Genomic DNA, 230,686 nt, shown 5'->3' on the forward strand with positions numbered 1-230,686 from the left:
GTCGCGGACTTTGCGGCGGGCGAACCGCGCAACTGCATCGCGGAGATCGCGGGCCCGGAACGCGTGCGGCTCGCCGGCATGGTGCAGCGTTTCCTCCTGGCAACGCACGATTCGCGCAAGGTCACCGAAGACCCACAGGCCCGTTATTTCGGCGCAAGGTTGCAGGACGACACGCTCGTCCCGGGCGCCAATCCGCGTCTCGGTACGATGAGCTTCGAGGCGTGGTTCGCCCAGACGCAAGCCGCGAAATAAGCCACGAGACGACGAGGCGCGCCATGACCAGGTTGCGTCCACCGCCGCTGACGCTGCTCGACAAGTATCACGGGCGCGACCTCCAAACGCTGTATTCGACCACCGTCACCGTAACCGGCGGGGACGCGGGGCACGGGCGCGCGTCGGGCATCGCCCGTTCTGACGACGGCAATCTCGTAGTCCATTTGCGATTGCCGAGGGCGCTGGGCGGGCCCGGCGGCGGCACCAATCCCGAGCAGCTGTTCGCGGCGGGTTACGCGGCCTGCTTTCATGGCGCGCTGAGTCTGCTTGCGGCACAGGCGAGCATTCCGATTCCCGATGCCTCGGTGCAAGTCACCGTCGATTTTGGCCGTGACCCGATGGACGGTCTGTTCATTCTGAGCGCGCAGACCCGTGTTCGATTGCCAGGTGTCGAGCGTGTTGTCGCCGAAGAACTGGTTCGCAACACCGAACGCTTTTGCCCTTATACCAAGATGGCGCGGCAGGGAATCGAGAATGTCGTCGCGCTGGTGCGGCAGGACGATGCCAACGAATCGTAACGCCGCATGACTGGAGCCTTGCGGGATCTTGAACATGAACAAGATCGACCGCTCCGGTCACAAGGCTGCGGCCTCTTTATCGCACTACGCAGTCAGCAAGCAGCACTCGAGCACATGACGAGATTGCTGGCTGCTTTAGAGCAGTGTGATGAGAGATTGCAGTCCGTTCTTCAACTAAGTATTCACATAAGGAGCAGCATCATGTCGACAAGGGACAAGTTCGCGAGCAGACCGGCGCGTCGCAACGTATTGATTGGCGGCGCCGCTGTCGCTGGAGGATTGGGAGTTTCGCTGCTCTCCGGCACGGCCGAGGCAGCGCGCTCAGGCGCCTCGAATCCTCGCGGCCAGCAGCAGCCGGGGAACTACATCACAGCGAAGGACGGCACGCAGCTTTACTACAAAGATTGGGGCACTGGCCGACCTGTGGTGTTCTGTCATGGCTGGCCACTGAGTTCCGATAGCTGGGAATCGCAGATGATGCTCGTGGCCTCGCACGGCTTTCGTGCCGTCGCTCACGACCGCCGGGGACACGGGCGCTCCGGCCAACCATGGGGCGGCAACGAAATGGATACCTATGCCGACGATCTGGCGACGGTGTTCGATACCCTCAACTTGACCGACGCCATCCTCGTGGGCTTTTCCACCGGCGGAGGGGAAGTGGCCCGCTACGTCGGCCGTCATGGCACGCGTCGCGTGTCGAAGGTCGTTTTCGTATCGGCAGTGCCGCCGCTGATGCTGAAAACCGCCGCGAACCCGGGAGGGCTGCCGATCGACGTATTCGACGGACTCCGTGCGGCTCAACTGGCCAACCGTTCGCAGTTTTACAGAGATGTTGCGTCAGGTCCGTTCTATGGCTTCAACCGGCCGGGCGCCAAACCCTCGCAGGGGTTGATCGATTCGTGGTGGATGCAAGGAATGGAAGGCGGTCAGAAGAACACTTATGACTCGATCAAGGCGTTCTCCGAAACCGATTTCACCGAGGACCTGAAGAAAATCGACGTCCCCACGCTGATCATTCACGGTGACGACGATCAGATCGTGCCCATCGACGCTGCAGGTCGCGCATCGGCAAAGCTAATCAGGAATTCAAAGCTGGTCGTTTATCCCGGCGCCCCTCACGGCTTGACGGACACACACAAGGACAAGTTCAACGCGGACCTGCTGGCGTTCATTCAGAGCTGAAGTCGAGCGCGGCTGCACGAGGCATCTTCCGGACACGCCATGCCTTCCATCGTTTGGCCCATCGGTTAAGCAGTTCATCATGAAATGATGAAACGTGGAATGGATGGCGACTGGCGCAAGCGCAAGAATACAAACTTAGTACGCGAGCCTTTCAAGTTGATGTTCCATTTTCCTGAAGAGCGTCTATGTTTCTATGGTGCGCTGTCCTTTGCGCGCACCACGGGCTTACCGGCCCATTGACGATTCCTGAGGTGCTTCTAGCATCTCGAACGCTACCCGCGGTTCTTGCCGCGGTCCGTAAAAATCCACAATCGGCTTCGACTGTGCCTGGCGCCAACGACTGGAGCAGGGCGATATGCAGCCGGCACCGCGATGGCGCTTCTTTCGGATCTCTTTAGCTTTCTCCAACAATCGACGAATGAGGGTGAATCATGCGAATAGTTATCATCGGCGGCACCGGCCTCATCGGCTCGAAGACCGCCCCAATTCTGCGTCAGGCTGGCCACGACGTTATCGCTGCCTCGCCGAAGAACGGTGTCAACACGCTCACTGGCGAGGGACTCAAGGAAGTCCTCGCCGACGCGCAGGTAGTGGTCGACCTCGCCAATTCGCCGTCGTTCGAAGACAACGCAGTGCTGAAATTCTTCGAAGCATCCGGCCGGAATCTCCACCCAGCCGAGACTGAGGCGGGTGTCCAGCATCATGTCGCGCTGTCGATTGTCGGAAGCGACCGGACGCCCGAGAACGGTTATTTCCGCGCGAAGGTTGCGCAAGAAAAGCTGATCGAGGCTTCCGGCATTCCCTTCACGATCATCCGTTCGACGCAGTTCTACGAATTCCTCGGCGGTATCGCTGATTCCGGCACGGAAGGCAACACTGTGAGGCTTTCACCGGGCCCGTTCCAGCCCATTGCGTCTGACGACGTCGCCGCCTTTGTCGCCGATGTGGCGCTCGGCGCCCCGCGCAACGGCATCGTTGAAATCGCTGGTCCGGAACGCGCGCCGTTTGACGAAATCGTTGCCCGCTATCTGAAAGCGATGGGCGACAAGCGAGAAGTCGTGCGTGACGTGCAGGCTCGTTATTTTGGTGGCCTCGTCGGAGAGCATTCACTCGTGCCACTCGGCGAAGCGCGCCTCGGCCGCATCGGATTCGACGAGTGGTTTCGGCGCTCGCAGGGTAAGCCGTAGTTCCCACGGAAACGTTTGAAAGCAGGTGTACATGAAACACTTTATCTGTGCGTTACTCGTTACCGTCTTACCGTTTGGCAGCTTTGCAGAGACGTCGAACAAAAAAACGCGACGGTGAAGCTCGTCTACCAGCACGACCTACCGAACGTTCCTGGAAAGGGCATCAAGGGTGTGATCGTCGAGTACGGTCCGGGCGGCTACTCGCCCGGCCACACACATCCAAAGTCAGCGTTCATCTATGTGACCGTGCTCGAAGGGGTCATCCGCAGCCAGGTCAATGACGGTGCTGTGACCGTCTACAAAGCCGGGCAAAGCTTCTCGGAACTACCTGGAGATCGGTATGCAATCAGCACAAATGCCAGCGAAACAAAGCCAGCGAAACGCCTCGCGGTGTTCGTGGTGGACACGACTGAGACGGAACTTACGACGCCATTCAGGGATTAGGCACGGCTGGGCGGGTGCTACACCGCCGATTGACGATGCATGCGACTTGTGCCGCTGATTCAACGAGCGCTGCTCGACTGTTCACGCGTGGTCGTCCCTCCAGGGAAGCCGGTAGCTCGACGCGGTTGCCGAAGAAAGTCGATGGTTGAGGCCTTCGGACGCTGGTGATGTGCAGGCATTCGTGCTCGACCCGATCCGCAAGCTCCAGGGGCGTGCCACGTTCTGCCGGACAAGCTGGAGAGGCGCACACGCGAAGGCGATGGGTCGCAACGGTTCGAGCTTGAACCGGAAGTCCGGCTTGGGATCATAGATCCTGATCGCTCTGTCGATCCCCTTGACGAGGTTGACGTACCGTTCGTGAAGCTAATGTTTGCGGTTACGTCGGACGATGGCAATCGCGTGTTTACCGGCGGTTGGGACTCTGACCGCCGGCCAATATGGGCAGATACCCATAGTCGTTGGGGGGCCGTCGAGGACGAGTTTGAGTGAGATATGATCCCTGATTGCCGCCGGGGCGCTCGGCAAATTGAATCTCATCACCAAGGCCGCGATGGTTTCCGGGGAATCCGCTCTAGCGTAACCGTTGACGCGCTGGACGTGTTCCGGGCCGCAAGCGGCAGCACTCAACAGGCACAGCGATCGCACCAGATCAACATCCGAGCGCGAAAGCAGCGGCAAGGCATAAAGAGAAGGTAACCACGCTTATATACAGAAACGGAGAATCGAACGGTGCACCATCTAAGCATTGCCATCATTGTGTTTGCATGCGTGTTTGGTAGCGCCCTGCTCGGATTGTATCTGCACTCTCTGTTGCCAGAGCGCCATCTCAGCGATGAATCGGTCGGCGTCATCAAACTGACGATCGGATTGATAGCCACGATGGCCGCGATAGTGCTTGGGCTGCTGATTTCGTCGGCGAAAAGTTCGTTCGATACCGCGAACGCCGCGGTCGTACGCGACGCCACTGATATCATTCTGCTCGATCGCACACTGGCTCAATATGGGCCGCAGACGCAGGAGATCCGTACCTCGCTGAAGCAGTTCGTCGCCAAGGGAATCCAGAAGGCCACTTCTCGCGACCCCGATCAGTTGGCAAGCCTGCGAAGTCCCGAGGAGCTTAAGCGGGGGGAAAACATTCAACGCACGTTGGCGGAACTTTCGCCGCACAGCGAAGCGCAACGTCGGCTACAGGCGCGCGCCATCCAGATCGCCGGCGAAGGGCTGGCGATGCGTGAGCTTGCGCTGCTGCAAGCAGCAGGCTCAACCCCCATGCCGCTACTGATAACGCTTGTGTTGTGGCTGTGCATCATCTTCGGCTCGTTTGGCCTGTTCACGTCTCCTAACACGACTGTCACCACGACGTTTTTTCTGGGCGCGATATCCACTTCCATTGCAATATTTCTGATCCTGGAAATGAACACGCCACTCGGCGGGATTATCGCTGTATCGCTTGCGCCGTTGCGCGAGGCCCTCACCATGCTTGGCCAGTAGCGAAGCAACGACAAAGACATATGCACAGGTCGTCATAAATACAACGTGGAGGACAGCCACATGCGCGAAGGCTTGGTTGGCTGAGTCGAGTATTGCCTTGGTTTGCTCCGTCGAACCTGGCAGAGAGGTGGAAGTCGGCGTCATTGCTCTCGCGGCAGTAGGCCTTCTACAGGCTCAGAGCCTGACTTAGGAGGTCGGTTCAGCCTGTAGCCATACACTCTTAACCGACGCAACTACGAAGAATCTACGTTTCACAGTACTGCTGGGCTACGGTTATGTCCGCAGCCGGCCACGCGGATCACACCGCTCGGCTCCGCCAGCCGCTGGCGCATGGCCTCTTCTGCAAGCTCGGAACTGCGCAGCATCGCCATGGCTTACTGGTATAACTCCTGGCCCACCTCCGTCATCGCAAATTGCCGCGAGGGCCGGCTGATGAGCCGCACGCGCAGTGAGGCTTCCAGTTCCTTCACACGGTGACTCAGCGTTGACTTCGGCCGCCGGAGCGCCTCGCCAGCCGCAGTGAATCCGCCGCACCCGGGCAAACCTTGGTGCCCTGTCGCGTCTGCGTCCCGACAGCGTCGGGAATTGCATCCCGCGCCACCTCGAGCACCGCGCCTCACAGGGCGGCATTGTCCAGGTTTGCCGAACCCTGCGTACAACCCGTGACGGCTGCCCAAGCGGTATCTACCGTCATAAGCTGTTGCACAGGAGCGGCTATGCGCTGTTTCTACATGCCTATTTCAAACTGGAGAGGACAATGTTAATGCTCAAGGGATTTCATCATCTGACGCTCGGCGTGAGGCACGCACAGGAGGACGTGGACTTCTACGTCAAGCTGCTCGGGCAGAGCCTCGTGAAGAAGACCGTGCTTCTCGACGGCGAGGATCCCATCTACCACCTTTACTATGGCAACGCGAATGGCGATCCAGGGACACTGGTGACGTCGTTTCCGTTCCGTCAGCGGGGCGTCATGGCGCGTCCGGGATCGGGCCAGGTGCGGGTCATCAACTACTCGGTTCCCAAGGGCTCGCTCGAATTCTGGCGTATCCGCTTCGATGCCATGGACGTGCCGTATGACAGCGAGATCGTCGAGCGCTTCGGAGAGCGCCGCCAACGGTTCCAACATCCGTGCGGCATCGAGTTCGATCTCGTCGAGACGGATCTCGATTCGCGTCCGGCTTGCGTGGCCAGCGATATCCCCGAAGCCCATGCCATCCGCGGCGTCCACAGCATCACGCTGTCGCTGCGGGAAGTCGCCGAATCGATCCGCTTCATGAGCGAAGCGATCGGTTTCCGGAACGCAGGCCAGGCGGGATCCTACTACCGCTTCGAGACGTACAACGGCGGCCCGGGAATGATCGTCGAGTTCCTGCATGAGCCGGACCGGCATCAGGGTTCGTCGATCTACGGCGAAGGCACGGTCCACCATGTGGCCTTCGCGGTGGACAACGTGGAACAGCAGGCGATCCTGAAGGAGAGAATGTTTGCCCTGGGCTACATCGATACGTCCGAATCGGTGCACCGCAACTACTTCCGCTCGATGTACTTCAAGATGCCCGGCGGCGTGATGTTCGAGGCGACCACCACCGACATCGGCTTCGCGATCGATGAAAAGCCTGGCCATTTTGGCGAGGAGTTCCAGCTCCCGCCGTGGCTGGCGGATCGCAAGGACGAGCTGCTGGGTCGGCTCGAGCCCATCTCTGTATGACGTTGCCGGGGATCACCATGCAAAAGCCGAAAGTACTGGTTGTTTTCTACTCACGAAACAGCTCCACCGAGATGTTGGCCAAGGCTGTCGCCGAGGGGGCCCTCGAGGCTGGGGCAGAAGTCCGCATGCGGCGTGTGCGGGAGGTTGTCGGCCCCGACGTCATGCGACAGGCGCCGGGCTGGCTCGAGAACGCCACGGAGATGAACGCGAAATACGAGGCGCCGACCGAAGCCGATGCCGAGTGGGCTGACGCCATCGTGTTCGGCACGCCGACGCGGTTCGGGTCGATGTCGGCCGAACTCAAGGCGTATATCGACGGGCTCGGCGGTCTCTGGTTCGCGGGAAAACTGAATGGCAAGGTGGGCTCGGTCTTCGGCTCGACGTCCTCGCGCCACGGCGGCAATGAAGCCACGCTGCTGGCGACTTACGCGCCCATGGCGCACCTGGGCCTGATCATCGTGCCGCTGGGCTATGCCGACGCGGCGATGTTCAAGGCCGGCACCCCGTACGGCGCGACTCACGTCTCGCAGCGTGACGCGGTGAAGCCCGACGACGATCATCTGGCGGTTGCCCGGTTCCAGGGCCGCAGGGTAACGACCGTCGCCCGCGCTTTGCACGTTCAGCCGCAGTCCGTGGCAGCCTGAAAGTAAAAACCTAATCGTAGAAAAGGGCGGAGACTCGCAGTCTCCGCCCGACTCCTGCATCGCCACAGGCCGATGACACGATGGCAACCGCTCAGGCTGGCGCAGTCTCCACGCAGCTCGCCATGGCATCGATCCGGCGCGATGGCGGTAGCAGGTCGTCCCACATCGACGTGAGCCCCAGATACGCCAGCCGCACCAGGTTGACACCCCAAAGCACATCGCCAAGGGCGAACGCGCATCCCGCGAGATACGGGGCTGGTGCGGAACACGGCGTGCGGCCCAGCGCCTCCAACACGCCTTCGACATGATGGCGTGCGGTGCGCTGGCACGCGGCATCGCGGCGGACCGCGATGCCGCCTCGTTCCTTCGCGATCCTGGTGCGACAGGCGGCAACAAGTCCTGCATGTCCGGCATGATTGACGATCATGGACTCGAACGCCGCGATCTTGTGATCGTAGACCGTTTCCATGACCGTCTTGAGCACGTCACTCCGCGGCCCTGGCATTTCCCTGCCCGCGGGCGTGCGGACATACCGCGGGCGGATCGCCGATGAAGCCGCGCGCAGACCAGAGTTCCGGGAACGGGATCTCGTTCATGGTCGGCAGGAGCCAGGCAATGCCTTCGGTGCCGAAGTAGGCTGGCCGGGCACCGAACGTCCGGCGCGTTGCCATGAGGTGCAGGTGCTTCCATTCGGAGAATCCCTCCGCGATGTCGGCCAGCGTCTCGCCGAACTGCTGCAGTTCCCGGTGTTCGTCCGGGTCGGCGTAGACCTCGCGCCAGACGTTCTCGACCACCTTGTCCGGCGTGTAGGGCACACTGAAATCGCGGTCGAGTACCAACGCCGGCACGGCGAAGCCCTTGCGGCTCAGGTGGGCGAGCACGTCGTCATACAGGCTCGGCTCTGCCAGCGCCTTGCTGAGTTGTTCCCAGCGCCGGGGTTGCGGCAGGAAGTGCTGCAGGTGCTCCTCCTGCTTGATGCCGAGCAGGTAGACCATCTGCCGGTACGTCCAGCCCTGGAGGGCGGTGTCCTTGCCGTACTTCGGGCCAACGCAGGACAGGATGGCGAGCAGGTCGACAGGCGTCATCCACGCGATGGAGCGCCATGTGGCATTGAGCGGCTCGTGGTGGGCGACGACGCGCCGCAGCGTCCGGCAGGCCCCGGTCAGGTCATCGGCACGCAATTGCGCCTGCGCGGCCTGTAATTCCTTGATGATCAGCATCCAGTAGAGCTCGGACACCTGCGCCGATACGATCCAGGCGTGCTCGCCGGGATGATCGCTGACCGGGCGTTGCAGCGAGTGGAGCACGTCAGTCTGTAACCAGTCGCTGTATGGCGTATGCCCGGCTGAGGTTCCGGCTGGTGCCGGGGATGCTGGCTTGACGGTATCGTTCACTTAGGTCTCCTCGTGGTGGTGGGGTCAGGCAAGTTCTGTGGAACGGCGACGGTTCGCAGCATCGACTCCATCTGCGTCAGGCGTGTCGCGGTGTTCAGGGCATCGAGCGCGCGGCGCCGGCCGAGGGGATGCGGGAAGCTGTCGGATGGCCGGCCGGTCATTACCACAGGCTCTCCAACAGCGCATCCAGCTTCGTGCCGGCATCCTTGCCAAGGTCGCCGACCTCGGAGGGATAGTTCTGCTTGAGCAGGGCCGCCATCTCAGGAAGCTTCGCCCGATCGAAATCGAGGTCGCCTAGCCGGCTCGGCAATTCCAGTGTGTCCACGGCTGCCTCAATGCGGTCAGCGAGGAATGCGGCGGGCGTGCGGCTGCCACGGTCCGTGGAGAAAATCTCGAGCTTTCGGCCATATGCGTCGGCGCAGGCGCGGATGACGGGGGCCAGCGCAATGCACGATGTCACGCTGTGCGGTACCCCGAACGTCCCGCCGAGGACGTGCCCGATGCGATGGCTCAGGCCGTAGATGACTGAAGCAGGATAGAAGTAACACTGCCACGCGGCGAGCTGAAGCTGCAACAGGTCGTCGGTCGACACGTGGCCGCCCGCGATGGCCTCGGGTGTTTCGAGCTTGCGCGGCCACTTCTCCAGCACGGCAAGGAAGCGCTCGACGCCCCTGGCGGCGAGGATAGCGTGAGGGTGGTCCACGTCGACCCGGCGCATGCCTTCCACCGCATGGTCGATTCCCTTGATGGCCGAACTCAGCAGCAGCGTACGTGGCGTGTCGACAATCATCCTGGGGTCGATCACCACCAGCCTGGGCGTCGTTTCGCGCACGGCATAACTGCGCTTGAACTTCTGGGGACCGTCCGTTTCCGTCACACCGAAGTAGTGAGAGAACTCCGAACCCGACAGGGTCGTCGGAATCGCCGCAATGGGCAGGTAGCGGCCTGTCTGCTGGAGATGCCGGTAGGAGACTGCCTTCGCGGCATCGAGTACAGAGCCGCCGCCGAGGGCGATGATCGATTCCGCATTGGCCTCGATGCATGCACGCAGTCCGTCGCGTACGGCGAAGTCGGGCACATGCGGCGGCAGGCCGGTGAAGGTGCCCACGCCGTCGCCGATGGCAGGCTGCAGGTGCTTGCGGTTCAAGGCCTCAAGGAATTCCACGGTGAACGTCATCGGACGGCGGATGCCGTAGTTCTCCATGGAGGGGGCGACGGTTTTCAGCACGTCGTGTCCCCAGACAATCTCTTCCTGCGGCAAGCATTTCAACTGGTTCATTCCACTTCTCCACCATGTTTTCGTATGCGATCGGGGGCTCCGATCCCGAGTAGGAAGATAGGCGAATCGGGTTCGCGCGTGCGCGCTGGATTTGAGAACAGAGCGTCCAGGATTTTGAACGCCGCACATGTGCGAATGGGGGCCTGTCGTTCGTTGTTTCCGGACGAAGCTTTCAAGTTTTGCCGTCTTCACAAGGCAGGGGACGTGTCTATGATCCTTTCCACCGTAGCTACCCCCACCACGAGAACGGAGACATGAAGATGGAGGCAATCCAGATTACAGAAGAGCTGATTCGCGGACGCCACAGCAAGCGCGGCTTCCTTGACCAGCCTGTGCCGATCGAGACTGTCAGGGACATCCTGTCGGTCGCGAAATACGCGCCGAGTTCGAGCAACACGCAGCCCTGGCGCTGCTATGTACTGACCGGAAAGGCTCGCGAGAAGATTGCGGGAGCCGCGGTCGAGGCGTATCGCGCCGATCCTGAGGGACTGGCTCCCGACTACCCGTTCTTTCCAAAGGAATTGCCGGCGCCATTCTCGTCGCGCTTCAATACGTTTCGCGGGATGCTTGGCGATGCGCAGGGCGTGCACAGGAGCGATATCGTCGGGCGCCGGCGCGACGTCGAACGGCAGTTCCGGTTCTTCGATGCGCCAGTGGGACTGATCTTCACCATGGACCGGCGCCTGGAATGGGCCAGCTTCATCTGCTACGGCTGCTTTCTCCAGAACATCATGCTGGCCGCGCGTGCCCGGGGGCTGGACACGTGCCCGCAGCAGATATGGTCGCTGCAATCGGCGGTCCTTCGTGAAGACCTGGCCATTCCCGACGGGGAGATGATCGTGGCCGGAATGTCACTCGGCTATGCGGACAACAGTATTCCGGAAAACAACATGGAGCTTGGCAAGCTGGAACTGGACGAGTTCGTTTCGTTCGTCGACCACTGACACGCGGAACCGTTCAGGTCGCTCCTTGACCTGGAAAAGCGCGAACAAGCGATAGCCGTCGTTAGCGGTTTCGGCAAGTTGTGAGGATGTCGAATACTGGGCGTAGGCGCGCTCAACCGGCTGATGCGAATGCCCAGAGCCCTCAGCCGAAAAAGACAATAAAGAGACGGAGGAGACGTGATTAAAGTGCCCGCAAGATTTTTGGCGGTGATTGCGCTCGCATGCTCGCCGGCCTCGAACGTCGAGGCAACCGAGAATGGACAGACCAGTTACCCTATGGGCGTCAATACCGTATTGAATGGAATATTGCCGCCGCCTGGTGAAACCCAATTTTACAATTACACGCTCTACTACGATGCCAGAAAGTTCGCCGGCCCGAATGGAAAAAGCCTTCTGCCCGGGTTCCAGTTGAACGCGTTCGTTGACGCACCGCGTGTCATTCACACATGGGGCACCACCCTCGGGCCCTTTACTGTGTCCAGTGGTGTAATCGTCCCGATCGTTCATCTCCGAGTGGACACCCCAGGCGGCAGCGGCGAGCGCAATGGAATTGGAGACATCATCCTGGAGCCGTGGCTGATTGGTTATTCAAGTCCATCGCGAACATTCTTCGCCTTCCTCGCCACAGATATTGCAGTGCCGAGCGGGTCCTACTCCGCCAACCGGGTGGCGAACACTGGCCGGAATACATATGCCCTGATGCCGCACCTCAGTACGACCTGGTTCCCCACACCCGCAGTTGAAGTCTCGACCACCACGCTCGTAGAGATCAGTTCACCGAATTCAGCGACTCGATATCATTCTGGCGCGGTTGCAGCACTTGAGTATCTTGTTGGCTATTCGCTTAACAGTAAGTTCCAGCTCGGGCTTCAGGGATATCTGCTGAAGCAGTTCACCGATGACAAAGTCAACGGCACGCCCATACCAGGGGATGGGTTTCGCGGAAGAGCTGTCGCGGTCGGGCCGCAACTACGATACATGTGGTCGCCGGCGGCTGGCATTGTGTTCAAGTATCAGCGCGAGTTCGCCGTGCAGAATCGGCCGCAAGGCGACAAGTTCTGGGTTGAACTTTGCTTCCCTCTTTGATCAGAATGAGGCGACGTTCGAAGCGAATATGCGGCTTGCCGAACCCGGCAAGCCGCGCATGCGTGCGCTCGTGGTCTAAGGCGACGTGGTGTCGTTTGGTGCCAGGTTTGCCGCGATCGGTGGGGTTCGGGCGCATTGACGGTCGTGGCGCGAGCGGGCTCCGGCCACGGGAACGGCCGTCATTGGGGGCGTCTGACCGTGGCACTGCGCGCACCCCTTGCAGTACCATGCGATGGAAGCAGACACCATTGGCCCCAAACCCAACCGCTACCAAGGCAGCCAGATGCTGGACCTGAAAGACGTTTTTCACTTCGTGCAAGTGGTCGACCGCGGTGGCTTTACGTCTGCCGGCAACAGCCTGGGGCTGCCCAAGTCCACGTTAAGTCACAGGGTCAAGGAGCTGGAGGCTTCGCTGGGCGTTCGCCTGATCAACCGGACCTCGCGCCAGTTCGCCTTGACCGACGTAGGCTCTGAGTTCTACCAGTACGCTGTCGCCTTACTGCAGAGCGCCGACGTCGCGGAACAGGCGATGCGCCAGAGGCTCGCGGAACCCAGCGGGATCATCCGCGTGACGGTAGCGGTCGAGCTTGCGCAGTTTGCACTGCGACAGGTCCTGCCGACGTTCCTGAGCAGCAATCCCAAGGTCAGCATCGTGGAAATCGCCACGGACAGGCTCGTCGACGTTGTCGGCGAGGGCTTCGACCTGGCGCTGCGCGGACATACCTCGGCACTGCAGGATTCCAACCTGGTCCAACGGCCCATTGTCAGGGCTCCATGGTATCTGTTTGCGGGTGCGGACTACCTCGAACGGATGCCACTCCTGGAGGCACCGGAGCAACTTGTATCCCATGCCATCGTCTCGATGGTGCGCAGAGGGCCGCTGCAGTGGCAACTGCGAGGCCCCGACGACAGACTCGTCACTATCCCGATCGAGCCACGATTCCAGAGCAACAGCATGATGTCCCTGAAGGAGGCAGCCTGTGCCAACGTTGGCGTGGCAGCCCTGCCCGGGTATATCTGCCGGTCCGAGCTGCAGGCCGGCGTGCTGCGGCAAGTCCTGCCGGGCTGGATCGCCGCGGATGCGCGCATCTCCGCGCTCATGCCCTATCGGACCGGACTGCTTCCCGCGGTGCGGTCGCTGGTCGATTTCCTCGCCGTGGAGCTGCCCAAGGTCACCGCGTTCGACGGCCGCTGACCCGGCCCTACCTCCTCTACCTCCAATGCCACGCGGGCCGAGCCCCGTGTGTCCCGCCGGGCGTTCCATATTCATGGACGCTGCGTTCGGCGCCAGCCAGCTTTCAAGATCGAGCCGATCAACTATCGTTTCCAACCAGGGATAAGCCAACCACAACGTCACCCTGGAGTGGAATACATGAATCAGTTGAACTGCCAGCCACAAGACGCGATCTTCTCCGGCCACGACATACTTCCGACGGCTGTCGCGTCGCTCGACCAGCAAGGCATCCGACGCCCATCCCGAACGACGGCCCCGCATTCCATGGGCTTACGCAACGCGCTGGATGCCCTAGCCACGCGGCAAATCACCGCCACGGCATTGACGGAGCAAGCACTCGAACGCGCGGAAGCCAGCAAGCGGCTACTCAATGCGTTCTCGGCGATCGATTGGGACCGTGCCCTGAAGGCGGCCGCGGAAAGCGATCGCCGCTATGGCGAACGCCGGCCGCGGCCACTGGAAGGACTGCCCATTGCGGTCAAGGATCTGATCGACACCAAGGGCATGGAGACCCGCTACGGTTCTGCCGCCTATCTCGGTCATGTGCCAGCCGCCGATGCGGACATCGTGAAAACTCTGGTGGAGCGCGGCGCGATCATCATCGGCAAGACCACGACGCACGAATTCGCGTGGGGCGTGACAACCGCCAGCGCCAGGTTTGGCGATACCCTGAATCCGCTGGACCATACACGCATACCCGGGGGTTCCAGTGGTGGCGCCGCGGCGGCGATTGCGCACGGTGCCATCATGGCGGGCGTGGGCACGGATACCGGCGGCTCGGTCCGGATTCCCGCCGCGCTGTGCGGCGTCGTTGGATACAAGCCCACGCTCGGCACGTTATCCACGCGCGGCGTGTTCCCCCTGGCGCCCACTTGCGACCACGTAGGCCTGCTCGGCGAGCAGGTCGACGACGTGCTGTTGCTCGCCGATGCCATTGACATCAAGGTTCCCGAGAGCGATGCGTGGCTGTCCGCAAGGCTGGGCGTCATTCGTGACATTGCACCGGTTCCACTCAGTTCGGAAATTGCGGTGGCATTTGATGGCGCGATGAAGCGGCTGGCGCAAGTCTTTTCCTGTGTGAACGTCAACACGTCCGGCCTGTTCGATGCGGTATTCGGTGCCTTCGCGAGCATCGTCCTGATCGAGGGCGGCATCGAGCATTTCCGCCGCAACAACTGGGACCGTATCTGGACGCACTACGACCCGGAAACCGTCGACCGGCTGAAACGCGCCGAAACCATGGACCTGCGCGCCTATGCGATGGCCCAGCAGGCCAGGCGAGATTTCACGGCAAGGCTGCACGAGGTGATGTCGACGGTTGACTATCTCGTGCTGCCGACATGCCCGTGCACCGCACCGCATCTCGATGCCGGCACCGTCAGCATTGGCGCCTGGACCGGCACTGTCCGCGAGGCGCTTATGACCTATACGGCACCGTTCAATGTCGCGGGATTTCCTGCCATTTCGATTCCCCTGGCGACCAGCGAACACAGCCTTCCCGCTGCCTTGCAGATCGTCGCGAAGCCCGGCGACGACGGTGCGCTGCTGCAGATCGCTCAGCAGATGGAGCTGATGCTGCGAACGGGCACCGCCCACAACAGTTGCTAGACGTCAACCCCACAAGGAGGAGACAACGATGAACGATAGTGCCAAACCTGAGTGCCAGGAACCAGCAATGAGCCATGACAACTTGATGGATATGGCGGCCGGTGCCCGTGCCGCCATCGCGGACCCCGCGCGAATCTCTCTCGTGGGTAGTGACGCCAACCCGCGCTTCGAACTGTTCCACGCGGCCAGTTCGCTCTGCTCGCAGAAAGTGCGCACGGTATTGTTCGAGAAGCACTTGCCGTACCGTTCGAACAACATGATGATCCTCGGTTCTATGGGTCCGGATGGCGTTGTTCCAGCCGAGCACTACCATCCGCCCTACGTCCGACTGCGGTTGCTTGCAGGCCGGGAAGTGGGGCGGGAACTTGTCAGCGGCTATAGCGGGCGCACTTCGGTGGAGACCGAAGGCTTTGATCCCTGCGCGGTCCCGTTGCTTGTGGACTACAAGGCTGGCCGTGTCATTGCCGATTCCAGACGGATCTGCTGCTATCTTGACGCGGTGTCGCGCGATCCCATTCACCTCGTGCCGGAAGATGCCGATGCGCGTGCCCAAGTGATGCATCAGGTGAGCATCGTCGATCGGATCCCGAACGGCACCTTGCTCTACGGCTTTCATCCCGATGCCGACCTGCGGCCTGAAGCGCTCAAGACGGCCATGGAAACGGTCTACGACTACAAGATCAAGGCGCTCGAAGCCATGATTGACGCCAATGCCGACGATGCGGAACTCGTTGCGGCCTATCGCGCGAAGATCGCGAAGGAGCGGGGCGGCAAGTCGGTCTGCCACGATGCGGCATTTCAACGCGCTGCACGTCGGCACGTCGCGGGCCTCTTGACGGACCTCGACCATGCGCTTGGTTCGTCGTCACCGTACCTCAAGGGGGAATCATTCTCGCTCGCCGATGTGCTGTGGGGTGTCAACCTGGTCCGGATGGCTTATCTGGGGCTTGCGTCAATGTGGGAAAACCTGCCCAACGTCGAGCGATATGTTGATGCGCTGGCCAAGCGTCCGTCCCTGTGCACGGAAGCGGTCCGGGCCACGGTCGATTCCATGCCGCCTTCGCGCTATATGTATGTCCTTGCCGGCTGCGGGGAGGGGGTGCCGGTGTAGTCCTCCAGCCCGACGGCACCGGTCAATGCCGGTGCCTTCAGTGCGCATTAAAATCGTCAACTCACGTTCCTCCTAGACCATGAAATCCTGAGGCAGGTGGTACACAGGGTCGACGTTTTGCGAAGCTTCGAGCCGCTCACGCTGCCGCGTCCTCGCGGCGCGCACCGCTATGACGTCTTCAGTCCGAAACTGGGGCGACGTCTGACGCTATACAGGCTCAACGCTTTCGAATCATGGCTGATGCTCGAAGCGGATCCCGCTGAAAAGACATTCTGTGAACGGCCTGGTTTTATGGCAGTCGACGGGCAACGCTGCGTCGTCGATTCCACGGCAAGGTTTAATGACCATAAATGCCCGGTAGTACTATCGGAGGCAACACCGGCGACGGATCGCCCGCGGAGTCGTTCACCCTGGGGCCGTACATGCCCTGGATTCTTCGATCGTCAGCTTCGTTACATATTCTCCAGGCAACCCAGCACGCCTCAACAATTGCACGTTCCATTGCAACACCATGGAGGTCACGGGAGTCGCCGGCGCGGCTGCAATCTTGTACGGTTGCGCGACTGCCACCGCGCCAACCATCATTGGGGAGTTTGTTTGCGGGCTCGGTGCGGTGGGTGCAATTTTGTGGAATTTCAGCTGCATTGACGACTGCGAAAATTCATATGGACCACAACCTGATCCGCCTCTCGTGGGAATGGCTGATGGAGACGACGGCGAGGGTGAGGGCGACGACGAGGGCGGAGGTGGCGAGGACGGATGCCGGAACGCTGGCGAGTCTCCTCTTCCGGTCATGCAAACCTAGGACGACCCGTGGGATCTTGCCTGATTGACCCTCGTAATGGCGAGTCGCGGCGCAAAAACCAGTTCGATAGATCTCGACGGTGCGCGGAATACCCTGTGCGAAGTGAGCAGGTCCGGGTGGATGTCTAAAGGGCGTCACTTGCATTGACCACAATTGCATCGCAACTCGGATCCCACGACGGCACAGCACGCCAGCGAGCAGCGATTTCTCAATGCACAGCTTGACGCCGTACGCGCGGGGAGCCGGCGCATGAGCGATACGGCTGCACTGTTTCAGGCGATGGGCGAATTCCGGCCGATCCGCTACACGTGGCCTCGGGAGAATGACTTGATTTCTGTGAGGTCGGGGAGAGCGTCACGCCTGAACCACGCGCTCTCCATTGGGCGACACTTCCGGTGCCAGGTCAGTCCGACCAGTTCGTTATGCAGGAAAGAGGGTGCGCCGTCGACTGAAGCAATTGAGCCGGCGCTACCGCCTGCGCCGCATGGCGCCGAAATTTTCTCGCTGCGGAGCGGGTCTGAAAGGAATGCTTCGCGTCGGCGGTTGAATGGAGTCCAGACCCGGATACAGATTGGTAGGCAAGGCCAGCCGGAAAGCACCGTTGCTCATTGTGCCGGGGCGATGACTCCAGTCCCGTCACCTACGTTATCGTCGCCCGCCTCACTCCCCATCGACTTCCGGCTCAATGAGCGGCAACGCTCGCATTGCAATCTTTTCCGCTTCCGCGCGCTTGAGCCCGAGTGTCTGCAGAAGCGTTGCGGCAGTGCGCTCGGCGAAGTGCTCTCCGCTGAAACCAAGTTCTTCGAGCAGTTGCGCCGCCGGCGCGCCCGGTGAGACGAAATTCAACTCGGCTGCAACTGCCGCGAGCACCGTGCCGCCTACCGAAAGAAAGCCGATGAAGGGGTCGGCAACCATGAAGCGCTTGGCGGCGATGCCATTTCCGATATCCCGCAGCAGCCGCTGACCCAGCCCGCGGCTCAGCATGCCTACTGAAAACCCTTCCCGTATCAGGAAGCGCCCCCATACCGGATCGCGCCGCGCACGCATCAGGGTATGACGCACCGAGACGGCGATCACTTCTGCGGGGTCGGACAGGCCCGCCGCGAGGCGATCGAGCATGTCGGCGAATTCCTCGAACACGTTGTCCACAAGCGTCGTGTAGATGGCTTCCTTCGACTCGAAGTGGTTGTAGAACGAGCCGAAGCCGACGTCGGCGGCCTCGGTAATTTCGTTGATAGCTACGCCTTCCATACCCTTTTCGGCCATCAGCGTCAAAGCAGCGTCGAGCAGGCGGGCGCGCGTCTCGCGCTTGCGACGGGCACCGCGCGGCTCGCGTTCTTCGGGAACGGCAACCGGGGAGACTGACGCCGCACGGGTAGGGCGCTTTGCTGTCGGGCGATTTGAAGTGTTCGGCATGATCGGTCCAGTTTTGGCCATACCGAAGTATAGATGCTATTGTCTACGTTGACAAAGCAATCAATTATGACTTTAATGTCATTAACGGCCGACTAGCGCCGGTCTAGCAAACAACAGACGGAGTGACTGTGGAGACAGCAGCAAACGATGGTTTCGCGCCGGACAGCCGGGATGGCGAGGGTCGTGCGCCAATTGAGGCATTTCCGTCGGCCGTAGATGTTTTATTGGTGGGATGCGGACCGGTGGGTGCCACCATTGCGAATCTGTTGGCACGACACGGCGTGAACGTGATGGTTGTCGACAGGTCGACTGAAGTATTCATGGCGCCCCGTGCGATCGCGCTCGATAACGAAGCGCTGCGCATCCTTCAGCTTGCCGGCGTTGCGGAGAGCGATTTCGAGACGATTGCCATACCGTACGTCCGCATGAGGTCGCCCATGCTGGGCCTGTTCGGCAGGGTGAATTCGCTGGGCAGTCTGGATGGCCATCCCAAGCTCGTCACCTTCTACCAGCCAGACCTGGAGCGGTGCCTGCGCGCCCGGCTCGCGACATACGACTGTGCGCACGTCGCGTTGGGGGTCGAGCTCAGGAGCTTCACAGAGGAGCGGGATCACGTGCTCGCATCGTTAGATCTTGGCCAGGGGCGCACTCATGTGGTCCGGGCCCGCTATCTGGTTGGCGCGGACGGGGCGAGTTCATTGGTACGCCAGCTCATTGGGCAGGAATTCAAGGGCAAGACGTTCGCCGAGGACTGGCTGATCGTCGATGCCCGCAATGTACCGCGTCCGATCGATCACATCGAGTTCATCTGCGATCACCGTCGGCCGATCCCGCATATGGTCGCGCCTGGCGGTCGCGAACGCTGGGAATTCATGCTCCGGCCTGGCGAGCGTCGCGAGGACATGGAATCCGAGGCGCGTGTCCGGGCGTTGCTTTCCCCCTGGGGCAATGTCGATGACATGATCATCGAACGCAAGGCCGTGTATCGCTTCCATGCGCGCGCTGTCGATGCATTCAGCAAGGGCCGGGTGTTCCTCGCGGGCGACGCGGCCCACATCACGCCCCCGTTCGTCGGGCAGGGGTTGGTCGCAGGTCTTCGGGACGCCGCCAACCTGTGCTGGAAGCTCGCATGGGTGGTGCAAGGACGTGCCGATGCAGGGATTCTCGATACCTATGACGAGGAGCGGCGCCCCCACGCAAAGGCGATGATCGACCTCGCGAAGTTTATGGGCAAGCTCGTCATGCCCCGGAGTGGGATCGTCGCCTTATTCACTCACGGGTTGATGCGTCTGTCGCGACTGGTACCGCGCCTGCGCGCCCAATTCGAGGAGCTGCAGATCAAGCCGAAGAATGCATTCCGCCGGGGGCTATTCGTCAAGGGTGGCTCGTCGACCAAGCTTGTTCGTGGCGCTGTTATCGCGCAGGGCTGGGTGCGAGGCTCGGACGGCGCCACGCGTCTGAGCGACGATGTGTTCGGCCAGGGGTTCACGCTGATCGGGTTTGGAGTAGATGCGGCGGCTGCGCTCGAGCACGCAACGGCCGCAGCGTTTGGGCGTGCCGGAGGGCGCGTTGTCCAGATTGCCCACCGGGGGCAACGGCTGCATCTTGCCCCGCGCGACAGCTGGGAAGACCTCGAAGGCGTATTTCTTCCCGGGCTGGTGCCCCTCGGGTGGGCTGCGGTAGTCCGGCCCGACAGGACGATCGTCCACGACGGCCCGGCCACCGATGCAAACCGTATTGTGCGCGAGAGCCTTGCCTTGCTCGGTAATCCCTTGAGCATGCCGACACCGGAAGTCGAAACCTCCATTCGAACCGCCTGATTTCTTATCCGTTATGAAACTGACCACTGCACAGCCGGCCCGTCATCCCAACCCCACGTCGAAAGCATCGGCACTGACCTATCTGATATTCGATCGGCCAGACCTCGAGAAAGCCGAAGCTTTTCTCAATGATTTCGGGCTTCGAACCGTGTCGCGCACTGAAGAACTTGTTCTATTGCGAGGAACGGGTGCTTCGCATTTCTGCTATGTGGTCCAAAAGGCACCGAAATCCCGGTTCGTTGGTTTTGGGCTAAAGGTCGATAACAGGGCCGATCTCGATGCACTTGCCAAGCTGCCTGGTGCCTCCGAGGCCGAACGGTCGTCCTTGCCCGGCGGCGGCTATATCGTACGACTGACTGATCCTTCCGGCTTTCGCGTCGATGCAATATGGGGCCAGGCGCCAGCTTCGACGCTGTCCCACCGGCCGCCATTGTCGTTCAACTCCGTGGATGCGGCCGTCCGGATTAACGGAACACAGCGACCGCCTGAGTGCTCGCCAGAAGTTATCCGGCTCGGGCATGTCGTGCTCGAACTCGCTGACTTTCAGGAAACCTGCGCATGGTATGCGCAGCATTTCGGCTTTATCCCAAGCGATGTGCAGGTGCTTCCCGATGGCTCGCCCGTCGTCGCGTTCATGCGACTCGATCTTGGTGACAAGCCGGCCGATCACCATACGCTCGCGCTTGCACAAGGCTTCCTGCCCACCTACAGCCATAGTGCCTACGAAGTCGTTGACGCCGACGCGGTCGGCATGGGCCAGCGCGTCCTGCGCGAGAAGGGCTGGACGCACGCGTGGGGGATCGGCCGGCATATTCTGGGCAGCCAGATCTTCGACTACTGGCAGGACTCTTGGGGCGACAAGCACGAGCACTATTGCGACGGCGATCTCTTTACTGCCGATGCGCCGACCGGTGTCCATGCCGTGAGCCGTGAGGCGATGGCGCAATGGGGCCCGACAATGCCGCGCAGTTTCACAAAACCAAAATTCACGCCTGCGAGCGTCGTGGCGCTCTTCAGGAACCTGCGCCGCAGCCCTGATCTGACGCTGAGCAAGCTGCGTTCGCTGGCAAAGCTTTTCGCCTGAACCAATCCCTTCCATAGAATCCGGAGATCTAAAAATGGCACTTCACGTTCTGCATTATTTGCATCAAGGCCGCGCCCAGTGGGGCGTGGTAGCTAATGGTGCTATCACGCCGATTCCCGGCGAATTCAGGTCGACCGCCGAGTTTATCGAGGCTAACCCGGTCGAGCGGCTGTTCCTGCTGAGTGGCCCGACGATTCCCGAATCGCAAGTGCAATGGTTGTCGCCCGTAACCGCCACCCAGCAGTTCATCTGCCAGGGCGCGAATTATCGCCAGCATATGATCGAGTCCGGCATGGACCCGGATGTGAAGAAGTTCAACATGATCTTCACGAAGGCGACGAGCTGCATCGTTCCGGCCGACGCGGCCGTCGTGAAGCCAAATGAAGTCCGGTTCCTCGACTATGAGATCGAACTCGGTCTCGTCCTCAAACGCGACGTGACCTCCCGCGAGACCGTCACCGACGACAACCTGCATGACTACATCGCCGGCGCCGTGATCGTGAACGACTACTCCGCGCGCGACATCCAGATTCCGCAGATGCAGTTCTACAAGGGCAAGAGCTATCGCACGTTTGGCCCTGTCGGCCCTTACCTTTGCCTGCTGGAGAAACAGGATATTCCGAAGCTGAAGGAGCTCGTGCTGACGCTGACGGTAAACGGAACGGTCCGCCAGAATGACTCCACTGCGGGTCTCGTCTACGGCCCGGCAGAGACCTTGACGGAGCTTTCCGGCATACATGACCTGCGCGCTGGCGACCTGCTCGCGACCGGGACGCCGTCCGGCTGTGCGCTGAGCGTTCCGTCACCCGAGAAGCAGCGCGCCGCGGCGCAACTGCCTGAAGCGGAAAAATGGCGTCTCTTCCTGAAGATGCAGGAGGAGAGGCCACAGTACCTGCGGGTTGGTGACGTCGTGGAGGCGTATATCGCCAGCTCTGACCGCTCGATCAATCTGGGCGTACAGCGTAACGTCGTCGTGGAAGAGGCAGCATGACAGGCGTCGCAAACGTACACGATGTCCTTGCCATTGAAACGAAGGGGCAGCCAGCGGATCTCCCGTCGGGCACCTACGAGATGATCTGTCGGGGCGCGGCCCTCAATCCGTCTGCGCCCGCACTTTCGTTCTTTGCAACGGCCGACGACTACAGGAATGCCGAGTGCTGGACGTATAGTGAACTGGTGCACGATGTCACGCGAACCGCCAACATGCTTGCACGCCTGGGAGTACAGCGCGACTCAGTTGTCGCATACGTCCTGCCCAACCTTCCTGAAACGCATTTTGTGATCTGGGGCGGGGAAGCTGCCGGAATCGTCTGCGCGATCAATCCGCTGCTTGAGAGCGAAGCCATCGGTGAATTGCTCAACGCTTCATGCGCAAGCGTGCTCATAACCCTGGCGCCGTTCCCCGGAACTGACCTTTGGCAGAAGGTGCAAGCGGTACTGCACAAAGCCCCTTGCCTGCAGGAACTGGTGCTCGTGAATCTGGCCGACCGCATGCCGGGCGAAAAGCGATTCGCGGCCCGGATGCTGCAACATGGCGAGTGTTCAAGACTGCATGGTCCTGGCGGCGTTCACAGTGCCGTGCCTTCGCATGTTGGGATACACGATTTCAGCACCGCAATCGCGAGGGAGGACGGGGAGACGCTCAGCAGCACGCGTCGAGTGAGCATCGACGATGTATCGTCCTTCTTCTGCACAGGCGGCACCACGGGGCTGCCGAAGATTGCGATTCGCCGGCACGGCAACGAGGTGGCCAATGCGTGGAACGCGGGTCAGTTCTTCGGCGAAAGCATCGGTCCGGGAAAAACGATTTTCTGCGGATTGCCGCTTTTCCACGTCAATGCCGTGATGGTGACGGGTCTGCTGGCGTTCTCGCGTGGTGCCCACGTCGTGCTCGGCACACCGCAAGGTTATCGGGGCGAAGGCGTCGTCAAGCGCTTCTGGGAAATTGTCGAGCATTACCGCATCAACTTCTTCAGCGGTGTCCCGACACTGTACGGATCACTGCTGGACGTTCCGGTTGGCGAACGGGATATCAGCTCGCTCGAGTATGGACTGTGCGGCGCCGCCCCCATGCCGGTCGAATTGCTTCGCACTTTCCAGGATCGCACAGGAATCAGAATCCTTGAGGGCTACGGCCTCACGGAAGGCACCTGCGTTAGCAGCGTGAACCCACCGCTTGGCGAGCGCAGGGTCGGTTCGATCGGTCTTCGTCTGCCCGGTCAGGCCATGAAAGCCGTGGTGGTCGACGAAACCGGCCGGTATGTACGGGATTGCGTTGCGGATGAGGTCGGCCAGCTGGTTATTTCTGGTCCAAACGTGTTCGCTGGCTATACCCGGCCGGAGCAGAACAGTGGCATCTGGATGGAGGGTGGTGACGGCGGCCGCTGGCTCATTACCGGCGATCTGGGACGCTGCGACCCCGACGGCTACTTCTGGCTCACCGGCCGGAAGAAGGAGCTGATTATCCGGGGCGGACACAACATCGACCCCGCGGCAATCGAAGAACCATTGCATCGCCATCCCGCAGTCCAGATCGCCGCAGCCGTAGGCCGTCCCGACATGCACGCGGGCGAGTTGCCGGTTGCCTATGTCCAGCTGAAGCCGGGCACAACGACAACCGAAGCGGAATTGGCCGAGTTTCTGCGTCACGAGATCAACGAACGCGCCGCGTTGCCAAAGGGGATACGAATCGTGGATGCGATGCCGCTGACGGGCGTCGGCAAGATCTTCAAGCCGGCGCTGAAACGGCGCGAAACGGCAGACGCCCTGGAGTCAGCCCTCGTAGAGGCTGGCGTTGAGGATGCAACCGTTAGCCTCATTGACGACACCTCGCGCGGAATTTCACTTCACGTCGAACTTGGCGACCCCGCGTTCGAAGCATTGGCGACTTCCGCGCTCGGACGCTTTCCGTTCGCATTTTCGATCTCGGCCGCCGGGAGACCGCCGAAGGCGGAGCAGGCGACGGGGACGGACCCGGCAGCGACAGATGCGCAGGGCAGCCCAACGTGAGACGAGCCACGACATCAAAGGGACGCGTTTGGTCATGCGCCCGGATTAAAGGTTAATCGGGCGTACGCGCCGCGATGACACGATTCAAATGCTTGCCGGTGCCTATAAATCAGGAACCCTAATTGTGTGGAAGGAAAGTATGGGCGTTACATCAAAAAGGTCTTTGCGTTCGCAGGTTGAAAAATGGCTCGGGCTGACTTCTTCGACACCGGTTCGGGTTACCCGATTCAGCCGTGCACGTTCGAATCAGAGACCGTGCGTGCGCATCGAGCTACTGCTGCCGGCAGGCCCGCTTGGATTCTTCTTCAGGCACCGCGACGGCACGTGGTGCGTGTTCCCGCCTGAGACGGAACGCGTGGCCATGCACGCTTACCAGGGTGCAGGGCAATCGGAGTGTGTGGCATGTCTAGCTGTACCAAAGGAATAAAGCAATCAACTAAGCAGAGTCAGCCGCAACACCAATGATTCATAAAAACTTCCAGACATAGCGACAGGAGAGAGACATGAGGAATTACAAACGCGCAATCAGTTCGATCGGTATGGCGGCTTGCATCTGCTCGGCCGCGGTTATCGACAATGCCCATGCGCAGTCTGCCGGAAGCATAACGCTGTCGACAGGATGGCTTCACATTGCGCCACAGGGCGACGCAACGCCACTGACCGTGGAAAGCATTGGCGGCGTAGCGGTGAATCAGCAGCTATCTGGTAGCGGAGCGCATGCCAGCTCGACGGACACGGTGGGAATTACCACCGAGTACTACGTCACGGACAACATTGGTGTCGCCATGCTTTTCGGATTACCGACGAAAGTGAATCTGGTTGGCGACGGGACGCTACAGAAGTATGGCAACCTCGGCACGACAAAGCCGATGCCGCCCGCCATCGAAGTTCGATACCACCTGTTTTCAGCCGAATCGAAATTCCGTCCGTTCATAGGGCTCGGCGTGAACTACACGTGGTTCACCCAGGTTCGCACAACCAATAGCCAGTTTGTCACTGATAGCCTTGGCCCAGGCGGCTCGACACATGCGACACTCAGTTCATCGTGGAACCCTGTATTCGAGGTCGGGGCAAATTACGCGATTACAAAACACTGGTCGGTCGGAACCTCTCTCGGCTACGTTCCGGTGAAAACCCACCTTACGTTATACGGGCAGACCGCGACGGGAACGCAGATCGTTTCCAGATCGACGCTCCGGCTCAATCCACTTAACGTCTTCCTGAACGTCGCCTATACGTTCTAGCGTGCACAGGTCGTCGATGCGCCAATCGCTGGTTTGAACATCATTGAAGGGTCGGGTGCTGCCATTTGAGGTACGGGAGCATCGGCCGAACGGTGATTGAGAGCACTCGGACAATAGGTGCCGTTCGCGCAACACAGAAGGCCGTCATTCCAACGACCGCGTAGCCATTGATTGGGCGCTTGGCTCTGCCGTGGCTTTCTGCTATACAACTAGACGTCGTCACGCAGGAGGTGCCAATGCCGCTCATTGTCCGATCTGCAAACGCTGTCTCACCGAGGCCGCAAGATCTCGAGGTCAATATTTTGTGAGCGCGAGAATGGGCGCCTCCACGCGAAGCCATTCCTGGCGACGTGGCCACCCCTTTACAGGTCGACGGTACAGCGCAAATGGGCCACTTTCCAAGGAACGAGGCTCGTCCTGAGTTCAGGGAATACGGCTTGCTCGCATCAAATCATCCAATGATACCGGAGACCGACATGGACACGGCTCATATGGATATGCCTGGCATGACTCCCGATGACAGCACGATGCCTAAGAAAAACCGAGCAACAAATGCCTTAAAGTTTGCCAGCGCCAGGCCGCCGAAGCTCTGCGCGCTCGGCGACATCCTTGCCCGCACTCGCCACGTCAAGTACAGAGGGCCGCTGTCCGTGGTTTGCTATGCACTGTCCGCGTCACAATCCTGGGCCATCTTTGTCGTCGGCCCCGGCCACACATGTCTGGTTGCGTCCTCGCCGCTTTGCCGTATATAGCGCTCTATCCGCGGTTGCAACCAGGTTAAGGCTGTCTCCGCCACTGTCCACTTGTTGCGCCGCCACTCCGCAACTGACAGTGACAATACCGGCGGCGGAAGCGACATGTGGAATCTGGAGACTTTCAACGGCCTGCCGGATGCGCTCGGAAACTACGCGCGCTCCGTCCGGGTCGGTTTCCTTCAGAATCAATGCAAACTCATCCCCACCGTAGCGCGCGACGGTGTCTCCAGGACGTTTCGCCGAGGATGCAATAGCTTGCGCTATTGCGCGCACACATTCATCGCCAGCCTGATGACCGTATCGGTCGTTGTAGCTCTTGTATCCGTCGATATCGACCATGACAATCGCGACAAAACTGCGGCCTTCTTTCCAGAACTCCGGCTGCGATTGAAGTGCCAGTTCGCGGTCGAAGTACCGACGGTTAAAAACGCCGGTCAGTCCGTCCCGGAAGGCAAACGCATGCAATTGACTTCGCTCATCTGCGAGGCGTTGCTCTGCCGCCCGGCGCTCCGTAATGTCGTGCGCTGTCGCCGTGAGCTCCTGAGGGCTTGCCGCGAAACCCTTCGATGACATGGCGAAGGTGCATTCCATCCACAGGACCTGGCCATCTATGCGCTGGAAGCGAATCACCTGGGAAGCCCCGGCCGCACCCATCGCCATGCTCCTAATTGTCGCAGCGAGGGCATCGCGGTCGTCGGACAGAACCAGGTCCGGGAGGTGCAAACCAACAAGGTTTTCAGGGGCGATTCCTATCACCGCCGTAGCGCGTGGTGAAACGTACGTGAGCCTGCCATCGGGTGCCATGCTCATGACGATATCGGTCGCGTTCTCTGCCAGTATCCGATATCGCTGCTCGAGGTCACGGAACATTGCAAGGAGGCGGCTACGCCCCGTCTGCGTGGCGCTGATAGGTAAAGCAATGCCCATTGCCGCGACGAGAAAAAGTTGGACCGCAAAGACGCGGCTGTGCATGTCCCCATAGGGAAACGTCCACAGCGGTCCCGACCCGCTAACGGTGAACGACATCGCAATCGCGAGGCACAGGAGCAACCCGACCATCAAGCCTGCCATGTCTGCCTGAAACGCCAGTAACACGATGGGCAGGAGCGCCCAGTACAAATGCGGAAAGTGATTTTGCCCGAATACGCCGGTCGTGATGACGCAAACCAGGAGCAGGAGGCACCCCGTCCTTCGCCGACGCTCGACACGCAGCAGTTGGGTCACCTCCCCGGTCCAGAAGACGATGGCGGCGGGCGTCAATATGGCGAGGCTCAAGGCATCCGAGATGAACCAGTTGCAAAAGTTTTGCAGCAGATGGCCGACCAGCTGTTCGTGCAGCATGGACGTCACAAGCAGCCCGGACACAGCCGGCGCGAGCAACACCGCACCGGCCATGAATTTCACGAGAGGCTTTGGACGAAACAGTTCGGCGACCGTTGAGATTGGCGGGGCGAATGCCAACGCCACCAGCACCTCGAGGAGGTTGGCGCACAAATATGAGACGGACACGAATAGACGTTCACCAACCAGAAGGCCGGCGCTTAAATAGCCCAGTAAGGCCCCGGCAAATGCCCAGCATCGCTGTCTGTGCGGTGCCACTAAAATTTGCGCAAGGAGGGCGGCATTGGTCAACCAGATTGGACCGATTTCTCCGGCTGTTGCCTTGAGCGCCCTGCTGACAAGGCTCGTCGCCGTCGTCACCGCCAATGCGAGCACCATGGCCCGGACAGCGTTGTCCCAGCCTGGTGACAGCATTGTTTCGACGAGTGTGCTCGATCGGGTAGGCGGCTTCTCGGATGGCTGTCCCAATTGTCTTCTCTCAGGTTCTTGTTATTGCGAACTCGGGCGGACGCCTCCTTGAATCGCGCCGGTCTTTCAGGCTATTGTGAACGAAGCACCGCCATGCAACTACAAGCCGACCTCAAGTTGTCCGCGGCCACCACTAATTCGAAGTTTCCATCAATTCAGTGCTTTCCATTGATTCCGTATCGGCGCAAACCTGTTCGGGAAACTTCCACGTTTACCCGCAGTCACTGCTTTCGGTTCAACACAGGAATTGCGCGTCGACAGCGTATGCTCACGCGTAACCTCACACCCAACGGCTTACCCGGATACTGAGCGGAGTACCCCAAGCATGCTCACCAGCGTAGGCAGTTGCTGCAGATGTGCAAGACATTCGCCAGGCTGACTCGGACAGAACCTTCACAACCTGCGAATCGGCGTTTCCAGCGCCTTGCCGCGACGACCCTTGTGGCGATTACCGGTCATGCCGATGATGCAGGCAGGCAGCCCTCGAAAAGTGCTTCGATGTCCATGTGCCCAAGCCCGCCAATGCAAGCAAGCTTGAGCGGTTTCGGATTCGGCTTGGAGCGAATGACCAGGGTCTGCAGACATCCGCACGACCTGCCACGAAAAAATAAGTGTTCTTCGGCGCTGGAAACTGCGCGACTCTCATGCCTTCGGCGCCGTGGTCGTATCGATGCGATGGAGGCATGCGCAGCTTGCCCGCTTCCCTCCAGACTGAAGCAGGGTCCAGGGCAGGCAGCGTCGACATCCCGCCGCCGTGGACCGGCGACCATCCCCGTCCTCGAACGATGCGCAATGCGCTCGCTGGCCGTCACCGTGAGAGCGGCTAGTATCATTCATAGGGGCGCAATGAATGGAGATTCTGCAATGGATGACCGACTTGATAGACGAGAACTGCTGCTTCACCTCGGGGACATGCTCGAAGCTTTGAGCTGTTTGACCAGGGCAGGTCGGCCGGATGCGCTGGTGGCTCAACTTGCGAAGGAGCAAGATTCGTTGCAGGACTTCGGGTTCCTCCGGGCGCTTGCCCCGAAGATGACGGTAGCCGAGTTCAGCGCACGCGTTGCCAGCGCATTCTTCCTGTGGCCAAAAGAGCTGCTTGACTCTGAGCTCAACAGGAATCTGCTGGCTTCAACCGTTCAGCACGACCTCTTTGACGGCAACCGCGACGGCTGGAAGGCGTATGTCGCCCACATGCAGAAGAAGGTGAAGTGGTATGGAGCTGGGCTTCCCGAAATAAAAGCGGACGCCCCGTCCGGACTGACGCTCGATGCCGCTGAGGATGCGAGTCCGGTCGAAGCGTCTGTCGGGGCAGCGCCAGCAACTGAGTGGGATGCGCCCGACGAGAAGAAGGGTTGGCCTTGGCCCCAGCCAGGCTCGACGTCCTGATGCACTGCTGCTCGAACCAGGAAAGAACCAGAGACAAACGGAAGCTTTAGTCCGGGGCACTCAGGTTTGTGTTTCCTTTGTTCGCTGCTCAATTCACCGTCCCCGTGAAGGTACAGACGAAGGGCGGCAGCGAGCGCCTACCGGTGCAGAGAACGGCAAGGACTCGATTGGCAGAAAGAGGCGAACGACAGTTCAGGTGGGAACGAGACCACCCTCCGGGTAAGCTCCGCCAGCGGGCTTTTCGTAACGGGCAAGTGGCGCCTGGAACACTGCTTCCTCCTCAGGCATCGTGGCTGGGGTCAGTCCGGCATCCGCCCGTACCCGCTCCATTTCCTCTGTTCCAGCGCTGAAGTATGCTCATAAGTGCGCGCCGCATCACATCGTGGCGTCGCGACGAGACAGGAGCATGTCATGAAGCCCTTCCCGGCAACGGCGCGCGGCGGTAGCGCCCTTGCACTGCTTGCGCTGTCCGGCTGCTACTACGTCGGCCCCGGCTATTATCCATACGGATACTATCCCGCCGTTCCTGGTGTCGCTACCCAGCACGAAGTCCCTGCTCAAAGCTACGGCTTGTCGAACGGCGCGGACGCCCAGAACATCCCGCCCGCATCGCCGCGTGAACCCGCGTATGTCTTCCCGGCGCCCATGTACGTCGTGCCCGCCTACTACCCTGCGTACTATCCTCCTTACCCGTGGTATGGCTGGCCCGGCTGGTGGGGGCCGTCGGTGTCGTTCAACTTCGGCTACTGGGGTGGTGGACGTGGCCACTGGGGCGGGCATGGCCATTGAACCGCCCAGGTTCCGCAATCGCGCTGCGTAACCGCGAGAGCTGCAGTCAAGCAGGCAGAAGAAAAGTGTGAGCCGAAGCGCGTTGTTTTTCGCCGCATTTGGTGACCGTTTATAGGCTTCGCCACGATACACACCGCAAACCAGACGGAGCGAGCGCCATCGGTATTGCTCGCCCTTTGGGCTACGAAAGTTCTGTGAGCAACTACACGGCGGAGCCGGTGCGCGCACTCTCACCCGCCGGGCACTTCAGGCGGCGTTCAGTCCAGCGCTTCCTTCCCGACGGCTGAACCATTTCGTTGACGAAGCGTCCCGCGCGCGCCAGCCAAACGCGGCCGGATGGATCCGCGCCTGGCGCAAGCGCAGTCAGCCAGACGTTGGGGCCGGCCGACGGGCTGGTCGTTTCCGGTATCGCGATGGCGGGCGTGGGCGCTTCTGCGCTCTCCGCCGGGGCCGGCTCGTCCGGGGGGGGCAAACCTGAAGCGCAGGCGGGGAATTCCGCTTCAGATTACGCGCCTGACGCCATAAAACCGTTTTCCGGCCGGGAATGGCACCGGTCGCCGCGATAACTGCGCTTATCGCCGCAAACCCCGGTCGACGCTCACCAGCTGGCGAAGGCCATTGGCGCACTGTGCGCCGGAGACCGCCTCGGGTATCGGACCTGCCGCTGGTGCCAGTCGGGGCCGTTTCACTTCAGCGGGCGTCAACCGGTCCGTATCGGCGGCAACCCGCCGCATGAGCGGGTGCACGGCGAGCACGCCGGTCATCTTCTCAGTCTTGCCAGGCGCAGGGGACTTCAGTCGACGACTCGCGCTCGACGCTACGAGCTTGAGTGGGGCATCCCTTTTTGGGGCGAATCGGCAAAGCACCACGTGGCACCGATGATTCGACTCATGGAAGGAACCTGCAGATCGGCGTCCACCATTCGGCGTGGTGAGCCTTGAGCCGAAGAGGATGTGCGAAGTACTGTCCAGGATCCATGGCGACGGCGAGCGTGTGAAAAGCGATTCGCCATACTGCGGGGCCTGAGCCGGACGCCGAGCGACCTGCGGCGGATCGATTATCCATTCAGCATCGGACCGGATTCGACCACTAGCTGCCGTTGACGCAATATGCGAAGGCGTCATTCCAACGGCCGGTTCGCTCCGAAGCCCGCCAGATGATCGAACGTGAGCAAGTCGGCCATTGCGGTCTTTGGGTCGATATCCGGGCGCGGTGGGCCGCGACCGCGTCGGCGGCTGGGTCAGTTGACGTGTGCGAAAGATCGCCCATCTGGGCTCACGAAATGGTCGACGCCACCGGGCGACCGCTGAACTTCGTCAAAATGACCCCCCATCCCCGTGCAGCGCCGCCGCCTCCGTTCACGGCAGCCCAGTCCTTATCCACCAAGGGTTTCAGCCCGGTCGCCCGGTGCGTCGGACTCACTGGTAAACCACTATCGCGCGTGGATTGGTATGCCAGTACTGTCAGACGGGAACGCGTATACGCATGCCCTTCTTTTCGCTTCGAGGAGGCGCCATTGAAAAGCTCCTTCTGCAAGTCCGATCCAGTCCCGCTATAGCAACTCCGCAAGGTTCCGTGCTTCACGCACACCGTGCCGGCAGTCCACGACCAGCCATGTGCGCAGGCAATCGGTACGTCCAATCGAACAAAAAGGAGGCAACATGCTTTCAGGAATCCACGTGCTTCGAGCGGCGGCGAGCGCCGCATTGGCGCTCTGCGCAAGCGGGGCTTTCGCGCAGGCTTCGATCGTTTCAGGGCCGCCCAGCGATCCCACCTGCATGGTCCCCTGGAAGAGCGACACGAAGTTCATCAAGTATCCGAAGAAGAACGGGCCGTACCGGATCGCACTCGTGAACGGCTATATCGCGAACACCTGGCGTATCCAGATGATCAGGACGGCCAAGGCCTACACCGCGCAACCGGCCGTTGCCGCCAAGCTCAAGGAATTCAAGGTCGTCTCGACCGGCGAGGACGTTCCGGCGCAGATCTCGGCCGTCAACAACTTCATCGATGCCGGCTATGACGCCGTCATCGTGAACGCGCAGAATCCCTCCTCATTCGGCCCCGCGATCCGCCGCGCGAAGAACGCCGGTGTGGTGCTGGTCGCTTTCGACAACACGCTCGACAGCGCAGACGCGATCAACGTCAACGTCGACCAGTATGGGCTCGGCGCGCTGTGGGCCAAATGGCTCGCGGGCCATCTGCCGAACGGAGGCAAGGTGCTCGAAGTTCGCGGGGTGGCGGGCACGTCGGTTGACACGGACCGGCACAATGGTTTCACGAAAACGCTGGACGACACCGGCAAGAAGTGGAACGTCGTCCAGGTCTACGGCAAGTGGGACGACGGGGTCGCGCAAAAGGTCGCCGCCGACGCGATTGCCGTGCAGGGTCATTTCGACGGCATATCGGCGCAAGGCGGCGACACGGGCGTCGTGCGCGCGATGATCGATGCGAAACACCCGTTCGTGCCTTTCGGCGGCGAGACGGAGAACGGCTTTCGCAAGTTCTGCGCGCAGTATGGGAGCCAGGGCCTGAAGTGCACTTCGGCGGGCACCGGGCCCGCGCAGGTCGCCGTGGCGATCAAGACGGCACTCGCTGCACTGGATGGCCAGACGATTCCCGTGGCGATCAAGCTGCCGCTCGACGTCACCGACGATTCGATGCTGAAGTCGGGCGTCAACTATTTTCCGAACGACTCCGACAACTTTTTCGTCGGCAACTCGTTTCCGACATGCGGCATCAATTTCTCTGCGCAGGAAATCATGAAGCAGAACCAGGGCAACCAGTGACCGGATGATGGCCCGCGCTGTGACCGGAGACGAAGCATGCTGCAGGATGCAGAGCAGCCGTTCTTTCAGATGTCTGGCGTGTCGAAAAGCTACGGCGGCGCCGTCGCGCTGGATCACGCCGAACTCACGGTGCGCAGAGGCCGCATTCACGCGATCCTCGGCGAGAACGGCGCGGGCAAGTCCACGTTGCTGAAGGTGATGTCCGGCGTCGTGCAGCCGGACGAGGGCACGATGCATTTCGATGGCCGGGAGGTCTCGTTCGCGTCGCCTGCCGAGGCGAACGCGGCCGGTATCGTCTGCGTGTATCAGGAACTGTCGCTGATCCCCGACTTGAGCGTGGCGGATAACATCTACGCTGCGAACCCGCCGCGACGTTTCGGGATGATCGACCGGCGGGCCCAACGCCGCCAGGCCGAGGAGGCGCTCGCGCGAGCGGGCGCCGCCGACATCAATCCGCTTGCGAAAGTCCGGGATCTGCCGCTGTCGCGCCAGCAGATGGTCGAGCTCGCGAAGGGGCTGGCACACGCGCCGCGCATTCTGATCCTCGACGAAGCCACCTCGGCGCTGACCGCGGCCGACGTCGCGCGCGTGATCGAGGTGCTCAAGCGCCTGCGCGAAGAGGGGCTCGCGCTGCTGTTCATCTCGCACCGCATGCACGAGGTGAAGGCGCTCGCGGACGAATGCACGGTATACCGGAACGGTCGCCATGTGATGAGCTTCGAAGCTGGCACGCGCTCCGACAATGAGGTTGTCGAAATGATGATCGGCCGGAAGTACCAGCATGCTTTTCCAGCCAAACCCGCTGCCAAACCCGCTGCCAAATCGGCGGACCAGCCCACGGACGCCCGCAGCACCGCGCCGGTTCTCGCCTGTCGTGATCTCGCATGGAGCGACACGCTGCGGGGCATCAGCTTTTCGTTGCAGCCCGGTGAAATTCTCGGACTGGGCGGCCTCGACGGACAAGGCCAGCGCGAACTGCTGCTCGCGCTGTTTGGCGTGTTGCGCGGCTGCGCTGGCAAGATCGAGATCAACGGCAAAGCCGTGTCGATCGGGAGCCCGACGGCCGCGCGCGCCAACGAAATCGGTATGGCGCTGATACCCGAGGACCGCAAGACCGAAGGCTTGATGCTGCCGATGTCGGTACGCGAGAACCTGTCGTTTGCCGCACTCGATCGCATGTCCACCGCGGGCATAATCGATCGCGACCGCCAGCAGTCGCTCGTCGAGCAGATGATGGAGCTGCTTGCAATCAAGTCGTTCAGCCTCGACGCGCCCGTGGGCTCGCTGTCGGGCGGCAACCAGCAGAAGGTCGTCATCGCGAAGTGGCTGATGCGGCAGCCGAGAATCCTGCTGCTCAGCGACCCGACGCGCGGTATCGACGTCGGCACCAAGCAGGAGCTCTACCAGCTGCTCAGGCGTCTTGCTGACGAAGGCGCCGCGATCGTCTTCTATTCGACCGACTATGACGAGCTGATCGGCTGCTGCGACCGCGTGCTCGTACTGTACGAAGGCAGGATCAAGAAGGAACTCGTCGGCTCGGCGATCACCGAGCAGAACCTGATTGCCAGTGCTCTCGACCTGCCCGTCGGACAGATTGTGCCTTCCACGGGAGTGGCGCTATGAGCGGGCTGCGTTACTGGTATGCGGAGAATCGCGGAGCGGTGTTCGCGTTCGGCCTGTTCGTGCTGATGTTCGCGATCTATCTCGTCAACTATCCGTCGGTGTTGTCGGCCAACGTATTTCAGACGGCAGCGAACAAAGCGGTACTACTCGCGCTCGTCTCGATGGGGCAGGCGCTCGTCGTGCTGACCGCCGGCATCGACCTGTCGATCGGCATGACGCTGGTGCTGACGAATTGCATCGGGTCGTGGATCGTCACGGGCGACTCGCTGCACAGCGCGCTCGGCATCGCCGGCGTGCTCGGGGCGGGTGCGCTGTGCGGCGCGCTGAACGGCGTGATCATCATTTTCGGCCGGCTGCAGCCGATCGTGACGACGATTGCGACGGGCGCCGTCTACTACGGATTGGCGCTGCTGCTGCGCCCTGTGCCCGGCGGATCGATCAACGAGGACCTCGCCGACGCACTGACGGGCAAGGTCGCCGGCGGTTTGCCAGCGAGCTTGGTGATTCTGTTCGCCGCGATCGTGATCGTCTGGATTCCTTTCAAACGCTCGGCGATCGGGCGAGCGGCATACGCGACCGGGTCGTCCGAACCCGCGGCTTTCCTGTCCGGCATGCCGATCCGCCGCGCGAAGTTCGCGAGCTATACGCTGGCCGGCCTGCTCGCGGCAGTCGGCGGCCTGTTTCTGACGTTCTTCACGGACACCGGCGACGCGAGCCTCGGCAGCGCGAACTCATATACGCTGTTTTCGATCGCCGCGATAGTGATCGGCGGCGTGTCGCTGCTCGGCGGCAAGGGCAGCGCGATCGGCGCGATCTTCGGCGCATTCGCGTTCCGTTGCATCGGCGATCTGCTGTTCGTGTTCAACGTCGATGCGCTGTGGCAGCCGCTATTTCAGGGCATGATTCTTCTGCTTGCTGTCGCGATCGGCGCGTGCGGATTGTTCAGGGTGCGCAACCGTCTGGAGTGGTTTCAATGAGCCACGCTTCCGCGACCGGCCGGACCACGTTCGTGTCGAGGCTCACCCGCAGAATCGACAAACCGATCGTGATCGCATTCGCGTGCATCGTCGCGCTGCTGCTCGTCGGCGGAATGTTTTCGCGCAACTTCACGTCGCCGGAATACATCCTGCTGCAACTGAAGGTCGGCGCATTCCTCGGCATCATTGCGACCGGCCTGATGATGGTGATCCTGCTCGGCCACATCGACCTGTCGCTGCCGTGGACGATCACCGTCGGCGCGATGATGGCGTGCGCGGTCGCGGGGCACGGCGATCTCGGGCGCGTCCTCGCGATTCCGGTCGGGATCGGTTGCGGCGTGCTGATCGGCATCGTCAACGGCATCCTCGTCGCACTGCTGCGCATTCCGTCGATGATCGCGACGCTTGCGACCAATGCGGTCGCGCAGGGCATCATGATTGTCTATACGGGCGGATCGTCGCCGCAGGATTCCGCGCCGGAGGTGATGCGCTGGCTCGCGGCGGGCTGGCTCGTACCGGGCGTGCCGAATGCCGTCGCGCTGTGGGTGGTGATCGGCGGCGCCACGATGTTCCTGCTGTCGCGCACGACCTTCGGCCGCACGCTATACGCGATCGGCAACACCGAGCGCGCGGCGTATCTTTCGGGCATCGATACGCGGCTCGTCACGGTGACCGCCTTCGCCGTGTGCAGCGCGTTCGCCGCGTTCGGCGGCGTGCTGCTCGCGGGCTATGCGTCGAAGGCCGCACAGTCGATGGGCGATGCTTACCTGTTGCCGGCGATCGCGGCGGTCGTGCTCGGCGGCACGTCGATTCTGGGTGGACGGGGTTCATACCTGGGCACGGTGGCCGGCGCGATCCTCATCACACTGCTGCAATCGATCCTCTCGGTCGCGCAGATGCCGGAGGCGGGGCGTCAGATCATCTACGGCGTGGTTATCGCGGCGATGCTCCTGCTCTATGGGCGAAGCAAGCGAGAGGCGTAGGTCGAGCCGCTGGCCCGCCAGTCGCGCTCAATCAACGAGTGCAACCGGGGCAGGAGCGGTCAGTTACCGGCGTTATTCGAATGACCGCAGCTGGGTCGGCAATGGACATTTATTCCGCAACATCCGGACCGGGAGCTAATGTCTTATACCAAATCAAGAACGATAACGAAGCGAGTCGATGACGACACGTACAGCGACCGGAAGTTGGCGTCGGTCGGGATAATAGAGGAAGCTTCCCGCTAGCGTGACAGACCATCCCTCTAACACTTGCGTCAATGTGCCGGACTTCAGGTGGGGTTGCACCTGTTCTTTGAGAACATAGGCGAGGCCGTTTCCCGCCAGGGCCGCATGGATAAGGATATCGCTGTCATTGGAGATAAAGACCGGGTCGACTGGCACCTGGACGGATCGGCCCTCTCGCTCAAAGTCCCAGAAATGGAGGGCCTTCGAACTTGGCCGTTGATATCCCAGACATGCATGGCCGGCCACATCGTCCGGAGTGAGCGGCGCGGCATTGTTCTTCAGGTACGAGGGCGATGCAACCACCGCGGTTCGGTAGTCAGCACCGATGCGAACCGCCACCATGTCCTTAGCCAATAGTTCGACATTTCGGATGCCCATGTCGAAGCCAGCCGCGACGATGTTTGCCAAGGAATCATCTACCGACAATTCAACTACGACCTCAGGATAGTCGCGCCGAAGTTGTGTGAGCTTCGGCACGACGAACATAAGCGCTGCCGTGCGATGAACACTGATACGGACACGGCCTGCTGGCCGGCTTCGATTGTCCGCAAGCGTTGTCAAGCCTGCCCCGATCTCGCTGAAAGCGGGCCGCAACCGGCTCAACAGCTTTTCTCCCGCCGCGGTCGGTGCGACGTTTCTTGTGGTTCTATTGAGCAGCTTGACGCCGAGGCGCGCCTCCAGCAAGCGAATGGAATGACTGAGAGCAGAAGCGGAAACACCGAGCCGCGCGGCTGCACGCGTGAAGCTGGATTCCTCGGCGATGGTTGCAAAAGTTAGCAGATCGGCCAGATCCTCGCGGTTCATTGTTGAGTCTCACTCATGATTTCATACAAAATTATGTCACTAATCAACAAAGCCGACAGGCACTAGACTGCTGGAACTGATGACAGTCCGACGCAATAAGGCGTCGTGCGGTGCGCAGGAGGATCGATGACAGCAAACATGATCGCAGTGGTGACGGGTGCGAGCAGAGGCGCCGGAAAGGGCATCGCGATCGCGCTTGGAGAAGCCGGGGCCACGGTCTACGTCACCGGGCGCAGTGCCACTGGGGGCGAAACGCCCTTCGGCGGTTCAGTAGATGAAACAGCCGAACTCGTGTCTCGCGCAGGCGGGACAGGAATAGGAGTTGTGCTCGATCACGCAGACGATCTGGCAGTGGCAGATTTCTTCGCCGACATCCGTCGTCAACACGGCCGTCTCGATATCCTCGTGAACAATGCTGCAAAGGTTGGTGCACCCGCTCAAGGCGGCTTCTGGCAGAAGCCGTTGGATACGGCCGATGTGATTACTGTCGGCCTGCGCTCGCACTACGTGGCTAGCTACTATGCTGCGCCGCTTCTGATTGCCAATGGCCGTGGGTTGATTGTCAACACCGGACACTACGGTGCCGTCAGCTACCATCAGAACCCGGCCTACGGCGCCCAAAAGGCAGGCGCGGACAAAATGGCGGCCGATATGGCGAAGGAGCTACGGCCATACAATGTCGCCGTGGTTTCCATCTGGATGGGCGGTTTAGATACCGAACGTGCTCGCGCCTATCTCGCTACGCTCCTCGAAGACAAGCGCCCCAAGCAAAAGCGCGAGTCTCCACAATTTACAGGCCGCACTATCGCCGCGCTCTATGAATTTGAGTCCATGATGGCACTTTCAGGCAGGGCGCTGATCGGCGCGGAGATCGGCGCAACACTCGGCGTGACCGACATCGACGGTAGCCGGCCACTCTCTGATCGCTACGCGATGGGTGGCCCGCCTGAGTTACATCGTTCCCTTACCATTTAAGCCGTCCTGCCATATACAAAAATCTGAACACTAGCGAAGCGTGTCGGATCAAACCGTGCGAGGTTGGCTTTTGTCCGGGCAACGGCCATTCGTGATCGCGTGATCGTGGCCTACAGGGCGGCTGTGGGTCGATCTGGGTCGGTCGTCATCCGACTCAGTGCGGCCACTTTCTCCGGGGCGGCCAGGAGGCCTTTCAGATGATTATCAATTCGGAACCAGAAGGCGGGCCTTCGCGCTCTGTCTATGCCCGTGGTGTCGTCGGGGAGTACGGAATGCGGGATGACCGATTCAAGTCAATACTTAATCCGGTTCCCGATAGCGCCTTCCGCAGCAGTGAACGATGTTAAGCGTGCACGTACGACCGAATGGGATGATTCGATTCGCTGGCTGGATCCGGACGTCGTCAGCGCGGCAACCTGCCAGCGGTCGCATTGACGCCAAGCACTGTCTGACCATCACTGGCAAGGTCGCATTGGTAAATTATCGGCGTATAGGTGCCGACGTCGTTCTGGAACTCGGCCTTATCGCCAACGTATGTGATCGCGCCGCCCGGCTGATCGGTCCAGAGAAAGTAACTGAATTTCATCTCGTTGGGTGCCTCAGTCCATCTCACAGCGTGCGTCGCAAGTCGCTCGATCGGATCCTTGCAATAGGTGTCGGCCGCAACGATCGCTTTCTCTGCGAGACATTGGAGGTCGTCCTTGCAGCACGACTGGGCTTGATTCATCGGGTCGTGGCCATCTTTGGCGCCATAGGTCGAAACGCAACACCCGCTGATCAACGATCCGACTATAAGAATCCCGAATCCACCCCTTATCTTTCTCGCGCCGGTCTGCTGCTTTACCCCGGGCGCGCCATACTTGACGCACTTCGTCGGCTTGCTGCGCGCCTCGCTCCCGAATTCCTTGCATTTGACCAACGCCATGAATTCCTCCGATCCACATCTCATCGGGCAGTTGCTCCAACAACGGATGAGATTTTATCCCGAGCACTCTGAAATGCTCACCCCTTATTTCGTCACAACTGTCTTTGCGAATGGTTTGGCGGCCATGAGCAAATAACACACCTTTCCAGAGTAGAGGTAACGCGCCAGGCCGCAAGAAAATTATTGTTCCAGCGGACAATGGACCTTGGGCGGTGCCCGACAAGTGATCGACTAAGAAAGTTGACTCCAAGCGCTCAATATGTTCGTTTTCCTCGCAATGGAATGATCGCGCCGTAGGGTACAGAGGTGGAAAAGGGGACCACCGATGCATTCAACGCAGACGACCATGGCAGCTCCGGCCAAGAGTGGTCAATAGTTGCCGTGAGCCAAGATTCTCACCTTGTCGACTGTGTGTAGTCTTATTTAGGTGATGATGCCGCAGTTTTAATGGCGTAGATCGTGCCCGAAGCCCCGCTACCTTTGCTACTAGCGGTCACAGAAGCGTCAGCTCTTGCGCAGATTTTCGTGGGATCTCTGTATGTAATCCAAACGTTTCCATCGTTGCTTACGTTCTTATTTCGTATCTCTCCAGTGTTGACTAAAAAAACTCGCTTCCAGCGTCCATTGCTGATCAGCCTTCATCAAAACCTCATATTGCTCGACAAGGTCTCGATGAGATGGATGAGCCGGTCTTGCAGGGGCAACTCCAGATTGCCGCTCCCCGCGACATTGAACCAAGGTCCAATATCTGCCGGCGTACGCCAGTCCTATTCTTTCCCTGACGTACTTTTGTTCGGAGATTGCCATGACAACGTCAACAGGCCTGTTGACGGCAATGTCAAGTCGGCTGGTTTGCCGCTCCGTTCGAGCTTGAGTCGGGTCGTACGAACTCGCAGAGCCGCAAAGCTTCCCGCCGCGATGACGTACAGATTGACGCGCCTGCGCGCCCGGAAGCGGGAAATCCAACTGGAGGGTGAAGAAATGAAACCGTTACCGCTTCTCGTCGTGACCATCGCTGTTTCAGCCTGTGCAAGCCAACCGATGCCGCCGAGCGCACAATCGCTTGGAGAAAGCCAGCAGCCCGTCCCCGCAGTCTCGCAATGCATCGCCCAGAAATGGGCAGACCAGTCTCAACAGACGGTCATATCGCAGGTGATTGTGGCGAACAACCAGGCGATGGACGTCTACGCCCCGGGGCAGCAGCCTCCGAATGGCGCAGCCGCTCTCGTGCGGCCGTCGTGGACGGGTAACAGCAAAACGTCGGTCGGTTTCCGCGCAGGCAGCGGGACAGGCGGCAACACCGGCGGTGATGTTAGCGGCTGCCTCTAGGCAGCGGGTCAGTCTGCGTTCGGCATTGCGCACGTGCGCCGTTTCACTTTCCGGATGTCGCCAGATCTTCCTCCACGAAGCGCAGAATCGCCTCCGTCAGCGCCTCGCGGGGGTAAGCGTTCTGCGTGACGAACAGGGAGCCGATCATGGCGTGTGTTCGAGCAACAGGCACGGCCAATGCCCAGTGATCGGCATTAACATAGCCCAGGAGAGCGCTTCCGGGCACGACCTGATCATAGAAGATCACCTGGCTGTCGTTGCGGGCATCGACCCGCGAGAGTTTGTCGTAGCTCGATTTTAGTATCGACGATATGCGTTCCGGCTGAGGGAACGTCACGAGCGAGTAGTAGCGTAGCTCGTTCGGAAGTGGGTTCTGTGCCATCCACGCCTTGCGTGTTGCGGGGCGCAGGCTTTGCACGGCGCCGCCGTCTCCCGAGGTGCAGGTCGCGCCCGGAAAATGCCGCAGCATGTCAGCCTGATATTGCTCGGCATCGTTGGCGAGCGGCGAGCCTCCAACCGCTCCCGCTGCGCTGACGACAGCCGCCACGCGGCTACGGATCTCCGGATACGCGACGACAGCCTCCAAGATGTCCGCGGCACCCTTCGAGTAACCGACCAACACGAGCTGCGCTGCTCCAGCGGACAGTTGCATTGCCATGATGGCGTCGCGGATCTGATGTGCATTGTGGGTGGAACTCGACAGCCCGTCGACGTCGAGCATGACCCCGTCGTAGCCAAATTGTTGTAGCTGCTTGGTGACGGTTCCCGGCGAATTCAGCCACGGCTTGAAGCAGTCGTACCCGATGCCAGGGACCACTGCCGCGATGAGGTGGCGCCTCGATTGACCGAGATCGACGCTCGCGCCGGAGCCGGCAGGTTCAGTGCCGACGCGCGTCAGTGCGTCTTCGCAAGCACGGTAGTCAGGAAGTGCCGGGCCGTGCGCTTCAAGCACCGCACAGTAGATTTCGCGAAACCGCGCCCGCTTGTCCTGCACGCCCGCTGCGGATGCGGGAACGAGCGCGAGCGGCGGCGTGTCCGTCGTGTAGGGAACGAGCGGCTTCGTTGCGCACGCTACGAGTGCAAGGCAGGTCGTAAGGAGCGCGAAACTGACACCACCATTCTTCCACGCGCGCCGACCTGGAATCGGTCGCATCGAAACGCCATTTGGCGCTCCCGTGATGGGGTTACTTGCCGGCATTGCCGTTCTCCTTGCGTGCGGCGGACTCACGCTGCTCGAGGTAAGGCACCCAGTCAAGAATTTGCACGTTCGTAAAACTGAGCGGGCGTGTCGCGAAGAACATCACGGCACGCAGTCCGTCAGTGTAATAAGGCGCTCCATTCAGCGTTGTCCGCGGGTGTACCTGCGATGATGGACCCACGCCGTACACGAAGCCGAGTTTATCCAAACCGCCTGAATACATCAGGTCCTGGATCAGAAAGTTCCTCGCCTCGTCGACGTCCCCATGCAGCACGTCGCCTGCCGTATGACGGTGCACGAAGCGACCGCCGACCGGGCGACCGACCTGCCCCAGATACACTGCGTCACCGTTGAAGCGAATGGGCGCGAGCCATGCGCGCAATGAAGTGGAGGGCGCGCCCGCTTGCGCTTCCTTGCGCAGGACGACATCGGGTCTGCGTCCAAATACCCACTGCGAGAGGTCGTTTTCACGCATGTCGCGACGATAGCTACGCCGCACCATTGCGGCACCAATGTCCCCAAGCGTACCGACGACAATCACGTTCAACGGATCGGCTTCCGTTGTCCCGTGCTCATCAGTGGCACAACACGGCATCCGTTCGAGCGCTGCGCGCAACGACGCAAGGTCGTGGTAGTCCGTGAATACAATCTCGGGATACTGGAACGGGGTCAGCGCGAAACGCGGGTCCGCGGCATCGCCCGGTACCGGCAGAAACAGGGAGAAGGGGATCAGCGTTTTGCTTCCGAACAGATCGACGTTGACGAGTTTGATCTGCCGGTCGGGATTGGTGAACAGAAACCCCGCGCGCGTTTCCCCGGGGGGAATGGGATTCCTGAATCCGAGCTTGTCCAGGTGGCTGTCGATGCTTGCATTCGTCGCGCCTCCGAGAAGCGTGTGCATGGACCACGCGACTTCGAGTGGCGAGAAGTAGTCCGGATCGGTGCCGGAATGCAGCAGCCATAACGCCTGCGAAGTCCGATTCTCGACTTCGATCCACAGCGGCTGGATGTTGGTCTTGTTGATGTCGGCGCCGAACATGCGCTTGCTGTCGTCCGGCCCCAGCACGGCCACGCTTACCCGTGCGTCCTGCTTTGTCGCGCTCACCGCACGCTCACGAAGCGGCGCGTCATCGATGCTGGTTGGGGCTGTCCACGTCGCACAGCCCGCGAAAATGAGCGAGAGGACGACGCCGCCAGCCGTATTCTTCAATGCACGTTGCAGCGACGACGATTCGCTCATTGCTTTGCTCCTGAGGGCAGGGCGTTGAGCTTTGCCATCGCCTCCCAAGGGAGAAATTCGATCCCTGAGAGCGAGGTGGGTTGCCGGTCGAATACGAGTACCTGCCGATAGCCGTCGGTGTAGTAGGGGTCAGTGGTGAGATTCTCGCTCGGTGCGACTGACGGGGCGGCGCCGACTCCCTTTACGAATCCGATCTTCTGGAGGTTCTGGGAATAGGCCATGTCCTCGGTAAGTGATGTCCGCGCCTCATCTACGTCCGGGTCGATCTTGTGCGTCGTCAACGTCGGTGAGTGAAACGTAAGACGGACGCCGATATCCCGGCTGATCTGGCCCACCCACACGGGCTTGCCCCGATAGCGCATCGGGCTGAGCCAGAGGCGTAAGTGATTGCGCTGGTGAATCGTGTCGCGCGCTTTCTGCAGAGCGAGGTCCTGCGCCCGGCCAAACAGATAAAGATCGCTGACAGGTGCGTTGACGTAACGCTCGCCGGAAAGCGCGGAGGTAATCATCTTCATGATTGCACCGGACCATTTTTGTTCGGTTGGACTCCAGCCTCGTCGGACCAGTGCGGGAAACGCGTCGTCGAGGCCTCCCACTATGACGAGATTGAGCGGATCGCCGTTCTTCGAACCGTCCTCATTGGTCGCGCAACAGGGAAGCGCTTCGAGTGCGACGCGGAAAGCCTCATCGTCCGTGTAGTCGACAATCGTTTCAGGCGGATAGACCTCACGCCGAAAGACTGCGCTGACATGGTAATCGGCGTAGAAGCCGGGCACCACTATGAGGAACGAGAATGTCTTTGCCTGCGCGCTCGCAACGAGGTCCAATTGGACGAGCTTCGCGCCCTCGCTGAGGTTGGTCAGCACATACCCCGATACGGTCTGCCCTGGCAGCACAGGGTTGCGGAAGGCGAGCCCACGGAAGCGCCTGTCGATTTCGTCATTCCCGCCGGGCGGATTGTTGCCGTCAAACGCCTCGGCCGCTTCGGAAGCCGGAAAGAAATTTGGGTCGAGGCCGGGCGACATCAGGAAATAGCTGACCGTTTCGTCGTTCTGAACCTCGATCCATACCGGCTGAATCCCCTTTTTCGCGAGCGGCACGCCGTAAACCGCCGCGCTTTCTTCAGCAGAAAGCACTGAAGCGGAAACCCGGAGCCCTCCTTCGGTGCGAGTCACGGCGCGGCTCTTATAGGTCAGTCCGCCGGAATCCGGTAGCGTAATGACGCAATTGCACAACACGACGGCGATGACAACCGCAGCCAGCAATCGATTCACAATGCGGTCCATTGCGTCATCCCTTTGCCGGGAGCCCGGGCCGCGCTCCTGTTAGTAGGCTAGTCTGAGCTGATCGTTACAGCAATTTCAGGCTGCTTTCCATGTAACTGTCTCCGATATGCGTGTGGAATTATAGTGTGCAGGTTACAGTGCGCCATCGTTAAAAATCGACAAGCGCGGCGCTTCGCGCATGAACGACGTCCTGCCCGGCGTGACTTACCGTGAAGTTCTTCCTGCCGATGTACCCGTACCGCGTGAGCCATGAGATCGAAGGTCTGTGCGTTATCAGGCTTGTATCCGAATCATCGAAGGATGTAGCGGACACTCGTCGGTCTAAGGCAACGCTGAACAAGGCACTGAATTCGCGACGTTCCGACGATTGGTAGTTCGCAAATCGTGCTTGTGCCACTATTTTTTGGCTCTTGCGGGCCTCACGCGCGGGCGCATAGCCCGCTTTCGCCCGTTATGGGCATACCTCGACCATTAATCGCTTGCGCGACAGGTAAACGTTCGCGAGCGCGAACGCCGCAAGGGCACGGTTCGCATTCTTGACCGCGCCGATTTTGAGCGTCATGCCCCGCTCGCTGGACGTGTGTGTAAGCGCCTTGACGGCGTTCCGCTCGCCATTGAGCTGGCGGCCGCCCGCGCGGCGATTCTTGGAATAGAAGTCCTCGCCGAAAAAGTCGACGAGTCTATTCGGATATTGGGAGGCGGGCATAGGACGGCCCTGCCACATCATCAAACACTCGAGGCTTCATTTGACTGGAGCTATAACCTTCTTTCGGAAACCGAACGAAAGGTGCTCAGCCGGCTTGGTGTCCTTCGAGGTGCCTTTACCCTCAAGGATGCTCAAGCTGTCGCTGCATCGGAGGACCTCTCAGTTCACGACGTAACGGAGGCCATCTGCGCGTTGATCGCGAAGTCTTTCGTCACCGCACATCTCGAACAAGGGCATGTCGATTACCGTCTGTTGGAGACCGTGCAAAGGCGGAGAAGCCGCAGGCCACCAACCATGACCGAACTGCCGTTGGACTTCGAGAGCGGTCGTTGCCATGCCGGCGATTCGAATGACGGCAACGGGTCGAGATGGAAGGACACAGCCCGTCTTTTTCACAAACCGCGTCAGTAGTTTTTCAGTTAACTGGCACAGTTCGCATTTGTCTGCGCACCCGACAGGCCCATGAGCCAGCCACAACTGCACCAGAACATCAGCATGGTCGATTCCCACATGAAATCATCGGTGAGGTTCTTCGTGATCATGCCGATGATGAGAGCCAGACCTGCACGATAGAGGAGTGGGTGTGTCTTGCGCGCCACGTAAAAACGGTAAGCGAGTGACGCAAAAACAATGATTTCGAGCGCTAGGCCGACAACCCCAACCTGCAGCAGCGTATTCAGAAACAGGTTGTGCGCGTGAGTCCGCACGTTCTCGTCCAGTTCGACGAGGGTGGAGGGGATCAGGCTCCCGTAGGCAATTGACGGCAGCGGTTTGCCGAAGCCGATACCTATCCAGGGGTGTTTCAGCACCTGACTGCTATAGAAGCTCCAGATTTGCGGCCGGGTGTCGGCGGTGATGACACGGTCCGCTGCGCGTAGCGCCGGAAACCTGGACATTAGTCCAACGTGATGGGGCGGATCGGCGTCGGCCAGGCGCGCCGCGGGGTCTTCAGTATGTAGGGATGCCAGCGTCATACCGATATAGGGCTTGGCCATCGTCGCGGACGTAGTCACCGTCTCCGATCGCGTCGCGTTGCTTGCAACCGTGGCGAGACGTAGCTTGTTACTAAAGCCCGCAGCGATCAAGATGGAAACAAAAAGTGCACTGAGTATGCACGCCGCACGCTTGCGGTCATTTGGCGTATGCGGCCATTGCAATATCACCACGACCGCGGCAAGCGCGACCCAGAAGAAGCGGTTCAGTGTGGCACCACCGATGATGACGCAGAAAAGGATGCCGGTAAGTCCGCGGATCCGTGTATCGGCATTTGCGGCCATGACGCCGAGTGTGGGTATCGCCATCAGCGCCAGGGTGCTGGTGTGTCCAACGCGGGGATAAAAGTGCAGCAGACCAGATTTCGGCAGGGCCGGATCGAGCAAGTGGAAATACGCGACGCTGATGCCCGCAAGAATCAGGCACGCAGCCCATAGGGCAATCTGCAGGCGCCGCACGTGGCGTGGTTGCTGTGCGGTCAGCCAGAACACGTAGAAACCTGTGAGCGGATAGCCGACTTCGTCGAACCACGCGTGTGCACTAATGGCGGGGTCAGCTGACCAGCTTGCTGACATTAGTGTCCAGATTGCCCAGAGGCCGAGCGGCAGCAGGAGTGGGCGCGTATGCGAGTCCTTGAGCAACGATCTGCCGGCACACCACGCGCCAAGCACGACCAGCATCCCGAGATCTACATATTTGATGGCCATCACGTGGTCGAACATCGCCACGAAAATCAGTATGGCGCAACCCACGGACAGCGTTTCCCCGATCCGAGACTGAAATCTCAGGTCATTCATCTCATTTTCTATTCAAGATTGGTAAGAAATTAGAGTCGGGCGGATTGTACGCCAAACGTCCTCGGCCGGTCTGCGATCGGTGCACGAGATTGCACGCTAGTCAAGGGCCAGATGCGAAAGGGCATCGAAGGGAATTAAGCCCGTGTACTCACGGATGACCGTTGGTCCTCAGAAGCTACTGTTCCCGTGTGAAGCATTCGATGGCAGAAGTGGGTCGCCTACGGAAGTTCGTCGTGGGACCCGGTCCAGTCACGTTCCGCCACCGGGAAGAACTGGCTTAGCGAATGTTGGCGCGCAGACTACGTTGAGACCGTCGATATGCGCGCCTATCGGCTTTCCGAAAATGCCAGCAACGATCCTTCGGAGGGGCGTCAGTCAGCCCCATTGATAGCAATCGGACTCTCTGGAACACCTTCAATGCCTCGCGCTGGTTCCGACGGGACGCTAACTCGTGGATATAGGCGGTGGCGGTCGCAGTCTTCGCTCAGAAGCGGAAAGGTGGCTCGCCTGGTGAAAGAAATACACCTACGCATGCCCTCTTTCATGCCAATCATCTATCTCGGTTCGGGCCCGATGCTCAAGCGCACTGAGTGCCATCAGTGGGTCGATTTTGGCTCTTGGAATGACCATTTCGATTGCCGGGGGCGTGCCTTTGGCCTTATCCCCGTCGGTACGTTCAATCACGGCATGGCATACCCACTGAACGCCAAGCTCATCCGCCGCAGCATCGGCGGTCACGCGAAAACCACGATGTTCAAAAGCCACAAACCCTCCAGACACAGAACGAAACGCAAGTTCCTCGACACCTACACGGCGAGGACTGCGGGAAGGCTAGCATGGGGGAACAACCCTCTGCATTGAAGTGCCGAATTCCATTACACACGGCTGACTCTTGTGCAAAAGTGCGCACCTCGCTGAAAGGGAGCGCAGCAGGCGCAAAGCAGAACCACAACTGATCGAAACCATGAAAAATTAAATGAAGATCCGACTCGACAAATGGCTGAAAGGCGAGTTTGACCCGCCGCCAGCAATTTGCACGACGCAGGGGCGTGGCACGATCCCTTGCTGGGTTCGGCGGTAGCGTCCGCCCCAGTAACCGGCCAACCGCTTGTCGAGAACGAACGCTCCTTCCTACGGCGATAGCTGACGTCAGAGCGGGCTCGGTTCTGCGTCAGCTATGTGGCGGATTGCCGCTAACGGCGGTGTCGAGCAGCCGGACGGCAGTTTCCTCGATCAGTGCCCCCACACTCTCGACCCCATTCAGCATCTGTTTCATCGATCGTATCGGTCGTTTCAGATATCGAGTCCGCTTATCGCGACACAGCCGGCGAGGTTAACTACCCTGATAGATATCGCACGACAGGCCCACCACGCACGGTTGGCCGTCTCGGGTTTTGCCTTAGCCATTTCGTCCGCCCGGTTGGGCTCCGTAGTTCCACGTACCGTCGCCCACCACCGGTTGAATCCGCCGCTACTTCTCTGCCGTTCGGAGAATGATCAGGCGACTGTACGCCATCGGCCTGGTGTGGACCAATCGGCGTTTTCCGATCGGTCCCGGACCTCCGCGAAAGAACATGTACCGCGCGAGACGCCCGTGTACTCGGCGCACACGCTCAATGCGGTTGCCGCGCACACGCAAGCCGCCGGATGAGCACTGCGCGGTAGGCCGCGTGAGAAGTCAGCGGCATCAATCCGCCGCGCGGATCGAACGATCGTGTTTAGCGATGCGCCGCACGGCCCTTCTTTTTTAAGGACAATCCCTACTATCCAGACGTGGAAGCGGGGCGCCGCAGGGGCCGAAAATGTGGCCCCGTTTTCGCGCGCTGTATGCGATATTCCCGTCGCATAAAAAATGGTAAGGTCCTCTCACCGTCTGTCCGGCAACTAACCCGCGAATGGCCATCAAGCTTGCTCGCGCGGTGCCGACAGGCCAATCATCGCTTTGTGCGCCCAAACCCTGTATCCAATCTGACGCGAACAACGATGATCCAGCTCAATCGGATTGCTATTGGCCTTGTTGAAACCGACGAGCACGCTCAATTCTCTGATTATGTCGCGAGGCCGGCAGCCCGTTCTGTTTCATTAGGTAAGCGTAACGCGTGGGCAGGCTTGAATCGCTTACGTGGCATCGTCACGGCAATCTGCGCCTGCGCGCTGGTGTCCGGATTAGGCGCATGCAGCTCGCAAGCGCAGACATCGCGCGTTCCACCTTCTGCCCAGCCACCTGCAAGCGTCGGACTCTGGTGCGCCGAACCGCCCGGCTATTACCCGTCCGTACAGACCTGTTCGAGCGGCTGGCAGCGACGCGCGCCCGATCTGCCCGCCTCCGCGGTTTCTCCACCCGTGCTGGTAATTCCGGTCCAGCCTCCCGCAGAAGGACGATCGAAATGAAAACTATCCGACCGGTTCTGTGCACGCTCGCGCATGCCACCCTTGTGACCGCAGCGCTCGCACCGCTACTGCTGGCGGGATGCGGCGGCGGCAGTGACGACTCGACAGCGTCGAGCGGCACGAGCTCCGTGAAGCTCGCCGACACCTCGTCAGCCACGAGTTCGGTGTCGTTGTCGCCGCTGACGAGCACGGTGGCGAGCACGCTGGTAAGGCCTGCGTTCTACACGGCCCCGGTGGTGTTGAACGCGCCTTCCGACATCGACAGCGCGGCGCCTTTCGCGTCGGCCAATCAGCCTCCTGCCGCGCAAGCGTCGACGTCGACAATGGCGGTCGTGTCGCTTGCGCAGCTGACGCCGCAAACGATTGCTCGGTACGCCACGAAAACTGCGCGGGCGGCGTCGAATTCAACGCAGGTGACGACGTATACGCCGGCGCAAATTCGCGCGGCCTATCAGCTACCGCCGCTGCCGTCGTCGTGGAGCAATCTGAGCGCGAGCGAGGCCGCGCAAATGGGCGCCGGCCAGACGATTTACGTGATCGATGCGATGAGCGATCCGAACATCGTCAAGGAACTCGCGGCGTTCGACCAGAAATTCGGCTTGCCGGGCTGCACGACGACCACCATCGCGCCGAACGCGTCGCTGCCGCTCGCGGCCCCTGACAGCAACGCGTGCCAGTTCTCGGTCGTGCACTCGACGACCAGCGGCGCGATGACGTCGAACGCGCCGTCGTACGACTCGGGCTGGGCCACCGAAATCGCGCTCGACGTGCAGTGGGTCCACGCCACCGCGCCGCTCGCGCGCATCGTGCTGATCCAGGCGCCGGATGCGTCGACCAGCAGCATGGCCGCGGCGGTCAATCTCGCGAACGCGATGGGGCCCGGCGTCGTGTCGATGAGCTTCGGCGCCCCCGAAGGCTCGTGGACCGGCTCCGTCGACTCGGCGTTCAAGCACGCGAACATGACGTACGTGGCCGCTACCGGCGATAACGGCACCGGCGTCGAATGGCCGTCCGTGTCGCCGAACGTGCTGGCCGTCGGCGGCACCCGTCTGAGTTACGACGGTACCACCAAGAATGAAACGGTGTGGTCAGGTACCGGCGGCGGCATCAGTCAGTACACCTCGGTACCGGCATATCAGAACACGTCGGTGCCTAGCCTCGGCACGCTGACGAAGCGATCGGTTGGCGACGTGTCGTTCAACGCGGATCCGTTCAGCGGTCAGTACGTCGCGGTCATCACGCCCGTCGCGGCCGCGCCGAGCTGGTACAGCGTCGGCGGCACCAGTCTGTCGACTCCGCAATGGGCCGGCATCGTCGCCGTCGCCAACGCACAGCGGGCGCGCAACAGTCTCGGCGCACTCGGCCTCGCGCAGACGCAGCTGTACGGTACCGTCTCGACCGACGCGGGTCTGTACGCGACTGCGTTTTACGACGTCACTTCGGGCAACGACGGTTACTGCTCGAGCTGCTCGGCCCATACCGGCTACGATCAGCCGTCGGGTCTCGGTACACCGGTGGTCGGCAGCCTGCTGTCGACGCTCGGCGTGTCCAAGGCGCCGCCGCCGGTCGTGTCGGCCGCGACGGTCAAGGGTACGGCGGGCAGCGCACTGTCGTTCACGGTGGCGGCCAGCTCGTCGGACCCGCTCAGCTGGTCGCTCGCGAATGCACCGCAGGGCATGAGCATAGATAGCTCCGGTCAGGTGACATGGGCGCAGCCGGTCGCCGGCACTTACAAGGTGACCGTGACCGCGAAGGATACAGTCACCGGCTCGACGGGCAGCGCGAGTGCGAACGTGACCGTCGTCGCGGCATCGAAGCCGGTCGTGCAGGCAGCGACGATCGTGGGCCAGGCGAAACAGCCGCTCAGCTATCAGGTCGACGTCAGTGCGGCCGATCCGGTCAGGTTCTCGCTCAGCGGCGCGCCTTCGGGCATGTCGATCAGCAGCGCCGGCGTGATCAGCTGGAGAACGCCTGCGAAGGGCACGTATAGCGTCAGCGTCAAGGCGACCGACACCAGCAACGGCAAGTCCGGTTCGGCGACGATGAGCGTGCGGATCTCGTCCGTGGCAACGGGCCCCGCGATCTCGGCTGCGCCGATCAGCGGTGTTGAGGGCCGCGCGGTCAGCGGCGTGATCGGTATCGAGGACCCAGGCGCGGACAACGTGAAGGTCGACATCAAGGGCGCGCCGTCCGGCATGGTGTTCATCGAGAGCGGGCCGGGCTTCGTTGCCAAATGGCTGCACCCGGTCGCCGGAACCTACACGCTAACGCTGACCGCGGTCGATTCGGCGGGGCTTAGCTCGCAGGCAAATCTGGTGGTGACGATCGGCACGCGCTGAGCCGACTCGTCGCGCTGCCGCAACATCGCTGCCGGCGACGTTGCGGCGCGCAGTTGGTGAAAGCGCGGCTTGGGAGTGAGAAGGCAGCGAGTCTGTGGGGCAGCATCGCGGCCGCGCCGATCGGTCCACACCAGGCTGATGACGTACAGTCGCCTGATCATTCTCAGAACGGCAGAGAAGTAGCCCGGAGCCACCTCACCACCGCCGACAGCCGAACGTCCGCAATGGCCGACCACCTGTCAGCGACGATTTTCCTGCAGAGTGACCGCTGTACTTCGGAACCCGACTCTCGGGCTGCGATTGGCTGACCCGCCGAAATGGGTTGGCTACGGAAGTTCGGCCCTGGTCGGCGGCCGCGCATTGCAGCGCTGACATCGTACTTCCGAATTCGGGCACTTAGTGACCTTCGCAAGCGATGCCTCGATGTCCGAAAATGAGCGCTCATCGGCCATTCCGGGAGCGTATCGCAGGCTTCCCATTACACGCCGGCTACGCCTTCAATGGATAGATGTCCTCCGGACTTTGGGCGCGCCCTCCCCGAAATGACCTCGTTTTCCGGCCCCGCATCCAATCAAATTTGCTTTAAGAGCAACTGAGGGAAACGTGGGAGGCCGCTAGAAAACGACGCAAGCAGTTCTCAACAATTTGTGAGACATCGTTGTCGTAACCGGCGCAGTAAAGACTTCCGAGAAACGAGATCGAACCGACGGCGAACAGTCCGCCGTCGCTCGGGCCAAAGCCGCAGATCATGTGGGCTCGAATGCCGCTATGCTCTCTTGGTTTGCCGACCATTCGATTGAAGAGAAGCTCCTCGGGAACAGTCACGAAACTCGCATCGTGATCGTCCGAGTATGCGACGACTGTCACGTAGGCGGGCGTGCCGAGGTCGGTCGCAGTTTGATCAATTTCGAAGCCTGCGGCGCCACCGCCAGACAGGCCAAAATTTCCAAGCGGCTCTCCAACTCCTGCCTTTACACCCGCGAATAGCCAGGCATGTTCCACGGCAGACGAGGCTGGCGTGCGGCGATAGAAAGTGCCCCGAAAGTCTCCCTCCGCTGTAAACCCGACTCCTGCAACTTTTTGCGGCGGCAGTCCGTTTCGCCGCCACATCCCCCCATACTCGCCGTCCAACTGGTTGTAGTATTCGCCGGGCTGACTTTCCCATACCCGCATGCCGGCCTCTGCTCGACGAATCTCGAGCAGATGTGGTGCAGATGCCGCGCGCCCGATCTTCCAGTAGAAACCGTTTCCACCAAGATACATGAGGCTTCCGCCAGCAGACCGGTAAGCCAGGAGCGCTTCCAGCATTCGGCGTGTATGGTATTCCGGGTGCGATCCGGTCAGCACAACATCGTAGTGCTTCAACGCGTCGACGCCGCGATCATCGAGATCCTCATCGGTAACGACATCAAATTCGAATCCTTTTTCCTTCAACCAGTTGGTCAGATGGGAGTCCGCGGAAAAGTGGCGCAGACCTGACCCATGCTCATCAAGGAACGTCAGATAGCCTGGGCGCATAGTGAGAACCGGGCGCAAGCGGGAGGAGAGGCTTATACCCGAAGCATCACTGTGATAGTTGTACGTTGATGCGCCAAATGCGGTTACGACGTCCGGGTTGTGGGGATACGCCCCCCATGTTTTTACCCGAGCAGCAAGCGGCCCCGAAAAATTTCCACGGGCGTTGTTGGCGTAGGCCAGGTAAGTCAGCGTGGGTGCGAGGAACGCAATGCGCGCATGCTTTCCCTCTGACGCAACCGTGACGTAAAACGGGATCGTGTCGACAGCTTCCCCATTGTCCACGCGTAGTCCATAGACGCCCGATGCCATGTCGGCCGGAATTTCCAGACGTATCGATGTCTGCCAGCCACAGTCCGACAGGTCGTCAGAGTGGAACCGGATCGCGGCGTATTCCTCCGGCGCATGCTTCCAATCAGGCTCCCGGCCGGTCCACCCAGACGACCGAACTGCCCTCATTGGTGCGTTCACGAGCGTCAACGGGGCGTCACTATCGAGCCGGTTCGGTACGCTCGTGTGAGCAAGCGTTGGCGTGAAGTCCCAATGCGCCAATAGCGTGTCCTCGCGCCGATCGCCACGTGAATCGTTGCCGGCCGCGCGCAATTCCGGACTTTCGATGAAGCCGTTGTAGACATGCTCCGGGTGTCCCTTCCAGATCGCCGCAAAGCACACGGAAGTGGCGTCGAACGCGTCGGCAGAGAACGGCGCTTCAAGGTCCGCCACGTTCCTGAACGCCTCCTCGCGGGCGTTTACGCCTGAGCTGATTGCTCGAATGTGCCCATCACGGTCGATGGATATCCGCAAATCTGTCCACAAGTCGGCGGCGACAGCTACGCCTGTGGGGAGCTGTTCCCCTGTTGCGAGGCTCTGGAAAATGAGTTCGCCGCGAGTGAGAGTGATCGCCACGCCATGTGTCCCATCGTGGTTCTGTAGAGCGACCAATGTCTGAGGGGAGACGTCCTCGAGCGTGGGCTGAACCGTCAGGTCGAGGTGGATGTGCTGAGCGTCCTTTAGCGCCGGCATTGGGCCATAAGCGCAGGAGCCGGGAAATACCGGCTGCTCCTGTCCAGGGTAGATGTTTTCCAGTTGGATATAGATCGGGACCAGCTTCATCCCAGGCCCGTCAGGGTTTGGGTCACAACAATCTATGCGCTGAACAGTCGCCGTGAAAGCGCGACCGCCGCGCGAACTGATTTTGAACGCCAGTTCCTGACCAGCGTGTGCGCTCCACGGGGTTACGTAGCCGACGATTGCGGGAATTCTGGGGTCTGAAGTATTCATGATCAGATGATCGTTCGTTCTTGCTCGTGGTTGCAGAGCATCACTCTGCAACCGTCTGTGGCCAGGGAAACCCCCTGTGGGTTTTTATTTTTCAATGGTTGCAAATAGGACCAAAAGTGGTCAATATCGAGTCCAGTGTACTTTAACCAGTCGGGGCATGCGATGAAAAAGTTGATCTCTTCGGTAATGACGGTTGCTGCACTCCTTGCCTCCGGCGGCGCGAGCGCCCAAGAGGTTGTTCTTGTTGGCGTTTCTGGGCCATTGACCGGTCCGCAGGCGTCGGAAGGGAAAGACAACGAGAACGGCGCGCGTATGGCGGTTGACGAGCTGAATAGCGCCGGAACGACGGTCGCCGGTAAAAAGGTGACATTCAAATTGGTATCGCAAGATGACCAGGCGGATCCCCGGATAGGGGTGCAGGTCGCGCAAAAACTGGTCGACGCCAAGGTGTCCGCGGTTCTCGGTCCGTACAACTCCGGAGTCGCAATCCCAGCGTCGCGGCTGTACCAAAGCGCCGGCATCCCGATGCTTTCCGTTGCGTCAAACCCGGCGCTGACCCTGCAAGGCTTTAACGAGGTATTTCGCATCGGAGCCAGTGACGGACAACTCGGCGCAGCGATGGCCAATTTCGCCATCGATACGCTTAAGGCGAAGACAGCCGCGGTCATGGATGACCGTTCCGCATACGGCCAGGGCGTGGCTGAAGAGTTCATGAGCGTGGCGAAGGCTCGCGGGCTGAAGATTGTCGACCAGCAGTACACGAATGGTCAGGCCGTTGATTTCAAGGGCGTGCTGTCTCAGATCAAAGCGGCGAACCCCGACGTGATCTTTTATGGTGGCTACGCGTCGCAAAGCGGCCCGCTGGTCAAACAGATGCGCCAGCTCGGCTTGCGGGCCAAGCTGCTGGGCGGCGACGGAATCTGCACGTCTGATATGGCCAAAATCGCAGGTCCCGCTGCTACAAATGCATATTGCTCCCAAGGTGGGGTCTCGCTGGACAAGACGCCAGCGGGTAGCGCGTTCCTGAAAAAGTACAAGACAACCTTCAACGTTGATACGCAGGTGTATGGCGTCAGCTACTACGACGGCATGAAGCTGCTGGCCGACGCTATGGTGAAGGCAGGCACGACAACGGATCACGCGAGGATTGGTGCGCAACTCGCCAAGTCAACCTATGCGGGCGTGGCTGGCGACTACTCATTCGACGCACATCATGATCTGAAAAGCTCGGCGACGACCGTGTACACATTCAAGGATGGCGCTGTCGTAACTTACGGCAACTAAGCAGCCATCGAAACAGTAAGCATGACGGAGTATCTATGCGAATCACCAGAACACTTAACACGATCGAGATGCACACCGGTGGCGAACCGTTTCGCATCATCACCAATGGTTTCCCGCGTCTGGTAGGGAAAACCATCGTGGAGCGGCGGGAGTGGATCCAGAAGCATGCGGATGAGTTACGGAGCGCCATGATGCTGGAGCCTCGAGGCCATGCCGATATGTACGGGGGCTTCCTCACTGAGCCGGTAAGTGAAGGCGCGGACTTCGGGATCATTTTTACGCAGAACAAGGACTACAGCCCCCATTGCGGCCACGGGACGATTGCACTGGCCACCGCGGCGGTTGAACTGGGGTGGGTTGAGCGCACGTCGCCGGAGACACGCGTGGGCATCGACGCGCCCTGCGGATTCCTCGAAGCTTTCGTCCAATGGGACGGCCAAAATGCGGGAAATGTGCGTTTTGTGAACGTGCCGTCATTCGTCTGGAAAAAAGACGTCACCGTTGATACGCCAACGTTCGGGCCCGTGTCCGGAGACATCGCTTACGGAGGCGCGTTCTATTTCTACGTCGATGGTGCGCAGTACGATATGCCGGTGGGCGAAAACAACGTTGACCGACTGAAGCAGTTCGGTGACGAGATCAAGCAGGCTACTAATGCGGCGTTTGACATCGTTCATCCGGAGATTCCGGAAATCAGAGGGCTCTACGGCACGATTATTTCGAACTCGCCCCGTCATCCGGGGTCGACGCAGGCGAACTGCTGCATTTTCGCCGATCGCGAGGTCGACCGATCACCAACGGGCTCCGGCACAGCAGGGCGCGTCGCCCAACTCTACGAGCGTGGCATGCTACCCTCGGATGGAATGCTCGTGAACGAGTCGATCATCGGAACGATCTTCAGGGGCCGCGTGCTGGGCGAGACTAAATGCGGTGAATTCGAGGCAGTGATTCCCGAGATCGAAGGGAATGCGTTCATCTGCGGATACGGTACCTGGTTGATCGACGAACGCGATCCTTTGACCTACGGATTCCTGGTGCGGTAGAGGGTGCAGATTCCAGGCGCGGCTTCCAGCAACTGCCGCGCTGACGTGACATCTTTTGGCCCATCTCCTTGGAGCCTTCGCGGCGCATTCTGTATTGGGATGGAGCCGCGCTTTTTGCCGTGTGCGAGCCACTGGAGACACTTCGAGGGTGGTCGAATCGGGAGGTGGCATCATGTCGCTGCGACGTATGATAATTATCCGTCAATGACAGGTGAACTCCGGCGCATCGGGCGTCAGGAAATAAAAGGAAGTGAGATGGGTACGACACGGCAGGATCTCGAATCGAATTTCAGACCACTACAGATTTATGAGCAGGTCGAGGAGAAGATCAAGGAGGAAATCCGCACAGGACGGTTCGCGGCCGAGTCCCGGCTGCCATCGGAACGCGAACTTGCGGCGCTCTATGGTGTCGGCCGACCTGCGGTTCGAGAGGCAATAGGGGCTCTTCAGAATGAAGGCCTCGTTGTGACGAAACGGAATTCTGGTACATACGTCTCGTCTGCGGCCTCTGAGCGCTTGCTTAACGGCGACGGCGATCATGGAGCTCAGAATGCGGAGCCTGATTTCAGCCCAACGGGAACGCTCGAAACACGATTCATCCTCGAGCCGGCAATCGCACGGCGAGCCGCGGCCCGGGGTAAGCGGGATCGTCTGGCTGAGCAATACCTTGCGGAGATGGAGACGATTCAGGATATTGACAATCCTGAGCAGCGCGCACTCTGGAACAACAGCGACAGAATGTTCCACCGCCAACTGGCGGTAATGACCGGTGACGCTTTGCTCGTCAAGATCGCCGACGAAGTGGCGAAAACAATGGATCAACCGTTGTGGAAAAGGCTGAAAGACGACGGAATCTTCGATCCCTTGCGGATACGCCTGTATGCATCCGAGCATCGACTTATCTACGAATCGATAGTGAGTGGTGATGCAGACGCGGCAGGGTTCTACGTGGAGCAGCACATCAAGCGGGTGAGACGGGACATCGCGCCCAGGTAGAACCGGCGTGGTCCATTACAGAGATCGAACGCGCATGGCCGCGCGGCTTCTGATAAAAGACGGACTTCAGCAGATATGGCAGAAATAGTTCTTTCACTTGATCATTTGCACAAATTGGCCTTTGACGTGCTGGCATCCAATGGCCTCAGTGCGCGTCAATCGGACGCGATGGCAAAGGTACTCGTTGCGGGCCAGCGGGACGATTGCCACTCGCACGGTGTGTGGCGCCTTATTGGATGCGTAAAGACGCTGAAGGTGGGCAAAATCAATGCTGATGCCGAACCGCAGATAAACGATGTATCGCCTTCGCTTGTCAAGGTCGACGCCCGTTTCGGATTCTCTCCTCTCGCTTTTGAGTTGGGGAGTCGAGTCCTCGTCGAAAAGGCAAAGAAATCAGGTGTCGCGGCTCTGGCAATCAACAACTGCTTTCACTTCAGCGCTTTGTGGCCGGAGGTCGAGGCCATTGCCGCTGAAGGCATAGCCGGCACTAGCCATGACGCCTACCCACAGTTGCGTGGCGCCCGCTGGTGGAAACAGGCCGCTATTTGGAACCAACCCGATCGCGTTCGCGTGGCCACGTCCGGGCCCGTTTCCGTTTGTGTTCGACATGGCCACAAGCAGGATCGCCCGTGGCGATATCGAACTGCGCAAGCGGTCTGGCTCGAAGATCCCGACCGACTGGGCGATCGACGAAAACGGCCAGGCCACCGATGATCCCGATAAAGCGTTGCGAGGCGCCATGCTCACCTTCGGAGGCTATAAAGGGTCCGCGCTCTCGGCAATGGTTGAATTGCTAGCTGGCCCGTTGATCAGCGATATGCTCAGTCCGGAGTCGCTGGCATTTGACGAACGCGTAGGAGCGGCACCATGTCACGGTGAAATCATCATCGCTTTCGATCCTGCGATGTTCGCCGGCGCGGACCCTATGGACAACTTGCGACGCGCCGAGACTCTGTTTGAAGGAATCGTGGGGCAGGGCGCGCGGCTGCCTTCTCAAAGACGATTTGATGCGCGGCAGCGCAGCCTTCAACATGGTGTGTCGCTCTCAAAGGAGCTTCACGACGAACTCACTCGTTTGATTTCGTGAGATCTGTCGGGGGCCAGGGCGCATCCAGGCATTACGCTTCAATTGCCACAACTGGTGCGAACAACGAAAGTGTCGGTACGCCAGATTGCGAATGTCCTGTCAGAGATGGCGGATTCAACCGGTGGATGCAATAGTTCGCTGGAATCGTTCGGCGGGCGTCTCGTAGTCCAGCGTCTTTATGTTTGCATCGGTGCTGCGCTGACGCTGATGGAAGCCGAAGTGATCCTCGGCGAGCTCATGCGTCGCTGGCCCACACTCGCCCTCTCGCAAGCTCGCCTCGATGGAATCGCAATCCGGTCTATCGCGGGCTGGAGACTCTCCAGTTAGACGTCCCTATGCCCGCCCCGGTGGGTGGTGCCACGTGCCGCTAGCCGTGTTCACTGGAATGCTAGCGGCTAAAGACGTCGAATGCCCCGCCGCGTAAGGGGAAGGCGCGATCGGCGCGATTCGGTGCCTGTTGCGATGGTGCAACAACGGAGATGAATCGTGTTCAGTAACTCTGCGAGCGTGGTCCTTGGCGGTCTTGGATATCGAATCTCGCGGCGGACGTGATTCGAAATATACGCCACCGATCGCGGGCATGCGAAATCATGGCATCCATCAAGAGCGAGTGGCTTGTGCAAGCCGCGCTCCCGCCTCCGGACATCCTGGTCTTTGCGCCTGGTACGGTTGTTGCGCCGGTCGATTAACCGCTCCGGACGCTTCCAATGCCAACCATTCTCCTGGTCGATAACGAACCCGACGTCCTGGCCTCTATGCGCATGGCTTTGGAATGGCGCGGATACCGGGTACTTCTGTCGGAAGACGGCAGGACGGCGCTAGAAAAGGCTGGAAGGAATTTGCCGGACCTCGTTGTTACGGACTGCAGTATGCCCGAGATGGACGGTGTCGAGTTGTGCCGAAATTTCAAGTCATACCCAGCCCTTATGGCAATACCGGTAATTATGGTCTCGGCGGCGCCGCAGCCTCACCAGAAGCCGGCCCTGTGGAACGCGTTCTTCCTCAAACCCCTAGACCTTGATGCATTTGAGTCTACTGTGGGATTGCTCATGTTATCGCGACCATTGCGTGAAACGCTTCGGCCGGTGTGTTCCGATCGTGCAATGTCGCGGTGGCAACCAGTATCTTCGGCATTGATATCCTGACGTAGCTCTCACCTGGAGTAATTCGCCATGACCAAGGCTGCGGTCTTCGACATCGACGGAACGCTGGTCGATTCAGTCGATCTGCATGCGAGCGCCTGGCAAGAGGCGTTCGCCCGGTTCGGGCATGAAGTCACGTTCGAGCAGGCGCGGAGCCAGATCGGCAAAGGTGGTGACCAGCTTCTGCCGGTCTTTCTTTCTTCCGCCCAGCGCGAGGACTATGGCGACGCGTTGGAAGCATGGCGCGGCGAGCGATTCAAAATTAAGTACCTGCCGATGGTTCGCCCGTTTTCGGCGGTGCCGGATTTGCTGCGTCGTGTCCACGACGGCGGCCTCAAGGTAGCGGTTGCGTCGTCGGCTAAAAAGGAAGAACTCGAGATCTACCTGGATATCGCAGGAATTTCGCAGCTGGTCGACGAATCCACGTCGTCGACCGACGCGGAGAAGTCGAAGCCCGCACCGGACATCTTCGAAGTGGCGCTCAAAAAACTGGAGATCGCCGCGACCGATGCTGTGGCGATAGGCGATACCCCATACGACGCGCAAGCGGCCGGGAAAGCCGGGATGCGAACCATTGGCTTGCTGTGTGGTGGCTTTACGGAAGTCAATCTTCGAGCTGGCGGCTGCGTGGCCGTTTACCCTGGCCCCGGGGCGTTGCTGGCCTGCTTCGATGCGTCGCCGCTCGGAGCTGGGGCGCGGTCATAACAATCCCGCCATGAATCCTGCCCGCGCCATCGGAAAATATGCGGTCGATGCTCACCTGTAGATCTGGTTTGGAGGCAGCACGTTGCCGATTTTGCGTGGAGCCTGGCAGCAGATTGAAAATCTGACGCGTATCCGTTGCATGCCGCGCGCAGCGGTCACGGTCGACAGCAGGCCAGCGATCGGTCGCTACGGACGCTACCGCAACGAAAGCGCAGTCGCGGCATGAACGTTGCGCGCTTGAAGAAAGTTGGTAATCCTATATTGGCCAGCGCGATTCAGCGCGAACCATTCAATCGAGTACCTACGCGTTGCGGCAGGACGGCCGATCTTCTCCATGAGCAGATTGTCGTTCGGCCCAGCCATTGAAGGAAAAGTCATGGGTCGCGCGTTCAATAAAGTCGCTGGTTCCCCGAAAACTGTCGGAGCGCTCGCAGCAGCGGCGACTGCCGCAGCCGCCGGTGCGCTGTGGGTTCAGTATCGTGCACGCAAAGCCGAGCGTGATAATCCGCCGATCGGAAGCGTCATCGAGGTCGACGGAATACCGCTCCATTATGTCGACAAGGGGGAAGGCCCCGCCGTCGTGCTTTTGCATGGCAACGCGGTGCTACTTCAGGACTTCGCCGGCAGCGGCCTGATCGACCGGTTAGCCGAGCGGCACCGGGTGATCGCGTTCGACCGGCCGGGCTTCGGTTACAGCGGGCGACCACGCGACCGTCTCTGGACCGCGCAAGCGCAGGCCACGCTCATTCAACAGACGCTCACGCTGCTGGGCGTGGAGCAACCCGTCGTGCTCGGACATTCATGGGGCACGCTGGTCGCACTTGGCATGGCGGTCGGCGGCGCCGCTGGCGTGCGGGGGCTCGTGCTGATCTCCGGTTACTACTATCCGACCGTGCGCGCTGACGTCGCGCTCGCCGCACCGGCAGCGCTTCCCGTGCTCGGGGATGTCTTGCGTTACACCATTTCGCCGCTGACCGCTCGCCTGCTGCTGAAGCGCAGCGTGGAAGTGATGTTCGCTCCGGCACCCATGCCAGCCGACTTCTTCGACGTCATTCCTCGTGAAATGTTGCTGCGGCCGGTGCAGATCAGGGCCGAGGCCGAGGACGCCGCGTTCATGATTCCGGCCGCGGCGCAGTTGAGTGCTCACTATTCCGACCTGAAGATGCCGGTCAGTATTTTTGCCGGTGCGAAGGACAAGGTTGTCGACCCCGAATCGAATTCGGCCCGGCTGCACCAAGCGGTGTCCCATAGCACACTCGTCATTGCGCCCGAGGCAGGGCATATGGTGCATTACGCGCTAGCCGATGAAATCGTGGAGGCAATCGATCTGATGACCGCCCGCCAGAATACGGAGTCGAATGCTGGCGATGCCACCATCAGCGACACGCCATCGGAAACTGAAATGATAGACGACGCGCCAGCGACGACGTGACCCGCAGTCGACGCTCGCTGTCTGCTGCGAGCGTTGGCGGCAGAGGGTTGCGATACTCATTGTGGTCGAAATGGAAGCTTTCCGATGGATGGTTCGATCGATTGTGTAATCGTAGGCGGTGGGCCGGCCGGCTTGACCGCGGCACTCTATCTCGCGCGCTATCGCCGAACGACGAGGGTCTTTGACGCCGGCGAAAGTCGCGCGCGGCTCATCCCTGTTGCGCGCAACGTGCCGGGCTTCCCATCGGGCATCAACGGTGAAGCGTGGCTGGCAAACCTGCGCGAGCAGCTCACGCCGTACGACGTGACGCCCGAACCTGCCCGGGTGGAGGCCATCGAAGCTGTCAGCGACGGTTTCCGGATCGACTATCGTCCAATCGGAGGCGGCGACGCACAAATCGCACGCTCGGTGCACGCCGGGCGTGTTTTGCTCGCCGCGGGCATACGTGACGGGCTACCGTCGGTGCCCAATGCCGATGAGCTGACACGCTCCGGCCTGTTTCGTCTCTGCCCGATATGCGACGGTTACGAGACTGAAGGCAAACGTATTGCGATGTTAGGACCGGCGAAGTGTGCGCTATCGCATGCCATCTTCATGCGGACTTTTTCACGCGACGTGTCCGTGGTCGCGTCCGACCTCGACGCGCTATCAGACGCAGAAGTGGATTCGGCTGCCGCCAGTGGCGTCGGTTTGATCGCGCTATCGAGACTCGACGCACCTCGGGGCGCTGACCAGGCGGTGCTGATCATCGGCGCGAGCGGAGCTATTCACCGTTTCGACTCGGTATATCCCGTCATGGGTTGCGATCCGCGGACTGACGTATTGGGGCTCGACGTGGAGCGTGACGAGGACGGAATGGTGAGAACTGACAAGCATCAGCGTACTAGCATTGAACGGCTCTATGCGGCCGGCGACATCGTCAATACCCTCAATCAGATCAGCGTCGCCTCTGGCGAAGCGGCCATTGCCGCGACGGCGATTCATAAGAGCCTTCCGCACAACGCACGTTAGAGTGCTGACGGAGTGCGCTGACCAGGGCGAATCAGCGCTGCGGCTCTGTGTTCGTTATTTCCGGCGCGATGGTGAAGAATCACCGTCAGGCGGCACGCAGCTTGCGCCACCTCATGCATAGGAAGGCAGCCCGCCTGCCTGAAATACTGTCTTTGGGGTAGGTCATGAAACATGGAAACAGGTCGTTCGTTACTTTGGCGCTCGTCATCGCGTTGTCGTCTGCAGCAAGCGCGCAAGCTGCCGATGGCGCTGCGCGGAGCCCAACATCCGGCGCGGGCGGCGGTTCCACGCAGGCCCTGGGCCAGGAGGACTACGGTTCGCCGGGGGACGCGCGTACCGACGCGGGCGCGGGGACCGGTGCTGGTTCCGGCTCCAACAGTTCTGCGGCAACCCGTTCCAGCAGCGGGAAGACCAACGGGTTAAATATGGGTACAAATAGCGGCGCGAACAGCGACGTCAAAAGTGGACTTAGCCGTTCAAAACAAAACAGTCGCCAGTAAAGATCGTCGCCGCCAGCGCCGGGAGTAGTGGAGCTAAAGCCTCTGCTTTTGTTGGAGCGCTTAACAGGACTGATATCCACGAGAATCCCTTGAAATGAAATGAGAGGTCCGTTGCGGAGCGACCAAACTCCAGGGAAGAGGAGCGGAGGGGCCTGTCATAAAGACGACAGGCAAAGCGGCTCTTGATCGCCGGAATGACAAATTCAGCCAGTGCCTTGACACTGCCCGCTTCGCAAAGGTCGATCCGCCGAGACGCGCATACTGGGGAGCGGGGGGCGAGCCCGCTATAGGCGGCCAGAACGGCAGGGGGAGGGCATTAAATACTTCACCAGTTCTGCGGGCTTCGTCGCGCGCGGCCAGACCGCGTGCAACGAACTCCCGCTGGAGTCGGCGCTTCGCAATACTTTCGCGGAGCGAAGCCTCCATAAACGAAGAAAGACTCTCGTTCTCGTTCAACACTTCTTCTGCAGTCTGTCGCAACTCCAGCTCTACACGCAACGCTGGGATCGTTGCAGTCTTCATGGCAAACCTCCTGTAGTGCTCGCTCGACCACGTGTAGCCGTCGACCGAATGGACCGCAGGGCTACCTGACGAATCGGGTCGACAGTCAGACGAAAGATCAATAATAATCGTTCTCATTGTTTCTGCGATTTACCAGATGTAGTATGTCAACTTTCTCGTTTGTGCGGTGTTGACTGCGGGTCGCCGGTCCGAAAGTGCCGAAATTGTTTTTTTCATCCGCGTCGGTAGTCATTGTTACCAACGCGCCCTCGAATTGGAGTTGCATCCGATGCGGCTTGATCGGACAGTTCTGCCGGAACTGGCGACCGCTTCTGGCGTGTCGCGGTTGAATATTGATCGCCTCAAGGCTTGTAAGGCGTCAGCACAGAAATTAGCTAGATGGTTGGTACTTCGTTAATCAGTGATCCGTGGTTCTACCTTGTGAGCATACCGGCGCTCCTGCTGACAAGCATCTCAAAGGGCAGCCTCGGGCTTGGCCTAGGCGTAGTGGCGGTTCCGCTTATGGCGCTGCACCTGCCGGTGCCCGTTGTGGTGACCCTTCTTCTGCCCATCCTCTGTCTGACTGATCTTGTGACACTGTGGCAGTATCGTGGCGAATGGAGTTGGCCATTGCTGCGTATCGTAGTTCCCGCTGCACTCTTAGGCATTGGACTCGGTGCGCTGGCGATACACCATCTTTCGGAGACGTGGCTAAGACTCGGCGTCGGTATTATCTCGATCGACTTTGCCCGGCGTCGCTGGTTGGAATCGCGTCACTCTGCACGGGAAGTGGACCATCGTTTGCGCCCGGCTTCAAGCGTCTTCTGGGGGGCCGCTTCTGGCTTCACAAGTTTTATGGCCAACGCAGGCGAACCGGCGCTGGCCATCTATCTGTTGCCGTATAAACTCACCAAGCGCTGCTTTGCCGGCACGACGACTGCATTCTTCGCGATCGTCAATTTGGCGAAACTAGTCAGCTTTTCCATGCTTGGGCTGTTCACCCGCACGACATTGCTCGCCAGCCTCGTTCTCACGCCTCTTGCGGTATTTGGCATCTGCGCAGGTTTTTGGCTGAACCGCCGATTAAACGTAACGCTTTTCTATAAATTCGCGAACATCATCCTGTTTGTAATCGGTACGCGACTCCTCTACACCAGCCTCAAGGTCATTCTCTAGCTTTGGTTCGTTGATGATTTCGTGACCATGCTCCTTCGTCTGCGACCGATAAGGAGGAGACCACCGGACGACGAATCCGCCCGACAGCACCGACACGCTCACCCTCGTGGTCCTGTTGGCGCGGATGGCCAGAACGGCCGATGTCGCAACATTCACCGTCACAGATGGAATGACGGCTTACTAAGCGGAGTCGCCGTTTGAGTATCCGGGCAATAGAGTAAGCGAATGACCGCCCATGGCCAACTGTACGCGTTCAGCCTCCCGCACCGTAAGCCGTCGGTCGGAACGACTTATCCGCGCCAGTGGCAGCTTCATGGCGTCTTAACTTAGCGGGTGCAACCGGCCACGTTCGCGAGCGGTTTGCAGAGCGATCTGAAAGGTCGATGTTTCTCGCCAGCGAATTGAAAACGCCGAGCAGCGACTTTTTCAAGAACATCGGCGAAAAGCGGCCGATCGCGAAGGGCCGCTTTCGGGTGTGCTTTTGGCTTGAGTTTGAAAAGAGCGCAAGGCCCGCGTTTGCCTAAGCAGACCGTGTATTCGATCAATTCGATCTGACGCTTCAGCTTGCCGTGGCGCGACGCCCACTCTGCGAAGCTTGTTCGATCGCAGCGATGATGCGATGCGCACACCAGAAGCGCCGCTAGGTTTCCCTACTTTGCCGCAGTCTGCTCGGTCCCCAATGCTTAAGGGCGACGCAACCAAGACTCACCGCGCGAACAGTGCACACGCGTGCGTCACTTTCAGTTTGTCGATTTCGTGTTGGTCCGTCTCCGGCAACTTGGGAACCGCGTTCCGCATCCGGCGACAATCGGGCCAATTTGAGACGTTCGACATCGGCGCAGAGATAGTCGACAATTTGAAGCATCTTCTATCCGCCAACGTTGCCGACGATTTTGACCTTTCCAAATCTCCCTACGTCCGTTGAAACTGGCCGCCTGATTATTCGGTGCCCACTACCCGAAGATGCCCCTCAGCTCTTCGATGCGATGTCGAAGTTCGCCCGGACAGGGTTGATGACGGAGGCGGTAAGGGCGGCTGTCGTCTATGCTTTTACCGAACTTGGATTGCATCGGGTGGAGGCAAATATTCAACCTGGGAATATCGCGTCGATCGCACTTGTGCGTCGGTTGGGATTTAAACACGAAGGCTTTTCGCCTCGCTATCTCCGCATAAATGGCGAATGGCGCGACCATGAGCGATGGGCGTTCTTGGCCGACATGCCCGACTAGACATGGCAGCCATTCGAAAAACAATGTGCTCACGCAGAAACTGTTTTTGTGCCAATATTGACAGCATGGAACTTCGTAACGTCCCGAGCAAGGCTCGACACCACCATCACGGTCGCTATCCGTTGCGCCGTGGTTCGTTACGTCCATAGCAAGGAATTCGACCTCACGGTCCATTCCATGTGCAAACGACCAGGGCGCCTAAGGCGCCTTTTTTATTTCTCCACCATCAAGCGCTGAACATGACCGACTCGATAAGCTATCGACCCGCAACCATCGACGACATTCTGAAAATTTGCGAGTTGGGTCAAATCTTGAACGCGATCCACCACTTGGCGCGCCCCGATATCTATGCGGACGCCACAACTGAGTTCGGCCGGGACAAACCGCACTGGCTCTCTAGCCTTCAGGAAGGAGATCGAGCTACGTTTCTTGCCGAGCTTGGCAGCAAGGCGGTCGGCTTTATCACCGTTCAAGTGGTGCAGCCGATAAGCCCGTTATTGCAACCGATGGTCGTTGGCCGCATCGGCTCGGTCGCTGTTTCCGAACAACTGCGGGGACGCGGGATCGGCAGCACACTGATGAAACTCGCAGAAGAGTGGGCGCGGAAACACGGTGCCACCGACGTTAGGTTGGCCGTTTGGGCGTTTAACGAACAGGCGGTCGATTTGTACCAAGAGCTTGGCTTCGAAATTCGTGCGTTCGAGATGGGAAAGCGAATTCAGGTTGCTGGGGATGTGATCGCCGGTGGACGTGGTGAGGCAACCAGTGCATGAACACTGGTTACCCCTAGATAGGGCTTCTGCGCGCCTTGGTTTTGTGGAGGAAGGCGACATTCGACAGGGGGTACTGGAAAGGTGGCTTTCATGACGTTCGTTTTTTTAGCTTGATCAAGGCTGAACGCCTCATCTATCCAACATCGTAGGTTCGGACGAGTGATCAATGAGCCAGGCCGTTGTCCGCGACCGTCCGCTACCGAGAAAGCTGACGGTCCCTTCAGGGTCCGAACTGCGCCGCTCAAAGTCACTTTTTGCGGGGTCTTCCTGGCGGCGATAGTTCGACAATCGGCCCAAATTGCGCCAGTCGACGGCGTAGTTGCGCGGACGCTCGAACGGCTGCTCCGCACTCGATCACGGACCGTCAAGCTTTATGGTTTGCTCTTCGCGACGGATCGCCGCTCACCCGTTCTAAGTTCGTGCCACGTCGGAGCGTACATCCCGGTCGGTTGTCAGTCGGAACCAACTGGCAACCAACAGGATTTCGTCGCTGCCCCGCTCACACATAGGCGTGAAGAATGGCAGCGGGCGGTGTGCATGATCTGGCTAGAGCATTCGACCGAGGAAGACGTGCATCTGCTTGGCGATCTCCTCGCTCTTGTCGGCCAACGCGCAATGACCGCTGTCTGTTAAATGGATCTCGGCGTTAGGCACAACTTCTCGATACCGCAGCTGACTCTCGGCCGGAAACAAGATGTCGTTTTTCCCGCTAACGACCAGCGTAGGCGGTTTTTGCGCACGCAGGTAGTCCTGAGCACTCTTGAGTGCGGGGCCATTGGTGCGGATGTCGTAGAGCAGATCGAGTGAAATATCCGCAGCACCGGGGCGCTGCAACGAGGAATAGTCGATTTGCCACTGCTCCGGATCGATCAGGGATGTATCTTGAACGCCCGTGAGGTACAGATCGCGGACCACGTCGAGGGTTAGATAGTGTTGTCTGACCTTCTCGCGGCTCCCGTCCGTTCCGTCTTTCCAATACGACACAAGCGGCCCGAACCATGGGCTTGCACCCAGGAACAACGGATTGTTTTGCGCTACCAGCGCTTTCATCCGCTGAGGGGTTTTCAGCATCACGCGATATCCGACGAGGCCGCCGAAATCCGTCGCGTACAACACGTATTGATCGATGCCGACCTTGTCAACGAACTTGCCGATCGTCTCACCGAGCACGTCAAAGGTATAGGGGGCGTGCGAGCGATCGGGGATATCGCTGTTGCCGAAACCTGGATAATCCGGAGCGAAAACATGGTAGTTCGCGGACAGCTCGTGGATGAGATCACGAAACATCGCGGATGACGACGGCCAGCCGGGCAGGAGTAGGACGACTGGCGCACCGGGTGCGCCCGCTTCGCGGTAAAAGATCGAAGCTCCGTCGACATCCACCGTGCGGTAGCGGGTCGGAAAAGCCGGATTTCCAGCGAGCGACGATTTTCCAATAGGGTTGGTAAGCTGAGGTTTGGCCGACGTTGCGCGGGTTACAACCATGGCTGCACCAGCGAGAAAACTCGTTGTAAAGGAACGGCGTGTAATCATCAAGGTTTGTCCTGCGAGGGTTAAAACATAACCATCCGTTGTCGCGGCAAAATCGTCGTGACGACGTCTGGGGCGAATCGACATCTGCCGATCAATCCGGTATTTAGGTGCCGAGGTGCAGCGAGACGTGTTCCAGCTTCCGGTTGTCGCTCGACCACAGTTGCTCGACTTGCTGCGCCAACGGATCGGGGAAGATGTAGGCGTGCCCTTCGGCGATGCCTTTCACTATATTGACGGCGGCATATGCCGGCGTCGCCTTATCCGGATAAGGTACTTCCTTCGCCAAGGCCGTCTCGATCGGTCCGGGATAGATGCCGACAACCGTCACGTTGTCTTTTTCCAAGGTCCCTCGCAGAGACTGGGTAAGAGAATGCAGCGCTGCCTTGGAAGCCGAGTAACCGGCCATCAAGGGAACAGCCGACAGGCCGACAACGCTACACATATTCGCGATGGTGCCGGACTTGCGGGTCACAAACTGCGGGGTGAATGCCCTTAGAACGCGAAGGGTACCGAAGTAATTTGTCCGCATGTCGTCTTCGAAGGTTTCCCAGTTACTGCCGAGAAAATCGCCGAAGGCCAGCGTGCCGGCGTTGTTCACAAGCACGTCCACATCCTGCGCTGCTGCAGCTGCCCCGTTGACGGATGGGTCGCTCGTGATGTCCATCTCCAACGGAACGACCCGCGGGTCTTCGAACAGCGGCAGCGCCTTCGGATCGCGCGCTGTGGCGTAGATTTTCGCCACGCCAACCTTCAGCAATTCCTTCACGATGGCCGCACCGATGCCGCGATTGGCGCCGCTCACCAGCACGACTTTGTTCGAAAGAGTCATGATCTTCTCCTGAGTGTTTAACTACCCGATGTCGGGATACGGAAAGCCATTCGGCGGGAGTTTTGCCAAACGCTTGCACCGCATAAGTAAACGACATCGTTTACTTATGCGTATATGTAAACGATGTCGTTTACTATGTCAACGGGATTTGTTATAAATGCGAGGTGGACTTCAAGAGGGTGACGAGATGGAGCAGGGCACGGAAATCGAAGGCAAGAAGCTGGATATTGTGAAATATGCATTCGATCGCTTCTACGATGCAGGCTTCCATGCGACGGGAATGGAAGCGGCCTTGGCCGGCAGCGGCATATCGAAGCGCACGCTTTACAAGTATTTCCCGTCGAAAGAGGATCTGATTGAGGCCGTGTTGTGGCTCTATAGTGAAGGTGTCGTGCATGAACTCTTCGATCCGGTCGCGCACATCAGCGACCCGCGCGAACAGATCATCGAGTTCTTCGACGTGCGGAAGATTACCGGCCGAATGCTCACGCGCGGCTGTCTGGGAGTGAAGGCGGCACAGGAATATGCCGGGAAGCACGAGGGCATCGTTGAACTTGGCATAGCGGCAAGTTCACGCGGTGAAATGAAGTTCCTCGAACTGTGCAAGCGGGCGGGATTTGCCAAACCTCAGCGTCTCGCCAAGCAACTGAACCTGCTTCTTCATGGGGCGTTGGCGCTTTCGCACGCGTCGGGTGAAACCTCGGCGTTCATGCTCGCAAAGGACGCAGCGTCGGCGGTCCTGGAGAACGCGCGTTTGTTGCAGCCTACGCGTGCAGGATCGTAGCTTCAGAACTGCAAAACCTGGCGGCCGTTATACGTTGGAAGCGGTCATACCAGAGCAAGTCTTTTGGCCGGCCGCTCAGGGTCGGGAGTGTGAATTCGCTGATGCAGGAAGCTGCCGTCTGGCCGCTCGATGCCGCCGCCGTCAGCAATCCGCCGCATTGCTGACGTAGAACCCAGCGCATCTCAATGTCGGCAATGGCCGAAGTCCGTTCCAACACCGGGACGGCATGCAGGTACGTTCTCGTGAGTACCCTTATCGCGGCGGCGTCGGGCGCCCGCCATGCATGCCTCAGTCAGCGTGCCACCACGCGTATCAGCCCAGCCGCCGGACCCGGCTTCGCCAGCTCATCTGCCTGATCATCGGCGACGCGCCACTTCGGAAACGTCCCTGAGCCGTCGACTTTCCATGGCTTTCCCATTTCGTCGACATACATCGCGTTCGAGTTTCGGCCGGCCGCCGACGCGCGCCGCAGTGCGCCCGGCGCAGCGCGTTCGAATGACCGGCTCCCCTGTTCATTGAACACTGTCGCAAGCGGCCGCCGCGCCTGGCCCGACCGGCTGAGCGGCGTGGCAAGCGGTCCCGCGGGCGCGCGCAGCACCGCGTCGGCGGGCTCTCGGCCAGCGAGGATCGCGCCGAGCAGCGCGGACGGACCGCTCGAAGCCGATGCTTCATTGGTCGTATCGCCGGTGCGCCTGGCGGTCGGCGCGCTCGGTGAATCGAGTGCGAGCGGTTCGCTCGCGACGTCGATCTGCACGACAAGGATGACATGCCAGTCGTCCGGCGTGTTGTTGTAGCGTGGCGCGAGCGAGACGAGACGCAGCCGCGCGATGTCGAAACCCGCGTCGCGCAGCAGGAGGTATTTGGCGACGGCGAAATCCTTGCACACGCCGCTTTCGGTGAAGAACCGCGCCGGCGCGTAGTAGCTGCCGTCGGTTCCGTCGCGGTAGCGAACCTGGTTGACGAGCGCGTCGGCGAGCAGCACGGCTGACGTATCGCCGGCCTTGACACGCTTTGCCCGCACTTGCGCAACGAGGCGGGTCCAGCCGGCGGGTTCGCGCGTCAGGTGGATGCGCAGCGCTTCGCGCAGGCGCTGCACGCGGCCGATCGCGTCAGACGATGGTTCGAGCTTCGTGTCGGCAAGCGGCAGGAGGAACATCAGGTCGCCGACTTGCGCGAGCTCCGGGCGGATCTTGCGGTTGGCTTCCCACCACGTCCCGGTGCGCAGGCGCTCGATACCAGCTTTCAGTGTGTGAGGCGTGGCCGAATCGCCGGGGCCCGCGTCGTGCGTGCCGGATGCATAGCGTTGCGATGGGGCCGGCAGGTTCGCGGCGCCCACGACGGCGGGCAAAAGCATCGCGGCCGCGAACGAGCACTGGAGAAAGCAGAGGAGCAGTCGAGCGAGCGGCATATGCAAACTCCCGGAAGCCACACCGGGCGCCGATGCGCCTGGTGGTTCGAAGCCTCCCGATGCCGTTTTACGCTATGCGCGCAAGGCAACGCTGGCTTGAAACCAACATTGCATGCGACGTGCCAATCCGTCGTGTCGCTCTACGCCATTGATTAAACAGGAAATTTTCTTTGCGGGTAGCGTGCTGAAAACGCCTCGTGACGCCCGCCGCCCAACAGACACGCGATACCTGTTAGCGTCATCCGCACACTTTGCCCTGAGCGAAGTTGGGTTCCACGCGCGGCCGAAGCAACAGCATCTGCGTTGGGATCGAAACCCCAGTGTTCAGCGGCTTCGCCTCGGCGAATGTGTGGCAGATCTTCGGCGCGGCGGCTTCTTACAAGATCGGCCAGGGGAGCATTGGGCTCGTATATACGAACGCGCGGTTTCAGGACATCCGGCATACAGCGTCCACGCCGAACACGGGCAACGCGAGTTTCAACAGCTATGAGATCAATGGTCGCTATAACATTACGCCCGCATTGCTGATCGGCGCGTCGTTCGACTACACGAAAGAGTCCCGCGCCAAATACGAGCAGATCGATTTCGGTCCGAACTACTCGCTCTCCAAGCGTACCGACATCAATCTGGTCGGCGTGTGGCAGCACGCGTCGGGTGTCGATTCGACAGGACATGCCGCAGTCGCGGCAATCAGCACGCTAGGCCAGTCGTCGACGCCGACCCAGGTCGCTGTCAAGTTTTCATTACGGCATCGCTTTTGAACACCGCCTCCCCCGACTTTGCTAGCCCACGATAAAAAATAACGCACTGGCATGCCGTAAAAAAGCCGGTATGCCAGTCACGTGGCGCGTGTGGATACCTCGCGATGCCTTCGATTCAGGTCGCGAATGGTCACGTCGCCGGAATGCGATAGCCTGACATGACCGGCTGGCAATCTTACTTTTCTGAGAAAAGCAGAGACGCACGTCATCAATACCGACTTAGAGATTTTTGCTGTGAAGGGCGCCTCAGGCGCACCGCTGCGCTCGACCACTGTCGAGGTCGGCTATGGCTCCGCCGTGCAACCCGGTCGTCAGCCTAAGGAGAAAACTGTCGATGGGAGTTCGCATTCCCTCCCGACAGTCGACTGGCCGGTAGTGACCGACTGCACATGCCCAGTCCCGTCGCCGTAAGCCTCCGCTCGAAAACATCCGCCCTGCGTCGGCGGCAGCTCGTCGGCGTCATATCCCAGCGGGAGCAACCGGCCATTAGCGGTCCCTTGCGATCCGTTCGGGAATGTATGCCCAAGGGCGCCGCCTTTTGATGACAGGGTGACGGCGACTCGTCGACTGAGTCGCCCTGTACAAAGCCTATTCCGTTAAACGCGAGCAAGCGTTAGCTTTTTGAGGAATCGAACGGTCACTCGTGACCTAAACTAGCCCATCATAAGCCGCAAATTCAGAAGTTCGCGGACTTACTCGACAGCGGGAAGGCGGTCGCGTTTGGTCGTCCGATTGATTACAAAGCCAACGCGCGATGGATGATGGACTTGCATCGGGGATGGCATCATCTCCATAGGCAGCGGGTTGCAAGGGTGTCCAGATGTTTGAGGTGGCGGCAAAGGCGGTTAGAATGCGATGAGCCCACGGTATGCGCACAAGCGATGCCTTTGGCTCCGACGCGAACAGAAGGCACAAAAAAATGGAACGACAGACTGACTCTCGTCCTCCCCGCCCGACAGATGCCGACGCCCGACAGCCTGCACCGCCCCACCTAGCCGACATGCTTGATAGCCTGAGCGACGGATTCATGTCGATAGACAGATCGTGGCGCTTCAGCTACCTGAACCATACCGCTGAACGATACTTGCAGCGGGACCGGCAAAATCTGCTCGGACGTGACATATGGCAGTGTTACCCGGACCTGGTAGATTCTGGCTACTATCGCGCCTATCAGCAGACGGCGGCAACGGGACTGCCGGGCCGGCACACTGACTATTACGCACCTCTCGGCGCGTGGTTTGAGGCTCGTTCATTTGCCCACGACGATGGCATCACGGTGCTTTTCCGCGACGTCACGCGCGAACACGAGCACGCGGCGCAGCTGGAATTTGAAGCCAGTTACGACTATCTGACTGGTCTGGCCAACCGGCGCAAGTGCATGGAAGTGCTATCGCGCGCGGTCGCTGAGGCTGCTTCAACGGGCTTTACGCATGGTACTTCCCTGGCGGTGCTGTTTGTTGACCTGGACCATTTCAAGGAAGTCAACGACGCGTTCGGTCATGCTGTCGGCGATGATCTGTTGCGCGGCTTTGCGAAAAGGCTTCTGGCAATTCTTGACCCTGATTTTTTCGCCGCGCGCGTCGGGGGTGACGAGTTCGTTCTCTTGTTACGCAATACTACTGAAAGCGCGGCAGAAGCGTTCGCGCACGCGGTGCTCAGCGAGCTCGCAATGCCATTTGAAGCATGTGGAAGGGCTGTCTCCCTGTCGGCCAGCATTGGCATCGCGCTACTGAGAGATGCACCGGAATCAGCCGAGGCGTTGCTGAGTCATGCCGATACCGCCATGTACGCAGCGAAGTCATCTGGCCGGTTTCAGGTATGCGCGTACGATGGAACCCTCGACCAGGGCATGCGTGACCGCCTTGCTTTGCGCATCGATCTTCGTGAGGCATTTGCGGCGAACGAGTTCGAGCTTCATTTCCAGCCTCAGATAGCACTCGCGGACGCTTCCCCAATCGGCGTCGAGGCGCTCCTTCGCTGGCGTCATCCTGAACGAGGCCTGCTCACGCCGTACGCATTCCTGGATGTGTTACTTGAGTCCCCATATGAAGGCGCCCTCGTCGAATGGCTGCTCAATGCAGTTTGCCAGCATATCGGTGCATGGCGACGGCTGGGTGTATCCGTACCGCGGATCAGTCTCAATCTGTCGGCTCGGCAACTTCTCGGTGCGGGACTTACAGATAGGATTCTCCATATCGCGAGGGCACACGACGTCTCCCCCGCAATGCTCGATATTGAAGTCACGGAGGACTCTCTAGTGAGCGATATCGAAAAGGCAACGTCCGTTCTTGCCGCGCTGAAGCAAGCCGGCATATCCACATCGCTGGACGACTTCGGATCTGGATACTCCAGCCTCGGCTATCTGCTCCGGCTGCCTATCGACACGCTGAAGATCGACAAGTCGTTTGTTCGAGCGCTGGTCGATTCAGAGAAGGCGTCTGCGGTCATCCGAGGTATTGTCGGTCTCGCTCGTTCACTGGGAATGAAAACTGTCGCGGAAGGCGTGGAGTACCCACATCAGGTCGCAGAGTTGAAGGACGCCGGATGCGATTCCATTCAGGGTTATCTGGTTAGCCGCCCGCTTGACTCGAAGGCCCTGGTGGAATTCATGCTGCGTTTGGGATAGCGCCAAACGGAAATGATGCTCGCGCGCTGCTGGCGCGGTGAGCGTCAACCAAGTGAATTGGCCGACGGCCTCGTCAACCACGTCAATATCGCTGTCCTACTGGACACGTACTACGCAGTGATCGGCGCAAATTCAGCAATCCCCGCACGCGCGTCACGAAGGCTGACGCGATCATCTATCGGGCAAGCCAGCTGGACGTAAGAACTGTTCGATCGCTGCTGTCCGAATACGCCGTTCCGCAAGATCGCCCATCGCATCCATGAAGCTGCGCGCGACGAAATCAGGCCGTGTTGCGAAGACGCCCGAATACAGCGATCCTGGCGTGAGCGAAGAAGGTGGAAATGCTCTTTGCCCATCAAACGCATGCTGCATTGTTAGCGATATCGATTCGCCCGCGTCGCGCAACGTGTTTTATGTCGAGGAGCGCGCCATCGACTTATGTAGCACTGCAGCCGTTGGCTGAGCGAGAGGAAGACGGGGAACTGAACGGGTCGCGCGTGCTGTTTCTGACAGCAGACAGGCGGCAAGCTTGCAGCTCCATGTATTCCATAATCGTATAGATAATGCATTAATCTTCATTATAAAGGCATGTCGATCGCCGCTAGTATGCAGAGTCCGGGCTATGCCCCTGCGTGAAACCGACAGGCGCACGGCGTCGATCCGACGCCTCGCCGCGCTGGACCAACGCGGAAAGGCCGAACCAACCATTCACTGATACGCAGCGTCGTTGAAGGCGCAGCGAGCGTGTGAGGAGGAGACTCGAACGTGAAAATGACCTTTCGCTGGTATGGCGACACGGACCCCGTGCCGCTCGCTTATATCCGCCAGATCCCCGGCATGGTCGGGGTCGTCTCGGCGATCTATGACGTGCCTGTGGGCGAGGTGTGGCCGATCGACAGGATCCTGTCGCTGAAGGAGAAGATAGAGGCGCACAGCCTGACGCTGGAAGTGATAGAAAGCGTGCCGGTGCACGAGGACATCAAGCTCGGCAAACCGACGCGCGACACGCTCATTTCCAACTACGGCCAGACGCTGCGTAACCTCGGCGCCTGCGGTGTGAAGGTGGTCTGCTACAACTTCATGCCGGCTTTCGACTGGACCCGCACTTCGCTGGAAATGCGCCTGCCCGACGGATCGACGACGCTCGCGTTCGACACGCAAGCGATCCGCGAGCTCGACGTCAGCCAAGGTATCCAGTTGCCCGGCTGGGACGCGAGCTATCGGCCCGAGCAATTGAAAGCCCTGCTGTGCGAGTACGAAGCGCTTGACGAAGCCGGTCTCTGGGCCAATCTCGACTACTTTCTGCGCGCGATCATCCCGGTGGCCAAAGAAGCGGGCATCAAGATGGCGATCCACCCCGACGATCCGCCGCGGCCGATTTTCGGACTGCCGCGCATCGTGAAGAATCGCGCGGACCTGCAGCGCGTGCTGGCTATCGTCGACGATCCCGCCAATGGCCTGACGCTGTGCTCGGGGTCGCTGGGCGCGGACCTGCAGAACGATATTCCGGCACTGGTGCGCGAGTTCGGCGCACGTGGCCGGATTCATTTTGCCCACCTGCGTAACGTGCAAACCAATGCCGCGGGCGATTTTCATGAGACTTCGCATCGCTCGGCCGATGGCTCACTCGACATGGCGGAGATCGTCAAAGCCTATTTCGAAACCGGCTTTGAAGGCTATGCAAGGCCGGACCATGGGCGAATGATCTGGGGCGAAACGGGCCGCGCCGGCTACGGGCTATTCGACAGAGCGCTGGGTGCGGTCTACCTGAACGGCATCTGGGAAGGTCTCGCCAAACATCCGGCCGATCATGCGGCTGAGTAATGCCGCGCTGGCTTCGCTCGCGGCGCGCGCTGCTGGCGAAGTCGTTGTTCCCGCCTACGATCGCGCGAGCCTTGCACCGGGCATTGTCCACCTGGGCCTCGGGGCGTTTCATCGCGCGCACCAGGCCGTGTACACCGAGCACACGTTGCGCGCTGGCGATCACCGCTGGGGCATCGTCGGCGTGTCGTTGCGGCGTGCAGACACGTCGGAGGCGCTCGCTCCGCAAGATCATCTGTATGCGGTGGATGTGCGCGACGGCACCGCGGATTCGTTCCAGGTCATCGGTGCGCTGATTGCTTCGCTGGTCGCGCCGCAGTCTCCCGTCGCCGTGCTCGACGCGATGACCGATCCGCGCTGCCATATCGTCAGCCTGACGATCACCGAGAAGGGCTATTGCCGCAATCCGGCCAGCGGTGCATTGCAGTTCGATCATCCCGACATTGCCCATGATCTGCGCGAGGCCGCCGCGCCCCGCAGCGCGATCGGCTTCGTCGTGCGTGCGCTGGCGCTGCGCCGCGCGGCCGGTCTGGGCCCGTTCACCGTGCTGTCGTGCGACAACCTGCCGTCCAACGGCGATACGATGCGCGCGTTGACGCTGGCGTTCGCGCGCGAAACGGATGCTGTGCTGGCCGACTGGATCGAGCAAGAGGGCGCATTTCCCAACACGATGGTGGATCGGATCGTGCCGCTCACCACCAACGCCGACCGTATGCGCGTAGCGAAGCAACTCGGTGCCGACGATGCGTGGCCGGTGATGACCGAGCCGTTTTCGCAGTGGGTGATCGAGGACCACTTCGTGGGACCGCGGCCGGCGTGGGAACGCGCAGGCGCGACACTCGTGAATGACGCGCGCCCCTACGAGCAGGCCAAATTGCGGATGTTGAACGGCGCGCATTCGGCGCTCGCGTACCTCGGGTCGCTGGTTGGCTATGACACCGTCGATCAGACGATCGGCGCACCGGCGGTGCTCAACTTTGTCGAAAGCATGTTGCGCGACGAGGTAGAGCCGACGCTGTCGCGACCCGCTTTGGCCACCTATCGCGCTGAACTGTTCGCGCGTTTTCGCAACACCGCGCTAGATCACCGCTTGCAACAGATCGCGACCGACGGCTCGCAGAAACTGCCGCAGCGCTGGCTGGAAAGCGTGAGCGCCAACTTGAAAAGCGGCGCGCCGACCGAACGTCTTGCCTTTGCGCTGGCCGGCTGGATCGCGTACCTCAACGGTCAGGACGAGACAGGGCGCACTTACGCGATCGCGGATCCCCTCGCCGGCACACTGACCGAAGCGGTCCGCGCGACCTTGCACGCGGATGCCGTCGATACGGTACGACCACTGTTCGAAATCGAGTCGATTTTCGGAGGCGATCTGCGCGCGCACCCGCGCTTCGTCGCGCAAGTCGCACGCCATCTGGCGGTGATTCGTGCACAAGGCGTCGTCAAAGCGATGGGCGCTTTTACCGCTTGAGGCCATGCACGTGGCCGCAGCAACCGCCGCGTTCTACCGGCTAGTAGCCCTAAATAATTGGAGGAAGACATGAGCAACCTGCTCGTCAAACCATCAAAGCATGCCGAAGACGGCCAGATCATCCATATCACGCCGGCGAGCGCCGGCTGGCAATACGTCGGCTTCGATGTTTTCGACCTGACGCCCGGCGCGACAGTGACTCGGGAGACGGGCGATCGCGAAGTCGTGGTCGTGCTCGTCAAGGGGCACGCAATAGTCGGTTGCGAAGGACTCGTGAGCCGCGAGATCGGCGCACGGATGTCACCGTTCGATGGCGCGCCGTGGTCCGTGTATGTGCCGCCGTATACGCGCTACGCGATCCTGGCGACGGACGACGTCGAACTCGGAATCTGCTCCGCGCCCGCGAAGGGCGGTCTGCCGCCGCGCTTCATTGCACCTGACGAGGTCAAGCAGGAAACCCGCGGCGCTGGCGCCAACCTGCGTCACGTGCGGCACATCCTTCCGGAAACCGAGCCGGCGGAGAGCTTGCTGGTGGTGGAATCGGTGACGCCCGCGGGCAACTGGTCGAGCTACCCGCCGCATCGCCACGATACCGACGACGGCGAGCAGCAGACCTATCTCGAGGAAACCTATTACCACCGCGTCTCGCCGCCGCAGGGCTTCGCGATTCAGCGCGTCTATACCGACGACCGCAGTCTCGACGAAACGCTCGCGGCGTACGACAAGCATGTCGTGCTGGTGCCGCGCGGCTATCACCCGGTTGCCGCCGCGCACGGCTACGACCTCTACTACCTGAATGTGATGGCCGGTCCGCGTCGCACCTGGCACGTGCACAACGAGCCGGCGCATGAATGGTTACTACAGTCCGCCGCAGTCGTCGCGGCGGACGGTCTGCGCTGAGTCCCGTCGCGGTAAGTCAGTCGCTGTCGGCGTCGGGGCCTTGGGTATCGAATCCGGCGGCCTCGCGCAGCGCTTGCAGCATCGCCCGCGCACCCGGTGAGAGCCTGTCGCCGCGCCGCGTGACGATGCCCGCCGGTCCGAGCTTCAGATCGAGTTCGAACGGTAGCGGTTCGAGCGCGCCGGCAATGCAATACGGCCGCACCGGCTCGCGCGCAAGCGGCGCGATCATATCGCTCATCTGCAGCAGGCTCGTGATGACAGGTAGCGACGAACTCTCGACCACATCCGTCGGCAACGCGAGCTGCCGTTCGAGAAAAAGTTGCGTGAACTGATTGCGCATCACGTTGCCTTTCGGCGGCAAGATCCACGTTTGCGGCGCCAGTTCGTCCCAGTTCAGAGCCTTGCGCTTGACGAGCGGATGGCCAGCGCGTGCGAACAGCGCGTGCTGTGCTTCTGCGAGCGGGGCGTAGTGCAGTTCCGCCAGATCGTCCGGATTGCGGATTCGCGCCACGATCATATCCAGCTTGCCTTCCTGCAGACGCTGCACCAGCACCTCGCTGAACTCCATCTCGATGTTGATGCGAATCTGCGGAAAGCGTTTCTTGAGTAGCGCCACGGCTTGCGGCACGAGATTGGTGGCCGCCGTGACCTCGGTGCCGATCATCGCCTGCCCGGTCAGGCCGGCTTTGAGCGCGGACACTTCGTCGTACGCATGCCGCAACTCCGCCAGCACGCTGCGCGCATGGCGGATCAGCACCTCGCCGTACCAGGTGGGCTCGACACCGCGCGGATGCCGTTCGAACAATGGCACACCCATCGTCTCTTCCAGTTCCCGCAGCAACTTGGTCGCCCCGGGCTGCGTCATGTGCGCGGCGTCCGCCGCGCGCAATACCGAGCGATGGATGTCGAGCTGAACGATCAGGGCCAATTGGCGCGTCTTCAGACGCGTGGGGTCGAAGCGGCCCGTCGCGATCGTCCCCGCGCCGCCGTCCGGACGAATTGCCGAGGTCACGATGTCGTCTCCATGTATTCCGTATTGATATAGATTTTGCGTTATTTTTCATTATAAAAGCATATCGATCGATTCTACTATGCATCAGACGCCCTGCATTCCAAGGCGGGCGGTTTCCCATCATGGGCATCGAGAACGGCTGCATCCAGCATCCGCGCATGCAGCCGCACAGGAGACGAAGAAGCAATGAACATCCGTACCGCAGATATCCCGCCGGAAGGCATCACTACCGACGAGTTCCTCGGCCGCGTCGCCAAGGTCCGCAGCGCACTCGACAAGGCGGGCCTGGTCGGCCTGCTCGCTTTCGGCGATTGCTGGCGTGGCGCGAACATCGGCTACTTCACCGAGTTCCGTCCGCTCGACGGCGTATCGGACATTGCCAACGCGATCCTGCTGCTGCCAGTAGACGGCGACCCCGTGCTGTTCGTGTCGGATCAATGCTTCGACTACGCGACGAGCGTGACCGCCTTCGAGGTGCGCAGCCTGCGAGAAGTCACGCAACAGGTGCAGGCGTTTTCGGCGCGGCTCCGCAGCGGCACGGTCGGCCTTGCCGGCGCCGCCTATATCCCCGCGGACCTGCTGCAGCGCCTGAACGCCGGTCTCGGCGAACTGAAGCTCGAACCGACGATGGTGCTGGCCGAAATCAAGGCGATCAAGAGCGACGCCGAAGTGGCGCTGATGCGCAAAGCTGCCGCCTTGACCGATTCGGCGATGGTCGCGATTCGCGACGCGCTCGCCGACGGCCGTCCCTACACCGAGCGTGAACTCGCTCTAATCGCTGACCGTGCGATGCTCGCGGGAGGAGCAGACCGGACCGCGTTCGATTCGATGGTGCAATCCGGTCCGCGCTCGGCATATAACCTGGCGCGTCCCACCGACCGCATCCTGCAACCGGGCGACCTGATCATGACCGACATCGGTGCGCGTTATCGTGGGTACGTCGCCGATGGCGGACGCGGTTTCACCTACGGTCCGGCGAATCCCGAGAAGATGGCGATCGTCGCGGCAGCGGCGCGCGCGGTCGAAGCGGGGCTGGCCGCCGCGCGTCCCGGCATGGCGGCCATGGAACTGAACGCGGTGATCCAGCAGGCGCTGGTGAAATCGAACTACGAGCAATACTCGAGCGAAGCGCGCGGCCATGGCACCGGTCATGGCACCGGTATGGACCCGGAAGAAGAAGCGCCATGGATCGGGCCGGGCAACAAGACCGTGCTGCAGGAAAACATGGTCTTCACCTTGAAGGCGACGATCACGGTGCCGAACGTCGGCGGTTTGCGCACGGAACGTATCGTGCGGTTGACCTCGGGCGGCGTCGAAACGCTCGACCAGTTCCCGATGGAACTGCACTGGTGAGTGCAGCGAATTTAACGTAACGTGCCGGCGAATCCGCGCCGCCGGCACGCAGCGGTTCAAGACATAGATTCCCAGAGAAGGGAGGAGACATGAATACATCGCCTGTTTCATCCGGCAACGCGCCGGTTATCAGCCGGTCGGCCGTCAACCGTGTGCTGGTCGCTTCGGTGGTCGGGACCGCCATCGAGTGGTACGACTTTTTTCTCTATGCCACCGCTTCGGCGTTGGTCTTCGCCAAGCTGTTCTTCCCCTCGTTCGATCCGGTGGTCGGCACCATCGCGGCGTTCGGCAGTTTTGCGGTCGGCTATCTCGCACGGCCTTTCGGCGCCGTGTTTTTCGGGCACTTTGGCGATCGCATCGGACGTAAGGCGACGCTCGTCGCGACGCTGACGATCATGGGCGTGAGCACCTTCGTGATCGGCCTGCTGCCGACTTATGCGTCGATCGGCGTCTGGGCGCCGATCCTGCTGGTGGCGATGCGCTTCATGCAAGGCCTCGGCGTCGGCGGCGAATGGGGCGGCGCGGTGCTGATGGTGGTCGAAACGGCGCCGGCCAGGAAGCGAGGCTTTTTCGGCGCGTTCCCGCAGTTGGGCGTGCCGCTCGGGCTGATGCTCTCGACCGCGGTGTTCAAAGCCGTGTCGAGTATGCCGTCGGACGCGTTCTATTCATGGGGATGGCGCCTGCCGTTCCTGCTGAGCGTCGCGCTGATCGCAATCGGCCTGTTCATCCGCCTGCGCGTCATGGAGTCGCCGGTATTCGAACAGATCAAGGCGAGCAAGCAGGTCGTGAAGGCGCCGCTGGTCGAATTGCTGCGCCGGCATCCGAAAGACCTCGTGCTGACGATCGGCACGCGCTTCGCGGTCGACATTACCTTCAACGTGATCAACGTGTTCGTGCTGGTCTACGGAACGACGCGGCTCGGCTTGTCGCGTGGGCTACTGCTGAACGCCATCATTGTGGGCTGCGCGTTTGCGCTGATCACGCTGCCGCTGTTCGGCAAACTGTCGGACGTGATCGGACGCCGGACCGTGTTCATGCTCGGCGCGGTGTTCGTCGCGATCTATGGATTCGCGTTCTTTCCGTTGCTCGAGACACGCAATCCGACCTTGATTTTCGTGGCGTACGTCTGCGGTATCGCGTTGAGCCAGGCGTCGGTGTACGGCGTGCAATCGACGTGGTTTGCGGAACTGTTCGGCACGCGGGTGCGCTATACGGGGGCGTCGCTGCCGTATCAGATCGCCGGCATCATCACGTCAGGACCGACGCCATTGATCGCCACCTATCTGTTCGCTACGTATGGCCAGACGCTGCCCATTTCGATCTATATCGCGGCGACGGGGTTGCTGAGCCTGGTGTGCGCGTTTTTCCTCGCCGAGACTTTCAGGCGGGATCTGTCGGCAGAGCCGGAGGATGAGGCGGCCGCTGCGCTGGGCGCGCGTGCGTCCGCGCGCTCGCCGCATCCTTTGACGCGCTGAGCGCAAATGGATCCGGTTGCCATGCCGTGTATGACCTGGCCGATTGCGGCGCCGGAGCGGCGGCCGTCGAGTCGCTAACGCGGGTTTGAATGGACGCCTCGTCGGCCAGGTCAGTCGCAGTGGTGCCCGCCTCGGTGGCGGCCTCGCGCCGTTGGGCGGCGACGGCAAGACTCTCGGCGGTCACAAAGGCTACGGTCCCGGTTTGTTCGCGCAGATTCTCGGGAGCACGCTGGGCGGCGGTTCGTTCTCGCCCGTGCGCAACCGCACGCAAAAAAAGCGATGAGCCGGACAACATCGGCCATTTCTTCCTTGCCGTGATGGCATAACGGGTATGGCGCGCAGCAACGACGCCAACCGCGAGACCTACACGAACCGGCTCGCGAGCACGCGTCTGATCGGCGATGCGGAACTTGCGATCAGCCGCGAGCGCACGACCGTCGACCGGATCGCTTTCGACCCGGCCGCCCCGACGGTCGAGAAAGACATTGCCACTTATCGCATGCTCAAAGGGCAGGGTATGGATGCGTGGACGAAGTATCTCGCCTTGCCTGCCACGTCGGATGAAAACCGTCTTGCCGCCGCGGTCAGTGCCAAGCGAAGCCAGGTACAAAACCAGCTGGATGCTTTTGCGGATTCGGTCAAGGGCATGGACGACGCGGCAGTCAAAGTCGCGTTGAAGAAAATCGCGCTGGCCAATACGGACTATGTCACGGTGAGCGCAGATCTCAAGCAGTTTCAACGCGATCAGGCAAAGGCACAATACGTTGACTCGGAAGCGAGTTTCCAACGCTTTCGTGCAATGACAACTGCCTCCATCGTATTTGGGCTGCTCGCCGGTGTCTTCACCTTCGTGTCGCTGCGCCGCGCGATCGGCCGTCCGCTCGCTGAGGCGCTGGAACACTTCCACCGGATCGCGACGGGCGATCTGTCGCAGCGGATCGAAACGCGTTCGCACAATGAAATGGGCATTCTGCTGCACGGTCTTTCGCAAATGCGCGACGGCCTCGTTAGCACCGTCACAACAGTGCGTCACGCAAGCGAGGCCATCGCCACGGCGGCCCAGCAGATCACCTCAGGCAATCTCCATCTGTCCGCCCGTACGGAACAACAGGCTGCGTCGTTACAGGAAACTGCTGCCAGCATGGAAGAGCTGACCGGCACGGTGAGGCATAACGCCGAGAATGCACGTCAGGCGCAGGCTCTCGCTGCCAATGCGGCCAACATGGCCGATCACGGCAACTCCGTGGTGGGCGAGGTGGTGACGACGATGAAAGAAATCGATCAGAGCTCGGGCCGTATCGGCGACATCATCGCGATTATCGATGCCATCGCGTTTCAGACCAATATTCTGGCGCTCAATGCAGCGGTCGAAGCTGCGCGCGCCGGAGAACAAGGACGCGGTTTCGCGGTAGTGGCGGCCGAGGTGCGCATGCTGGCGCAGCACTCGTCGGCTGCCGCGAAGGAGATCAAAGAACTGATCGAGACGTCGAGCGGAAAAGTACAGGCGGGGGGCACGCTGGTCACCGAGGCGGGCGGCCGCATGCAGGCGATCCTCAGCGGCGTGCGGCGCGTGGCGGACATTATGGACGAGATATCGGTGGCTTCGTCAGAGCAAAGCACGGGTATCGAACAGGTTACTCGCGCCGTCGCGGAAATGGACTCGGTCACGCAGCACAACGCCGCGTTGGTCGAAGAGGCGGCAGCAGCGGCCCAATCGCTAGAGGAACAGGCGCGAATGTTGAAAGAGACGGTGGCGGTGTTCAGGATTTAGGCTAGAGCTGGAATCACTTCCTGACGCGCAGCGTGCTTCCGTCGTATTGCGACTCGCGGCATGACCAAAACGTGTCGCGACAGGCCTGACAGCGGAGTGCGGATTGCGTTATTTGATCTCGATGCGCCGCCTGGCTGCCGGTTCTCCGGTCGCCTTCGGCACGCGCAGCGTCAGCACGCCGTTTTCAAATCTGGCCTCTGCCCGATCGAGATCGATGCCCGCAGGCAGCGGGACCGCGCGCTGAAAGTGTCCAAACGACCGCTCGACCCGATAGCATCCCTGTTCTTCGCTCGTCGATTCGAAGCGCTTGTCGCCGCTGATGATCAGCATGTCTTCAATCACTTCGAGTTCGACGTCGTCGCGGGTCATGCCCGGCAATTCGGCGACGATACGCAGAGCGTCGCCATCGTCGGTGACGTCGATCCGCGGTTGAAACTCGCTTGCGCTGAAGTCGCCGAACCAGCTTCCGAGCGGTCCACGGCCGCCGAACGGATCGCGGATCAATTCGGCGAACAGATGAATCGGATCAGGCAGCGGCCAGCTGGCAGGCGCGAGTGCCGGCGCAGCAGCCGCTGCCATCGGAACCGCGTTACCCGTTTGCGTGCCGCCCGTCTGTTGCCCGTTTTGCCGGGCGCTTTGCGGACTGGTGCGCGGCGCATCGGCGCGGTCCGATGCGCTTTTTTGCGCGGAGTGTGACCGTAAAAACCGGAACGGATTCCATTTGTCGAGATCCAGAGGCATGTGATTCTCCTTACGTGAGATAGGCCAGTGCCAGACCCGACGCTGGACCACTGGAGATGACGGGCGGTCCATTCGCCCTCCGAATGCGAGGGGCCGGCCGGCACGGCATCGTCCGCGAGAGCGCAACGAGTCCGGTACGGGGTTGGCCGCGGGTTTGACCTTGTGACCCGCGAGTGCCCTTGAGCGGTGCGCTTACGGATGCAATGGCGCGTGTGGCTCGCCAGTCACGCCATCATGCTGCCAGGCACGCGCAGTGATGCCGAGTACGAACAGCAGCGAGCCCGTGAACAACGCATACACGCCGATCAGCCAGACGAGCGCTAGTGCGCCAGCGCCCGGAAAGAACAGCACGAAGATGCCGAACAGCAAGGACAGCACGCCGGTCAGCACCAGCATCCACGCATTGCGCAGTCGCCTGTGCAGCCGCCTTGCTGCGATCAGATCGAATACGCCGCTGATAATCGCGTTTGCGCCGATGATGGCGACCAGCACAAGCGTGGTAATGCCCGGCACTAACGCGGCTATCAAACCGGCGCCGATGCTACAGATGCCGAGCAGGAAGGGCGCCCACCAGCCGGCGTGCGTCGCGCGGTAGCGGATGGCCCCGACAATCGCGACAATGCCGCCGGCGATTGCGTAGGCGCTAAAGAGGGTGATCAGCAGTAGTAGAGTGAGGCCGGGCCAAAATAGCGCCAGAGTGCCGAACAGTAGCGCTACCGTGCCACGCAGAATGAGCATCCACCAGGCGCGTCCAAGCAGTTCATCCATGTGGAACTCCAGGCTCTACCATCATGCGATGAACTGCAGTCTAGGCTCCTCGCTGCTGCGATTCTTTCGCGTTTCTGCCATGCGTTTCGCAATTCTGCATTCGCTCACGAGGCGTGCGGAATGGCATCCGCATGTACGAAAATAGCCCGATCCATCACCGTTTTTTTATAGCGGCTTGCCGTGCGACCTTCTAACATGAACTTACGCCGCGCACGGTCTGGCGTCTACCTTTTCATTGCTGGCCCGGTGTCGCACCGTCAACCCCAGAACGAAGGGAATCTCATGAAAACGAATCTGCTCGTATTGCTGCTCGCGTCGTCGTTCGGACTCGCTCCAGACGCGAACGCCCAGGTGGCCGGCGCCCAGCCGCTTGGTGTCAGCGTGGAAGAGTCGGCCGCGATCGTGGCAGGCTGGAGCGTGAGAAAGTCGATCATGGACAAGCCGGTCTTCAACGAGAAGGGTGAGCGTGTCGGCGTCATTCATGACATTATCGTGGCACCGGACAAGTCGGTATCGTTTGCAATCGTCGCCGCAAACCAGTTTCTGGGAGTGTCGCATCACGACGTGGCCATTCCGATTGAGCAGCTCGATTTTGTCAATGGCAAACTGGTGCTTGCCGGTGCGACGAAAGATGCGATCAAGGCGCTGCCCGCGTTTCAATACGCAAAGGTACGCGCGACACCTAAGGCGAGGTCCGACTACAGCGAGCATCACTGACATATGTCTCGCATCGTCCGCGACCGATGCATCTGACGCGCGGCACATTCATTCCATGGGCACTGCGCCAATTAGTGCCGCCGCGTGATTATTCGTCGTGCCGCATGACCGCCGCCTGCTCTTCGGGCGACTTTCTTAACCAGCGCCGGTGCAACGCACGTTCAATGCTGCCGCCCACCGAGAGCAGCAGCAGGAGCAGGGCGGTGGCAATACCCGCAATCTGCCAGGCGCCGATGCCGCATACAACTCCGAGCGCGGCGGTGACCCAGATCGAAGCCGCCGTCGTCAAGCCGCTGATCCTGCCGGTGGCGCGGTCTTGCAGGATCACCCCGGCGCCGAGAAAACCGATGCCCGTAATGACGCCCTGAATCGCGCGGCCGGCGTCACTGCTGTCGCTGAAACCGTGCAGTTCGAAGGACATGCCGGCCATTGTGACGAGACAGGAGCCGAGCGCAACGAGGCCTAGCGTCTTCACACCGGTTGGTTTGCCGTGCAGGTTTCGATCGAGCCCGACGATGCAGCCCACCAGCACTGCCGCGACCATGCGCAAGATGGCCTGAAGCAACTGCAGGTGTGAAATCATTGGCATCCCGCTAAGGTTTCCAGGTAACGTCGCGTTCGGCGAGCACCTGGCTGCTCACTACAGTCTAGCGTCGAAGGGAGCAAACTGCTTGAGCGTCAAACGCCGTACACGCGAAAGGGTTGAAGCTTTCGTCAGGAGCATTACAAAAGCTTGTGATGCAGATCCAGCCCCACATGCCCCAGCACACAGCCGCTCCGGATTGCCGCGATGGTTAGCCACGATTATTCGGCCAGCCGCATCTGCCCATATAACAAATCCGCCTTAGGAAGCCTTGAATTCGACGTAAGCTTAGGTATGCGACGAGGCAACGAGGAGACTTCTGCTTGTGATGAAACAAACGACAGGATTGACCCCGGATCACAGGTTACGCTGCCAACCGATGACCGTCGCTTTCACCAATGGCGGGTTGAATACAGTGCAGGGACTTCGGCTCGTTATGCCGACAGGTACCACTGTTGTGCAGGCTACGGGCTGTGACGACCTTGGAGTGAATCACTCCATGTTGGTAAGTGCGCCATTTGTCGCAGTCATTCCGGCGGGTGCGCAGTTGGCCACGATCGCTGACAACGATCCAAAGGGATGGGTCATCGCACTCGAAAGGAGCGTACTTGGACAAGCCTCGCAAGAAGCGTTTGCGGCGGTCCCAAAATGGTCTAAGTCTTGGGATCCGTTCCTGCGTGAGGTGGCGGGCACGTTGAGTGCTTTGCATCGTGCGGAGCTCATCGACGCTGCTTGCGCCGACGCATTCGCCGATGTCATCTCGGTGCACATCGCTCTTTACTACGGGCACTGTGCTGGTGCGGCAGCGCCAGATACGCCTCTTACGCTTCAAATGCTAAGTCGCGTTGAAGCCTTCGTTCATGAGCATATAGCCGAAACCATTTTGGTCGGGCAACTCGCGATGCTGGTGCACATGGGCACATCAAACTTTGCACGCGCTTTCAAAAGGGTGACAGGCAGGCCGCCCCATCAGTACGTGACACTCGAACGAGTGAAATTTGCCAGGACGATGTTGAGCCAACAAACCCCTTCTCTGGTTGACGTTGGCGCGCTCGCGGGGTTTCAGACTCAACAGCATTTCACCGAAGTGTTTCATCGATACACCGGCGTAACGCCACGCGCATACCGGCTTGCCCGCCGTAACGTCAGTAGCTGATTCATTGGCGAAGTTGCGGGCATCACGACGAAGGTCGAACTGGAAGCGGGATCCGGGTCTCCCCTAGTAGTCGACGACGTGCGCTAAACCGGCGCTTCTGTTCTCGTCGTGCGGCAGCCCGAGTCACTCGACCCGCCGCGCACCTTCGCCGGATCGTGTTTCCTGCTGCCGCTGTGCATACAGGGTCCGGTCGACTTCGGCGTCCGGTGCCGAGGTCGCGTCGACAGGGTCGTCGCGTTGCCGCATCAGCCAGTAGACGATCCCCAGCGCCACCAGCGCAAACGCAAGCGCCGCGATCTGCGAGGGTGCGCTGGCCGGATCGAGAATAATGAATTTGCGGGCGATGGCAAGCAGCGCAACGAGAACCACTGTCTTGACCTGAACGATATGATCGCGCCGCGCCATCACGCGCGTAATCGAATGTTTGAATTCCATTGCGATCAACAACGTCATGACCATGCCGAAGACCGTTTGGAACACTGCGTGATCGAGCGGGTTTAGTGCGTCCGAAACTAGCAATGCAGTCACCGCGCGAATCAATTGCCAAAGCGACACGAGAATGATGACGGAGATCACCAGGCTCAGCACATGCGCGACAAGCTGTTCGAAGCGTTCATAAAATGTGAGTACGTCCCACTGCAGACGCAGTGCATCGAAATCCCGGCGCAGCCTGCTTTTCTTTCTGTCCATGATCTGGCTTCCGGGCGGCCGTGGATACGCCGTGCGCGCACAGCGGGGGGCGGATTGCACGTGCGTCGTGCGAAGGTCAGCTGACGATGTGGCAGTTCATGCGCCACGGTCTTTCGGGTTCGTGCTGTTTTTTTACAGATAGCTGCTTGAACGCAACCGGCGGACGTCATTGTCAACGGCTGACAGGACAGCCGTAGAAGGAAGCAGCCTTGACGTAACCGGCAAATGTAACCACGTCACCGTTAGTGCACCGTGCATCGCCTTCGTTCGACGAAGCGCCTGACGCTCGCCAAATGGATGTGTTCGAGCCGAGTGCCGCGCGAAGCGAATTGCGGGCATCGGGAGACGCGCGCCAGGATCGCAGAATCCCGACAAGTCTTCGCAGGAATGAGAAAGAAGTCGCTTCTGTCGGCGCGTAGTGTCGAATCTGCCGTCACCCGGTCGCGTGGCCGCTTGCGCCGCGCCCGGTTGCTGTACGCAACCGGCACTATTTCGCTGGTATTCGGCGTGCTCGTGATCGCGTGGCCCGGCGCTGGCGTGCTTGCACTTGTTTGGCTGATCAGTGCGCACGCTATTTTCAGCGGTGCTTTGCTACAGATGCTCACCGGTCTGATCCGGACCCGTTCGGCGGCCTGGGCCGCTGGAACTGTGGTTCGGCGATTTGAATCGCATCTGGTTTCAGCCGCGCATTCGACGCAGTCGACGACGGCGAAGCGCGCCCAAGGCGGGCGAGACAAAGCAGATCGAGATCAGGTGACCCGCGAATCCCGCAAGGCCTCGCCACGAGGGATGTAGAGCAGTGCGTCGGCGAGGCAGAAATATCCAGGATATGGACAGCCCAGCCGTCCACGTCGCAACGCACAGCGCGTGGGCAGAACCTGAAGAGGAACATCATGGCCAAGTGCAGTGTTTGCGGTAAACCGGCGACTACACAGATCACGATCACCGAGAACGGCCAGCGCCGCCAGTTGATGCTTTGCGACGAACATCACATGCAGTTCATGGCACGCCATCAGCGCAGCCTGTCGCCGCTCGAGTCGCTTTTCCACGGCGGGCTGTTTGAGCGCCTGTTCGACGAGGGATGGTCGCCATTCGAAAACGGCGGCACGGACTGGGAGCGGGCAGGGCGTCCCGCGCCTGACCGCGCGTCGGGTTCGGCCGGGTCATCCGGTCCGTCTCAAGCAGCGGGCGGACCGGACAGCAGCGGTGCCCGCCCTCGCCGCCGCAGGCGTGCACGTGAGGGCGTCGACCTGCAAAGCTTTCTAAGCGAAAGCGGGCTCGAGCGGCTGCAGGCGGCCGCGCAGAAAGCTGTCGAGTTCGGCAAGAAAGAGGTCGACACGGAACATCTGCTGCTCGCGCTCGCCGATAACAACGTGGTCAACGAAATCCTGCGCGAGTTCAAGCTCGATGCCGACGATATCAAGCGCACCATCGAACAGGACGCGCCGCGCGGTACGGCCAAAGCCGATGGCGAGGAGGCACGCATCGGCGTTTCGCCGCGCGCAAAGAGCGCGCTTGAAAATGCACTCGTAGCGTCGCGCGAGCTCGACCATAGCTATGTCGGCCCGGAACACATACTGATCGGTCTCGTCGAGGAAGGAGACGGCTTCGCCGGCGAGCTGCTGCGCAAACTCGGGTTGACCTCGCAATCGCTGCGTCAGAAAGCAGTGAAGGTGGTAGGCCAGGGCGCGGAAGACGGCAGCGTCGAAGGCCGCTCCTCCACCCCGACGCTCGATAAATACGCGCGCGATCTAAGCGAGCTGGCAAAGCTCGGCAAGCTGGATCCGGTGATCGGCCGTGACAAGGAGATCGAAACCACCATCGAAGTGCTCGCGCGGCGCCGCAAGAACAACCCGGTTCTGATCGGCGAGCCGGGCGTCGGCAAGACGGCGATCGTCGAAGGTCTGGCGCAACGCATCGCGCAGGACCAGATCCCTGAAGTGCTACGCGGCAAGCGCGTGGTCGAGCTGAATATCAATAGCGTGGTGGCGGGCGCGAAGTATCGGGGCGAATTCGAAGAGCGCGTCAAGCAGGTGCTCGACGAAATCGTCGCGAACCAGGACCGGCTGATCATTTTCATCGACGAGCTTCATACGATCGTCGGCGCGGGCCAGGGCGGCGGCGAAGGCGGGCTCGATATCGGTAACGTATTCAAGCCGGCGCTGGCGCGCGGCGAGCTGCATCTGATCGGCGCAACCACGCTCAATGAATACCAGAAGTACATCGAAAAGGATTCGGCACTCGAACGGCGTTTCCAGCCAGTGATGGTGCCCGAGCCGAGCGTCGAGGACACGATTGATATCCTGCGCGGCCTGCGCGACCGGCTTGAGGCACATCACAAGGTGAAGATCACCGAAGAGGCGATCACGGCCGCGGCGAAGCTGTCGGATCGCTATATCGCCGCCCGCTTCCTGCCCGACAAGGCCATCGACCTGCTCGACCAGGCCGCGGCTCGCGTGCGCATTTCGTCGAACTCGCGACCGCAGGCGCTGCAGGGAATCGAGGCCACTGTCCGTCGTCTGCGTCAGGAGCAGGACTCGGCGAGCGCGGCCAAACAGTTCGACAAGGCGAAGGAACTGCAGGAGAAAATCAAGGGCGAGCAGGCACGTCTGAATGAGTCGACCGAGGCCTGGAAGAAGGAACGCGGCACCAGTTCGCAGGAAGTCGGGGCGGAAGACATCGCGCAGATCGTATCCTCGCTGACCGGCGTGCCGGTGTCCGAACTCACGGCCGAGGATCGCGAAAAGCTGCTGCGTCTGGAAGACCGTTTGAGGGAACGCGTTGTCGGCCAGGACGAAGCCGTCACGGCCGTATCAAAGGCCGTGCGACTTTCACGCGCGGGGTTGACGGAAGCTGGCAAGCCGATCGCCAGCTTCCTCTTTCTCGGACCGACCGGCGTTGGCAAGACCGAACTCGCGAAGGCGCTCGCCGCCGCGGTGTTCGGCGACGAGAACGCGCTCGTGCGCATCGACATGAGCGAATACTCGGAACGCCACACGGTGGCCCGTCTCGTCGGCGCGCCTCCCGGCTATGTCGGCTACGAAGAAGGCGGCCAGCTGACCGAGCGCGTGCGGCGCCACCCATACAGTGTCGTGCTGCTCGACGAGATCGAAAAGGCGCATTCCGAAGTGCACAACATCCTGCTGCAACTGTTCGACGAAGGACGTCTGACGGACGGCAAGGGACGGCTCGTGGATTTCACCAACACCGTGATCATCGCCACCAGCAACATCGGCTCGCAGATGATTCAGGACAACATGAAGGCCGATTCGAAACAGCTGGACTATCCCGCGCTGCGCGACCGGCTGATGGAAGTCCTGCGGCATCACTTCAAGCCGGAGTTCCTGAACCGTGTCGATGAAGTGGTTGTGTTCCATGCGCTCGGCAGGGAGCAGATCCGCCGGATCGTCGATCTGCAGCTTCAGCGCGTGCAGCGCACGGCTGCCGCGCAGAATATCGAGCTGTCGTTCGACGATGCACTGCGTGATCATCTGGCCAGGGTTGGATACGATCCCGAGTTCGGCGCGCGGATGTTGAAGCGCAAGATCCGTATGGAAGTGGAATCGGAACTCGCCGACTCGCTGTTACGAGGCGATGTGCGCAGCGGCGATGCTGTCGAAATCGACTGGGACGCCAGCGAAAAGGCCATACGTGTGAAAAAGCTGGCGGCGCAGGAATCGGCCGGCGAAGAAGCCAGGAAAGCCGCCGAAGCCCCGGCCTGAGACTCGGAAACGACGGGTACGGCCGGCGGAGTCAACGCCGCCAGCTGTACCCGCTTACAGTGCCACTTCTCCCGCGATCATCTCGTCGCGATAGCACCAGATCCACGATTCGCCCGGTTCAATGGAACGCACCAGCGGGTGGCCGGTCGCGTGATAATGCGCGCTCGCATGGCGATCGGGCGACGAGTCGCAACAAGCGACATGACCGCACGACATGCAGAGCCGCAGATGCACCCAGGAGTGGCCGAGTTTCACGCAGTCTTCGCAATAGTGCTTCGTGGTCTGCAATACGCGGATTCCATCCAGATGCGTGCAGGTGGGAGTCATGGTCAGCTCCTGGTGATCAGATTGCGACAGGGAAAGCGGACGGTGCTCACCCATGTGACGCACGTGAAGCACATCATGCGCCGCTCAGATAGCGGTGCACGAGCGCTACCGCCGTGGCTCCTTCGCCGACGGCGGCCGCTACGCGTTTGATCGAGCCGTGGCGGACATCGCCAGCGGCGAACACGCCGGGCATGCTGGTTTCCAGATACAGCGGCTCGCGATCCAGCGGCCACTGCAGCTTCTGGTCCGTGTCGTGGAGGTCAGTGCCCGTCACGAGATAGCCGGCTTCATCGCGCGCCACGCCGACTTCTTTGGCCCAATCGGTCTGCGGCAGGCCGCCAATGCAAACGAAGAGCCAGTTTGTCTTCACGCGTCGCGCTTCGCCGCCGCGGCGATCGGTCAGCGTGATTGCGCGCAGCACGTCGTCGCCGTGCAATGCGGTAACGGTCGTGCAGGTCAGCACCTCGATGTTTGACGCGGATGAAATACGGTCGATCAGGTACTGCGACAGCGTGCTTTTCAGCGACGTGTCGCGCACCACCATCGTGACCTGATTGCAGTACTGGGAAAAATGCATCGCGGCCTGCCCCGCCGAATTGCCGCCGCCCACGATGTACACGTCTTCGCCGCGGATCAGCGACGCCTCGCTCGCACCCGCACCGTAGTACACACCCGCGCCGCTGAAGCGCGCTTCGTCTGGCAATTCGAGCCGCCGGTACGCGACACCTGTCGCGCACACCGACGTGCGTGCCGTGATTCGCGTACCGTCTTCGAGATAGACGATACCGTTGCCCGTCGAGAAATCCGCGCGCACGCCGGCACGGGCCAGCAGGATCTCCGCGCCGAAACGGACTGCCTGATCGCGAGCCCGCTCGGCGAGCTCCGTTCCGCTGACACCGTCCGGAAACCCCAGGTAGTTCTCGATCTTCGACGTGCTGCCAGCCTGCCCACCGACGGCCCAGCGCTCCACCAGCACCGTGCGCAATCCCTCGGATGCACCGTAGACCGCGGCGCTCAGACCGGCCGGCCCGGCGCCATAGATCGCGAGATCGTATTCCGAACGTGACGGGCTGCGAAACCAGCCGAGCTTTTCGGTGATCTGCCGGACAGTCGGACATTCGAGTCGCGTGCCGTCGTGAAACTCGCATACCGGCAGGCGCGAGTCGCGAAGGTGCTGCACCCGTGCCAGCTTCACCGCCTCTTCATCGTTATTGAGTTCGATCCACTCGAAAGGAATGTCGCAACGATGCAGGAAATCGCGGATCGCATAGCCTTCCGCCGACCGCATGCGTCCATAGATCTTGACCATGTGTGCCTCGCCCATGTCTGTGTTCGGGTCATGTGTGTGGTCAATCGTCACGTACGTTCGTCTCAATCCGGCAGAACGAACTCCGTACGCATGTCCTCGATGACACGCCTGACCTGTCGAAGATAGTCGGCGCCGCTCTCATTGAGCGCGAGCATGTCCCAGTTCCGGCCGGAGGCGTCGGGCGGATGCCGCTCCGGCAGCGGCACGCGGACTCGCAGATGGTGGGGGACGTCGGCGGCAAGCTGCTCGACGCGCCGTTGTGTTTCGGCGCGAATCTGTTCGGCCGTTTGAATGGCCTTCGACATGGGCTTGCCCTCCATGAGTGGCGCACGTCGACATGGAGTCACGTCGCGCGAAAGTCTCGTGTGGAGATCACGCTACAGATGATTGAAGTCTAGTACCTGTCCGGCTAAGGAAAGGAGCAATACGATGAGCATCCGTTGGTCGGTACTGTCCGCAAGGGCCGCTTGGTGCAGAAAAATCGCGTGGTGCGGGCATTCCGTTGGGCTATTGACCGGGGGCATATTCATCATCAAGATTAGGCTTCCGCTGACTACGCTTCTTCCATGTTCCTGCCAGGACATGTCGGATTTCTGCGATCGCGTCCAAACTTGCAACAGCCTTGCGAGATAACCGGGCCAGCCAGGCCTGCCTCAACGAATTGCCGCGCCGACTTACCCCGCGTGCGACAGTGGATCTGATACGCATGTTTTGACACGCAAATGCTACTCGTTTTCGAAACGCAGTCAGGTCATAGTACGCAGCACAGATAACGGTGCGAATGCAACTTCATGCGATTTTTCCAACGCTGCACAGCACGAATGCGCCGGTTGCGACCATGTATTCGATGGGCATCTTGAAGTGACGGTGACTGTTGCCGTTGCGTTGAGTGTGGCTGGATTGCTCGCGGCCAGCGTGATCGCATCTCGAGACGCGCATTAGCGGAGGCGTTGCGGCACCATCCGGTGCGGGCTTGCTGGTTTATGACGACCTTGCACCAGCCTACCGGCGCGACGCTCTCCGATGAACGGAAGGAGCCGCTCGTGAGGCTGCTGGCAAAACATGGCGTGCCGCTAATCGAGGACGACGTATTCCGCGAACTGCATTTTGCTTAATGCCCGCGTATCCGGCGAAGCGCTTCGATTCTCACGGCATCGTGCTGCATTGCGGTTCGTTTTCGACGAGCCTGGCGCCCGGATTGCGCCTTGGTTGGGTAGCGGCGGGGCGGTACGCCGCGAGAATTGAGCACGCGCGTATTGGTCGAGGCCCTCGCCTGTGGCACACCCGTAATCGCCTTTCGGAACGGATCGGTTCCCGAAATCATCGACGACGGAGTCACCGGCTTCATCGTGGACACCATCGAAGAGGCCGTCGTCGCCGTTGGCCACACTGGGCAGTTGAACCGCCGGCGCTGCCGCCAGGTCTTTGAAGAGCGTTTCACCGCCGCCCGAATGGCGCACGCATATCTGGAGACTCATGAGAAAGTGCTGGCAGACCACCGTAGATGAACAAAAACAACGTCGGGTCCGGGCGAGAATCGGTACTCATTTTTTGGCTTTGGCCAGGAGCGGTGATGACAAACGGCCAACGCCAGGTAACTTAGGGCGGCTCTGCTTGGTTGGCGAGGCCTCGACCTGCTCGATGTCTGCCGACGCATGCGGCCTACGTATCCGGGGCGAATGGTTCAAGCGCTGGCAGCACACGGGAAGGGGCGGGTGATCGTCGGGGATCAACGCGCCTGAAAGCGTTATTCTTCGTTACCCACGCTTTTCAACACTTCCGCCGGACTCGCATATTCGCCATCGGGGGGGGCGCCTCGAGCGCAGCCGCAACGTCTTCATCCGCGCCGTTTGACCGAGCTGTTTCAAGCAGTGTCTGCTTATCCAGGAGAAGGCAACGCAAGGAATGGCGACAAGTATTTCTCCTGGGCGTGGGTCTCATCGAGGATCCCGCCGTTGCAATGCGCTGTTGTCTGTAGGGGAGGCGCTTCTATGAGCGCAAGAAAGCCCGGCGCATGCCCGTGGTCGCCACGGAGGCGCTTGCGCACAAGCTCGCGCGGGGCCCCGGTCTACATGCTGCGAGATGAGAAATCTTTTGAGGTCACCAAATGCTTCGGTTAGTTTTTCGGCGGGGCCATGAGGGGGGTAAATGTGTTGGCGTAAACCCAGTCTAGTGATTGGGCTACGCGCTCCCGACGTCCCCTATTAGCGAGCGCTGGGATGCCCAGACCATGAGCCGAAACCAGCCTGGCACTAACGCAGCATGCCGAACATTGGTGAATGCTCTCATGCACACCGGTCTGGCACCGATGGTTTTCTGGGGCTCGCTATGAGCCACGGTGGAAGCCAGAACACCTGCCCTCGTCTTGATTCCGATGGATGACTGGCGCAGACCAGCGCTGCAACCAGGTGAGCGAATAATCGAACGCATGCTCATGCGCACCAACGTGGGGTGGCTGAAATGTTTCAGCTGAGCAGGGTAAAAGTTTGAGAGAGAAGTATCTATCTCTTGACCTTGGGCTTTCAACGGATGATACATTTAATGCGGCTTACGGCAGGTCGCCGTCAATGCCTTCGCAGGTGCGCTTGGATATCGCGCGCATCGAGGGCCGAGAGATCTTCGTTGATCTCTTCGAAAATCATCTGACGCGTCTCCTCGCTCAGACGCTCGCGCAGCATTCCGAGAAACTTCGGCTCCGCGGCGAATCGTAATCGCTGATACCGGTGATGAAGCCGTCCCTGTTCGACGCAGTCGGCCACGGTCTTCGCGAATTTTTCGCGATCCTTCTCGCTCAGCGCCGGTCCACCAGGGACGACATTGACGAGGTCTTCGATTTCCCGCAAGTCCAGCTTAAGTCCCGGTGTCTCGAAGATTCGAGCACGGCTACCGTCGGCAACGACCACCCAGGTAGTGACAGCCATGGTGCGCCTCTCAGCGTGATCGGTCGCCGGCTCGGCGGCCATCGTAAATTGTCGCGTGACGCCAGCGAACTCGCCGGTCAACGACAGTCTATCTCCAACGCCCATCGATGACGGACCGTGGGGCCTCCCCGCGCTCCTGCGCGAGCGACGGATAGTCGGTATACCCGCGCTCGCCGCCTCCGTAGAACGTGGACGGATCCGGCGAATTGAGCCGAGCGTGCGACCGGAAGCGTTCCGGCAGGTCGGGATTGGCGATGAACAATCGTCCGAACGCGATCAGGTCCGCGTTGCCGTTCTCAAGCCATCTTTCCGCACTGCTGGCGTCGAACCCGCCCGCGACCATCAGCACACCACGATAAGTGCGGCGAATCATCTCGTTCATGCGTTTCGCGCGTTCCGTGAAAGCGACATCCTCACCGGTGGCCGCCAGCGCGGGATTGACGATGTGCAAATAAGCCAGCCCGTATCGGTTGAGCTTCTCGATGACGTAAGAGAAGGTCGCCACGGGATCGTCGTCATGCATGTCGTTGAAGGTGCCGAGAGGAGAAAGCCGTACGCCGACCTTTTCCGGCCCCCGCACTTCGCAAACCGTTTCGATCACCTCGAACAGCAGCTTGGCCCGACGTTCGCTCGATCCACCGTATTCGTCCGTGCGGCGGTTCGTGCCGGACAACAGAAACTGGTCGAGCAGATACCCGTTCGCTCCGTGCACTTCGACGCCGTCAATACCGGCAGCCTTTGCATTGCGCGCACCCCTGAAGTATTGGCGCACGAGATACGGCATCTCTTCGACCTGCAGCGCGCGAGGCGTGACGCAGGGCGCGACGACACCTTCGCCACGCTCGTTCTCGATGAACGCCTCCGCTTTCGGCTGGACCGCAGAGGGCGCAACGGGCAGCATTTCATCGGGCTGCAACGAGGGGTGCGATATGCGTCCGACGTGCCAGAGCTGCATGAACATCAACCCGCCCGCCTCGTGCACGGCGTCCGCCACGTGCCGCCAGCCTTCGACCTGCTCGCGACTATGGATCCCAGGCGTCCATGCATAGCCCTGTCCTTGCATCGACACCTGCGTCGCCTCGCTGATGATGAGCGCGGCCGCTGCGCGCTGCGCGTAATAGCAGGCGTTGAGCTGCGACGGTATGTTGCCTGGTCGGCTCGCGCGCGAACGCGTCAGCGGCGCCATCACGACCCGATGACGCAGGTCGTGCGGCCCCACCCTTATGGGTTCGAAGAGCTTGCGCAGTTGGACTTGTTCGTCGTGCTGCCCGGCTTCCCTGGGCGCGATTTCCGTATCAGACATAAATTCGCTCCTTGCGTTTTGGACTCGGCCCGAAAAGCGCTGCCATAGACGCTTCGAAGCGTCGGCGTCAACCACATCGCAGGGTCCCGCTCTCCGCCGAGTCTAGCCATGGCCGGCGTGCGCTTCTTTCCAACTCCTGCTCAGATGTGTCGCGATCCTGCTGTCGCCCGCTCGATCGCTCCACCGGGGATCGGATGCGGCCCTGCGGTGCTCCCAGTTACACTGCCGCTTTCGAAAGATTCACGACCGGGGCGTTCGCCTCGAACTTCACCCGATGCGTCGAAAAGAGCATCCGCACATTACAGACGTTCGACGAACTCTCAAGAAGCCGACTCGAAAATTCATTGCAGGCCGCCATGTCAGGCAGATCTGCAATAACGGCAAAGTCGGGGCCAGGCGACATACGATAGCACTGGGTCACCGACGGTTCGGCACAGATATAGACCTCGAACGTGTTGGCGACAGCATGTACACAAGGAAAGCGTACGCAACACCGGAGGTCCCTCGGCGAGCTGCAGGCGGTGTTGCACGCGAAAACGAGGGCAGGGGCCGGTACCGCTTTTACGCTCTGTGAAAAGGAAAAAAGAGCTTTACCATCTACAGCAAGCTGCATAACGCGCGGCTGACGGCGACACGTGTCGCACCCACATCTACCGTAAGACCTTCCAACTTTTCGGGGCGCCTCGAACAAAATCTACACATAGGAAACGCTGTTTGCTGCGCGTCGACAAACTCGCTCTGTTGCTTTCCAGTACCGACTACGATTGAGTTTAGTTCTTCGCGCGTTGCTCGGGCTCCGGATGAACGGCAATTGGATCGCTCGCAGGAAAGGTTTCTTTGAGCGCTTCGTCGAGTTGCTCGTCCAGGGTCATCGGCGCTTCCTGTGCCTCGACATTCGACTTCCGGATGTCGACGCGACTTTCCTTTGTCATGTTGCGCTCCATAAGGGAACCAGCGGAATTTCGCTATTGCAGCGGCGGTGCGTGCATGCAATCACGGTTATTGGAGGCGGAGATCGCCACCTTCGGCAGATCGAAAATCGTGGCATCGACGACATCCAAATCGACGTCACCGATCTGCCGGGTGGCGCGAGAGATCGCCGCGTGCGTGAAGCAGGAGATGCTCTACCCGGGCACCGCGCCTAACGAGCTGCTCGCGAAGAGCGGCTCTGAGTTGGACAAGCCTGAAAGGCTCGCGTTTCTGACGTCGCACGATCTGGAATACAGATACTCCTCCAGGTTTCTCGATTTGGCGGCGCTTTTTGTGCTCGCCGTGGAACCCGAACGCTAACGGCGGCATTACCTAAAGGTAACATGTCGTTTATTTCACACACATTCTGTACTTCCGGCGCGCTTCCGTATTACAAGCGACCTGAACCTTAGACGCAGCACAGATGGCTAGGTCGAGTATCTTGCGTTCGGCGCATAGCGATGTGGGCAATTCATATAGACGAGCCCTGACAGGACGACCGCTGCGAGCGCCGCTATGGTGTTGCTTCCTGCTTGCATACCGTCCTCCACCGGACGCGCCGTACGGGATTCGAACCGGTGACCAACGGACTAGAAGTCCGTTGCTCTACCTTCGGAGCTCACGACCCGAAAAACACCTTGCCCGCCGCGTGTCCCACGTGAACATGTGTTCTCAACGACCTTGTTGCCGCGGGAAGCACATCCGGTGACGAAGCGTCCGCTACAGAACGGTCGGTCGACGCTCAGTTTGCGCAACTGCTGAATTTCAATTCTCCGGCCTTCAGATGCGGTCATATCAGTCTTCGGAAGTTTAAGCGAGAGCACTTTCCAATGTCGAACTGCGCGTCGATTTGATCGACGTCTACACCGTATGGTCCGCATAATTGTCGGGGTGTCGATCCGACCCAAATGCGAACTTCAACAGAATTCAAGATCACACCCCTGATGCAACGCAGGGGTGATCATGCTGTCGTGCCGCTGCTGTTCAGGCTCTCTAGCGCCTTTCTCAGGCGTTCCTCCTGGTCGTTCGTCAGAGACGTCTTCAATAGCTTTCCGCCGAAAGGTTTCAGTTCCGGCAGGACCTTGTCGAAGTTCACGCGACGCACGAGGATGAAGAGCGCGGACGAACCGGGCTCAATGTTCTGGCCCGTCGAACGCATGAAATCGTCATCGATCCCATAGTCCGAGAGCGCCCCCGACAACGCGCCGGTGCCAGCACCGATGGCCATGCCCGTTGCCAGTCCGACGAGCGGATTGAGCAACATCAGCCCAACCAGCGCACCAAACAGACCACCCCAGGCCGCGCCGCTGAGCGCGCCGATCTTGACTAGATCGACGGCTTGCTTGAGGTGTACCTTGCCCTTCGCGCTACGGACCACGATGCAGGCATCCTCAAGGTCGATCAGGTGCTCCTTTTGCATCTGCTGGAGTTTGGTCAATACCTGGTCGGCCGTCTCTTCGCCTTTGAAGCTTACAACGACTAGATCGCTCATCGATTTGCTCCATTTCTCTGGGAAATAAAACGAGACCCTTCCGCGGCAAGACGGTTGAATCCATGCTCAGATCAGCTCGCAAACCGGCGGACCGCGCCGCGAAGCAGCGGTGGTGCCAGCCAGCCTTGCATGTCCCGTCCGGCGTGTACCTTCGGACGTTGACGTGGCCGTTGACCCGATGATGATGACATCAAGACTAGGCTGTTGCCGGTTGCACTTCTTCCTCATTCCTGCAAAGACGTGTCGGATCTCTGCGTTCCAGCGGCGCGGCTTCCAGATGTGAACGTACGGCAGCATTCCGCAAAAAACTGCGCAGGCGAAGGGAAGAAAATCTGCCCCGCACGCCCTACCGCGGACGGATGCGTGCGGTGCAGGGCGTAGCCCGCGCGCGCGTTAGTCCATTAACAAACCGACTAGGAGCAGAGATGAGAACCGACGAAGACATCAAACGGGATGTGGAGTACGAACTGAAGTGGGATCCGGACATCGATCCTTCAGATATCGGGGTTGCGGTCAAGGACGGCGCGGTCACATTGTCTGGTTTCGCACGCAGCTTCCGGCAAAGGCAAAAGGCCGAGGAGGACGCGACGCGTGTGCGCGGCGTGAAGGGGGGCGCAAACGATATGGAGGTGCGGTTGCCTCTGATCGACAAGCGGCCTGATCCGGAGATCGTGCGCGAGATCATTGCCCAACTGAAGGCCGAAGTGCCTTATGCGGCGGACACCATCAAGGTGATCGTCAGGGACGGACAGGTGACGCTGAAGGGCGAAGTCGAATGGGACTACCAGCGCCGCCGCGCGGCCGACACGGCGCTGCGGGTGAGCGGCGTAACCGGCCTGACGAACGAGATCGAGATCAAGCCGAAGGTCAAGCCCGACGACCTCAAGCGCAAGATCGACGACGCGTTCAAGCGCAACGCGGAAGTCGACGCACAGCACATCACGGTCGAGGCCGAAGGCAATAAGGTCGTCCTGCGCGGCACGGTCCGCTCGTGGGCCGAGCGCGAGGAGGCCGAGCGGGTCGCATGGCTCGCCCCGGTGTGATGCGGGTCGATAACCGGATCACCATCGAATACTGACGGGGGTGCGGGCGATGCTCGCTTGCGTACCGACGTGGTCGAGGGGCGGGAAAGGACACAGCAACAAAACCGGAAGCACCCTCGCGACATGAATGCCAGGTTAGCGGACGCAGATATGTTCATGCTGGTGACCCAAGGCAGCATCTGGTTCGAGAAACTCTTGTCGCTCTGGTTTAATCGCCGGCGGGGGAGTCGGGGTCGTCGTTTTGCTCGCAACTTCGCCAAATGAATCAACTACCGACGTTACGGTGAGCAAGCCGGTATGCGCGCGGCGTCACACCGGTGTATCGATGAAACACTTCGGTGAAATGCTGCTGAGTCTGAAACCCCGCGCGCGCGCCAACGTCAACCAAGGGAATGGTCTCCTCGCACAACATCGTCCTCGCAAATTTCACTCGTTCGAGTGTCACGTACTGATGGGGCGGCCTGCCTGTTACCCTTTTGAAAGCACGCGCAAAGTTTGATGCACCCATGTGCACCAGCAATGCGAGTTGCTCGACCAAAATTGGTTCGGCCATGTGCTCATGAACGAAGGCTTGAATGCGAATCAGCATTTGATGCGTAAGAGGCATATCCTGCTGCGCCGCACCAGCACAGTGCCCGTGGCGCAGCGCGATGTGCACCGAGATGACATCGGCAAAAGCGTCGGCGCAGACAGGGTCGATGATCTCCGCATGATGCAGAGCGCCCAATGTGTCCGCGGCCTCTCGCAGGAACGGATCCCAAGACCTGGACCATTTCGGGACCGCATCAAACGCTTCCTGCGAGACTTGCCCAAGTACGCACGGTTTAAGTACGATAACCCATCCCTTGGGATCGTTGTCAGCGATCGTGGCCAACTGCGCGCCCGCCGGAATGACTGCGACAAATGGATCACTTATCAGGATGGCGTGGTTCACTCCGAGGTCGTCGCAGCCCGCAGCCTGCACAACAGTGGTACCTGTCGGCATAACAAGCCGAAGACCTTGCACTGAATTCAGCCCGCCATTGGTGAAAGCGACGTTCATGGGTTGGCAGCGTAACCCGCGATCCGGGGTCGACCCTATTACTTGCTTCATGATAGGCAGAAGTCTCCTCCTTGACTCGTTACACATCTAAGGTTAGGTCGAATTCAAGGCCGCTTAAGGCAGATTCGTAATATGGGCGCAAGCAACCCGACTTCGTTGATGGAGATGCTGCTGAGCTATATTGCTGGGCACCTCGGAACGACGCTCGACACGCTATTAGCCGGGATTCAAAGCAACCCATCGTTCCTGAAGGCTTTCTGAGCTAACGCTTACGCCGGTTATTACCGAGCGTTCGAAAGCGGTCAGGTTCGCGAAGCGGCATGACATGCGCGCCGCACGCGCGTCCGCGATCTGGGAACATCGATCGGACTTGGCCTGGGTAAGGCGTCGCGCTCGAATGGAGCCTGCAGATCATCGCGATCCCGACCAGGTTTGCAGGCTCAAAGATGACACCGATCTATGGCCTGACCGAGGACGGCCGGAAAGGTATGGGACGCGACCTGCGTGTGTTGCCGAAGACGCTTATCCACGACCCGGGCTGTCACGTGAATTGCCGCCCGGCTTGTCGTTCATGAGCGGCCTCAATGCCATTGCGCATGCGGCGGAGGGGTTGTACGCCCATGACGGCAATCCAGTCATGCCGCTGATGGCCGAAGACGGAATACGTGCGTCGGCGGCCAGACTGCGCGGCATCGAGAACGAGTTCGAAGCCTGTTAGCGACCAGCGATTGCTTTTGGGGTGCAAGGCTATGCGGCTGTGTGCTGGGGCACGTGGGAATGGCGCTGCATCGCAAGCTTTGTCATGCTTCTGGCGAAAGCGTCAACCTGCCGCACGTTAACGCACGCGATGATGTTGCCTTACGCACTGACATCTGCTGTCGGCGTTCTCAGATAAGAAATGAGGGCTGCGGCGTCTTCGCGCTCCTGCGCGTTTGTTGATAAGGCAGCGGAAATGACGCTCACCTTCTGGACTTCTTGCGGGAGCGAGCCAACGTACTGGATCCCCTGAATGGCGCGAAGTTCACTGATCTGTTGCAATCCAAATTCGGCGTCGCCGCGCTCAATGGCCGTTCCGACCAGTTCCTTGCCTTTGATCTGAACACTCCTGGCTTTCATTTGATCTGCGATGCCGAGCTTGGGGAACAATGTCTCAGTAATATAAATGCCGCTAGCTCCTTCCGAGAAAGCTACTGATTTCGCTGCGAGCAATGCATTACGTAGTGTTTCCACAGTACTGACATCCGGCTTCGGCATGCCAACCTGGACCGCGACGCTAATTCGGGACGCAACGAGATCTGTGCGAGTGTCCGGGAGAAACTTATCCTGTCTGATCTGTTCGTCTAGCGCAGAGCGGATCATGAAGCAGACGTCCATCTTTTCGCCATTCTTGATGCGCGTGGGCAACGCGTCAGCGGACGCACCGTATGAAGGCCCCCACGATATGACGAGGTGATTCCCGGTCTGCCGTTCATCCCCTGGTCCGAGCTCCCTAAAAGCTGCTGACAGCGCTCCGGTTGCCAGGACATGAACGTCAGCGGCATGAACCGCAGTTGACAATAGTGACGCGGTCCAGAGTGCGGCAGACACGGTCGCGCGTCGGCGCTTTGCATTGTTGATGACTATCGGATTGTCCTTTTTAGTGAAGCGACGGTTTGTTCAGGTGTCGAATCTCGCCGCATGTACTGACATGCGGTGGCTACAGGGAAGATTTGGCCGGCAGGAAGCGCAAAATTGCGCATGCTCCAGCAATTGGCGCGACCGGTTTGGAACCCGGCCGGACCGAAGATGCGCAAAACCATCCAGCTCCTGGAAGGGAAGCACGCAACTGCACAGAGAGTCTGCGAATATCCACACGAAATCCAGGAGGGGTACCATCTGCTGCGTCGATAAAACGTCGCCCCCTACAGGTTGCCGTTCCGGACGCCAATCGCGAGATGATCCGCGGACCAAGGCCGCGGCGCTACGATGCGGTCTGATTCGGCATCGATAATCGACCTTTCCACGTTAAGCACGGCAAACCCACTGTCTATGGCGAACCGCACAAATCAACAACCGGAATCGAACGCTACGCCATCGAATCGATCGCTCGAACGCGGGCTCGAACTGCTGCGCGCGTTCGGCCCCGGTGCGACACTTCTCGGCAACGGAGAACTCGCGGAGCGCACCGGCTTGCCGAAAGCAACGGTGAGCCGCCTTACGCGAACGCTCGTCGAGGCGGGTTATCTCGAGCACGATGCGGCACGCAGGGCGTACAGACTGGGCCTGCCCGTGCTCAGTCTGGCGCAGGCATTGCGCAGCGGATCCACAGTACTCAATGCTGCAGGACCGCTAATCCGCGATATTGCCCAGGCAAAGCACATCAATGTCGGAATCGCTGGCGCCGACCGGGAAGAGATGGTCTACCTTGAGTCCATTCGTTATAACCAGCGAGCCTCATTACGCACGATCGTCTCGGGACAACGCGTGCCGATGGAACTGACGTCGCTCGGGCGCGCGTATCTCGCAGCACTGCCGCTGGCGGAATTCACCGCCCTGATGGACGCGTTCAAGCGGCGCAAACGGAGCGGCTGGGAGCGTCTTGCGCTGGAAATCACTGAAGCTGTAGACGATGTGCGCCGAAGCGGCTTCTGCGTTGCAAGCTGGCAGCCGGAAGTGATTGCACTCGCGACGCCCCTCGCCATTCCCGGACATCGTTTGCTGGTCCTGAACTTTAGCGTCCGCACGGCGGCGTCAAACGACAGTGTTGTAAGCGAGCTCGCGGCGCCCCTGCTGCGTCTGCGCGACGAGATTACAGCCGCATGCGCGCGCCTGGAAGGCTGAAGACTGCAAGCCTCTCTTTCATTCCCGGCGTTCACTGATCGCGCGCGCTGGAATACCCAGCACCACTGCAAGGCCGCCGAGAATGGAGACGAACGCAACCGCATAGAGCCCCACGGCGCTGCTGCCGAAGTGCGTCGATGCATAGCCGATGACCGAAGGTGCCGAAATCCCGCCAAACTGGCCGAGGCTGCTAATGAGGCCGATGCCGCTTGCTGCGGCGGTGCTCGAAAGGTACGCGGGTGGGATCGTCCAGAACAGCGACAGCATGCCCAGATAACCAGCCGTCGCGATGCAAAGCAGTGCTACCAGAATGCCTGCGTGATTCGCCGCCGCCGGCAGAAGCGCGACGCCCAGGGCGGCCATCGATGCGCTTGCCATGAAATGCCACCGCCTCTCCAGCATACGATCCGAGTTCCGGCCGAGCAGATACATCGCGACTGCGCCGACCACATACGGAATCGCGGAAAGAAGCCCAATGTGCCAGTAGTTCGATACGCCGCTTTTCTGGATCACGCTCGGTGCCCAGATGTGCACGACGATGCTCGCCCACGGCACGCTGAAATAGGCGAACGTCAGGAAATAGAACTTGGGCTCCTTCAATGCGGCCCAGATCGAACCATGAGCGCGTGCGGCCTTCGTTTGCGCGTCCCGGTTAAGCTCCGCCAGCAGGAGGGCCTTCTCGTCGTCCGAGAGCCAGGTCGCCTGCTCAGGGCGGTCCGTTAGATAAACATAGGCAAAGACACCGGCGATCACTGACGGAAATCCTTCGAGAAGGAACAGCCATTGCCAGCCGTTGTAGCCAAGTAAGCCCGACATGCTATTGAGAATCCATCCCGACACGGGCCCACTGATAATGCCGGATACGCAGATCGCCGTCATGAAGATTGACGTGACTCGGGCACGCCGCGCGGCCGGAAACCAGTAGGTGAAATAGAGAATCACGCCCGGGAAGAATCCTGCTTCCGCTGCGCCCAGCAATACGCGTGCGATGTAGAACTGCGTCGGCGTCTGCACGAATGCGGTGCCCGCCGAAACGATGCCCCATAGCGCCATGATCCGCATGAGCGTTTTTCTCACGCCGACTCGCGCGAGCCACAGGTTGCTCGGCACCTCGAACAGCATGTAACCCACGTAGAAGAGTCCCACGCCCAGACCGAATGCGGCGTCGGAAAGACCAATGTCACGCGAGAACTGCAGGTGCGCAAAGCCGATATTGGCGCGATCCAGATACGCGAAGACGTAACAAATAAAGAGGAACGGCAGCAGCCGCCAGGTGACTTTCCGGTAGACGGCCTCTGTTTGCGGTTGCGCAACGGCGCTGACGTCGATTGGATTGGAACGGGCTGCGTGCATCATGTCTCCAGGCTTTTTTTGGGCCGCAGGATCGTCGTCGCAAGTGTCCTGCGTTGGAATCCATTATCGGCACGGAACGCTCGATGACAATCCGCCAATTCCACCCAGTGGAATTTCTCGGGCCCCTGATGAAACGCGCTCCGTTCCACAGAGTGGAATTAACGGGGTGTCATGGGTGGCAGGCGGGGCTAAGCTGCATTGGCAGATTGACCTTGTCAGTCGACTCCAATTCAACCATCGAGACACGCATGAGCACATCCACCATTCAAGTCACTATCGACGCGCAGGTCGCCATGATCGCGCTGAATCGTCCTGAAAAACGTAACGCCATCACCAACGAAATGCGTGCCGAACTGATCGGGGCGCTGGACACCGTTTCGCGCGATCGGGGGGTGCGCGCCATGGTGTTGACTGGCAACGGCAAGGGGTTCTGCGCTGGCGGCGACGTCAGCGGTATGGCGCAGCGCATTGAAGCACCCGCCGGCGAGATTGCGTTCAATGGCTGGTCCCGCCAGCAACTCGTGCATCACACGGTCAATCTGCTCTACTCGATGCCCAAGCCGACCATCGCTGCCGTCAACGGCGCAGCGGCGGGTCTCGGTGCCGATATGGCGCTCTCCTGCGACTTTATCCTCGCGTCACAGGAAGCGAGCTTCACGTGGAGCTACATCAAACGCGGGCTGATCCCCGACGGCGGCGGGATGTACTTTTTGCCGCGACGGGTCGGCCTCGCGCGGGCGAAGGAGCTGATCTTCAGCGGGCGCAAGGTGGATGCAAAGGAAGCGCTGGAAATCGGCATCGCGGATCGCCTGAGCGAGCCGGATTTGCTCATCGCCGACGCCCACGCGTGGGCTGCCGAATTGAGCCAGGGTTCGGCCACTGCGCTCGCGCTGGGCAAAAGCATTCTCAACCAGAGCTACGAACTGTCCGCGCATCAAGTGTTTGCACAAGGCAGCCAGGCACAGGCCGTCTGCTACACAAGCCGTGAACATCGTGACTCGGTGCTCGCATTCCTGAACAAAACCAAGTGAGCACGAAGGAGATCGGCATGAACGTAATTTCAAAATTGATGCGCCCGGCGAGCGTAGCGGTAATCGGAGCTTCGGCGGACGCAGCCAAGACTTCAGGCCGCCCAGTGGCTTACCTCCGGAAGCACGGCTTCGTCGGCGACATCTACCCTGTCAACCCGCGTTACGACTCGATCGATGGCCTGCCCTGCTATCCCGATGTAGCGTCGTTGCCGCATGCGCCCGATGTCGGTATCGTGCTGCTCGGGGCCGAGCGCGCCCACGTTGCGGTGCGGGATCTGGCGAGCCGCAGGACGAGCGCTGCAATCGTGCTGGCGAGTGGCTATGCAGAGACCGGCGAGGAAGGCGCCAGACGTCAGGCGCAATTGATAGAGGCCGCAGGGTCCATGCGCCTGCTCGGCCCGAATACGATCGGGCTCGTCAACCTGACTGACCGCATCACGCTGTCGGCAAGCGGAGCGCTGGAGACTGACACTTTCACGGTCGGTGGCATCGGCGTGGTATCACAAAGCGGGGGGATTCTTGGCTCGCTGTTGTCGCGGGCGGCAGCACGCGGTATTGGCCTGTCAAAGCTGGTGTCGACGAGCAATGAAGCAGATCTCGACATGGCAGACTTCGTCGACTATCTGGTTGACGATGATTCGACTTCCGTTATCGCGCTCTACATGGAAGGGCTACGTCATCCGGACCGGTTTCGCCGCGCCGCGCTAAGGGCGGCCGCCGCGGGCAAGCCGGTCGTCGTGTTCAAGATCGGGCGCTCGGAATCAGGCGCGCGATCGGCGGTCTCGCATACGGGCGCGCTGGCCGGCTCGGACCGCATGTATGACGCGCTCTTCAGCCAGGTCGGCGTCATTCGTGCCCAGACGTTTTCCGATTTGCTCGACATTCCTCATGCGCTCGCTACTCGTCGCAAGCTCTCCGGGCGACGGGTGGCGATTCTGACCTCGACCGGCGGTGCCGGCACGCTCGTCACCGATAGCCTTGGCATGGCGAACTTTGAGTCACCACCTCCTGACGAGGCAACAGCTGCCAGGCTGCGCGCACTCCAGACCGGCGACCATGCAGTTCTCGACCGCAATCCGATTGACGTGACGCTTGCGGGTTTGCAGCCGGCTCTCCTGCGTGGTGCGATCGGCACGCTACTCGACAGTCCGACATACGACGCAGTCGTGGTTATCGTTGGATCGTCTGGTCTTGCGATGCCTGACCTGATGGCTGACGCGATCCGCGATTCGCTGCCAGGCAGTGACAAGCCCGTGATGGCGTTCGTGAGCCCGCACGCACCGGAGATCACGAAGTTGCTCAATGGGCAGGGAGTGCCGGCCTTCCCTTCGCCCGAAAGCGTGACGAGCGCGCTGGCTGCGATGTGGCAACACGGCGAGTTCATGCAACGCGCCGTGAGTTTGAACGAACAACTCGCTGAAGCCGAAGTCAACGTAAGCGATCTACCCGCCGGATCACTAGACGAGGCGCAGGCGAAAGAGCTTTTTGCCCGCTTTGGTGTGACAGCGGTGCGCGAGCGTGTCGTCACGAACGCGAATGAAGCCGAGAGCGCCGCTCGCGAGCTGGGTGACAAGGTCGTACTCAAACTGCTGTCGAACACGATCACCCACAAGAGCGATGTCGGCGGCGTAGCGGTTGGGGTCACTGCTGACTGCATCGGGGCTCGCCTGAACCGTATGCGGGACGACGTTGAAACCGCAACTGGCGTATCCGCGAATGCGTTTCTCGTTCAGGAAATGGTGGCCGGTGGAACGGAAATGATTCTCGGCCTTCATCGAGACCCGTTGGGCACAGCATTGCTGCTCGGCATGGGCGGCGTCACAGCGGAACTGTTCAAGGACACGACGATGCGACTCCTTTCCGCCGAAGCGCCGCTGTCGCGCGCAGACGCGTTCGCGATGATCCACGAACTGAAAACGTGGCCCCTGCTAGACGGGTATCGTGGACGGCCGCGCGCTGATATCGACGCCCTCGTGACCGCAATCGTCGCCTTTGCACGAATGGCGGTGCGGCTTGGCGGGCGTATTATCGAAGCGGAAATCAATCCGATCTTCGTGCTGCCTGCGGGCCAAGGCGTACGGGCGGCTGACGGCGTTGCCGTACTCGAATCGGAGGCTCACGATGGATGACGATGCTCTGGTCACACTCGACGAAACATCCCCGCTCGCCTATTTGCGCGTGCCGAGAGCGAGGTGGCAAATCCCACCCACATCGACCTCTCGATTGCAAGTTCCGTAGAGTCGATCGCCGTGATCGGGGTAGGTGCGCGCGCCTACCGGTAACCAGGAAGCAAGAGCGTGAGAATGTGGCTAAGCAGAAGCCTGGTCTCGGCAACTGTCTGCAAGATTGCAATTCGAGATTTGCCTCAGTGCTTGGTGGATCGTCGTTGTATCCCTTTCGGATACAACAGGATCGTCCTATCAGCAAAGCGGTGGAACATACCAAAATCCTAGCCACTATCTGCGGATGGCGAAATCGCGCTTCAGCTGCGCATTTCCGAAGGTCTTGACTGCAGTAACCTACCGAGAAGCGGCAACCAACGGCTATGAAATGCTAAGGATCGACGAAGTCACGAATAGCGAAGGTTTCGCCGAGCGATGCGATGTCGCGATAATAGGCGGCGGCATTGTTGGCGTCAGCACCGCGTATGAACTGGCGCGACGCGGCCTCCAGGTGGCTCTGCTCGAAAAGGGCGTCATCGGCTGCGAGCAGTCGGGGCGGAATTGGGGCTGGGTGCGTCAGCAGAACCGCGACCTCCATGAGTTGCCGCTCGCGATGCAGAGCCTCAAGCGCTGGAGCGAACTAAGCGAAGAACTGGGCGAGGACATCGGGTTTCGTAAGGCGGGCATCCTGTACGGCACGGAGCATGAATCTGACATCGCGCAATGGGAGTCGTGGCTTGCCCGCGCCCGGGAAGTCGGCTTTAACAGCGAGATCCTCAGTGCGCGCGAACTGGCAGCGCGCATTCCGTCCGGACGTGCGAAGTGGGCTGGAGGTCTGTGGTCGGCCACGGACGGCCGCGCCGAGCCGTCGAAAGCCGCGCCTGCGATTGCTCGCGGCGCGCAAGGTCTTGGCGCGATGGTGTATCAGAACTGCGCGGTACGAAGTCTCGACATGAGTGCGGGGCGTGTCTCTGGCGTCTGGACGGAGCGCGGCCGGCTTGCAGCCGACACCGTCGTTCTCGCGGGAGGCGCCTGGAGCGCGTTGTTCTGCCAGCATCACGGCATCGATCTGCCATCCATCAACGTGATGGGGACGGCGTTGCGAACCGCTGAGGCGCCGGGGGTTATCGAAGGCTGTTTCTCCGGGCCTAACTTCGCGCTGAGGCGACGGTTGGACGGCGGCTATACGATCGCGGTTCCCGGCCACGGACGTGTGGAGCTCGCGCCACAAAACCTGCGGCATTCGGTGAAGTTCCGCACCATGTTCCGCAGCAAGCTGAAGAAAAAACTGAAGATTCGCGTCGGTGCCAGCTTCTTCCACGGACCGGAGGCAAGCACGACCTGGCGCGACGATGACGTCTCGCCGTTCGAAGAAACGCGGGTGCTGGATCCCCGGCCTGATACCGAATGGCTCGAACGCGCGCTGCAAAACGTGGCCAGCGTGTTTCCCGAACTGTCGGGCTTGCGGATCGCTCACGCATGGGCGGGCGCGATCGACACAACGCCGGACCTCGTCCCCGTCATCTCGAAGGTTAATGCGAAACCCGGTCTCGTGATCGCATCCGGCTTCAGCGGACACGGCTTTGGACTAGGACCAGGCGCAGGCGTGCTCGTGAGCCGGCTAGTAATGGACGAGGAGCCGCAGTTCGACATTAGTCCCTACAGACTGGCCCGCTTTTCCGACGGAACGAAACTGAGCAGCCCCGAAATGATGTGAGTCGAGGCCGCGGGCAAGCTATCGCGGCAGCCCACTTCGGGAGATTGAACCTCCAGTGCGATTCGACCGTATTGACTAACGGCCGTTGCAATTCGAAAAGCGGCCGGAGATCTTGATCGACCTCGTATCACGCGTGGCGGGCCTTCACGCTTTTTTGCCTTTGCGTGAGACGGAGCGCTTGCTGGTACCCTTTGAGAAGCGATGACGATTGCCAAGGAGTTCGACCAGCCGTGTCTCGCATTCGGAAAACGAGTACCCGCGCCGCTGCGAGATCATGAACGTGAGGGCGCGCATGTGCCATGCGCGCCGTTGGAGTTCGACAAGTGTTCCGTTCGCGAGGTCTTCCGCAACCACATGATGCGGCATGTGCCCCCAGCATAAGCTGCCCCTTAGCAAATCGTGCTTCGCGCCGAGGTCATTCACCAGCCACTGGCGTTCACCGGCGACCCCGTGTTGTGTCTTTTCCGCATCGGGCTGATTGTCGTTACGACGAGCTGGATGTGCCGGGCAAATTCCTCCCTCGGGATCGGCCGGAAGTACGCGTTCGCACAAACTGCCGGAAAGCTGCCATCGAGAATTCGAACATCCTCTCGGCGACACCGTCATCGAACTGGTGCAATCGGCCATGAAGAGACTTACGTCAGTGTCGTCGGTGCGTCCACTGTCGCGCTCATAACCACCGTTCGCAAGTGAATGTTGCTGGAGACCCCATTCCTGCGGTCAAGCAAGAGCGTTAATGATCCACTACCGATAGTGATGAGTTGGCCGGAAAGGACCGCCCGAGGGCGTGAGACAGCTAGAGCCGCCCGCCTCGAGCCAGCACGGCTGGATCAACCAGCCGATCGTACTCGTCGCCGTCAATAAAACCGAGCGCGATTGCTGCCGCACGCGGCGTGATCCGATCCTTCAAGGCTGTTGCCGTGATCTGCGCAACTCGGTCATATCCGAGTATTGGATTTAGTGCCGTTACTGCGAGCAGTGCCTGGTTCACATTCTTGACAAGACGTTCACGATCAACTTCAATTCCGCAAACGAGTCGCCGTGAAAATACGCGGACGGAGTCGGCGATAACACGCAGCGACTGCAGCAGATTGTAGATCAACACCGGCTTTGCGACATTCAATTCGAAGTTGCCGGATGCGCCAGCGAGCGTGATCGTTTGGTGATTGCCGATTACCTGAAAACACCCCTGCACAAGAACCTCCGCAACCGTGGGATTACGCTTGCCGGGCATGATCGAAGAAGTCAGCCCGTCGTCGGGGATCAGCAATTCGCCAAGCCCGCAACGGGGACCGGACCCAAGAAATCGTATGTCGTTCGCTATCTTCAGCAGCGAGGTAGCAATTGTGTTTAGCGCACCCGAGGCCTCCACCAAAGCGTCGTGTGCCGCCATCCCTTCGAATTTGTGCGGATTGGGAGCGAACGCCAGTCCGGTTGCCTCCGCGAGCGTCGCGCAAAAGAAGCTGTCGAAGTCCCGGGGCGCGTTCAATCCCGTGCCGGCTGCCGTGCCGCCCTGAGGGACGGTCAAGAGTCGCGGCAACGCACCGTCGACGCGCGCAAGAGCATTGGAGATCTGGTGCTCGAACGTCGCGAACGTTTGGCCCATCGTCATCGGCACCGCGTCCATCAGGTGCGTACGGGCGATTTTTACTACGCTGGCAAATGCATGACTACGCTCCGCGAGCGCCGAACGCAGTTCATCTAGCGCGGGTCGCAAGCGTTCCGTCATCTCGATCGCGGCCGCTACGTGCATCACCGTCGGGAAGCTGTCGTTCGACGATTGCGACGCGTTGACGTGATCGTTCGGATGGACGGGCGCCTTGGTCCCAAGCGGGCGCCCGAGTAGCTCGTTCGCCCGATTCGCAATGACCTCGTTCGCGTTCATATTGGTCTGTGTCCCCGACCCCGTTTGCCATATCGTGAGCGGGAAATGGTCGTCCCATAGCCCTTCATGCAGTTCAAGAGCGGCCGTCTCGATCGCTGAGGCAAGCACCGGAGCGAGCACGCCGCACTGCACGTTGGCCCGTGCGGCAGCGAACTTTTGCAAACCGAAGGTGCGCACTAATACCGCCGGGAAACGCTCTTCGCCTATTTCGAATACGCCAAGTGCTCGTTGAGTCTGCGCTCCCCAATACCGATCCGAACGAATTTCGACAGTGCCAAAGGCATCCTGCTCAGTCCGTGTTGCTGCCGTCATGGTGATACTCCCAATGGTCGTGATGGTGCCTGTTTATGATGCAGCTTGATGCGGTCCGCCGCGATGGCGACTAGCGTTGGAAGAATTTGAACAGTAAGTCTTGGCGCCACCGTTAGACTGGGCCGACTCACGTCACGCGTGCCACTGCGCCCTGCGTCTGCTGTCGCGATCAACGGTTAGCCGAGGCGCCTTTCGGCCAGACTGATCGATCGAATACCGTTTCAATACCGTTGCCCTGAATCTGCCATCTGAGCAACGCGGCGCGCACGATTGGGAACAGCGCGCGTGGGCGGTCGGTCAATCGAATCACGGTGTGTTGCCGGCGCTTTTCAAAGGAATTCCGGCAGGGTGCGGATTTGCGTCGTTCATGTCCTCGGGCAGCAAGTTGCCGTCGGCAAGACGCTCGTCGGCCTGTGCGGTGTCCGGATAGCGCTCCGGATAAAAGTGCCGCTCGGCAATTTGCGCGTCGAACGTGCGCGACCACTTTGCGATCACGACCGTGGCGAGGCTGTTGCCGATCGTGTTGCAGGTGGCGATCGCCATCGACATGAAGCGGTACACGCCGAAGATGATTGCTACGCCTTCGACGGGCAGAATGCCGGTCGAAGCAACCGTCGCCGCGAACACCACGAACGACCCCCCCGACACCGTGGCCGCGCCCTTGGACGTGAGCAGCATCAGCAATAGCAGCCCGATCTGATGCTCCAGCGTGATCGGTACGCCGTACGCGTGGGCAATGAACAGCACGCCCATCGACATGAAGAGCGATGTGCCGTCGAGATTGAACGCATAGCCGGTAGGCAGCACGAGACCGACCGTCTGCTTGGCGCAGCCGAGCCGTTCAAGCTTGATCAAAAGGCGCGGCAGTGCACTCTCGGAAGAAGCGGTCCCGAGCACGATGAAGATCTCATCCTTGATGTAGCGCAGGAAGCGCCACAGACTAAAACCTGCGAGCTTCGCGATAATTCCCATGACAACGACGATGAACAGGATCACGACCGCATAGAAGCTCAAGACGAGCTGGGCAAGCGCAATCAGCACAGCAGTACCGTTGCTGCCCACCGAGTAAGCGACGGCGCCGAAGGTGCCAAGCGGGGCCAGCTTCATGACCAGGTTGATAAACGAGAACAGGACTTCCGAAACCAGGTCGAGTCCCTCGTTGATCCTGACGCGGCGGCGTTCAGGAATCGCAAGTATGCCGATACCGACCATGACGGCCAGCACCACCACCTGCAGCAATTCCCCCTTCACGAAAGCGCCGATAAAGTTGTCTGGCACGATGTGCATGACAAACGCGACGAAGCCGTGTGAGTCCATCTTTGCAACCACCGGCGGTGCTGCTCCAACGGCGACGGCCGTCATGCCTTTTCCGGTTTGCAGCAGGTTGCCCGCCAGCAGGCCGACCATCAACGCAATGGTCGATACCACTTCGAAATAGACAATCGAGCGCCATCCTACGCGGCCCGCGCTTTTGACGTCACCGGCCGATGCGATGCCATGCACGATGGTCAGAAACACCAGCGGCGCGACACCGGCCTTGATAAGCGACAGGAAGATGTCGCCCAGTACCTTAAGCTGTCCACCCACCTTCGGAAAAATCAGCCCGACGGCAATTCCGAGAATCAGTCCGACCAGAACCTGCATGCCGAGCTTGCGGTACCACGGCAGCTTTCTGGGCGGCGGCACGTTCGGCGTTTCGTTTGATGCGATCTCGTTGTTCATGATGTGTGCTTCTCCACGTCCTTTCACTCAGATGCCGCTGGACAATTCGACGGCGCGATCAACCATTTGCGGCGCGAGGCCAAGATAGTTGGCTGGATCGGTCATCCGGTCGATCGCCGCGCGGTCGAAGTGCGTCGTGACGTCGGGCAGCGCCGCGAGCGCGTCGGCGAGCGTGCCGCCTTGCTCGTTGACGGTACGGCATGCGTCGTAGACGATATCGTGAGCCTGCTGGCGGCCGGTGAACGGCGCCATGCCCATCATGACCGCCTCCGCGACGATCAACCCTCTGGTGATACCCAGGTTGTGCTTCATGCGTTCGGTGTCGACGATCAATCCCCCGAGCGCGAACTTCGCCTGATGCAGCGCGCCAGCCGAAAGGATGAAGCTCTCGGGAATCGCGATCCATTCCGCGTGCCATGGACCCGTGGCCCGCTCGAAATCCTGGATCATCGCGTCGACCATCAGACCTGCGTGCTGACGCACCGCTTTCGCCGCGGCCAGCATCAGTTCGCTGGAAATCGGGTTGCGCTTTTGCGGCATGGTGCTGCTCGCTCCGCGTCCCTTGACGAACGGCTCGTACACTTCAGCGAACTCCGTCGACGCCATGATCATGATGTCGAGCGCGATCTTGCCGAGTGAGCCAGTCACGAGTGCGAGCAGGTTCACCGCTTCGGCGAAACCATCGCGCGCCACGTGCCACGTGGTTGCAGGCACTCCTAGCTTCAGTTCACCAGCGAGTGCCTTCTGAACCTCGAAACCCTTGTCGCCAAGCGAGGCCAGCGTGCCCGCGGCGCCCGCGAACTGAACGACAGCCACCCTCGGGCGCAGCTCCGCGAGGCGTTGCTGATGCCGGTCGAACATCGCCAGCCAGATCGCGACCTTGTAGCCAAACGTCACGGGCAGCGCCTGCTGAAGATGAGTCCGGCCCGCCATTGGTGTATCGCGGTGTTTCTTTGCAAGATCGACCAGAATCGTGCGCAGCTCGCGTATGTCGCTGTCGATGACGTCGAGCGCATCGCGCACTTGCAGCGAGACCGCCGTATCCATGATGTCCTGTGTCGTCGCGCCCCAATGCACGTAGCGGCCCGCGTCGCCGCACATGCCGACGAGCTGGTGAACCAGCGGCAGAATCGGATAACCCACGATGTCTGTCTCCTCACGCATGTGATCGAAATCGATGCGCTCGATCGTCGATTCACGGGCGATCACTTCCGCCGCGTCGGCCGGAATCACGCCGACGCGCGCTTCAGCCCTGGCCAGCGCCACTTCCACGTCGATGTAGCGCTGCACGAGCGCGTGGTCGGAGAACAGTTCACGCATCTTCGCCGTGCCGAAGGCGTCGCGGAACAGGATTGAATCGACCACAGTGCTGGCCATAGGGACATTGCGACTCGTCATGACATCCTCTTGAAAGTGCCGGAAAGCGGCTTAAAAGGGCCGGTACCATTCGCAGAAGCAACGATATGTCCGGACATAATTAAATTAATATGTTCGGACATGTTGAGCAAGCTATGATTTACCCTAGCCCCTGATAAATCGACTGCATCGCGACCCAAAAATGAACAAACCGCACTTCGCCGACATCGCTCGCCACTTGACTGAGGGCATTGCGTCCGGCCGCTATCCGGTCGGCTCGTATCTGCCTACCGAGCTTGAACTGCGCGACCACTATCAGACGAGCCGGCATACGATTCGCGCAGCGCTGCATGAATTGCAGCAGTTGGGATTCGTTTCGCGGCGCAAGAACGCGGGAACGCGCGTCGAATCGGCGCAACCGAAGAACGAGTTTCGGCCGTCGCTCGCATCGGTGGACGATCTCGTGCAGTTCGGCTCCCAGCACTTGCGTCTGGTGCAATCGACGGAGGAGATCCTCGCAAGCGGCAGGCTCGCCAAGACTCTGAAATGTTCAGACGGTGCGCGATGGCTGCGCGTTTCGAGCCTGCGCATCGATGGCGACAGGGAGAGTCCACCGGTCGGTTGGACCGACGTGTATATCGACCCGGCTTATACGGAAGTCGCAGAGGCTGCGCGAGCTCAACCGGACACGCTGATCAGTTCGTTAATCGAAGCGCGCTACGGTCGCTGCATCGCGGAGATTCAGCAGGACGTGCACGCCGCGTTGATTTCGCAGGAGATGGCGGAAAGGTTGAAAGTCGAGAAGGGGAGTGCGGCGCTTGAGATTGTGCGACGATATCTCGACTCCACGGGGGAAACCTTTGAGGTATCGATCAGCGTCCATCCGGCTGAACGCTTCTCGGTTTCGATGCGACTGAAGCGCTCGGACGCCTAGCCGTCGCAGGCGTTGTACGGGCGGCGCCGATGAGTCGATCGACCGCATTTTGCGGCCAATTGGCTGCTCTGTTCTAAACCCGACGCCGACAGCAACGCTTAAGGCAATCGGCGCTCGGTGTCAGCTATGAGTGGGCCATTGCTGACGGTGGAAATGTCTCCCATGAACGGCAGGCGTGGGTCGAACAGAACCGGTCGTCGTCGGGCTCAGTTCGGCCACGAAGGGACGTTGACGTAGCCGTCTCCTGGACGCTCGTGCGACCGCTTCGCCTTCGTGAACCGCCGTTCGATCATACCGATCTGTCTTGCGTCGATGGCCCTAGTTCAAGGTTAAATGAACCACCGCAATGCCGCGCGAGCGATTGAGGCCAGCGCCGACAAATGCGAAGGAGGCCACAAGCAGAAAGAAGTACCGCCGCATGATGCACAGCGGGCAGGGGTCTTCGCCAAAGAAGAACTGTAGATCCAGCGCACCGCCAAGGAGCCCAAGGCACATGAGGCCAAGCATCGGCAGAAGCCTTCGCTCGCGTTGCAGGAGGCGTTCATCTTCTGGCGTCGTGTCGCGGTCGGGGCGGTTGTTCAGTGGACGGCTACAATTTTTGCTGCCTGACATCATGTCATCCATGCGATAACGTCAGCGCTGCCTGCACACCGCCCTCTAATATTTCTTCTGCAAGTTCTGGATCTGACACAGCCCGAGCGATTTGCATCGTACCGACCATCAGGCCGAAAATCGCAGCTGCCTGCCGTCGGGCTTTGGCCGACCCAGGGTCGGGAAGCAGCGCTGCCAGACCCTCGCCATAAGAGAGATAGGCTGCCTCATACATCTTTCTTGTGGAGTCGGACTGGCGGCCGATCTCCGGCAGCAACGCCGCGGAAGGACAGCCGTCAGCGCCCCCGGAGAGGTGAGATGTGTTGAGGTAACGTCGAATAGCCTCTTCGATAGTGCGCGCCCCTGTCTGATCGTTGGTCAATGCACAATACTGTTCGTGCAATGCACTCGAAAGCGCCTCCTTGACCAAGGTTTCCTTTGAGTCGAAGTGGGGATAGAACGCACCGTTGGTCAGCCCACACTCTGACATGATCCCGGCCAGCCCTGACGCCGAAATGCCGTCCCGTCGGAAACGCTTCGCAGCGACGTCTATGATGCGTCTGCGCGTGTTTTCCTTGTGGCCTTTTTCGAAACGCATGAGTAGTTTTACCAAATCAGTTTAAGGCGGGCGCAGAACGGTCTGGATACCTGCTTCTGCGCCCTGTGTTAGATCACGACGCTGCTTCTTCGAGTACCGCGCGAAGGTCCTTGTCTAGTTGCTGGGCAACCGTATCGATGTCCGGGCTATTGAACTGTCCAAACGTTGACACGGGACGATCGTACTCGATAGACACAGCGCCATCCGCATCCTCACTAAGAAGCACACGAATGGGGGCGTACAGCCCCGCAGCGATTTTATGTCGCGTCATTTTAGATGCTGTGAGCGGATTGCCGATGTCGTATTGGATTGCGTGCCGACGCGGACCTATGATTCCGAGCAACGCCCCGTGGTCTCGAAAACCAAAGACCGACAGCGTGGGCAGTGCCTCCAGTTCTTTCAGCGCACGGGCAGTTTCGCCGTAACGCAGCAACGTGAAAATCCCATCATCTATACGATTTACCAATCTTTCCAGCTTCGCCTTCACGGAGGCGAATGAATGATGCGAACGGATCGTGACATGCTCAACGGAAATCGTTTCCGACAAATAATCAGGCTGGGACATTTCAATTCCTCAAAGTAATTCGACCAATGAAGTCTGCGCAGCGAGGGCTTTTTCAGGCAGATCAGACCGTTGCTTGCAACGTACCTAGGACGTTTTCCACGCGGCGGGCGACATAGAGAAGCGCTCTGTCCCGGCCGAAGGGACCGTCCATCTCTAGTCCGACCGGCAAGCCCTTGTCGGACAACCCGATCGGGAGGCTGATACCCGGAAGACCTGCGGCACTGGCGGGGATTGTGTTATTTGCGAGGACGAGTTGGCTCGTCTCTTGGCCACCCAGTATGATTCTGTCTTCTTGCCCGATCATCGGTGCAGTGGACGGCGTAGTTGGCAACAGCAGTGCCTCCGCGCCAGTACTCAGAAAAGCTTCGGCGTACCGACGCTTGATTTCCTTTCGTTCGGCTCCCAGCGCACGGTGGTAGACCTCGTCCGAGATATAGCCTTGACCGGTAGGCAGTACAAGTCGGGTCCATACATCTTTGAGTCCGGGCTTGAGGCTATCTACGATCTCATCGAACGAGATGGGCACATTGTTTTGCCTAATGAAACCTTCGACCGCTGCTTTCGTCTCGCGAAAGAAGATGTTCCATGTTGCGCTTAAAGCGCGGCCCGTGAAATCTTGCCCGAGGTCAACTTCCATCACCTTCGCACCAGCATCGCGAAGTTGACGGAGGGTTCGCTCGAACTGCGTGGCGACCTCAGGCGCAACCAGCTCCAGATACTGACGCGGGGCATAGGCCAGGGTAATGCCCTTCAGGCCCGCATGCGCATTGTTGTCAGGCGTTTCGTCTCGCGTCACCACGCGATCTATCAGGATGCAATCGTCGACGCTCCGGGCGAACACCCCGGTGGTATCAAGAGTGTGGGAGATCGGAGCCACACCACTGCGCGGCCAACGGCCGGTCGTGGGCTTGAATCCGACGACTCCACAAAGCGATGCGGGAACACGGATCGACCCGATCGTGTCACCGCCTAAGGACGCCGGCACGAGGCAAGCGGCAACTGAGGCGCCGCCTCCGCCAGAGGAGCCACCAGAGACATGACTTGTGTTGTGAGGGTTCTTCGCTTGGCCGTAGGCTTGATTGTGACCGGTCAAGCCAAAAGACATTTCGACTAGATTGTTTTTTCCGAAGACGATACCGCCACCGTCTTTGATAGCCTGTACGGCGTCGGCATCGTGCTCGGGCACAAAACTACCCAGCGCAGATAGACCAATGGTTGTACGAAGCCCCTTGGTAAGGTAACTATCTTTGATCGCAATCGGCACACCAAGAAGCGGCGCGGTCGATCCGGAGGCGATTGCTTTGTCAGCGTTCCTTGCAGCCTCCAGCACGGTCCCATCGTCAATAGTGATGAAGGAGTTTAGGTCGACATGGTCACGAGCCCGCTGCAAGAGGGCGCTCGCATATGACTCCGACGAGATTTCGCCCTTGCGAATGGCCTCGGCTGCTGCTGCGACCCCCAGCGATGCAAGCGTCTTCGTCGGGGTCTCTTTGTTTGCTTCGATAGTTTCCTGCATCGCATCCTCACTTTTCAGGGTATCCACCGCCTCTGAGGTTTTTAGGCCTCGGTCGGTATGGAATTTCAATCGTAATTCTACATTACGATCATAATCTAACGGAGCGATGGTCGCAAGTGTCGGCTTGCCCCACGCAACTTCTTGCGGGGCGCCAAGTCGCAGCAGGCAGGAATGGACGAGGGTTGTGCGGTGGCCGTGTTGAAGTAGGATCAGCGGATATGCGGCTCTCAACTGGTCAACTTCCGCGCGCAGTAGCTTTGACAGGCCGTGGCCCCACACGGAAGCCAACAGGGAATGAATGGCACAGCGACGCGAGATCCAGTGACGCTTTGTGCACCGAAAGGAGCCATTACCGACCGATAGACTGTACGGCGGCTTCGGGTCGCGTTCGGCCGATCGCAGTCTTGCGAGGTTCGAACTGCATATCCCGATTGCATGAGGCGGCACCCGGGCCAGTTTCTGCCATTCGCAACCGTCCGCTATCGAGCCGACATTGATGTGGTAAAACGGTGCTGGCCAGGCTGCGCTTCGTGCACTAGTCTTTTGCATACAGAGCAGGCGCCTTACATCCAAGCCGCGACCGATGTACGGGCCGGCGCAGAACTCAACCGTTGGAGATACTGGTATGAACGGTAAAGCTCTCGTTACCAGTGTATTGCTACTGGTTGGATTATTCTGCCCCGCGTCGCCTGCATTTTCTCAGTCATCTCCCCCGACGTCCGAGACAGCGAAACAAACCGAAGCGCTGGTCGACAAAGCAGCGGCGTTGATCGGAAGTAAAGGCAAGGTCGCGTTTTCGGAGTTCAGAATCAAAGGGAGCGAGTGGTTCCACGGCGACACCTATCTGTTCGTTTACGATCTGAAGGAAAATGTCTTGTTGAATCCGGCCTTTCCCGCCCGTGAGGGAACCAACGTCAGCGGTCAGAAAGATACCAACGGCAAGCCGTTTCATGACGCCATGATCCAGACGGTTGAAACGAAGGGTTCGGGCTGGGTTGACTACATGTTCCTGAGACCAGGGCAGACTCAGCCATCGCATAAATGGACATATGTGAAGGCAGTCAAGATCGACGGAGTTCCAGGCCTGGTGGGTTCGGGTTTCTATTCGGAGTAGGTTCTGGCTAGCCTCGATTGATCGCCGCGCGACCATGGCAGAACCCGTTTTGGCAACTGGTGTTGAGCGACCGCTCTCGGCCTTCGAATTCCACAGCTTGTAATTCCGCTCCGGGTCGCGTGTCGCCAATCGACGACCGGTAGTGACCGGCCATCTTCAGTCACTCGACCTCGCCCCAACTTGAATATTTGAACGTCGGTTCCTCATGGGTAACGGACTCTCCTCAACTATGCATTTCACGCAATCGTCAATGCTGACAGATCCTGTGCTCAAGTTTTTCGGATCGCGTCCGATAATGCAGGTTAGACGTCGTATGCACTGTTAAAAAGTCGGAGAGCAAATGAGCACCGCAATCTGTGAGTCACCAGGCGAACGCTAGACGTCTTTATTCGGTGAGACGCTGTCCAGTGAGACCCAGAAGATTCGCGCAACACCTGTCCTGCTAGGCCAATCGCTCCTATTAGAATCAGTTGGTCATAACCGCAACGCTCACCTTTTTGTAAGCCTTGCACGTTGGCAATTCACCTTCCTCCATAGATTAGTTGAACAACGATGAGTCACCATCAAGATCTCAATACACTTAAGCGACGTCAAACCGACATGGGAGACAACACGGAAGATGTCCCTTTGGAGAACTTGTCCGTTGAAGTGGAATTGGCGAGCAGCACAAAGTCCGCATGCTATTTCCGTGACTTGGAAAGCCCGTTGATACGTCATATCCGAAGCGCAGATGCAGTCGTCGGATGTGTTGCGTGGCTCACGAGCTTACGCGTCTTGAACGCACTAGCGTCGAAACAGGCGGCATCTGTCATCGTCCAGAAAGAGGATTTTCTGCGGCCAGACCTTGATCCCTTGCCCGAGGATTGGAAAACTGAACTGCGCGCCCACTATGAAGCTGTGTCGCCCATTCGCGCGCCTGGTCATTGGGGGGCTGGCTGGCTGGAGATACGAACGTCTGAGGATATGGTCGGCCATGGGCGTCCATTGCACGACGTCGGAATCCGGTGCATCGGTCATCGAAGGGGTGCGGAATCAGCAATGCCGCGCATGCACCACAAGTTCTTCGTATTCTTGCGGGCGACAGAAGCGACAGATCCCGAAGTTGTCGCCGGAGCTTGGCCATATCAGCCGTATGCAGTCTGGACGGGTTCTTACAACGTAACCAAGAACGGAAAAGCGTCATTGGAAAACGCGCTTTTCATCGAAGACGCCAAACTCGCGGAAGCATACTGCGCCGAGTGGGCACAATTAATTGAAATATCAGAACAGTTGGATTGGAAAAGCGAATATGCTGCGCCAGAGATCGACTACAACACAGGTGCGTGTATCAGCTGACGCATAACCCTGCGTCTCGGCGGTTCGTTGAGACTCGCTTGGCTGCGTAGCCATTCAAGACTTTCGCCACGTTCGAATTGTGAAGTCTGCGAATAGCTGTTAGGCCCCTAGGCTTCGATCGACTTTTTCAGGCAGCTTGTAGGCGGCCTTCATGACGGCCGCGACCTGCGAGGCGATTTCACGGGGCGGGCGCTCGGTCACGTTGCGCACCTTGTGCGTGCGGCAGCGCTGGACGTGGGCGCGTTCGCCGAAGATGGCGTCGATCGCCGAACGCAACGCCTTCGAGCCGTCGATGACGAACAGGTATTCACGTTCTGTGGACAGGCCACGTTCGGTCAGACCTCGCAACAGGTCCTTGACCACTTCAGCGTTCTCGCTCGATCCGCTGGCGAGTCCCATCAGGTGCTTGCCGCCGTCGCTATCTACTCCGATGGCTGCCAGGATGTGGCGTTTGTCGACGATGATGCCGTCCATGTAGATCGCCAGAATGTCCTGGTCGTCGAAGCGCCGTCCCATCAGCTCGGAAAGCGCCTTCTCGCTGGCCTTGATGAACTCGCGCGAGATGCTGCTCTTTGCAATGCCCACGGTGCCGGCCATCTCGGGCAGCACCTTCGCGTATTTGCGGGTCGACACGCCCGTCACCATGATGTCGCGCACACGCTGCCCAAGCCGGGGATTCCGGCTCAGTTGCTCATAGGCTGGGATCGCCACTTCGCCGCCAGCCTTGCTACGCAGCCTGGGCCGCTGGACGTTCAGCTTGCGTTCATCCATCACGACTGGCCGCGCTGCGAGCCATGCCAGCGAATGTCGCCGCGCTGCTTGCCGGGATGCTTGTCGCCCGCGATTTCCATTGCAGACAGCATCAGCAACTGCTCGACCAGGCTGCGCCCGGCTTCGTGCATCAACTCGTCAATACTCGTGCGCGTGTTCTGGACCAGATCGAGCAGCGGCAACAGCAGCTGTCGGTCACGATCGCACTCCGGCAATGTGGCGAAGTCTCGGAATGTCCTGCGAGTCATGGCGATTCGGCGTTCACGGCGAACGATCGGCTGAAGTTTCCCCGTAAGCGGCCATGCAGACTCATGTGGATGGAGTGGCTGCTCAGGGTCGAACTGAGCCGGACGCCAGGCCGCCCGATGGCGGATCGGTGATCCATTCGGTATCGGACCGGGTTCGGCCAGTTTCGGGCTGTCAGTGGTCGGGTGCGACGGTCTGTTGCTGGCATGACATTTGACTTCGAAAGGGTGACTTTACCGGGATAATTGCGCGCAGCATTGCGCTGAACGCCTCAATAGGCTCGTCGCGACCGTCGTCCTTCTTGCGGGAAAACACTGCCTCCGTTCGGTCTTTCCACTTCCTTCAGTTGGTGCATTATGCGGCTTGATATGCACGGACGACGCTTCGATCCTATTGAATGCGCGCGGCGGCGATCACGAGGAGACAACGACCAATGAACATACAACAGCTCGAAACGTTCTACTGGATCACCCGTCTTGGCACCTTCGCGGCCGCCGGCGAATATCTTCATACGTCGCAAGCCAACGTGTCCTCTCGAATTCGTGAACTCGAAAGCGAACTCGACGTGCTGCTGTTCGAGCGCATCGGTCGCACCGTCACGCTGACGCTCAAAGGCCGCGAACTGCTCTCGCATGCCGAGCGTGTAGTGGCCGAAGCGGCGCGCCTGCGGGTCGCGGCGGGCAAGCTCGTGGTCGGGCAGGGACTGGTGCGCATCGGCGTCGGCGAGGTGATCGCGATGCGCTCACTGATCACCATCATCAACCGGTTGAAGGAACGTTATCCCGGCCTCGACGTGGAATTCGACGTGAATCTGAACGCGAATCTGCTGAGCAAGCTGGAACGAGGTTCGATCGATATTGCAGTGGTTGGCGGCCCGGTCGACGATCCGGACACCAAACTCGTGCCGATCGGCGCGATGAACTTCGTGTGGGTCGGCGCGCCTTCGTTGCTGGGCGATCTGATGAGCGCGCGGCCCCGCGATCTGGCCACGCTGCCTATCATTTCGCTATCGCGCGATGCGCGCACCTTCTCGGTCATGCAGGGCTGGTTCGCCGACGGGGCAGCCACGCCCACCACGATCAACTACTGCAACAGTCTTTCGACGATGCTCAACGTCGTGCGCGCCGGCATCTGCATCTGCATGATGCCGTTCGATCTCGTCACCGCCGACCTCGAAGCGGGAACGCTGCGCGTGGTGAGCGCCAATCCGCCGCTGCGTCCGCTGCCGTTTTTCGTCGCGACGCGCGCCGAAAGCATCGACCCCGCTGTGGCCGATATCGCGCAGATCGTCGTCGACGTCACGCGTTTGCCGAGCATCGATACGCAGGAAGCGTAGCTGCGAATCGCGCATCACACGCGAAATTCACCATACTTCTGCGCGTTTTTCGAAAACGCGTCTGCCGCGGTGCAACAACACGCTCGCGCCGCACAGGGTTGTCCCTGATCTACATCCCTTCAGCATCAACTGACGCAACTCGTCAGGCCCCGCCGCTGCACGCTCACGGCGCAGTCACGCCAAAACTTATCGATATCGACAAGAACTTCCCGTTTGACCCTCATAGGGGCCGCCTCTTAACGTGTGTTCACGGAGATAGCGTTGTGCAGCGACACGACGCGATTAGCGAACCACGTCAAATCCAAAGGCGAACGGGACATGAAAGAAGCATGGCAGCGCTGGGGCGCGGAGGATGAGCTCGGCGCACTCAATCTGATCGGACCGGAGCAAGTGCGGCGCGCGGTATCGCTCGTGAAATCCGGCGAAGTGGTGAGCCTCGCGCAACCGCTTTCGGCGAAGACGCCCGGTCCGAAACACCGCTGTGGCCTGCAGCATTTCATGAATCGCGACGGCGCTGATTACGCCGCGGGCGGCCGTCGTCCGGGTGGTTTTCAGTTTTCCGAAGATAGCGTCGTGATGCCTTTGCATATCGGCACGCATATCGACGCGTTGTGCCACGCATGGTACGACGACGAACTCTACAACGGCTTTCCCGGCAACACGATTCGCAGCACGACGGGCGCTGTGCGGCTCGGTGTCGACAAGATGCCGCCGATCGTCACACGCGCCGTGCTGCTCGATTTCGTCCAGCTGCGCGGCAAGCCGCTTGCGGCGGACTACGCGATCGGCCGTGCCGATCTTTTCGAAGCCGCAGCGGCCGCCGACGTCGAAATCGGGCGGGGCGATGCGGTGCTGATCCGCACCGGCTGGCTCGAAAGCCAGGCGGGCGTGAAGGATGTTTCGTTCGATATCGAACCGGGCATCGATGTTGAAGCGGCCTTGTGGCTCGCGCAACGTGATGTAGCGGTAATCGGTGCGGATAACTACGCAATCGAAGTGCTGCCGTTTCTCGCGGGCCAGGTGTTTCCCGTCCATCAACGGTTGATTCGCGACTACGGTGTGCCGCTGCTCGAAGGCCTGAGCCTGAAAGAGATCGCGTCGCACAAGCGCAGCACGTTTCTTCTGATGGCGAGCGCACTTCCGATTGTCGGCGCGACGGGCAGTCCGCTCGCGCCGACGGCCGTGCTTTAACGGAGCGCGCGAATGTCCCGCTTCAATTCATTCATGCAGGGTGTACGGGTACTCGACGTCTCCGCCTACATTCCCGGCCCGCTCGCCGGCCTGTTGTTCGCCGACATGGGCGCGCAGGTCATCAAGATCGAGCCGCCCGGCGGCGACGGCATGCGCGAACTGGGTCCGCGCGATGACGCCGATATCCCCGTGTTTCATGCGGCAATCAACGCGGGTAAGAAGATCTGCCGTTTGGATTTGAAATCGCCACAAGGCGTCGCTGCATTCCTGCGTCTTGCCGATGAGGCCGACGTCGTGATCGAAGGCTTTCGTCCCGGCGTAATGAAGCGGCTCGGTCTCGACTACGCGACGCTCGCCGCACGCAATCCGCGGCTCGTCTATTGCGCGCTCACCGGCTACGGTCAACGTAGTCCCGCCGCGAACGAGGCCGGACACGACGCGAACTATCTGGCGGCGTCGGGCGTCTTGCACCGCAACGGCAACCCGCCACGCTATTTCGATCCGCCGATTACCGACGTCAGCGGCGCGCTGTTCGCGATGATCGCGATTCTCGGCGCGCTGCATCGGCGTGACGTGGATGGCGCCGGCTGCTTCATCGATCTGGCGCTCGCCGATACGCCGATGCTGCTGCAACAGTTCGCGTTGGCGGGATACGGCGCCACGGGCGTCGCGCCGCAGACGGACGATACCTATCTGAACGGCGGCGCAGCGTACTACCGCGTGTACCGCACCCGCGACGCGCGGCACGTGGTGCTCGGCGCAGTCGAGGCGAAATTCTGGCGGGCGTTCTGTGAAGCAGCGCATCAACCGGCATGGCTCGCGCGTCATCAGGACGCGTTGCCGCAAACCGAACTGATCGGTGAGCTCGACGCGTTCTTCGCGACCTTGAGCGCCGCCGAATGCATCGAGCGTTTCGCCGCGGCGGACTGCTGCGTGACGCTCGTGCTCGATCTCGGCGAGGCCGTCGAGGCGCCGCATCACGTCGCGCGCAATCTGCTGCGCCTCGGTCCTCATCACGATTTACAGGTGTTGTTTCCCGCGTGGATCGACGGCGTGCCACCCGCCGTGCGCGCCCCATCGAAGACGACTGCCGATCCGGCATTCGCGGCTTGCTTCGACGGGCACCGGTCGACTGTTTGATATCAACCAGAGGGACTCTCATATGACTTACAAGGTACAGCCCGGCGTCATCGGCTGCGCGATACGCCCGGTCATCAGGGGACAGGACCGTTCGCTCGAGGAGATGATGTACGACACCGTGCAGATGGCGCTTGCCGATGCCGGTCTCACGATCGACGACATCGACGGCATCGTGGTCGCCTCGAACGATCAGTTCGACGGCCGCGCGATCTCGGTGATGATGGCCTCCGGGCCGGTGGGCGGCGTCGATCGCGACATCCTGTCGACGCCTTCCGCTTCCGAGCACGCATTCGTGATGGGGGCGTTGCGTGTCGCGTCGGGCCACTATCGCACGCAACTGATCGTGTCGTGGAGCCCGACTGAGGCATCGTCGCTCTCGGAAGCCGAACGGCTCGGCGCCGATCCGTACTTCCACCGCATCCTGCCGCTCGACGAACTCTCCGCGCATGCGTTGCAGGCCGCCACGCTTGAAGCGCAGGTGCCCGGCGTGCGCGATCTCGCGACGCGCGTCGCGGCGAAGAACCGTCACCACGGCGAGCAGGCTCTGCCGACCACAAGGCCGGCAGCGGGGCTCGCGCGTTGGCCGCTCGTGCCGTCGATGACCTCGCAGCCGGTGACCGGCAGTGTCGCCATGATTCTGGCGTCGCCGGAATTCATCGAGGAGCGCGGCATCGAGAACGTCGCGTGGGTGCGCGGCATGGGCTGGGCCACGGAAACCGGCTTCCTCGGCGATCGCGAACTGGGCCGTGCTCCCGCGCTCGAAAGCGCGTCTCAGCAGGCCTACAAGGCGGCAGGCATCAAAGATCCGGCCGCTGAGTTCGACGTCGCCGAAGTGACCGACGCGACGCCTTACACGGAACTGCTCGCCTATGAAGCGCTCGGGCTTTGCGCACGCGAGCAATGGGCCGAGCAGATTCGAGCGGGCAAATTCCAGCGCGGCGGCGCGCTGCCGGTCAATCCATCGGGCGGCGTGCTCACGCACAACCCGGTCTTCTGCAACGGGTTGATCCGTATCGCCGAGGTGGCCAATCAGGTGCGCGGCCGCTCGGGCGACCATCAGATCGACAACGTGCGCTGCGGCCTCGCACATGCGGCAAGCGGCTTTGCAATGCAATATCAGGCGGCGATCGTGCTCGGCCGTGAACAGGGAGTGACGGCATGACACAGGAACGCGTTGGCATTATCGGCATCGGGCAATCGGCGTTCAAGCCGCGTCGCGACGATGCCAGTTATCCGGATCTGGTCCGCGAGGCCGTCGTGCTCGCAATGGCCGATGCAAAGCTCGACTTCGAGCAGATCGAAGCAATCGTCTATTCGCTGTCGCCCGACGCGATGGTCGGCATCGGCAATGCGGAGCGTCTTGGCGTCGACGCAGTGGGCGCTCGCAACAAGCCGTTCCTGCGCATCAACACAGGTGGCGCCACGGGTATTTCGAGCGTGATCTCCGCGTATTACCACGTGGCGTCGGGTGCCTGCGATGTCGTGCTAACCGCCGGCGCGGACAAGGTCGGTGAATGCGGCGACTCGCAGACCGTGCTCAACAAGATCTGGGATCCGTCGTACGAACGTCAATTGCCGCTCGGCACGATCAACATGCTGGCGATGTCGGCGGTGCGCTACATGGAGCGCTACGGCATGACGCAGGAAGACATGGCGCGCGTCACGGTGAAGAACCGCCGGCATGCGTCGCTCAATCCGAACGCGCATTTGCGCAAGCAGGTGAGCATCGAGGACGTGCTGACCTCGCGCTGCATCTCGTGGCCGATCAAGCTGATGGACTGCTGCCCGCAATCGAGCGGCGGCGCCGCGCTGGTGCTCGCCTCCGAGCGCTATATCCGCGAGAACCATCTGGACGCAGTGTGGATCACGGGCCTCGCGCATTGCGCGGAAACCTACTGGCTCGGCGACCGGATGGCATCGAACCCGATCGCGGATCACGCTGATGCGTTCGCGCTGGGCCGCGCCTTCGACCGCGCCTATCAGATGGCGGGGATAACCGATCCGCGCACGCAGATCGACGTCGCCGAACTGTACTCGCCGTTCAGCAACACCGAGTTTCATTCGATCGACGCCGCCCGTCTGTGCGAACGAGGCGAGTCGGTGCAACTGATGCGCGAAGGCTACTTCGAACTCGGCGGCAAGGTGCCGGTGAATCCGTCGGGCGGCACGCTCTGCACGAACGCGATCGCGGTCACGGCGATGGTGCGCGCCGCGGAAGTCGCATTGCAGGTATGGGGCAGGGCCGGCGGCCACCAGGCAGCGGGGGCAAAACGCGGCGTCGCGAGCGGCAACGGCGGCGACCACCAGATTTTCGGCACGATGGTCATTGAAGCTTGAGAGGAGATACGAACATGGCAACTGAACTTCTGCGACGCCAGGAAAACTGGAATATCACTTACACCCATGCACTCGGTGAAACGGCGAGCTGGTTCTACGTGCAGATTCGCGACAACGCGAAAATCTACGGCCGCCGCTGCGCGGAATCCGGCAAAGTGCTGGTGCCGCCGCGCGCCTTTTCCGACCAGACGCTCAAGCCGACCACCGACTGGGTCGAAGTCGGCCCAGGCGGCACGATCACCGGCTTTACGATTGTCTATGAACCGTTCCAGAACCTGCCCGATCCGCCGTATGCGTTCGGCTATGTGCAACTTGATGGCGCCGACACATCGATCGGCGGCTTCTTTACCGGCGTCGATCTGAGCGACGGCGAAGCCGCTGCGAAAGAGCTGAGGATCGGCCGCCGGGTGATGACGCGCTTCTCCGAAGAACGCACCGGCGACGTGCTCGACTTCCGCTTCGAGCCGGAATGATCGCGGCAGGGCGAGCGCGGCGCAGCCGCATCGCCTGAATTACCCACTGGCGTACGACATGCACCGCCGCGCCTTGCGCGGCGGGCAGGGTTTCGCACGTCCGCAAAGCCTCGGCTACACAAAAAAAGAATCATGGAGACGATGCAATGAAAAAATTTTTGCTGGCGGCACTGCTGGCGAGTTCGGTCTGCACGGTGTACGCGCAAAGTAGCGTGACGCTGTACGGCCTGATCGACGAAGGTCTGACATTCAACAGCAATCAGGGCGGCCATCGCAACTACACGGCGGCGAGCAGCGTGATGCAGGGGAGCCGCTGGGGCGTGTTCGGCACCGAAGATCTGGGCGGCGGCCTGAAAGCGGTGTTCCGGCTCGAAAGCGGTTTTGACATCAACAACGGCTCGATGAGCCAGGGCAGCCGTCTCTTCGGGCGGCAAGCGTATGTCGGTCTCACCTCGAACTACGGCACGCTGACGATGGGCCGTCAGTACGATCCGGTGGTCGACTACGTGCAGCCGATCAGCCTCGTTGCGTTCATGGGCGCATACGGCGGCCATCCGCTCGATAACGACAATCTGCAGGACACGTACCGCGTCAACAACACGGTCAAGTACAAGACGCCCACCTTTGGCGGCGCGTCCGCCGAAGCCATGTACGCGTTCAGTAATACCGCTGGCGGCTTCAACCAGAACAGCGCATGGAGCTTCGGAGCCGGCTATGCGAACGGTGCGATCGCGCTCGGCGGCGGCGTGATCAAGCTCGATCATCCTGGCCTCGGCACCAATGGCGCGGTCGGCGGGTCGGGCAGCGGCACCACCTCCGATTATGCCGCGCTGGCCAATACTTTCGTCGCCGGCAGCGTGCAGAACGAATATATCGCCTCGGCGGCGGGCACCTACACCTTGGGCGGCGCGATGTTCGGCATCGTGTATTCGCACGTGCTGTATGAGATGCCCAGCACGAACGTGCGCTTCGACAACTTCGAATTCGACGGCTCGTATTACTTCACGCCGTTCCTGCGGCTGAGCGGCGCCTATACGTTCACGCGCGGCAACGTCGATGTGACGGATGAGCAACCGCGCTGGCATCAGTTCAACGTGGTGCTCGATTACTTCCTGTCGAAACGCACCGACGTGTATCTGATGGGCGTCTATCAGCGCGCGGCAGGCGATGCACAGACCGCGCGAATCTATCCGATGGCCGCGTCGAGCAGCGTCAATCAGTACCTCGCGCGCGTCGCGATCCGTCATAAGTTCTGAGCGCCAACTATCCGGGCGGCGGCGCGTGCCGAGCTTTTTTGGGCAGCCGCGGCTTTTGCAAGAGTGTCGAGGAGAGCGTCATGTCAGCGAACAGCAGTGAGCACACGTTGCAGGCAGGTTATGCAGCGCCGGCCGATGAATATTCAGCCGACGCCAAACGCCGCCTGGGCATTCGGGTCGTCATGTCCAGTTATGTGGGCAGCACGGTCGAATGGTTCGACTTCTTTATTTACAGCATTGCCAGCGCGTCCGTGTTCAATGTGCTGTTCTTCCCGGAACTGGGTTCGACCGGCGGCACTTTGGTCGCATTCGCGACGATTGCGATCGGCTATCTCGTTCGCCCGCTCGGCGGCGTGATCTACGGCCATTTCGGCGACCGCATCGGCCGCAAGAAGATGCTGATCTCGAGCATCGTGCTGATGGGCGTCGCGACAATGCTAGTCGGCATCATGCCCACTTATGCGCAGATCGGCCTGTGGGCGCCGTTGCTATTGATGGCGCTGCGCATGCTGCAAGGCCTCGCCGTGGCTGGCGAATGGGGCGGCGGTTTGCTGATGACGCTGGAACACGCAGGGCCCGGCAAGCGCGGTCTGTGGAGTTGCGTGATCGGCATGGGCCAGTGTTCAGGGCTGCTGCTCGGCACGGCCGCGTTCGGACTCGTGTCGCGTCTGCCGGAAGCGCAGTTGTTGTCATGGGGCTGGCGTCTGCCGTTTCTCGGCGCGGTGCTGCTGATTGCGATCGGCTTGTGGATGCGCCTCGGCATTTCGGAAAGCCCGGTATTTCTCGAGCAGAAACGCAAGGACGAAGCGCAACGTAAAGCGCCGCGTCTGCCGCTGGCTCAGGTGTTGCAGACGCAATGGCGCCAGGTGCTGCAGGCCGCGCTGATGGTGTCGGGGCCGTTTGTGATCAGCGCGTTGATCAGCCCGTTCAGCATCGCCTATTCGGTGCAGGCCGGATTTCCACGTGTGATTGCGCTCAATGCGGCGACCGCCGCCGCGCTGTGCCAGGTGATCGGCATGTTCTGCGGCGGCTGGCTGTCCGACAAGGTAGGCCGCCGGCCGGTGTTCATGGCCGCCGCCGTGCTGATGGCGACCAACATCTCCGCACTGCTCTATCTCGCGACGCTGCACGACAGCGGCATGCTGGTGCTCGGCTTCGCGTTGGCGGGCCTCGCGCACGGCTTCATGTTCGGCCCGCTCGGCGCTTTCATTACGGAACTCTTCACGACCAGCACCCGCTTCACCGGCGCATCGCTCGGCTATCAACTGGCGGGCGCGTTGGGCGGCGGCTTCACACCGCTGATCGCCGGTGCGCTGCTGGCCGCGGGCGGGGGCGTGCCGCACGCACAGTATGTGATCGCGTTCGGAGCGTTGTTCTGTCTCGTCAGTTTCATCGTGGCGCTGAAGTCGCGGGAAACCTATCGCGAAGACCTGAATGCGGTGGGGGCCGCAACTGGCGCTGGCTCCGGCGCATGAATCACCGCCTTATCGAAACGTGAGCATCGGCAGGATGCGTTCACAACGGCAATCACTTCATCACATGAGCTTTATGATGCGAGCACCTTTAAGCAGAAACCTGTTCGATCTTCTCTGCGAAATGACGGCGCAGGCGCCCGACCAACCCGCGGTGATTGCTAACGACGAGCACGTCGGCTGGCGTGAACTCGAAATCCGCGCGCGGCGCGTCGCGGCATGCCTGCGGTCGTTCGGCGTGGTACGGGGCGACCGTGTCGGGCTGCTGCTCAGCAACCGGACCGAGTGGATCGAGATCTGTTTCGGCGCGGCGCTGCTCGGCGCGGTGACGGTCCCTGTGAGTACGTGGTCCAAGCGCGCCGAGCTCGATTTCCTGCTGCGCGACGCGGGACTCAAAGTGCTGTTCACGCTCGAATGTTTCGGCGACCAGAACTATGCTGCCGATCTCGCCGCGCTGATTCCTGGTCTCGCCGACGCGTGCCCCGGCAAAGCGCTCAGCACGGAATATCCCGCGTTGCAACGGGTGGTCTGCGTGAGCGACGGTGGCTTTGCGGGAGCTTCGCAGTATGCCGATCTCTGCCGCCACGCCGTGCCGCTCGACACGCTGCCGCCGCCCGGCGACGGCGCCTGTCCGACTGACGACGCGTTCATTCTCTACACGTCCGGCTCGACCTCGTTTCCGAAAGCCGTTCGGCTCACCCATGGCGACGTGATCGAGAACGGCTTCAACATCGGCGAGCGGCAGGGCTATACCCGTGACGACCGCGTATTGCTCAGCCTGCCGCTCTTCTGGTCGTACGGTTCGGCGAACGCGATGTGCGCGACTTTCACGCACGGCGCGACGCTAGTGCTGCAAAGCCGCTTCGAGCCGGCAGGCGCGCTCGATCTGATCGAGCGGCATCGGTGCACGGCGCTATACACGCTGCCCGCTGCGACCACCGCACTGGTCACGCATCCATCGTTTTCGCGTGAACGTACGCGCAGTTTGCGCACCGGCCTCACCATCGGCAGCGCGCAGGATGTCGCGACGGCGGCGGATGTGCTCGGCGTCCGCGAAATCTGCAATGTGTACGGGCAGACCGAAACGTATGGCAACTGCTGTGTAACGTGGCACCACACGCCGCTCGACGAGCGCAAGCACTGCCAGGGGCCGCCGCTGCCCGGCGTGCGGCTGCGCATCGTCGATGCGGAAAGCGGCATGCCGGTCGCGCAGGGCGAGCCCGGCATGATCGAAGTCGCCGGGCGCATCACGCCCGGCTACACTGGCAAAAGCGAGACGCTGAACGCGGAATGCCGGAGCGCGGACGGCTATTTGCAAACCGGCGACATCGGCCGCATCGCGGACGACGGCAGTCTGCAATTCATCGGCCGCAACACCGAGATGATCAAGCGCGCCGGCATCAACGTCGCGCCCGCCGAAGTCGAAGAAATCCTGCGCCAGCACGAAGGCGTCGCGCTCGCGGGAGCGGCTGGCGTACCTGATGCCGAGCGCGGCGAGATGATCGTCGCGTTCGTCGTGAAAGCACCGGGCGCCACCGTGACGAGCGAGGAGTTGCGCGCGCATTGCCGGGCGCTTGCGTCGAGTTACAAGGCGCCCGATCGCATCGAGATCTGTAGCGAACTGCCGGCCACGCCGACCGGCAAGGTGCTGCGCAAGGAACTCAAGGCGATGGCCGCCGCGCTGTTGGCAACCACGAAGCCTGAGGCCGCCTGACCGCGAGTTTTGCTGCGGCTTCGATAAGGGGAAGTGATAGGTATCGACAAGAACTTCCCGTTTGACCCGAACCACGCAGGCGCTTAACGTGAAGGTACAAAGAAAGAATCCGGCCCGCCGCCGCGCGGCCGGAAGCTGATGAACCTGGAGGAAGACATGTCGACAACCGCTCCCACGCGGTCGATCGCGGATTTGCCGGCGCAGCGCGCCGCCGCGCCGAAAACCGCCGCGCAACGCACCGCGCGCTATTTCAACACGGGCAACGCCTTCAATATCCAGCTGCCGCCCGTGCCGGACCACGCGTTCACCGCCGAGCCTGCGCGCGCGTTGAATCCGGCCACGCCGACCGGTTTGATCGACTGCGATCTGTCCGCGCAGTTGCGGATTCCGGTGCCGGCCACCACACCCCTTTCGCTCGTGCGCTACGCGCGCATTCGCGCCGGCGAAACGTTGAACACCGAATTCGCCGCGAGCGGGGTGATCGCCTATGTGATGGTCGGCAGCGGCCAGACGGTGTGCGGCGACGAACAGGTCGACTGGAGTGCGGGCGACGTGTTCGTGCTGCCCGGCGGCATCCAGCATCGTTATCAAGCGGCGCCAGACGCCGACGCCGTGCTGTGGATCGTCACGAACGAGCCGCAACTTGCCTTTGAACATCTGCGCGCGCCGATCGCTGGCGGCGCGCCGACTCCGGTCGTGCACTATCCGGCCGACGAAATCGAACGACAGATCGAGCTGATCTACGACGTCGGCCGCGGCCAGGATATTGCCGGCTCGGCGCTGATTTTTTCGTCGGAGCGTCAGGAGGCGATCCGCAACGTGCTGCCGACGCTCACGGTCGCGATGAACTCGTTGCCGCCGGGTGTCGCGCAACGTCCGCACCGGCATAACTCGATGGCGGTCGCCTTGATCATTCGCGGCGACGGCTGCTTCTCGATGATCGACGGCAAACGCAAGGACTGGTCGCAGTGGGCGACCACGATCACACCGCCGGTGGCCGTGCATTCGCATCACAACGAAGGCGATCAGCGCGCCATGTTCCTGATCGTGCAGGACGGCGGCATCTACTACTACACGCGTGCGATGGGTTTCTCGTTCGCCGACTAGAACGTGCGCCATCCACCCAAATTCAGGAGACACAAACCATGTCAATTCAAGCCGCGAATGCTTCCACCGCCGCCGCTACCGCTAATCGCTTCAAGGCTCGCAGGCTAGGCGATGCGCTGGGCGCCGAAGTACTGGGCGTCGATATGCGCCATCGGCTCGACCCCGCCGCCTATCAGGAATTGCACGACATCTGGATGGAGCATCTCGTGCTGGTGTTCCCCGAGCAGCACGTGGACGACCAGCAGCATGTCGAATTCACACGCAGCTTCGGTGAGCCGGAAATCTTCCATCAGGACATCATCCGCTCGAAGCGGGTGCGCGAAATCTTTCGTGTGTCGAATGTGGACGAAGCAGGCACGCTGATGCCGCCGGATCATCCCACCGCGCGGCAAGTGTCGCTCGCGCAGTTCTGGCACACGGACAGCAGCTATCGCGCGGTGCCGTGCACCGGCGCGCTGCTGCACGGGATCGAAGTGAGCCGCACCGGCGGCGAGACGCAGTTCACCAACATGTATTCCGTCTACGACGCGCTACCCGAGGCGCTGAAGAAACAGGTCGAAGGGCGCCGCGCGCTGCACGATTTCGAGTTCCTGCAAAAGCAGAACAAGCTCAAGCCGCTCACCGACGCGGAGCGCGCGGCGATGCCGCCGGTATGGCAGCCGATGGTGCGCAAACACCCGGTGACCGGACGCAAGTCGCTCTATATCAGCCCGATCTACAACGAAGACGTGGAAGGCATGCCGCGCGACGAAGCGCGCGCGCTGATCGCCGAACTCGCGGCATTCGCCGGGCAGCCGCGATTCGTCTACTCGCATCGTTGGGAAACGGACGACGTGGTGTTGTGGGACAACCGTTGCACGATGCACCAGGTGACGTCGTTCGATCCAACCGAGCGGCGCGTGATGCACCGCACGACGATCGTCGGCGATCAGCCCGTGATCGCGGGCTGAACCCCAAGGACACACGACGCTTTCGAGGACTTCCCATGTCGACTACCGAACTTCCCGTTTTCAAGCATGTCGAGTTGAACCCCGCGTGGCTGGACCGTTTGCACGAAGACATCATCGAACCCGATCTGCCGATCGTGGACCCGCATCATCATCTGTGGGAACGCGATGGCGGTTATCTGCTCGATGACTTGCTGGCCGACACCGGTTCGGGCCACAACATCACCGCAACCGTCTACGTGCAATGCGGCTATGCCTATCGCCACGACGGACCGGAGGCGTTCAAGCCAGTCGGCGAGACGGAGTTCGTCGCCTCGGTGGCCGACGAAGCCGCGCGGCGCGGTGTGAAGACGCGCGTCTGCGCGGGCATTGTGGGCTATGCGGATCTGACCTTGGGCGACGAAGTCGATGCCGTGCTGCAGGCGCATATCGATGCCGGCGGCGGCCGGTTTCGCAGCGTCCGCCATATCGTCGCGCGTCATGAGTCGTTTCAGGCGAGCCTGCTGACGCCGCCGCCGCTGTTCCTGATGAACGACGCCACGTTCCGGCGCGGCGTGGGCAGGCTCGGCGCGTTCAACCTGTGCTTCGACGCATGGCTCTATCACACGCAGATCAAGGAACTGGCGAACCTCGCGCGAGCCTTTCCGGAGCTTCCGGTCGTGATGAACCATCTGGGCGGCCCGCTCGGTGTCGGGCCTTACCAGGGCCGTCGCGATGAAGTGTTCCGTGAGTGGCTCGCGGCGATCGATGAACTCGCGCAGTGCCCGAATGCCTATGTGAAACTGGGCGGCCTCGCAATGGCGATCGCCGGTTTCGAATTTCATCGCGAGCCGTTGCCCCCTTCGTCCGGCGAACTGGCGAACGCATGGCGACCGTACATGGATGCGTGTATCGAACGCTTCGGCGCCGAGCGCTGCATGTTTGAAACCAATTCGCCGGTCGACAAGGGCATGTGCAGCTATCCGGTGATGTGGAACGCTTACAAGCGGATCGCCTCGGGTGCATCGGCAAACGAAAAAGCGGCGCTCTTTCACGACACCGCGACGCGAGTCTATAAGCTCGGGCACTGACGAGCTGTGCGGTAAAGAAAGGGATCCGCGCGTCGGGCGGCAAGCGGCAGGCGTCACACGCCGGCGTTCCGGCGGCATGCAGCGAAAAAAATGACCGGGGAGAGCGGGCCACGCCTCAGCGGCGTGGCGCCGCGAGTGCCCGGCAATACGGAGACGACGAAACATGGGTACAGCATCCGCCCGCGCCGATTTCAGCGGCAGGGAAAGATGGAAGGTCATCATCAGTTCGTCACTCGGCACGGCATTCGAGTGGTATGACTTTCTGCTCTACGGCGCACTCGCGCCGATCATCGCGAAGCAGTTTTTCTCCGGCGTCAACGAGACCGCGGCGTTCATCTTCGCGTTGCTGACGTTTTCGGCGGGCTTCGTCGCGCGGCCGTTCGGTTCGCTCGTGTTCGGGATGATCGGCGATCTGGTCGGCCGCAAGCGCACCTTCGTCGCGACGATCATGCTGATGGCGCTGCCCACATTTCTCGTCGGCTTGCTGCCCAACTACGCAACCTGGGGCATCTATGCGCCCGCGACGCTGATCGTGCTGCGGGTGCTGCAGGGTCTTGCCGTCGGCGGCGAATATGGCGGCGCGCTCGTCTATGTGGCCGAGCATTCCGAGCCGTCCAAGCGCGGCAAGGATACCTCGTGGCTGAGCGCGATGACGCCGGCCGGCATTATTCTCGCGTTGTCGGCCACGCTGGTGACCCGGACAATTTCCGGCGAGAGCGCGTTGGCGGAATGGGCATGGCGGATTCCGTTTCTTGCCTCGATCGTGCTGTTCGGCATTTCGATGTGGCTGCGTCTGAAGCTGAAGGAATCGCCGGTATTCGAAGAGATGAAAGCGGCCGCGCGTGACAAGCGGCGGCCGGTGCGCGAAGCGTTCGGTGAATGGCGGCATCTGCGCACGGCGATTCTGCTGACGTTCGGCGTCAATACGGCGATCGGCGTCATCGCCTATACGTCGGAGTTCTATTCGCAGTTCTTCATGGCGCGCACGCTCGGAATCGATCCGGTCACGATCAACTGGGTGATGCTGCCTTCGTTGTTACTGAGCATTCCGATGTACATCGTGTGCGGCTGGTTGACCGATAGGCTGGGTCGCAAACCCGTCTTCCTGATCGGCACGCTGCTCGCGGTCTTGACGCTGCAACCGGCATTTCGTTTGATGACGCACTACGGCAACGAAGCGCTCGAAGCCGCGCAACGCGCCGCGCCGGTGGTCGTGTACGCCGATCCCGGTAATTGTTCGTTGCAGTTCAATCCGGTGAGCGCGGCGGCGCTGAGTTCGTCATGCGACATTGCGAAGGGTTATCTGGCAAGCCGGATGGTGTCGTACGAGAATCAGACGTTGCCAGCCGGTTCGATGGCGTTGCTGCAGATCGGCGATACGAAACTGCAGGCGTTCGACGGCACCGGCATGCCGAAGGCCGCCTTCGCCGCGCGGGAAAAGCAGTTCCAGGCAGACGTTCAGAAGGCGCTGACGGCAAGCGGCTATCCGGCGCGGGCTGATCCGGCGCAGGTGCATCGCGGCGTGCTGATTTGCATCATGACGTATCTGCTTTCCCTGCTGGCGATGATCTATACGCCTGCGGGCGCCTGGATGACCGAACTGTTCCCGACGCGGATCCGCTACACCGCGATCTCGCTGCCATACAACATCGGCGCGGGATGGTTCGGCGGCTTCATGCCGAGCGTCGCGTTCGCGATGGTGGCGGCCAACGGCGGCGTGTACTTTGGGCTGTGGTATCCGGTCGGCTTGCTCGCATTGGCGTTGCTGATAGCGGGTTTCGGCTTACCTGACACGAAGGATCGCCGGCTCAATGCGCCAATCGGCGACGACGATTCGAGCAACGCTGGGCGCGGTGTCGAGCACGCAGTCGAGCAACGCGTCGTGTGATGAAAAACGGGCCGGTGCGCGGCCGCGATGCCGCATTTTAGTGGAGGCGAGAAATATGTCTGCAAGTTCGATCACCACAATGGATAACTTGCCGCTGACGCAAGACAGCGCGCACGGCATGAGCGACGCGGAGCGCACGCTGCGCGTCGAACTGGCGGCCGCGTACCGGCTGGTCGATTATTTCGGCTGGACCGAGCAGATCTACGGCCACCTCACGGCACGCATTCCGGGGCCCGAGAACCATTTCCTGATCAATGCGTTCGGCGAGAATTACGACGAGGTCACGGCGTCGAGCCTGGTGAAGATCGATGTGGACGGCAAGGTGGTGTCGGACGCGAACAGCTCGGTGAACTATGCGGGCTTCGTGATCCATTCGGCGATCCACTTGATGCACGACGAGCGCAACCTGGTCGTGATGCATATCCATTCGCGCGCGGGCATGGCGATCGCCGCGATCAAGGAGGGCCTGCTGCCGATCTCGATGTTCTCGACTGTGTTCTACGAGAACATCGGCTATCACGATTACGAGGGTGCGTCGCTCTATCTCGACGAACGGGACCGCATAGTGCGTTCGCTCGGCTCGGCGAAAGCACTGGTCTTGCGCAATCATGGCTTGCTGGTGACAGGGGCATCGGTGCCGGAGTGTTTTCTGCGGCTCTACCGGCTGGAGCGGGCGTGTCAGATTCAGGTTGATGCCGCTGCCTGCGGTACGCCAAATCTTATCAGTGCGCCGGTGGCGGCCAGATCGCGCAATGACCTAAGCGAGTTCCAGGGTATGCAACGCGTACCGGAAGGGACGATTGAGTTTGCGGCACTCAGACGCAAACTCGATCGGATAGATCCAGGGTATCGGGACTAGAGCAGCGGCCATGAGTGCCTATGTGCGCTCGTTCTTACTGGGGCAAGCTTGAGGGTAGTCTGCCAAGGCAGCGCCGCACGTTGCTTGTGAACTGCGTGAGTTTTGCAATCGCTTATGCTCAAGGGTGGCAGAGCACGGCGGTGAGCAAGAACAGATGAGGGTATGAACAGCGGCGTTGCTGCCTGCCGCACGCGCGCGATTCAACTGCCTCGCCGCGGGGCCGCCAACAACCGCCGTTACGACTGCCAGGGCCGTCTTTTTCGCAGCCCTCCATTTCGCGATACTGACTGTTCTGATTTGTGTTCCGGTCATTCCTTCGATGAGCCCCAATGACAGCATCGGGTCGAAATTTGCCTGTCGACTTGGCTTTTTGGGCATTAACATCGTGAAATAAAAGTTCACTGTAATCGGGAACACAGCTTTGCTCAGTGAGATATGTTCTAGAAAGCAGCGTTAAATTGCTTTCGTTTGGTCATTGTGAAATTGTCTGAAAAAGAAGGGCCCCGTTAGTTGGGGCTATCCACACCTTCGTTTCTGGACATCCCTGCCGTTTTTCGATGAAGTCGCTCGCACAACTGATTTTGTTATTACTTCTCAACCAAATTTGTTACTACCGCCCGGTACGGCCTGTCCGTCGATGTGATCCTCCCCGCCTCGTTCCAGAAACCGCGGCGCGCTTTCACGCAGTCGATAACAGCCGATAGTCAGCTGCGACGATTGTGGATATCGGGCTGGGTCCACCCACCGGCGCAAGAGGCGGGTAGGGGAGCGCGATACCCGCGATGTGCGGGCATATCGTCGCGCAGCGCCGCAGTCCCGCGATTGCGGCCGCAGGCGTCGCGGCATAGACCTGCAGACGGGCGTTTTCCCGGCGAGCCACAAACTGACCGTCGATGCTTTGATAGAGCCAGAACCACGGCAGCCCACCGCTGAGTCCTAACAAGCGGCGGCGCACGTCGTGGTTCGCAGGGACTAGCGCGTCAATGACCTGCTAGCCTCCGATCTCTGACCACGATAGGCAGGCGCCCCGAGCCTCTTCCCACATCGAATCAAACCGGGTCTGCTGCCGCGTTCGGTATCTGGCCCGACGCAGGCATTTGCTGGAATACGGCGCACCGAGCCAACTGGACGTCACTGGCGCAATGAATTGGACGCCGTGTGGCGTTGCGCGCGCCAGCCACGCACTGTCCAACCACGCAGTGCGAGGCGTCACGTCCGCCCAGGCAGCGACACCTGAATGCGCGACTGCGCTGGTGCGCGCTTGGGCGTGGCGCCACAAGGCTGAGGCCCCTCACGCGAACGCATCTAAGCCAGCCTTAGGTCGACGAGTTCTATGCAAATTCGCCGGGCGGCCCGGCGCCCGTCGCTGCCCTGCAGGGAGCGCCTCGTGGAAATCGCCAGTAGGACGGGGCGGTCGTCATCGCGCGGGCCGAGCCGACACACGGACCCAGATCTTTCATCTGCCAGCGCACGTATCCGCGCCGATGCCAGAGATCGAGACTGCGCTGGATATCCTTGCCGTCGACAACGCGAGGGAGATCACTTGCAGTTCGTTGCGGTCTCGTCCGCAGAGCCGCCGTCACAGTCAGCGCATGAAGTTCATCGGGCCCGTAAGTGGCGTCCATCTACGGAAGAGATGGATTGCATCTCAATATGCCGTCTTCTCAGGAGGCCGGTGCGCTCCTACCATTCGTGTTCGGCCAGCGGGCCGATCTGCAAGCCCTCGCGCTTCTAGCGGGGAGCTTGGGTCGTCGTCCCGTTGCTGGACTTCGGCTCCGCCAGTCGCGGGACCCCGCTTTTCAATTACGAAGGATTAAAGATCATGAAAAACTTAGAAGGCAAGATTGCAGTCGTCACGGGCGGAAGCAGTGGGATTGGCTTGGCCACAGCCAAGCGCTTCGTGGATGAAGGTGCGCATGTCGTAATCACTGGGCGCCGAGAGAAAGAGCTGAAAGAGGCCGCCACGCTCATTAAGAAAAACGTTACGACGGTCGTGGGCGATGTGTCGCGCCTGGAAGATCTGGACCGCCTCTTTGCTGTCGTGAAAGAGAAACATGGTCACATCGACATTCTCTTCGCGAACGCGGGCGCAGGGACAATCGCACCGCTCGCGGTAGCTAGTGAGGCCCATTTTGACCAGACCTTCGACGTGAACGTGAAGGGAATGTTCTTTACGGTGCAGAAGGCCCTTCCCCTCTTCAAAGACGGCGGTTCGATTATTCTGAACTCTTCGGTCTCGAACGTGCTCGGGCTTCCAGGATTTACTGCTTACGCCGCGAGTAAGGCGGCTGTGCGCAACTTCGCGCGCGGCTGGGCCTTGGAATTGAAAGACCGCAAGATCCGCGTGAATTGTATGAGCCCCGGAGCAATCGACACCCCGGCCTTGACGACTACGACGGGCCTTACCGCTGAACAGGCCGAGCAAGCAGTCGCACAGTTCACCACGCAGATCCCAATGGGCCGCAGGGGCATGCCCGAGGAAATCGCTGCTGCAGTCACGTTCCTCGCCTCTGATGAGAGTTCTTACATCACCGGTATTGATCTTCCCGTCGATGGGGGCATGGCGCAGGGCTGACCCGACGCGGTCCTGTGGCTGGACTTACGGGCACGCCGTTTCCATTGGTAGCGACACGACATATGCTACCAATCGAGCGCGATCCGACCGCGGAAATGGAAAGGAAATAAAGGTGATGCTATGAACACCGAGAAGAACGTCCAGACCGTGAGGAATCTCTTCGTCGCGATCAGCCGTGCGATAGGGACAGCATGTTGCCAATGGTTGCCGAAGACATCGAGTGGATCATCCCCCGCAGTGATTGGCCGTTGGGTGGAACGCATCGCGGACGCGCCGGGGTGGGGGCCGCATATCAGATGGCCTCCGAGGAGGTACCGATGACCATTTCGTCTTTGCCACTGCCGTCCTGGACGGCAAGATCACGAACATCCCGGAGTACATTGACACACAGGCGCAGGCGCGGGCCGCTCAGAGGAACGCGTCCGCGCCTGGGCAGTGCCGGCCTTGGCGGCATTCTTCGCGGTCTATGGCGAGTGAGCCGTGGACCGCTGCCTTGCACGTCATACGCTCGTCGAATTCTCTACCGTGAAGGAGATCCCATGTACGACCAAGCCAAGCTAGCGGAGTTGATCCGTTTCTCACGCGTCGATGCGGGCGCCACCGTCATCGACGTTTACCCGGGCGACGGCGGCTGGACCCGTCTCTTTTCAGACGTCGTGGGACCCGAAGGACGGGTCTACAGCTTCGTGCCGGCCGAAGTCGCCCACTTCAAGAACGATCCGGTCGGCCTCATGCGGACGCTTGCGAAGGAGCCGGGCCGAGAGAACGTCGAGGTCGTTTCGGCGGACCTCGTGGCGATGCCGCAGGCCACTCGACCGGCTGATGTCCTGTGGCTGCACCTGTTCTACCACGACCTCCACACTGCGCTTATGCAGGCCAAAGGCGCGACGGCGGCGGAGTTCAACCGAGCCGTCTACGAGCGACTGAAGTCCGGCGGGTACTATGTCATCGTCGATCACGCCACCGCCGCCGGGTTGGGCATGAGCAACGCCCAGTCGCTGCATCGGATTGACCCTGCGTCCGTGCGCGAGGAGGTGGAAGCGGCAGGCTTCGTACTGGACGCGGAAAGCACCGTTCTCGCCAACAAGGACGATCCGCACTCGAGCAAGGTGTTCGACCCCTCGATCAAGGGTGAGACCGATCGCTTCGCCTATCGGTTTGTGAAGCCCTAACGAGTCCCGCCGCCCACTTAATGTCGAGCTCGCCACTGGGTGCAAACAACTTGATGCGATCCGAGTAACTTTGAGCCCGGCAAGCGCGGATGACGGCTGCGCCATGGCGTTGCAACAATGCCGCCGGTGACGAGCACCGCAGATGGCCGGATCTCCGCGACCAACCTCGAAAGCCATAGGGCGATGCAACGATTGATTTCAGGGCGAGATCGGTCAGCGCGGCATTGTGCTTGGCTTCGATCGATGCTTGGCGGCCGGCCGCACCACCTCGAATTCCGCTCCACACACCAGCCGCCGACCGGACCAGACGGCTCGTACGCGGCACTGAGTCCTTCGACAAAGAGGCGCAGCGGGGAGCTGATCAAGAGAGAGACGCCATCGAGCATGCAGTTGCGTTCTTTCGCACCACGTGATGATTCGCATCTCAGTATACCGTCTTCCTCACTCGGGGCTAGTTGACCAGCCTCAACTTCTGGGTGGCCAACAAGTATTGCGCATGCGTTGAACTACGGCCTGCCGTCCAAGCACATGGACGCGGAACGCGCCTGGCCGGTCCCAAGCGAGAAAAGACTCTCTGCCGTGTGCACGCTTTCCGAGTTGCACGAGCACTATCCATCGCTGAAACGGATGGTTCGGTTCTCAATATCAGGGCTTCTCACGAGCCCGCTTCGGCCGCACCATTGGAAATCGGGGCATTCGAACGCTTCGTTTCCATTCATTCGCGAGATCTGCTTCTGCTCCAAGGCCAGCCGCTCGACGAACCCGTTGTGCAGCACGGGCCCTTCGTGATGAATACGCCCGATGAGATTCGCGACGCTTACGCCGATTATCGAAGCACCCGCTTCGGTACGTGGCCATGGCCAACCCCGGATCCCAATCATGGCCCAAGCAGGGGGCGATTTTCGATTTTCGAAGCGACAACACCGGGTCCTCAGCCGCCGGTCCATAAGCATTCGAATAGGTCAGAAAATGGAGAGCTTTCGATGAGCATCAAAGAGAATGTCCAAGTCGTCAAAGACTTCTTTGCAGCAACGGGCAGCGGCGATAGACGACGTCTGCTGTCGTTGTGCGCTGAAGATATCGAGTGGATCGTTCCGGGCGAGGGTTGGGCCTTGGCCGGGACGCATCGCGGGCATGCCGGACTGGAGGATTTGCTCCAGAAGGCCTCCGGTCTGGAAACGTCATTCCCCGAGCCTCCAGAATTCGTCGCGCAGGGAGACCGGGTGTTGATGACTGGCCTCGCTAGGGGAAAAGTGAAGGCCACGAATAGGCCGTTCGAAGATTATTTCGTCTTTGCCATGACCGTTCGAAATGGCAAGGTGACGAACATCCGGGAGTACGTTGACACGCAGGCACTGGCGCGAGCATCGGAGCCGCGAGTGTCGGACGAGCGTGCGCGGCGGAACGCGCGAGCGGACACGCGGCGTGGATAGCCGCGTGTACTCGTTTGGCTTCTCCAGGGCGCCTTCGCACCGGTTTGTGCACACCAAGCGTGACCCAAAAATGCTGATTTCCCGATACCACCGCTCCGCGGGGGCGGCCCACCATCGCCGTCTTGAGTCGGCTAAAGGGTGACAGCCGTACCCCACTGCGGTGCTGTCCGCGGGCCGCTGAGGCGCGGCCATAGGCGGAGCAGGCGCGGCCGAACTCGCGGGCAAGCGGCCGTTCCTGATGGCCACTGGGCCTGGTGTTTGCCCGTGGAGACCGATAAGGCCGCTGCCTAGCGCTAGAGTTTTGCGGGTTCAGGCGACTCTTTTGCGCTCGACCAGTCTTTCAGATGCTCAACGAGCCAGCGGCCGGCGGGACCAGGAGGCGCTGCGGCTGGGTAGACGGCAGAAATCGTCAGCATGGTTCCAGCGCGCGGGACACCATCGACGTCAAGGGCGACCAGGTCACCGGAGGCGATGTCTTTCTCCACCATGTGAAGAGGCATCCCTCCCCAGCCGACACAGTCCTTCAGCAACGCATATTTCGTGGACAGATCGGCCAAGCGCCAGGTCGTAGACGATAGGACCCCGTAGTCGCGGCCAGCGAGCAGTTGTGAACGATCGGTCAAGACCAGTTGCACGTGCTTGGAGAGTTCCTTCTTGGGGATATGGCCCTCGAAGTTTGCAAGCGGGTGGCCACGCGCAGCAACCATCACCAACGGGACGGTGCCGAGGCGGTCGATAGCCAGCGACGCGAAGTCCATTGGGAGTGAGGCGAGGATTCCCAACGTGCAGCGCCCCTCCAGCACCGGCTGATACCCAGCACCCAAACCCTCCACGAAGATCCGTAACGGCGTCAACGGGAAGCGCTTGGCGAACGCTCTGGCTGCCTCGCTGATGGCGGCAGTGGGAAAGAAGACATCGAACACCACGGAGAGCTCGGCCTCGACTCCCAAGGTCATGAGCTTTGCCCGAGCTTTGAGGGTGTCAACACCCGACACGATAGCCCGCGCATCCGCAAGAATGAGCACGCCTTCAGGCGTTAGTTTTGGGAAACGCCCTGACCTGTCGAATAGTGTGATGCCGATCTGCTCCTCCAAAGCACTCACCCAGCCACTGACTGCGGACTGCACGCGGTTCAAGCGTCGAGCCGCCGCGGAGAAGCTTCCTTCGTCCACCGCAGCGATGAATGTTCTGAGCTGGTCGAGGGATACGCCGTCGAGCATATAAGCCTTTATCTATCTCTGAGAGCGATGTCTCGCATCGCAATATACCGGATTCTCAGAGTGGGTGGCGGCCCCCATCATTGGTACCCATGGAAGCGTCTCAAAGAACTGAAGCAGGCTCCGCGAGTCCTTTGGCGCGCGCCCAAACGGCCGCCTGCGGGGGCGGCGCCTGGGAGCGGTCGCTTGCGCGGTCGCTTGCTTACGTGCATTTTGGGCTCGAGCGGCCTGGGCATTACAAAGTACTTTACGAGGGCCGCGTCGTCCCGTATCTCGAAGACCCGCGTGCTGCTGCTATCACGCAATCACACAACGAAGCGACTGGAGCCCAGTGCTTCTTTGCGCAGGTGATCTTCAACGAGGTGATCCGTGGGAATCATTTTATCGGCGGAAGCCTGCTTCGAGCGGAGCAAATCTTTGTTCACGGTCATATACGTGCGGGATGTCCCGACGACAAAAAGCAGTTGCTTCTTTCCAAAATTGTCGACTCTGTGACGAAAATAGCATCGGTGGAACGACGTTCTGTCTGGGTCTATATTTCCGAAATTCCAGCCCTCCAGATGATTGAATATGGCCACGAGTTGCCACTTCCAGGGCAGGAGGAACACTGGCTGGAGAATTTGCCGCAAGCAGACCGGGAGTATCTTCTCAGTTTAGGTTGAGCCTGTGCGCTGAGCGCATTCGCCCTGGCGGATTGAACTTTGCGCCGTGACGCTGCCAACGCCGGTCACGGCTTCAGGAACCAACGAATAACGTCGCAGCGGGCGCACGACCAGATTGTCAATTTGACATAATTAAAGGTCGCTCGCGCGGCGTGCCGGCTGGGTTCAGATGTCCGGTGCACCGCCGAGATAGCATCGGTTATTGTGGCAAACCTCGGCGAGGCGTTGTAGAGCAGGGCGCTGCAAGCGGTGTTGGCGCGATTTTGCAACGCACACGGCACGGAAAGTCCGCTGGTCGGCCATTGCCGACATTGGGACGGGCTGGGTTCTACGTCAGCAATGTCGCGAATTGCTGACGGCGGCGGCATCGAGCAGCCAGACGGCAGCTTCCTGCACCAGCGAATTCACACTCCCGACCGACGCCGTGTGAAAACGCGTGCCGAGAGTGGCCTCCGAAAAAATCGACCTTTCAGATCGCGCCAGGTTGGCTTGGCAGCAACTCGGGAAGGGTAAAACGACACCTGAAAACCGAGTACTTTTGCGTTTTCACACGGCCTCGACCCGCTCCGGACGTTCAACCCAGCGCCACCTCGACAGCACCTTTTGGGGTGCAACGGTCATCCGCCCCCTTCGGACGCCGGCGCGGTCACCGGAGGGATATCTTTTCCGGCTCCGCCCGAAACTTGTCCTCGATCGCATTAACGCATTTCATGAACTGGGTGCGAAGCCCTGCAGAGTCCTCGGCGGGGAGAGGCCGTCCGATGTAACGGTCCATCCGTTAGCCGTATGGACGACATCGAGATCGAAGGACTCGGCCGATTCGCTCTGCAGGATCACAGACTCGCGAAAACGGCCGCCCGCCGAAAGTATGATTGCTTGGCAGCCCTGCTGGAGCCGGGCTGGGCGATGAGCGTACCCACTGACCGGGCCACTGCCATCTGGGGCTGCGCTGTACATCCGGAACGACTCGAAGTGCGGTGGCATCCCGGCAGCGATGAACTTCACATCGGAATCTGAAACGCCGTTGCTGCATCCAGGCAAGCATCCGATCAAGGCCGTCAGTATGATGCGAGTGTGAACGTTCCAGAACGCGCACACGCCATTCTTGTGCCTCACGGCTCGTTTTTCCATTAGCTATCCTCTCGATTCCCATCGCTGATGTTCGCGCAGTGAGGCACTTCAGACATACATGTCGTCAGCCTTGTCGCCTAGCGCTATCTCGCCGCTATCGGCAAGGTTGCGCGCGACTTGCAGAACTATGCGCTGTTTTGCCTCGACTTCCGAGAGACGCACCGGGCCACTCGTCTCCATATCGTCAGAAAACAGTTCCGCCGCACGTTGCGACATATTCGCCATGAACTTCTGACGCAACTCGGGCGGTCCGACCTTCAATGCGATAACCAGTGTCTCTGTGCCAACTCCCCTGAGCAATAGCCGGATCGCGCGATCATCAAGCTCGACTAGTTTGTCGAACGTGAACATCTCGTCGATGATCTTTTGCGCGAGATCGACGTCATAGCCGCGCACGCTCTCGATTACCGATTCTTCGTGCTGGTTTGACAGGTGGTTGAGGATTTCCGCCGCCGCGCGAACGCCTCCGACCGTTTTGCGTTTCACATTGGCATTGCCAGACAGCAAGTCGGTCATCACATCATCGAGTTCGCGTAATGCGGCTGGCTGAATGCCGTCGAGCGTGGCAATGCGCAGCAGCACGTCGTTTCGCGTCCGCTCGGTGAAACATGCGAGCACGTCAGAAGCCTGGTCCGGGTCCAGATGCACGAGGATTGTCGCAATGATTTGCGGGTGTTCGTTCCTGATCAATTCCGCGACAGCCGGCGCGTCCATCCACTTCAGGCCTTCGATGCCGGTGACGTCGTCGCCCAGCATGATTCGGTCGATGATGCCGCCAGCCCTCTCTTCGCCGAGGGCACTGGTCAGCACCGACCGGATGTATTCCTTTGAGTCAAGCGACAGCGTGGTATGCGATTCCGCTTCCTTGATAAAGTCTTGCAGCACGGCGTCGACAGCACCAAGTGTGACGTTTTTCAGGGTGGCTATCGCGATACTGATCTTCTGCACCTCACGTGGATCGAGGAACCGGAAGGCTTCCGCCGCCTCGTTTTCGCCGAGCGACATCAGAAGCAACGCAGCCTTGTTGATTCCTTCCGCATTCAATGAAAGCTCCACGGTTTAATGGTTGCAACAACCTTCTGATCGTTGTTTACCGGTGTCGGTGCGCAGTTCTGGTTTTGTTCGGATGTTGGGCGCGCAGCTCCATCGGCGCGTTGTTGGCGTCCCAGAGACGCTAGAACGCGCCGGACGTTGGGGCGGCCAGGGTGGCTGCGACACCGGTCCGAGTCGTTGCGCGCGCCGACCCGGTTCGAGCCCGGCCCTGTGCGCCCACATGATTAGCTGTTGACTCATGCGTCGGGCCCTCTCCGGCGAGGGGCGGTCAGATTGACCCACTCATAGGCGTCGTGCCCAAGTCTGCCCACTTCGCGCCAGACCGCGAAGGGAATCTCCTGACGGGCCGCGTGCCGATCAACCAGACCCTGGCATATGCTTGTCATCTGTCGAAGCAGCACCATCGCACGCGTTTCAAGACTCTCCCCGTGCTGGTCGATTGCTGTCTTCGCCTCCTGAGCCCGTTGAGCCATGGTCCGCCATTGGGCATCGCGAATGTCCTGAGCGTAAGCGCCGCGCTGCGCGAGAGCGCTCGAGACAAGGTAGAGGTCTTTGAGGGCAGTGACGACCTCTGGTGGCGGCACGACGCAACCGTCGCCGCAGTCTGGTTGCGTGTGCGTCATCAGGATGCGCTCGACAGGTCTGCCAGAGGCGCGATCGCGGAGCCCGTTTTTGACGAAGTCATGCAACCCGCCGAGGAATGGCTGGAGCAGTAGCCGTTAGCAGAGCGGTGTGAATTTGACATCGGGAACGGTGTTTGCGAGATGCCGGTCGAGTTGACGCACATACGGGCGCGGCTACTGTCGTGAGTGAAAAATTCGCCGAACTGTTCAGGTCCGTTACTGCCTTTCGTGCAGGTATGGCTACCGGGACATGACGCAATCATCCGGTTGCTTCAGTGCCTGTGTCCGAAGCATGCCTGGGCAGCTTCGATGGGCGACAGGCCGGCGCCAAAATAGCCGCGAAGACGCCGTATGGTCGCGGGGTCGGGATAATACGTTGGGTTGATAAATTTCGCTTCGACGGCTTCGTGGTAGCAGGCACGCGTCCACTGATCCAGGCCCTGTTCGTACATCAGCGATACGCACTTCGACTCGTTAAACATAGTGATTTCCGATAGCTCAGGAGGCGCGTTCGCCGTCAATGATCGCGCAGAGAGTGCAAACAGATGCCGCAACGATGCCTGACATCGCGCAACGTTGTCGGCGCATTGCCAAGTCCTGACACCCGCCGAAATTGATGCGGCAGCGGCGAGCGTGTTGCACAGGATCAATGCGCTTGCCTTGTCGACGATCGGTTTCAAAGAACGCTAACCGCGTCATCATGATTGGTACATCGAAGACTTTACGGCGCTTGTCACTGCTGCGCTGAGGCAATACATTCCGCGACGGGGGTGCCGAGCAGGTCAAGTAGCGCGCGTAGTCGTTGCCGATCCTGCAACGACAGGGCGGGACGTCCAAGCAGACACTCGATCTGCAATGCCCAATACTCGCGACGGATGAGCCAGGGGCGATGAACCAGCGCGTTCACAGCCTTCTCAAGTTGTCCGATCTCGGTCTTCACCATGTCCACGTTCGTCTCCTTGCGCGACCCTCTGAAACACGGAATGTCCCACGGGCTGCTGTGGACCGAAGAAGACAGCTCATTCGGCATAGGTCAGTGGCCGCTTCCGTCACCCTTCGCGACGTCATGGTGCTCAGGCATCCGCCTGGACACAACACGCCACACGTGGCACAACATTCGTTACAGGTAATTTAGCCATACCACCATCAGGGCGTAGGTTAGGATGAAGAGCCAACTCAGAGTGCGATTAGGCCATGTCGACATCGGCTATCTCCCTCGATACCGGGCGGTGAGTAAAGCTTTGTTGCTTTTGGTCGTCGGGTTCCAGGCGAAATGCCGCGACGACCTGTGCCAGTCCGTGTGCCTGCCCGCTGAGTGATTGAGCAGCCGCGGCCGCCTGCTCGGCGAGCGCCGCACGCTCAGGCCGCCGCTCGCGACGCGCCGCGCAGCTTCTTCAGCATCGTCCGGCTCACCGCCGAGTGAGCGCTGCAATCCGCGATTCAGAGCGGCGATCACGACCGATAGCATCAGTGCGACAGCGGCGAGGATGGCGCCGGACCTGATCAACAAATGGTGAAATGCGGTATCGATATCGTCCAAATAGACGCCATCGAGAAAAATCCAGCCCCATGGTTTGAAGCTTGCGATACGAGTGAGCTTGGGCACCAGTCGGTCCTCGCCGGGGCGCGGCCGGACATAGTGGATGAAACCTGCGCCATTCACCCTGGCGACGTTGACCGCCTCCTGGTAGAGCAGCGTGCCGTTGGCGTCCTTGAAATCGCCGAGCGTCCGTCCGATCAGTTCGGGTTTGAACGGGTGCATCAGCATCTTCGGCTCATCGGTCATGATGGTGTAGTAGCCATCCTTGCCGAAGCGCATCCCCTTGATGCGTTCCATGACCGCCTTCTGCGCGGCGTCGCGCGTGAGCGTCGCCTGTTGCTCAAGGTTCGAGTACTGGCGCGCAAGGCTGACCACGTTGTCGGCGTTGTTGGCCAGATCGCTCTCGCGCTCTTCGATACGCACCTGGCGCAACGACCAGGCGTCGAATGCCGTAATCGCCGTCAGACAGGTAACGCTCAGGAAGAGGGGCAGCCACAGCTTCTGCGCAAACGTTAGCTTTTTCACGTCCGATCTGTCGCATGGATGAACTAACCATGTATTACGGCCTTCCTTTTGCATATTTTTATTGGCGTAAACCCTTTTTCCGCCATCCGTCCTTTAGAAATCAGGCAGTGCAATAATGTGCGCCTCTCAGATTCTGGCACGGCCCTCGGAATAGCCAGAATCCTTCAGCCGACACGTTCTGTCGGCTCTTTTTCGTCGGCATGTGGGTGGGCAGTCGCATGAATCTACGGCCTCAGAAGTATTGAGGAGCCTTTCCAGCTCTGCTTTCACGAGGAAAGGGCATCGTGGAATTCGTCGATAACGATATTGCCACCGTGGCTCGCAAGCCGGTACGCCGGCCAGTTCGTCGAGCATGGCGATTGCGTGCACAACGGCTGGCGCATCTTCCGAGAGGGGTGCTCATTTCGAGCCTTCAGACCGGCTCGGTAGCAGTCCATCGCGTCCAGCCACTTTGTCCACCCGCGTCGGTGACGCGCAAGGCGCGGGAACCGTCGGCGAACGTCAGGCATTCAACGCGAAGACGCCGGTCCGCGGCGATATCGTCCGCGTGGACGTCACCGCCTTCATGCCTGAAATGCAGCTTGCCTTCTTGCAAGAGTTCCAGCGGTGGCGGATCTCCTGGGTTCGCACGCTTACGGTGCCACCGGTTCAGGAGCGTAGCGGCAATTTCGGCGTCGAACATGTAGCTCTTTCCTCAGCGGGCTGGTAGGGATGCCAGCACCCAGCAGTAGCGGTCACCTTAAAATCCGCGATCACAAACGGACACCGGCGCTCTTGTTCACCAGATGCACCCGACGCAACAACCATGCGTCGAAGCCCTTGATCGCAATCGGACCGACAAGTCTCACGGGCACTAGCAGCCACAGTAATTGAGCAAACGTTTGCTTTCCCATGTTCGACCCGCGCCGTGTAAATCCAGCAGTATTACGGCGTCCCGTCTCGATATTTTTATCGGGGCAAACCCTATGTTCACCAACCGCCCGCCTGGGAGCCAGCCAGCTTAATAAAGCATCTGTATCAGATTCCGCCGCGCCTCGTGCTGAACTCGGCGGTCGCGGCTGCATATGTCGTAGAAGCAGTTCCGCGGCCTCGTCGTGGCGCAGAGTCAAGTGCCGTCTCGCGCAGCGCGGAGCATTGACAACGAGATTCGCGGCCTGCCGCAGCGCGACTGTCGCGCGAGGCCTCGGTGAACGAACATCGCTCCGAGCGGCGAACCGGGCGGGGTCGCGCTCGTGCAGTGAGACACTGAAAAATTAATGTGAGCGCGCCAGGCCGCTTTCCAGCTGGCTCTGGAGTTCGCGTACCTGCCGCTGGGAAGCCCGCAACTGGTCCTGCGCGGCGGCCTTCTGCTGCGCGAGCGCAGCGGCTTTGGCACGCGTCTTCTGCTGCTGGCTGGCGACGATTGTCTGCTGCTGACTCGCTACATCGAGGTCGGCCTAGAGGCGGTTCGCACGACCCTGCGACAGCGCAATCATCCGCTCGATGAACGCCTTCTGCGCCTCGAGCCGCGTGCGGCGAATCTCGACTTCGGATAGCTGCAACGTCTGGCGCACAAAATCCTTGTAGATCATGTCGGCACGCGTTGTATCCTGCGTCTTGATGACGCGCCAGAAATTCTTTTACTGGAACAGCGCGACGTAGTAGGTCATTTCCTTGCCGTAAAACAGCAGGCTCGCGCCGTAGTTGCCGTTGGACGTCGTGCGCAGCTCACTCAGGTCCGAGCCTCGGATCATCTTCTGCAACTCAGCGGCGTTGCCAGCGGCGGACTGCTTCGCTTCGTCGGCTGTCAGCATGCCGGCCTGCCCCTGCTGTTCTTGCGTCGTGGCCGACAGTGCCGTCGCCATGCCCGGTTGGGCGACTACGGCAGCGCCCGGCCCACTGTCGGCAATGTCTGTGCATCCCCACTCTGCACGGCCCCCATTGCGACGAATGCGGTCATGGTGAGCTTCTCTGCAAAAGACAGTCTCATATGTTTGCCAACCTCTCATATCGATAGCAACGAGCTGGCAAAAATCGCCAGCCCCAACCGGTGAAGTGCAACCTTGGCAATCCGTTAACGGCAACTACTCAGGAATGTTGAGGTGCCAAACATGAGGTTGACGGGAAGAAATTGAAGTGTGTCGGGTTCGACTGGCGAGCGTTTGGGGAGCCCGGCCTGTGCACGCCGTCGACGTTTTAGATAAACGCCTTACCCTGTGCACTCGCCTCGTTGTCAAAGGCAGGTTATGACGTCGTTCAGGGCTATCTGACAGGCCCTCCGATGTCTTTCGCGGGAATAGCGGAGGCCATGCGCGCAAAGGATGGGACCGCCGTCGTTTCCGAAAGCGGCTGACATTTCGACGCGGAGTGATCCAGGCACGCTCCCGGCAAGAGAACGTTGCGTGCTCAATTTAACTAACCGAACGGGACCGCGGTCGTCACGGTAGACGTGCAGATCGTGACGACCGTAAACCAGCGATGACTGGCGCGGTACACGCAAAGTTGCCGACGGACTTCGTATCGGAACAATCGCTTCGTTTCGGCATGACCAGCACGAGACTTAGTCGGGCCGCGAAGGTGCACACGACCGAGCGACGAGGCAATCCAGCCACCTGGTGAAAGGGCGGCACCGATGCGTCGTTCGCAGCGATTAGCGGAATACTGGCAATCGTCGAGAACGTCATTTAGCAGTTCAGTCAAGGCGGCGAGTAAAGAAGTAGTCACTCCCCACCGCAACAGTTTCGGCTATTGGGCAGCTGTAAGCTTGTGACCTGTCCATAAAGCCGGCGCCCCTATCTGCGGCCCTTTCCGTTGGTCGCTTACTTGCTCGATCCCGCTTTTTAATACCGCCTCACAAAAGGCCAGGCGGGCTCGATAGTATTCTGCGTGCATCTGCGCATCGAGGATACGTTGTTCAGCCTGGAAGAGTTCCATACGCAACTCTCGCAACGCCTTTTCGGCCCGTTTCTCCGGAGTAAGTGCGTTACGCACTGTCCAGCTTGCTATCCACTGCAGCATGATGACCCCCTCATCGTCACGTGACACTCCGCCGACTTCAAAATGGACTTTTACGCCGGGGGGTCACAAAACGCCACGGTCCCGACCACTTCTGGATACAGCCCCGGTGACGCAACGCCTCAATAATCGGGGGATACCTGTACGTCACACTGCGCGGTAGATCACGTTGTTGCAAAACTTTTCTATCCCCTTGCGACCGAATTTTTCAGTTCTGCGGGTTGCGCAGCTCGATGATGGAACCCTCACCTGCGCGAAAGAAACGGCCGCTTACTGACCGGAGCCGCCGTCTGAGTGTCCTGGCAATGGGGTGAGCGAATGACAGGTCATGGCCGATTGCACCCGGCGACATGCGGCTCCACGAAGCTGCCATTCGCCTAGGCGAATTCTGCCGAAGGGAGGCTTACGATCGACCACGCCGAACGCGTACTTCCGGCCAGAACCGGACGCTGGAGAGTACGACCTGGATTGCCAACAGTCATCCGTTGGCAAGCGGCTAGCGGTACGGAAGGCCGCACCGGATTTTCCGGCCGAGCGCTGCCTGTGGAAAGAAACAAGGTCAATAAGTCGACATGACGTGAGGTGCTCGCCGGGGCGTAGCCGCGACGAGCACTGTCGTTCAGTGTGTCCAGCGATAGATGATGACGCTGGCCCCGTTGTAGTTGTCCTTCGTGATCACGTACTCCCCGGTTGACCGACGGTACGATCGAAGGCCGTACATCGAATCCACGTCATTGCCGACGTACACGGTGTTGGGGTTGCTGTTGATCAACGTGGTGTCCAGGCTGCCTGTGGTGAGATTGAAGGCATCGATGTTGGGCACAGTGTGTACGTATCCGACGAAGAGATAGTTGCCGGCCGCCGTGATCGACTTGGGATTGGCGCTGGTGAGGTTGATTACCGGATTGGGAACGGTCGTGTTGCCTGCGAGCCAGCCGTGATACACCTCGATCCGCGTTCCGATCGACGTCCAGTCCGCGCCCCCGGCAACTCCCTGTGCCAGGATCATCGTGTCGCTTTCCGGCAGGTAGATGATCCGCGTCAATGGCGTGATCGTGCCCGGAACGGGCGTTGCAGTCCCTGCACCCCAACTCGGCTTACCATTGGCATCGAAGCCGGTCAGCGGAAAGTGCCAGATGGCATTCGTCTTGTCCAACCCGGCCCAGACGTCCCCCTTGCTGTCGAGGCAGAATCCGTCCCTGACCGGTGCGGTCGTATTGAACGCCGTACCCGGAAGCGTCGCGTCCGGTATTGCGATGTAGCCATTCGCAGCATTGAAGTGGAAGAAGTAGAAGGTATCGGGATTCTGGCTGGAGTCCACGAGGATCCGGTTGGCGCCGATGGTGGCAAGTTGGCCGAAGTGCTCACCCCGTGTGCGATCGTTGATGTTGATGCGTGGATCGGATGGGTAGTCGATTGGATCGACCGTGTTCGCTACGAAGGTTCCCCCCGCGGTGCCGGTGTAGATGTTGGTCCCTCCATAGAAGTACGCGCCGTCGGTAGCCGGGTCCGGAGCGGCGACCCCCTCGAAGTTCAGAGACTGAAGCTTCCATTGCAGGTGGCCAGAACTGTCGTAGGAGTGAATGTCGGTGCCGCCGTCGCGGCCGAGGTCCCAGCTTCCGCCCCACGGGTTGTTGAGCACGTACAGGTTGCCGGCGGCGTCTTTGCCGATGCCTGTGACGCGGGTAAAACGCCTGTCGCCAACCTGGCCTTTGATGCCCGTTGTCGTATCGAGATACCCCCCCTGAATGCCAAATGTACTGATCAGAAATGGAATGACCAAAGTGTTATAGATCTTGATATTCATGTCGGGGCCCGCGTCGCCGATCATGAGAAACCCGGTCGACGAATCGAGATACAGCGAGGACGGTCGAGAGGCGACGGACATCTGGATGGTGTTCACGAGCACGCCGGCCGGATTGAATTCGAGGATCGCGCCCGCGCTCTTCTGCGCAACCCAGATGTTTCCTGCGCTGTCCACCGCGAGCGCGCCAGGGCTCGAGACGGCGATATCCTGCCGCCAGACGCCGTCGGTGGTGTAGACGCGGATGCGATTTCCAGGCGAGTCGCTCGCATAAAGGAGCGAGCCCGACGTCGCGAGTCCCGTGATTACATCAGCCCGCTGCTCAGTCGTTGTCGCGCTGACCGAGATGAGAAAGTCGCGAGTTTGAGTGGTTCGGTTGTACCGCCCGACCGTGCCGCTGCCGTAAGTGGCATTAAATTGCAGAGCGGCGAAGATCGAAGTTGCGTTACCCGTAATGGCGCTGCCCTGGAACTCGCCGTGACCTCCTATGGATCCCAGGCTTTGGCCGTTCTGGTATATCGCGACGCCACCTTCGTTTTCGTCCCACATGGAAGCCGTGTAGATTACGCCCTCGGGTGCTATCCACATGGAGCGCGCGACGCTACCCACGCGGGTAGCGTTGGTCCCATATGTGTTCGCCACCCAGTCGGTGGTGTACTGTCCATGGCACTCTGGCGCAAGCGTGGCGATCAGAAGGGCAGTGAGGAACGTGGCATAGATTCGTTTCATGATAGTGAAGCGTGCCCTCCTGAGGCACCTGAATCGGGGGATTGCGATTTGGCCCATGCTCGCGGCGTTGGCAACCTGATGGGCTTCACATGGGGACCGACTGATGGTTCCCGTGGTTGCCTTCCCTGTCGTGCCGGCATGCGCGCTATGGGCTGGAAGATTCTTCGATCGTGAAGGGTCGTCTTCGATGCGTGCCGGGCGTCGCTCGCCGCTCCAGCAAGTGTCGCGTCTGTCCAACTCGACGCTGTTCGAGCGGTATATCGGCGAGGTGCGGAAAAGGTTGAGCTGTTCGCGTTTCCAGCACAGGCAAACGCGTTAAAGCCCAACCCGAGCAGCGCTTTTAGCTGGTCTGCGAAGTGGATCAGCGTTCACGTGCCAACTGGCAGTTCGGGGTGGCAGGCGTGGCCCGCGAGCGGGTGATTTCTCGCGAGGCGAAGGTGCGGTGAGGGCCGACTAGCGAAGTTCGCGGCCGAGGGGCATCTGACCGGACTCGGCCGGCTTCCGAAGTTCAGGGCTCGGCCATCAGCGGCCGTTGGCCCGCGCACTCGTGGGAACATTCGGATGACCGATGAGCATGAAACATGCGGATCTTCGAACGGGCGTCGCATTCTCGCGTATTCATCCGACCAGCGCCGGCTTGGCGAGATTGACGTTCGAACATCAGCGGACGCTGAAACCTGTGAACGTTTTGATCGTCATTATTATCCGCTTGGCAGCCATCTGACCGGATGGCAGGCGGACTAGGACTAAGGTCCAATTGCAACGCCACAATTGCGTGTCAACATGCAATTAGCTTCACGTATCCGGACGTGTTCACTTGTCAACCAACAGGGAGAGAATAATGTCTGATGCCAATGCCGAGTCCACCGATTTGGGGAATCAGGTCCCACAGACCGAAAGCGCTCCCATCGAAAGGGTTTCCAAACTACATGAAAAAGCGCTGGCACGCCTGCAGGGCGCCAGGGAAAAGGCCTCGGCTGTGCAGGTCGTGGTGGTCGAAAACGGCAAAATCGCTGCCCGCGCGACCGACGACTTCGTCCACGAGTATCCGTGGGTATCCATCGGGATGGGGGCCGGTTTTGGGGTGCTGGTAGGTCTGCTGATCAATCGCGACTGACGTGCGTTGATCTCGCATATGAGCCGTTGGGGAAGCGTCTGAAAAATGTAGGACTGCGAGAGCGTTGGCGAACTGCGGTACAACAGAGACACGGCAATCGTGCAGCACAAACACCGCAACACGGACAAATGTCAGGGGCCAACCAGGCTTGTATCGGATTTCGCAGCTTTCGAGCACGCGATCCGATGAATCTCAGGACGCTCCCTCTCCCTAGAAATGGAAATACTCTCAGCTGGCGCTATAGTGAATCACACCCGTTGGCCAACGCGCGGTGGTCATCCAGGCGCCCGGAATAAGCGCCCGCTCGACAACCAACGTGACCAGCCGAAAGGCTGGTATCAACTTGAGAGCAGCCGTCGAGGCGTTGCTCAGTCGAGCCGCGGCTGTGGGTCGAGCCTGTGTGAAAACACCATGATCGCCTAAACTGGATTAACTCATTCAGCCTGGGTGACCGGATGAAGCGATTCATAGAAGGTGAAGATCGCAAGCAGGTGACGCTGCTTCCAGAGTGCCTCGATGACTTTGTCGCCGAGGACAATCCGGTCAGAATCATCGAGGCGTTTGTTGAAGAGCTTGACCTTGAATCACTGGGATTCGATGGAGCGATGCCGTCGACTACAGGTCGCCCGTCCTATCATCCAGGCGTGCTGCTGAGGATCTATATCTACGGCTACCTGAACCGGATCCAGTCGAGCCGCCGCCTGGAACGTGAATGCCAACGCAATGTTGAATTGATGTGGCTCACGGGCCGTTTGGCGCCGGACTTCAAGACCATCGCTGACTTCTGCCGTGACAACGGCACCGGCATCCGCAACGTATGTCGCTGCTTCGTCGTCTTATGCCGCGAACTGAAGCTGTTCTCGCAGGCGCTCGTTGCCATCGACGGTAGCAAGTTCAAGGCAGTCAACACCCGCGATCGCAACTTCACAGAGGGTAAGGTCGACAAGCGCCAGAAGCAGATAGAGGAGAGTATCCAGCGGTATCTGAACGCGCTGGAGACTGCCGATCGTACGCAACCCGCTGAGCTGGAAGCGAAGACGACCCGGTTGCAGGACAAGATCGCACGCTTGCGCGAACAGATGCGAAACCTCGATCAGATCAAGGAGCAACTCAGGACGCAGCCTGATGGCCAACTCTCGATGACTGATCCCGACGCGCGCTCCATGGCGACGAGCGGCAAAGGCTCGGGAATGGTCGGCTACAACGTACAGGTGGCAGTAGACGCCAAACACCACCTCATCGTTGCTCACGAGGTCACAAACTCTGGCAGCGACCGGGCGCAACTCAGCCCCATAGCGAAAGCTGCACGCGATGCGATGGGCAAGAGCAGACTGCGGGCAGTCGCCGATCGTGGCTACTATAGCGGGCCTCAGATCAAAGAGTGTGTGGATGCCGGGATCGCGGTAATGCTGCCGAACCCACGACATCAAGCGCGAAATGCCATGGTCGATTTGATAGGGCTGACTTCATCTACATTGCGCGGGACGACGAATACCAGTGTCCAGCCGGTGAACGGGCAATCTACCGTTTCACCGGGGAGGAACACGGTATGCAATTGCGCCGTTACTGGAGCAGCGCCTGTCCTCAGTGCCCAATAAAATCACAATGCACGCCAAGTCCATATCGGCGAATCACCCGATGGGAGCACGAGTCCGTGTTGGAAGGTGTTCAACGTCAACTCGACAAAACGCCAGAGGCAATGACGATACGCAGACGCACCGTCGAACATGTCTTCGGGACGTTCAAGCACTGGATGGGTTACACGCACTTCCTGACACGCCGGCTGCCCAACGTGGGGACCGAGATGAGTCTGAACGTGCTTGCCTACAACCTCATGAGAGTGCTGAGAATCCTGGGATTCAAAAGGACAATGAAAGCGATGCGGCTGGTGGGTGCCTGAGCACCCATCGACCTTAAAAACAAGCTCACAATCGCCAGTTAAAGGGCGCTAGACCCCTTCAGCAGTTCGTCATCGCCGAATGAACTGTCAACATGCAACCCGCCACACGTGCGATGCGAGGTTGGAACCGCGTGCATTGAAACTCTCTTGGCGTTTCCACACGGCTTGGGTCGTCGCGCGTCATTCGACTCGGGCCGACGGGATAAACTTAGGGGCGGCGAGAACCGGTCCCCACCGACGCCTTACGCCGGAGTGACCGATCCAGCTTCTGGCCTCGCGCACTAGGCGATTCCGTTCAATTGCAAGCGCTCCTTTTGCGGGGCGCTCAGCCGAGCAATACCGAGCCACCCTTCTCGACGTACGCCTGTAGCAAATGATGGGCAATGGCGAACGGCTTAGGCGCCGACAGCTCGTCCGCGTGCGTTCCCGCGAGCATCGCCGCAACCTCCTGGCGCGAGAACCAGCGGGCGTCTTCGAGTTCGTCCATATCGACGACGATGTCGGTGTCGCTCGCCTGCGCAAAGCAGCCGATCATCAGCGATGAAGGAAACGGCCACGGCTGCGACGCGAAGTAGACAACCTGCTCACACTTCACGCGAGCCTCCTCCATCACTTCGCGGCGCACGGCGTCTTCCGCGGTCTCACCCGGTTCAACGAAACCAGCAAGCGCCGAGTACATTCCAGGGGCGAAATGGCGCTGGCGTCCGAGGAGACAGCGTTCGTCGCCTATCACCAGCATGATCACGGCTGGATCCACACGCGGGAAATGGCGTGCGCCGCAAACATCGCAGATGCGTTGCCAGCCGGCCGTCGTGACGCGGCTTGCGGAGCCGCAGTTTGCGCAGAAGGAGTGGCGGCGATGCCAGTCGAGCATCGACTTCGCCTCGGCCAGTATTCCCAGCGTTCCCGCAGCGACGAGGTCTTGCAGCGCGAGCGAGCGAAGGTCGATGCGGTCATAGTCGATGCTTGGCGATGGGTCCAGTGGCGCAAGGTTGAGCGCGAAGCCGAGCGCGAAGCGTCCGCTGCCGTCGGTGTCTTCCCCGAGGAAGATGCTATGAAGCGGCTGACCAAAGACAGCGGTCTCGCTGGCGACGAACCACGGGTCATACTCGCTGCCTCGCTTGAGCAAGGGGACGTCGCCGTCGAAAACGAGAAAGCGCGCGGCCGGGTCGCTTCGTAGATGCTCTAAGAAGGTGTGGTCGTTCCGCTTGTCGGAGCGGCGGTCGAGTGGGTTGAAGTTAAAGCCGATGGACGCGGAAAGGGCGGTCACCATGGTCGTTGACATATGGGCGAGAGGATCCGCAAGTATGGCACGGGGTTCAGTCCGGTCGCTCGCTGGGGTTCAGTCGGCGTCGACACGAAGGACGCCAGCCGGGGCCGCGTGTTGCCGATCGCGGACAGGCAAGGACCGGCCAGCTTGAGACGTTCGACAAGCGACGAAAATTGTCAACAATCGGTGTTCATCCCCTCAACATTACTCGTGGAAATATTACCTGTGCCTAACAGGTGCGGCAGGACCTTTAGGTGCCTCTCTACGTCTTCACTCGAACTCACGCAAACTTTCGTGCAATATTTCGACCCGCTGTAAATGGTTGCTGCCCCGTTCGAGCAGGCGCTCGGCAACCAGTGAGCAGATCAGATTGACGGCCGCCGTCATGCCGACGTTGCTGTCAAACAGCATCAGGCCATCCGTGTGGCAACGGATTACCCAGCGCGCCAATCGCGCCGGCTTCCCTGCAATGACATCCGACATATACACAATCGGCACGCCGGCCTCAGCGAGTGAAACTGCGGCAAGACCGACCGCCGGCACACGGCGCCGTAAGCCTACGATGATCGCGACATCCTTCGCGGTCAGGTCGCCGAGATATTCGCCCATGGTGTCGCCCGGCGCAGGCAACAACATTACGTCGGAGCGCACCTGAATCAGTTCGCGCCTGATCATCGTGGCTACTGTATGACTATGCCGATACCCGATGATCACCACGCGCCTCGCGTGTGCAACTGCCTCGACCACCTCACTCAGCACGCGCGTGTCGAGCGACCGGTACGTATTTGCCAGGTTCTCGACCTCATGCTGCAAATGCGCCTGAATCACGTCGTCGAGTTTCGTACTCGCATTCTTGCGACCCCGATCCTGTAGATACAACGGTGAACCGCCGACCTGTGCCGCGCGCGCAATCGCACGCGCGTCGTCATAAGACGTATATCCGAGCTTCTGAAAAAAACGTGTCGCAGTCGCTTTCGACACCTGCGCGGTCGCCGCCAGTTCCGTAGCAGTTTGCATCGCCAGTTGCCCCGGAGCACTGAGAATGACATCGGCCAACCGTTGATCGATCTCGGACAGTTCGTCGTAGCATTCGGCGATGCGACTCTCGATCGACTGCGGTGCGCGCTTTTGCTGTTTCGTTTGAGGTTTTGACATTTCGATGCTTGTGAGTAAGTGGAGCGCCCGCCGTGGTGCAGCGTCGGCACCGCGAACGTGCATCGCTGTTTTCTTGCACGCAGCAGGTGCGGTCAGTCGTCATCCTGCGATGACGTCACTATAAATCGTACCTTGGATCGTGAAATTTTTGTTTCTCTAAAGTCATCGTAGAAACATGTGTTTTCATCGTTTGCTTCGTGAAACCTAAGTTTCACGCATAAGTTGGCACGGATCATGCGTTCAGACGGGTTCGTCCACCTCTCTACGTGAGTTCCCTGATGTCAAAACGCCGCCTGTCCAGCATCGTCCTCGCCGCGTTGTTTCCGTGCGGCGCGTTGGTCCACTTGGTAGCCGCAAATGCCGATACACTCGACGACATCAAGAGTCGCGGCACGATGACCGTCGCGATCGATCCGACCTTTGCGCCGTATGAATACACCGACGCCAGCAACAACATTGTTGGCTTCGATCCGGCCGTCATGGCTGCGGTCGCGAAGCGTCTAGGAGTAAAGATCGAATATCAGCGCATGGCATTCAGCGGAATCATCCCGGGCCTGCTCGCGCATTCGTTCGATGTCGAAGGTTCTGCGCTGAACGTAACCGCCGAACGTGCAAAGCGTCTCGCTTACATAGTGCCGACCAGCAAGACCGTGAATGGCGCTCTGGTGCGCGCCGATTTCAAAAAAATTCCGCAGCAGGCCACCATCGAGTCTCTCGCCGGACTGACGGCTGCGGTCAAGAGCGCGAGCGCGCCCGAGCAGATCCTCAAGCAGTTCAACGAGACGCTGAAAGCCAAAGGTCTTGCGCCGATCCAGCTGATCAGCGTGGATAGCGTCGATCAGACAGTGGCTGCATTGATGACGCGTCGCGCCGATTTCGCGTTCGACGATATGACCGTGCTCGCGGGCGTTATCAAACAGAATCCGGGCAAGCTGAAATCGACTGGTGAGCTCGGACCTTCGCAATGGATTGCCTGGGCGACTCGCCCGGACGATATACGTCTGAACAAGGCGATCAGCGACCAGATCCTCGCCATGAAAAAGTCCGGCGAACTCGCACGCCTGCAAAAGGCCAGCCTAGGCGTGAGCTTCGATACACCGACGTCCGATTTCATCCCCGCGCAGTAAACCGAGCAGACCGAATCACATGACAGATCCAGTACAGACTCTCACCGTCAAGGCAGGACATGGACGTACCTTCGAAGTGAAGGTGGGCCAACGATTGACCATCATGGACGTCGAGGGGCAGCAGGCCGCCGACTTTGTCGCGGTGGTCAAGTCGAACCATGGCGAGAAGCTGTCGCCGACGCATACGCGCCGCCAGCTTCGGGCGCTGTTTTTCAACGTCGGCGACGCGCTGTATTCATCGCTGGGGCGCCCGTTGTTGCGGGTAGTCGAAGACACCGTCGGCATTCACGATGCCAACGTGCCCGCCTGCGACGACACGCGTTTCACGGTCGATTTCAACGTGAGCGGGCATCGCAACTGCCTCGACAACATGCACGCGGGTCTGGCTCTGTATGGGCTGTCGCCGTTCGATGTGCCGGAGCCGTTCAACCTGTTTCAGAACGGCCCGGTCACGCGGGATTGCCGAATGCAGGTCACCGATCCGACCAGCAAACCGGGCGACTACATCACGTTCGACGTGCTCGAAGACCTGGTGTGTGCCGTGTCGTCGTGTCCGCAGGACATCATTCCCGGCAACGGCCTGAAGGTTACCGACATCGCCATTTCCATCCTGCCCGCGACGCCTGTCGCCGCCTGAACGGACTCAACATGCTGCTTCTCAAAGAACCGCCTTTGCGCGCACCGCTGTCCCCGCGAACCGTCGCCGTGCCTGCGGGCGAATCGCGCGCGATCGACGTCAAGGCAGGCCAGATCCTGCGTATCGAGGCGAAAGAACCGGGCTCGGTCGCGTCGATGTTCGGCTTCAGCCGGATCAACGACGATGTGTACATGTCGGTTCATCACACACGCGTGTTCAGCAATTCGTACGTGCTGCAGGCGGGCATGCGGATCGTCAGCAATCGCCGCCGCGCGCTGATGGTGCTCGGTAAGGATTCGAGCGGCAAACACGATCTGCTGCTCCCGGCATCGACAACCGCGTATCTCGCGGACCAGGGCTACGCGGGACAGACCGGCTGCGTCGAATCGGTCGGCGCGGTGATTCAATCGCTGGGCCTGAAGCCGCCCAAAATGCCCGACCCGATCAACCTTTTCATGCACGTGGCATTGCATCAGGATGGCCGCATCGAACCGCTGCCCAACGTCACGCGAGCCGGCGATTTCGTCGCGTGCCGGGTGGTGACGGACATGGTGTTCATCGTATCGGCGTGCTGCACCGGCATTGCGGGCAACGACGTGCCAGGCGCGCTCGAACTGTCGGCGGTCGAAGACCTCGATCAACTCTGATTCCGGGAACCAGCCGTGATGGGCTTTGACCCGCAAGTGATCCACAGCCTGCCGACACTCATCGACGGCTGGCTGCTGACCGTGGAACTGACGCTGTTCGGCGCAACCGGCAGTCTCGTGTTTGGCCATCTCGCGCTCGCGATGCAACTGACACGCGTTGCGCCGTTGCGCTGGGGCGCGCGACTCTATATCAGCTTCATGCGCGGCACACCCGCCCTCGTGCAACTGTTCGTGCTGTTCTTCGCGTTGCCGCTGATCGGGCTGGGCGGCCGTCCGATGCTGGCAGCCGCGCTCACGCTCGGCCTGAACAGCGGCGCCTACACGGCGGAAATCCTGCGAGGCAATCTGCGGGTGATCACTCCTGGCCAGTACGAAGCCGCGACTGCGCTCGGTATGGCGCCGTGGCGCATCGCGTTGAGGATCGCGCTGCCGCAGATGCTGAAGGCCAGCCTGCCCGCACTCATCAACGAATTTACGATCCTGTTGAAAACCACGCCGCTCGCGTCGGTCGTCGCCGTCACCGAACTGACGTACGCGGGACAGATGGTGATCGCGCGAACCTACACGTCGACGCAAGTGATGCTGCTGGTCAGCGTCGGCTATCTGGCGGTCGCGTTGCCGGTTATCTATGCCGCGCGGCGCGCACAGCGTTCGCCGCGCGCGCCAGGCGTCGAGCAGGTCGCGACGGGAGTTGCGCGATGACCTTCGATCTCAGCGTTCTGTCCGGCTACTGGCCGGAGCTTGCAGCAGGACTCGGCAGCACGGGCTGGTTGTGTGCGGCCGGCGCAGGAATGTCGGGCGTGCTTGGCGTGCTGCTGACGGTCGGCCAGCGACGCGGCGGTCCGTGGCTGGCTGCGGTGATTCGCGGCTACACGGCATTGACGCTCGGCTTGCCGCTGCTCGTGTTGCTGTATGTTATGTTCTTCGTACTGCCGGATTTCGGCGTGCTGCTGCCCGCGCCGCTGGTCGGCACGGTCACGCTCGCGGTCTATTACGGCCCGTACGTCGCAGAAGTGATTCAGGCTGCTGTTGCCGCCGTGCCCGCTGGAACCGTCGAAGCGGGAGTCGCGATCGGCATGTCGCCGGTCGCGATCGCGCGCCGCATCATCGCGCCGCAAGCGCTGCCGCTGCTGCTGCCCACGCTGACGGGTCTGCTGATCGGTCTCGTCAAAGATTCCGCGTTGCTATCGGTGATCTCTGTGCACGAATTCATGTTCGCCGCGAAGGCCGTCGTGTCCGACACGTACGCGCCGCTCGAAGTCTATTTCGTCGTCGCGATGGTCTACTGGGCCGCGACGTCCGTCATCCACTTTTCGACCCGTAATTGGGAGCGCCGCCTCGGCCGCGACCATCGGGTCGCCCAGCCCCGGTGATCAGCATGAACCTATCCGACAGCACGCCGCCCGTAGCGTTGAAGGCGAGCGGCATAGTCAAGTGGTTCGGCGCGAACCGCATCCTCGACGGCGTCGATCTGACCGTAGCGCGCGGCGAAACGGTCTGCGTACTTGGTCCGTCGGGCTCCGGAAAATCGACGCTGTTGCGCTGCCTGAACTGGCTTTCGCCGCCCGACGAAGGCGCCATCTGGATCGGCGACCAGCGGATCGGCTTGCGCGAGAACCCGAACGGCGCGACGAGCCCGCGGCCTGAGCGCGAGATACGGGCGCAGCGCAGCCGCATCGGCATGGTGTTTCAGAGTTTCAATCTGTGGCCGCATATGACGGTGCTCGAAAACGTGATGGAAGGGCTGCTGTCGGTCAAACGGATGAACCGTCTCGCCGCCGCTGACGTCGCCGTCGAAGCGCTGAGCCAGGTTGGGCTGGGCGGCAAGCACACGTCGATGCCCGCGAACCTCTCGGGCGGCCAACAGCAGCGTGTCGGCATTGCCCGCACACTCGCGATGGCGCCGGAAGTCATCCTGTTCGACGAACCAACCAGCGCGCTCGATCCCGAACTGGTCGGCGAAGTGCTGACGGTGATGCGCGGACTCGCTGCGAACGATACGACGATGATTGTCGTCACGCATGAAATCGGCTTTGCGCGCGATGTCGCGGACCGCGTGGTCTTCATGGACGGCGGACGCATCGTCGAACAAGGTCCGCCCGCGCAGGTGCTCGACACACCCTCGTCGCCACGACTCCAGCAATTTCTCTATCGCTTTACTCCGGAAAATTCACGCTCATGAGCTATACAGATCAACCTGCAGTAACCGTCCCCGCCGGCCACGGCAAAGCAGTCCGACTGAAAGCGGGCCAGGCCGTACGGGTCATCAATACCCATGGCACGCAAGTCGTAGACTGCTGGGCCTGGAACGCGTACGACCTGAACGAATACATGTGCATGGAGACCACGCGCGTCTGGAACCAGCGGCTCAATCCGGTGGTTGGAGACAGCTTCGTGACCAACCAGCGTAATCCGGTGCTGACCGTCGTGGAAGACACGACGCCCGGTGTCCATGACACCTTCATGGCGGCCTGCGATCGCAAACGCTATGAACTGCTGGGCGTGCGCGGCTACCACCGCAACTGTTGCGACAACATGTTCGAAGGTATGTTCGAACTCGGCATAACGCCGCCGCGCCAGAACCTCGCTTCGTTCAACATCTTCATGAATATCCGCGTGCACCCGGACGGTATCACGCTGCATACGTTGCCTACCGTGACAAAGCCTGGCGAGTACATCACGCTACGCGCCGAAATGGATTGCTTCGTTGCGTTTTCTGCGTGTCCGCAGGACATCGTCAAAATTCAGGGGCAAGGCGACAACACGCCGAAACCGGTTGACATCGCCGTGCTTGACGACTTCGTATCCGATCTGCAAGGCACGCAACCGTGGGTTCCGGACGCCTGAGCGTTCATCATTTCAACAATCTCAGATAGACGCTCACACACATGGCCATTCCCACTCTCGACCCGAACGCGCCGGCCTTTACGCGCACAGGCATCAATCTCGCGGACCCACGTCTCGGCGCGCAAGCTGTGTTTACCAGTGGTGATTTTTTCGCGCCGATGGCTCGGATGCTCAATCCGGAGCCGGCCGTGTTCATACCCGGCAAATACGATGACAACGGCAAATGGATGGACGGCTGGGAATCGCGTCGCAAGCGCGTGACTGGCCACGATTTCTGTATCGTCAAGCTGGGCACGGCGGGCGAACTGATGGGCGTCGATATCGACACGAGCCATTTCACCGGCAACTTTCCTCCGGCGGCATCGATAGACGCGTGTCGCTCGGATGACGACATTCCGCCCGCCGATGCGCAATGGACCGAAGTGCTTCCCGCGATGGCGCTGAACGGAAACGCGCATCACTTTCGCGCAATCGAGGCGGCCGAGGGCGCGGTCTACACGCACGTACGCCTGAATATCTACCCGGACGGCGGTATCGCGCGATTGCGCGTGTTCGGCCGGCCGCGCCGCGAACTCGCGCCGGGCGCCGAACTCGATCTCGCGTCAGCGATGAACGGTGCGCGGATCGTTGCGGCGAACAACCAGCACTACGGCCTCGCGTCAAATCTGCTTTTGCCCACGCGTGCAGCCAACATGGGCGAAGGCTGGGAAACCCGTCGGCGTCGCGAACCGGGCTGTGACTGGTGCATCGTCGAACTCGCGGTGGCTGGCGAAATCAGCAGGATCGATGTCGACACCGCGCATTTCAAAGGCAATTTCGCGGACCGTTGCTCGCTTCAAGGCGCATTCGTTACGGCAGGCACCGACGAGTCGCTCATTACCCAATCGATGTTCTGGCCCGTGTTGCTCGACGAGCAGAAGCTGGAAATGGACTGCTTACGTTCGTTCTCGCCTGAACGGATAACGCGGGTTACCCATGTGCGCTTCAATATTCTGCCGGACGGAGGGGTGTCGCGAGTTCGTCTGATCGGGCGCGCACTGGTCTGATCCACAACGCCTGCCCGATTTGATCGTAAGAGGCGTTCCAGCTTCGAAGACTGCACTTGTCATTGGAATTGTTTAAACAGGGCTAGTCGTCGCGGAGGATCCCGTTGCCACGCAACGTGCCGTTGCGTGGTTGACCCACCCGACGTTGCTCCTGATGTAAGATTACGACGAGGCGTAACCCTCGCTAGTTCCGCACGAACGTCTCTTATCGAGGAAGCTGTATGTCTCCTCAGGGTCGCGTCCGGAAATTCGTCACCCGGCCGTGTACTTCCGGGTACGGCCACGAACGGTCATTCGTCGGGGCCATTCTTCGGTCGCTCAGACGACGGCTACGCAACAGCAAGCGGCCACTCGATTCGCGACAACAAGCGTTGCTTCGTCGGCCAAAAACGCCCGATGCTGCATCTGTCCTCGAAAGAAAAGCAGAGCGTGACGCTCCATACCGACGCCCTGCGGGAACCGGTGCTGGACAACTCCGTGCAGCATGGCGAGTCAGACGACGCGATACCCCCGCGGCCTTGCAGGTCTGACGCGACCACTTTGAATTGGCCATGCTTGCATGGCGACGTCTGCGATCGCCTTCAGCTTCTGCGGGCTGCCTCCGTCCCGTGCCTGGACGGCCATTCCACGGGTCACGGCGCTGTAGAAGGCAGCAAGTGCGGGCACGTCGGTGTCAGGCGGTAAGTCGCCGTCTTCGACGCCCTTGCGCAACCGCTGCGCCATCATGTCTTCAGCCTTTGCGCGGTGCCCGGCCATCGTCTCGCGAATAGAAGCGAGTTCGTATGGCAGGTGAGTGCCGGCCAGAGAGATCATGCAGCCCGGCGGGTGGCTCTTTCGCGTGAATTCCACGACGGTGGCGTCGAGAAGTTTCGTGAACGCTTCTCGCGTGTCGGCCGTGCCGAACAGTCCGCCAGCAAACCAGACTTCGGACAGGCTCAGGTATGCGTCAGTCGCTTCCTTGTAGAGCTTTTCCTTGCTGCCGAACGAGTTATAGAAGCTCGACGGGCTGATTCCCATGGCCTGGATCAACTGGTCAAAGGAGGTTCCTTCGTATCCCTGCTCCCAGAAGAGCTTCATGGCCCGGTTCAGAGCTTCTGTGCGATCAAAGGTTGAGGGCCTGCCGCGGCTACGCCGGGGTTGCGTATCTTTTTTTGTAGTCATAGCTCCAAAAATCCTTGACATGCTGTAGAGACAAACCTATTCTGCCATAAAGGAGCGATCGCTCCAATAATTGAATCCTTGCAGAAGGAGTCTATGATGCAGCGAATTGTTCACAACAACCACGGCGAGCCTGCCGAGGTGCTCAGACTGGAGGCGTTTTCCGATGCCCCGCCTCTTGCGAGCGGAACGGCTCTCGTGCGCGTGTCCGCCGCACCGGTTCATCCGGGCGACTTGCTGGGCATCTCGGCTTCCCCGGCCTTCGGGGCGGCTCCCATTATTCCGAGCGGAGGTCAAGTGCCCGGCGTCGAAGGTGTTGGTGTGGTGGAATCGCTCGCCGCTGACGTCGCCCCTTCACACAGGATTCAGGTTGGCACACGGGTGGCCTTCTTTCCCGTCAATGGCTCATGGAGCTCCCGGATTGCCGCGCCCGTCCAGTCGCTGATACCGGTGCCCGATGAAGTGAGCGACGAGGTCGCAGCACAAATGATGGTCAACACATTGACTGCACGGCTTGCGATGCGGGCTGGTCACAACGCGTTGCCTGAAGACAGGCGCGAAGATGTCACGGTTATTCAGACGGCTGCCAATTCCGCCGTCGGAAAGCTGCTCACTCATCTGCTCGTCGAAACGGGTGTCAATCCGATCCTGCTCGTCGGCTCCGCAGCGAGCGCGCAGGCGCTCAAAGCTGCTCGCCCCAACCTTTCTGTCATCGTCACGGCAAACCAGTGCTGGAAGGACGAACTGGGCGATGCGCTTGCGAACAAGCCGGTCTACGTGGCATTCGATGGCGTCGGCGGCGCGCTATTGCCCGACGTAGCGGGCTTCCTCGCTCGCGGTGGAACGATCGTTAGCTACGGCTCCCTGGGCGGCGCTACGACGGACATTCGTTCCATTGCCCCTCGAGCGCTGACCATCAAGGGTGTGTCGATGTTCAGCTGGCAACTCGAACCTGCTGCAGTACGCGAGGCAGACCTGACCAAGGCGCTCGAACTCGCAGGCAACTTCCCAAACCTGTTCCCCGTAGCGGAACGCTATCAGGCGAGCGACTTCCTGGGCGCGCTTGAACATGCCAATCGCCGGGGAAAGACCGGCACGGTGCTCTTCGCGTTCCAGAGCTACACCTCCTGCGCAATGTGAGGCGGCGCCCCTCGTCAAGAGGGGTGGCTTCGTAGCGCTCACCCCAGCTTGGCACGATTTCGAAACGGACTCCGAATGCCGAAGTATCGCCCTTCGGCTTTCCACCAAATCTTGTGAAAGGACGTAAGCCATGCGCGCTATCCAGAACACCGCTTTCGGTAACCCTGTGGAGACTCTGAAACTCATTGACCTTCCGGAGCCGGCCAACCCGGGCCCGGATGAAGTCCTGATTGCGATGGAGTATGCCCCCATCAACGGCAATGACCTGGCCGTCATCACCAATCGCTTCGTCTACTCGACTTCACTGCCCTCGATCGTGGGCAACGAAGGCGTCGGGCGCGTACTGCAGGTCGGTCCGAATGTATCCAGCGTGAAGGTCGGCGACCGCGTGTTGCCCCCGCTTTATGCGTTGACCTGGCGCGAGCGCCTGGTGATCCCGGCCAAGGGGCTGATTGCGCTGCCTGCCATTGTCGATCCACGTCAACTGGCCATGCTGCGGATCAATCCTCCCACGGCCGTACTTCTGCTCGGGCGCTTCGTTGACCTCAAGGAAGGTGACTGGATCGCGCAGAACGCGGCCAACTCCGGCATCGGCCGCACGGTGATCGCCCTGGCGAAGAAGCGAGGCCTGCGGACGATCAACTTCGTACGTCGTCCGGAACTGGTCAAGGAACTGGAAGAAGCTGGTGGGGACGTCGTTCTCGTTGATGAGCCGGGCGCCATCGGCAGGGCCAGGGCCGCAGTCGGTCCGGGCAACGTCCGTCTGGCTATCGACGGCCTGAGCGGTTCGGCTGCGGTACGCCTGATCGACGTGCTGTCGCAAAACGGTACGCTGGTCAGCTATGCGTTCACGAGCGGCGAACTGGTCACGCCGGTCAAGATCGTGGACCTGCATCTGCGCGGCATCGTCGTGCGCGGCATCTATATGGACCTTCCCGAATACCAGCCGTACATCGCAGACGCAATCAAGGAGTCTGCCGAACTGATGGCTCTCGGCGAACTTGACCTGCCAGTGGCTGCCGTGTATCCGCTTGCGGACTACCAGAAGGCCGTCGCTCACGCAACCAAGGGCGGCAAGGTGCTGCTCGACCTGCACTCATCAACCTGATCAAGCCGTTCTCCCAAGTGCCGTGCTCCTGGAGGAGCATGGCTTCGTTGACTCACGTTGCCGCTGAGGTGTCGAAATGAAGATTGGTTTTATTGGAACCGGTGCTGTAGCGCAGTCTATCGCCAGGAGTGCCATTCAAGCAGGACATGAGGTTGTCTTGAGCGCTCGTCGTGGGCCACAGGCTTTGGGCGATATCGTGGCCGGACTCGGTCCGAACGCGTCGGCAGATACGGTAGAGGAGGTGGCCCGGCTCGACCTGGTCGTGCTCGCCGTTCCATGGCTTCAAGTACCGTCGGCCCTGGATGGGCTGCCCAATTGGGCGGGTCGCATTCTGGTAGATACCACCAACCCTTTTACGCACTATGAGCCTCAATTGATTCTGGCCGACTTGGGGGACAAGGGCGCCAGCGAGATCGTCGCGGTACACGCGCCAGCGGCTCGCGTGGTCAAGGCGTTCAATGCCATTCGCATGGAGCACTACGACAAGGGCCCGAACTTTCATGACGGAAAGCGCGTCATCTTCGTCTCCGGTGACGACAAGGGCGCGAACGCGGTGGTGATCGGACTCGTCAGCGATTTTGGCTACGCACCTGTGGATCTTGGCGGTCTGGTTTCGGGCGGTCGCATGCAGCAAGCCGGGGGTCCGATTGCTGGCCACGACTGGGTCGTCGCATAGGACTGCAAGGTATGCAAACCAATGCCGCGTTATTTCGGAAAGCAGGGCGGCTGGATGTCCGGTTGTCTTTTGTGATCCGCCGTTGGCGGGACGCCGCTTCGAACGTCGACAACGGGTCGATTTCGGGCGACCGGGTCGGGCAATGACCGGCCAATGCGCGTCGTTCGACGCTCCGCCAGTCTGGCTCCGCCCGCACCCCTAAGCGGTCACTCACGGATCGACACCGACGCCGGAGGCCTGTCGGCCAAATCAAAGCAGATGCCCTACGCGATTTCCGGGGCGGATGACCGCAAGTGGATCTGACAAATTCACTCACTCGGCACTGGGAACACGTCGCTGACGCGACAGGTGTCGCTTATCGTTGCTATGCCAGAGACCAACTCCGGATAGCAAAGGGATTGAGCGGGCGAGTGCAGCACGGCGAATTCGCCGGCTCGCCGTCCCGACTCTGCTACAAGCATTCCTGCGCTGGCTCAGGCAACGGGCACGAACTCTCCTTCGGCGAAGAACCACGCCGACATCGTCCGTGCCAGTTCGAGCACAACCTCCGCGTCGGTCCGGCCGGAGGACGCGCGCACGTGGAACGAATGATCTGCGTCGTCCACCACATGCAGCGTGGCGCGTGACCCCAGCGTCCCGACGACCGACCTTAGCAGGTGAAGCTCGGCCAGCTTGTCGCGCGTGCCCTGCAGGAAGAGAATCGGCACCGTGACGTCCGCCAGGTGCCGTGCACGCTCCACGCCGGGCGCGCCCGCTGGGTGCAGCGGGAACGCGACGAAAGCGAGGCCACGCACGCCGTCCAGCGGGGAGATGGCTTGGGCCTGGGACGTCATGCGGCCGCCGAACGACCTACCGCCCGCGAAGAGCGGCAGGGCAGGCAACCGCCGGCGGGCCTCTGCGACGGCTGTCTGCACGGCAGCATGTGCCACGGCCGGCGAGTCCACCCGCTTGGAGCCCCGCTCCATGTACGGAAACTGGTAGCGCAATGTGGCGACATTTGCCGCCGCAAGCGCGTCGGCCAATGACGACATGCCGGCGTGCTGCATGCCCGCCCCGGCACCGTGCGCGAAGACATACAGGGCTCGCGCGTCCTCCGGCGCTCGGAGGAGCGCAGAGACCTTGGTGCCGTCGGGGAGTGCCAGGGAAAGCGATTCTGGGTCGTCCATCGTATTCAGGTCGTGTCGTTGTGGCCTTTGCGCCGATTCTGCATCAATGAGGCATCGGGGAGCGTTTGGGGCGGCCTCCGGCAGGGCATTGCGAAAGCGGAGTTTGCCGGCCGATCCATGGAGCGCGCACCCATCGTGAACGGCGCCGCAGTCGCGATGTGCCGGTTGACGACCGCAAGCCGACCGCAAGCCCGATCTGTGGGCCGCAACGTAATCCGCGCTTTGAGACATCTGCGTAATAGCACGCCTGCATCATTGTCAGCGAGCTGTTACGACACTGCAATCAGCGTCAAAGGAAATTCTCGAAGGGCAGTTCATTTATCTGGCCCTCAGGAAGAGCATGTCCGGCTGCAGAAAGTTCTGGGTTCGGCCATCAGCGGTCAGTCGACGATCCGGTTGAGATAGTCGACAATCTTCGAGGCCTCGCTTGGTTGCGCGAGGTCGCGAACGCGCTTCCACCATCGGCCAACCTTTCGTCGGAAGTTGCCATGCCACTACCGCTCGTCAATGGGCGAAACCGCCGGGCGAGAATCGGCCTTATTACGACCAGCCACCCGTCACCATGACATCCTCCGACGTGATCATGCGGCTATCGTCGGCCGCGAGGAAGAGCGCCATGCGCGCGAGATCGCCGGGCTCCATTTCCTCGTCGATGCACTGGCCGCGTCGTATCTCTTCGCGGCCTTCGTCGGTGAGCCACAGGTTGCGCTGCTTCTCAGTCAACACCCAGCCCGGCACGAGCGTGTTCACGCGGATCCCATACGCGCCGAGGTCCTTGGCGAACCCGCGCGTCAGGCCCTGTACTGCCGCCTTGCTTATTGCGTAAACCGGGAACTGGCTGCTCTTGAGCATCCAGCAATGGGAGCCGAGATTAATGATCGAGCCCGCGCGTGCGGCCTTCATATCCTCGACCACGGCCTGCGCTGCGAACAACTGATGCCGCACGTTAACTGCAACTCCTGCATCGAACGACTCGGGCGTAACGTCGGCGAGCGCGTGGCGGCGATCGTTCGCCGCGTTGTTCACGAGCACCTCGATCGGTCCGAATGCTGCCCGCACTTCGGCGATGGCCGCGTGTAACGCGGGAATGTCGGTGACGTCGCAGGCGACGAAGAGCGGCTGATGGCGCGCATTACCGAGCGAGTTGGCAAGAGCTGTTCCCGCGTTCGTGTCGATGTCGAGAAAGCCCACACGTGCGCCTTGTGCAACGAAGTGCTCGACGAACGAAGCGCCAATGCCACTCGCGCCGCCCGTAATGAGCACGACCCGCTCTACTAGACTGGGATAGCTCGCGTAACGTGCTTGTCCCGAAGATTTTTCGCTAGAAGTTGCCATTCACATCCCGTATTGATTAATCGCTGCGACGACGAAACCGACTGTGCGCCATGGAAGTTTGCTTGTGAGCTTAGCAGGTCCGGCTTCGTGGCGCCCTGCCGTCTGACGCCCAAATGACGCATTGTCTACGAGAAGGTGGCGATCCGCAAAGACGTGCTCGTCGTCGTGCGTTTCCAATACAACGCCGCCGAGCAAGCGACATGGGGGCCAGTGATCAAGCTGATGGACGACCCGCTGCGCGTCGGGGCCGGCCGGCAGCCCCCGAAGGATGGATTTTCAACCCGAAGCGGCCTTTGTAGCTCTCCCGCAATAAGAAAATGTCTGGCTGTCCAAGAGACCGCCGCGCGTCTTGCGCTCTTGCATGGTGTCCAGTGAGTGCACCTCGGCGTTGTCATGAGGTCGTCCCTTGGCAAACAGTGGCGGCGTTTGAACGACCGCTATGGAAATGTGGCCGTCCGCAGTGGGTCCAGCTTGTGTGAAAACGCACGCTGATCGCCTAAACTGAAGTAACGCATTCAGATCGGGCGGCCACATGAAGCGATTCGTTGAAGGCGAAGACGTACGCAGGCTGTCCTGCTGCCCGAGTATCTCGAAGACTATGTCTCCGATGACAATCCGGTGCGCGTAGTCGACGTCTTTGTCGATGAGCTTGATCTCCATGATCTCGGCTTCGACGGAACCGCGCCCGCAGCAACGGGGCAGCCCTCGTATCATCCTTCTGTACTGCTCAAGATTTATATCTACGGCTATCTGAATCGCATTCAGTCCAGTCGGCGTCCGGAGCGTGAGACTCAACGCAATGTTGAACTTATGTGGCTAACGGGCCGCCTTTCGCCGGACTTCAAGACCATCGCCGACTTCCGCCGTAGCAACGGCAAAGCGATTCGCAATGTCTGCAGCCAGTTCATCGTGCTATGCCGTAACCTGGACCTCTTCTCAAAGTCGATAGTGGCCATCGACGGCAGCAAGTTCAAAGCCGTCAACAATCGTGATCGCAACTTTACGAGCTCGAAGGTCAAGGCGCGCCTGCAGCAGATTGATGAGAGCATCGCACGATATCTTTCCGCGATGGAGACTGCAGACCGGACTCAATCCGATGTTGCCGAGGCGAAGACGAGTCGGATCAGCGACAAGATCAGCAAGCTCAGGCAGCAGATGCAGGACCTCAAGGCGATGGAGCAGCGATTGCGCGAGTCGCCAGATGGACAGGTTTCCCTGACCGATCCAGACGCGCGCTCAATGGCTACCAGCGGTCGGGGAACAGGAATGGTTGGCTACAACGTTCAGACGGCCGTTGATGACACGCATCATCTGATCGTGGCGCACGAGGTCACCAATGTCGGCAACGATCGCAGCCAGCTAACGAACGTGGGCGGGCAGGCACGAGCGTCTACCGGTATCAAGGATCTGACCGTTGTTGCCGACCGGGGTTACTTCAAGAGTGAGGAAATCCTGCAATGCGATGAGGCGGGCATTACGGCCTTCGTTCCCAAACCACTGACCTCGGGCAAGAACGCAGATGGCCACTTCGGCAAGCAGGACTTCGTCTACATTGCCGAGGATGATGAGTACCGTTGCCCAGCCCAACAGCGGCTCACCTTGCGTTTTACAACTATCGAGCATGGTATGACGCTGCATTGCCACTCGAGCTCGGCCTGTTCTACCTGTGCAATCAGAAAGCAATGCACATCCAGCAAAGAGGCTCGACGGATAAAGCGCTGGGAGCATGAGGTCGTGGTCGAAGCAATGCAGCAGCGGCTCGATCAGAAACCGGAGATGATGCGCATACGCCGCCAGACTGTGGAGCACCCGTTTGGTACGCTGAAGTTCTGGATGGGCGCAACGCACTTCCTGATGAAGACGCGCGAACATGTCAGCACCGAGATGAGTCTGCATGTGATCCATTCAGCATCGGACCGGGTTCGGCCAGGAACGGTCCTTCCCAATCAGGTCGCGAGCGTCCGCTTACTCGCGGCGAGCGGACCTTCGAGGCGCGGCGACTGACGCCCCGTCGCTGACTCACTCCCGGGCCCACAAGGCGTGCCGCGTCCTCGAGCACTTGAGCCTCGGTTCGGAACCTTGTTCGTGATTGTGGACCACATGGTACCGAATGTCGTTCAACGTGATTCAAAGGAAGGTTCGATTTCATCGAACAAGGTCGGGCGCACGTGTACTTCCAAATCGCGTCGCCTAGAAACGGCGGGTGGCCCGATGCCAAGCGGATTCGGGGGCAACTGTTTTGTGTGCCGCATGGTCTACGATAGATCAAGGCGATGAGTGCGTCCCCGTCTGACTAACTGGTTCCTGACGAGAAACTGTGTGGCTGCAATGCGGAAGCGTTGCGCAGCACGGAGCAAACAAAGTCTTTGGGCTTTCTTGACCTCAGAGGTATTCCATGCTTCAAGACAGCGACGTCGCAACTCGGATCCCAGCGCAAGACCTCGCTCGCGCAAGATCTTTCTACTCGAGCAAGCTCGGCCTTGAGCCAGTGGAAGAACGGGCTGGTGGCCTCCGCTACAAATGCGGCAGGGGCTACTTCACACTCTTTCAGTCGTCTGGGTCGGCCTCAGGTACTCACACACAAATGGCCTGGGAGGTCGATGACATCCAGGCAATTGTTAGTGAACTGCGACAGCGTGGAGTCGCGTTCGAAGAATGCGATCTTCCCGGCCTCAAAACGATAAACGGGATCGCTGATATAGAAGGGAATTACCCGTCCAAGGGTGGGGTCGGCGAAAGAGCTGCTTGGTTCCGAGATAGCGAGGGCAACCTCCTCGGCATTGGGCAACCGCTTAAGTGAGCAGGCCGACGCCGTGCCTCAAAGCGCCGCTTGGGGTCAAAGCAGGCTATCGGTCCAAGGGAATCGACTGTTGTCGATTTCTTGACTCCCCGCTCGTCGTGCGTATGGGCGGTCGCGATTCGCTGCAGACCGGCACCTATAGTCCGTATGGGAAAAAGGAGATTGCGAATGACTTACGTCGATGGATTTGTTGTCCCCGTGCTTACAGCCAACCGCGAAGTTTACAGACAGTTTGCCGAAAGAGCGGCGGCCGTCTTCAAGGAGCACGGCGCGTTGAAGGTGGTCGAATGCTGGGGAGATGATGTGCCGGAGGGCAAGGTGACGTCGTTTCCAATGGCGATCAAGCGCAAGGATGATGAGACGGTGGTGTTCTCCTGGGTTGTCTGGCCGTCGCATCAGTCGCGAGACGAAGGAATGAAAGCGGTAATGGCCGACCCGCGTCTGCAACCAGATAACAATCCGATGCCTTTTGACGGCCAGCGGCTAATCTATGGCGGTTTCGAAGTGATTGTCGACGCGTGATGGCAGAAAAACATGGCGCCGGTTCGCGTTGAGACGCGAACCGGCGCCGCGGCCTGGCATTGAACATCCGCGGTGCAACGTGTGAATCTCCAGTCGGACGTACGCTACTCAGGGCAAGCTGCGAAGTCAGGTATCTGGTTAGCAGCGGACGGTCGCGCGTGACGTATAAGTGACTCCAACGGGTCTCTACGGAAGTTCGGAGCTGAGTCGGCGAGATCGATTGTCGACTGACGACGAACTTCCGGGTTCGGCCAAATGCAGTCATTTAACCGAGCCGGTTGTGGCCATTCAAATGTCCGGTTTCGTATCACAAAGCGGACGCGCACAAACGCCGGAGATCTGCGGCGATGAGTGTTTGTGCGCGCAGGCCGATGCCGGAGGGTCACAGGCCGGTTACCGACAGCGACACCGGGCATCATCACGACACGATGGCCAGCAAAGAGAATCAATAGTGAACGGAAAGGGGCTCTGAATAGATCTGGGTGAGCGGATACGTACTTTCCGGCGCCCAGCCTTCGGCCGTTATGGGGGGCTGCACATCGTGGCCGAATCCGAGCGTGGTGCATGACCCTGGTTCCCCATACGACAGGACCGTGATTGTGCTTGAGTCGGTATCCGGAGCAATGTAAACCGTTGCGGTAGCGCCCACTCTCAACGTCACGGAAGGCCTAACAGGCGAGTCGCCGTTAATGAAAGGCGGCCCGCTGCAGTCAGCCGTAGGATAGTAACCGGTCGAAATGAGATCGCTACCCCATTCATACTGGCTGGCGGAGAACTCGTCGTTGGGATTGGTGGTTCGGCTGAGCGGGACCACGATGGTGGCATGGTTCGCCACGATGACCGTGGCGACCTCGGCGCCGTTAAACGCGACCAGCGGCCCGACATACCGTCCCTGACCATCGAATACTTCCGGGACCGCTTGATCGTCACGGTTGCCGGATTGCCTGTTATCGGGGTCGCGGCCATCGCCACCATATGCGAGCGATGTCAGGCAAAGGGCAAGCAGGACAGCGACGTGTGAATGGCGCATTTCAATCTCCTGTTCCCGCCCGACGGCAGGTTCCGGTGTTCAGCTTAAGAACGGCACGTCTGTCGTCGCTTCGGGCGGGGTTGACACACGGCTTGCCAGGAACCGGGAGATCTATGTGTCCCTTCACACCGTTTAGCATGCCCGCGACCTCCGCGTCGTTCAGCGGCGACCCTGGTGGTCTTCCATACGGATGGTAAGGGGTTCGGGATAATTCCGGTTGACCGGGTAGGTGCTCGCCGGCAACCAGCCGGTTGTCGTAAGACTGAATGGTGAGCAGCCGAAGGGCCCCTCGATTTCCGACTGGATCGCAATCGTGGTCGAGTATGCATCCGGCGCAATGTATGCCGTTGTCTCTGTTCCTGCCCTGACTGTCGCAGAGGGTCTTACAGGCTCCGTTTCACCGCTGCCGGTAATACTACTACTCATGATAACGGGCGACCCGCTGCAGTTCGACGAAGCGTACGGCTGTAACGCTGAGCTATTGCTCCATTCGAACTTCGACGCGGAGAGGTGAGTGCCACTCGGGGCACGACTGATCGGCACGACAATGATGGCGCCGTTGGCCGTAATCACCGTGGCGATAGGTCTGTCCTCGAACCCAACCAGCGGCCCGACATACTTTCCGTGAGCGTCGAACACTGCCAGAGGAGCGCCTGGGCCGTCCGCGGGGTCGCGGCCATCGCCGCCGTATGCTGAGCAAGCCAGACAAAGGGCGAGCAGGGCAGTAGCTTTCGAGTAGCGCATTTCATATCTCCTGTGCTGGCAACCGGCGTGACGGGGAAGGCCCTCCGCAGGTCACGACGCCGGGGAAGGCTCGACTTGGCGCGCAATCCCCAGGGGCACGACAACGGTGCTGGCAAACCGAACGCTCAATAGTGAATGGCAAGGGGCTCAGGATGATTCTGCGTGAGCGAGTAGACGCTTTCTGCCAACCAGGCCGGTGTTGGCGAACCTTGGCCTGTGCACTGGCCATTCGGTGGGGTCGGTATTGAGTAGGTGTCTCCCCCGATGTACGCCGTTGCAACGTTTCCGACTCTGACGCTAAAAGATGGCCTTAGCACCCCGGGGGCGATGAGTGCGTTGATGACAGGCAGGTTCCTGCAGTCCACTGTCGGAGGAGCTTCGACTGGGGTGAGCGTGCTCGCCCATTGATACTGCGAGGCGGACACCTGGCCGTTCTGCGAGGCCCGACTAATTGGGGCGACTATGATGGTGCCGTTCGCACGGACCACCGTGCCTATCGTCAGTTGGTCAATCGGTACCACGGGACCGACATAATTGCCTTGGCCGTCAAACACTTTCAGGACTCGCTGATGACCGCCGTGGCTGTCTTGCCTGTCCCCTGGGTCCCAGCTATCGCCACCGTGTGCCAGCGAGGCCAAACAAAGGGAAAGCACGACAGCGACGTGTGACTTGCGCATTTCCTATCTCCTGGTATGGCGCCACATGACAGGACTCGCCCTGGGGCACACGCTTGTGGAGAAGCGCCGCCGCGCGTGGTGTCGATGAAATGAAAAGCTTACGCTGGGATGGAAGTGAAACAAGAACGGCTGTCGCCGCTTAGGCGGGATTGGCACAAGCCTCGCGACTTGCGGGGAGGCTGAGTCAGATGATTAAACATAGTGGAGCGGATGCGGACTTTCAAGTACAGGACGCCGGCCAGTTGATCAGAGGCGCATTGATGTTTGCAGCATGCTTGAGCCGCTCGTGAGCGTCCGTATTGTTCGCGACATCGGACGTTGTTTGCATGAGGCTTTGACCGGCTGCTTCGGGTCGAAAGTGTGCGTTCGCAAATGCAGGAAGCTGCCGTCCAGCCGTTCAATGCTGCCGCCGTCAACAATCCGCCAGATTGCCGACATAGAATCCCGATCGGCCCAATGTCGGCATTGGCCGATGAGGAGCCGTTGACCGCCGACAGATTGGAGCGTGTTAGCTCCGATAAATCGGTCGCGCCGTGGATAAACTCCGTTCACGATCGGCTGGCGACTCGTGCGGCGTGTAGGTCCGACCTGCGGCTGCGCTAATCCCGATGACGTGATGCAACACCTGCGTTAACCTTCAACGCACATATGCTGTTACGCCTATCGCGCAACGCAACTAACCGTCAGTTCGCCGCCCGTCGCCGTCGCCAGTCGACTGCATGCTTTGCAGTGGACGCCGGCACTTTCCCGACGCACTGTTCGATGAGCCCGGTGCGGCGGTCGCGCGTTCATCGACTGCGCGCATTGTCGTCACGCGCTGATGCCGCCGGAGACGACGGTATGACGTTCGCCACGCGCTCCGGCCGCTCGCCTGGATCATGTGCTCCCGAAAATCCTCACCGTTCGGATCCAAGTGGTGCGGTACATCCCTCACGTACGCCGTCCAAAAGCCGCATCGAGCTGTCGTGCCCGCTTCACTTCGTCGCCCTGCAGATAGATCGAGGTCGTGGCGATCGATGCATGACGCAGGTTGTCGCGCACGGTGGTAAGCTCCGCACCGCGGGCGAGCGCGTGCGTCGCATGCGTATGCCGCATCCAGTGTGGACTGGCCCGCCGCAGCTTCTCTGCAAGCGGCGGGTGGTCGGCTTCCATCAGTCTGGCCGCCTGCATAAAAAACCTGCGCATCACGTGCCACAGCCGCGCAGGGGTAATGCTGGCACTGTCTGTTTCGTCGCCCAGTCTGGCCAGCAGCGGAACCTTCGGCTGCCAGCGCGCAGGCGTCACTGGCAGGCCGCGTTGCAGCAGCGACTGTTCGAGCGCGTGCCGCGCGAGTGGCGGCAGCGCAACCTTGCCCGGCCGGCTGCCTTTGCCAATCAGCCGCAGCCAGTGATCGCCATTCGCGTCGGTCAGCACGTCGCCCAGCGTTGTGCTGACCAGTTCGCCCGCGCGCAACCCGGTCGCGTACGCGAAATCAAGCACGAAGCGTAAGCGCTGCGCGGCGGTGACTTCCCAGCCATACGACCATTCGAGTCCATCGGCGAGCGAGCGCACAATCTGCCATTCACCATCCGTGAAGCCGCGCGACGTATCGAGGGGTGCCACCCGCGTGCGTCCACGAACCTTCACGCCGGCAAAGGGATTGGCCAGTACGTAACGTTGTTCGATCAGCCAGCGGAACAGGGCGCCGAGCACCGACAGCGCGTAGGCCGCCGAGCGCGCCGAGAGACTACGGGCAAACGGGCGCCAGTCAGGCGCGTGACGCGGGCGGGGTGGTCCGACCCAGCGGTTGCGTGGCGAGGGCGCGAGGATAAACGCACGGTAGGCGATCGCGTCTTCAGTAGTCAGCGACGAAAGCGCCCGGTGACGTTCGACGATTGCCCAGAGAATCAGCCGCTCGGCCTCCTTGCGGTAGGCGCGTTGCGTGGTCGGCGCCTCGTGCAGCGAGAGCCAGGCCTGCACCGCCTCGTAATCGTTGTTTGCGTCGAGTGTGCAGGCGTTGCTCGGCGCACGGAACGTGCCGTCGGTACCGTCGACCCCGGGCGGCACGTGAATACGCTCCCACGGCGCGAGGACATTGTGGGCCGCGCCATCTCGCGCGTGCACGGCGGGCAGCTGACTGACGACCAGCGCACGGGCCCGCTCCGTGAGATTGGGATAGGCGGCGAAGAATGCTTCGATCTGTATTGCGGTGGCTGCACCAAGCCCCTCAATGGCACGCCACCATTGACGGCGACGCGGCACGCGCACGGTGAGGTCGGCGAGCGTCACGACGCCGTGGGCGCGCAGTACCCGCACGGCGCGCGGACGTAGCCACTGACCAATGTCGTCGGTGATCTGCGGTTGCGCATCCGCGAGACCGGGCAGCAGGGTGATCGCGTGCAGCACGGCGGTGCTTCGTTCGGTACGTTCGCTGGCCGGGTGGCTGAACAGGGCGACGAGGTCGGGCCTGTGACGCTCATGCGCAAAGGCGGCGAGCTGCCGGCGGATCCGGCCGAGAATACCGCGCGCGCTTGCGCCAGGGACAAGCAGCGCGTGCGGCAGATAGCGTTCGACCGTGTCGCGCGAGGACAGGCCCGCGTACCAGCCGCGCAGTGCGGCGAGCGCATCGGCGTCGGGCAATGACGATGCGGGTGCGATATTTCTGGAGGAGGGCGCGCGGCGCTCCGGGGTGTGACGCGTTTTCATGAGTGCGAGTTTATGACATAAACGGACCTGTTGTGATAAGAAGGATTATCTTGATAGCACGGTTTCGCGATGCATTCTGGGAGAGCATCGCGTTACGAATTAGCGTGCAGGCGCCCGTATGCGCGAATGGGATGTCCGGGCCGGGACAACTTCGTCAACCCGCGTACCCAGTCCGCCACCCGCATGCGACCGCCGCACGGATGACGCTCCTCCGGTCTGCGCGGTGTGTCCTCGCAGGCAGTGCCCCGCGTTGCCTGGCCTCGATCCAGCCGGTCGTGGTAAAACAGCGCTCGAATTCGCCGGCTTGCGGCGCAGAGATGCAATCCGGAGCACAGGTTGAGAAGGAAGTCAGGGAACGGGTCACAGGTCATCGCGGTACGCGTCGAGCCGGCAATCGAACAGCGATTGAGACTGCTGGCGGAAGTCACAGGACGCAGCCAGTCGTTTTTTCTCAAGCAGTTGATCGAGAAGGGCATTGACGCGATGGAAGACACCTGGCTGCCGCGGGAAGTGATTGCGCAGGTCCGCAGCGGGAATCTACCCGCACAGCAGCATGGCACAACCTTGGATCTGTTCGACAATTCGATTTGTGACCGGTGAGCAAGAGCCGCAACGGATGCGGTAATTATTGGTGCTTTGACGGGCAGCGAGACGGTGCAACTGGCCGAACTCGGTCTGTTCAATCGAACCGCCACTCGGTCCCGAGATCGAGGGCATGAAAGTTACGAAAGGCTTTCATACCCTTCGTTTGCGCACACGGCCACTGCGGTTTTACGCGCTTTTCACTCGTTCCCACAGGCACCCATTAAATGCAGTTTTGATAGTTGGCAGCTATCAAAACTGGTAGCGATACGTCCCCTTTTCAGGTTGATACTTTGACCGTTGACCGTCAGCGAGAGTCTGGCAATGTGGACACGGCGCACAGTGGCAGAGGCATTCGCAAAGAACACGAACGGGAAGCGCATGCTGACAGAGACGCCACTGTCATCGACGGAGGGAGGAACCTCGCGGCGACGAACAGACAAACGGGTCGAGCCAGCCGTCACCATCGACAACGTCGGCTGGTTAAGACCAGAGCGATTACGGAGGGTGGGCCGGTTCAATGATTCGGCTGCGGTTCTGGTCGACCACCGGGTGACAGGACTCAGTCGGCGGTGTTGCAGTGGCACGAACATTATTCCGGTTCTCTCGTTGCCGGTACAGACTTCACACGTTGCATTGAAGGTCGCCCGACGGGCAGCAACCGCTCGGCCGTCCTACGCAACTGGGATCACCTCCGGCGCTGACGGATCTATCTGATGATGCCACGTTGTCGTGGCGGCGCAGATTGCACAAAGGCACGTCGATCGGGTAGGGTGGCGACATCACAACTACCTCAATCAGGAACGGCAATGAACAAACAGGATCTCGTCGATGCAATCGCCGCTAAAACCGGCGCCAGCAAGGCAGCGTCCGCCGACACGCTCGACGCGCTGATCAGCACCATCACAACGGCCGTGACGAAAGGCGACACCGTGCAGCTGATTGGCTTCGGTTCGTTTTCCACCGGCGCTCGTGCTGCGCGGGTCGGTCGCAATCCGGCTACCGGAGCGGAGATCCAGATTGCCGCCGCGAAGACGGTCAAATTCACCGCCGGCAAGGCATTCAAGGACGCGGTGAACGGCGCCTGAAGTCGTGTACAAGTCAATGGGCGGGTCCCGTCGGCGGTTTGGCCGCCGACCAGACCGCCACTGCCAGGGTTGCGGTAGTTAGTGAAGGACGTACTGGCGCAGGACCTGGTCCCGGACGCGTCGGCTTGGTAGCATCGTTGGCGAGACGCCGCAATGTGCCGCGGCCTCTTCGATTCGCCGCACACCTACATAGACAGTCGTATGGAAAAGAAACGATTCCAGAGCAGCCGCAACGGGCTATCCCACCGATCGGTGCGCTGTTGCGCTACCGCACGCGCATCGTGCGCGTGATCGCCGAAGCGCGTGGACAGCGCGCGATATCGAGTCATTTGATACGGCGGGCGGAACCTTTGTCAGCACCGTCAAGTGGAACAGCCTGCGCGAACTCGGCGCCCAGTTCTTCTAGTCCGACGCCTCCACGGTGCGCGCGGTCGGCAACCTCGGCGCCCTAAGTCCAGCTGAACGGCCGATTCCACGCGGCTTGCTGTGCGACCACCCTTAAGCGGGTCCCGCATTATCTCCCTGTAGATGCAACGTCATGCCTCTTCGATACTGGCGCGCATGTCAATCAAGGATGCACCATGAGGCGTGTGATCGTCCGGCGATCGTCAGTTCACGGCAGGGGCGTGTTTGCAATGAAACCGCTCGCGGCGGGCGAGCGCGTGCTCCAGTACAAAGGTGAGATCACGTCGTGGCGCAATGCGGTTCGCCGCCACCAGCGCGAAGGCGTCGAAGGCCATACTTTTCTGTTCGGTCTGTAGGATGGATCCGTGATAGACGGCAAGCGCGGCGGCAATAGTGCACGCTGGCTGAATCACGCGTGCGCAGCGAACTGCGACACCATAGAGGATGAGGGACGGGTTTTCATTTACACGTTGTGTGCCATCGAGCCAGGCGAAGAACTGTTCATCGATGATTCGCTCGCCATTGACGAGCCTGCTGACGACGAGGCTCGGGTGCAATATGCGTGCATGTGTTCCGCGGCGGGCTGTCGTCAGTCAATGCTGGCGGATGCGCCGTGAACAGGATGATGCAGGAAGAAGAGGGGAGCGTTGCTCACCCGGGGAGCGGCTTTCAAGCGCAGCGGCCAGATAGTGGCGTTGTCCGGATCGGCGTCGATGCGATCTTTCATCTTGATGTGCTAGAACTGACGGCGCTAAAAGTAGATGGATCCGACGCACCTTTTGGCAGTAAGACGAAAAGACAGATGTCGCTAGATTTTGAGGATTCGTGATAACGCCAGTGTACGGCGTCCCCCGTTCAGGGAGCGGTCGTATGTGAAGCCAAAGCCGGTAGCAAAGACGACTGAAGAAGCGAGTCTGCCAGAGTTGCTGGACCGGCTTGAGCTGGCATTTCCAGAGAACCTCGGGCGCGCGTCTGTAGACAATCGCTGGCGGACCTGACCGACCGCCTCAGTTCGGTTGACGGGGAGCGTCCCACACACGAACCGGCCGATCCGCGCCTGCGCGACGTCGGCACCAGATCGTCGTCGAATTCTTCTCGCTATATTCTTGAACGCAGCCGGAGGCGATGACAGCGGACGGGTTAAAGGCCCTTGGATCGTACGCCACCGATCCGAATTCGGCCGGCTCCGGCCAAGACAGCCGTTCGACACACGTTTCTGATTCGTCGACAATTGGCGAATATAAACAAATCTCGACGGAAAACCTGAGATGCTGCTGCGGCCGACAGAAATCCAGATTGAATCAACCCGGCTCTTGATCAAACCGTTCACGGCCCATGACGCGGATGCCACGTTCGCATGCATCACCCCTTCGCTCACCCGTCACATGGCGTGGGAGCCGCCGGCATCCCGGCATGACTTCGACGGTGTCTGGCGGTCCTGGATACCGACGATAGACGACGGGTCAGACTATGTATTCGCGATACGGCTACGCGCTGACGGAAGTTTCCTTGGGTTGGCCGGACTCCACCGCGTACGCACTGAGAGCCCGGAACTCGGCATCTGGATTCGTGAAGATCGCCATCGAAATGGCTTTGGTCGCGAAGCCGTAACGCTTGTTGCGCACTGGGCAACGCGAACCATTGGCTGCGCAAGCTTTACCTATCCGGTTGCCGAAGCGAACCGCCCCAGCCGGCGCATCGCCGGATCATTAGGCGGCGTCATCGTGGAAAGCCGCGCGACGCCAAAGTACAAATTCGTCGTTTACCGGATTCCTCGCTGGCCGGTTACGAGCGAGGTGTAAGCGGTTCGACCTTCAAATTGACAACTGTCGGCCAACTAGAGACGTTCGACAGCTCGTCTTAAATCGTTGACGATCCGACGAGGTGGAGTTAGAACGGCGCCGGTTTTATTCAACGGCGTTTCATGTTGACTCCAGTATTTGCATATCTTGATCGGTCAGGGGAGTTGATACCCTCATTTCCCGGCGTGTGTTTCCGTAGCCTGCCGACTCTCACGGCGGGCTATTTTTTTGATGCACGCGCACGCCGTTCGCGCTCATGGAAGCAAAGACGGTTTTTGAGACCCTTCCTCGAGCCCGTCCGACAGCGGCACGACGGGCAATGTCCCAAAGCCTGCTATGAGATAGAGCAAAGCCGCTGTCGGCGCGCATCTTACCGAAGCCGACTGTCGTACTTCTGTAGTCGAGAAGACCGACCGTACAGGGTCGCGTGCTATCGATCGCGACCTCCGGAGGTTCGCGCGGAGCATGCTATTTGCATGAGGCGGTGTCCATTTAAGGCTGTGTAAAAACGCGTGAGCCAGCAGTCTGTGGCGGGACTGGTGAGGCCGCGCCTTCTCAGCTTCCTGTTGTCTACGACTGAACTGATTGCGCCACGCCAGCAAGCATAGGCAGGTGTGAGATTACGTGCCTGCGAGCTTCATCGCTCGCAGTGTCTTTGCAAATCCGAGGAACTTCATGACGCGTTTGAGGTTGTACGCCAGCACATGCAAACTCATTTCAGTCGAGACGTTCCCAAGCCTGCGCATCTGGAAGTGGGTTGAGCCCATCCAGTGCTTCAGCGTGCCAAACACGTGTTCGACCGTTCGTCGCCGTATTGTCATCGCGTCAAGCTGACGATCCAGTCTGCGCTGCATTCTGTCGAGTACCGCTTCGTGTTCCCATCGGCGAATGCGCCGAGACGGCGCCGGCGTGCACTGTTTTCTGAGTGGACAGTGTGGGCAGTCACTGCTCCAGTAGGCACAAGGGCCGCAATACCCGCGTCGTCGCATGCCTTGATCTCTGGTGCGCTGAAGTAGCCACGGTCTGCCAGTGCCTTGATTTTCTTCTTGCCCATCGCGTCGCGCGCTGCTTTGGCCATTGGGCTCAACTGCGTCCGGTCGTTGCCGACATTCGTGACTTCGTGGGTAACGATGAGATGGTGCCGGGCGTCGACGGCGACCTGAACGTTATAGCCAACCACGCCCGTACCCTTGGCTTGAGAGATCATTGAGCGTGAGTCCGGGTCGGTCAGCGAGATCTGCTTTTCCGGCAGATCGTTCAGAAGCTCAGCGGCACGATTCAGATCACGCATCTGTTCATGCAACGTTTCGATCTTCTCCCGTAGCCGTTCAGTCTTCGCTTCTACCTCGGCTGGTTGGGTGCGATCGGCGGTCTCCAGCGCGTCCAGATAACGCTGGATGCTTTGCTCGATCTGCTCTTGACGTCGTGCAATCTTGTTGGGCGTGAAGTTGTTGTCGTGGCTGTTGACCGCCTTGAACTTGCTGCCGTCGATGGCGGCGACCGCTTGTGTGAACAGCTTCAGGTCCCGGCATATCATCACGAAGCGACGGCACACGTTGCGAATGCCTTCGCCATTGCTTCGCCTGAACTCGGCAATTGTCTTGAAGTCTGGCGTAAGCCGGCCGGTCAGCCACATCAATTCGACATTGCGCTGGCACTCGCGCTCCAGGCGTCGGCTAGACTGCACGCGATTGAGATAGCCGTAGATATAGATCTTGAGCAGCACGGCTGGGTGATAAAGAAGGTCGCTCTGTGCTTGCCGGCGTGGTGCCTTCGAATCCGAGGGATGGCAGTTCGAGTTCTTCGACGAACGCGTCGACAATCCGTACAGGGTTGTCTTCAGCGATGAAGTCATCGAGACACTCTGGCAATAGTGTGGTCTGACTGCGTTGCGCATCTTTGACAAATCGCCCCATCTGCGCCTCTCGTTTCAGCAGGTCGATTTAGTCTAGGTGATCATGCGCGTTTTTACACGGTCTCGGCCTAAAACAGTCCTTCGCACTCTGTCGGCGAACCTCCGGTGATGAGCGACGAGCTGCTATTTGGCAAAGCGATGTCGACCATACCCCAGCGTAACCGGGTGATCCGGAAGGGAGTCTTATATCACAGCCGCGTCATGTCGATTGAGCATCAAAACATCGCTGATCAGGCGCGCATCAGTCGGTGGCGCTTTCCCACCCTGAAAGGTGCTTGTCCATCATCTCGGTGGCGGTCCGGCCGGCAGCTTTCCCATCGGCAACGAGAGCCTGCAAACGCTCGAAGTTTCAAGGAAAAGGTGGTACAGCTGCTGGGCGAACGCGATCTTCTGATCGTGCGGCATGGCGCGGAGGGCTTCCCTGACACGGCGGTGTTCCTCGACCCTTGCCACGTTCTCGTCGACTTCTTCTATACCTAACCCCTCGTACCCCGCTTCCTCCGCCCAGTAATCGAATGCCCGTATCTTCGGAGTGAAGTCTCCGGCGATCCGTCGGTAAAGAAGCATGGCGAGCCCGATCACGGACATCCCTTGCTCAGGATGATGAGCTTCGAGTAAAGCGTCAGCGTTGCGGTCGGCATGCTTCAAGAAGTTGGCCGGACGCGCCATTCTTTTCCATCGTTCAGAGGCGATAACCTCGTCGAGTTGGGCGGCAAACGGGTGGCGGTTCGGCTACAACCGATGAGCGCAGCGCCACGTCGGCCGTGACTCATTCGGGTTTGCCGGTGAGCGGCGCTGCATTTGCAGAGCGGGGTGAGAAGCCCAAGTTCACGTAGTCGACCCGGACAGGCAAACGTACGCCAGATCCTGCCGCTCCCTTTGCGAGGGAAACGCACGGGCTTTTGCCCGCCTTCCCGGCTCCGGGCGCGCCCGTTTCATCTCATCACGCGTCGAAGTCGCGCGGCCATGGCGTCGATCCCGTCGGGCACCGTGACCGCGCGTCCGAGCATGGCGGAGGTCGATGTGCGCACGGTATCGGAAATCTCTCCATAGCGGTCCGACACGGGGCGCGCGCGCGCCGATTCGAGAACAGGCTTGGCGGATGAAAACCACGGCGCCGACTTCAGCACCGCCGCATCCTGAAACACGCCCGGGTTAGCCGGCATCATCGCTGCATTGATGGCCAGAAACTTCGAGACCTCTGGCGTCGCCATCCATCGCACCAGCGCCACGGCATCTTTCTTTTGCGTCGAGTACGCGGACACGGCCCATTGCCAGCCGCCCGCGCAGGTGTCGCTGCTGCCACCCGCCATCGCGGGGATGGACATGATGCCGACCTTGTCCTTCACCGTGGAATCGGGCTCCTGGAAGTGACCCCACACCATGCCCCAACTGACGGCGAATACCGCCTTGCCGCTTCTGAAATCGGTCGTGGTGTCCTGGGTCTTCACCTCCGCGACGTTCTTCTTGATGACACCCTGATCGACCAGATTGAGCCACATGTTCATGCCTTTTTCGGCCGCCGGCTTGTCGAGCGCGAGGCGGCCGTTCGCATCGATCAACTCTTTACCTTGACTCCAGTAAGGTGTCAGAAACGTACACACGGTGCCTTCGATCGGCGCACCCTGGATCGACAGTCCCTGTAGCGAAGCGTCGTGTTCGCCCGCGAGCACGGTCTTCGCTTCCGATGCGAGCTGATCCCAGGTCTTCGGCTCGGGCAGGTGATACTTGGCGAGCAGGTCTTTGCGGTAGTACATGAACTGCGCGTCCGCATACGCCGGGAGCGACGCAATCTTGCCGTCGACGGTGCTCGCCTTCGCATAGGCCGGCATGTACGACTTCATGATGTTCGCGGCATCGCCGCCCAGGTACTTGTCCAGCGGTTCGATCCACTGCGCGCGCATGTACTGCGCGGGATTCACGATGTCGATCATCATCACGTCGAGGCTCGAGTCGTGCGCGGACAGCACCGTCGAGAGATACGCGCGCTGAAGTTCCGACGTGCTGCCGCCGGACTCGATCACGACCTTCACGCCGGGCGTCTTCCGCTCGAACTGATCGAACATCTTGCGCATCAGGTCCGGCCGGTTGGCGCCGCCTACGTAGACGCGCAGGGTGGTGTCGGCCATCGCGCCGTGTGCGAAAAGCGCCGCGACGGCAACGCATAGCGCCTTGCAAAGTTTCGTTTTCACATCGTCTCCTGTTCGTCTCTTTTATCGATCCATGCTCGCGGGCAGCGAGAGCAGATAGTCCTGCCAGCGGCTTCCCTGCAAGACAAAAACTGGCGGCTCGCCGAGTTCGGCGCGGACTTCGACGCACATGCCGCCTGCAAATACTTCTCCCGACCAGAGATGGACCCAGTGTGCGCCGGCGGGCAAATACGGATGCCAGGTGCGGGCATCGACGGTATGCACGGGCGCCACCAGCAGCGACTCGCCATACAGGTACTGGTCCTGAATGTCGTAAGTGCTGCGGTCGTGCGCATAGTGCAGAAACAGGGGGCGCTGCAGCGGCAGGCCGCGTTGCGCAGCTTCTTCGACCAGCTCGCGTACATAAGGCGACAGGCCGACGTGCAGGCGCGTCATGCGCGCGAGATGCCGCAACACGTCGACGTCCTGGTAGAACTGGAAGTTCTGCTCGGGCCGGTTGCCTTCGTGCGTGCGCATCATCGGCGTGAACGCGGCCATTTCGGCCCAGCGCTGAAATACCTCTGGCGTGCGCGTGTTGCCGAAGAGACTCGTATAGCCGCCGATATCGCTGTGATGATACGCGTTGCCGAGCAGCCCCGCGGAGAGCGCGGCGCAGATCACCGTTTGCAAGCCGTCGTGACGGCTGAAATCGACCGACTGGTCGCCTGCCCACAACATGGGGCAGTGCGCCTGCACGCCGGTGTAGCCCGAACGCATGAAGAACACGACCTCGCCGGTTTTACCCGCCGACGCGACCGCTTGCGCATTCACCTCGGCCCACTGCGGAGGGAACGCGTTGTGGGCCAGCATCGGATCCGCGCCGCTCGCGAGTTGCGCATCGACAGGCAGGTACTCGCCGAAATCGGCCATCCATCCATCGTGGCCCTGATCCAGCATCTCACGCACGAGAATCCGTTCGCTGAACCAACGCGCGGCGGCGGGGTTCGTGAAATCGACGGTGGCGCACATGAACTCGCCGAAGTCGACGAGTTGTGCGGCGCCGCGCCTGTCGCGCACGAGATAGCCGAGTTCGCGTGCCTCCTTGAACAACTGTCCGTCCTCACAGAGGTAAGGGTTCGCGTAACCCATGAAACGGATGCCCGCGCCGCGCAACGCCCGCACCCAGCGGGCGTGATCCGGATAGCGTTCTTCATTCCAACGCCAATCCCAGAAGAGCCGCGTGCCAAACGATGTCTTGCGCACACCGGCCCAGTCTTCGCACCACAACGCGCTCACTTGCACGCCGTGTTCGAGGGCGAGCGCCAGCACGTGATCGGCATGCCGTCGTCCGTTTTTCAGTCCGAGCACCGCGCCCTGATGTAACCATTCCGGCAGGCGTGGCTGGCGTCCAAAGCGTGTCGACAGGTGCTCGACCAGCGTCGTGAAGTCGTCAGCCAGCGTGAATTCCAGTTGTTCGGGCACGGCCCAGAACTGCAACTCGTGATGCTTCGCGCGACGAAAATCGAAGTCGGCGTAGGTCGTGGTCTGCGCATGCAACGCGTAGCGGCGCGAAGACACGAAAGTGGGTTGCGGATAGTAGGTCTTGTAATAGTCGCCCCCCCCGCCGCCCGCGATTTCGGCCTGCCACGTGATATGAGTCGACTTGTCCCGGCCGACGCCTGGCTCCGAGGTCCAGAGTGGAAAGTGCCGTCCGCGCAGATTGAAGTAGGAGAACTGTTCACCGCAGCCCCATACGTATTCATCGGCCTCCGCGGGTACGCGCCACCAGAGGCGGTTGATACGCGCATCGTGTGACTGGAGGCGAAGATGCACGCCTGTTTCCACTGGAACTATCTCGACGCTCAGAACAACGGGGCTGTCCGTGCTCATGGAGAAATCGATGCATTCGCGACCGTTGCGCCGCTGCTGCCGCGCGGCGCGCAACGCGATCTTCTCCTCGAGATCGTCGCGCAAATCGGCGTGGCCCTTGCGTGTCTTCACGACCGCGGTTCCCATGCCGACAAAGCAGCAAGGCCGTGTTTCGTGATGACTGAGCAATACGCGGCCTCCCGCCTCGAGAGTCAGGTTGCCGTGTTCGAACTCCAGTGTCATTGCTGCGCTCCCGTCGTAGCGGGCCGGCCGGCAAGGCCTGGCCCATTGAGCAAGTTATGGCGCGTGTCTGGCGAGACGTCATGCGCCGGGTGGTTGGAACAGGCCGTCCAGGTTTCGCGTAGCCAGCGCGCGCAAGCCACGCTGTCGTCGAACAGCGAATAGCGTGAACCCGCGCCGTAGTCGTGAAACGGCAGGATTTCCGTACTGATGTGTCCGAGCCGGCTCGACGGCCCGCGCGCGTGATGCGCCAACAGCGTGCGCATGACATGCTTCCAGGGCTCGAGTGCCGCTTCGTTCCAGGCGCTATGCCAGGTGTCGGCGGGTGGCCTGCGAAACGGATACTGGATGCCGCGCCCTGGCCGGTCATCGGCGCCGCGGCTCCATACGTTGACGGGATTGTTCGGCACGGCGGGGCGCGCGTGTGCGTGCCCAACAAGGTTGCCGCTGATCCAGCGCTGGATCACGCTGTGTTCATCAAAGGGATCGAGCCGCACGCGGCCCGCCTGCACGTCGGCGAGCATGCCTTGCGCTTGCTGTGCGGCGGTATTGCCGATCTTGTGGATGACATGCGACGGATCGAGCGTGATGTTGAACGGCGCGCCTTCGCGTTCCACGAGCCGCGCCACTTCCTCGACCCGCCCGAAGTGCTCGGACCACATATCCACGTGCACCTCGAAGCACGGCGTCACGCCTACTTTCGTGCCCACGTTCGCGGCGTGCAGGTAGGCGGCCGCGACGCGGGCATTCGATACCGGCACGCCGTTCGCGTCGAGTTGCCGCAACTGAACGTTCTGCACCTTCGCGCCCAGTTCGCTGCCGATGCGCATATGCCAGTCCAGCAGCGGCTCATCGCGTTCGAGCATGTAGATGAATCCGCCTGCGCGCATCGGCAGCTTGTAGCGCTCGCTCATCCGCACATGAAGATCGATCTCATGCGGTGGCGGCGTGCGTTCGTAGTAGTCGAACACGCCGGCCTCGCTGACCATGCGAAAGCGGGTCTCGAGATCGAACGTATCGGCGTCGGTGTGCACCACGCTGTTGCCCGTGATGCCGATGAGAAGAGTGGCGACGTTTGTCATGGATGCATGATCGCCGCTCGGCCGATCATGCGCTGTGCGAATCGTGCTGAGGTGTCGTCACTTGCCGCTGACCCGCTATGCCGCTATGCCGCTATGCCGCCGAGTCTCTATGCCGCGTTGTCGCCCAGCAGTTCGCGCGGCGTCACCCCAGTGGCGTCGTAAAGCACGCGGGCAAATTGCGCATAGCTGCCGAAGCCCGCATCGAATGCAGCTTGCGTCAGGTTGCGACAACCGCCGAGTTGCAGCTGTTCCTGAAAGCGCCGCAAGCGGACATGGTTGCGATGCGCGGAGACAGATCGCTCGACCTGCTCGGCGAACAGATGGCTCAGGCGGCTCGGACTCAGGTGAACCACTTGCGCGAGTTTGGGCAGTGGCGTCGACGGATCCGCATCGAGCAATGCAAGCGCCTTGTTGATGGCGGGATGCATCGGACGGCCGGCACGGCCATCGTGCGCCTCGGTGATGCGGGCGGCCGCATCGAACCACCAGGCGAGCCCGTCGGCATGATGAGCCGGATCGTCTTCGCATTCGGTCAGTGATTGCAGCACGGAAGTCAGATGCGTGCGTTCGCTTTCGCGCAACCTGTGTGGCCGGGCGAACTGCTCGCGCTCGTGCGCCGACGCCGGCACGCGTTGTGTGCGCGACGATACAAACCCGGGCCGGCCGAGGATCACCCACAGCGACATGTCGTCGCTCGCATCGATCAGGAAGTGCGGCTGCTCGGGAAAGAGCCACAGCAGATCGCCGCGCGTCAGGTTCTGGATGCGGTCGTCCACCAGATAGCGGCAGGTGCCGGCCTCGACCAGATTCGCCTCGATCTCGACGTGGCTGTGCGGACTGGTGCGGCGCTTGTAGCGCGGCTGCGCGGCGGGGCTCAACCAGCACATTCCGGATAGCGTGGAAGGGATGATGTCGATGTTCTGAGCCATGTACCGTGTCCTCATTCTGTTCTAACAACAACCAGCTAAGCTCTGCGCAAATCATGGCGCGCGGGCTGATCTCGCGGCCTGGTGCGGTGTTTGCCCGCGAGCCGCCATTGTTCGGGGGCGTCCGCAATTCTGTCAAGAAGGGGAGTACGCGAATACCGGCGAGCCGCAACCCGGCTGATGCCACGACGTACGGGTACACCCTGTACCCAGCAGCAAATGCAGAAACGTCGGTTTGATCGGCAGAGATCGTCGCGAACGTTGGGCCTAATCTGAAGGCTCTTTGACGACAGGAGCGACACGATGCTCAGCCAGGACCAGATCGACAGTTTCAGGAAGAAGGGTTATTGCGTGATCGAGAATGCGATGTCGGAGCAGGAGTTGGAGGGCGCCCGCGAAGCGGCCGACGCCCTCGTGGAAGCAGCCGTGAAAGGACGTCCGTATCCGCCATCGTTCCTGCGCGAAGGCCAGGCGTACAGCGCCATCAGCAAGGGGAACCGGCACTTCTTTTCGAACCGGTGCGAGATCTTTCCCGCGCTCGATCGATTTGTCAAAGGCCAGATGATGGCGGAACTCGCCTCCGATCTGCTGGGGCCCAAGGTCTATTTGTTCAATGAACAGATCGTGGTCAAAGCGCCGCAGCATGGCGACAGTTTCGCGTGGCACCAGGACTCAGGCTATGTGCCGTTCGCGCATCGGCCGTACCTCACGGTGTGGTGCGCGCTCGACCGCTCGACGCGCGACAACGGCACGCTGTTCGTGATTCCGCGCGACATCTCGCAGGATCTCTCCGTGACGAAACACGAGTGGGATTCGAACGGTGCCAATCTGGTGGGTTTTCGCGGCGATGAAGAGGGCGAGGTGATCGAAGTGCCAGCCGGCGCGGCGGTGGCGTTCTCGAGCGTCATGATGCACCGCACGGGCGCGAATCGCACCGCGCATCCGCGCCGCGCGCTGGTTTGCCAGTACACCGCCGAGCCATTGCTGCGCCCCGAAACGGGCCGGCCACACAACCGGGCGGTGCCGATGCCGTGCGCGGCCGGAACCGTGGACGCCTGAAGCGTGGTGAAACGTGTGAACGGGAGGCGCCGCCGCTTATGAGCCGTAATCCGCCGCCGATGCCGGATTGGTTGGACGTGGCAGTCGGGCGAGCCGACGACGCTCGGCTTTGCGTGCGTCGCGGGCAGCGTCTTCACTGTTCGCGGTCCGCACGGCGGAGGCGCCGTTCGCCGCGGCCGGCGGTGACGTGTTGCTGTCGGCGAGAGCCGCGGAAGCGGCGAGACCGAGCGATACCAATAGCACGCAGGAGGGAATGAGACGTTGTCTCGTAGTCATTTTGTGGAACTCCTTCTGGAAAAGGCCGATTTGAGCCGAGCGGCTCATCGGACTTGTGTCGGTTATTAATGAGGGTAGCAATTTTAGTTGCATGATGGCAAGGACCGGTTGCCGGAAGGAAAGTAAAAGACTATTGCGATTCTTGAGCTTAATCAGATAGTTAGATTGGGCTGTATTAACTGATGTGAATGATAAGACTTTAAATTTTTTGTATCTACGAGGTTAATTCGGAGCGTCTTAACGGTAATTGGATGCGAATAAACGGCAACACAATCTAGAGGTAGCCGATTGGACAAGACACTCAGACGACTCGAAGCGTTGCGCAGTCAACGCTGGTTTGCCCCGGACGACATGCGCTCGTTTGCGCACCGGCAGCGGCTTCAGCAAATGGGCTTGCGGCGCGAGGAATTCATGACGCGGCCGGTCATCGCCGTCGTCAATACGTGGAGCGATCTGTCGCCGTGTCATAGCCATCTGCGCGAAACGGCCGAAGCCGTGAAGCGCGGGATTCTGCAGGCCGGCGGCCTGCCGTTCGAGTTGCCGGCCATGTCGCTCGGTGAAGTGATGGTCAAGCCGACCACCATGCTGTATCGCAACTTTCTCGCGATGGAAGTCGAGGAACTGCTGCGCTCGCTGCCGATCGACGGCGCGATACTGCTCGGCGGATGCGACAAGACCACGCCGGGCCTGCTGATGGGCGCATTGAGCGCGGACCTGCCGTGCATTTTCGTGCCGGCGGGACCGATGCTCAACGACCGCTACCGTGGCATGCCCGTCGGCGCGGGAACGCACACCAAGCTGTTCTGGGACGAATACCAGGCCGGCAATCTCCCGCAGAGCGAATGGGTCGCGCTCGAAGCACGCATGACGCGCACGCCCGGTACGTGCAACACCATGGGCACGGCCAGCACGATGACCTCGATCGCGGAGGCGATGGGATTCACATTGCCGGGCGCGAGCAGCATTCCGGCGATGGATTCCGCGCATATCCGCATGGCGTCGGCGAGCGGGGCGCGCATCGTCGAGATGGTCTGGGAGGATCTGCGGCCGTCGACGTTCTTCGGTGCGCAGGCGGTCGACAACGGCATCGTCGCCTATATGGCGCTGGGTGGGTCGACCAACGCGGCGATTCATCTGATTGCCGTCGCGGGGCGCGGCGGCGTGGTGCTCACGCTGGACGACCTCGCGCGCAAAGGCGAGGGCATTCCCGTGCTGGCGAACCTCTTTCCATCAGGCGAGCGCTTGATGGAAGACTTCTATTACGCCGGCGGCTTGCCCGCTTTGCTGCTGCAGGTTCGCGATTTGTTGCATCTGGATTGCCGCGCAGTCAACGGCCTGACGCTCGGCGAAAATTTGGAGCAGGCGCGTTGCATGGACGCGGAGACGGTGCGTCCACGCGGAAATCCGGTCGCGCGCGCCGGCGCACTGGCGGTGCTGCACGGCAACCTCGCGCCGTCGGGCGCCGTCATCAAGCCCAGTGCCGCGAGCGAGAAGTTCCTCAAGCACACGGGCCCCGCACTGGTGTTCGATTCGATGGCGCAGATGAATGCGCGCATTCATGACGAGGCGCTCGATGTCACCGAAAACACCGTGCTGGTGCTGCGCAACGGCGGCCCGCTCGGTGCGCCCGGCATGCCGGAGTGGGGCAATCTGCCGATCCCGCGCAAGCTGCTGGCCGCCGGTGTGCGCGACATGGTGCGGCTGTCGGATGCGCGCATGAGCGGCACGCACTATGGCACCTGCGTCCTGCACATCGCACCCGAGGCGGCGGCGGGCGGGCCGCTCGCACTGATCCGGACCGGCGATATCGTGGAGCTCGACGTGGCCGCGGGCCGCCTCGACATGCGCGTTAGCGAGGCCGAGCTGGCGCGTCGCCGTGCGCAATGGCAACCCGTCGCGCCGCTTTGCAAGCGAGGCTATACGCGGATTTTTCTGAAACATGTCACGCAGGCCCATGAAGGCTGCGACTTCGACTTCCTGATGGGGCGCGAAACCCCGCTCGAACCCACGATTTTTTAAGGAACCAGCGCGATGGATAACACCAGCACACACACGGACCTGAATGGCTTCAGGCGCGCCCTCGCGGCAGACGGCGTGCCGTTGGGCACCTGGCTGATGTCGGGGACCGCGAGCACCGCCGAGGCGCTCGGCCGCGCGGGCTTCGACTGGCTGCTGATCGACATGGAGCATGTGCCGATCGAATTCCGCGACACATGGCAACTGCTGCAGGCGGTCGGCTGCACGCCGGCCATGGCCATCGTTCGGCTGGCGGCGAACGATCCCGTGCTGGCCAAGCGCGCGCTCGACATGGGCGCGCAGACCTTGATGTTTCCCTTCGTCGAAACCGCGGACGATGCGCGGCGCGCGGTCGCGTCGACGAAATATCCGCCGCTGGGCACGCGAGGTTACGCGGCGATGCATCGCGCGAGCGGCTACGGCACGCAGACCTCGTACAGCACCGACGCGAACCGTACGACCGCCTGCATCGTGCAACTGGAAACGCCGGCGGCCATCGAACGGCTCGAACAGATTGCCGCAGTGCCGGGTGTCGATGCGCTGTTCGTCGGCCCGGGCGACCTGTCCGCCGCGCTGGGCAAGATCGGTAATCTGAAGGACGAAGCGGTGCAGGCGCTGATTCGCGAAGCCGCGCGGCGCGCGCGCCGCATCGGCATGCCGATCGGCATCGTGGGACCGACGCCGGAGATGGTCGATTCGTTCGCGCGTGCCGGCTACGACTACGTCGCCATCGCGTCGGATATGGGCATGATGATGCGGCAGGCGGCGGCGTGGCTTGCCGATCTCAAGGGCCGTGCCGTAGCGACGGAAAGCGCCGGGCCGTATTGAGCGCCGTAGGCCTTGCGCAAGCACGGAAAGCACGACAGGCAGCACAACATTGATTCGCGTCCACGAGACGCGAGCGGAGACAAGATATGGCGACAGTGACCTTCAATCGTGTGGTCAAGGCGTATGACGGCAACGCCGCGGTGTTGCACGACATCAATCTCGACGTGAAGAACGGCGAGTTCGTGGTGTTCGTCGGACCGTCGGGCTGCGGGAAGTCGACGCTGATGCGCATGCTCGCGGGGCTGGAAACGATCACGGAAGGCGAGATCATGATCGACGGCAAACGCGTGGACGGTCTGGCGCCGCGCGAGCGCGAGATCGCCATGGTGTTTCAGGACTACGCGCTCTATCCGCACAAGTCCGTCTACGAAAACATGGCGTTCGGCCTTCGTTTGCGTAAAACGCCAAAACTCGAAATCGACTCGCGCGTGAAATCGGCGGCGAAGCTGCTGCAACTCGATCATCTGCTCGAGCGCAAGCCGCGCAACCTGTCGGGTGGCCAGCGGCAGCGCGTGGCGATGGGCCGCGCGATCGTGCGGAATGCCAAGGTTTTTCTGTTCGACGAGCCGCTGTCGAATCTCGACGCCAAGCTGCGCAACGAAATGCGCGTCGAGATCAAGAAGCTGCACCGGCGGCTGGGCGCGACGATGATCTACGTCACGCACGACCAGGTCGAGGCCATGACGCTTGCGGACCGTATCGCGGTGCTGTCGGCCGGCCGGGTCGTGCAATACGGCACCCCCGACGAAATCTATAACGCGCCGCGCACCACCTTCGTGGCGGGCTTCACCGGATCGCCGGCGATGAACCTGCTGGAGCTGGACATCGAGCGCACGCGCGCGCGCGGCCAGGGCATCGACATCGAAATACCGGCCGACGTCCTGGCGAAGCTGAAAGCTGGCGAGCGTCGTCTCACGCTCGGCGTCCGGCCTGAATGCCTGAAGTACGCGACGGACGCCGAAGCGGCCGCACAGGGCGGCGCGTGCCCGATCCGCTCGCGGGTGGTGGTGAACGAGCCGCTCGGCGCCGAGACGCTGTGCACGTTGGATCTCGGCGGCCAGCCGCTGGTGGCGCGACTTCCCGCGGATATCCGCTTGCCGCCCGGCGCCGAAGCCTGGCTCTCCGTGAAGCACGAGAAGACCCACTGGTTCGATACACACACCGGCGCGTCCCTTCAGCCAGCGAGGTCGCGATGAACAGCGTCAGCGTCACGGAAAAACACGCGGAGCCGGAACAGCGGCGCTCGCGCTGGCTCGACCCGTCGGAGAAGCAGCTCGCCTTCATTCTGCTCGCGCCGGCCGCGTTGCTATTGGGACTGATCGTCGTCTATCCGATCGGCAAGCTGCTGTACAACAGCTTCTTCGATATCCGGCTCTCAGGCGGCCTTGCGCCGAGCTTTGCCGGTCTGCGCAATTACGCGGATGCATTGCACGATCCGGACTTCTGGAACGCGACGAAGAACACGTTGCTCGTCACGCTGATCACCGTGCCCGGCGCGTTCCTCGTCGGTCTGCCGCTGGCGCTGCTCGCGAATCTGCCGTATCGGGTGCGCTGGCCGATCCGGCTCGCCTTGCTGTTGCCCTGGGCGTTGCCGCTGGCGTTCTCCGGCCTCATCTTCGCGTGGTTCTTCAACACGGATCACGGCATCGTCAACGACGTGCTGGTGCGGCTCGGCTTCGAGCCGGTGATGTTCCTGCTGAGTCCCGCCTGGGCGTTCGCGGCCGTGTGCCTGACGACGATCTGGAAAACCTCCTCTTTTGTGGCGCTGATTCTGCTCGCCGGATTGCAAACGATCCCGCGTTCGCTTTATGAAGCCGCGGAGGTCGATGGGGCGACCCGGCTGCAGAAGTTCTTTCACATCACGTTGCCCATGCTGGTGCCTTCGATTGTCGTGGCGATGATCTTTCGCACCATCAGCGCGCTGCAAACGTTCGACATTCCCTACACGATGGTGCACGGCGGTCCGGGGAACAGTACGACGACGTTGGCCATGTTGATCAACGCGACCATGATCGACTATCTCGATGTCGGTTACGGTGCGGCGCTGGCGGTATTCATGTTTGCGATCTCGCTGGCGATCAGCGTGTTCTATCTGAAGTTCGTGCGAGGAGAAGGCAGAAAATGAACCAGCTACAAGGACTTTTTAGCGGCGCGCGACTGCGCTGGATCGCGGCGGCGGTCGTGGTGTTCAACGGCTTTTTTCCGACCGTATGGATTCTGCTGACCTCGTTCAAGAGCGAGACGGAACTGGCTCGCACGCCCATCACGTATTTGCCGCATCACGCGACGCTCGCTAATTACGTGCACGCGTTTACGGATCAGCCGCTGCTGGTGTTTCTCGCCAACAGCTTCGTCGTCGCCTTCTGCTCGACGGCGATCGCTGTGCTAGTGGCGGCGTGCGCGGCTTACGCGATTGCGCGCCTCAAACTGAAGTACCGCGGCTTGATCCTCTCGCTGATCATCGCGTCGTCGATGTTCCCGCTCGTCACATTGCTCGTGCCGCTGTTCGAAATCATGCGTACGTTGGGGCTGCTCAACACGTACCTCGCGCTGATCATTCCCTATAGCGTGCTGAGTCTGCCCGTCTGCACGCTCGTGCTGGTGAGCTTCTTCCAGGCGATTCCCGAGGACCTGGAAAGCGCCGCGTTGCTCGATGGATGCACGCGCATCGGTGCGCTGTTTCGCATCGTGCTGCCGTTGTCGGCGCCGGGCGTGTTCACGGCCGCGATCCTCGCGTTCGTAAACTCGTGGGACGAATTCCTGCTGGCGCTTTCGCTCAACTCCGCGCCGGCATTCCGCACGCTGCCCGTCGGCATCACGCTCTACCAGGGTGAGTTCAGATTTCCGTGGCCGCTGATCTCCGCCGCGCTCGTGGTCGCCATTGTGCCGGTGGCGGCGCTGATGGCGATCTTCCAGGAGCGGGTGATCGGCGGCCTCACCGCCGGAGGGTTGAAGGGATGAGCACGACGCGGCAATACACCCTGTATCCGAGCCTGCATCACAAGGCCGTGTTCGTCTCGGGAGGGGCATCCGGTATCGGCGCGGCACTCGTGGACGCGTTCGTTCAGCAGGGCGCGCGAGTGGCTTTCTGCGATATCGACGAAGCGGCCGGCACGGCGCTGTGCGAAACCTATCCGGCCGAGCGGCGCCCCTTTTTCTCGCGCTGCGACGTGCGCGACGTCGCAGCGTTGCATCAGGTATTGGACCGCGCGGCCGACGTGACGGGCCCCATCCGCGTGCTGGTCAACAACGCGGCGCGCGACGATCGTCATGCGCTCGCGGATCTCAGCGAGGCGCGCTGGAATGACCTGCTGGCGGTGAACCTCACGCATCACGTGTTCGCTACGCAACGGGTCGTCCCGGGCATGGCCGGGGCGGGCGGCGGCGCGATCATCAATCTGGGGTCCATCTCCTGGCTACGCGGACGGCCCAACCTGATCGCCTACACGGCTTCGAAGGCGGCGATCAGCGGGATCACCCGCACGCTCGCGCGGGAACTCGGTGAACTCGACATTCGGGTCAACGCGGTTCTGCCGGGTGCGGTCGTAACGGAGCGGCAACAACGGCTGTGGCGCGACGCCGCTGCGGACGAGAGCTTTATCGACTCCCAATGCCTGAAGTTCCGTGTCGAGCCGCATCACGTGGCCAGCATGGTGCTGTTTCTGGCGAGCGAGGAGTCCGCTGCGATCACGGGGCAGAACCTGCTCGTCGATGCGGGTCTCGCCCAGACTTCCGTGGTCGGATGATAGGGATACCAAAGTAACTCGGTGGCGGAGATTTTCTGGTTTCGGGCAATCGCAAGAAAAAGAGGACCGGCTATACCGGTATCGATCTGTGCAGCAGCGCAGGCGAACCAAGGCGGGTGGACGAACGGCCGTGGCGAAAAAGACTGCACTTTTTCTACTGACCGGCAGCGCTACCTTAAAACAATGCATGACAGGAGACATCGAATGAAACAGCACCCGCTGGGGCGTGCCGCGTTGGGGATGGGCTTGATGGTGCTTGCCGGAGCGAGCCATGCGCAATCCTCGGTGACGATTTACGGCATTGTCGACGCCGCAGTCCAGTACGTGAAATACGATCACAGCGTCAGTCCGACTGCGCAGGCCGCCACGGGCAACTTGCAGGCGTCGCGCTGGGGCTTTCGCGGCACCGAGGACCTGGGTGGCGGATACAGCGCCAACTTCATGATGGAAACCAACTTCAACACTTACACGGGGGCGGGCGGCGGCGCGACGCTGTGGGCCCGCGGCGCATCGGTCGGCTTGGGCAGCAAGCAGTACGGTAACCTCGATTTCGGCTACATGTACCTGCCGATCTACTGGACGTTCCTCGGCTCCGACGTCGGCACGTATGGCCTGGCCACCTATTCGGCGATCATCACGCTGGAGCACACCTACACGCTCGGCAAATCCGGCACCGGCGGCTTCTATCCGAACTCGGTGCGATACCGGACACCGAATTACTACGGTCTGTCGTCGGAACTGGGTTACTCGTTCGGCGCGCAGAACGCAAGCGGACAAACGGCTGCCGGCCGCAACCTCGGCTTCAACGTCATCTATTCGCGCAACAGTCTCTGGCTGGCGTATGGTTTCAATCATGACCAGTACTACGCCAACACGACGACGCTAACTGCCTCCGCGCAGATCACACACGTGTTGAGCGCGACGTATAACTTCGGGCCGGTGATACTCGGCGGCAACTACATTTACACGAAAACCACCGATGGCACCAACTTCTTCGCCTCCGCGGAAATGGTCAATGCGAAGATTCCGGTCGGCCCTGGCGACGTGAACATCGGCGTGGCGCGGCGCATCGAAAACAAGGATGCGAGGGCGCTGGCCTATGACCTCGGCTACGTGTACTACTTCACCAAGCGGACGCAACTGTATGCCTACGCCGCATATATCCAGAACAATTCGAAATCGACGCAAGGGTTCGGCTTGTTGAATTCGAACTTCGCGACGATCACGCCGGGCTTCAAGCCCTGGGCTTTTACTGCCGGTCTGCGGACATCGTTCTAAGTTAGTTTCAGTTGTTTTCTTCGAAATGTGTTCTGGCCTATTAAGTAAGGATTCCGTATGAAAAAAATAGTGATTAGCGAGTTTATGGACGCGTCTGCGGTGGACAAGTTGCGAGCCGACTTCGACGTTCAATACGATCCTTCGCTGGTCGATGTCCCGGAAGCCCTTCGCCAGGCGCTGGCGGACGCGCATGCGCTGATCGTGCGCAATCGCACGCAAGTCAGCAGTGCGCTGCTGGATGGCGCGCCGAACCTGCTCGCCGTCGGACGGCTCGGCGTCGGACTCGACAATATCGATCTCGACGCCTGCGCCGGCCGCGGGGTGACGGTCCATCCCGCTACGGGGGCCAACGCACAGGCCGTGGCCGAATACGTGATTGCGTCAGCACTCCTGCTGCTGCGCGGCGTCTATTTCGCGAGCAAGGACGTGACGGACGGACGCTGGCCGCGCACGGCGCTTTCGAACGGCCGCGAGCTGGCGGGTGCCACGCTTGCCGTGATCGGATTCGGCGGCATTGGGCAACTCGTCGCGCGGCTTGCCCGTGGGTTGGGCATGCGGGTAGTCGGCCACGATCCGCAACTCCCGCCGGATGCGCCGTGCTGGCGGGAAACGGGCGCGCACCCGGTCTCGCTGGACGACGCGCTGCGTTGTGCCGATGTCGTCACGCTACACGTACCGTTGTTGCCGGCGACGCGCAACTTGCTCGACAGTGCGCGATTCGCCATGCTCAAGAAGGGCGCGGTCGTGATCAATACGGCTCGTGGCGGCATTGTCGATGAAGTTGCGCTGGCTGCCGCGTTGCGCAGCGGACACGTGGCCGGCGCCGCGCTCGACGTATTCGCCGACGAGCCGCTTGCCGCCGCATCACGACTCGCGGGCACGCCCAATCTGATTCTTACGCCGCATATCGCGGGCTTGACCTTGCAATCGAACGAGCGCGTCAGCTCGTTGGTCGCCGCGCGTATCAAGGCGGCATTGTGTTCGGCGGAACTCGCGTTGACTGAGAAGGAGGGCGGCGGGTAATCGGACGGTTGCCGACGCGTTACGCTGCATCGAAAGCGAAGAGGCGTCACGCCCGGGGTTCGCATCAGGACTAGCTGGGCGCATTGCTTCAGCGAATAGCGCCGTCGTATGGCGGCGTCGGCAACGTGGTTGCCCCGACGTATTCATGCTTCGCCGTATTGACATCGGAGATGCGGAGTTCGACAGGAACTTGCTGGTACGAATACGCGACACGCCGGATCTCGAGCAGCGGAGCGCCGACCGGGACATCCAGCGAGTCGCTCAGGGTGTGATCGGCGACAGTGGCACGCACGCGTTCTTCGATACCGGTGACGTAGACGTGGAAGACGTCCTGATAGAAGTTGTAGAGCGTGTTCGGCCGCTCGCGCAGCGCGTGCTCGGTCAAGCCGCGAAAGCGGGATTCGGCCACGACGATGCGATCGAGCATCACGACTTCGCCCTCTAGCGCGAGGCTATTTGAGAACTTGTAGACCGGTGCGCCGGGTGCGATGGCGAGAATACGCGCGACGCTGGGAGTGGCCTTGGCTTGTTCAAACGATAACAGCTCGACGGTGGGGAAGCGTCTGTCACCTCCCTCTCCGACGACACGAAAGAAGCGGAAAAAATGCCGGTCGCGCTGATGATGAGCCACGAAGGTGCCGAGACCTTGATGCCGCACGAGGATGTTTTCCGCGACCAGTTCGTCGATCGCTTTGCGCACCGTGCCTATTGAGATCCCGAATCGCTCCGCAAGGCGTCGCTCCGACGGAATGGCTTCACCGCCTTTCCATTCCTGGGCGGCGAGTGCCGAAAGCAGTGCGTGTTTGGCTTCCTTGTAGCGCTTTCCACCGATGCCGAGGTTGTCGATTGTCATCTACACGGCGCTCCCGTTGTCGTGAGCTGTTGAAAATTTTTGCCTGGAAGTTTTATAACATACGTGTCATCCAAAACATATAGATGACATGATTGACATGAATGTATCGGATGCCTAAGATGTTTTCGTGCGAAGCACTGGCGGACCGAGCGGTTCGTTTTATTCACCTGGGAGACGCAAATGAAAATAGTCGGTCGGAATAGATGGTATGTCGCCTTGCTGCTCGCAACGGCGACGATCGCACACGCGCAATCCGGCGGCAGCGCCGCCACTACCGCGAATGTGTCGGCGCCTGTGGCTGCCGCTTCACCGGTGAATGCGAAGGCGCAGCGTGCGGCGAATCGACAGCTCGCGAAAAATGTACGGCAGGCGCTCTCGCGAACGAAGACGCTGAATATCGTCAACGTGACGGTCCGGGCAAAGCAGGGTGTCGTGACGCTGCAAGGGTCGATGCCTGATAACAACCAGATCGAGCAGGCCGCGAAGGTCGCGAGCGCGGTGAGTGGCGTCGCCAGCGTCAGGAACGACCTGACGACAATCCGCCAGGCTCAGTGAGCTGACAGCCATGCATGCGCGAGAAATCCCAGCGATGAGCACCAATCGAAACGTTATTCTCGCGATCGACGAGGGAACGTCCGGTACGCGCGCGGCGGTGGTTGCCGCCAACGGACAGGTTTCCTGCCTCACCCATGAGCCGCTTCGTGTCGACAGTCCACGCCCTGGCGTCGTCGAGCAGGACGCGAATAGCATTCTCGAGAAGACCATCGCGGTGTGCCGCGCGACACTCGCGCGCGCGGCCGCCGAGCAATTGAACGTGGTCGCGCTCGCCATTGCGACGCAACGGGCGACCGCCGTGCTGTGGGACACCCAAACCGGCCGGGCGCTGGTGCCCGCGATGGTCTGGCAGGACACACGCCACGCGGGTGAGCTGAACCGGCTTGCTCAGGCGTGGGACCGCACGCTGATGAAACGCGTGGGCCGCCCGGCCGGCGTGCGGTCGCCTTATTTATGGGCCGCTTATCATTTGCAGACGACGCCCGCCGTGATTCTCGCGAATCGCGAGCGCCGCCTTGCGTTCGGCACGATCGACACCTGGTTGCTGTGGCATCTCTCCACTGAACGCGTGTGCGTGACGACGCCCACCAACGCGACCTCCGCAAGCGCCTACCTGCTCGACGAGCACCGCTACTGTCTCGACTGGATCGACGCGCTCGGCTTCCCACCCTCCTTGCTGCCTGACCTTCGTCAGGATGCCGATGAATTCGGCCGTACACGCGCCGAGGTGCTGGGCATCGACGTGCCGATACTTGCCTGCGCGGGCGACCAACTCGCGGGCGCGGTCGGTCTCGGCTGCCTGGATCGCGGTCAGTTGCTGTGCGTGCACGGCACGGGCAGCTTCGTCGATCTGCTGGTCGGCACGCAGGTCCCTTGCGCGACCGGGACGTCGCACGACGGCACGTTGACGATGACCGCACGCCGCCAGCACAACGTCTCGCACTTTTCGCTCGAAACCTTCGTGGCGACGACCGGCTCCGCGTTGAACCGGATCTGCGAGCAGTTGCACTGGTTCGACACGCCGGCGCAAATCAGCGCGCTCGCCGCGACGGTGAATTCATCGCGCGGCGTGACGTTTTTGCCGGCCCTGACGGGTTTGCGCGTTCCGCAGTTGCAGCCCAACGCGCGCGCCTCGCTGAATGGCATTTCCATTGCCACGACGCAAGCCGACATTGCTTACGCGATTCTCGAAGGCATCGCGCACTCGGTCGCGTTGTGTGTCGACGCGAACCAGGCCATCGCGGAAGTCACCGCTTCCGAACTGGTTGTCGGCGGCGGGCTTTCCGGCAGCGACACGCTGCTGCAAATCCAGGCCGACCTGAGCGGCATGCCGGTGCGGCGCATGCATGAAAGCGATCGCGCGAGCCTGCGCGGCGCCGCGTTTCTGGCGGGATCGTCGGGCTTGCTGTGGGACTCGTTGCAACACGCGCGCACCACCACCGTCACCGACGCGATATTCGAACCTTCGGCGAAATCCTCGTCGCGCGAGAAACGGCGCACGTCATGGCACGCCAGGGTCGAGGCGGAACTCGCACACGCAGGTGCGTTCAATCATGGTTGCGGGGACTGATACATGTTGTTTATTCCAGCCAGAAAAGCATCGAAAGCACGCGCCGAGATGACCGGCACCGAGCCTTTGCGCATGGTGCGCACCGAGCAACTCGAGCGGCTCGGCAGCGAGACATTCGATATGGTGATCGTGGGTGGCGGCGTGACCGGCGCGTACGCCGCGCTCGACGCCAGCTTGCGCGGTTATCGCGTGGCGCTGCTGGAAAAGAGCGATTTCGCGTCGGGCACGTCGTCGAAGTCGTCGAAGATGGTGCACGGCGGCTTGCGCTATATCGAGCAGGGCAATCTCGGGCTAGTACGCCACTCGCTGCTGGAACGTCAACGTCTGCGGCGAAACGCGCGGCATCTCGTACAACGCCTGCCGTTTCTATTTCCCGTCATGGAAAAGGACGGCGTGTTCGACAAGCGCCTCGCCAAAGCCTTCGAGAGCCTGCTGTGGACTTACGACATTGCCGGCGGCTGGCGCGAAGGCATCCTGCACCAGAAGCTGAGCAAAGCCGAAGTCCTGTCGCACTGTCCCACGTTCAACGAAGAGAACCTGACCGGCGGCTTCATGTATTTCGACGCCCGCGTGGACGACGCGCGCCTCACGCTGAATCTCGCGCGCACCGCGGCGTTTCATGGCGCCTGCGTCGTGAATCACGCAAAGGCCGTCGAAATCACGCGCAATGGGCAGGGCAATGTGGACGGCGTGATCGTGCAGGCGGACGGGCGCGAGATACGCGTGCGGGCGGGCGTGGTGATCATGGCCACCGGCGTGTGGCTGCGCGACTGGAACGGCCGCAAGAAGGACGATCCGGCGGCGTTGCAGATTCGTCCCGCGAAGGGCGTGCATGTCGCGATTCCGTGGCTGAAGGTCCGTAACGATTGTACGGTGACGATCCCCGTGCCGGGCCGCAGCCGTCGCGCAACCATCACGCGCTGGGGCAACGTGTCGTATCTCGGCACCACCGACGAAGACTATCGCGGCAACCTCGACGACGTTTGCTGCACGCGCCAGGAACTCGACTTTCTGATCGAAGGCGCGCGCTCCGCCCTGAAAACCGATTTGCGGGCCGAGGACGCGGTGGGCAGCATCGCCGGTTGCCGCCCGCTCGTCGGGCCGCCGGGTGGAAAGACGCTGGAAATGAAGCGCAATCACGAAATCCATATCGCGCTGGACGGTCTCGTCACGATTGTCGGCGGCAAGCTCACGACCTCGCGGCATATGGCCGAACAGACCGTCGACGCCGCGCAAAAGGTCATCGGCAAGCGTGAGAAATGCCGCACGAAGTCCGCTTATCTGCTCGGTGCGGCGGGTTACGACTCGCAGGCAATCGTTGCGTCCGGCGGGTTGTCGGCGCAGCTGGGCGAGCGCTACGGCACGGAGGCGCGTTTCGTCACCGACATGCTGGACAGTGACGCGAGCTTGCTGAAGCCGATCGTCGAAGGTCTGCCGTACACCGAAGCCGAAGTCCTTTACGCCGTCAGACACGAACTCGCCTGCAGCGTCGACGACGTGCTGTCGCGCCGCATCCGCGCACGTTTGATGGCGCGCGATGCGTCGGCGCGCGCCGCCGCACGCGTCGGCGAGATTTTGCAGGCGGAGCTCGGCTTGTCCGCGACGGTGGTCGACAAGCAGGTGAGCGACTACGTCGCCGCCGTCGAACATGAAAAGTCTGTTCTTATGGGAGAAACCGAATGATTAGCAAGGAAGCAATCAAGCGTGGCTACAACCGCGGCAACTATGTCGTCGGCGCGCATACGCCGCCGCCTTATGTGGCGTCACTCAAGGACACGACGGGCCAGGCCGGTCTGCAACGCGATCCGCTCCAGGTGAGCGCGCTACAGGTCGACGCGTTGCGCGCCGTCGCCGACGACGTGCTCACGCTCACATCCGACGTGGTGGCCTGGACGCGCGACTGGTGGGCCGCCTCGATGGTGAGCGAAACGGCCGGCAAGCCGGCCACGCCGCACGCGGTGATCGTGCGTGTCTCCACGGTCGAGCAGATTCAGTCGGTCATGCGGATCGCCACCGCGGCGTCGATTCCGGTGACCGTTTCCGCGGGCCGCAGCAATGTGACGGGCGCGGCGCTGCCGGTGCGCGGCGGCATTGTGCTGGACGTGTGTGAACTGAATCGGTTGATCGGCTTCGACAAGGCGAGCCAGATCGTCGAAGTCGAAGCGGGCATGTTCGGCGATATCTTCGAAGAAACGATCCAGCGCGACTACGGCATGACGATGGGCCACTGGCCCTCGTCGTATGCGATCAGCACGGTCGGTGGCTGGGTGGCGTGCCGCGGCGCGGGGCAACTGTCCACGCGCTACGGCAAGATCGAAGACATGGTGTTCGGTATGGACGTGGTGCTCGCCGACGGCAGCCTCATCAGCGTGGGGGGGTATTCGCGCGCGGCGCTTGGGCCGGATCTGCAGCAGCTTTTCATCGGCTCGGAAGGTACGCTCGGCGTGATCGTGCGTGTGCGTTTCAAACTACATCGGCTGCCCGATTACGGCCGTGCGATTGCTTACGGCTTCAAGACCTTTGCAATCGGCCTCGAAGCGTGCCGCCAGATCATGCAGCGCGGCGCAAATCCGGCCGCCTTGCGTCTGTACGACGAACTCGAAAGTGGCGTGCAGTTCGGCTTGCCGGAATCGAACGTGCTGCTGGTCGCCGATGAAGGCCCACGCGAAATCGTCGAAGCGGTGCTCACGATCAGCGAACGCGTGTGCGCGGAACTGGGCGAGCGTCTCGACGACAAGGCCATCTTCGAGAAGTGGCTGGATACGCGCTACCTCACGGGCAAGAGCGCGGAGGGGTTCAAGCGCAGCCCTGGTTTCGTGGCCGACACGCTGGAAATGGCGGGGCCGTGGAAAGACCTGCCGGGTATCTATACGGACGTGGTGAATGCGATCAACGCGGTGCCCGGCACGCTCGCCGGTTCGGCGCATCAGTCGCATGCTTATGTGGACGGCGCATGCCTCTACTTCTCGCTGCGCGGTGAAGTGGAAGTGGAGAATCGCGCGAAGTGGTATCGGGCCGCGTGGGATGCCGCGAACGCGGTGCTCATCAAATACAATGCGGCGTTGAGCCATCACCACGGCGTCGGCCTGTTGCGCGCGCCGTATATGAGCGAATCGCTCGGTAGCGCATTTCCCGTTCTGCAGGCCGTCAAGCGCACGCTCGACCCGAAGAACATTCTCAATCCGGGCAAGCTCGGCCTGAGTGACGAACAAGCGCAGGACACGAAGCAGTAATCACACGGATAGGCCAGCAGGGACGTCCCTCACGCGCTTACGGATCGCCGACATGCGGTCCCGCTCAAACGAGCGCGGTGAGGCGCGCGCTCGGTATCGCCACGCACGGTTGCGATTGCATACATGACGGCAAAAGGCGCGGTAGTTACGGCGTATCTGATTTTTCCAGCCAACCGAATATCGGTCCAAATTAGGAGGCGACGACGAGCGACCGCGTGACCGTCTCGCGCAACGCGACGCGCGCGGGTGAGATAGTCACACGCCCAACGCGCCCGACCAACAGCACGCTCGACTTGATGGACGTCCAAGACGCTCGCGCGTGGTGTCGATTAATTCAAGCTGGCATGTCATGAGTCGCTGGGCATATCATTGCTGCAGCGAGGATTTCCGAGGTACTTATGATGAATGGAAGCGTATTGATTTCCGGGGCGGGCGTCACGGGTCTGGCATTGGCATTCTGGCTGGATCGCGCGGGGGTTGCCACCACGCTGATCGAGCAGGCCCCGTCATTTCGCCGGGGCGGGCAAGCCGTCGACATTCGCGGCGTCGCGCTCGATGTCGTCGGGAAAATGGGATTGCTCGACAACGTCCGTGCATTGCGAACGCGCCTGAAGGGCATGTCGATGCTCGACGCCGCCGGCAACGAAATCGAGCGCACCGAAGAACGCACTTTCAGTGCGGGAAGGCTCGACAGCGACGACATCGAAATTTTCCGCGATGACCTCTGCGAGCTTTTAATGGGCGCGATGAGCGAGCGCGTCGAATTCGTCTACAACGACAGCATCCGTGCGATCGACGATCAGGGCGACGGCGTGGCAACGACATTCGCGAGCGGCACGAAGCGGAAATTCGATCTGCTGATCGGCGCCGACGGCGTCTACTCGAACGTCCGCAAACAGTGTTTCAACGATGAACCCGCATTCGTTCACCCGTTGGGCGTCGTGCTCGCACTTTTCTCCACGCCCAACCTGATCAATCTGCCCGATTGGCAACTTGGGCACCGGCAGGAGGGCGTCGGCTACGTGATCTATCCGAGCCGCGACAAGAGCGAGCTGCGGATCGGCGTTGGCTTCGCCGCTCCGGAATCCGCGGTTTCCCGCAGCGATACGGAAGCGCAAAAGCGGCTTGTGGCCGACCAGTGTACTCACCTGAAGGGCGACTTTCCCCGCTTCATCGACGCAATGAAGACGACCGATCAGTTCTACTACAACGAACTCGCGCAGATCCGCATGCCGTGCTGGTCCAAAGGCCGTGTCGTGCTTGCCGGCGACGCGGCATACTGCGCCTCCCCGTTTTCGGGGCAAGGCACGAGCCTTGGGCTCGTCGGCGCTTTCGTGCTGGCTTGCGAACTGGTTCGGCACAGCGATGATCCGACGCAGGCGTTTGCCGCGTATGAACACCGAATGCGGCCGTATGTGGACCTGAATCAGGCTCTCGTCGATCTCACTCGCGAGGGCCCGATGCCGGATCACTTGTTGACGCAAGCCAAGAACGGTATCGACGTGAACGACTTGTTGAGAGAGGCGGTATAGCGTGCGGAGCGCGGGCGGCGGCGATCTGGACCGGCCTGCCGGAACGGCGCGCTACCTCCGCCGCCACGTCTTCGTTTAACCCGTTCCACCAGGACGAATTCCGCTCGCCGAGAAGAATCAGGTCAGCCCCCGTTTCGTCGGCTGCGATAGCGATCGCGCGCCCAATCGTCATTCTGGCCGTCGGCAGCGTGACCATGCGGACATCCGCTGCACGCGCCTGACCGTCCAGCACATTCCTGACATGCGTGACCACTTCGCGTCCATGTTGCTCCATCGACTCGACAATCAGGTCGACGTAGCAGTCGGCGGCGCCAATGAAGCAGGGCGTCGGGTCGACTACGTGGAGCGCGACGATTTGCGCGTCGTACTTTCGCGCGGCTTCAATCGCAGACGCCAGGATAGTATCAGCGGGACTTGCGCTGACTGCGACGAGTATCTTCGTGAACATTCCGGGTACCTCATAAATGGCGAGATAAGCCATTTTGACTACGCGGAATGAGCGCTGAATGAGCAGAGGTGGACCGGATCGTTTCTGCTGCCGGGTTCCATCATTCTCGGCTCATTGCCCGAGCGCATGCGGGTCAGATGAGCCTCCAGTTCTCGGACACGCCTCTCGTCGATCGCGACCGACGAGAGAACACATCAAGAATGTTCGAACAGCGAGATTTTCTTCGCTTTGATCATGGATCTGACTTTCGACACGAACGAAGCGTGCGGGTCCAGGGTGCATGCTTGCGTAACGGTTTCTCCGACAGGATGAGCCGTATCGACTACCAGCGTGTCTGTTTCCTTCACACCGAGCTTGTCGACGCCGGCAACCCAGTAAATCAGGGCGGGTCGATACGCTTCGTCGACTGCGACATAATCGGCGCAGGTCATTTTCGCGGGGCTGACTTTTGTCTCCTGTGCGCTAGCTGCTTGAGCTGCGGCGATACAAATCAAAACCATGAGAATTTTGGCGGGTTTCATAAAACACTCCATGAAGTGAATAGGTTGGGTTTGTCGCAAGGCCTGCGAACTGAGCGGTGAAAGACCGGCGATGTGCCTATGAGCCAGTAGTCACGTGCATAGTAGAACTCGAGAATTAGGCTAGCGTTAACCGGCGCCTGTCGGCCCACGCGCACCCGCTGCGGCAGATGTCTGGTCGGGCGTAATTCGACGCTAATTGGACCGGTGCATTGTTGCGTAAGCCATTGTGAATATTGGAGCGCCATGATGAAATCCGTTTCCTGGCAGCCCTCCGCCCGCGATGGAGTGTCCAATTTTCAGGGCCCGCCCCTTGAGGTTCAATAATGAGCATTGTCGCAAGCAGTCGCGGCGCGACTTCAGGCGATGTCGCGCCACTGCAGGTGCGCGACATCGGCAGCTTTCACGTTGGCGGCCATATGGTTTCGCTAACGGGGATGGCGCCACGGGTTCGTGTCAGTACGGCGCACGGCGCCACTCATCCCATTGATCCCAACGAGGAGATGATCGTTGGCTGCGGCCGAAGCTCGATGCGGTGTCGGGCGCGCGGCTCTATTTGCAGGCGCAGCAGGATTTGCCCGTGGGATCGCGGCAGTCGGCGGCGCAGTACCAGTACACGCTCGTCGGCGACTCCGCCGAGCAGTTGAATGTCTGGACGCCCAGGCTCATCGACGCGCTGAACAAGCATCGCGAGCAACTGCTCGACGTCAACTCGGATTTGCAACAGAACGGCTTGCAGACCACGGTTCAAATTCATCGCGAAACGGCTAAACGTTACGGTTTCGAACCGAACCAGGTGGACAACGTGCTGTACGACGCACTCGGCCAGCGCACCGTATCGACCATCTACAACCCGTTGAACCAGTACGCGGTGGTCATGGAAGTGGCGCCGAAGTATTGGCAGTATCCGCAACAACTCGATGGGCTTTATCTGTCGACCGCAGCGGGCAATGTGAGCGGTACGGCGCAGACCCAGATGACCGGCAGCACCGTGAACGGCGTGAAGGCGTTTTCCGCTGAAGCTGCGGGCTCGAGCGTGATGCCGTCGACGAATGCGAACAACGCGAACGCCGAGGCCAACAGCACGACCAACAGCATTTCGAATGCGAGGGGCGGCACGTCGAGCGGCAGCGCTGACAGCACCTCCGCCGAGACGATGGTGCCGCTCACCGCACTCGCGAATTTTTCGATCGGCCGCACCGCAACACAGGTGAATCATCAGAACGGCCAGGTGGCCGCGACGCTCTCCTTCAATCTGCCGCCGGGCGGCTCGCTATCCGCCGCCAGCCAGGCGATTGCGCAGGCGAGCGCGGACATCGGCATGCCGGCGTCGATCCACGGCGAGTTCGCGGGCGCAGCGCGGGCCTATTCACAGTCGATGGGCACGGTGCCGTTGCTGATCGCCGCCGCGCTCGGCGTGGTTTATCTGGTGCTCGGCATCCTGTACGAGAACACCATTCATCCGCTCACGATTCTGTCGACGCTGCCATCCGCCGGCATCGGCGCGACGCTCGCCTTGCTGTTATTTGGCACGCCGTTCTCGGTCATCGCCATGATCGGCATGATCCTGCTGATCGGCATCGTCAAGAAGAACGGCATCATGATGGTCGACGCGGCGATTCAGCTTCAACGTCACGAAGGCCTCAGCGCCGCGCAGGCGATTCACGACGCCGCCGTCGTGCGGCTGCGCCCGATTTTGATGACGACGCTCGCCGCGGTGCTCGGCGCGGTCCCGCTCGCGGTCGGTATCGGGCAGGGCGCGGCCTTGCGTGAGCCGCTCGGCGTGACGGTGATCGGCGGACTTCTTTTCAGCCAGGTGTTCACGCTCTACACGACGCCGGTGATCTATCTCTACCTGGACCGGATGCGCGCGCAGCTCGCCGGCTGGTCCGCACGGTTGCCGTGGAACCGGCGGCCTACCTCCAGGGCGGCACCATGATTGTCCTTCGATTCGCGCGAGGTTTCGCGCTGGCTACCATCGCAGCACTCATGGCGGGCTGCGCTGTCGGGCCTGATTACCATCGGCCGACGGTGTCCGTTCCCGCCACGTGGAAGGAACTCGATGGCTGGAGCGCCGCGCGTCCCGACGCCGCTTCGTTGCCGAAGGGCGATTGGTGGACGGCTTTCCAAGATCCGTTGCTCGATCAACTCGAACCTCAGGTCGCGGTATCGAACCAGACGGTCCAGCAAGCCGCGGCGAACTATCAGCAGGCGCTAGCGGATGTGCGGCTCGCACGGGCGTCCCTGTTTCCGACGCTCGGCGTGGCGGGAAGCGCGACGCGTCAGCGCGCCGGCATTAACACGGGTGTCGGCGGCGGCCGGCAAGCGGTGGTGAATTCCGGCTCGCTCGAAGGCGAAGTGAACTGGGCGCCGGACTTCTGGGGCAAAGTGCGCCGCGCGACCGAGGAGAGCGCGGCCACCGCCCAGGCCAGCCAGGCGACGCTCGCCAATGCGATGCTGTCCGAACAGGTGGCGCTTGCCCAGGCGGTGATCGATCTGCGCGTCGCCGATGCGAGCATCGATCTGCTGCAACGGACCGTCAAGGCGTACGAGGAATCGCTGCGCGTGACGCAGAACCAGTCGGAGGCGGGCACCGTTGCGCCGTCCGATCTCTACACGGCGCGCACTCAGCTCGAAACGGCGCAGTCGAGCCTGATCGCGCTCGGCGTGTCGCGCGCGCGGTACGAACATGCGATCGCGGTGCTGAGCGGACGCAATCCGGAAGCGCTCGATATCGCGCATGGCGCGGCGTTGCCCGCGTTGCCCGATCTTTCCGCGCCGGTGCCTTCGACGCTGCTCGAACGCAGACCCGACATTGCCGCCGCCGAGCGGCGGATGGCCGCGCAGAACGCCGCGATCGGCGTGGCCGTGGCCGCCTATTACCCGACGATTTCGCTGTCGGCGGTTGCGGGCTTCACGCAGTCGCCGCTCGGCGGCTTGCTGAATATCGCGAACTATGTGTGGTCGCTCGGCGGCAGCGCGAGCGAGACGATCTTCGACGGCGGCGCACGCAGCGCGCAGGTCGATGCGGCGAAGGCCGCGTACGACTCGGCGGTGGCGAATTATCGCGGCACGGTGTTGAACGCGTTCCAGAACGTGGAAGACGATCTGTCCGGCTTGCGGATTCTCGCGCAACAGCAGGTCGCGATCGACCAGGCGGTGAAGGACGCTACGCACGGCGCGCAGATCGCGTTGAACGAATATCAGGCAGGCACGGTGGATTACACGACGGTCGCGACCGCGCAGGCCGCGCAACTAAGCAACGAGCAGACCGCGCTCAATGTGCGCGAGTCTCGTCTGATCGACGCGGCGGCGTTGTTCGGCGACGTGGGCGGCGGGTGGTCGGCCGGGACGTTGCGTGATCCGCGCGGCGGGGCGTGTCGGGACTGACAGCCTGTTGTGAGATCCGCTGTGCACTCACGTACGAGCCTAGGCGTGCCCGCACTATGCGCGCACTTCGAATCGCGATAATTCGATCCTAACTGTGAACGTGCAATCTGGACTCATTCACAACGACACGCTGATCGAGAACAGTGGGACAAGTGATGCGCGAAAATTTCTCTGGGAAGTTACCGCAAATGAACAGTTTGGCGAACCGATTTGAACGGCCCGTTGCGCCGATTACCGAGCAAGCGGTCGCTCATGACGATACCTGCGCTCCACAGGAGCTGGCTTCGATGCTAGCCGAGGCGCTAGGCGCGAAGCGATGCATTGTTTCCATGCCGGTAGACGAGGGCGTCGCCGAAGTCTGCGCAAACCGCATCGCGTCGTTCGGTGAGATTCATCCATCGCCGAAGACCGCAATCGTCGAATACTCCGACGCTCGCGACAGAATGTTTTCGGTTCTTAGCCTACAGGGCAAAGTCATCGGTTTCGTGCAGGTGTCGGGACTGCGGGACCGGCCACCATTCACCGGGCACGACCTGAACGTGCTGAGAATTGTCAGCGTGCTGATCACGAAAGCGATCGAAGCGGACCGATTGAAGCAGCTCCTTGCTTCGCCCTTCGTTCAACGAGCGCTCCAGCAGCCGTCTGATCCGTTGATCGGCGCCGTCGTCGCTCAATCGATGCAAAATCCCGGTCAGGTCTCGAAGATGCTCGCAAGGTCGTTCTATCGCGAGATGACTCGGGCGGGTTTCGACTCCGGTGAGATCATTGGTGCGGCGACCGAGATCATTTCTGAACTGGCCGAAAACGTGCGCAAACATAGCGATAGAAAGCAAAGGTCGGCAGGTCCGGCGCTTGCGGAACAGGCGCGGCACTAGACCTGCCGCGTATATCGCTCTCTCGAATGCGAAAAGCCGTCGTCGTGCAATCTTCGCCCTGTGCAGGATGAACGAGGCAGCGCAGACAGCCTGGGTGGCGGCGGATGCTGAGCGCAAGGCGGCTGCACGCAAAGCTGAGGACGCGCAACACGCAAAGGAAGTCGCTCAGTACGCGACTTTGGCTCGCATTCCCGACATTCGCGGTTCGACCGCGGCGCTGAACGTTTGGTCGAGAAAGCAGGCGAATCTGTTGCTGTCGATCCCAACGCAGATGCTGTTGCTTCGGCCGCGCGTGGAACCCAACTTCGCTCAGGGCAAAGTGTGCGGATGACGCTAACAGGTATCGCGTGTCTGTTGGGCGGCGGGCGTCACGAGGCGTTTTCAGCACGCTGCCCGCAAAGACAATTTCTTGTTTAATCAATGTCGTAGAGCGACACGACGGATTGGCACGTCGCATGCAATGTTGGTTTCAAGCCAGCGTTGCCTTGCGCGCATAGCGTAAAACGGCATCGGGAGGCTTCGAAACACCAGGCGCATCGGCTTTGTCAAGTTGAGGTAGATAGTTTGGCTAGCGCGAGACGATATGGTTTCCTTATTAATTTGACTGAGAAGCTTTCACGCCCGTCCATTCCTGCCATGCGAGCAGACGCGCCTTCAGTTCGGTGCGATGGCATGCGGCGTTCATCCGGTGCCGTGGCAAGGCGAAGTGCTGGCGGATCGGGCCAAAGCTGGAGAGAAAGCGCTGTGTGCGCCTCGGGTCACGAAAGCCTTGCATTTGGCGCTCGCGTCGACGTGTGGGCTGATGACTGTTCTCAGCGCGGTTTTTTAGCCGGGCGACTGCCTTGACAAACACATGCTTCACGCTGGCTAGCTCGGGAATATCGGCCTTGGCCGCCGCGTAGCTGCCCAATTGATCAGTGACGATCTTGCGTGGCACGGGATGCGAGCGGAGTACACGCTTGAAGAACCGTTCGGCCGCATCTTTGTCACGACGCTTTTGCAGCAGGATATCGAGTTCTGCGCCGTGTTCGTCGACTGCACGCCACAGCATGTAGGGATCGCCGTGCAGCGTCACGAACATTTCATCGAGGTGCCATGTCGAGCACGGCCTGACACGCGCAGCCTTCGCGCGACGCGCAAACTGTGTGCCGAACCGGTCGCACCAGTTGCGCACTGACTCGTAGCTCACGCTCACGCCGCGCTCGAGCAACAACTCCTCGATGTCACGAAGGCTCAGGTTGAAGCGATAGTACCAGCGGACCGCGCAACTAATAACCGCCGCCGGAAATCGAAAAACCATAGTAAGGTGACTTGGTCTTTTTCATGTCCCATCTTACCCGGCGCCCAACTCAACTTGACATTACCTGGTTAAATTGCTTGATTCCGAAAATCAATGCGCCAATGGCTGCCGCAGCGAGGATGAGTTTTATGACCAGCATGATGTTGTTCGTTATTTCCGGCACCCGGCCGCGCCGGAGCGTGACCATATTTGAGATAAATATAGCTATCAATCGGACCCTAATTTATGACGGGCCCACTCTTCTCGCCAAGATTCTTGCGCCGAAGGGTCGGATAGTTGTGGCGATCAGCCCTTTGTTTGCTTGACCGGTCAATGATTTCGCCCGGAAGCGTATGGAATTTGGAGGTTGATGTCGACTGCTATGCCGGCGGACTGTGGCTATCGGGGCAGGAACAGCGCGCGCGAGGGTCCCGGTCGTGTGATTGCCGTATGCAGACGGTCTGCCGGTCAGGCGTCGGGTCATCGCGTCAATCCTGCTAATAACGATTATCAGGATTGAGACGGCCAGAAAGCGGCGGATTGAATGACGCGCAGCCGTTCTCACCGCCAGCCGTGAATTGAGAGGGGTAGATAGTCAGAGCTATCTACCCCTTCATCTGCGGACATGGGCGATCGCATGAAATCGTCACGTCGGCAAAACCCGCGGAATCCGGGCTGAGCCACGTGCCGAACGGGCAGCCGGTGTCCGCACCCCTGGCGGCCGCGATGCGGGCCGGCCAAAGGACAGCACGCCGGGCGCCGACGCAAGTGGCGCGGACCGGCAGCGGGCGGTCCATCGGACGTGCCCGACGGCGCGCGGGCCGGTCTAACGGCGGCGTCATCCGCTGCTCATGCCTGGGACATGCGTGTTGTGCCTGTGACCGCGGATCAATCCGGCCACTGGACAATTGCGCAAAGGCGCGCGGATCGGGTAGGGTGGCGGCATTCACAACCCCATTACGAGGCAAAAACAATGAACAAGCAGGAACTGGTGGATGCGGTCGCCGCGAAGACCGGCGCAAGCAAGGCGGCAACCGGCGAGGCGCTCGATGCGGTGATCGCAGCGATTACCGGCGAAGTGACACACGGCGGCACGGTGCAGCTGGTCGGGTTCGGTTCGTTTTCGACGGGCGCGCGCGCCGCGCGGGTCGGCCGCAATCCTGCGACCGGCGCCGAGATGCAGATCGCGGCGGCGAAGACAGTCAAGTTCACGGCGGGCAAGGCGTTCAAGGACGCCGTGAACGGCGGCTAACATCGCGCACAAGCCGTCGGCCGGATTTCTGCCGCTGGCGGCAGCTGTCGGCAGGGTCGCAGCTACAGGTGGTGGTGCCAGCAACGGCACGGCGTGATCGGGCAACGCCTGGACCCCGGTCAGCCGGCCTGGTAGGATCAGTGCGAGATGCCGCGACTGCTGCGGCCCCTGCGATTCGCTGCACATCTATATAGATAGCCGTATGGAACAGAAACGATCGCGGACCGGGCGCGAAATCTCGTGCCCAACGATCGGCGCGTTACTGCGCTACCGGACGCGCATCGTGCGCGTCATTGCGGAAGCCCGCGGGCAACGCGCGATGATCGAGTCGCTCGACACCACAGGCAGGACCTTCGTGAGCACGGTGAAGTGGGTCAGCCTGCGTGAGCTTGGTAATCAGCTTTTCTGAAGCCGGATATCCTCGTGCGATCGGTCAGTCATTCCGGGATGCCTGCGGATCAGATACCTCGACTCTCCAGCATCGATATGGCCGCCGACGCCCGATCGTGGCAAGCGCGTGCTCATCCCATCACACTGGATGCGGAAATTTGCTACTCGTATACTGGCGCTGACATTGGGAAAGGAAAGTGTATGAGGCGCGCAGTTGTCCGGCGGTCTCCAGTTCACGGCAAAGGCGTGTTCGCCTTGCACGCGCTCGCGGCGGTCGAACAGGTGCTTGAATACAAGGGTGAAATCACCTCGTGGCGCAATGCGGTGCGCCGTCACCAGCATGAAGGCGTCGAAGGACACACATTCCTTTTTGGCCTGTCGGATGGGCGGGTGATCGACGGCAGCCTTGGCGGCAACAGCGCGCGGTGGCTCAATCACGCCTGTGCGCCGAACTGCGAGTTTCGGGCGACTTGACCGACTTCACGATTGATGTTGATACCCGGCAGTGGGCGTCCAAGCCGGTCAGCCGATTGCCTCATTTCTCGCGATTGCGGCAAATTATCGAACGTCTGGCGGGTCCGACTCAGGCGCGGATCCTCTATACGCACGAAGAACTTGAATCTGAATTCGGAACGGGGCGTTTCGACGGAAGCGAGCTTTTCCGGCCGCTTCGCGCACTCTTTGATGAAATCGCTGCTATCCGTCGGCTCGACGAGTTCTTTAACCTGAAGGTTGCATTGCCCGCAGACATCACTGACGTAATGTTGCGTCAATGTGATATGACCTGGCTTCTTGATCTGATTAACCTCGAAACATCGGGTGAGATGGAAGTCAACTTCTATACGGCGTCCGGACAGGCTACGCCTTTGAAGGCAATGCTTGCGGCGCCGCCAGAACCGATGACATTCGTCCACCACGTCGACCTCGAAATCTACGGTTGCAGCTATGGGCCTTTTGATGTCGAGGTTTCATGCCCTGCGGTTGGCGTTCACGTAGTCGGTCCAGCGAACATCGAAGCAGGGGCGACGGTGGAACTGGCGATGCGTGCCGTCGAGGGACACCAGTGGACACCACGCCTCATCGGACGGACGTCCGAACGGACAACGGCATAAGTTTTGGCGTTCACAAATGCCTCTAGCCATGTTCGCAGGAATGCTAGCGGCCAGAACGCCGGGATGGCTTGTTGCGCATTGCGTTGCGCGCGATCAGCGCCATTCGACGCCTGTCGCGACAGTACGACAATCGTGATGATGCTTGTTCAGTAACGCATAGCGCTTTGCACAAGAGCTAAAGTGATCGCTCCTTAAACCAACTCAGAAAACACAGAAGCGCTTTCTGGCTGCATGCTGCCGATAACTCTACCGCGGCATCGGTGCTGGATGTCAAGTCTCGCGGACGATGGAATCCAGAAGACACTTTTCATGGGATGGGTTCATGATTTGATTGGGGCGTAGGGTAGCGTTCGGCGACGGCCTTAAACTGCGAGACGCTTCCCTCTGCGAAAAGCGGTGCATGGCTGGAAGGTTAAGCCCGACGCTCGACATGATTCGTCAGCATATGCAAGAGACGCTAGCACAGTTAATGGACATGCTAGCGGTGCTATGAACGCTGGCTAGCACCAATTCTGAACACCTACAGCCGGCGAGGTGATCGATGCGGTGATCGCGGCGATCACCGGCGAAGTGACGAAAGGCGGCACGGTGCAACTGGTCGGGTTCGGATCGTTTTCGACGGGCGCGCGCGGCGCGGGTCGGCCGCAATCCCGCGACCGGCGCCGAGACACAGATCCCGGCTGCGAAGACAGTAAAGTTCACGGCGGGCAAGGCGTCCAAGGATCTTCGAACGACCAGTGAGCGACCTGTTGCATTTGACTTTTGCGTCACTACTGTTCGGGCCGGTTTCCCACGGTTGAAATAATCAACTCGCGAGAGCGGCGCCCGCGCTGCGTCGCGATCATAAACAGACGGGCAGCCGCAGACGGTCAGACATCGCCGTGACCTGGCTACAATACAGTCACCGATCAGCGGTGCCCGTCGGCGACATCACACGAGTTCAATGCGAAGCATGGGCAGTATGAATCGGCGCGGACTAACCCTCAAGAAAGCCATTCCATTACCCATGAGACGCGCCGTCCGCCTGTCTGGTCTAGGCGTGCTGACCAAATTTGGGCCTATCGATTGACCCGCACAATAAGACGAACAACTTCCGAGAGATCCGATATGAATGACAAGGCTGGCGAGGCTGCCCCAGATCCGCTGGGGTCCGAATACAGCGGAAAGCTGGTCTACCGGAGACCGGGCGACCCAGATTGGGTGGCGCTCTCGGAGGATGCGTACAGCGTGATCCATCGAATAGATGATCTCGATGCTGACGCACGAGCAAGGATCGCGGCGAACCGGCAGACAGTAACGGACACGCTGTCCGCAGCTCTGCAATATACCAACGTCGGATTTTTCGCCGGAAGTGGTACCTCACTCGGCGTGGCGAATGGACCAAGCATGTGGAAGCTGTGGACGACTGCGATGTGCACCGATGCGAGCGGGAAGCAACTCAAAAATGACGCCGAGCAGGTTTGCGAAAGGATTCGTTACTCGGAACGTGAGAACCCCAACATCGAGCATTTTCTGTCTCAGTGCGACGCATACCTTGCGTTTTCGGCGGATGCGCAGGTGGAGTCTTTCCTTACATCAGTGAAAGCCCTGATTCTCGAACTTTGCAGCGCATTTCTAACCAGCGAAGGATCAGATATTTCCGCGTACCGATATTTGTTGCAGAAGCTGGCACGTCGAAGAGTGCGAGATCCGCGACTGAAGGTATTTACGACGAACTACGATATGTGTTTTGAAACGGCCGCCTCAGACCTCGGGATCACTGTTGTCGACGGCTTTTCGTATGCGCGCAATCGTAGATTCGATGGACGGCACTTCAACTATGACATCGTACGCCGTGATGCAGATCGGCACGAGTATGTGGAGGGGGTATTTCATCTTCATAAGCTTCACGGATCTGTGAGCTGGGAGCGAAAAGGCAATGACGTGTTCGAGGTCGGGAGCCCGATGGCAGAAAAGGCTTGCCTGATTTATCCGGCCAAAGGCAAATACCAGCAGGCATTTCTGCAACCTCATCTTGAGCTACTCTCACGTTTTCTTGACTTCTTGCGGCAGCCGAACACGTGTTTGATCACCGCAGGGTTCGGTTTCAATGATGATCATCTCTCGGAGCCCATCTTTTCTGCAATTCAGGCGAATCCAAGCCTCAAACTGATATTGACGGATCATCGTTGTGCCGAACACGTTCACAACGACGGTCATCATGGTTCTAGCCCCTATTGGGGAAGATTCGGAGAGTTAGCAGAGAAAGGATTTGATGTTCATTTCATCGGCGGCTCATTCGCCGATGTAGTCCACGTCATTCCATCGCTTCGTGCCGTGTCCCCGGCCGAGCAACTTGCGGACGCCGTTCGCAGAATTGGAGCGCGTGCATGATTGGAGACGACCTGGAAGTAAACGGGGCACTCCAGGCGGAACTGCGCGTCGGTGTGGTATCGAGTGTGTCGGCTCAATTGGTAAAGGTTAATCTTGCGCACGCTGGAGAGGTTGGAGGACAGTACATCCGCTCGCATCGCTACGGGCGCGGCGAAGTGGGCGAGCTGGTACTGATCGAAGCGCAGCAGAGTCTTTTGTTGGGGCGCATAACGGAGGTATCCCTCCCTGATCGCGATCGAACCGAAATTACCCAGGACTTTGACGGGGCACGGCAGGTAGACGCGATCGGATTCATTCGTCTATTGGGCTCCGTACATGCGGTCACGCTGCGGATTCAAGCGGGAATAGTGGCCTACCCGAGACTGGGTGACCGGGTCTTTTCCGCCCCAGGCGCCTTCGTCGCGCGGATCCCAGATTTGACCGATGCCGGGCTAGACGGCCGGCCGCCCGCGGTCAGTCTCAATCTCGGGCAAGTCTCGGGGGATTCGGGATTTCCTATTGCCGTTACACCCGAAAAACTGTTTGGACGGCATTGCGCCATCCTGGGATCCACCGGAGGCGGCAAGAGTTGGACGACCGCTCGCATACTGGAAGAATGCCGTAGATACAAATCGAAGATCATCCTTCTGGACGCGACCAGTGAATATCGGTCGATCACGGGTAACGACGTGCTTCACCGTCATGTTGGAGGGCCAATCCACGTCGCAGATGGTTCACGAGAGATCAGCATTCCACCAACTGACTTTTCGGAAGGCGATTTTATTGCGCTCTTTCAGCCTTCTGGAAAAACACAGGGACCGAAGCTGCGTGAGGCGATGAAAAGTCTCAGACTGGCGCGTCTCGCGCCAGAGATTGCTACGAACGGTGTGGTCAGGAAAGTCAATCAACCGAAGGCGGCGTATCGCCAAGCCTTGAACACGGAGAATAACGCCGCTTTGGTGGATGATCCAAATCAGCCGTTCGACGTCGCGGTCCTGCATCGTCAAATTGTTCAGGAATGCTGCTACCCGGATGCGAACAACAATGCCGATAGTTGGGGGCCGCCTTCGAATGAGCTCTCGTATTGCTCATCGCTTCTTACACGGATTATTGGTGTAGTGAACTCGTCGTCGATGGCGTGTGTTTTTCGCCCGACGGCAGGGACCCTAGGCATCTCCGATGAAATCAACGCATTTCTCGCTGACGAGAGCAAAACAATATTCCGGTTGTGCCTAAGTTCGATTGGATACGAATTTGGTGCTCGAGAGGTTATCACCAACGCGATTGGCCGCATGTTGCTTTTGAGGGCGCGAAGAGAAGAATTCCGAGAACGCCCTGTCCTCGTCGTACTTGACGAAGCTCATAACTTTCTTGGCAAATCTGTTGGTGGCGAAGACTATGAGCTGAATCTGGACGCGTTCGAGTTGATCGCCAAGGAGGGTCGAAAATATGGCCTCAACGTCTGCCTCGCGACACAACGTCCTCGTGATATTACGGAGGGTGTCCTCAGCCAGATGGGCACGTTACTTGTGCATCGTCTGACTAACGATCGCGATCGTGAAGTTGTCGAGCGGGCGTGTGGAGAGATCGATCGCTCGGCGGCTGCGTTCATTCCAAACCTGAAGCAGGGAGAGGTGGCTCTTGTTGGAGTCGATTTTCCGATTCCCGTCACAATACAGATCACGGCCCCTTCGCAGCCGCCCAAATCGGACGGACCCAGTTTCCAGAGAATATGGGAGCGCCGTGTACCCTAATTGGTATTTCGTGGAAGTCCGCTACCGTGAGAGGAAGTCCGCCGCGCGGTTTCGTGAATGTGTCGATAAAATGTCAAACCTAACGCGTATCGGACGAGGGCCCCGAACATATTTAGTTTGGACTTAGCGTGATTCATCGCGTGCCGAAGATCGAAGCGTTTAGCAGAATTTCCTACTGTTGGCGTCCGTTAATTCTGCTAGCGATGTCCACAGAATTTGCTAATGGGAG

The 230,686-nt window shown here is 60.6% G+C and carries 187 protein-coding genes and 18 pseudogenes; 134 read left to right on the forward strand and 71 right to left on the reverse strand.

Translation table 11 applies throughout. The features are described 5' to 3' along the window. The 7 genes and pseudogenes from ACQKRQ_RS25860 to ACQKRQ_RS25890 form a co-directional block, all read left to right on the forward strand. Positions 1-252: pseudogene (locus ACQKRQ_RS25860) on the forward strand (NmrA family transcriptional regulator); the annotation flags it as partial. Between the two features lie 23 nt (positions 253-275). Further along, complete coding sequence (locus ACQKRQ_RS25865) at positions 276-791, forward strand: Ohr family peroxiredoxin (protein WP_427480313.1); 516 nt, start codon at positions 276-278, stop codon at positions 789-791. Positions 792-992: 201 nt separating this feature from the next. Then, a complete protein-coding gene (locus ACQKRQ_RS25870) occupies positions 993-1,973 on the forward strand; it encodes an alpha/beta fold hydrolase (RefSeq protein ID WP_427480881.1) in 981 nt (326 codons plus the stop codon). Between the two features lie 99 nt (positions 1,974-2,072). Beyond that, entirely contained in the window at positions 2,073-2,213 is a 141-nt protein-coding gene (locus tag ACQKRQ_RS25875) for a hypothetical protein (protein WP_427480315.1), read from the forward strand. Positions 2,214-2,404: 191 nt separating this feature from the next. Further along, positions 2,405-3,160 carry an SDR family oxidoreductase gene (locus tag ACQKRQ_RS25880; RefSeq protein WP_427480317.1) on the forward strand — a complete coding sequence of 252 codons (756 nt, stop codon included), beginning with the start codon at positions 2,405-2,407 and terminating at the stop codon, positions 3,158-3,160. Between the two features lie 15 nt (positions 3,161-3,175). Further along, on the forward strand, positions 3,176-3,604 hold the full coding sequence (locus tag ACQKRQ_RS25885) for a cupin domain-containing protein (protein ID WP_427480319.1): 429 nt from the start codon (positions 3,176-3,178) through the stop codon (positions 3,602-3,604). 729 nt (positions 3,605-4,333) lie between these two features. Further along, on the forward strand, positions 4,334-5,095 hold the full coding sequence (locus ACQKRQ_RS25890) for a hypothetical protein (RefSeq protein WP_427480321.1): 762 nt from the start codon (positions 4,334-4,336) through the stop codon (positions 5,093-5,095). Positions 5,096-5,469: 374 nt separating this feature from the next. Here ACQKRQ_RS25890 and ACQKRQ_RS25895 read toward each other — a convergent pair whose 3' ends face one another. Beyond that, complete coding sequence (locus tag ACQKRQ_RS25895) at positions 5,470-5,715, reverse strand: LysR family transcriptional regulator (protein ID WP_427480323.1); 246 nt, start codon at positions 5,713-5,715, stop codon at positions 5,470-5,472. A 137-nt stretch (positions 5,716-5,852) separates the two neighbouring features. Between ACQKRQ_RS25895 and ACQKRQ_RS25900 the strand changes: the two genes are divergently transcribed. Both ACQKRQ_RS25900 and wrbA read left to right on the forward strand, forming a co-directional pair. Continuing rightward, positions 5,853-6,803, forward strand: a complete 951-nt coding sequence (locus tag ACQKRQ_RS25900) for a ring-cleaving dioxygenase (protein ID WP_427480325.1) — start codon at positions 5,853-5,855, stop codon at positions 6,801-6,803. 17 nt (positions 6,804-6,820) lie between these two features. Further along, complete coding sequence (gene wrbA, locus ACQKRQ_RS25905) at positions 6,821-7,447, forward strand: NAD(P)H:quinone oxidoreductase (RefSeq protein ID WP_427480327.1); 627 nt, start codon at positions 6,821-6,823, stop codon at positions 7,445-7,447. A gap of 91 nt (positions 7,448-7,538) precedes the next feature. Here the strand turns inward: wrbA and ACQKRQ_RS25910 are convergent, their stop codons facing one another. The 3 genes from ACQKRQ_RS25910 to ACQKRQ_RS25920 form a co-directional block, all read right to left on the reverse strand. Next, a complete protein-coding gene (locus tag ACQKRQ_RS25910) occupies positions 7,539-7,931 on the reverse strand; it encodes a hypothetical protein (protein ID WP_427480329.1) in 393 nt (130 codons plus the stop codon). Between the two features lies 1 nt (position 7,932). Beyond that, on the reverse strand, positions 7,933-8,841 hold the full coding sequence (locus tag ACQKRQ_RS25915; RefSeq protein ID WP_427480331.1) for a tryptophan 2,3-dioxygenase: 909 nt from the start codon (positions 8,839-8,841) through the stop codon (positions 7,933-7,935). 160 nt (positions 8,842-9,001) lie between these two features. Beyond that, on the reverse strand, positions 9,002-10,120 hold the full coding sequence (locus ACQKRQ_RS25920; RefSeq protein ID WP_427480333.1) for an iron-containing alcohol dehydrogenase: 1,119 nt from the start codon (positions 10,118-10,120) through the stop codon (positions 9,002-9,004). Between the two features lie 260 nt (positions 10,121-10,380). On the opposite strand from ACQKRQ_RS25920, the gene ACQKRQ_RS25925 reads away from it, so the two are divergent. From ACQKRQ_RS25925 to ACQKRQ_RS25945, 5 genes are all read left to right on the forward strand, one after another. Continuing rightward, on the forward strand, positions 10,381-11,064 hold the full coding sequence (locus tag ACQKRQ_RS25925) for a nitroreductase (protein WP_427480883.1): 684 nt from the start codon (positions 10,381-10,383) through the stop codon (positions 11,062-11,064). A 177-nt stretch (positions 11,065-11,241) separates the two neighbouring features. Then, complete coding sequence (locus tag ACQKRQ_RS25930; protein ID WP_427480335.1) at positions 11,242-12,150, forward strand: SphA family protein; 909 nt, start codon at positions 11,242-11,244, stop codon at positions 12,148-12,150. Positions 12,151-12,433: 283 nt separating this feature from the next. Next, complete coding sequence (locus ACQKRQ_RS25935; RefSeq protein WP_427480885.1) at positions 12,434-13,345, forward strand: LysR substrate-binding domain-containing protein; 912 nt, start codon at positions 12,434-12,436, stop codon at positions 13,343-13,345. A 177-nt stretch (positions 13,346-13,522) separates the two neighbouring features. Then, on the forward strand, positions 13,523-14,992 hold the full coding sequence (locus ACQKRQ_RS25940; RefSeq protein WP_427480337.1) for an amidase: 1,470 nt from the start codon (positions 13,523-13,525) through the stop codon (positions 14,990-14,992). Between the two features lie 67 nt (positions 14,993-15,059). After that, positions 15,060-16,103 carry a glutathione S-transferase family protein gene (locus ACQKRQ_RS25945; protein ID WP_427480887.1) on the forward strand — a complete coding sequence of 348 codons (1,044 nt, stop codon included), beginning with the start codon at positions 15,060-15,062 and terminating at the stop codon, positions 16,101-16,103. Positions 16,104-17,568: 1,465 nt separating this feature from the next. Here ACQKRQ_RS25945 and ACQKRQ_RS25950 read toward each other — a convergent pair. Beyond that, positions 17,569-18,324: a TetR/AcrR family transcriptional regulator gene (locus ACQKRQ_RS25950; RefSeq protein ID WP_427480339.1), complete on the reverse strand. Its 756-nt coding sequence runs from the start codon at positions 18,322-18,324 to the stop codon at positions 17,569-17,571. Between the two features lie 191 nt (positions 18,325-18,515). Between ACQKRQ_RS25950 and ACQKRQ_RS25955 the strand changes: the two genes are divergently transcribed. The 5 genes from ACQKRQ_RS25955 (at position 18,516) to ACQKRQ_RS25975 (ending at position 25,481) form a co-directional block, all read left to right on the forward strand. Further along, positions 18,516-20,144 (forward strand): bifunctional 3-(3-hydroxy-phenyl)propionate/3-hydroxycinnamic acid hydroxylase, encoded by a 1,629-nt coding sequence (locus ACQKRQ_RS25955; protein ID WP_427480889.1) that lies wholly within the window; start codon positions 18,516-18,518, stop codon positions 20,142-20,144. 13 nt (positions 20,145-20,157) lie between these two features. After that, a complete protein-coding gene (locus ACQKRQ_RS25960; protein WP_427480341.1) occupies positions 20,158-21,228 on the forward strand; it encodes a VOC family protein in 1,071 nt (356 codons plus the stop codon). A gap of 34 nt (positions 21,229-21,262) precedes the next feature. After that, the gene (locus ACQKRQ_RS25965; protein ID WP_427480343.1) at positions 21,263-22,219 is read left to right on the forward strand and encodes a fumarylacetoacetate hydrolase family protein; all 957 of its coding nucleotides are present in this window, start codon (positions 21,263-21,265) and stop codon (positions 22,217-22,219) included. Beyond that, the gene (locus ACQKRQ_RS25970; protein ID WP_427480344.1) at positions 22,216-24,237 is read left to right on the forward strand and encodes an acyl-CoA synthetase; all 2,022 of its coding nucleotides are present in this window, start codon (positions 22,216-22,218) and stop codon (positions 24,235-24,237) included. The genes ACQKRQ_RS25965 and ACQKRQ_RS25970 overlap by 4 nt, the downstream gene beginning before the upstream one ends. Positions 24,238-24,740: 503 nt before the next feature. Continuing rightward, entirely contained in the window at positions 24,741-25,481 is a 741-nt protein-coding gene (locus ACQKRQ_RS25975) for an OmpW/AlkL family protein (RefSeq protein WP_427480346.1), read from the forward strand. A gap of 674 nt (positions 25,482-26,155) precedes the next feature. Here the strand turns inward: ACQKRQ_RS25975 and ACQKRQ_RS25980 are convergent. Next, positions 26,156-27,955, reverse strand: coding sequence for a diguanylate cyclase domain-containing protein (locus tag ACQKRQ_RS25980; protein WP_427480348.1), 1,800 nt, complete (start codon positions 27,953-27,955; stop codon positions 26,156-26,158). Between the two features lie 954 nt (positions 27,956-28,909). Here ACQKRQ_RS25980 and ACQKRQ_RS25985 point away from each other — a divergent pair. The 6 genes from ACQKRQ_RS25985 (at position 28,910) to ACQKRQ_RS26010 (ending at position 36,592) form a co-directional block, all read left to right on the forward strand. Next, positions 28,910-29,431, forward strand: coding sequence for a hypothetical protein (locus ACQKRQ_RS25985; protein WP_427480350.1), 522 nt, complete (start codon positions 28,910-28,912; stop codon positions 29,429-29,431). A 411-nt stretch (positions 29,432-29,842) separates the two neighbouring features. After that, positions 29,843-30,220, forward strand: coding sequence for a hypothetical protein (locus tag ACQKRQ_RS25990; RefSeq protein ID WP_427480351.1), 378 nt, complete (start codon positions 29,843-29,845; stop codon positions 30,218-30,220). A 1,661-nt stretch (positions 30,221-31,881) separates the two neighbouring features. After that, entirely contained in the window at positions 31,882-33,009 is a 1,128-nt protein-coding gene (locus tag ACQKRQ_RS25995) for a sugar ABC transporter substrate-binding protein (protein ID WP_132380161.1), read from the forward strand. A gap of 36 nt (positions 33,010-33,045) precedes the next feature. Further along, positions 33,046-34,632, forward strand: coding sequence for a sugar ABC transporter ATP-binding protein (locus tag ACQKRQ_RS26000; RefSeq protein ID WP_427480353.1), 1,587 nt, complete (start codon positions 33,046-33,048; stop codon positions 34,630-34,632). Next, on the forward strand, positions 34,629-35,609 hold the full coding sequence (locus ACQKRQ_RS26005) for an ABC transporter permease (RefSeq protein WP_132380166.1): 981 nt from the start codon (positions 34,629-34,631) through the stop codon (positions 35,607-35,609). The genes ACQKRQ_RS26000 and ACQKRQ_RS26005 overlap by 4 nt, the downstream gene beginning before the upstream one ends. Continuing rightward, the gene (locus tag ACQKRQ_RS26010) at positions 35,606-36,592 is read left to right on the forward strand and encodes an ABC transporter permease (protein WP_132380169.1); all 987 of its coding nucleotides are present in this window, start codon (positions 35,606-35,608) and stop codon (positions 36,590-36,592) included. Before ACQKRQ_RS26005 ends, ACQKRQ_RS26010 begins: the two co-directional genes overlap by 4 nt. Positions 36,593-36,745: 153 nt before the next feature. Here the strand turns inward: ACQKRQ_RS26010 and ACQKRQ_RS26015 are convergent, their stop codons facing one another. After that, entirely contained in the window at positions 36,746-37,639 is an 894-nt protein-coding gene (locus ACQKRQ_RS26015; RefSeq protein ID WP_427480356.1) for a LysR family transcriptional regulator, read from the reverse strand. Between the two features lie 126 nt (positions 37,640-37,765). Between ACQKRQ_RS26015 and ACQKRQ_RS26020 the strand changes: the two genes are divergently transcribed. Continuing rightward, on the forward strand, positions 37,766-38,614 hold the full coding sequence (locus ACQKRQ_RS26020) for an SDR family NAD(P)-dependent oxidoreductase (RefSeq protein WP_427480358.1): 849 nt from the start codon (positions 37,766-37,768) through the stop codon (positions 38,612-38,614). Between the two features lie 403 nt (positions 38,615-39,017). On the opposite strand, the gene ACQKRQ_RS26025 is transcribed toward ACQKRQ_RS26020, so the two are convergent. Next, a complete protein-coding gene (locus tag ACQKRQ_RS26025; protein WP_427480360.1) occupies positions 39,018-39,539 on the reverse strand; it encodes a zinc ribbon domain-containing protein in 522 nt (173 codons plus the stop codon). Positions 39,540-40,520: 981 nt separating this feature from the next. On the opposite strand from ACQKRQ_RS26025, the gene ACQKRQ_RS26030 reads away from it, so the two are divergent. Beyond that, on the forward strand, positions 40,521-40,868 hold the full coding sequence (locus ACQKRQ_RS26030; protein WP_132381251.1) for a hypothetical protein: 348 nt from the start codon (positions 40,521-40,523) through the stop codon (positions 40,866-40,868). A 43-nt stretch (positions 40,869-40,911) separates the two neighbouring features. Here the strand turns inward: ACQKRQ_RS26030 and ACQKRQ_RS26035 are convergent, their stop codons facing one another. The 6 genes from ACQKRQ_RS26035 to ACQKRQ_RS26060 form a co-directional block, all read right to left on the reverse strand. After that, positions 40,912-42,066, reverse strand: coding sequence for a hypothetical protein (locus ACQKRQ_RS26035; RefSeq protein ID WP_427480362.1), 1,155 nt, complete (start codon positions 42,064-42,066; stop codon positions 40,912-40,914). Next, the gene (locus tag ACQKRQ_RS26040; RefSeq protein WP_427480364.1) at positions 42,053-43,306 is read right to left on the reverse strand and encodes an LssY C-terminal domain-containing protein; all 1,254 of its coding nucleotides are present in this window, start codon (positions 43,304-43,306) and stop codon (positions 42,053-42,055) included. Before ACQKRQ_RS26040 ends, ACQKRQ_RS26035 begins: the two co-directional genes overlap by 14 nt. Then, a complete protein-coding gene (locus tag ACQKRQ_RS26045) occupies positions 43,303-44,592 on the reverse strand; it encodes an LssY C-terminal domain-containing protein (RefSeq protein WP_427480365.1) in 1,290 nt (429 codons plus the stop codon). The genes ACQKRQ_RS26040 and ACQKRQ_RS26045 overlap by 4 nt, the downstream gene beginning before the upstream one ends. Positions 44,593-45,043: 451 nt before the next feature. Then, the gene (locus tag ACQKRQ_RS26050) at positions 45,044-45,319 is read right to left on the reverse strand and encodes a hypothetical protein (RefSeq protein WP_427480924.1); all 276 of its coding nucleotides are present in this window, start codon (positions 45,317-45,319) and stop codon (positions 45,044-45,046) included. Positions 45,320-45,717: 398 nt separating this feature from the next. After that, complete coding sequence (locus tag ACQKRQ_RS26055; protein ID WP_427480367.1) at positions 45,718-47,088, reverse strand: O-antigen ligase family protein; 1,371 nt, start codon at positions 47,086-47,088, stop codon at positions 45,718-45,720. A 525-nt stretch (positions 47,089-47,613) separates the two neighbouring features. After that, positions 47,614-47,853: a hypothetical protein gene (locus tag ACQKRQ_RS26060; protein WP_408292079.1), complete on the reverse strand. Its 240-nt coding sequence runs from the start codon at positions 47,851-47,853 to the stop codon at positions 47,614-47,616. Positions 47,854-49,475: 1,622 nt separating this feature from the next. On the opposite strand from ACQKRQ_RS26060, the gene ACQKRQ_RS26065 reads away from it, so the two are divergent. Beyond that, entirely contained in the window at positions 49,476-51,818 is a 2,343-nt protein-coding gene (locus ACQKRQ_RS26065) for a S53 family peptidase (RefSeq protein WP_427480369.1), read from the forward strand. Between the two features lie 582 nt (positions 51,819-52,400). On the opposite strand, the gene ACQKRQ_RS26070 is transcribed toward ACQKRQ_RS26065, so the two are convergent. Further along, entirely contained in the window at positions 52,401-54,614 is a 2,214-nt protein-coding gene (locus tag ACQKRQ_RS26070) for a N,N-dimethylformamidase beta subunit family domain-containing protein (RefSeq protein WP_427480371.1), read from the reverse strand. Between the two features lie 162 nt (positions 54,615-54,776). Between ACQKRQ_RS26070 and ACQKRQ_RS26075 the strand changes: the two genes are divergently transcribed. The 8 genes and pseudogenes from ACQKRQ_RS26075 (at position 54,777) to ACQKRQ_RS26110 (ending at position 63,314) form a co-directional block, all read left to right on the forward strand. Further along, the gene (locus ACQKRQ_RS26075) at positions 54,777-55,898 is read left to right on the forward strand and encodes a branched-chain amino acid ABC transporter substrate-binding protein (RefSeq protein WP_427480373.1); all 1,122 of its coding nucleotides are present in this window, start codon (positions 54,777-54,779) and stop codon (positions 55,896-55,898) included. Positions 55,899-55,933: 35 nt separating this feature from the next. Then, on the forward strand, positions 55,934-56,941 hold the full coding sequence (lhpH, locus tag ACQKRQ_RS26080; protein WP_427480375.1) for a trans-3-hydroxy-L-proline dehydratase: 1,008 nt from the start codon (positions 55,934-55,936) through the stop codon (positions 56,939-56,941). A 255-nt stretch (positions 56,942-57,196) separates the two neighbouring features. Continuing rightward, positions 57,197-57,937: a FadR/GntR family transcriptional regulator gene (locus ACQKRQ_RS26085; RefSeq protein ID WP_427480891.1), complete on the forward strand. Its 741-nt coding sequence runs from the start codon at positions 57,197-57,199 to the stop codon at positions 57,935-57,937. A gap of 75 nt (positions 57,938-58,012) precedes the next feature. Beyond that, positions 58,013-59,024 (forward strand): annotated as a pseudogene (locus tag ACQKRQ_RS26090) (Ldh family oxidoreductase). 707 nt (positions 59,025-59,731) lie between these two features. Next, a complete protein-coding gene (locus ACQKRQ_RS26095; protein WP_427480377.1) occupies positions 59,732-60,169 on the forward strand; it encodes a response regulator in 438 nt (145 codons plus the stop codon). 27 nt (positions 60,170-60,196) lie between these two features. Continuing rightward, complete coding sequence (locus tag ACQKRQ_RS26100; RefSeq protein ID WP_427480379.1) at positions 60,197-60,871, forward strand: HAD family hydrolase; 675 nt, start codon at positions 60,197-60,199, stop codon at positions 60,869-60,871. A gap of 334 nt (positions 60,872-61,205) precedes the next feature. Beyond that, a complete protein-coding gene (locus ACQKRQ_RS26105; protein ID WP_427480381.1) occupies positions 61,206-62,303 on the forward strand; it encodes an alpha/beta fold hydrolase in 1,098 nt (365 codons plus the stop codon). Positions 62,304-62,387: 84 nt separating this feature from the next. After that, the gene (locus ACQKRQ_RS26110; RefSeq protein WP_427480383.1) at positions 62,388-63,314 is read left to right on the forward strand and encodes an NAD(P)/FAD-dependent oxidoreductase; all 927 of its coding nucleotides are present in this window, start codon (positions 62,388-62,390) and stop codon (positions 63,312-63,314) included. A gap of 560 nt (positions 63,315-63,874) precedes the next feature. Here the strand turns inward: ACQKRQ_RS26110 and ACQKRQ_RS26115 are convergent. Beyond that, a complete protein-coding gene (locus ACQKRQ_RS26115; RefSeq protein WP_427480385.1) occupies positions 63,875-64,453 on the reverse strand; it encodes a YlcI/YnfO family protein in 579 nt (192 codons plus the stop codon). A 261-nt stretch (positions 64,454-64,714) separates the two neighbouring features. On the opposite strand from ACQKRQ_RS26115, the gene ACQKRQ_RS26120 reads away from it, so the two are divergent. The 4 genes and pseudogenes from ACQKRQ_RS26120 to ACQKRQ_RS26135 all read left to right on the forward strand — a co-directional run bounded on the left by ACQKRQ_RS26120 (position 64,715) and on the right by ACQKRQ_RS26135 (position 67,493). Continuing rightward, entirely contained in the window at positions 64,715-65,491 is a 777-nt protein-coding gene (locus tag ACQKRQ_RS26120) for a sulfite exporter TauE/SafE family protein (protein ID WP_427480387.1), read from the forward strand. 383 nt (positions 65,492-65,874) lie between these two features. Further along, on the forward strand, positions 65,875-66,015 hold the full coding sequence (locus ACQKRQ_RS26125; protein WP_427480388.1) for a hypothetical protein: 141 nt from the start codon (positions 65,875-65,877) through the stop codon (positions 66,013-66,015). Positions 66,016-66,477: 462 nt separating this feature from the next. Further along, positions 66,478-66,720: pseudogene (locus tag ACQKRQ_RS26130) on the forward strand (GNAT family N-acetyltransferase); the annotation flags it as partial. Positions 66,721-66,959: 239 nt separating this feature from the next. Then, entirely contained in the window at positions 66,960-67,493 is a 534-nt protein-coding gene (locus tag ACQKRQ_RS26135; RefSeq protein WP_427480390.1) for a GNAT family N-acetyltransferase, read from the forward strand. Positions 67,494-68,039: 546 nt separating this feature from the next. Here the strand turns inward: ACQKRQ_RS26135 and ACQKRQ_RS26140 are convergent. Both ACQKRQ_RS26140 and ACQKRQ_RS26145 read right to left on the reverse strand, forming a co-directional pair. Further along, the gene (locus ACQKRQ_RS26140; protein WP_427480391.1) at positions 68,040-69,110 is read right to left on the reverse strand and encodes an alpha/beta fold hydrolase; all 1,071 of its coding nucleotides are present in this window, start codon (positions 69,108-69,110) and stop codon (positions 68,040-68,042) included. A gap of 19 nt (positions 69,111-69,129) precedes the next feature. Beyond that, the gene (locus tag ACQKRQ_RS26145) at positions 69,130-69,855 is read right to left on the reverse strand and encodes an SDR family NAD(P)-dependent oxidoreductase (protein ID WP_427480392.1); all 726 of its coding nucleotides are present in this window, start codon (positions 69,853-69,855) and stop codon (positions 69,130-69,132) included. 187 nt (positions 69,856-70,042) lie between these two features. Here ACQKRQ_RS26145 and ACQKRQ_RS26150 point away from each other — a divergent pair, with 187 nt between their 5' ends. Further along, a complete protein-coding gene (locus ACQKRQ_RS26150) occupies positions 70,043-70,639 on the forward strand; it encodes a TetR/AcrR family transcriptional regulator (protein ID WP_427480394.1) in 597 nt (198 codons plus the stop codon). A 292-nt stretch (positions 70,640-70,931) separates the two neighbouring features. On the opposite strand, the gene ACQKRQ_RS26155 is transcribed toward ACQKRQ_RS26150, so the two are convergent. Continuing rightward, positions 70,932-72,047: a transglutaminase domain-containing protein gene (locus ACQKRQ_RS26155; protein ID WP_427480396.1), complete on the reverse strand. Its 1,116-nt coding sequence runs from the start codon at positions 72,045-72,047 to the stop codon at positions 70,932-70,934. A gap of 320 nt (positions 72,048-72,367) precedes the next feature. Here ACQKRQ_RS26155 and ACQKRQ_RS26160 point away from each other — a divergent pair, with 320 nt between their 5' ends. The 6 genes and pseudogenes from ACQKRQ_RS26160 to iolB all read left to right on the forward strand — a co-directional run bounded on the left by ACQKRQ_RS26160 (position 72,368) and on the right by iolB (position 79,623). Next, positions 72,368-72,808: a porin gene (locus ACQKRQ_RS26160; RefSeq protein WP_427480398.1), complete on the forward strand. Its 441-nt coding sequence runs from the start codon at positions 72,368-72,370 to the stop codon at positions 72,806-72,808. A 1,000-nt stretch (positions 72,809-73,808) separates the two neighbouring features. Further along, positions 73,809-75,434 (forward strand): putative bifunctional diguanylate cyclase/phosphodiesterase, encoded by a 1,626-nt coding sequence (locus ACQKRQ_RS26165; protein ID WP_427480400.1) that lies wholly within the window; start codon positions 73,809-73,811, stop codon positions 75,432-75,434. 83 nt (positions 75,435-75,517) lie between these two features. Beyond that, a pseudogene (locus tag ACQKRQ_RS26170) lies at positions 75,518-75,790 on the forward strand (IS5/IS1182 family transposase); the annotation flags it as partial. 415 nt (positions 75,791-76,205) lie between these two features. After that, complete coding sequence (gene uxuA, locus ACQKRQ_RS26175; RefSeq protein ID WP_427480893.1) at positions 76,206-77,258, forward strand: mannonate dehydratase; 1,053 nt, start codon at positions 76,206-76,208, stop codon at positions 77,256-77,258. Beyond that, positions 77,245-78,723, forward strand: coding sequence for a mannitol dehydrogenase family protein (locus tag ACQKRQ_RS26180; RefSeq protein WP_427480402.1), 1,479 nt, complete (start codon positions 77,245-77,247; stop codon positions 78,721-78,723). The genes uxuA and ACQKRQ_RS26180 overlap by 14 nt, the downstream gene beginning before the upstream one ends. Before the next feature lie 69 nt (positions 78,724-78,792). Then, positions 78,793-79,623 (forward strand): 5-deoxy-glucuronate isomerase, encoded by an 831-nt coding sequence (iolB, locus tag ACQKRQ_RS26185; RefSeq protein WP_427480404.1) that lies wholly within the window; start codon positions 78,793-78,795, stop codon positions 79,621-79,623. 16 nt (positions 79,624-79,639) lie between these two features. On the opposite strand, the gene ACQKRQ_RS26190 is transcribed toward iolB, so the two are convergent. Continuing rightward, positions 79,640-80,635, reverse strand: coding sequence for a LysR substrate-binding domain-containing protein (locus ACQKRQ_RS26190; protein ID WP_427480406.1), 996 nt, complete (start codon positions 80,633-80,635; stop codon positions 79,640-79,642). Between the two features lie 186 nt (positions 80,636-80,821). Between ACQKRQ_RS26190 and ACQKRQ_RS26195 the strand changes: the two genes are divergently transcribed. From ACQKRQ_RS26195 to ACQKRQ_RS26210, 4 genes are all read left to right on the forward strand, one after another. Next, positions 80,822-81,988: a M24 family metallopeptidase gene (locus tag ACQKRQ_RS26195; protein WP_427480408.1), complete on the forward strand. Its 1,167-nt coding sequence runs from the start codon at positions 80,822-80,824 to the stop codon at positions 81,986-81,988. An 89-nt stretch (positions 81,989-82,077) separates the two neighbouring features. Next, entirely contained in the window at positions 82,078-83,463 is a 1,386-nt protein-coding gene (locus ACQKRQ_RS26200; RefSeq protein ID WP_427480410.1) for an MFS transporter, read from the forward strand. A gap of 85 nt (positions 83,464-83,548) precedes the next feature. Next, entirely contained in the window at positions 83,549-83,746 is a 198-nt protein-coding gene (locus tag ACQKRQ_RS26205) for a hypothetical protein (protein WP_427480412.1), read from the forward strand. 48 nt (positions 83,747-83,794) lie between these two features. Further along, on the forward strand, positions 83,795-85,234 hold the full coding sequence (locus ACQKRQ_RS26210; protein WP_427480414.1) for a methyl-accepting chemotaxis protein: 1,440 nt from the start codon (positions 83,795-83,797) through the stop codon (positions 85,232-85,234). 108 nt (positions 85,235-85,342) lie between these two features. On the opposite strand, the gene ACQKRQ_RS26215 is transcribed toward ACQKRQ_RS26210, so the two are convergent. Together ACQKRQ_RS26215 and ACQKRQ_RS26220 are read right to left on the reverse strand one after the other, a co-directional pair. Continuing rightward, a complete protein-coding gene (locus ACQKRQ_RS26215; RefSeq protein WP_427480416.1) occupies positions 85,343-85,975 on the reverse strand; it encodes an Hsp20/alpha crystallin family protein in 633 nt (210 codons plus the stop codon). Positions 85,976-86,167: 192 nt separating this feature from the next. Continuing rightward, positions 86,168-86,743 (reverse strand): HdeD family acid-resistance protein, encoded by a 576-nt coding sequence (locus ACQKRQ_RS26220; RefSeq protein ID WP_427480418.1) that lies wholly within the window; start codon positions 86,741-86,743, stop codon positions 86,168-86,170. Positions 86,744-87,025: 282 nt separating this feature from the next. Between ACQKRQ_RS26220 and ACQKRQ_RS26225 the strand changes: the two genes are divergently transcribed. Beyond that, positions 87,026-87,460 carry a PRC-barrel domain-containing protein gene (locus tag ACQKRQ_RS26225; RefSeq protein ID WP_427480420.1) on the forward strand — a complete coding sequence of 145 codons (435 nt, stop codon included), beginning with the start codon at positions 87,026-87,028 and terminating at the stop codon, positions 87,458-87,460. Between the two features lie 88 nt (positions 87,461-87,548). Here ACQKRQ_RS26225 and ACQKRQ_RS26230 read toward each other — a convergent pair whose 3' ends face one another. Then, entirely contained in the window at positions 87,549-88,043 is a 495-nt protein-coding gene (locus tag ACQKRQ_RS26230; protein WP_132381267.1) for an MgtC/SapB family protein, read from the reverse strand. A gap of 328 nt (positions 88,044-88,371) precedes the next feature. Between ACQKRQ_RS26230 and ACQKRQ_RS26235 the strand changes: the two genes are divergently transcribed. Further along, positions 88,372-89,199, forward strand: a complete 828-nt coding sequence (locus ACQKRQ_RS26235) for a helix-turn-helix domain-containing protein (RefSeq protein ID WP_427480421.1) — start codon at positions 88,372-88,374, stop codon at positions 89,197-89,199. 123 nt (positions 89,200-89,322) lie between these two features. Here the strand turns inward: ACQKRQ_RS26235 and ACQKRQ_RS26240 are convergent, their stop codons facing one another. Further along, positions 89,323-89,889 carry a phosphate-starvation-inducible PsiE family protein gene (locus tag ACQKRQ_RS26240; protein ID WP_427480423.1) on the reverse strand — a complete coding sequence of 189 codons (567 nt, stop codon included), beginning with the start codon at positions 89,887-89,889 and terminating at the stop codon, positions 89,323-89,325. A gap of 387 nt (positions 89,890-90,276) precedes the next feature. Between ACQKRQ_RS26240 and ACQKRQ_RS26245 the strand changes: the two genes are divergently transcribed. After that, positions 90,277-90,684: a DUF308 domain-containing protein gene (locus ACQKRQ_RS26245; protein ID WP_427480425.1), complete on the forward strand. Its 408-nt coding sequence runs from the start codon at positions 90,277-90,279 to the stop codon at positions 90,682-90,684. Positions 90,685-90,782: 98 nt separating this feature from the next. Continuing rightward, positions 90,783-93,611, forward strand: coding sequence for an ATP-dependent Clp protease ATP-binding subunit (locus tag ACQKRQ_RS26250; protein WP_427480426.1), 2,829 nt, complete (start codon positions 90,783-90,785; stop codon positions 93,609-93,611). A gap of 54 nt (positions 93,612-93,665) precedes the next feature. Here the strand turns inward: ACQKRQ_RS26250 and ACQKRQ_RS26255 are convergent, their stop codons facing one another. From ACQKRQ_RS26255 to ACQKRQ_RS26265, 3 genes are all read right to left on the reverse strand, one after another. Next, complete coding sequence (locus ACQKRQ_RS26255; protein WP_132380287.1) at positions 93,666-93,938, reverse strand: UBP-type zinc finger domain-containing protein; 273 nt, start codon at positions 93,936-93,938, stop codon at positions 93,666-93,668. A 73-nt stretch (positions 93,939-94,011) separates the two neighbouring features. Continuing rightward, positions 94,012-95,247, reverse strand: coding sequence for an NAD(P)/FAD-dependent oxidoreductase (locus ACQKRQ_RS26260; RefSeq protein ID WP_427480428.1), 1,236 nt, complete (start codon positions 95,245-95,247; stop codon positions 94,012-94,014). A gap of 62 nt (positions 95,248-95,309) precedes the next feature. After that, positions 95,310-95,552 carry a hypothetical protein gene (locus tag ACQKRQ_RS26265; protein WP_427480430.1) on the reverse strand — a complete coding sequence of 81 codons (243 nt, stop codon included), beginning with the start codon at positions 95,550-95,552 and terminating at the stop codon, positions 95,310-95,312. 630 nt (positions 95,553-96,182) lie between these two features. Here ACQKRQ_RS26265 and ACQKRQ_RS26270 point away from each other — a divergent pair. After that, a pseudogene (locus ACQKRQ_RS26270) lies at positions 96,183-96,502 on the forward strand (aminotransferase class I/II-fold pyridoxal phosphate-dependent enzyme); the annotation flags it as partial. Between the two features lies 1 nt (position 96,503). After that, on the forward strand, positions 96,504-96,755 hold the full coding sequence (locus ACQKRQ_RS26275; RefSeq protein WP_427480895.1) for a glycosyltransferase: 252 nt from the start codon (positions 96,504-96,506) through the stop codon (positions 96,753-96,755). A 1,056-nt stretch (positions 96,756-97,811) separates the two neighbouring features. Here ACQKRQ_RS26275 and ACQKRQ_RS26280 read toward each other — a convergent pair. From ACQKRQ_RS26280 to ACQKRQ_RS26295, 4 genes and pseudogenes are all read right to left on the reverse strand, one after another. Further along, positions 97,812-98,249: a host attachment protein gene (locus ACQKRQ_RS26280; RefSeq protein WP_427480432.1), complete on the reverse strand. Its 438-nt coding sequence runs from the start codon at positions 98,247-98,249 to the stop codon at positions 97,812-97,814. Positions 98,250-98,256: 7 nt separating this feature from the next. Next, entirely contained in the window at positions 98,257-99,471 is a 1,215-nt protein-coding gene (locus tag ACQKRQ_RS26285) for an alkene reductase (RefSeq protein ID WP_427480434.1), read from the reverse strand. A gap of 217 nt (positions 99,472-99,688) precedes the next feature. Then, positions 99,689-99,928 (reverse strand): annotated as a pseudogene (locus ACQKRQ_RS26290) (Lrp/AsnC ligand binding domain-containing protein); the annotation flags it as partial. A 313-nt stretch (positions 99,929-100,241) separates the two neighbouring features. Further along, entirely contained in the window at positions 100,242-100,403 is a 162-nt protein-coding gene (locus ACQKRQ_RS26295) for a hypothetical protein (RefSeq protein WP_165923969.1), read from the reverse strand. 55 nt (positions 100,404-100,458) lie between these two features. Here ACQKRQ_RS26295 and ACQKRQ_RS26300 point away from each other — a divergent pair, with 55 nt between their 5' ends. Beyond that, the gene (locus tag ACQKRQ_RS26300; RefSeq protein ID WP_427480435.1) at positions 100,459-100,761 is read left to right on the forward strand and encodes a hypothetical protein; all 303 of its coding nucleotides are present in this window, start codon (positions 100,459-100,461) and stop codon (positions 100,759-100,761) included. Positions 100,762-101,401: 640 nt separating this feature from the next. Here ACQKRQ_RS26300 and ACQKRQ_RS26305 read toward each other — a convergent pair. Next, on the reverse strand, positions 101,402-101,932 hold the full coding sequence (locus ACQKRQ_RS26305) for a DUF1269 domain-containing protein (RefSeq protein WP_427480437.1): 531 nt from the start codon (positions 101,930-101,932) through the stop codon (positions 101,402-101,404). 425 nt (positions 101,933-102,357) lie between these two features. Between ACQKRQ_RS26305 and ACQKRQ_RS26310 the strand changes: the two genes are divergently transcribed. Continuing rightward, positions 102,358-102,975 (forward strand): BON domain-containing protein, encoded by a 618-nt coding sequence (locus ACQKRQ_RS26310; protein WP_427480439.1) that lies wholly within the window; start codon positions 102,358-102,360, stop codon positions 102,973-102,975. A 265-nt stretch (positions 102,976-103,240) separates the two neighbouring features. Here ACQKRQ_RS26310 and ACQKRQ_RS26315 read toward each other — a convergent pair whose 3' ends face one another. Further along, positions 103,241-104,017, reverse strand: coding sequence for a helix-turn-helix domain-containing protein (locus ACQKRQ_RS26315; RefSeq protein ID WP_427480441.1), 777 nt, complete (start codon positions 104,015-104,017; stop codon positions 103,241-103,243). A gap of 351 nt (positions 104,018-104,368) precedes the next feature. Here ACQKRQ_RS26315 and ACQKRQ_RS26320 point away from each other — a divergent pair. Further along, positions 104,369-104,885: pseudogene (locus ACQKRQ_RS26320) on the forward strand (maleylacetate reductase); the annotation flags it as partial. Here ACQKRQ_RS26320 and ACQKRQ_RS26325 read toward each other — a convergent pair. After that, entirely contained in the window at positions 104,876-105,604 is a 729-nt protein-coding gene (locus ACQKRQ_RS26325; protein ID WP_427480443.1) for a substrate-binding domain-containing protein, read from the reverse strand. The pseudogene ACQKRQ_RS26320 and the gene ACQKRQ_RS26325 overlap by 10 nt on opposite strands. A gap of 441 nt (positions 105,605-106,045) precedes the next feature. Between ACQKRQ_RS26325 and ACQKRQ_RS26330 the strand changes: the two genes are divergently transcribed. Beyond that, on the forward strand, positions 106,046-106,837 hold the full coding sequence (locus ACQKRQ_RS26330; RefSeq protein ID WP_132380532.1) for an IclR family transcriptional regulator: 792 nt from the start codon (positions 106,046-106,048) through the stop codon (positions 106,835-106,837). Between the two features lie 18 nt (positions 106,838-106,855). Here the strand turns inward: ACQKRQ_RS26330 and ACQKRQ_RS26335 are convergent, their stop codons facing one another. Then, a complete protein-coding gene (locus ACQKRQ_RS26335) occupies positions 106,856-108,190 on the reverse strand; it encodes an MFS transporter (RefSeq protein ID WP_427480897.1) in 1,335 nt (444 codons plus the stop codon). Positions 108,191-108,438: 248 nt separating this feature from the next. Between ACQKRQ_RS26335 and ACQKRQ_RS26340 the strand changes: the two genes are divergently transcribed. From ACQKRQ_RS26340 to ACQKRQ_RS26350, 3 genes are all read left to right on the forward strand, one after another. Continuing rightward, a complete protein-coding gene (locus ACQKRQ_RS26340) occupies positions 108,439-109,221 on the forward strand; it encodes an enoyl-CoA hydratase/isomerase family protein (protein ID WP_427480899.1) in 783 nt (260 codons plus the stop codon). A 17-nt stretch (positions 109,222-109,238) separates the two neighbouring features. Then, a complete protein-coding gene (locus ACQKRQ_RS26345) occupies positions 109,239-111,350 on the forward strand; it encodes an acetate--CoA ligase family protein (protein ID WP_427480446.1) in 2,112 nt (703 codons plus the stop codon). 421 nt (positions 111,351-111,771) lie between these two features. Next, on the forward strand, positions 111,772-113,100 hold the full coding sequence (locus ACQKRQ_RS26350; RefSeq protein ID WP_427480448.1) for an NAD(P)/FAD-dependent oxidoreductase: 1,329 nt from the start codon (positions 111,772-111,774) through the stop codon (positions 113,098-113,100). A 144-nt stretch (positions 113,101-113,244) separates the two neighbouring features. On the opposite strand, the pseudogene ACQKRQ_RS26355 reads toward ACQKRQ_RS26350, so the two are convergent. The 4 genes and pseudogenes from ACQKRQ_RS26355 to pcaB form a co-directional block, all read right to left on the reverse strand. Continuing rightward, positions 113,245-113,636, reverse strand: a pseudogene (locus ACQKRQ_RS26355) (LysR family transcriptional regulator); the annotation flags it as partial. A gap of 260 nt (positions 113,637-113,896) precedes the next feature. Then, positions 113,897-115,297, reverse strand: coding sequence for a class II fumarate hydratase (locus ACQKRQ_RS26360; RefSeq protein ID WP_427480449.1), 1,401 nt, complete (start codon positions 115,295-115,297; stop codon positions 113,897-113,899). 306 nt (positions 115,298-115,603) lie between these two features. Continuing rightward, positions 115,604-117,019 carry a cation:dicarboxylate symporter family transporter gene (locus ACQKRQ_RS26365; RefSeq protein ID WP_427480451.1) on the reverse strand — a complete coding sequence of 472 codons (1,416 nt, stop codon included), beginning with the start codon at positions 117,017-117,019 and terminating at the stop codon, positions 115,604-115,606. 27 nt (positions 117,020-117,046) lie between these two features. After that, positions 117,047-118,417: a 3-carboxy-cis,cis-muconate cycloisomerase gene (gene pcaB / locus ACQKRQ_RS26370; RefSeq protein ID WP_427480453.1), complete on the reverse strand. Its 1,371-nt coding sequence runs from the start codon at positions 118,415-118,417 to the stop codon at positions 117,047-117,049. A gap of 160 nt (positions 118,418-118,577) precedes the next feature. Here pcaB and ACQKRQ_RS26375 point away from each other — a divergent pair, with 160 nt between their 5' ends. Beyond that, positions 118,578-119,309, forward strand: a complete 732-nt coding sequence (locus ACQKRQ_RS26375) for a GntR family transcriptional regulator (RefSeq protein WP_427480454.1) — start codon at positions 118,578-118,580, stop codon at positions 119,307-119,309. Between the two features lie 318 nt (positions 119,310-119,627). On the opposite strand, the gene ACQKRQ_RS26380 is transcribed toward ACQKRQ_RS26375, so the two are convergent. The 4 genes from ACQKRQ_RS26380 to ACQKRQ_RS26395 form a co-directional block, all read right to left on the reverse strand. Next, on the reverse strand, positions 119,628-119,933 hold the full coding sequence (locus ACQKRQ_RS26380; protein ID WP_427480455.1) for a disulfide bond formation protein B: 306 nt from the start codon (positions 119,931-119,933) through the stop codon (positions 119,628-119,630). Beyond that, a complete protein-coding gene (locus ACQKRQ_RS26385) occupies positions 119,926-120,498 on the reverse strand; it encodes a TetR/AcrR family transcriptional regulator (RefSeq protein WP_427480456.1) in 573 nt (190 codons plus the stop codon). Before ACQKRQ_RS26385 ends, ACQKRQ_RS26380 begins: the two co-directional genes overlap by 8 nt. A 73-nt stretch (positions 120,499-120,571) precedes the next feature. Continuing rightward, positions 120,572-121,063 carry a DUF302 domain-containing protein gene (locus tag ACQKRQ_RS26390; protein WP_427480458.1) on the reverse strand — a complete coding sequence of 164 codons (492 nt, stop codon included), beginning with the start codon at positions 121,061-121,063 and terminating at the stop codon, positions 120,572-120,574. 61 nt (positions 121,064-121,124) lie between these two features. Further along, complete coding sequence (locus ACQKRQ_RS26395) at positions 121,125-122,810, reverse strand: amidase family protein (protein WP_427480460.1); 1,686 nt, start codon at positions 122,808-122,810, stop codon at positions 121,125-121,127. A 394-nt stretch (positions 122,811-123,204) separates the two neighbouring features. Here ACQKRQ_RS26395 and ACQKRQ_RS26400 point away from each other — a divergent pair, with 394 nt between their 5' ends. Continuing rightward, positions 123,205-123,693 (forward strand): cache domain-containing protein, encoded by a 489-nt coding sequence (locus ACQKRQ_RS26400; RefSeq protein ID WP_427480461.1) that lies wholly within the window; start codon positions 123,205-123,207, stop codon positions 123,691-123,693. Positions 123,694-124,245: 552 nt separating this feature from the next. Continuing rightward, a complete protein-coding gene (locus tag ACQKRQ_RS26405) occupies positions 124,246-125,028 on the forward strand; it encodes a hypothetical protein (RefSeq protein ID WP_427480463.1) in 783 nt (260 codons plus the stop codon). A 123-nt stretch (positions 125,029-125,151) separates the two neighbouring features. Here the strand turns inward: ACQKRQ_RS26405 and ACQKRQ_RS26410 are convergent. Further along, a pseudogene (locus ACQKRQ_RS26410) lies at positions 125,152-125,990 on the reverse strand (IS256 family transposase); the annotation flags it as partial. A gap of 488 nt (positions 125,991-126,478) precedes the next feature. Here ACQKRQ_RS26410 and ACQKRQ_RS26415 point away from each other — a divergent pair. From ACQKRQ_RS26415 to ACQKRQ_RS26500, 18 genes and pseudogenes are all read left to right on the forward strand, one after another. Then, positions 126,479-127,381 carry a LysR family transcriptional regulator gene (locus ACQKRQ_RS26415; RefSeq protein ID WP_427480465.1) on the forward strand — a complete coding sequence of 301 codons (903 nt, stop codon included), beginning with the start codon at positions 126,479-126,481 and terminating at the stop codon, positions 127,379-127,381. A 318-nt stretch (positions 127,382-127,699) separates the two neighbouring features. Continuing rightward, positions 127,700-128,572, forward strand: coding sequence for a cyclase family protein (locus tag ACQKRQ_RS26420; protein WP_427480467.1), 873 nt, complete (start codon positions 127,700-127,702; stop codon positions 128,570-128,572). 12 nt (positions 128,573-128,584) lie between these two features. Beyond that, positions 128,585-129,712, forward strand: a complete 1,128-nt coding sequence (locus tag ACQKRQ_RS26425) for a CaiB/BaiF CoA transferase family protein (RefSeq protein WP_427480469.1) — start codon at positions 128,585-128,587, stop codon at positions 129,710-129,712. Between the two features lie 22 nt (positions 129,713-129,734). Beyond that, on the forward strand, positions 129,735-130,874 hold the full coding sequence (locus tag ACQKRQ_RS26430; protein ID WP_427480471.1) for a thiolase family protein: 1,140 nt from the start codon (positions 129,735-129,737) through the stop codon (positions 130,872-130,874). Next, entirely contained in the window at positions 130,871-132,049 is a 1,179-nt protein-coding gene (locus tag ACQKRQ_RS26435) for a thiolase family protein (RefSeq protein ID WP_427480473.1), read from the forward strand. The genes ACQKRQ_RS26430 and ACQKRQ_RS26435 overlap by 4 nt, the downstream gene beginning before the upstream one ends. 14 nt (positions 132,050-132,063) lie before the next feature. Then, entirely contained in the window at positions 132,064-132,522 is a 459-nt protein-coding gene (locus ACQKRQ_RS26440) for a Zn-ribbon domain-containing OB-fold protein (protein WP_427480475.1), read from the forward strand. Between the two features lie 146 nt (positions 132,523-132,668). Further along, the gene (locus ACQKRQ_RS26445) at positions 132,669-133,778 is read left to right on the forward strand and encodes a porin (RefSeq protein ID WP_427480477.1); all 1,110 of its coding nucleotides are present in this window, start codon (positions 132,669-132,671) and stop codon (positions 133,776-133,778) included. Positions 133,779-133,858: 80 nt separating this feature from the next. Further along, positions 133,859-135,253 (forward strand): MFS transporter, encoded by a 1,395-nt coding sequence (locus tag ACQKRQ_RS26450; RefSeq protein ID WP_427480479.1) that lies wholly within the window; start codon positions 133,859-133,861, stop codon positions 135,251-135,253. Positions 135,254-135,326: 73 nt separating this feature from the next. Then, the gene (locus tag ACQKRQ_RS26455; RefSeq protein WP_427480481.1) at positions 135,327-136,964 is read left to right on the forward strand and encodes a class I adenylate-forming enzyme family protein; all 1,638 of its coding nucleotides are present in this window, start codon (positions 135,327-135,329) and stop codon (positions 136,962-136,964) included. 156 nt (positions 136,965-137,120) lie between these two features. Continuing rightward, a complete protein-coding gene (locus ACQKRQ_RS26460) occupies positions 137,121-138,071 on the forward strand; it encodes a cupin domain-containing protein (protein WP_427480482.1) in 951 nt (316 codons plus the stop codon). 38 nt (positions 138,072-138,109) lie between these two features. Next, entirely contained in the window at positions 138,110-139,021 is a 912-nt protein-coding gene (locus tag ACQKRQ_RS26465) for a TauD/TfdA dioxygenase family protein (RefSeq protein WP_427480484.1), read from the forward strand. 35 nt (positions 139,022-139,056) lie between these two features. Further along, positions 139,057-140,088, forward strand: coding sequence for an amidohydrolase family protein (locus ACQKRQ_RS26470; protein WP_427480486.1), 1,032 nt, complete (start codon positions 139,057-139,059; stop codon positions 140,086-140,088). Between the two features lie 163 nt (positions 140,089-140,251). Continuing rightward, positions 140,252-141,976, forward strand: coding sequence for an MFS transporter (locus tag ACQKRQ_RS26475; RefSeq protein ID WP_427480488.1), 1,725 nt, complete (start codon positions 140,252-140,254; stop codon positions 141,974-141,976). Between the two features lie 55 nt (positions 141,977-142,031). Beyond that, entirely contained in the window at positions 142,032-142,835 is an 804-nt protein-coding gene (locus ACQKRQ_RS26480) for a class II aldolase/adducin family protein (RefSeq protein WP_427480489.1), read from the forward strand. Between the two features lie 1,822 nt (positions 142,836-144,657). Further along, on the forward strand, positions 144,658-145,410 hold the full coding sequence (locus ACQKRQ_RS26485; RefSeq protein WP_427480491.1) for an SDR family NAD(P)-dependent oxidoreductase: 753 nt from the start codon (positions 144,658-144,660) through the stop codon (positions 145,408-145,410). 539 nt (positions 145,411-145,949) lie between these two features. After that, complete coding sequence (locus ACQKRQ_RS26490) at positions 145,950-146,582, forward strand: class I SAM-dependent methyltransferase (RefSeq protein ID WP_427480493.1); 633 nt, start codon at positions 145,950-145,952, stop codon at positions 146,580-146,582. Positions 146,583-147,163: 581 nt separating this feature from the next. Then, a pseudogene (locus ACQKRQ_RS26495) lies at positions 147,164-147,418 on the forward strand (pirin-like C-terminal cupin domain-containing protein); the annotation flags it as partial. A gap of 147 nt (positions 147,419-147,565) precedes the next feature. Beyond that, entirely contained in the window at positions 147,566-148,015 is a 450-nt protein-coding gene (locus ACQKRQ_RS26500; protein WP_427480901.1) for a nuclear transport factor 2 family protein, read from the forward strand. Positions 148,016-148,308: 293 nt separating this feature from the next. Here ACQKRQ_RS26500 and ACQKRQ_RS26505 read toward each other — a convergent pair whose 3' ends face one another. Continuing rightward, a complete protein-coding gene (locus ACQKRQ_RS26505; RefSeq protein ID WP_427480495.1) occupies positions 148,309-149,235 on the reverse strand; it encodes a LysR family transcriptional regulator in 927 nt (308 codons plus the stop codon). An 89-nt stretch (positions 149,236-149,324) separates the two neighbouring features. Between ACQKRQ_RS26505 and ACQKRQ_RS26510 the strand changes: the two genes are divergently transcribed. Together ACQKRQ_RS26510 and ACQKRQ_RS26515 are read left to right on the forward strand one after the other, a co-directional pair. Next, positions 149,325-149,894 carry a tautomerase family protein gene (locus tag ACQKRQ_RS26510; protein ID WP_427480497.1) on the forward strand — a complete coding sequence of 190 codons (570 nt, stop codon included), beginning with the start codon at positions 149,325-149,327 and terminating at the stop codon, positions 149,892-149,894. A 786-nt stretch (positions 149,895-150,680) separates the two neighbouring features. Continuing rightward, on the forward strand, positions 150,681-150,911 hold the full coding sequence (locus ACQKRQ_RS26515; protein ID WP_427480498.1) for a hypothetical protein: 231 nt from the start codon (positions 150,681-150,683) through the stop codon (positions 150,909-150,911). Between the two features lie 162 nt (positions 150,912-151,073). Here the strand turns inward: ACQKRQ_RS26515 and fliG are convergent, their stop codons facing one another. Further along, complete coding sequence (gene fliG / locus ACQKRQ_RS26520) at positions 151,074-152,069, reverse strand: flagellar motor switch protein FliG (RefSeq protein ID WP_427480500.1); 996 nt, start codon at positions 152,067-152,069, stop codon at positions 151,074-151,076. A gap of 302 nt (positions 152,070-152,371) precedes the next feature. Between fliG and ACQKRQ_RS26525 the strand changes: the two genes are divergently transcribed. Next, positions 152,372-152,794, forward strand: coding sequence for a hypothetical protein (locus tag ACQKRQ_RS26525; protein WP_427480502.1), 423 nt, complete (start codon positions 152,372-152,374; stop codon positions 152,792-152,794). 179 nt (positions 152,795-152,973) lie between these two features. Here the strand turns inward: ACQKRQ_RS26525 and ACQKRQ_RS26530 are convergent, their stop codons facing one another. From ACQKRQ_RS26530 to ACQKRQ_RS26555, 6 genes and pseudogenes are all read right to left on the reverse strand, one after another. Then, positions 152,974-153,381: a hypothetical protein gene (locus ACQKRQ_RS26530; protein ID WP_427480503.1), complete on the reverse strand. Its 408-nt coding sequence runs from the start codon at positions 153,379-153,381 to the stop codon at positions 152,974-152,976. A 53-nt stretch (positions 153,382-153,434) separates the two neighbouring features. Then, positions 153,435-153,644: a hypothetical protein gene (locus ACQKRQ_RS26535; protein WP_132381310.1), complete on the reverse strand. Its 210-nt coding sequence runs from the start codon at positions 153,642-153,644 to the stop codon at positions 153,435-153,437. Between the two features lie 264 nt (positions 153,645-153,908). Next, on the reverse strand, positions 153,909-154,766 hold the full coding sequence (locus ACQKRQ_RS26540; RefSeq protein WP_427480505.1) for a cache domain-containing protein: 858 nt from the start codon (positions 154,764-154,766) through the stop codon (positions 153,909-153,911). A 412-nt stretch (positions 154,767-155,178) separates the two neighbouring features. Continuing rightward, positions 155,179-155,448 carry a hypothetical protein gene (locus ACQKRQ_RS26545; RefSeq protein ID WP_342960604.1) on the reverse strand — a complete coding sequence of 90 codons (270 nt, stop codon included), beginning with the start codon at positions 155,446-155,448 and terminating at the stop codon, positions 155,179-155,181. Between the two features lie 571 nt (positions 155,449-156,019). Next, a pseudogene (locus ACQKRQ_RS26550) lies at positions 156,020-156,687 on the reverse strand (DUF2968 domain-containing protein). Between the two features lie 1,692 nt (positions 156,688-158,379). Further along, a complete protein-coding gene (locus ACQKRQ_RS26555; RefSeq protein ID WP_427480507.1) occupies positions 158,380-160,293 on the reverse strand; it encodes an SMP-30/gluconolactonase/LRE family protein in 1,914 nt (637 codons plus the stop codon). A gap of 568 nt (positions 160,294-160,861) precedes the next feature. On the opposite strand from ACQKRQ_RS26555, the gene ACQKRQ_RS26560 reads away from it, so the two are divergent. The 3 genes and pseudogenes from ACQKRQ_RS26560 (at position 160,862) to ACQKRQ_RS26570 (ending at position 163,310) form a co-directional block, all read left to right on the forward strand. Beyond that, on the forward strand, positions 160,862-161,017 hold the full coding sequence (locus ACQKRQ_RS26560; RefSeq protein ID WP_427480508.1) for a hypothetical protein: 156 nt from the start codon (positions 160,862-160,864) through the stop codon (positions 161,015-161,017). Positions 161,018-161,134: 117 nt separating this feature from the next. After that, entirely contained in the window at positions 161,135-161,410 is a 276-nt protein-coding gene (locus ACQKRQ_RS26565) for a DUF883 family protein (RefSeq protein WP_427480510.1), read from the forward strand. A gap of 455 nt (positions 161,411-161,865) precedes the next feature. Then, positions 161,866-163,310 (forward strand): annotated as a pseudogene (locus ACQKRQ_RS26570) (IS1182 family transposase). 325 nt (positions 163,311-163,635) lie between these two features. On the opposite strand, the gene nudC reads toward ACQKRQ_RS26570, so the two are convergent. Together nudC and ACQKRQ_RS26580 are read right to left on the reverse strand one after the other, a co-directional pair. Continuing rightward, entirely contained in the window at positions 163,636-164,583 is a 948-nt protein-coding gene (gene nudC / locus ACQKRQ_RS26575; protein ID WP_427480512.1) for an NAD(+) diphosphatase, read from the reverse strand. A 267-nt stretch (positions 164,584-164,850) separates the two neighbouring features. Continuing rightward, the gene (locus tag ACQKRQ_RS26580; RefSeq protein WP_408320937.1) at positions 164,851-165,735 is read right to left on the reverse strand and encodes a MurR/RpiR family transcriptional regulator; all 885 of its coding nucleotides are present in this window, start codon (positions 165,733-165,735) and stop codon (positions 164,851-164,853) included. 278 nt (positions 165,736-166,013) lie between these two features. On the opposite strand from ACQKRQ_RS26580, the gene ACQKRQ_RS26585 reads away from it, so the two are divergent. Genes ACQKRQ_RS26585 through alc form a run of 8 tightly spaced genes read left to right on the forward strand, consistent with a single transcriptional unit; the run spans position 166,014 to position 172,039 of the window. Next, positions 166,014-166,862: a transporter substrate-binding domain-containing protein gene (locus ACQKRQ_RS26585; protein ID WP_427480514.1), complete on the forward strand. Its 849-nt coding sequence runs from the start codon at positions 166,014-166,016 to the stop codon at positions 166,860-166,862. A 19-nt stretch (positions 166,863-166,881) separates the two neighbouring features. Then, positions 166,882-167,499 (forward strand): DUF1989 domain-containing protein, encoded by a 618-nt coding sequence (locus ACQKRQ_RS26590; RefSeq protein ID WP_427480515.1) that lies wholly within the window; start codon positions 166,882-166,884, stop codon positions 167,497-167,499. An 11-nt stretch (positions 167,500-167,510) separates the two neighbouring features. Beyond that, the gene (locus ACQKRQ_RS26595; RefSeq protein ID WP_427480517.1) at positions 167,511-168,146 is read left to right on the forward strand and encodes an urea carboxylase-associated family protein; all 636 of its coding nucleotides are present in this window, start codon (positions 167,511-167,513) and stop codon (positions 168,144-168,146) included. Between the two features lie 18 nt (positions 168,147-168,164). Next, positions 168,165-168,848 carry an amino acid ABC transporter permease gene (locus ACQKRQ_RS26600; RefSeq protein WP_427480902.1) on the forward strand — a complete coding sequence of 228 codons (684 nt, stop codon included), beginning with the start codon at positions 168,165-168,167 and terminating at the stop codon, positions 168,846-168,848. Continuing rightward, the gene (locus ACQKRQ_RS26605; protein ID WP_427480519.1) at positions 168,845-169,519 is read left to right on the forward strand and encodes an amino acid ABC transporter permease; all 675 of its coding nucleotides are present in this window, start codon (positions 168,845-168,847) and stop codon (positions 169,517-169,519) included. The genes ACQKRQ_RS26600 and ACQKRQ_RS26605 overlap by 4 nt, the downstream gene beginning before the upstream one ends. 5 nt (positions 169,520-169,524) lie before the next feature. After that, complete coding sequence (locus ACQKRQ_RS26610) at positions 169,525-170,328, forward strand: amino acid ABC transporter ATP-binding protein (protein WP_427480521.1); 804 nt, start codon at positions 169,525-169,527, stop codon at positions 170,326-170,328. After that, positions 170,325-170,993: a DUF1989 domain-containing protein gene (locus ACQKRQ_RS26615; protein ID WP_427480523.1), complete on the forward strand. Its 669-nt coding sequence runs from the start codon at positions 170,325-170,327 to the stop codon at positions 170,991-170,993. The genes ACQKRQ_RS26610 and ACQKRQ_RS26615 overlap by 4 nt, the downstream gene beginning before the upstream one ends. A gap of 41 nt (positions 170,994-171,034) precedes the next feature. Next, on the forward strand, positions 171,035-172,039 hold the full coding sequence (gene alc, locus ACQKRQ_RS26620) for an allantoicase (RefSeq protein ID WP_427480525.1): 1,005 nt from the start codon (positions 171,035-171,037) through the stop codon (positions 172,037-172,039). Positions 172,040-172,531: 492 nt separating this feature from the next. On the opposite strand, the gene ACQKRQ_RS26625 is transcribed toward alc, so the two are convergent. Continuing rightward, complete coding sequence (locus ACQKRQ_RS26625; RefSeq protein ID WP_427480527.1) at positions 172,532-173,116, reverse strand: TetR/AcrR family transcriptional regulator; 585 nt, start codon at positions 173,114-173,116, stop codon at positions 172,532-172,534. Between the two features lie 177 nt (positions 173,117-173,293). On the opposite strand from ACQKRQ_RS26625, the gene ACQKRQ_RS26630 reads away from it, so the two are divergent. From ACQKRQ_RS26630 to ACQKRQ_RS26645, 4 genes are all read left to right on the forward strand, one after another. Further along, positions 173,294-174,337 carry an alcohol dehydrogenase catalytic domain-containing protein gene (locus ACQKRQ_RS26630; RefSeq protein WP_427480529.1) on the forward strand — a complete coding sequence of 348 codons (1,044 nt, stop codon included), beginning with the start codon at positions 173,294-173,296 and terminating at the stop codon, positions 174,335-174,337. Positions 174,338-174,467: 130 nt separating this feature from the next. Next, a complete protein-coding gene (locus ACQKRQ_RS26635; RefSeq protein ID WP_427480531.1) occupies positions 174,468-175,445 on the forward strand; it encodes a zinc-dependent alcohol dehydrogenase family protein in 978 nt (325 codons plus the stop codon). A gap of 76 nt (positions 175,446-175,521) precedes the next feature. Continuing rightward, on the forward strand, positions 175,522-176,121 hold the full coding sequence (locus tag ACQKRQ_RS26640; protein ID WP_427480533.1) for an NADPH-dependent F420 reductase: 600 nt from the start codon (positions 175,522-175,524) through the stop codon (positions 176,119-176,121). An 11-nt stretch (positions 176,122-176,132) separates the two neighbouring features. Next, the gene (locus ACQKRQ_RS26645; RefSeq protein ID WP_427480535.1) at positions 176,133-176,267 is read left to right on the forward strand and encodes a hypothetical protein; all 135 of its coding nucleotides are present in this window, start codon (positions 176,133-176,135) and stop codon (positions 176,265-176,267) included. Between the two features lie 327 nt (positions 176,268-176,594). Here the strand turns inward: ACQKRQ_RS26645 and ACQKRQ_RS26650 are convergent, their stop codons facing one another. Further along, positions 176,595-177,287 (reverse strand): alpha/beta family hydrolase, encoded by a 693-nt coding sequence (locus ACQKRQ_RS26650; protein ID WP_427480536.1) that lies wholly within the window; start codon positions 177,285-177,287, stop codon positions 176,595-176,597. Between the two features lie 540 nt (positions 177,288-177,827). Next, complete coding sequence (locus ACQKRQ_RS26655) at positions 177,828-178,622, reverse strand: SDR family NAD(P)-dependent oxidoreductase (protein WP_427480538.1); 795 nt, start codon at positions 178,620-178,622, stop codon at positions 177,828-177,830. Between the two features lie 532 nt (positions 178,623-179,154). On the opposite strand from ACQKRQ_RS26655, the pseudogene ACQKRQ_RS26660 reads away from it, so the two are divergent. From ACQKRQ_RS26660 to ACQKRQ_RS26670, 3 genes and pseudogenes are all read left to right on the forward strand, one after another. After that, positions 179,155-180,626: pseudogene (locus ACQKRQ_RS26660) on the forward strand (IS1182 family transposase). Positions 180,627-181,017: 391 nt separating this feature from the next. Continuing rightward, positions 181,018-181,422: a VOC family protein gene (locus tag ACQKRQ_RS26665; protein WP_427480540.1), complete on the forward strand. Its 405-nt coding sequence runs from the start codon at positions 181,018-181,020 to the stop codon at positions 181,420-181,422. A gap of 168 nt (positions 181,423-181,590) precedes the next feature. Beyond that, positions 181,591-181,944, forward strand: coding sequence for a DUF1428 domain-containing protein (locus ACQKRQ_RS26670; protein WP_427480542.1), 354 nt, complete (start codon positions 181,591-181,593; stop codon positions 181,942-181,944). Positions 181,945-182,389: 445 nt separating this feature from the next. Here ACQKRQ_RS26670 and ACQKRQ_RS26675 read toward each other — a convergent pair whose 3' ends face one another. Then, positions 182,390-182,974 carry a hypothetical protein gene (locus tag ACQKRQ_RS26675; RefSeq protein WP_427480543.1) on the reverse strand — a complete coding sequence of 195 codons (585 nt, stop codon included), beginning with the start codon at positions 182,972-182,974 and terminating at the stop codon, positions 182,390-182,392. Positions 182,975-185,325: 2,351 nt separating this feature from the next. Beyond that, positions 185,326-187,080, reverse strand: a complete 1,755-nt coding sequence (locus ACQKRQ_RS26680; protein ID WP_427480545.1) for a phage integrase family protein — start codon at positions 187,078-187,080, stop codon at positions 185,326-185,328. Positions 187,081-187,485: 405 nt separating this feature from the next. Here ACQKRQ_RS26680 and ACQKRQ_RS26685 point away from each other — a divergent pair, with 405 nt between their 5' ends. The 3 genes and pseudogenes from ACQKRQ_RS26685 (at position 187,486) to ACQKRQ_RS26695 (ending at position 189,772) form a co-directional block, all read left to right on the forward strand. Continuing rightward, positions 187,486-187,680, forward strand: a complete 195-nt coding sequence (locus tag ACQKRQ_RS26685) for a hypothetical protein (protein WP_427480547.1) — start codon at positions 187,486-187,488, stop codon at positions 187,678-187,680. A 791-nt stretch (positions 187,681-188,471) separates the two neighbouring features. Then, positions 188,472-188,750, forward strand: coding sequence for an HU family DNA-binding protein (locus ACQKRQ_RS26690; RefSeq protein WP_427480548.1), 279 nt, complete (start codon positions 188,472-188,474; stop codon positions 188,748-188,750). A 581-nt stretch (positions 188,751-189,331) separates the two neighbouring features. Then, positions 189,332-189,772: pseudogene (locus ACQKRQ_RS26695) on the forward strand (SET domain-containing protein). Here ACQKRQ_RS26695 and ACQKRQ_RS26700 read toward each other — a convergent pair. Next, positions 189,745-189,882 carry a hypothetical protein gene (locus tag ACQKRQ_RS26700; protein WP_427480550.1) on the reverse strand — a complete coding sequence of 46 codons (138 nt, stop codon included), beginning with the start codon at positions 189,880-189,882 and terminating at the stop codon, positions 189,745-189,747. The pseudogene ACQKRQ_RS26695 and the gene ACQKRQ_RS26700 overlap by 28 nt on opposite strands. Positions 189,883-190,423: 541 nt before the next feature. Here ACQKRQ_RS26700 and ACQKRQ_RS26705 point away from each other — a divergent pair. Further along, positions 190,424-190,957, forward strand: a complete 534-nt coding sequence (locus ACQKRQ_RS26705; protein ID WP_427480552.1) for a GNAT family N-acetyltransferase — start codon at positions 190,424-190,426, stop codon at positions 190,955-190,957. Positions 190,958-191,577: 620 nt separating this feature from the next. On the opposite strand, the pseudogene ACQKRQ_RS26710 reads toward ACQKRQ_RS26705, so the two are convergent. The 6 genes and pseudogenes from ACQKRQ_RS26710 to ACQKRQ_RS26735 all read right to left on the reverse strand — a co-directional run bounded on the left by ACQKRQ_RS26710 (position 191,578) and on the right by ACQKRQ_RS26735 (position 199,121). Beyond that, positions 191,578-192,873: pseudogene (locus ACQKRQ_RS26710) on the reverse strand (IS1182 family transposase). Positions 192,874-193,154: 281 nt separating this feature from the next. Beyond that, the gene (locus ACQKRQ_RS26715; RefSeq protein ID WP_427480554.1) at positions 193,155-193,541 is read right to left on the reverse strand and encodes a hypothetical protein; all 387 of its coding nucleotides are present in this window, start codon (positions 193,539-193,541) and stop codon (positions 193,155-193,157) included. Positions 193,542-193,807: 266 nt separating this feature from the next. Next, entirely contained in the window at positions 193,808-195,064 is a 1,257-nt protein-coding gene (locus ACQKRQ_RS26720; protein ID WP_427480555.1) for an ABC transporter substrate-binding protein, read from the reverse strand. A 21-nt stretch (positions 195,065-195,085) separates the two neighbouring features. Further along, positions 195,086-197,113: an alpha-glucosidase gene (locus tag ACQKRQ_RS26725; protein ID WP_427480556.1), complete on the reverse strand. Its 2,028-nt coding sequence runs from the start codon at positions 197,111-197,113 to the stop codon at positions 195,086-195,088. Next, complete coding sequence (locus ACQKRQ_RS26730) at positions 197,110-198,192, reverse strand: xylose isomerase (RefSeq protein WP_427480558.1); 1,083 nt, start codon at positions 198,190-198,192, stop codon at positions 197,110-197,112. The genes ACQKRQ_RS26725 and ACQKRQ_RS26730 overlap by 4 nt, the downstream gene beginning before the upstream one ends. A gap of 107 nt (positions 198,193-198,299) precedes the next feature. Next, complete coding sequence (locus ACQKRQ_RS26735) at positions 198,300-199,121, reverse strand: AraC family transcriptional regulator (protein ID WP_427480559.1); 822 nt, start codon at positions 199,119-199,121, stop codon at positions 198,300-198,302. 300 nt (positions 199,122-199,421) lie between these two features. Here ACQKRQ_RS26735 and ACQKRQ_RS26740 point away from each other — a divergent pair, with 300 nt between their 5' ends. After that, positions 199,422-200,177, forward strand: coding sequence for a phytanoyl-CoA dioxygenase family protein (locus ACQKRQ_RS26740; protein WP_427480561.1), 756 nt, complete (start codon positions 199,422-199,424; stop codon positions 200,175-200,177). A gap of 36 nt (positions 200,178-200,213) precedes the next feature. Here the strand turns inward: ACQKRQ_RS26740 and ACQKRQ_RS26745 are convergent, their stop codons facing one another. Continuing rightward, positions 200,214-200,453 (reverse strand): hypothetical protein, encoded by a 240-nt coding sequence (locus ACQKRQ_RS26745; RefSeq protein WP_427480562.1) that lies wholly within the window; start codon positions 200,451-200,453, stop codon positions 200,214-200,216. A 288-nt stretch (positions 200,454-200,741) separates the two neighbouring features. On the opposite strand from ACQKRQ_RS26745, the gene araD reads away from it, so the two are divergent. The 8 genes from araD (at position 200,742) to ACQKRQ_RS26785 (ending at position 209,344) form a co-directional block, all read left to right on the forward strand. Beyond that, positions 200,742-202,472, forward strand: coding sequence for an L-arabinonate dehydratase (araD, locus tag ACQKRQ_RS26750; protein ID WP_427480564.1), 1,731 nt, complete (start codon positions 200,742-200,744; stop codon positions 202,470-202,472). A 12-nt stretch (positions 202,473-202,484) separates the two neighbouring features. Then, complete coding sequence (locus ACQKRQ_RS26755; protein ID WP_427480566.1) at positions 202,485-203,297, forward strand: HpcH/HpaI aldolase family protein; 813 nt, start codon at positions 202,485-202,487, stop codon at positions 203,295-203,297. 86 nt (positions 203,298-203,383) lie between these two features. After that, the gene (locus ACQKRQ_RS26760; RefSeq protein ID WP_427480567.1) at positions 203,384-204,493 is read left to right on the forward strand and encodes an ABC transporter ATP-binding protein; all 1,110 of its coding nucleotides are present in this window, start codon (positions 203,384-203,386) and stop codon (positions 204,491-204,493) included. Then, complete coding sequence (locus ACQKRQ_RS26765) at positions 204,490-205,422, forward strand: carbohydrate ABC transporter permease (RefSeq protein WP_427480569.1); 933 nt, start codon at positions 204,490-204,492, stop codon at positions 205,420-205,422. Before ACQKRQ_RS26760 ends, ACQKRQ_RS26765 begins: the two co-directional genes overlap by 4 nt. Next, a complete protein-coding gene (locus ACQKRQ_RS26770; protein ID WP_427480571.1) occupies positions 205,419-206,258 on the forward strand; it encodes a carbohydrate ABC transporter permease in 840 nt (279 codons plus the stop codon). The genes ACQKRQ_RS26765 and ACQKRQ_RS26770 overlap by 4 nt, the downstream gene beginning before the upstream one ends. Next, on the forward strand, positions 206,255-207,043 hold the full coding sequence (locus ACQKRQ_RS26775) for an SDR family NAD(P)-dependent oxidoreductase (RefSeq protein ID WP_427480572.1): 789 nt from the start codon (positions 206,255-206,257) through the stop codon (positions 207,041-207,043). Before ACQKRQ_RS26770 ends, ACQKRQ_RS26775 begins: the two co-directional genes overlap by 4 nt. Before the next feature lie 204 nt (positions 207,044-207,247). Then, the gene (locus ACQKRQ_RS26780) at positions 207,248-208,321 is read left to right on the forward strand and encodes a porin (RefSeq protein ID WP_427480574.1); all 1,074 of its coding nucleotides are present in this window, start codon (positions 207,248-207,250) and stop codon (positions 208,319-208,321) included. 57 nt (positions 208,322-208,378) lie between these two features. After that, positions 208,379-209,344, forward strand: a complete 966-nt coding sequence (locus tag ACQKRQ_RS26785; protein WP_427480576.1) for a hydroxyacid dehydrogenase — start codon at positions 208,379-208,381, stop codon at positions 209,342-209,344. 88 nt (positions 209,345-209,432) lie between these two features. Here the strand turns inward: ACQKRQ_RS26785 and ACQKRQ_RS26790 are convergent, their stop codons facing one another. Next, the gene (locus ACQKRQ_RS26790) at positions 209,433-210,197 is read right to left on the reverse strand and encodes a GntR family transcriptional regulator (RefSeq protein ID WP_427480578.1); all 765 of its coding nucleotides are present in this window, start codon (positions 210,195-210,197) and stop codon (positions 209,433-209,435) included. A 180-nt stretch (positions 210,198-210,377) separates the two neighbouring features. Here ACQKRQ_RS26790 and ACQKRQ_RS26795 point away from each other — a divergent pair, with 180 nt between their 5' ends. The 5 genes from ACQKRQ_RS26795 to ACQKRQ_RS26815 all read left to right on the forward strand — a co-directional run bounded on the left by ACQKRQ_RS26795 (position 210,378) and on the right by ACQKRQ_RS26815 (position 217,087). Continuing rightward, positions 210,378-210,752 (forward strand): BON domain-containing protein, encoded by a 375-nt coding sequence (locus ACQKRQ_RS26795; protein ID WP_427480580.1) that lies wholly within the window; start codon positions 210,378-210,380, stop codon positions 210,750-210,752. 34 nt (positions 210,753-210,786) lie between these two features. Further along, positions 210,787-212,322: an FGGY family carbohydrate kinase gene (locus ACQKRQ_RS26800; RefSeq protein WP_427480582.1), complete on the forward strand. Its 1,536-nt coding sequence runs from the start codon at positions 210,787-210,789 to the stop codon at positions 212,320-212,322. A 3-nt stretch (positions 212,323-212,325) separates the two neighbouring features. Next, complete coding sequence (locus tag ACQKRQ_RS26805) at positions 212,326-214,005, forward strand: FAD-dependent oxidoreductase (protein WP_427480584.1); 1,680 nt, start codon at positions 212,326-212,328, stop codon at positions 214,003-214,005. Beyond that, complete coding sequence (locus tag ACQKRQ_RS26810) at positions 214,002-215,555, forward strand: FAD-binding oxidoreductase (protein WP_427480586.1); 1,554 nt, start codon at positions 214,002-214,004, stop codon at positions 215,553-215,555. Before ACQKRQ_RS26805 ends, ACQKRQ_RS26810 begins: the two co-directional genes overlap by 4 nt. Before the next feature lie 398 nt (positions 215,556-215,953). Further along, positions 215,954-217,087, forward strand: coding sequence for an FAD-dependent monooxygenase (locus ACQKRQ_RS26815; protein WP_427480588.1), 1,134 nt, complete (start codon positions 215,954-215,956; stop codon positions 217,085-217,087). Here the strand turns inward: ACQKRQ_RS26815 and ACQKRQ_RS26820 are convergent. Together ACQKRQ_RS26820 and ACQKRQ_RS26825 are read right to left on the reverse strand one after the other, a co-directional pair. Next, entirely contained in the window at positions 216,999-217,568 is a 570-nt protein-coding gene (locus tag ACQKRQ_RS26820; RefSeq protein ID WP_427480590.1) for a universal stress protein, read from the reverse strand. The two genes, ACQKRQ_RS26815 and ACQKRQ_RS26820, sit on opposite strands and share 89 nt — an antisense overlap. Positions 217,569-217,729: 161 nt before the next feature. Continuing rightward, complete coding sequence (locus ACQKRQ_RS26825; protein ID WP_427480592.1) at positions 217,730-218,056, reverse strand: HdeA/HdeB family chaperone; 327 nt, start codon at positions 218,054-218,056, stop codon at positions 217,730-217,732. 511 nt (positions 218,057-218,567) lie between these two features. Between ACQKRQ_RS26825 and ACQKRQ_RS26830 the strand changes: the two are divergent. From ACQKRQ_RS26830 to ACQKRQ_RS26840, 3 genes and pseudogenes are all read left to right on the forward strand, one after another. Continuing rightward, positions 218,568-219,992, forward strand: a pseudogene (locus ACQKRQ_RS26830) (efflux RND transporter permease subunit); the annotation flags it as partial. After that, the gene (locus tag ACQKRQ_RS26835) at positions 219,989-221,443 is read left to right on the forward strand and encodes an efflux transporter outer membrane subunit (RefSeq protein ID WP_427480594.1); all 1,455 of its coding nucleotides are present in this window, start codon (positions 219,989-219,991) and stop codon (positions 221,441-221,443) included. The pseudogene ACQKRQ_RS26830 and the gene ACQKRQ_RS26835, both read left to right, overlap by 4 nt. 188 nt (positions 221,444-221,631) lie before the next feature. Beyond that, the gene (locus tag ACQKRQ_RS26840) at positions 221,632-222,318 is read left to right on the forward strand and encodes a hypothetical protein (protein ID WP_427480596.1); all 687 of its coding nucleotides are present in this window, start codon (positions 221,632-221,634) and stop codon (positions 222,316-222,318) included. Between the two features lie 595 nt (positions 222,319-222,913). On the opposite strand, the gene ACQKRQ_RS26845 is transcribed toward ACQKRQ_RS26840, so the two are convergent. Next, positions 222,914-223,618, reverse strand: a complete 705-nt coding sequence (locus ACQKRQ_RS26845) for an IS6 family transposase (RefSeq protein ID WP_427480598.1) — start codon at positions 223,616-223,618, stop codon at positions 222,914-222,916. 952 nt (positions 223,619-224,570) lie between these two features. Between ACQKRQ_RS26845 and ACQKRQ_RS26850 the strand changes: the two genes are divergently transcribed. The 7 genes and pseudogenes from ACQKRQ_RS26850 (at position 224,571) to ACQKRQ_RS26880 (ending at position 230,457) form a co-directional block, all read left to right on the forward strand. Further along, a complete protein-coding gene (locus ACQKRQ_RS26850) occupies positions 224,571-224,849 on the forward strand; it encodes an HU family DNA-binding protein (RefSeq protein WP_427480600.1) in 279 nt (92 codons plus the stop codon). Positions 224,850-225,051: 202 nt separating this feature from the next. Continuing rightward, entirely contained in the window at positions 225,052-225,258 is a 207-nt protein-coding gene (locus ACQKRQ_RS26855; RefSeq protein ID WP_427480602.1) for a hypothetical protein, read from the forward strand. Between the two features lie 182 nt (positions 225,259-225,440). Next, positions 225,441-225,698: pseudogene (locus ACQKRQ_RS26860) on the forward strand (SET domain-containing protein); the annotation flags it as partial. 11 nt (positions 225,699-225,709) lie between these two features. Then, a complete protein-coding gene (locus ACQKRQ_RS26865) occupies positions 225,710-226,351 on the forward strand; it encodes a hypothetical protein (RefSeq protein WP_427480604.1) in 642 nt (213 codons plus the stop codon). Positions 226,352-226,879: 528 nt separating this feature from the next. Further along, positions 226,880-227,075 (forward strand): annotated as a pseudogene (locus tag ACQKRQ_RS26870) (HU family DNA-binding protein); the annotation flags it as partial. A gap of 383 nt (positions 227,076-227,458) precedes the next feature. Beyond that, positions 227,459-228,724, forward strand: coding sequence for an SIR2 family protein (locus ACQKRQ_RS26875; RefSeq protein WP_427480606.1), 1,266 nt, complete (start codon positions 227,459-227,461; stop codon positions 228,722-228,724). Continuing rightward, complete coding sequence (locus ACQKRQ_RS26880) at positions 228,721-230,457, forward strand: ATP-binding protein (RefSeq protein ID WP_427480608.1); 1,737 nt, start codon at positions 228,721-228,723, stop codon at positions 230,455-230,457. The genes ACQKRQ_RS26875 and ACQKRQ_RS26880 overlap by 4 nt, the downstream gene beginning before the upstream one ends. Positions 230,458-230,686 lie beyond the last annotated feature (229 nt).

Origin of the sequence: Paraburkholderia sp. NPDC080076 (genome assembly GCF_050281145.1) — a bacterium.
In the GTDB taxonomy this organism is placed as follows: domain Bacteria; phylum Pseudomonadota; class Gammaproteobacteria; order Burkholderiales; family Burkholderiaceae; genus Paraburkholderia.

Excerpts from the sequence above, each read along its gene's own strand:
- ACQKRQ_RS26135 (WP_427480390.1), top strand. The coding sequence starts at position 66,960 with ATGACCGACTCGATAAGCTATCGACCCGCAACCATCGACGACATTCTG.
- ACQKRQ_RS26460 (WP_427480482.1), top strand. The coding sequence starts at position 137,121 with ATGTCGACAACCGCTCCCACGCGGTCGATCGCGGATTTGCCGGCGCAG.
- alc (WP_427480525.1), top strand. The coding sequence starts at position 171,035 with ATGGCCATTCCCACTCTCGACCCGAACGCGCCGGCCTTTACGCGCACA.
- ACQKRQ_RS26435 (WP_427480473.1), top strand. The coding sequence starts at position 130,871 with ATGACACAGGAACGCGTTGGCATTATCGGCATCGGGCAATCGGCGTTC.
- ACQKRQ_RS26380 (WP_427480455.1), bottom strand. The coding sequence starts at position 119,933 with ATGGATGACATGATGTCAGGCAGCAAAAATTGTAGCCGTCCACTGAAC.
- ACQKRQ_RS26405 (WP_427480463.1), top strand. The coding sequence starts at position 124,246 with ATGAGTCACCATCAAGATCTCAATACACTTAAGCGACGTCAAACCGAC.
- ACQKRQ_RS26035 (WP_427480362.1), bottom strand. The coding sequence starts at position 42,066 with ATGCCGGCAAGTAACCCCATCACGGGAGCGCCAAATGGCGTTTCGATG.
- ACQKRQ_RS26025 (WP_427480360.1), bottom strand. The coding sequence starts at position 39,539 with ATGGCGTTGGTCAAATGCAAGGAATTCGGGAGCGAGGCGCGCAGCAAG.
- ACQKRQ_RS26260 (WP_427480428.1), bottom strand. The coding sequence starts at position 95,247 with ATGGTCAAGATCTATGGACGCATGCGGTCGGCGGAAGGCTATGCGATC.
- ACQKRQ_RS26180 (WP_427480402.1), top strand. The coding sequence starts at position 77,245 with ATGCGGCTGAGTAATGCCGCGCTGGCTTCGCTCGCGGCGCGCGCTGCT.
- nudC (WP_427480512.1), bottom strand. The coding sequence starts at position 164,583 with ATGGTGACCGCCCTTTCCGCGTCCATCGGCTTTAACTTCAACCCACTC.
- ACQKRQ_RS26055 (WP_427480367.1), bottom strand. The coding sequence starts at position 47,088 with ATGAATGACCTGAGATTTCAGTCTCGGATCGGGGAAACGCTGTCCGTG.
- ACQKRQ_RS26050 (WP_427480924.1), bottom strand. The coding sequence starts at position 45,319 with ATGATGTGGCAGGGCCGTCCTATGCCCGCCTCCCAATATCCGAATAGA.
- ACQKRQ_RS26225 (WP_427480420.1), top strand. The coding sequence starts at position 87,026 with ATGAAAACGAATCTGCTCGTATTGCTGCTCGCGTCGTCGTTCGGACTC.
- ACQKRQ_RS26365 (WP_427480451.1), bottom strand. The coding sequence starts at position 117,019 with ATGAACAACGAGATCGCATCAAACGAAACGCCGAACGTGCCGCCGCCC.
- ACQKRQ_RS26375 (WP_427480454.1), top strand. The coding sequence starts at position 118,578 with ATGAACAAACCGCACTTCGCCGACATCGCTCGCCACTTGACTGAGGGC.
- ACQKRQ_RS25990 (WP_427480351.1), top strand. The coding sequence starts at position 29,843 with ATGAAGCCCTTCCCGGCAACGGCGCGCGGCGGTAGCGCCCTTGCACTG.
- ACQKRQ_RS26235 (WP_427480421.1), top strand. The coding sequence starts at position 88,372 with ATGAAACAAACGACAGGATTGACCCCGGATCACAGGTTACGCTGCCAA.
- ACQKRQ_RS26645 (WP_427480535.1), top strand. The coding sequence starts at position 176,133 with ATGCAAACCAATGCCGCGTTATTTCGGAAAGCAGGGCGGCTGGATGTC.
- ACQKRQ_RS26580 (WP_408320937.1), bottom strand. The coding sequence starts at position 165,735 with ATGTCAAAACCTCAAACGAAACAGCAAAAGCGCGCACCGCAGTCGATC.
- ACQKRQ_RS26855 (WP_427480602.1), top strand. The coding sequence starts at position 225,052 with ATGGAACAGAAACGATCGCGGACCGGGCGCGAAATCTCGTGCCCAACG.
- ACQKRQ_RS26795 (WP_427480580.1), top strand. The coding sequence starts at position 210,378 with ATGAAAATAGTCGGTCGGAATAGATGGTATGTCGCCTTGCTGCTCGCA.
- ACQKRQ_RS26065 (WP_427480369.1), top strand. The coding sequence starts at position 49,476 with ATGAAAACTATCCGACCGGTTCTGTGCACGCTCGCGCATGCCACCCTT.
- ACQKRQ_RS26155 (WP_427480396.1), bottom strand. The coding sequence starts at position 72,047 with ATGCCGCTCGCTCGACTGCTCCTCTGCTTTCTCCAGTGCTCGTTCGCG.
- ACQKRQ_RS26700 (WP_427480550.1), bottom strand. The coding sequence starts at position 189,882 with ATGAAAGATCGCATCGACGCCGATCCGGACAACGCCACTATCTGGCCG.
- ACQKRQ_RS26765 (WP_427480569.1), top strand. The coding sequence starts at position 204,490 with ATGAACAGCGTCAGCGTCACGGAAAAACACGCGGAGCCGGAACAGCGG.
- ACQKRQ_RS26515 (WP_427480498.1), top strand. The coding sequence starts at position 150,681 with ATGGACGACATCGAGATCGAAGGACTCGGCCGATTCGCTCTGCAGGAT.
- ACQKRQ_RS26775 (WP_427480572.1), top strand. The coding sequence starts at position 206,255 with ATGAGCACGACGCGGCAATACACCCTGTATCCGAGCCTGCATCACAAG.
- ACQKRQ_RS26245 (WP_427480425.1), top strand. The coding sequence starts at position 90,277 with ATGAGAAAGAAGTCGCTTCTGTCGGCGCGTAGTGTCGAATCTGCCGTC.
- ACQKRQ_RS26470 (WP_427480486.1), top strand. The coding sequence starts at position 139,057 with ATGTCGACTACCGAACTTCCCGTTTTCAAGCATGTCGAGTTGAACCCC.
- ACQKRQ_RS26115 (WP_427480385.1), bottom strand. The coding sequence starts at position 64,453 with ATGAGAACGATTATTATTGATCTTTCGTCTGACTGTCGACCCGATTCG.
- ACQKRQ_RS26295 (WP_165923969.1), bottom strand. The coding sequence starts at position 100,403 with ATGACAAAGGAAAGTCGCGTCGACATCCGGAAGTCGAATGTCGAGGCA.
- ACQKRQ_RS26150 (WP_427480394.1), top strand. The coding sequence starts at position 70,043 with ATGGAGCAGGGCACGGAAATCGAAGGCAAGAAGCTGGATATTGTGAAA.
- ACQKRQ_RS26770 (WP_427480571.1), top strand. The coding sequence starts at position 205,419 with ATGAACCAGCTACAAGGACTTTTTAGCGGCGCGCGACTGCGCTGGATC.
- ACQKRQ_RS26545 (WP_342960604.1), bottom strand. The coding sequence starts at position 155,448 with ATGTTCGACGCCGAAATTGCCGCTACGCTCCTGAACCGGTGGCACCGT.
- ACQKRQ_RS26675 (WP_427480543.1), bottom strand. The coding sequence starts at position 182,974 with ATGCGCCATTCACACGTCGCTGTCCTGCTTGCCCTTTGCCTGACATCG.
- ACQKRQ_RS25880 (WP_427480317.1), top strand. The coding sequence starts at position 2,405 with ATGCGAATAGTTATCATCGGCGGCACCGGCCTCATCGGCTCGAAGACC.
- ACQKRQ_RS26655 (WP_427480538.1), bottom strand. The coding sequence starts at position 178,622 with ATGGCAACTTCTAGCGAAAAATCTTCGGGACAAGCACGTTACGCGAGC.
- ACQKRQ_RS26500 (WP_427480901.1), top strand. The coding sequence starts at position 147,566 with ATGAGCATCAAAGAGAATGTCCAAGTCGTCAAAGACTTCTTTGCAGCA.
- ACQKRQ_RS26555 (WP_427480507.1), bottom strand. The coding sequence starts at position 160,293 with ATGAAACGAATCTATGCCACGTTCCTCACTGCCCTTCTGATCGCCACG.
- ACQKRQ_RS26000 (WP_427480353.1), top strand. The coding sequence starts at position 33,046 with ATGCTGCAGGATGCAGAGCAGCCGTTCTTTCAGATGTCTGGCGTGTCG.
- ACQKRQ_RS26730 (WP_427480558.1), bottom strand. The coding sequence starts at position 198,192 with ATGACAAACGTCGCCACTCTTCTCATCGGCATCACGGGCAACAGCGTG.
- ACQKRQ_RS25875 (WP_427480315.1), top strand. The coding sequence starts at position 2,073 with ATGGATGGCGACTGGCGCAAGCGCAAGAATACAAACTTAGTACGCGAG.
- ACQKRQ_RS26220 (WP_427480418.1), bottom strand. The coding sequence starts at position 86,743 with ATGGATGAACTGCTTGGACGCGCCTGGTGGATGCTCATTCTGCGTGGC.
- ACQKRQ_RS25925 (WP_427480883.1), top strand. The coding sequence starts at position 10,381 with ATGGAGGCAATCCAGATTACAGAAGAGCTGATTCGCGGACGCCACAGC.
- ACQKRQ_RS26845 (WP_427480598.1), bottom strand. The coding sequence starts at position 223,618 with ATGGTTTTTCGATTTCCGGCGGCGGTTATTAGTTGCGCGGTCCGCTGG.
- ACQKRQ_RS26230 (WP_132381267.1), bottom strand. The coding sequence starts at position 88,043 with ATGATTTCACACCTGCAGTTGCTTCAGGCCATCTTGCGCATGGTCGCG.
- ACQKRQ_RS26215 (WP_427480416.1), bottom strand. The coding sequence starts at position 85,975 with ATGCCTCTGGATCTCGACAAATGGAATCCGTTCCGGTTTTTACGGTCA.
- iolB (WP_427480404.1), top strand. The coding sequence starts at position 78,793 with ATGAGCAACCTGCTCGTCAAACCATCAAAGCATGCCGAAGACGGCCAG.
- ACQKRQ_RS26805 (WP_427480584.1), top strand. The coding sequence starts at position 212,326 with ATGTTGTTTATTCCAGCCAGAAAAGCATCGAAAGCACGCGCCGAGATG.
- ACQKRQ_RS25950 (WP_427480339.1), bottom strand. The coding sequence starts at position 18,324 with ATGCCGAACACTTCAAATCGCCCGACAGCAAAGCGCCCTACCCGTGCG.
- ACQKRQ_RS26105 (WP_427480381.1), top strand. The coding sequence starts at position 61,206 with ATGAGCAGATTGTCGTTCGGCCCAGCCATTGAAGGAAAAGTCATGGGT.
- ACQKRQ_RS26880 (WP_427480608.1), top strand. The coding sequence starts at position 228,721 with ATGATTGGAGACGACCTGGAAGTAAACGGGGCACTCCAGGCGGAACTG.
- ACQKRQ_RS26630 (WP_427480529.1), top strand. The coding sequence starts at position 173,294 with ATGATGCAGCGAATTGTTCACAACAACCACGGCGAGCCTGCCGAGGTG.
- uxuA (WP_427480893.1), top strand. The coding sequence starts at position 76,206 with ATGACCTTTCGCTGGTATGGCGACACGGACCCCGTGCCGCTCGCTTAT.
- ACQKRQ_RS25980 (WP_427480348.1), bottom strand. The coding sequence starts at position 27,955 with ATGGTGCTCGCATTGGCGGTGACGACGGCGACGAGCCTTGTCAGCAGG.
- ACQKRQ_RS26690 (WP_427480548.1), top strand. The coding sequence starts at position 188,472 with ATGAACAAACAGGATCTCGTCGATGCAATCGCCGCTAAAACCGGCGCC.
- ACQKRQ_RS25935 (WP_427480885.1), top strand. The coding sequence starts at position 12,434 with ATGCTGGACCTGAAAGACGTTTTTCACTTCGTGCAAGTGGTCGACCGC.
- ACQKRQ_RS26425 (WP_427480469.1), top strand. The coding sequence starts at position 128,585 with ATGTCCCGCTTCAATTCATTCATGCAGGGTGTACGGGTACTCGACGTC.
- ACQKRQ_RS26835 (WP_427480594.1), top strand. The coding sequence starts at position 219,989 with ATGATTGTCCTTCGATTCGCGCGAGGTTTCGCGCTGGCTACCATCGCA.
- ACQKRQ_RS26745 (WP_427480562.1), bottom strand. The coding sequence starts at position 200,453 with ATGACTACGAGACAACGTCTCATTCCCTCCTGCGTGCTATTGGTATCG.
- ACQKRQ_RS26740 (WP_427480561.1), top strand. The coding sequence starts at position 199,422 with ATGCTCAGCCAGGACCAGATCGACAGTTTCAGGAAGAAGGGTTATTGC.
- ACQKRQ_RS25960 (WP_427480341.1), top strand. The coding sequence starts at position 20,158 with ATGAAACTGACCACTGCACAGCCGGCCCGTCATCCCAACCCCACGTCG.
- ACQKRQ_RS26590 (WP_427480515.1), top strand. The coding sequence starts at position 166,882 with ATGACAGATCCAGTACAGACTCTCACCGTCAAGGCAGGACATGGACGT.
- ACQKRQ_RS26120 (WP_427480387.1), top strand. The coding sequence starts at position 64,715 with ATGGTTGGTACTTCGTTAATCAGTGATCCGTGGTTCTACCTTGTGAGC.
- ACQKRQ_RS25870 (WP_427480881.1), top strand. The coding sequence starts at position 993 with ATGTCGACAAGGGACAAGTTCGCGAGCAGACCGGCGCGTCGCAACGTA.
- ACQKRQ_RS26195 (WP_427480408.1), top strand. The coding sequence starts at position 80,822 with ATGAACATCCGTACCGCAGATATCCCGCCGGAAGGCATCACTACCGAC.
- ACQKRQ_RS26790 (WP_427480578.1), bottom strand. The coding sequence starts at position 210,197 with ATGACAATCGACAACCTCGGCATCGGTGGAAAGCGCTACAAGGAAGCC.
- ACQKRQ_RS26800 (WP_427480582.1), top strand. The coding sequence starts at position 210,787 with ATGAGCACCAATCGAAACGTTATTCTCGCGATCGACGAGGGAACGTCC.
- ACQKRQ_RS26610 (WP_427480521.1), top strand. The coding sequence starts at position 169,525 with ATGAACCTATCCGACAGCACGCCGCCCGTAGCGTTGAAGGCGAGCGGC.
- ACQKRQ_RS26625 (WP_427480527.1), bottom strand. The coding sequence starts at position 173,116 with ATGAAGCTCTTCTGGGAGCAGGGATACGAAGGAACCTCCTTTGACCAG.
- ACQKRQ_RS26635 (WP_427480531.1), top strand. The coding sequence starts at position 174,468 with ATGCGCGCTATCCAGAACACCGCTTTCGGTAACCCTGTGGAGACTCTG.
- ACQKRQ_RS26760 (WP_427480567.1), top strand. The coding sequence starts at position 203,384 with ATGGCGACAGTGACCTTCAATCGTGTGGTCAAGGCGTATGACGGCAAC.
- ACQKRQ_RS26505 (WP_427480495.1), bottom strand. The coding sequence starts at position 149,235 with ATGCTCGACGGCGTATCCCTCGACCAGCTCAGAACATTCATCGCTGCG.
- ACQKRQ_RS26670 (WP_427480542.1), top strand. The coding sequence starts at position 181,591 with ATGACTTACGTCGATGGATTTGTTGTCCCCGTGCTTACAGCCAACCGC.
- ACQKRQ_RS26020 (WP_427480358.1), top strand. The coding sequence starts at position 37,766 with ATGACAGCAAACATGATCGCAGTGGTGACGGGTGCGAGCAGAGGCGCC.
- ACQKRQ_RS26840 (WP_427480596.1), top strand. The coding sequence starts at position 221,632 with ATGAACAGTTTGGCGAACCGATTTGAACGGCCCGTTGCGCCGATTACC.
- ACQKRQ_RS26390 (WP_427480458.1), bottom strand. The coding sequence starts at position 121,063 with ATGTCCCAGCCTGATTATTTGTCGGAAACGATTTCCGTTGAGCATGTC.
- ACQKRQ_RS25940 (WP_427480337.1), top strand. The coding sequence starts at position 13,523 with ATGAATCAGTTGAACTGCCAGCCACAAGACGCGATCTTCTCCGGCCAC.
- ACQKRQ_RS26680 (WP_427480545.1), bottom strand. The coding sequence starts at position 187,080 with ATGAAAACGCGTCACACCCCGGAGCGCCGCGCGCCCTCCTCCAGAAAT.
- ACQKRQ_RS26340 (WP_427480899.1), top strand. The coding sequence starts at position 108,439 with ATGAGCACATCCACCATTCAAGTCACTATCGACGCGCAGGTCGCCATG.
- ACQKRQ_RS26385 (WP_427480456.1), bottom strand. The coding sequence starts at position 120,498 with ATGCGTTTCGAAAAAGGCCACAAGGAAAACACGCGCAGACGCATCATA.
- ACQKRQ_RS26420 (WP_427480467.1), top strand. The coding sequence starts at position 127,700 with ATGAAAGAAGCATGGCAGCGCTGGGGCGCGGAGGATGAGCTCGGCGCA.
- ACQKRQ_RS25985 (WP_427480350.1), top strand. The coding sequence starts at position 28,910 with ATGGATGACCGACTTGATAGACGAGAACTGCTGCTTCACCTCGGGGAC.
- ACQKRQ_RS26615 (WP_427480523.1), top strand. The coding sequence starts at position 170,325 with ATGAGCTATACAGATCAACCTGCAGTAACCGTCCCCGCCGGCCACGGC.
- ACQKRQ_RS26485 (WP_427480491.1), top strand. The coding sequence starts at position 144,658 with ATGAAAAACTTAGAAGGCAAGATTGCAGTCGTCACGGGCGGAAGCAGT.
- ACQKRQ_RS26595 (WP_427480517.1), top strand. The coding sequence starts at position 167,511 with ATGCTGCTTCTCAAAGAACCGCCTTTGCGCGCACCGCTGTCCCCGCGA.
- ACQKRQ_RS26815 (WP_427480588.1), top strand. The coding sequence starts at position 215,954 with ATGATGAATGGAAGCGTATTGATTTCCGGGGCGGGCGTCACGGGTCTG.
- ACQKRQ_RS25900 (WP_427480325.1), top strand. The coding sequence starts at position 5,853 with ATGTTAATGCTCAAGGGATTTCATCATCTGACGCTCGGCGTGAGGCAC.
- ACQKRQ_RS26045 (WP_427480365.1), bottom strand. The coding sequence starts at position 44,592 with ATGGACCGCATTGTGAATCGATTGCTGGCTGCGGTTGTCATCGCCGTC.
- ACQKRQ_RS26210 (WP_427480414.1), top strand. The coding sequence starts at position 83,795 with ATGGCGCGCAGCAACGACGCCAACCGCGAGACCTACACGAACCGGCTC.
- ACQKRQ_RS26490 (WP_427480493.1), top strand. The coding sequence starts at position 145,950 with ATGTACGACCAAGCCAAGCTAGCGGAGTTGATCCGTTTCTCACGCGTC.
- ACQKRQ_RS26560 (WP_427480508.1), top strand. The coding sequence starts at position 160,862 with ATGAGCATGAAACATGCGGATCTTCGAACGGGCGTCGCATTCTCGCGT.
- ACQKRQ_RS26250 (WP_427480426.1), top strand. The coding sequence starts at position 90,783 with ATGGCCAAGTGCAGTGTTTGCGGTAAACCGGCGACTACACAGATCACG.
- ACQKRQ_RS26085 (WP_427480891.1), top strand. The coding sequence starts at position 57,197 with ATGGGTACGACACGGCAGGATCTCGAATCGAATTTCAGACCACTACAG.
- ACQKRQ_RS26810 (WP_427480586.1), top strand. The coding sequence starts at position 214,002 with ATGATTAGCAAGGAAGCAATCAAGCGTGGCTACAACCGCGGCAACTAT.
- ACQKRQ_RS26445 (WP_427480477.1), top strand. The coding sequence starts at position 132,669 with ATGAAAAAATTTTTGCTGGCGGCACTGCTGGCGAGTTCGGTCTGCACG.
- ACQKRQ_RS26305 (WP_427480437.1), bottom strand. The coding sequence starts at position 101,932 with ATGAGCGATCTAGTCGTTGTAAGCTTCAAAGGCGAAGAGACGGCCGAC.
- ACQKRQ_RS25970 (WP_427480344.1), top strand. The coding sequence starts at position 22,216 with ATGACAGGCGTCGCAAACGTACACGATGTCCTTGCCATTGAAACGAAG.
- ACQKRQ_RS26415 (WP_427480465.1), top strand. The coding sequence starts at position 126,479 with ATGAACATACAACAGCTCGAAACGTTCTACTGGATCACCCGTCTTGGC.
- ACQKRQ_RS26095 (WP_427480377.1), top strand. The coding sequence starts at position 59,732 with ATGCCAACCATTCTCCTGGTCGATAACGAACCCGACGTCCTGGCCTCT.
- ACQKRQ_RS26510 (WP_427480497.1), top strand. The coding sequence starts at position 149,325 with ATGGAAGCGTCTCAAAGAACTGAAGCAGGCTCCGCGAGTCCTTTGGCG.
- ACQKRQ_RS26140 (WP_427480391.1), bottom strand. The coding sequence starts at position 69,110 with ATGTCGATTCGCCCCAGACGTCGTCACGACGATTTTGCCGCGACAACG.
- ACQKRQ_RS26015 (WP_427480356.1), bottom strand. The coding sequence starts at position 37,639 with ATGAACCGCGAGGATCTGGCCGATCTGCTAACTTTTGCAACCATCGCC.
- ACQKRQ_RS26040 (WP_427480364.1), bottom strand. The coding sequence starts at position 43,306 with ATGAGCGAATCGTCGTCGCTGCAACGTGCATTGAAGAATACGGCTGGC.
- ACQKRQ_RS26785 (WP_427480576.1), top strand. The coding sequence starts at position 208,379 with ATGAAAAAAATAGTGATTAGCGAGTTTATGGACGCGTCTGCGGTGGAC.
- ACQKRQ_RS26070 (WP_427480371.1), bottom strand. The coding sequence starts at position 54,614 with ATGAATACTTCAGACCCCAGAATTCCCGCAATCGTCGGCTACGTAACC.
- ACQKRQ_RS26605 (WP_427480519.1), top strand. The coding sequence starts at position 168,845 with ATGACCTTCGATCTCAGCGTTCTGTCCGGCTACTGGCCGGAGCTTGCA.
- ACQKRQ_RS26650 (WP_427480536.1), bottom strand. The coding sequence starts at position 177,287 with ATGGACGACCCAGAATCGCTTTCCCTGGCACTCCCCGACGGCACCAAG.
- ACQKRQ_RS26165 (WP_427480400.1), top strand. The coding sequence starts at position 73,809 with ATGCTTGATAGCCTGAGCGACGGATTCATGTCGATAGACAGATCGTGG.
- ACQKRQ_RS26725 (WP_427480556.1), bottom strand. The coding sequence starts at position 197,113 with ATGACACTGGAGTTCGAACACGGCAACCTGACTCTCGAGGCGGGAGGC.
- ACQKRQ_RS25945 (WP_427480887.1), top strand. The coding sequence starts at position 15,060 with ATGAGCCATGACAACTTGATGGATATGGCGGCCGGTGCCCGTGCCGCC.
- ACQKRQ_RS26820 (WP_427480590.1), bottom strand. The coding sequence starts at position 217,568 with ATGGCTTATCTCGCCATTTATGAGGTACCCGGAATGTTCACGAAGATA.
- ACQKRQ_RS26300 (WP_427480435.1), top strand. The coding sequence starts at position 100,459 with ATGCAATCACGGTTATTGGAGGCGGAGATCGCCACCTTCGGCAGATCG.
- ACQKRQ_RS26330 (WP_132380532.1), top strand. The coding sequence starts at position 106,046 with ATGGCGAACCGCACAAATCAACAACCGGAATCGAACGCTACGCCATCG.
- ACQKRQ_RS26100 (WP_427480379.1), top strand. The coding sequence starts at position 60,197 with ATGACCAAGGCTGCGGTCTTCGACATCGACGGAACGCTGGTCGATTCA.
- ACQKRQ_RS26875 (WP_427480606.1), top strand. The coding sequence starts at position 227,459 with ATGAATGACAAGGCTGGCGAGGCTGCCCCAGATCCGCTGGGGTCCGAA.
- ACQKRQ_RS25975 (WP_427480346.1), top strand. The coding sequence starts at position 24,741 with ATGAGGAATTACAAACGCGCAATCAGTTCGATCGGTATGGCGGCTTGC.
- ACQKRQ_RS26200 (WP_427480410.1), top strand. The coding sequence starts at position 82,078 with ATGAATACATCGCCTGTTTCATCCGGCAACGCGCCGGTTATCAGCCGG.
- ACQKRQ_RS26465 (WP_427480484.1), top strand. The coding sequence starts at position 138,110 with ATGTCAATTCAAGCCGCGAATGCTTCCACCGCCGCCGCTACCGCTAAT.
- ACQKRQ_RS26755 (WP_427480566.1), top strand. The coding sequence starts at position 202,485 with ATGGATAACACCAGCACACACACGGACCTGAATGGCTTCAGGCGCGCC.
- ACQKRQ_RS26335 (WP_427480897.1), bottom strand. The coding sequence starts at position 108,190 with ATGCACGCAGCCCGTTCCAATCCAATCGACGTCAGCGCCGTTGCGCAA.
- lhpH (WP_427480375.1), top strand. The coding sequence starts at position 55,934 with ATGCGAATCACCAGAACACTTAACACGATCGAGATGCACACCGGTGGC.
- ACQKRQ_RS26480 (WP_427480489.1), top strand. The coding sequence starts at position 142,032 with ATGTCTGCAAGTTCGATCACCACAATGGATAACTTGCCGCTGACGCAA.
- ACQKRQ_RS26310 (WP_427480439.1), top strand. The coding sequence starts at position 102,358 with ATGAGAACCGACGAAGACATCAAACGGGATGTGGAGTACGAACTGAAG.
- ACQKRQ_RS26360 (WP_427480449.1), bottom strand. The coding sequence starts at position 115,297 with ATGACGGCAGCAACACGGACTGAGCAGGATGCCTTTGGCACTGTCGAA.
- pcaB (WP_427480453.1), bottom strand. The coding sequence starts at position 118,417 with ATGACGAGTCGCAATGTCCCTATGGCCAGCACTGTGGTCGATTCAATC.
- ACQKRQ_RS26350 (WP_427480448.1), top strand. The coding sequence starts at position 111,772 with ATGCTAAGGATCGACGAAGTCACGAATAGCGAAGGTTTCGCCGAGCGA.
- ACQKRQ_RS26010 (WP_132380169.1), top strand. The coding sequence starts at position 35,606 with ATGAGCCACGCTTCCGCGACCGGCCGGACCACGTTCGTGTCGAGGCTC.
- ACQKRQ_RS26005 (WP_132380166.1), top strand. The coding sequence starts at position 34,629 with ATGAGCGGGCTGCGTTACTGGTATGCGGAGAATCGCGGAGCGGTGTTC.
- ACQKRQ_RS26585 (WP_427480514.1), top strand. The coding sequence starts at position 166,014 with ATGTCAAAACGCCGCCTGTCCAGCATCGTCCTCGCCGCGTTGTTTCCG.
- ACQKRQ_RS25995 (WP_132380161.1), top strand. The coding sequence starts at position 31,882 with ATGCTTTCAGGAATCCACGTGCTTCGAGCGGCGGCGAGCGCCGCATTG.
- ACQKRQ_RS26075 (WP_427480373.1), top strand. The coding sequence starts at position 54,777 with ATGAAAAAGTTGATCTCTTCGGTAATGACGGTTGCTGCACTCCTTGCC.
- ACQKRQ_RS26110 (WP_427480383.1), top strand. The coding sequence starts at position 62,388 with ATGGATGGTTCGATCGATTGTGTAATCGTAGGCGGTGGGCCGGCCGGC.
- ACQKRQ_RS26240 (WP_427480423.1), bottom strand. The coding sequence starts at position 89,889 with ATGGACAGAAAGAAAAGCAGGCTGCGCCGGGATTTCGATGCACTGCGT.
- ACQKRQ_RS26640 (WP_427480533.1), top strand. The coding sequence starts at position 175,522 with ATGAAGATTGGTTTTATTGGAACCGGTGCTGTAGCGCAGTCTATCGCC.
- ACQKRQ_RS26780 (WP_427480574.1), top strand. The coding sequence starts at position 207,248 with ATGAAACAGCACCCGCTGGGGCGTGCCGCGTTGGGGATGGGCTTGATG.
- ACQKRQ_RS26565 (WP_427480510.1), top strand. The coding sequence starts at position 161,135 with ATGTCTGATGCCAATGCCGAGTCCACCGATTTGGGGAATCAGGTCCCA.
- ACQKRQ_RS26535 (WP_132381310.1), bottom strand. The coding sequence starts at position 153,644 with ATGGTGAAGACCGAGATCGGACAACTTGAGAAGGCTGTGAACGCGCTG.
- ACQKRQ_RS26600 (WP_427480902.1), top strand. The coding sequence starts at position 168,165 with ATGGGCTTTGACCCGCAAGTGATCCACAGCCTGCCGACACTCATCGAC.
- ACQKRQ_RS26440 (WP_427480475.1), top strand. The coding sequence starts at position 132,064 with ATGGCAACTGAACTTCTGCGACGCCAGGAAAACTGGAATATCACTTAC.
- ACQKRQ_RS26475 (WP_427480488.1), top strand. The coding sequence starts at position 140,252 with ATGGGTACAGCATCCGCCCGCGCCGATTTCAGCGGCAGGGAAAGATGG.
- ACQKRQ_RS26450 (WP_427480479.1), top strand. The coding sequence starts at position 133,859 with ATGTCAGCGAACAGCAGTGAGCACACGTTGCAGGCAGGTTATGCAGCG.
- wrbA (WP_427480327.1), top strand. The coding sequence starts at position 6,821 with ATGCAAAAGCCGAAAGTACTGGTTGTTTTCTACTCACGAAACAGCTCC.
- ACQKRQ_RS26345 (WP_427480446.1), top strand. The coding sequence starts at position 109,239 with ATGAACGTAATTTCAAAATTGATGCGCCCGGCGAGCGTAGCGGTAATC.
- ACQKRQ_RS26255 (WP_132380287.1), bottom strand. The coding sequence starts at position 93,938 with ATGACTCCCACCTGCACGCATCTGGATGGAATCCGCGTATTGCAGACC.
- ACQKRQ_RS26315 (WP_427480441.1), bottom strand. The coding sequence starts at position 104,017 with ATGAACGTCGCTTTCACCAATGGCGGGCTGAATTCAGTGCAAGGTCTT.
- ACQKRQ_RS26705 (WP_427480552.1), top strand. The coding sequence starts at position 190,424 with ATGCTGCTGCGGCCGACAGAAATCCAGATTGAATCAACCCGGCTCTTG.
- ACQKRQ_RS26030 (WP_132381251.1), top strand. The coding sequence starts at position 40,521 with ATGAAACCGTTACCGCTTCTCGTCGTGACCATCGCTGTTTCAGCCTGT.
- ACQKRQ_RS26265 (WP_427480430.1), bottom strand. The coding sequence starts at position 95,552 with ATGTCGAAGGCCATTCAAACGGCCGAACAGATTCGCGCCGAAACACAA.
- ACQKRQ_RS25920 (WP_427480333.1), bottom strand. The coding sequence starts at position 10,120 with ATGAACCAGTTGAAATGCTTGCCGCAGGAAGAGATTGTCTGGGGACAC.
- ACQKRQ_RS26125 (WP_427480388.1), top strand. The coding sequence starts at position 65,875 with ATGTTTCTCGCCAGCGAATTGAAAACGCCGAGCAGCGACTTTTTCAAG.
- ACQKRQ_RS26145 (WP_427480392.1), bottom strand. The coding sequence starts at position 69,855 with ATGACTCTTTCGAACAAAGTCGTGCTGGTGAGCGGCGCCAATCGCGGC.
- ACQKRQ_RS26285 (WP_427480434.1), bottom strand. The coding sequence starts at position 99,471 with ATGTCTGATACGGAAATCGCGCCCAGGGAAGCCGGGCAGCACGACGAA.
- ACQKRQ_RS26715 (WP_427480554.1), bottom strand. The coding sequence starts at position 193,541 with ATGGCGCGTCCGGCCAACTTCTTGAAGCATGCCGACCGCAACGCTGAC.
- ACQKRQ_RS26400 (WP_427480461.1), top strand. The coding sequence starts at position 123,205 with ATGAACGGTAAAGCTCTCGTTACCAGTGTATTGCTACTGGTTGGATTA.
- ACQKRQ_RS26825 (WP_427480592.1), bottom strand. The coding sequence starts at position 218,056 with ATGAAACCCGCCAAAATTCTCATGGTTTTGATTTGTATCGCCGCAGCT.
- ACQKRQ_RS26735 (WP_427480559.1), bottom strand. The coding sequence starts at position 199,121 with ATGGCTCAGAACATCGACATCATCCCTTCCACGCTATCCGGAATGTGC.
- ACQKRQ_RS25865 (WP_427480313.1), top strand. The coding sequence starts at position 276 with ATGACCAGGTTGCGTCCACCGCCGCTGACGCTGCTCGACAAGTATCAC.
- ACQKRQ_RS26430 (WP_427480471.1), top strand. The coding sequence starts at position 129,735 with ATGACTTACAAGGTACAGCCCGGCGTCATCGGCTGCGCGATACGCCCG.
- ACQKRQ_RS26455 (WP_427480481.1), top strand. The coding sequence starts at position 135,327 with ATGATGCGAGCACCTTTAAGCAGAAACCTGTTCGATCTTCTCTGCGAA.
- ACQKRQ_RS26665 (WP_427480540.1), top strand. The coding sequence starts at position 181,018 with ATGCTTCAAGACAGCGACGTCGCAACTCGGATCCCAGCGCAAGACCTC.
- ACQKRQ_RS25965 (WP_427480343.1), top strand. The coding sequence starts at position 21,263 with ATGGCACTTCACGTTCTGCATTATTTGCATCAAGGCCGCGCCCAGTGG.
- ACQKRQ_RS26850 (WP_427480600.1), top strand. The coding sequence starts at position 224,571 with ATGAACAAGCAGGAACTGGTGGATGCGGTCGCCGCGAAGACCGGCGCA.